This window comes from Mesorhizobium sp. WSM4814 (genome assembly GCF_055811595.1).
Genome location: NZ_JBVVQT010000002.1, coordinates 258,336 through 433,647, shown reverse-complemented (window position 1 = coordinate 433,647; position 175,312 = coordinate 258,336). Strand labels below are relative to the sequence as shown.

General features: G+C 62.5%; 176 protein-coding genes, 4 tRNA genes and 2 pseudogenes. 79 read left to right on the top strand and 103 right to left on the bottom strand.

The features are described from left to right. Nucleotides 1-77, bottom strand: a pseudogene (locus tag AC0L2V_RS05400) (GTP-binding protein); the annotation flags it as partial. A gap of 306 nt (nt 78-383) precedes the next feature. Between AC0L2V_RS05400 and AC0L2V_RS05395 the strand changes: the two are divergent. Next, a complete protein-coding gene (locus AC0L2V_RS05395; protein ID WP_473519622.1) occupies nt 384-1,271 on the top strand; it encodes a DMT family transporter in 888 nt (295 codons plus the stop codon). A 62-nt stretch (nt 1,272-1,333) separates the two neighbouring features. Then, nucleotides 1,334-1,780, top strand: coding sequence for a GFA family protein (locus AC0L2V_RS05390; protein WP_473519621.1), 447 nt, complete (start codon nt 1,334-1,336; stop codon nt 1,778-1,780). Nucleotides 1,781-1,886: 106 nt separating this feature from the next. Here the strand turns inward: AC0L2V_RS05390 and AC0L2V_RS05385 are convergent. Further along, a tRNA-Gly gene (locus tag AC0L2V_RS05385) sits at nt 1,887-1,960 on the bottom strand. A gap of 71 nt (nt 1,961-2,031) precedes the next feature. Further along, a tRNA-Tyr gene (locus AC0L2V_RS05380) sits at nt 2,032-2,116 on the bottom strand. Nucleotides 2,117-2,316: 200 nt separating this feature from the next. Here AC0L2V_RS05380 and AC0L2V_RS05375 point away from each other — a divergent pair. Further along, entirely contained in the window at nt 2,317-3,168 is an 852-nt protein-coding gene (locus tag AC0L2V_RS05375; protein WP_473519620.1) for a TrmH family RNA methyltransferase, read from the top strand. A gap of 163 nt (nt 3,169-3,331) precedes the next feature. Here AC0L2V_RS05375 and AC0L2V_RS05370 read toward each other — a convergent pair whose 3' ends face one another. The 3 genes from AC0L2V_RS05370 to gcl all read right to left on the bottom strand — a co-directional run bounded on the left by AC0L2V_RS05370 (nt 3,332) and on the right by gcl (nt 7,074). Then, nucleotides 3,332-4,219: a 2-hydroxy-3-oxopropionate reductase gene (locus AC0L2V_RS05370; RefSeq protein WP_473519619.1), complete on the bottom strand. Its 888-nt coding sequence runs from the start codon at nt 4,217-4,219 to the stop codon at nt 3,332-3,334. Between the two features lie 110 nt (nt 4,220-4,329). Then, nucleotides 4,330-5,121 carry a hydroxypyruvate isomerase gene (gene hyi / locus AC0L2V_RS05365; protein WP_473519618.1) on the bottom strand — a complete coding sequence of 264 codons (792 nt, stop codon included), beginning with the start codon at nt 5,119-5,121 and terminating at the stop codon, nt 4,330-4,332. Nucleotides 5,122-5,292: 171 nt separating this feature from the next. Then, nucleotides 5,293-7,074: a glyoxylate carboligase gene (gene gcl, locus AC0L2V_RS05360; protein WP_473519617.1), complete on the bottom strand. Its 1,782-nt coding sequence runs from the start codon at nt 7,072-7,074 to the stop codon at nt 5,293-5,295. A 201-nt stretch (nt 7,075-7,275) separates the two neighbouring features. Between gcl and bhcR the strand changes: the two genes are divergently transcribed. Together bhcR and AC0L2V_RS05350 are read left to right on the top strand one after the other, a co-directional pair. Next, entirely contained in the window at nt 7,276-8,148 is an 873-nt protein-coding gene (bhcR, locus tag AC0L2V_RS05355) for an HTH-type transcriptional regulator BhcR (RefSeq protein ID WP_473519616.1), read from the top strand. 61 nt (nt 8,149-8,209) lie between these two features. Then, nucleotides 8,210-8,710 carry a YbaK/EbsC family protein gene (locus AC0L2V_RS05350; RefSeq protein WP_473507603.1) on the top strand — a complete coding sequence of 167 codons (501 nt, stop codon included), beginning with the start codon at nt 8,210-8,212 and terminating at the stop codon, nt 8,708-8,710. Here the strand turns inward: AC0L2V_RS05350 and AC0L2V_RS05345 are convergent. The 4 genes from AC0L2V_RS05345 to AC0L2V_RS05330 form a co-directional block, all read right to left on the bottom strand. Further along, complete coding sequence (locus AC0L2V_RS05345; protein WP_128168541.1) at nt 8,662-9,027, bottom strand: hypothetical protein; 366 nt, start codon at nt 9,025-9,027, stop codon at nt 8,662-8,664. The two genes, AC0L2V_RS05350 and AC0L2V_RS05345, sit on opposite strands and share 49 nt — an antisense overlap. A gap of 168 nt (nt 9,028-9,195) precedes the next feature. Beyond that, nucleotides 9,196-9,504 (bottom strand): BA14K family protein, encoded by a 309-nt coding sequence (locus AC0L2V_RS05340; protein WP_473519615.1) that lies wholly within the window; start codon nt 9,502-9,504, stop codon nt 9,196-9,198. 166 nt (nt 9,505-9,670) lie between these two features. After that, a complete protein-coding gene (locus AC0L2V_RS05335) occupies nt 9,671-9,838 on the bottom strand; it encodes a hypothetical protein (RefSeq protein ID WP_023798133.1) in 168 nt (55 codons plus the stop codon). A gap of 193 nt (nt 9,839-10,031) precedes the next feature. Next, nucleotides 10,032-10,805, bottom strand: a complete 774-nt coding sequence (locus AC0L2V_RS05330) for a class I SAM-dependent methyltransferase (protein WP_091591227.1) — start codon at nt 10,803-10,805, stop codon at nt 10,032-10,034. A gap of 240 nt (nt 10,806-11,045) precedes the next feature. Here AC0L2V_RS05330 and AC0L2V_RS05325 point away from each other — a divergent pair. Next, nucleotides 11,046-11,121, top strand: a tRNA-Thr gene (locus AC0L2V_RS05325). Between the two features lie 78 nt (nt 11,122-11,199). On the opposite strand, the gene AC0L2V_RS05320 is transcribed toward AC0L2V_RS05325, so the two are convergent. Beyond that, nucleotides 11,200-11,436 carry a hypothetical protein gene (locus AC0L2V_RS05320; RefSeq protein ID WP_473507600.1) on the bottom strand — a complete coding sequence of 79 codons (237 nt, stop codon included), beginning with the start codon at nt 11,434-11,436 and terminating at the stop codon, nt 11,200-11,202. Nucleotides 11,437-11,694: 258 nt separating this feature from the next. Here AC0L2V_RS05320 and AC0L2V_RS05315 point away from each other — a divergent pair, with 258 nt between their 5' ends. Then, a complete protein-coding gene (locus AC0L2V_RS05315) occupies nt 11,695-12,009 on the top strand; it encodes a hypothetical protein (RefSeq protein WP_473507599.1) in 315 nt (104 codons plus the stop codon). A gap of 280 nt (nt 12,010-12,289) precedes the next feature. Here AC0L2V_RS05315 and AC0L2V_RS05310 read toward each other — a convergent pair whose 3' ends face one another. Together AC0L2V_RS05310 and AC0L2V_RS05305 are read right to left on the bottom strand one after the other, a co-directional pair. Further along, complete coding sequence (locus AC0L2V_RS05310) at nt 12,290-12,664, bottom strand: hypothetical protein (RefSeq protein WP_473519614.1); 375 nt, start codon at nt 12,662-12,664, stop codon at nt 12,290-12,292. Nucleotides 12,665-13,015: 351 nt separating this feature from the next. Next, a complete protein-coding gene (locus AC0L2V_RS05305) occupies nt 13,016-13,501 on the bottom strand; it encodes a hypothetical protein (protein WP_473507598.1) in 486 nt (161 codons plus the stop codon). Nucleotides 13,502-13,560: 59 nt separating this feature from the next. Between AC0L2V_RS05305 and AC0L2V_RS05300 the strand changes: the two genes are divergently transcribed. Then, nucleotides 13,561-13,806: a hypothetical protein gene (locus AC0L2V_RS05300; protein ID WP_473507597.1), complete on the top strand. Its 246-nt coding sequence runs from the start codon at nt 13,561-13,563 to the stop codon at nt 13,804-13,806. A gap of 514 nt (nt 13,807-14,320) precedes the next feature. Here the strand turns inward: AC0L2V_RS05300 and AC0L2V_RS05295 are convergent. Continuing rightward, entirely contained in the window at nt 14,321-14,935 is a 615-nt protein-coding gene (locus AC0L2V_RS05295) for a TetR/AcrR family transcriptional regulator (protein WP_473507596.1), read from the bottom strand. A 91-nt stretch (nt 14,936-15,026) separates the two neighbouring features. Here AC0L2V_RS05295 and AC0L2V_RS05290 point away from each other — a divergent pair, with 91 nt between their 5' ends. The 7 genes from AC0L2V_RS05290 (at nt 15,027) to AC0L2V_RS05260 (ending at nt 22,736) form a co-directional block, all read left to right on the top strand. After that, nucleotides 15,027-16,133 carry a polyamine ABC transporter substrate-binding protein gene (locus tag AC0L2V_RS05290; protein WP_473507595.1) on the top strand — a complete coding sequence of 369 codons (1,107 nt, stop codon included), beginning with the start codon at nt 15,027-15,029 and terminating at the stop codon, nt 16,131-16,133. 43 nt (nt 16,134-16,176) lie between these two features. Continuing rightward, nucleotides 16,177-17,034, top strand: coding sequence for an ABC transporter permease (locus AC0L2V_RS05285; protein WP_473519695.1), 858 nt, complete (start codon nt 16,177-16,179; stop codon nt 17,032-17,034). Nucleotides 17,035-17,036: 2 nt separating this feature from the next. Continuing rightward, entirely contained in the window at nt 17,037-17,819 is a 783-nt protein-coding gene (locus AC0L2V_RS05280) for an ABC transporter permease (RefSeq protein ID WP_473519613.1), read from the top strand. Continuing rightward, complete coding sequence (locus AC0L2V_RS05275) at nt 17,816-18,880, top strand: ABC transporter ATP-binding protein (protein WP_473519612.1); 1,065 nt, start codon at nt 17,816-17,818, stop codon at nt 18,878-18,880. Before AC0L2V_RS05280 ends, AC0L2V_RS05275 begins: the two co-directional genes overlap by 4 nt. A gap of 3 nt (nt 18,881-18,883) precedes the next feature. Continuing rightward, nucleotides 18,884-19,645: an MBL fold metallo-hydrolase gene (locus AC0L2V_RS05270; protein WP_473519611.1), complete on the top strand. Its 762-nt coding sequence runs from the start codon at nt 18,884-18,886 to the stop codon at nt 19,643-19,645. 483 nt (nt 19,646-20,128) lie between these two features. Next, nucleotides 20,129-20,902: an NAD kinase gene (locus tag AC0L2V_RS05265; RefSeq protein WP_023798144.1), complete on the top strand. Its 774-nt coding sequence runs from the start codon at nt 20,129-20,131 to the stop codon at nt 20,900-20,902. A gap of 190 nt (nt 20,903-21,092) precedes the next feature. Next, nucleotides 21,093-22,736: a DEAD/DEAH box helicase gene (locus tag AC0L2V_RS05260; protein ID WP_473507590.1), complete on the top strand. Its 1,644-nt coding sequence runs from the start codon at nt 21,093-21,095 to the stop codon at nt 22,734-22,736. A 107-nt stretch (nt 22,737-22,843) separates the two neighbouring features. Here the strand turns inward: AC0L2V_RS05260 and AC0L2V_RS05255 are convergent, their stop codons facing one another. The 6 genes from AC0L2V_RS05255 to AC0L2V_RS05230 all read right to left on the bottom strand — a co-directional run bounded on the left by AC0L2V_RS05255 (nt 22,844) and on the right by AC0L2V_RS05230 (nt 30,382). Continuing rightward, on the bottom strand, nt 22,844-23,494 hold the full coding sequence (locus tag AC0L2V_RS05255; protein ID WP_031254560.1) for a YiaD family glycine zipper/OmpA-like lipoprotein: 651 nt from the start codon (nt 23,492-23,494) through the stop codon (nt 22,844-22,846). A gap of 200 nt (nt 23,495-23,694) precedes the next feature. Then, nucleotides 23,695-24,063 carry a GFA family protein gene (locus AC0L2V_RS05250; RefSeq protein WP_473519610.1) on the bottom strand — a complete coding sequence of 123 codons (369 nt, stop codon included), beginning with the start codon at nt 24,061-24,063 and terminating at the stop codon, nt 23,695-23,697. A 220-nt stretch (nt 24,064-24,283) separates the two neighbouring features. Continuing rightward, nucleotides 24,284-24,670 (bottom strand): hypothetical protein, encoded by a 387-nt coding sequence (locus tag AC0L2V_RS05245; protein ID WP_023798148.1) that lies wholly within the window; start codon nt 24,668-24,670, stop codon nt 24,284-24,286. A 444-nt stretch (nt 24,671-25,114) separates the two neighbouring features. Further along, nucleotides 25,115-26,246 (bottom strand): peptide chain release factor 2 gene (prfB, locus tag AC0L2V_RS05240; RefSeq protein WP_473507589.1). Its coding sequence is split into 2 segments (ribosomal slippage): nt 25,115-26,179 and nt 26,181-26,246, totalling 1,131 coding nucleotides; the frame shifts between segments, so codons are not numbered across the junction. Nucleotides 26,247-26,387: 141 nt separating this feature from the next. Then, nucleotides 26,388-28,844 carry a penicillin-binding protein 1A gene (locus tag AC0L2V_RS05235; RefSeq protein WP_473507588.1) on the bottom strand — a complete coding sequence of 819 codons (2,457 nt, stop codon included), beginning with the start codon at nt 28,842-28,844 and terminating at the stop codon, nt 26,388-26,390. Nucleotides 28,845-29,056: 212 nt separating this feature from the next. Next, nucleotides 29,057-30,382, bottom strand: coding sequence for an N-acetylmuramoyl-L-alanine amidase (locus AC0L2V_RS05230; RefSeq protein WP_473507587.1), 1,326 nt, complete (start codon nt 30,380-30,382; stop codon nt 29,057-29,059). Between the two features lie 688 nt (nt 30,383-31,070). Here AC0L2V_RS05230 and AC0L2V_RS05225 point away from each other — a divergent pair. Beyond that, entirely contained in the window at nt 31,071-34,118 is a 3,048-nt protein-coding gene (locus tag AC0L2V_RS05225) for an Rne/Rng family ribonuclease (RefSeq protein WP_473507586.1), read from the top strand. 95 nt (nt 34,119-34,213) lie between these two features. Here AC0L2V_RS05225 and AC0L2V_RS05220 read toward each other — a convergent pair whose 3' ends face one another. Both AC0L2V_RS05220 and AC0L2V_RS05215 read right to left on the bottom strand, forming a co-directional pair. Further along, the gene (locus AC0L2V_RS05220; protein ID WP_473519609.1) at nt 34,214-35,143 is read right to left on the bottom strand and encodes a glutaminase; all 930 of its coding nucleotides are present in this window, start codon (nt 35,141-35,143) and stop codon (nt 34,214-34,216) included. A 4-nt stretch (nt 35,144-35,147) separates the two neighbouring features. After that, nucleotides 35,148-36,296 (bottom strand): pyridoxal phosphate-dependent aminotransferase, encoded by a 1,149-nt coding sequence (locus AC0L2V_RS05215; RefSeq protein ID WP_473519608.1) that lies wholly within the window; start codon nt 36,294-36,296, stop codon nt 35,148-35,150. A gap of 207 nt (nt 36,297-36,503) precedes the next feature. Between AC0L2V_RS05215 and AC0L2V_RS05210 the strand changes: the two genes are divergently transcribed. The 6 genes from AC0L2V_RS05210 to aat all read left to right on the top strand — a co-directional run bounded on the left by AC0L2V_RS05210 (nt 36,504) and on the right by aat (nt 42,058). Beyond that, nucleotides 36,504-37,898: a M48 family metalloprotease gene (locus AC0L2V_RS05210; protein ID WP_473495172.1), complete on the top strand. Its 1,395-nt coding sequence runs from the start codon at nt 36,504-36,506 to the stop codon at nt 37,896-37,898. Between the two features lie 118 nt (nt 37,899-38,016). Then, nucleotides 38,017-38,820 carry a DsbA family protein gene (locus tag AC0L2V_RS05205; protein ID WP_473507583.1) on the top strand — a complete coding sequence of 268 codons (804 nt, stop codon included), beginning with the start codon at nt 38,017-38,019 and terminating at the stop codon, nt 38,818-38,820. Nucleotides 38,821-39,128: 308 nt separating this feature from the next. Next, nucleotides 39,129-39,563: a type II 3-dehydroquinate dehydratase gene (gene aroQ / locus AC0L2V_RS05200; RefSeq protein WP_031254564.1), complete on the top strand. Its 435-nt coding sequence runs from the start codon at nt 39,129-39,131 to the stop codon at nt 39,561-39,563. 26 nt (nt 39,564-39,589) lie between these two features. Next, nucleotides 39,590-40,048 carry an acetyl-CoA carboxylase biotin carboxyl carrier protein gene (accB, locus tag AC0L2V_RS05195; protein WP_023798158.1) on the top strand — a complete coding sequence of 153 codons (459 nt, stop codon included), beginning with the start codon at nt 39,590-39,592 and terminating at the stop codon, nt 40,046-40,048. Between the two features lie 19 nt (nt 40,049-40,067). Then, the gene (accC, locus tag AC0L2V_RS05190) at nt 40,068-41,411 is read left to right on the top strand and encodes an acetyl-CoA carboxylase biotin carboxylase subunit (RefSeq protein ID WP_473519607.1); all 1,344 of its coding nucleotides are present in this window, start codon (nt 40,068-40,070) and stop codon (nt 41,409-41,411) included. 29 nt (nt 41,412-41,440) lie between these two features. After that, complete coding sequence (aat, locus tag AC0L2V_RS05185) at nt 41,441-42,058, top strand: leucyl/phenylalanyl-tRNA--protein transferase (protein ID WP_473507581.1); 618 nt, start codon at nt 41,441-41,443, stop codon at nt 42,056-42,058. A gap of 25 nt (nt 42,059-42,083) precedes the next feature. Here the strand turns inward: aat and AC0L2V_RS05180 are convergent, their stop codons facing one another. The 3 genes from AC0L2V_RS05180 to AC0L2V_RS05170 all read right to left on the bottom strand — a co-directional run bounded on the left by AC0L2V_RS05180 (nt 42,084) and on the right by AC0L2V_RS05170 (nt 43,936). After that, nucleotides 42,084-42,452, bottom strand: a complete 369-nt coding sequence (locus tag AC0L2V_RS05180; protein WP_473507580.1) for a hypothetical protein — start codon at nt 42,450-42,452, stop codon at nt 42,084-42,086. A 117-nt stretch (nt 42,453-42,569) separates the two neighbouring features. Then, the gene (locus AC0L2V_RS05175; RefSeq protein WP_473507736.1) at nt 42,570-42,977 is read right to left on the bottom strand and encodes a DUF2155 domain-containing protein; all 408 of its coding nucleotides are present in this window, start codon (nt 42,975-42,977) and stop codon (nt 42,570-42,572) included. Nucleotides 42,978-43,537: 560 nt separating this feature from the next. Further along, nucleotides 43,538-43,936 (bottom strand): NADH:ubiquinone oxidoreductase subunit NDUFA12, encoded by a 399-nt coding sequence (locus AC0L2V_RS05170; RefSeq protein WP_419696923.1) that lies wholly within the window; start codon nt 43,934-43,936, stop codon nt 43,538-43,540. 248 nt (nt 43,937-44,184) lie between these two features. Between AC0L2V_RS05170 and panB the strand changes: the two genes are divergently transcribed. Continuing rightward, the gene (gene panB / locus AC0L2V_RS05165; protein ID WP_473507579.1) at nt 44,185-45,027 is read left to right on the top strand and encodes a 3-methyl-2-oxobutanoate hydroxymethyltransferase; all 843 of its coding nucleotides are present in this window, start codon (nt 44,185-44,187) and stop codon (nt 45,025-45,027) included. A 29-nt stretch (nt 45,028-45,056) separates the two neighbouring features. Then, a complete protein-coding gene (gene panC, locus AC0L2V_RS05160) occupies nt 45,057-45,908 on the top strand; it encodes a pantoate--beta-alanine ligase (protein ID WP_473519606.1) in 852 nt (283 codons plus the stop codon). Nucleotides 45,909-46,043: 135 nt separating this feature from the next. Here the strand turns inward: panC and AC0L2V_RS05155 are convergent, their stop codons facing one another. The 5 genes from AC0L2V_RS05155 to AC0L2V_RS05135 form a co-directional block, all read right to left on the bottom strand. After that, nucleotides 46,044-46,496: a phasin gene (locus AC0L2V_RS05155; protein WP_473507577.1), complete on the bottom strand. Its 453-nt coding sequence runs from the start codon at nt 46,494-46,496 to the stop codon at nt 46,044-46,046. Nucleotides 46,497-46,752: 256 nt separating this feature from the next. Then, nucleotides 46,753-47,241 carry a GNAT family N-acetyltransferase gene (locus tag AC0L2V_RS05150; protein ID WP_473507735.1) on the bottom strand — a complete coding sequence of 163 codons (489 nt, stop codon included), beginning with the start codon at nt 47,239-47,241 and terminating at the stop codon, nt 46,753-46,755. 4 nt (nt 47,242-47,245) lie between these two features. Then, nucleotides 47,246-48,745, bottom strand: a complete 1,500-nt coding sequence (gatB, locus tag AC0L2V_RS05145) for an Asp-tRNA(Asn)/Glu-tRNA(Gln) amidotransferase subunit GatB (protein WP_023798169.1) — start codon at nt 48,743-48,745, stop codon at nt 47,246-47,248. Nucleotides 48,746-49,090: 345 nt separating this feature from the next. After that, nucleotides 49,091-49,522, bottom strand: coding sequence for a CBS domain-containing protein (locus tag AC0L2V_RS05140; RefSeq protein WP_023798170.1), 432 nt, complete (start codon nt 49,520-49,522; stop codon nt 49,091-49,093). Nucleotides 49,523-49,624: 102 nt separating this feature from the next. Continuing rightward, nucleotides 49,625-50,383 carry a rhomboid family intramembrane serine protease gene (locus AC0L2V_RS05135; protein ID WP_473507575.1) on the bottom strand — a complete coding sequence of 253 codons (759 nt, stop codon included), beginning with the start codon at nt 50,381-50,383 and terminating at the stop codon, nt 49,625-49,627. A gap of 421 nt (nt 50,384-50,804) precedes the next feature. Between AC0L2V_RS05135 and AC0L2V_RS05130 the strand changes: the two genes are divergently transcribed. The 3 genes from AC0L2V_RS05130 to AC0L2V_RS05120 all read left to right on the top strand — a co-directional run bounded on the left by AC0L2V_RS05130 (nt 50,805) and on the right by AC0L2V_RS05120 (nt 53,054). After that, on the top strand, nt 50,805-51,443 hold the full coding sequence (locus AC0L2V_RS05130; RefSeq protein ID WP_091591271.1) for a PAS domain-containing protein: 639 nt from the start codon (nt 50,805-50,807) through the stop codon (nt 51,441-51,443). Between the two features lie 117 nt (nt 51,444-51,560). Further along, nucleotides 51,561-52,178 (top strand): PilZ domain-containing protein, encoded by a 618-nt coding sequence (locus AC0L2V_RS05125; protein ID WP_027154470.1) that lies wholly within the window; start codon nt 51,561-51,563, stop codon nt 52,176-52,178. A 267-nt stretch (nt 52,179-52,445) separates the two neighbouring features. Then, entirely contained in the window at nt 52,446-53,054 is a 609-nt protein-coding gene (locus AC0L2V_RS05120; protein WP_202362905.1) for a transglutaminase-like cysteine peptidase, read from the top strand. A gap of 234 nt (nt 53,055-53,288) precedes the next feature. On the opposite strand, the pseudogene AC0L2V_RS05115 reads toward AC0L2V_RS05120, so the two are convergent. Beyond that, nucleotides 53,289-53,453: pseudogene (locus tag AC0L2V_RS05115) on the bottom strand (SAM-dependent methyltransferase); the annotation flags it as partial. A 630-nt stretch (nt 53,454-54,083) separates the two neighbouring features. Here AC0L2V_RS05115 and AC0L2V_RS05110 point away from each other — a divergent pair. After that, nucleotides 54,084-54,500: a hypothetical protein gene (locus AC0L2V_RS05110; RefSeq protein WP_473507574.1), complete on the top strand. Its 417-nt coding sequence runs from the start codon at nt 54,084-54,086 to the stop codon at nt 54,498-54,500. 152 nt (nt 54,501-54,652) lie between these two features. Here the strand turns inward: AC0L2V_RS05110 and AC0L2V_RS05105 are convergent, their stop codons facing one another. After that, the gene (locus AC0L2V_RS05105; protein WP_473519605.1) at nt 54,653-56,770 is read right to left on the bottom strand and encodes a hypothetical protein; all 2,118 of its coding nucleotides are present in this window, start codon (nt 56,768-56,770) and stop codon (nt 54,653-54,655) included. A gap of 471 nt (nt 56,771-57,241) precedes the next feature. Beyond that, nucleotides 57,242-59,254 carry a BTAD domain-containing putative transcriptional regulator gene (locus AC0L2V_RS05100; protein WP_473507572.1) on the bottom strand — a complete coding sequence of 671 codons (2,013 nt, stop codon included), beginning with the start codon at nt 59,252-59,254 and terminating at the stop codon, nt 57,242-57,244. 667 nt (nt 59,255-59,921) lie between these two features. On the opposite strand from AC0L2V_RS05100, the gene AC0L2V_RS05095 reads away from it, so the two are divergent. Continuing rightward, complete coding sequence (locus tag AC0L2V_RS05095) at nt 59,922-60,350, top strand: ankyrin repeat domain-containing protein (RefSeq protein WP_473507570.1); 429 nt, start codon at nt 59,922-59,924, stop codon at nt 60,348-60,350. Nucleotides 60,351-60,402: 52 nt separating this feature from the next. Here the strand turns inward: AC0L2V_RS05095 and AC0L2V_RS05090 are convergent, their stop codons facing one another. After that, nucleotides 60,403-60,930 (bottom strand): gamma carbonic anhydrase family protein, encoded by a 528-nt coding sequence (locus tag AC0L2V_RS05090; protein WP_128246578.1) that lies wholly within the window; start codon nt 60,928-60,930, stop codon nt 60,403-60,405. A 320-nt stretch (nt 60,931-61,250) separates the two neighbouring features. On the opposite strand from AC0L2V_RS05090, the gene AC0L2V_RS05085 reads away from it, so the two are divergent. Further along, on the top strand, nt 61,251-61,982 hold the full coding sequence (locus tag AC0L2V_RS05085) for a hypothetical protein (protein WP_473519604.1): 732 nt from the start codon (nt 61,251-61,253) through the stop codon (nt 61,980-61,982). A gap of 217 nt (nt 61,983-62,199) precedes the next feature. On the opposite strand, the gene AC0L2V_RS05080 is transcribed toward AC0L2V_RS05085, so the two are convergent. Next, nucleotides 62,200-62,403, bottom strand: a complete 204-nt coding sequence (locus AC0L2V_RS05080; protein ID WP_013531334.1) for a DUF3126 family protein — start codon at nt 62,401-62,403, stop codon at nt 62,200-62,202. Between the two features lie 196 nt (nt 62,404-62,599). After that, nucleotides 62,600-63,448: a serine O-acetyltransferase gene (gene cysE, locus AC0L2V_RS05075; RefSeq protein ID WP_287263391.1), complete on the bottom strand. Its 849-nt coding sequence runs from the start codon at nt 63,446-63,448 to the stop codon at nt 62,600-62,602. 152 nt (nt 63,449-63,600) lie between these two features. On the opposite strand from cysE, the gene AC0L2V_RS05070 reads away from it, so the two are divergent. Further along, the gene (locus AC0L2V_RS05070) at nt 63,601-64,200 is read left to right on the top strand and encodes an HD domain-containing protein (protein ID WP_473519603.1); all 600 of its coding nucleotides are present in this window, start codon (nt 63,601-63,603) and stop codon (nt 64,198-64,200) included. A 171-nt stretch (nt 64,201-64,371) separates the two neighbouring features. On the opposite strand, the gene AC0L2V_RS05065 is transcribed toward AC0L2V_RS05070, so the two are convergent. The 3 genes from AC0L2V_RS05065 to AC0L2V_RS05055 form a co-directional block, all read right to left on the bottom strand. Beyond that, complete coding sequence (locus AC0L2V_RS05065; protein ID WP_473519602.1) at nt 64,372-65,139, bottom strand: alpha/beta fold hydrolase; 768 nt, start codon at nt 65,137-65,139, stop codon at nt 64,372-64,374. A 20-nt stretch (nt 65,140-65,159) separates the two neighbouring features. Continuing rightward, a complete protein-coding gene (locus tag AC0L2V_RS05060; RefSeq protein WP_473507566.1) occupies nt 65,160-65,672 on the bottom strand; it encodes a DUF192 domain-containing protein in 513 nt (170 codons plus the stop codon). Nucleotides 65,673-65,926: 254 nt separating this feature from the next. After that, nucleotides 65,927-66,502: a cold-shock protein gene (locus AC0L2V_RS05055; RefSeq protein WP_329608822.1), complete on the bottom strand. Its 576-nt coding sequence runs from the start codon at nt 66,500-66,502 to the stop codon at nt 65,927-65,929. A gap of 239 nt (nt 66,503-66,741) precedes the next feature. On the opposite strand from AC0L2V_RS05055, the gene gloA reads away from it, so the two are divergent. Together gloA and AC0L2V_RS05045 are read left to right on the top strand one after the other, a co-directional pair. Then, nucleotides 66,742-67,182 carry a lactoylglutathione lyase gene (gene gloA, locus AC0L2V_RS05050; protein WP_091591288.1) on the top strand — a complete coding sequence of 147 codons (441 nt, stop codon included), beginning with the start codon at nt 66,742-66,744 and terminating at the stop codon, nt 67,180-67,182. Nucleotides 67,183-67,209: 27 nt separating this feature from the next. Beyond that, nucleotides 67,210-67,503: a DUF2218 domain-containing protein gene (locus AC0L2V_RS05045; RefSeq protein WP_473519601.1), complete on the top strand. Its 294-nt coding sequence runs from the start codon at nt 67,210-67,212 to the stop codon at nt 67,501-67,503. Between the two features lie 4 nt (nt 67,504-67,507). Here the strand turns inward: AC0L2V_RS05045 and AC0L2V_RS05040 are convergent, their stop codons facing one another. Then, a complete protein-coding gene (locus AC0L2V_RS05040; protein WP_473519600.1) occupies nt 67,508-68,068 on the bottom strand; it encodes a DUF1697 domain-containing protein in 561 nt (186 codons plus the stop codon). Next, a complete protein-coding gene (ilvA, locus tag AC0L2V_RS05035; RefSeq protein ID WP_023798190.1) occupies nt 68,065-69,321 on the bottom strand; it encodes a threonine ammonia-lyase IlvA in 1,257 nt (418 codons plus the stop codon). The genes AC0L2V_RS05040 and ilvA overlap by 4 nt, the downstream gene beginning before the upstream one ends. Nucleotides 69,322-69,542: 221 nt before the next feature. Between ilvA and AC0L2V_RS05030 the strand changes: the two genes are divergently transcribed. Together AC0L2V_RS05030 and AC0L2V_RS05025 are read left to right on the top strand one after the other, a co-directional pair. Continuing rightward, nucleotides 69,543-70,610 (top strand): alpha/beta hydrolase, encoded by a 1,068-nt coding sequence (locus AC0L2V_RS05030; RefSeq protein WP_023798191.1) that lies wholly within the window; start codon nt 69,543-69,545, stop codon nt 70,608-70,610. 1 nt (nt 70,611) lies between these two features. Next, nucleotides 70,612-71,772 carry an alpha/beta hydrolase gene (locus AC0L2V_RS05025; RefSeq protein ID WP_287342223.1) on the top strand — a complete coding sequence of 387 codons (1,161 nt, stop codon included), beginning with the start codon at nt 70,612-70,614 and terminating at the stop codon, nt 71,770-71,772. Nucleotides 71,773-71,797: 25 nt separating this feature from the next. Here the strand turns inward: AC0L2V_RS05025 and ade are convergent, their stop codons facing one another. Continuing rightward, nucleotides 71,798-73,609 (bottom strand): adenine deaminase, encoded by a 1,812-nt coding sequence (ade, locus tag AC0L2V_RS05020; protein WP_473519599.1) that lies wholly within the window; start codon nt 73,607-73,609, stop codon nt 71,798-71,800. A 529-nt stretch (nt 73,610-74,138) separates the two neighbouring features. Next, entirely contained in the window at nt 74,139-74,318 is a 180-nt protein-coding gene (locus AC0L2V_RS05015; protein WP_473519598.1) for a hypothetical protein, read from the bottom strand. Nucleotides 74,319-75,002: 684 nt separating this feature from the next. On the opposite strand from AC0L2V_RS05015, the gene AC0L2V_RS05010 reads away from it, so the two are divergent. Next, nucleotides 75,003-75,091 (top strand) — tRNA-Leu (locus AC0L2V_RS05010). A gap of 109 nt (nt 75,092-75,200) precedes the next feature. On the opposite strand, the gene AC0L2V_RS05005 is transcribed toward AC0L2V_RS05010, so the two are convergent. After that, complete coding sequence (locus AC0L2V_RS05005) at nt 75,201-75,779, bottom strand: NUDIX domain-containing protein (RefSeq protein WP_287057529.1); 579 nt, start codon at nt 75,777-75,779, stop codon at nt 75,201-75,203. Between the two features lie 198 nt (nt 75,780-75,977). Between AC0L2V_RS05005 and AC0L2V_RS05000 the strand changes: the two genes are divergently transcribed. The 12 genes from AC0L2V_RS05000 (at nt 75,978) to AC0L2V_RS04945 (ending at nt 90,389) form a co-directional block, all read left to right on the top strand. Further along, nucleotides 75,978-77,081 (top strand): NADH:flavin oxidoreductase/NADH oxidase, encoded by a 1,104-nt coding sequence (locus AC0L2V_RS05000; RefSeq protein ID WP_473519597.1) that lies wholly within the window; start codon nt 75,978-75,980, stop codon nt 77,079-77,081. A gap of 102 nt (nt 77,082-77,183) precedes the next feature. Further along, entirely contained in the window at nt 77,184-77,477 is a 294-nt protein-coding gene (locus AC0L2V_RS04995; protein WP_473519596.1) for a DUF982 domain-containing protein, read from the top strand. A 31-nt stretch (nt 77,478-77,508) separates the two neighbouring features. Next, on the top strand, nt 77,509-77,748 hold the full coding sequence (locus tag AC0L2V_RS04990; RefSeq protein ID WP_023798198.1) for a DUF2188 domain-containing protein: 240 nt from the start codon (nt 77,509-77,511) through the stop codon (nt 77,746-77,748). Between the two features lie 291 nt (nt 77,749-78,039). Beyond that, nucleotides 78,040-79,128 (top strand): ABC transporter ATP-binding protein, encoded by a 1,089-nt coding sequence (locus tag AC0L2V_RS04985; RefSeq protein ID WP_091591319.1) that lies wholly within the window; start codon nt 78,040-78,042, stop codon nt 79,126-79,128. A 38-nt stretch (nt 79,129-79,166) separates the two neighbouring features. Then, nucleotides 79,167-80,492 (top strand): ABC transporter substrate-binding protein, encoded by a 1,326-nt coding sequence (locus AC0L2V_RS04980; RefSeq protein ID WP_023798200.1) that lies wholly within the window; start codon nt 79,167-79,169, stop codon nt 80,490-80,492. 205 nt (nt 80,493-80,697) lie between these two features. Beyond that, complete coding sequence (locus tag AC0L2V_RS04975) at nt 80,698-81,549, top strand: carbohydrate ABC transporter permease (RefSeq protein ID WP_413468443.1); 852 nt, start codon at nt 80,698-80,700, stop codon at nt 81,547-81,549. Nucleotide 81,550: 1 nt separating this feature from the next. After that, nucleotides 81,551-82,444 (top strand): carbohydrate ABC transporter permease, encoded by an 894-nt coding sequence (locus tag AC0L2V_RS04970; RefSeq protein ID WP_091591324.1) that lies wholly within the window; start codon nt 81,551-81,553, stop codon nt 82,442-82,444. 312 nt (nt 82,445-82,756) lie between these two features. Next, entirely contained in the window at nt 82,757-83,500 is a 744-nt protein-coding gene (locus tag AC0L2V_RS04965) for a competence/damage-inducible protein A (protein ID WP_473519595.1), read from the top strand. A gap of 216 nt (nt 83,501-83,716) precedes the next feature. Continuing rightward, complete coding sequence (locus AC0L2V_RS04960; RefSeq protein WP_287248160.1) at nt 83,717-84,550, top strand: universal stress protein; 834 nt, start codon at nt 83,717-83,719, stop codon at nt 84,548-84,550. Between the two features lie 146 nt (nt 84,551-84,696). Further along, the gene (gene gpt / locus AC0L2V_RS04955) at nt 84,697-85,197 is read left to right on the top strand and encodes a xanthine phosphoribosyltransferase (RefSeq protein ID WP_023798205.1); all 501 of its coding nucleotides are present in this window, start codon (nt 84,697-84,699) and stop codon (nt 85,195-85,197) included. A gap of 216 nt (nt 85,198-85,413) precedes the next feature. Next, on the top strand, nt 85,414-85,902 hold the full coding sequence (locus AC0L2V_RS04950) for an NUDIX hydrolase (protein ID WP_236378210.1): 489 nt from the start codon (nt 85,414-85,416) through the stop codon (nt 85,900-85,902). Between the two features lie 704 nt (nt 85,903-86,606). Beyond that, nucleotides 86,607-90,389, top strand: coding sequence for a vitamin B12-dependent ribonucleotide reductase (locus tag AC0L2V_RS04945; protein ID WP_473519594.1), 3,783 nt, complete (start codon nt 86,607-86,609; stop codon nt 90,387-90,389). 268 nt (nt 90,390-90,657) lie between these two features. On the opposite strand, the gene AC0L2V_RS04940 is transcribed toward AC0L2V_RS04945, so the two are convergent. The 9 genes from AC0L2V_RS04940 to AC0L2V_RS04900 form a co-directional block, all read right to left on the bottom strand. Then, entirely contained in the window at nt 90,658-91,374 is a 717-nt protein-coding gene (locus AC0L2V_RS04940) for a glycine-rich domain-containing protein (protein ID WP_473519593.1), read from the bottom strand. 375 nt (nt 91,375-91,749) lie between these two features. Beyond that, nucleotides 91,750-92,145, bottom strand: coding sequence for a lysozyme inhibitor LprI family protein (locus tag AC0L2V_RS04935; protein ID WP_473519592.1), 396 nt, complete (start codon nt 92,143-92,145; stop codon nt 91,750-91,752). 161 nt (nt 92,146-92,306) lie between these two features. Beyond that, entirely contained in the window at nt 92,307-94,505 is a 2,199-nt protein-coding gene (locus tag AC0L2V_RS04930) for an esterase-like activity of phytase family protein (RefSeq protein ID WP_473519591.1), read from the bottom strand. 140 nt (nt 94,506-94,645) lie between these two features. After that, nucleotides 94,646-95,662, bottom strand: a complete 1,017-nt coding sequence (locus tag AC0L2V_RS04925; protein ID WP_473519590.1) for a glycoside hydrolase family 25 protein — start codon at nt 95,660-95,662, stop codon at nt 94,646-94,648. A gap of 217 nt (nt 95,663-95,879) precedes the next feature. Next, complete coding sequence (locus AC0L2V_RS04920) at nt 95,880-96,128, bottom strand: hypothetical protein (protein WP_091591341.1); 249 nt, start codon at nt 96,126-96,128, stop codon at nt 95,880-95,882. A 184-nt stretch (nt 96,129-96,312) separates the two neighbouring features. After that, nucleotides 96,313-96,711, bottom strand: coding sequence for a GFA family protein (locus tag AC0L2V_RS04915; protein ID WP_077371459.1), 399 nt, complete (start codon nt 96,709-96,711; stop codon nt 96,313-96,315). A gap of 187 nt (nt 96,712-96,898) precedes the next feature. After that, the gene (locus AC0L2V_RS04910) at nt 96,899-97,855 is read right to left on the bottom strand and encodes an alpha/beta fold hydrolase (protein ID WP_473519589.1); all 957 of its coding nucleotides are present in this window, start codon (nt 97,853-97,855) and stop codon (nt 96,899-96,901) included. Nucleotides 97,856-97,881: 26 nt separating this feature from the next. Further along, nucleotides 97,882-98,367 carry an SRPBCC family protein gene (locus AC0L2V_RS04905; RefSeq protein ID WP_128168485.1) on the bottom strand — a complete coding sequence of 162 codons (486 nt, stop codon included), beginning with the start codon at nt 98,365-98,367 and terminating at the stop codon, nt 97,882-97,884. A 134-nt stretch (nt 98,368-98,501) separates the two neighbouring features. Next, nucleotides 98,502-98,750, bottom strand: coding sequence for a ParB N-terminal domain-containing protein (locus tag AC0L2V_RS04900; RefSeq protein ID WP_027154214.1), 249 nt, complete (start codon nt 98,748-98,750; stop codon nt 98,502-98,504). 156 nt (nt 98,751-98,906) lie between these two features. Here AC0L2V_RS04900 and AC0L2V_RS04895 point away from each other — a divergent pair, with 156 nt between their 5' ends. From AC0L2V_RS04895 to AC0L2V_RS04875, 5 genes are all read left to right on the top strand, one after another. Further along, on the top strand, nt 98,907-100,547 hold the full coding sequence (locus AC0L2V_RS04895) for a N,N-dimethylformamidase beta subunit family domain-containing protein (protein ID WP_473519588.1): 1,641 nt from the start codon (nt 98,907-98,909) through the stop codon (nt 100,545-100,547). 1 nt (nt 100,548) lies between these two features. After that, nucleotides 100,549-101,928, top strand: a complete 1,380-nt coding sequence (locus tag AC0L2V_RS04890; RefSeq protein ID WP_473519587.1) for an aminotransferase family protein — start codon at nt 100,549-100,551, stop codon at nt 101,926-101,928. A 3-nt stretch (nt 101,929-101,931) separates the two neighbouring features. Continuing rightward, entirely contained in the window at nt 101,932-102,861 is a 930-nt protein-coding gene (gene kce, locus AC0L2V_RS04885) for a 3,5-dioxohexanoate:acetyl-CoA acetone transferase (protein WP_473519586.1), read from the top strand. A gap of 199 nt (nt 102,862-103,060) precedes the next feature. Then, complete coding sequence (locus AC0L2V_RS04880) at nt 103,061-103,564, top strand: GNAT family N-acetyltransferase (protein WP_473519585.1); 504 nt, start codon at nt 103,061-103,063, stop codon at nt 103,562-103,564. A gap of 8 nt (nt 103,565-103,572) precedes the next feature. Next, complete coding sequence (locus AC0L2V_RS04875; RefSeq protein ID WP_473507526.1) at nt 103,573-104,604, top strand: histone deacetylase family protein; 1,032 nt, start codon at nt 103,573-103,575, stop codon at nt 104,602-104,604. Between the two features lie 18 nt (nt 104,605-104,622). Here AC0L2V_RS04875 and AC0L2V_RS04870 read toward each other — a convergent pair whose 3' ends face one another. Together AC0L2V_RS04870 and AC0L2V_RS04865 are read right to left on the bottom strand one after the other, a co-directional pair. Next, entirely contained in the window at nt 104,623-105,885 is a 1,263-nt protein-coding gene (locus AC0L2V_RS04870) for a cysteine desulfurase-like protein (protein WP_473519584.1), read from the bottom strand. 59 nt (nt 105,886-105,944) lie between these two features. Continuing rightward, on the bottom strand, nt 105,945-107,012 hold the full coding sequence (locus AC0L2V_RS04865) for an aldo/keto reductase (protein ID WP_473507524.1): 1,068 nt from the start codon (nt 107,010-107,012) through the stop codon (nt 105,945-105,947). Between the two features lie 245 nt (nt 107,013-107,257). Between AC0L2V_RS04865 and AC0L2V_RS04860 the strand changes: the two genes are divergently transcribed. After that, nucleotides 107,258-107,422 (top strand): hypothetical protein, encoded by a 165-nt coding sequence (locus tag AC0L2V_RS04860; protein WP_023798224.1) that lies wholly within the window; start codon nt 107,258-107,260, stop codon nt 107,420-107,422. 44 nt (nt 107,423-107,466) lie between these two features. Here the strand turns inward: AC0L2V_RS04860 and AC0L2V_RS04855 are convergent, their stop codons facing one another. After that, nucleotides 107,467-107,973, bottom strand: coding sequence for a DUF1993 domain-containing protein (locus AC0L2V_RS04855; RefSeq protein ID WP_128173199.1), 507 nt, complete (start codon nt 107,971-107,973; stop codon nt 107,467-107,469). Nucleotides 107,974-108,097: 124 nt separating this feature from the next. On the opposite strand from AC0L2V_RS04855, the gene AC0L2V_RS04850 reads away from it, so the two are divergent. Beyond that, complete coding sequence (locus AC0L2V_RS04850) at nt 108,098-109,147, top strand: DUF1176 domain-containing protein (protein WP_473519583.1); 1,050 nt, start codon at nt 108,098-108,100, stop codon at nt 109,145-109,147. On the opposite strand, the gene AC0L2V_RS04845 is transcribed toward AC0L2V_RS04850, so the two are convergent. Genes AC0L2V_RS04845 through AC0L2V_RS04815 form a run of 7 tightly spaced genes read right to left on the bottom strand, consistent with a single transcriptional unit; the run spans nt 109,144 to nt 115,473 of the window. Then, on the bottom strand, nt 109,144-110,028 hold the full coding sequence (locus AC0L2V_RS04845; protein WP_473519582.1) for an alpha/beta hydrolase family protein: 885 nt from the start codon (nt 110,026-110,028) through the stop codon (nt 109,144-109,146). The genes AC0L2V_RS04850 and AC0L2V_RS04845 overlap by 4 nt on opposite strands. Nucleotides 110,029-110,060: 32 nt before the next feature. After that, nucleotides 110,061-111,683 carry an NTP transferase domain-containing protein gene (locus AC0L2V_RS04840; RefSeq protein WP_473519581.1) on the bottom strand — a complete coding sequence of 541 codons (1,623 nt, stop codon included), beginning with the start codon at nt 111,681-111,683 and terminating at the stop codon, nt 110,061-110,063. After that, complete coding sequence (locus AC0L2V_RS04835) at nt 111,680-112,384, bottom strand: XdhC family protein (RefSeq protein WP_473507520.1); 705 nt, start codon at nt 112,382-112,384, stop codon at nt 111,680-111,682. Before AC0L2V_RS04835 ends, AC0L2V_RS04840 begins: the two co-directional genes overlap by 4 nt. A gap of 9 nt (nt 112,385-112,393) precedes the next feature. Continuing rightward, nucleotides 112,394-112,732, bottom strand: a complete 339-nt coding sequence (locus tag AC0L2V_RS04830; protein ID WP_473507519.1) for an XdhC family protein — start codon at nt 112,730-112,732, stop codon at nt 112,394-112,396. 28 nt (nt 112,733-112,760) lie between these two features. Then, entirely contained in the window at nt 112,761-114,011 is a 1,251-nt protein-coding gene (locus AC0L2V_RS04825) for a vWA domain-containing protein (protein WP_473519580.1), read from the bottom strand. Nucleotides 114,012-114,015: 4 nt separating this feature from the next. After that, on the bottom strand, nt 114,016-114,945 hold the full coding sequence (locus tag AC0L2V_RS04820) for an AAA family ATPase (protein ID WP_473519579.1): 930 nt from the start codon (nt 114,943-114,945) through the stop codon (nt 114,016-114,018). A 33-nt stretch (nt 114,946-114,978) separates the two neighbouring features. Beyond that, nucleotides 114,979-115,473, bottom strand: coding sequence for a flavin reductase (locus AC0L2V_RS04815; protein WP_023798233.1), 495 nt, complete (start codon nt 115,471-115,473; stop codon nt 114,979-114,981). Between the two features lie 191 nt (nt 115,474-115,664). Between AC0L2V_RS04815 and AC0L2V_RS04810 the strand changes: the two genes are divergently transcribed. After that, on the top strand, nt 115,665-116,741 hold the full coding sequence (locus AC0L2V_RS04810) for a branched-chain amino acid ABC transporter substrate-binding protein (RefSeq protein ID WP_473507516.1): 1,077 nt from the start codon (nt 115,665-115,667) through the stop codon (nt 116,739-116,741). Continuing rightward, the gene (locus AC0L2V_RS04805; protein WP_473507734.1) at nt 116,741-117,742 is read left to right on the top strand and encodes a P1 family peptidase; all 1,002 of its coding nucleotides are present in this window, start codon (nt 116,741-116,743) and stop codon (nt 117,740-117,742) included. The genes AC0L2V_RS04810 and AC0L2V_RS04805 overlap by 1 nt, the downstream gene beginning before the upstream one ends. Before the next feature lie 23 nt (nt 117,743-117,765). Here the strand turns inward: AC0L2V_RS04805 and AC0L2V_RS04800 are convergent, their stop codons facing one another. Further along, on the bottom strand, nt 117,766-118,020 hold the full coding sequence (locus AC0L2V_RS04800) for a DUF2171 domain-containing protein (RefSeq protein WP_128246624.1): 255 nt from the start codon (nt 118,018-118,020) through the stop codon (nt 117,766-117,768). A gap of 141 nt (nt 118,021-118,161) precedes the next feature. On the opposite strand from AC0L2V_RS04800, the gene AC0L2V_RS04795 reads away from it, so the two are divergent. The 3 genes from AC0L2V_RS04795 to purB are packed head-to-tail and all read left to right on the top strand — an operon-like array spanning nt 118,162 to nt 120,769. After that, nucleotides 118,162-118,887: a DUF2259 domain-containing protein gene (locus AC0L2V_RS04795; RefSeq protein WP_473519578.1), complete on the top strand. Its 726-nt coding sequence runs from the start codon at nt 118,162-118,164 to the stop codon at nt 118,885-118,887. Further along, nucleotides 118,884-119,402, top strand: coding sequence for a hypothetical protein (locus AC0L2V_RS04790; protein WP_287057604.1), 519 nt, complete (start codon nt 118,884-118,886; stop codon nt 119,400-119,402). Before AC0L2V_RS04795 ends, AC0L2V_RS04790 begins: the two co-directional genes overlap by 4 nt. Nucleotides 119,403-119,461: 59 nt before the next feature. Next, a complete protein-coding gene (gene purB / locus AC0L2V_RS04785) occupies nt 119,462-120,769 on the top strand; it encodes an adenylosuccinate lyase (protein ID WP_473519577.1) in 1,308 nt (435 codons plus the stop codon). Nucleotides 120,770-121,001: 232 nt separating this feature from the next. On the opposite strand, the gene AC0L2V_RS04780 is transcribed toward purB, so the two are convergent. Further along, nucleotides 121,002-121,814, bottom strand: coding sequence for a VOC family protein (locus tag AC0L2V_RS04780; protein ID WP_473507513.1), 813 nt, complete (start codon nt 121,812-121,814; stop codon nt 121,002-121,004). 246 nt (nt 121,815-122,060) lie between these two features. Here AC0L2V_RS04780 and AC0L2V_RS04775 point away from each other — a divergent pair, with 246 nt between their 5' ends. Further along, nucleotides 122,061-122,609 carry an RBBP9/YdeN family alpha/beta hydrolase gene (locus AC0L2V_RS04775; protein WP_473507733.1) on the top strand — a complete coding sequence of 183 codons (549 nt, stop codon included), beginning with the start codon at nt 122,061-122,063 and terminating at the stop codon, nt 122,607-122,609. Here the strand turns inward: AC0L2V_RS04775 and AC0L2V_RS04770 are convergent. Further along, entirely contained in the window at nt 122,606-123,379 is a 774-nt protein-coding gene (locus AC0L2V_RS04770; protein WP_473507512.1) for an HpcH/HpaI aldolase family protein, read from the bottom strand. The genes AC0L2V_RS04775 and AC0L2V_RS04770 overlap by 4 nt on opposite strands. Before the next feature lie 211 nt (nt 123,380-123,590). Then, nucleotides 123,591-123,911: a DUF1476 domain-containing protein gene (locus AC0L2V_RS04765; protein WP_027154189.1), complete on the bottom strand. Its 321-nt coding sequence runs from the start codon at nt 123,909-123,911 to the stop codon at nt 123,591-123,593. A gap of 277 nt (nt 123,912-124,188) precedes the next feature. Here AC0L2V_RS04765 and purC point away from each other — a divergent pair, with 277 nt between their 5' ends. From purC to AC0L2V_RS04740, 5 genes are read left to right on the top strand one after another with little or no spacing between them, the layout of a single operon-like run. After that, a complete protein-coding gene (gene purC / locus AC0L2V_RS04760; RefSeq protein ID WP_023798245.1) occupies nt 124,189-124,983 on the top strand; it encodes a phosphoribosylaminoimidazolesuccinocarboxamide synthase in 795 nt (264 codons plus the stop codon). 42 nt (nt 124,984-125,025) lie between these two features. Further along, nucleotides 125,026-125,268: a phosphoribosylformylglycinamidine synthase subunit PurS gene (gene purS, locus AC0L2V_RS04755; RefSeq protein ID WP_023798246.1), complete on the top strand. Its 243-nt coding sequence runs from the start codon at nt 125,026-125,028 to the stop codon at nt 125,266-125,268. Between the two features lie 18 nt (nt 125,269-125,286). Continuing rightward, nucleotides 125,287-125,541 carry a hypothetical protein gene (locus AC0L2V_RS04750; RefSeq protein ID WP_473507511.1) on the top strand — a complete coding sequence of 85 codons (255 nt, stop codon included), beginning with the start codon at nt 125,287-125,289 and terminating at the stop codon, nt 125,539-125,541. Next, nucleotides 125,538-126,206: a phosphoribosylformylglycinamidine synthase subunit PurQ gene (purQ, locus tag AC0L2V_RS04745; protein WP_023798248.1), complete on the top strand. Its 669-nt coding sequence runs from the start codon at nt 125,538-125,540 to the stop codon at nt 126,204-126,206. Before AC0L2V_RS04750 ends, purQ begins: the two co-directional genes overlap by 4 nt. A gap of 44 nt (nt 126,207-126,250) precedes the next feature. Further along, a complete protein-coding gene (locus AC0L2V_RS04740) occupies nt 126,251-126,667 on the top strand; it encodes a hypothetical protein (protein WP_128246630.1) in 417 nt (138 codons plus the stop codon). Nucleotides 126,668-126,771: 104 nt separating this feature from the next. Here the strand turns inward: AC0L2V_RS04740 and AC0L2V_RS04735 are convergent, their stop codons facing one another. From AC0L2V_RS04735 to AC0L2V_RS04725, 3 genes are all read right to left on the bottom strand, one after another. Beyond that, nucleotides 126,772-127,179, bottom strand: a complete 408-nt coding sequence (locus tag AC0L2V_RS04735; protein ID WP_473507510.1) for a hypothetical protein — start codon at nt 127,177-127,179, stop codon at nt 126,772-126,774. Next, nucleotides 127,172-127,423: a type II toxin-antitoxin system prevent-host-death family antitoxin gene (locus AC0L2V_RS04730; protein WP_473507509.1), complete on the bottom strand. Its 252-nt coding sequence runs from the start codon at nt 127,421-127,423 to the stop codon at nt 127,172-127,174. The genes AC0L2V_RS04735 and AC0L2V_RS04730 overlap by 8 nt, the downstream gene beginning before the upstream one ends. 286 nt (nt 127,424-127,709) lie before the next feature. Next, nucleotides 127,710-127,916 (bottom strand): DUF1127 domain-containing protein, encoded by a 207-nt coding sequence (locus AC0L2V_RS04725; protein ID WP_473497532.1) that lies wholly within the window; start codon nt 127,914-127,916, stop codon nt 127,710-127,712. A 132-nt stretch (nt 127,917-128,048) separates the two neighbouring features. Between AC0L2V_RS04725 and AC0L2V_RS04720 the strand changes: the two genes are divergently transcribed. The 5 genes from AC0L2V_RS04720 (at nt 128,049) to AC0L2V_RS04700 (ending at nt 134,023) form a co-directional block, all read left to right on the top strand. Then, nucleotides 128,049-129,461, top strand: a complete 1,413-nt coding sequence (locus AC0L2V_RS04720; RefSeq protein WP_473507507.1) for an aminotransferase-like domain-containing protein — start codon at nt 128,049-128,051, stop codon at nt 129,459-129,461. Between the two features lie 142 nt (nt 129,462-129,603). Continuing rightward, nucleotides 129,604-131,844 carry a phosphoribosylformylglycinamidine synthase subunit PurL gene (purL, locus tag AC0L2V_RS04715; protein ID WP_473519576.1) on the top strand — a complete coding sequence of 747 codons (2,241 nt, stop codon included), beginning with the start codon at nt 129,604-129,606 and terminating at the stop codon, nt 131,842-131,844. A gap of 80 nt (nt 131,845-131,924) precedes the next feature. After that, nucleotides 131,925-132,158 (top strand): BolA/IbaG family iron-sulfur metabolism protein, encoded by a 234-nt coding sequence (locus tag AC0L2V_RS04710; protein ID WP_023798252.1) that lies wholly within the window; start codon nt 131,925-131,927, stop codon nt 132,156-132,158. A 174-nt stretch (nt 132,159-132,332) separates the two neighbouring features. Beyond that, nucleotides 132,333-132,668: a Grx4 family monothiol glutaredoxin gene (gene grxD, locus AC0L2V_RS04705; protein WP_023798253.1), complete on the top strand. Its 336-nt coding sequence runs from the start codon at nt 132,333-132,335 to the stop codon at nt 132,666-132,668. Nucleotides 132,669-132,778: 110 nt separating this feature from the next. Continuing rightward, nucleotides 132,779-134,023 (top strand): multidrug effflux MFS transporter, encoded by a 1,245-nt coding sequence (locus tag AC0L2V_RS04700; protein WP_473519575.1) that lies wholly within the window; start codon nt 132,779-132,781, stop codon nt 134,021-134,023. Nucleotides 134,024-134,034: 11 nt separating this feature from the next. Here AC0L2V_RS04700 and AC0L2V_RS04695 read toward each other — a convergent pair whose 3' ends face one another. From AC0L2V_RS04695 to AC0L2V_RS04660, 8 genes are all read right to left on the bottom strand, one after another. Next, complete coding sequence (locus AC0L2V_RS04695) at nt 134,035-134,436, bottom strand: hypothetical protein (RefSeq protein ID WP_473519574.1); 402 nt, start codon at nt 134,434-134,436, stop codon at nt 134,035-134,037. A gap of 101 nt (nt 134,437-134,537) precedes the next feature. Next, nucleotides 134,538-135,284 (bottom strand): pyridoxal 4-dehydrogenase, SDR-type, encoded by a 747-nt coding sequence (pldH, locus tag AC0L2V_RS04690; protein ID WP_023798256.1) that lies wholly within the window; start codon nt 135,282-135,284, stop codon nt 134,538-134,540. Nucleotides 135,285-135,317: 33 nt separating this feature from the next. Beyond that, nucleotides 135,318-136,496 carry a pyridoxamine--pyruvate transaminase gene (gene ppaT / locus AC0L2V_RS04685; RefSeq protein WP_473519573.1) on the bottom strand — a complete coding sequence of 393 codons (1,179 nt, stop codon included), beginning with the start codon at nt 136,494-136,496 and terminating at the stop codon, nt 135,318-135,320. 26 nt (nt 136,497-136,522) lie between these two features. Next, nucleotides 136,523-137,329, bottom strand: coding sequence for a 4-pyridoxolactonase (gene pldA / locus AC0L2V_RS04680; RefSeq protein ID WP_473519572.1), 807 nt, complete (start codon nt 137,327-137,329; stop codon nt 136,523-136,525). 48 nt (nt 137,330-137,377) lie between these two features. Then, nucleotides 137,378-138,313 (bottom strand): putative B6 ABC transporter permease subunit 1, encoded by a 936-nt coding sequence (locus AC0L2V_RS04675; RefSeq protein WP_473519571.1) that lies wholly within the window; start codon nt 138,311-138,313, stop codon nt 137,378-137,380. 4 nt (nt 138,314-138,317) lie between these two features. Next, complete coding sequence (locus AC0L2V_RS04670) at nt 138,318-139,415, bottom strand: putative B6 ABC transporter permease subunit 2 (protein WP_287259655.1); 1,098 nt, start codon at nt 139,413-139,415, stop codon at nt 138,318-138,320. After that, nucleotides 139,412-140,980, bottom strand: a complete 1,569-nt coding sequence (locus AC0L2V_RS04665; RefSeq protein WP_287259654.1) for a putative B6 ABC transporter ATP-binding protein — start codon at nt 140,978-140,980, stop codon at nt 139,412-139,414. Before AC0L2V_RS04665 ends, AC0L2V_RS04670 begins: the two co-directional genes overlap by 4 nt. Nucleotides 140,981-141,059: 79 nt before the next feature. Further along, nucleotides 141,060-142,088 (bottom strand): putative B6 ABC transporter substrate-binding protein, encoded by a 1,029-nt coding sequence (locus tag AC0L2V_RS04660; RefSeq protein WP_128182162.1) that lies wholly within the window; start codon nt 142,086-142,088, stop codon nt 141,060-141,062. 103 nt (nt 142,089-142,191) lie between these two features. On the opposite strand from AC0L2V_RS04660, the gene AC0L2V_RS04655 reads away from it, so the two are divergent. Continuing rightward, a complete protein-coding gene (locus tag AC0L2V_RS04655) occupies nt 142,192-142,611 on the top strand; it encodes a hypothetical protein (protein WP_473519570.1) in 420 nt (139 codons plus the stop codon). A 39-nt stretch (nt 142,612-142,650) separates the two neighbouring features. Here AC0L2V_RS04655 and AC0L2V_RS04650 read toward each other — a convergent pair whose 3' ends face one another. From AC0L2V_RS04650 to AC0L2V_RS04615, 8 genes are all read right to left on the bottom strand, one after another. Continuing rightward, the gene (locus AC0L2V_RS04650) at nt 142,651-143,661 is read right to left on the bottom strand and encodes an ABC transporter substrate-binding protein (RefSeq protein WP_473519569.1); all 1,011 of its coding nucleotides are present in this window, start codon (nt 143,659-143,661) and stop codon (nt 142,651-142,653) included. A 33-nt stretch (nt 143,662-143,694) separates the two neighbouring features. Further along, a complete protein-coding gene (locus tag AC0L2V_RS04645; RefSeq protein WP_287259650.1) occupies nt 143,695-144,510 on the bottom strand; it encodes an ABC transporter permease in 816 nt (271 codons plus the stop codon). Then, nucleotides 144,507-145,349: an ABC transporter ATP-binding protein gene (locus AC0L2V_RS04640; RefSeq protein WP_287259648.1), complete on the bottom strand. Its 843-nt coding sequence runs from the start codon at nt 145,347-145,349 to the stop codon at nt 144,507-144,509. The genes AC0L2V_RS04645 and AC0L2V_RS04640 overlap by 4 nt, the downstream gene beginning before the upstream one ends. 124 nt (nt 145,350-145,473) lie before the next feature. Continuing rightward, nucleotides 145,474-146,403 (bottom strand): 5-formyl-3-hydroxy-2-methylpyridine 4-carboxylate 5-dehydrogenase, encoded by a 930-nt coding sequence (gene fhmpcd1 / locus AC0L2V_RS04635; RefSeq protein ID WP_353682783.1) that lies wholly within the window; start codon nt 146,401-146,403, stop codon nt 145,474-145,476. Further along, nucleotides 146,403-147,023 carry a glutathione S-transferase family protein gene (locus AC0L2V_RS04630; RefSeq protein WP_287259646.1) on the bottom strand — a complete coding sequence of 207 codons (621 nt, stop codon included), beginning with the start codon at nt 147,021-147,023 and terminating at the stop codon, nt 146,403-146,405. The genes fhmpcd1 and AC0L2V_RS04630 overlap by 1 nt, the downstream gene beginning before the upstream one ends. A 20-nt stretch (nt 147,024-147,043) precedes the next feature. After that, nucleotides 147,044-147,451 (bottom strand): RidA family protein, encoded by a 408-nt coding sequence (locus tag AC0L2V_RS04625; protein WP_473519568.1) that lies wholly within the window; start codon nt 147,449-147,451, stop codon nt 147,044-147,046. A gap of 9 nt (nt 147,452-147,460) precedes the next feature. Next, nucleotides 147,461-148,594, bottom strand: coding sequence for an LVIVD repeat-containing protein (locus tag AC0L2V_RS04620; protein ID WP_287259645.1), 1,134 nt, complete (start codon nt 148,592-148,594; stop codon nt 147,461-147,463). Nucleotides 148,595-148,666: 72 nt separating this feature from the next. Continuing rightward, nucleotides 148,667-149,818, bottom strand: coding sequence for a cupin domain-containing protein (locus AC0L2V_RS04615; protein WP_128168452.1), 1,152 nt, complete (start codon nt 149,816-149,818; stop codon nt 148,667-148,669). Between the two features lie 26 nt (nt 149,819-149,844). Between AC0L2V_RS04615 and AC0L2V_RS04610 the strand changes: the two genes are divergently transcribed. Beyond that, nucleotides 149,845-150,078, top strand: coding sequence for a hypothetical protein (locus AC0L2V_RS04610; RefSeq protein WP_287259644.1), 234 nt, complete (start codon nt 149,845-149,847; stop codon nt 150,076-150,078). A gap of 16 nt (nt 150,079-150,094) precedes the next feature. On the opposite strand, the gene AC0L2V_RS04605 is transcribed toward AC0L2V_RS04610, so the two are convergent. Then, complete coding sequence (locus AC0L2V_RS04605) at nt 150,095-151,723, bottom strand: GMC family oxidoreductase (RefSeq protein ID WP_473519567.1); 1,629 nt, start codon at nt 151,721-151,723, stop codon at nt 150,095-150,097. A 211-nt stretch (nt 151,724-151,934) separates the two neighbouring features. Here AC0L2V_RS04605 and AC0L2V_RS04600 point away from each other — a divergent pair, with 211 nt between their 5' ends. Both AC0L2V_RS04600 and AC0L2V_RS04595 read left to right on the top strand, forming a co-directional pair. Next, nucleotides 151,935-152,612: a FadR/GntR family transcriptional regulator gene (locus AC0L2V_RS04600; RefSeq protein WP_091591403.1), complete on the top strand. Its 678-nt coding sequence runs from the start codon at nt 151,935-151,937 to the stop codon at nt 152,610-152,612. A gap of 46 nt (nt 152,613-152,658) precedes the next feature. Continuing rightward, nucleotides 152,659-154,203 (top strand): GMC family oxidoreductase, encoded by a 1,545-nt coding sequence (locus tag AC0L2V_RS04595; RefSeq protein ID WP_473519566.1) that lies wholly within the window; start codon nt 152,659-152,661, stop codon nt 154,201-154,203. A 73-nt stretch (nt 154,204-154,276) separates the two neighbouring features. Here the strand turns inward: AC0L2V_RS04595 and AC0L2V_RS04590 are convergent, their stop codons facing one another. The 6 genes from AC0L2V_RS04590 to AC0L2V_RS04565 all read right to left on the bottom strand — a co-directional run bounded on the left by AC0L2V_RS04590 (nt 154,277) and on the right by AC0L2V_RS04565 (nt 159,104). After that, nucleotides 154,277-155,104, bottom strand: coding sequence for an inositol monophosphatase family protein (locus AC0L2V_RS04590; protein ID WP_287138000.1), 828 nt, complete (start codon nt 155,102-155,104; stop codon nt 154,277-154,279). Further along, nucleotides 155,094-155,981, bottom strand: a complete 888-nt coding sequence (gene ttcA, locus AC0L2V_RS04585; protein WP_473494228.1) for a tRNA 2-thiocytidine(32) synthetase TtcA — start codon at nt 155,979-155,981, stop codon at nt 155,094-155,096. The genes AC0L2V_RS04590 and ttcA overlap by 11 nt, the downstream gene beginning before the upstream one ends. Nucleotides 155,982-156,118: 137 nt before the next feature. Continuing rightward, nucleotides 156,119-156,736, bottom strand: a complete 618-nt coding sequence (rpsD, locus tag AC0L2V_RS04580; RefSeq protein ID WP_023798277.1) for a 30S ribosomal protein S4 — start codon at nt 156,734-156,736, stop codon at nt 156,119-156,121. 322 nt (nt 156,737-157,058) lie between these two features. Further along, nucleotides 157,059-157,247, bottom strand: a complete 189-nt coding sequence (locus AC0L2V_RS04575; protein WP_023717374.1) for a DUF3008 family protein — start codon at nt 157,245-157,247, stop codon at nt 157,059-157,061. A 62-nt stretch (nt 157,248-157,309) separates the two neighbouring features. Then, nucleotides 157,310-158,122 (bottom strand): glutamate racemase, encoded by an 813-nt coding sequence (murI, locus tag AC0L2V_RS04570; RefSeq protein WP_473519565.1) that lies wholly within the window; start codon nt 158,120-158,122, stop codon nt 157,310-157,312. A gap of 133 nt (nt 158,123-158,255) precedes the next feature. Then, nucleotides 158,256-159,104 (bottom strand): RNA methyltransferase, encoded by an 849-nt coding sequence (locus tag AC0L2V_RS04565; protein WP_473519564.1) that lies wholly within the window; start codon nt 159,102-159,104, stop codon nt 158,256-158,258. Between the two features lie 217 nt (nt 159,105-159,321). Between AC0L2V_RS04565 and AC0L2V_RS04560 the strand changes: the two genes are divergently transcribed. Next, a complete protein-coding gene (locus AC0L2V_RS04560; RefSeq protein WP_023798280.1) occupies nt 159,322-160,533 on the top strand; it encodes an NADP-dependent isocitrate dehydrogenase in 1,212 nt (403 codons plus the stop codon). Nucleotides 160,534-160,541: 8 nt separating this feature from the next. Beyond that, nucleotides 160,542-161,168 (top strand): glutathione S-transferase family protein, encoded by a 627-nt coding sequence (locus tag AC0L2V_RS04555; RefSeq protein ID WP_473519563.1) that lies wholly within the window; start codon nt 160,542-160,544, stop codon nt 161,166-161,168. A gap of 194 nt (nt 161,169-161,362) precedes the next feature. On the opposite strand, the gene alaS is transcribed toward AC0L2V_RS04555, so the two are convergent. Together alaS and recA are read right to left on the bottom strand one after the other, a co-directional pair. Continuing rightward, on the bottom strand, nt 161,363-164,029 hold the full coding sequence (gene alaS / locus AC0L2V_RS04550; protein WP_473519562.1) for an alanine--tRNA ligase: 2,667 nt from the start codon (nt 164,027-164,029) through the stop codon (nt 161,363-161,365). Nucleotides 164,030-164,338: 309 nt separating this feature from the next. Next, on the bottom strand, nt 164,339-165,436 hold the full coding sequence (recA, locus tag AC0L2V_RS04545; RefSeq protein WP_023798282.1) for a recombinase RecA: 1,098 nt from the start codon (nt 165,434-165,436) through the stop codon (nt 164,339-164,341). A gap of 276 nt (nt 165,437-165,712) precedes the next feature. Between recA and AC0L2V_RS04540 the strand changes: the two genes are divergently transcribed. Continuing rightward, nucleotides 165,713-166,645 (top strand): carbohydrate kinase family protein, encoded by a 933-nt coding sequence (locus AC0L2V_RS04540; protein ID WP_473519561.1) that lies wholly within the window; start codon nt 165,713-165,715, stop codon nt 166,643-166,645. Nucleotides 166,646-166,830: 185 nt separating this feature from the next. Here AC0L2V_RS04540 and AC0L2V_RS04535 read toward each other — a convergent pair whose 3' ends face one another. Beyond that, nucleotides 166,831-167,154, bottom strand: coding sequence for a TfoX/Sxy family protein (locus tag AC0L2V_RS04535; RefSeq protein WP_473519560.1), 324 nt, complete (start codon nt 167,152-167,154; stop codon nt 166,831-166,833). A 90-nt stretch (nt 167,155-167,244) separates the two neighbouring features. On the opposite strand from AC0L2V_RS04535, the gene AC0L2V_RS04530 reads away from it, so the two are divergent. Beyond that, nucleotides 167,245-167,742 carry a GFA family protein gene (locus AC0L2V_RS04530; protein ID WP_473519559.1) on the top strand — a complete coding sequence of 166 codons (498 nt, stop codon included), beginning with the start codon at nt 167,245-167,247 and terminating at the stop codon, nt 167,740-167,742. A gap of 211 nt (nt 167,743-167,953) precedes the next feature. On the opposite strand, the gene sufA is transcribed toward AC0L2V_RS04530, so the two are convergent. The 7 genes from sufA to AC0L2V_RS04495 all read right to left on the bottom strand — a co-directional run bounded on the left by sufA (nt 167,954) and on the right by AC0L2V_RS04495 (nt 175,138). Continuing rightward, the gene (gene sufA / locus AC0L2V_RS04525) at nt 167,954-168,334 is read right to left on the bottom strand and encodes a Fe-S cluster assembly scaffold SufA (RefSeq protein ID WP_006206001.1); all 381 of its coding nucleotides are present in this window, start codon (nt 168,332-168,334) and stop codon (nt 167,954-167,956) included. 89 nt (nt 168,335-168,423) lie between these two features. Continuing rightward, entirely contained in the window at nt 168,424-168,816 is a 393-nt protein-coding gene (locus tag AC0L2V_RS04520) for an SUF system Fe-S cluster assembly protein (RefSeq protein ID WP_473519558.1), read from the bottom strand. 5 nt (nt 168,817-168,821) lie between these two features. Then, nucleotides 168,822-170,063 (bottom strand): cysteine desulfurase, encoded by a 1,242-nt coding sequence (locus AC0L2V_RS04515; protein WP_473519557.1) that lies wholly within the window; start codon nt 170,061-170,063, stop codon nt 168,822-168,824. Nucleotides 170,064-170,240: 177 nt separating this feature from the next. Continuing rightward, nucleotides 170,241-171,509 carry a Fe-S cluster assembly protein SufD gene (gene sufD, locus AC0L2V_RS04510; protein ID WP_473519556.1) on the bottom strand — a complete coding sequence of 423 codons (1,269 nt, stop codon included), beginning with the start codon at nt 171,507-171,509 and terminating at the stop codon, nt 170,241-170,243. A gap of 43 nt (nt 171,510-171,552) precedes the next feature. After that, the gene (gene sufC, locus AC0L2V_RS04505) at nt 171,553-172,308 is read right to left on the bottom strand and encodes a Fe-S cluster assembly ATPase SufC (protein ID WP_023798289.1); all 756 of its coding nucleotides are present in this window, start codon (nt 172,306-172,308) and stop codon (nt 171,553-171,555) included. Between the two features lie 30 nt (nt 172,309-172,338). Beyond that, complete coding sequence (sufB, locus tag AC0L2V_RS04500) at nt 172,339-173,856, bottom strand: Fe-S cluster assembly protein SufB (protein ID WP_473519555.1); 1,518 nt, start codon at nt 173,854-173,856, stop codon at nt 172,339-172,341. 187 nt (nt 173,857-174,043) lie between these two features. Then, nucleotides 174,044-175,138 carry a cysteine desulfurase family protein gene (locus tag AC0L2V_RS04495; RefSeq protein ID WP_473519554.1) on the bottom strand — a complete coding sequence of 365 codons (1,095 nt, stop codon included), beginning with the start codon at nt 175,136-175,138 and terminating at the stop codon, nt 174,044-174,046. Nucleotides 175,139-175,312 lie beyond the last annotated feature (174 nt).

Genomic DNA, 175,312 nt, shown 5'->3' with positions numbered 1-175,312 from the left:
GTCTTGCCATGATCGACATGGCCAATCGTGCCGATGTTCACATGAGGCTTTGTACGCTCGAATTTACCTTTTGCCATAGTCTCTTTCCTTGGACGGCCGGGACCTTCAGTTCAGTCGAATGCGGGGCGATTAGCGACTGCGGCCGAAAAACACAAGTGTCTTGTGGCCGGCGCTTTCTCACCCGGTCTGAACCCATGATCCGGTTTTCGGGGATGTGGCGCGGATATAGGAACGAACAGGAAGAAATGGAATGGCCTGACATAGGTTCCGCTGCTGCCGGCATTCAGCCGACGGATATTGCCGCTTCCGCCTGTCCGCCTTGCCGGATTTACTGCCGGATCTGGCCCATTGCCGGTGTGACGCCGGTCTGATTTCCTGATCCGATGCATTTCATTCCGATCGCTATTCGCGGCCCGCTGTTCATGATCCTGTCGACCGGGTCCTATGTCGCCAACGACACCATGTTGAAGCTCGCGACGGTTGGGCTGCCGCCCTATGAAGTGCTGTTTCTGCGCGGGACGGCGGCAACGCTGTGGGGAATCCCGTTGCTGTTTGCGCTGGGCTACGCCAGGCAGATCCCGCTGATCCTCGACAGGAGAGTGTTGCAAAGAAACCTGCTCGAGCTGGCGGCAATCCTTTGCTACGTGGTGGCGCTCGCCAACATGCAGATCGCCGATTCGACCGCCCTGGGACAGATCACGCCGCTGCTCATGCTGATTGGCTCCTCTGTCCTGTTCGGCGAACGGATCGGCGGCTTGCGCATGGCGCTGATCGGGCTCGGTTTCATCGGCGCGGTGATGGTGGCGCAGCCGACCATGCAGGGAATCTCGGTCTACGCCTTGCTGGCGCTTGGCAATGCGGCGTTCGCCGCCGCGCGCGATCTCGCCGGGCGGCGGGTCGCCGCCGACGTGCCCGGAATGATCGTCGCAATTTCCGCGGTGGTGGTGGTGCTGGTCGGATCAGGCGTCGCGCATCTGATGTCGGAGCGTTGGGTGGCGCCCGAGACGCATCATTTACTGCTGATGGCCGGGGCCGGATTGTTCCTGATCTTTGGCCATTTCTTCATCTTCATGGCCTATCGCGCCGGGCCAACCGGCGTCGTGGCGCCGTTCTATTACTGCTTCACCGTCTGGGCGGTCATTTCCGGCCTGGTGGTGTTCCAGCAATTGCCGAACGCACTGGCGATCGGCGGTATCCTGCTGGTGGTGGCCAGCGGGCTGACCATCGTGTCGCTAGACGAGCGTAAGCGCCGACTGACCGTGGTGGCATAATTTGGGCAGTGGTGACCAAAACAACGGACCACAAATTTCAACTTGGCCGCTGCCCGCAAAAAATGGAGAAACCTGTGACAAGCCAGGGGAACGTCGGCAACCGCATGCTTGCCGGAAAATGCCTGTGCGGCGCCGTGCAATACGCGGTGGCCGACGAGTTCATCTACGCCGCCAACTGCCACTGCTCGGACTGCCGGCGCACCACCGGTTCGGCCTTCAAGCCGTTTGCCGGCATCGAGCGTGAGAGACTGAGCCTGACCAAGGGCGAGGACAACCTCCTGATCTTTGGCGAGGAGACCGGCCACAACGTGCACTGCAAGACCTGCGGCTCATTGCTCTACTCGGTCGTCCGCGACGGCGCCTTCGTCCACGTCACCATGGGAACCCTCGTCGACGAACCGGCCATCCGTCCGACGCAGCACATCTTTGTCGGCTCCAAGGCGAAGTGGTTCACGATCGCCGACGACCTGCCTCAATATGAGGAGCATGCTGCCGGGGGCGCCGACTGAAGACCTGGCGATGTGGCTGACGGCATTGCCGCTCAGGCACACGCAGTGACACGGCGCATTTTCAAGGAAGTTGTTTTATTTTCGATAATGACTTCAACAGCATGCTTGGAGCGGGTAGCGGGAATCGAACCCGCATATTCAGCTTGGAAGGCTGCTGCTCTACCACTGAGCTATACCCGCGCATCTCACCCGAAAACCGCTATGCACTTTTCGGTCCGAGGCTTTGCGTTTCAGGGCTTCCGGGCCGGCAGTGGTGGAGAGGGTTGGATTTGAACCAACGTAGGCATAGCCAACGGATTTACAGTCCGTCCCCTTTAACCACTCGGGCACCTCTCCAGTCTGCCGCCGGAGCCATGCAACGAGACATCGACGCGTCGCGGCCGCAGGAGCAGCCCGTCGCGAAGCGCCTTATGGCGGCAGCGCCCAAAACTGTCAACCGCAACATCCCGGCAAAACGCGCTGAATTTGTTGACGACCCGACGAGCAGGGTTTTGCGGCTGTATCCTTAGACAGACGACACGGCTATAGAACCGGCCATGAGCAACGATAACAAGCCCAAAACCCCGAAAGACACCCACTACGCCAAGCTGCGCCGCGCCCATCGCGACGAGAAGAGCGGCGGCGCGCCGGCGTTCAGGCCGCGCCAGCCGGTGCCGCCAGGAGAAACAGCGGCAGATGGCCTGGTGCGGCTTTACGGCCTGCACACGGTGCGAGCGGCACTCGACAATCCGCGCCGGCGGATCAAGAAGATGCTGGTGACGCGCAACGCCGCCGAGCGGCTGGCGATCGCCGACCTCGCCGCCCTGCCCTTTGAGACAGAGATGGTCGAGCCGAAGGACATCGACAAGGTCACCGGCTCCGACGCCGTGCATCAGGGCGTGCTGATCGAAGCCGAGCCGCTAAAACCCAAGCGCCTCGATGCGCTCGGCGATACCACGCTGGTGCTGGTCCTCGACCAGGTCACCGATCCGCACAATGTCGGCGCGATCCTGCGCTCGGCGGTCGCCTTCGGCGCCGGCGCGCTGATCACCACGGCGCGCCACAGTCCGCATGAATCCGGCGTGCTGGCAAAGTCGGCCTCCGGCGCGCTGGAGCATATCGACCAGATCGAGGTAAAAAACCTCGCCGACGCGCTCGGCCAGTTGCACGAGGCCGGCTTCCAGACCATCGGCCTCGATTCGGACGGGCCGGCGGAACTCGAGAAAAGTTTTGCCGGGGAAAGGATCGCGCTGGTGCTGGGCGCCGAGGGCAAGGGCTTGCGTCAGAAGACGCGCGAAACGGTGACGACGCTGGCCCGGCTCGACATGCCCGGCGCCATCCGCTCGCTCAACGTGTCGAATGCGGCGGCGGTGAGCCTTTATGCGGCGAGGAAGTTTTTGAACGGATGAATGGTAAAAAATGGTGAATAGTGAATAGTGAATAGTGAGACTGCACGTAAGTCGTGACCAGTTCACTACCACTGACTGTCGCATCGATACTACCATTAACCTATTCACTATTCACTATTCACTATTCACTATTCACTATTCACTATTCACCATTCACCATTCACTATTCACCAATCTCATATCCCGCCATTCGCTCCAGCGCCTTGACCAGCGCCGAATGATCCTCCTTGGCGCCGCCATTGGCCGCGCAGGCGTTGAACAATTGTTGCGTCGTCGAGGTGTTGGGTAGTGCCACGCCAAGCGCTTTCGCCCCTTCCAGCGCGAGATTAAGATCCTTCTGGTGCAGTTCGATGCGAAAGCCCGGCGCGAAGCTGCGCTTGATCATGCGCTCGCCATGCACTTCGAGGATGCGCGAGGCGGCCAGCCCGCCCATCAGCGCCTGCCGCACCTTGGCCGGATCGGCGCCGGCTTTCGATGCAAAAACCAGCCCTTCCGCGACTGCTTCAATGGTCAGCGCGACGACGATCTGGTTGGCGACCTTGGTGGTCTGGCCGACGCCGTTCGGTCCGACCAGCGTGATGTTCTTGCCCATTTTCTCGAACACCGGCCTGGCGCGCTCGAAGGCCTTTTCCTCGCCGCCGACCATGATGGTCAGCGACGCGGCCTTGGCGCCGACCTCGCCACCCGACACCGGCGCGTCGAGATAGTCGCAGCCGAGCGCATTGACTTTTGTGGCGAATTCCTTGGTCTCGATCGGCGAGATCGAGCTCATGTCGATGACCAGCTTGCCCGCGGTCAAACCCGAGGCGACGCCGCTGTCGCCGAACAGCACGTCGGCCACCTCCGGCGTGTCGGGAACCATGGTGATGATGATGTCGGCGGCACGTGCCACGGCGTGATGGCCGGAGACGGTTTTTAGACCCTTGGCGACGAGATCGGCCGGCGGTTTCGAGCGATGGTCGCTGGCGACGACTTGATAGCCGGCGTCGAGCAGATGCCCCGCCATCGGCGCGCCCATGATGCCGAGGCCGATGAAGCCGATGGTTTCCATTGATGTTTCTCCCTGGTATTTTCCTTGTTAAGGCCGCGTTCCGTCGCGCCCCCTCTGGCGGCAGGCCAGAGGGGGGCGCGAAGAAACTCGACGTCAATTGTAAACGTCCCCTACGCCGCCGCCTGCCCGGCAAACTCCCGGAACCAGCCCAGCCCGGCTTCCGTCGAAACCTTCGGCTTGTATTCCGCCCCTACCCAGCCGGTATAGCCGATGCGGTCGATGTGGCTGTACAGAAAAGGAAAATTGATCTCGCCCGTCCCCGGCTCATGACGGCCGGGATTGTCCGCAAGCTGGATATGCGCGATGCGGTCGAGGTTGGCCTCGATGGTGCGGGCGAGATCGCCCTCCATGATCTGCATGTGATAGATGTCATATTGCAGGAACAGGTTTTTTGAGCCGACGCGGTCGATGAGCGCCAGGGCCTGGTCCGAATAGCTGAGGAAGAAGCCGGGAATATCGCCAGTGTTGATCGGCTCGATCAACAGCCTGATTCCGGCCTGTTCCAGCTTGTCGGCCGCGAAAGCCAGGTTCTCGGCGAAGACATCTTCCAGCACCGAACGTTCGACGCCTTGCGGCGCGATGCCGGCGAGGCAGTTGACCTGTTCGCAGCCCAGCGCATGCGCGTAGGTGATCGCCTTGGCAACGCCTTGCCGGAATTCGGGAACACGATCCGGCAACACCGCGATGCCACGCTCGCCCTTGCCCCAGTCGCCAGCCGGCAGGTTGAACAGCACCTGCGTCAGGCCGTTCTTCTTCAGCCTCGCCGCAACGACATCGGGCGCATGGTCATAAGGGCCGATATACTCGACACCCCCAAAACCGGCGCGGGCGGCGGCTTCGAAGCGGTCGAGGAAATCGTGCTCGCCAAAGAGCATCGAAAGATTGGCTGAAAAACGCGGCATCTTTTTTCTCCTTGTTCTCGCCCGGCCCAAGCTGTGGTGAGATTCAGGTCAGGCCGCGCCGAAAATGGTGGGTTCCGAGAACCGGAGCGGAGCGTACATTTTGGTACGTGAGCACCGGAAGCGCAGGAAACCGCCGTTTGCAGGCCGGCATCACCTGAATATCAGCACAGCTTAATCCAGCATGACGATCGCCGTCGGCGCGTCTTCGTGATGTTCGGCAAGCTCCTCGAATTCGGTGATCTTGTCGATCTCGGTGCCCATCGAAACATTGGTGACGCGCTCAAGGATGAATTCGAGCACCACCGGAACCTGGTGCTCCTTCATCAGTTGTTGCGCCTGTTTGAAGGCGCCGGCGAATTCCTCCGGCCGGCGCACCCGGACCGCCTTGCAGCCCATGGCCTCGGCGACAGCAACGTGGTCGACGCCATAGCCAGCCTCTGGATCGTCTTTCCGGTTGACGTTCTCGAAAGCGAGGCTGACCTCGAAATCCATCGAAAAGCCGCGCTGCGCCTGGCGGATCAGACCGAGATAAGCATTGTTCACGACGACATGGATATAGGGCAATCTGTGCTGCGCGCCGACCGCCAGTTCCTCGATCATGAACTGGAAATCATAGTCGCCGGACAGCGCCACGATGTTGCGCTGCGGATCGGCGGCGCGAACGCCAAGTGCTGCCGGCAGCGTCCAGCCGAGCGGACCGGCCTGGCCGCAATTGATCCAGTTGCGCGGCTTGTAGACATGCAGGAACTGCGCGCCGGCGATCTGCGAAAGCCCGATCGTGGTGACATAGGTGGTGTCGCGGCCGAATGCCTTGTTCATCTCCTCGTAGACGCGCTGCGGTTTTAGCGGCACCTGGTCGAAATGCGTCTTGCGCTTCAGCGTCTTCTTGCGGCCCTGGCATTCCCTGGCCCAACCCGACCAGTCGCGCAGTTTTCCAGCCGTTTTCCACTCGGTGGCGACGTCGAGCAGCATTTTGAGCGCCGCACCGGCATCCGAGACGACGCCGAGGTCCGGCGCGAAGACACGGCCGATCTGGGTCGGCTCGATGTCGACATGGATGAATTTCTTGCCCCTGGTGTAGACGTCGACGGAGCCGGTGTGACGGTTGGCCCAGCGATTGCCGATGCCGAAGACGAAATCGGCCTCGAGCATCGTCGCGTTGCCGTAGCGATGCGAAGTCTGCAGCCCGCACATGCCGGCCATCAGCCGGTGGTCGTCGGGGATCGCGCCCCAGCCCATCAGCGTCGGGATCACGGGCACGCCGGTGACTTCGGCGAACTCGATCAGCAGATCCGAGGCATCGGCGTTGATGATGCCGCCGCCGGCAACGATGACAGGCTTTTCGGCCGCGTTGAGCATCGCCAAGGCCTTCTCGGCCTGGCCGCGCGACATTACCGGCTTGAACGGCACTAGCGGCTCATAGGCATCGATGTCGAACTCGATCTCGGCCAGTTGCACGTCGACCGGCAGGTCGATGAGAACCGGCCCCGGCCGCGACGAGCGCATCAGGTGGAACGCCTTCTGCAGCGCCATCGGCACCAGATAGGGTTCCATGACGGTGACCGCCCATTTGGCGACGGGTGCTGCGATGGCTGCGATGTCGACGGCCTGGAAATCCTCCTTGTTGAGACGCGCCCGCGGCGCCTGGCCGGTGATGCAGAGGATCGGGATGGAATCGGCCGCGGCCGAATAGAGCCCGGTGATCATGTCGGTGCCGGCCGGACCCGAAGTGCCGATGCACAGGCCGATATTGCCTGACCTGGCGCGGGTATAACCTTCGGCCATGTGCGAGGCCGCCTCGACATGGCGCGCCAGGATATGGCGGATCGTACCCCTCGCCCTCAGCGCCGAATAGAACGGGTTGATGGCAGCACCCGGCACGCCAAAGGCGCAGGAGGTGCCTTCTTTTTCCAAAACGAGAACCGCTGCGTCGACTGCGCGCATCCTGGCCATGTCAGCCTCCACGGAATTGTTGATGGCCGAGAATGCCAGCGCGCCTGTTACTTTTCAATTTTTTCAGAATATTTTTTCATTTCTAAGAAACTGCGGCTATTTACTGATTTCACTGGATTTTGTGTTTTCCACGAAGTCGCATAGCATATTTGTGAAAAACTTTTTCATTGCGCCTTTGGCGAAATCGGCAAGAATGCCACTATGGAAACCGCCGAAAAGCGCCAGCGCGGACGGCCGCGCGCCTTCCACGGTCCGGCCGAGGCGGCTTCGGTGCAGTCGCTCGACCGGGCGCTGCGCATCCTGGCCATCGTCGCCGAAGGCAACGGCCTGTCGCTGAGCGAGATCGCCGCGCAGAGCGGCCTCCCCGCCTCCACCGCCTACCGCATGCTGACGACGCTGGAAAACCACGGCATGGTCGAGTTCGACAGCACCGACCAGCTGTGGTCGATCGGCGTCGAGACCTATCGCATGGGCGCGGCGTTCCTGCGCCGCCGCAAGCTGGTCGACCGCGCCCGCATCGTCATGCAGGAATTGATGGAGAAGACCGGCGAGACCGCCAATCTCGGCGTCGCCGAGGACGACTGCGTCGTCTTCGTCAGCCAGGTCGAGACGCATCAGGCGATCCGCGCCTTCTTCCGGCCGGGCACGCGCAGCTCCTTCCATGCCTCAGGCATCGGCAAGGCGGTGCTGGCGCATCTCGAGCCGCAGCGCGTCGGCGCCGTCCTGCGCCGGACCGGGCTGGAGCGCTTCACCGAAAAGACGCTCTCCGACATCTCGGCGTTGGCCCGTGATCTGGTGACGATAAAACTGCGCGGCTGGTCGGTCGACGACGAGGAACGGCACCCCGGTATGCGCTGCGTCGCCGCGGCCATCTTCAACGAGTTCGGCGAGCCGATCGGCGGCGTGTCGGTTTCGGGACCGACGGTGCGGGTGACGCCGGAGCGGCTGGCCGAGATCGGCCCGCTGGTGCACGATGCGGCAGCGGAAATAACCAGGATGATTGGTGGTCTGCCGCCAAGCCGCGCCGCCGAACCGGGTTCACTCTTCGAGATTGGCGCTGCGCGCTCACCTTGACAGCCGCCCGGCTACGGCCAAGTTTGGATCCACCTTCTGCCAGCCGACGCCCGAAAGACGCATGAGCCTCCAATCCGTCAAAGCCTTCTTCGCCGAATATGCCCGCGACATCGAGGTGATCGAAACGCCGACAAGCTCGGCGACCGTCGCGCTCGCGGCCGAGGCGCACGGCGTCGAGCCGGGGCAGATCGCCAAGACCATCTGCCTGCGCGTCGGTGACCGGGTCATGCTGGTCGTCGCCCGCGGCGACGCGCGCATCGACAATCGCAAATCGCGCGATGCATTCGGCGGCAAGCCGCGCATGCTCGATGCCGAGCAGGTGGCCGAAATCACTGGCCATCCGATTGGCGGCGTCTGCCCCTTCGGCCTCGCCTCGCCGTTGCCGGTCTATTGCGACGTATCGCTGCGCGCCTACGATCAGGTCGTGCCAGCGGCCGGCGCAACCAATGCAGCGGTGAAAATAGGCGTCGAGCGCATGGCAGCGCTGACCGGCGCCGAATGGTGCGACATCTGTCAGGATGAGCTAGCCCCGGGCACCGCGCTCTTGGTCGATAGGTCGTAGAAATCAAGCAGCATCGCCAGCCCAACTCCGCAGGCGGTGAAGATCAGGCCGGCGATGAAGATGCGGGTGGCACGTTCATGGACGCGTCGCTGTAGAGACGTTGTGTCGAGCAGCAACCGCAGCGCTCGTATCTGCAATGCAATGCCTATCAAAATCGGCACGACGGCTGCCAGGTGATAGATTTCCCAAGGGAGCGGGTTGGCGGCCCAATGCGTGATGAAGCCCAGCGAGAAAGCCAGTAGAATGCCGACGGTGGTGATCGTTCCGTTGCGGAAATCCGTCTCAATCTGCTCTTCCTTGGGTTCGTGCTCGTCCAAGCGTCCCTCTCCCTCTGGTGCCTTCACCGCCAGACTAAGCTGTCGAAAAATCCCTGTACATCCCTCGCTGGAACCGGTTGCGGTGCCGGTTCAATTTTGCAACCCAGACAGCTGAAAAAGGGGCAGTGGGTGCCCCTTTTTGCCTTGCCTGAAACGGTTCACCTCCCCTCAAAGCCGGCAGCGATGACGGTAGCCGTCGTAGCCGACATAGGTGTCGGAGTACGGATCGTAACTCTGATAGCGGTTGAGGCAGCGCCGGACGTGCCATGAGCCGCCATTTTCGTCGATGTAAACGGTGCGCGGCTGGGCGAGCGCGCTGCCGAGCAGGAAGCCGCCGACGCCGGCGACGATGCCGATGCCAAGGTGCTTGTTGTGATGGTGCTTGTGATGGGCGGCCGAAGGCTGAACGGTGCCGGCCAGCATGGCGGCGGCGACAGTGGTGGCGATGAGGCCGGAAACGATGGTGCGCTTGAACATGACGATCTCCTTGCTGCAGAGGCGATCCATCCGCCTCTTGACCATCTGTCGTGGCAGCAAGGAAAAAGGTTCGACGGTTTTTTCGATTTTTCTGAACTGGGTTTGCGCCAGGCGCGCAATGACGACCGGCGAAGAGCGCCGGTTGGCAGTCCGGCGGCGGGAGGCCTCAGCCCATGCCGGTGATGTGGCGCAGCCAGAAGGCGAGCGCGATGAAGCCGATGATGGTGGTGACGCCGGTCCAGTCGACATTGGCGCTCTTCAAAACCTTGATGAGCTTCACCAAGAGAAACCAGGCCACGACGACGATCAGGGCAATGACGACAAGTCTGATCATGCGACACCCTCGCCTATGCGATTGCACCTTCGAACGATATAGGAAGCCAATTGGCCGTTTTCAGGATGCCCGCGCCGGCAGCTCCGGCGCGCTTGTAGGCAAAACAGAGTTCATCTTTACTGGCGCAACAAATATGCTAACCGGAGCGCCGTGCCCTTGTAGCTCAGCTGGTAGAGCAGCGGTTCGCCAGATATCACTGACGTCTTTGCGGATGCTTTCGGATTGCAGCAAGCACCGCGCCGTCATCCAAGCTACATTCAACAGACCCTACCGCGGCCAGCGCATCAGTGGCATCCACCGAATCCCCACCCGGTCCAGGCCCTCTGATGACGAAATGTCCTTTCTCACATGTGAAGTCCCATTTGTGCAGCTGCTTGTAGGATTCCGTCTTGCCTTCGTTTTCAGCATGATAAAGCACGACGTAACCATCGGGCTTCGTGACGGAGAGCATCTGTTGTATTGCCTTGAGCGGACTAGCGGTGTGATCTATACAATTCTGTCCATGCACGATGTCGAAACTGTAATCGTCAAATTGCGCTCTAAGATTTTCGGCGTCACCAAAGACTGTTCGCACAAGAGGTTGGATCCCAAAATCTCTCAGAACTTGATCATATTCCGATGCCAGCAGGTCAGTTGCAGTAATCCTGATCTCTTTCGAAGCATGCACTTTGCCGAGCTTCGTCAAGGGGCCAGCGCCCACATCGAGTATGTAAACTGGGTTGGTCGTCAACCTGTCGACATATCGCCCAACGTGATCCTGAATTGGTAAATTGGGGTCAAGACGTTCCTTGTAGTCCTCTGGCCAGAATGATCCCTGAGTGGAGAACCAGTGTCTCCAAAACAGAACTTCGTCCCTGAGCTGTTGGGATCGGCTGTCTCCCTCCAGCCAGCGCAGGATCTTTCGTCCGAGCCGCCGAGCCCTAGTCAACACCGATGTCGATCTTCTCAGAGACCCTTCTCTAGCCATGACAGGAATCCTCGCGGTGAAGAGGGTTTACGGTCCGCTCTGGCCACGACGACGACCGGGCAATGACGACAAGTCTGACCATGCGACACCCTCCGCCTATGCGATTGCAGTTTCGGCCATTATAGGAAGCGAATTAGCCGTTTTCAGGATGGCCACGCCGGCAGCTCCGGCGCTCTCTGGGCAGCCGAAAACGGAGTTTTGTCTTTACTGGCGCACCAAATATGCTAACCGGAGCGCCGTGCCCTTGTAGCTCAGCTGGTAGAGCAGCGGTTTTGTAAACCGAAGGTCGGCGGTTCGATTCCGTCCGGGGGCACCAAAGCCTGTCGTCTTGAATGAAGCCGGCCTTTCGGATTTTGCCGCGCTGCGCAAGGGGGGCGAGGGCCAATCGGGACCTCTAGATCCCATACATCAGGGCAATGAAGAATACCGGTGCAAAGATCAGGAAGATCGCCATTACTATAATCACGGCGAGGGCTAGGCGCTCTGTTCGCCTGACGATTGCAACGATGTCATCGTCGCTCGACGAAACAAGATCAACCACCGAGAAATCTGTTGGGTCAGGCGTTTGATTGTCATTGGCGGGTCGGCTTGCGACCGCATCGACATTCTGTTTGCTCTGGATAAGGGTCACAGTTCTTTCCGCCGTTAGGGTGCCACATCGGGTGCCCGCCGATGCGTATACAGCGGGGCACCCGGAACCACCGATGAAGGGACTATGCTCGGCGGCCAAATACCAATTCTTTGCCAAGATCTTGGTTGCCAGCCTCAGCCCTCTGTCTTTAACGCACAGACTTCAGTCTTACTGCGTCATGGACCATAGCCCGGCGCCGGAACTAAGTGCCCGCCGCTCCCGTTGCCGACCAGTGATAATTGAGAATAGGAGATAGTCATGGCTGACGGTCCCACCGTTGTTAACTCAGGCGGAAATGGCGCCGGCACCGCTGTCGCCATCGTTCTCGCTATTATCGCAATCGTGATCCTGCTGTTGTTCACCGGCGTTATCAACATCAACGGCGGGGGCACCGGAAAGGACGTCGACGTAAAGGTTGAAGCGCCTACGGTCGAAGCGCCCAACGTCGAAGCGCCAGCCGCGTCCGCTCCGGCTGAGCCTAGCGCACCTGCCCCAGCCGCGCCCGCTCCGGCAGAGCCGGCCGCACCTGCTCCGGCAGCACCCGCTCCGGCAGCACCTGCTAACGGCGGCTGATTGTGACATCGGATATCAGGCCCGGCGGGATGCGCTTCCGGGCTCCATGTTGAGGGCCGTCCACACTCTGCAAAGCGGCCCACGCAACAGAAAGCCGTTCCATGGAGTTTCAATCAGTTGCGGGGACCAGCAAAGGAGGATCGCTTATGAAGATGCTCGTCACCCTCCTGGCCGGCATTTCGCCCCCCTGACGCTTCTGCCGCTTGGAAAAGATATCAACGACCAAGTTGGTGCACCCGCTTCTGCAATATAATTTTCGGTTAATGATGGCGACAGCTATCTACCGATAGAGTCTCGGGTACTTGGCCTTCTCAGTGTGGCAATCATCCCTGCGCCGCACCGCTTTGTTGTAAGCGGCTTCATAGGCGCGGATGGCCCTCTTGAACTTAGGTGGATTGGGTGTCAGGTGTTTATCGACACCGTCGTACAAAAGGACTGGAACGGCTATAATGGCTTTTCCATTTTCGTTCAGCTTCAGCGCCCGGCATCTCTGCGCAACGCCGTTGACGTTACCTGCCATTGTAGCGGCCAAATTCAACTTGGCGTCGGCCATCCGAGCCAGGAAAGTAATGTTTTGCGGCACTCCCTGTCCGGCTGAAGCAGCCGAAGATATGACGCAGACTGCCGCGCCGAGGGTAATCAAAATGCGGTTCAAAAGTTGCCCCCTCAATATTTGGCGATCTCGACCCAAGCATCGCCCGTCCCTGCAAAGCGAGGTTGAAATAATTCAATTCGAAAAGCAATTGGCGTTACGCGACATTGCGAGGATCACCGCACGCGATGCCTCGCCACCGCGTGTTCGATCAACATGTCGATGATCTGGCAGTAGCCGACGCGAGATTATAAGCAAGCGGAATGGTTATTGAGTTCGAAGCGTGCCCTGCTCTTTAGCGACAGTGTCGAAGCTTTCCTGGGGCGAAGCTTGATCCTAAGATGTAGCCGGAGGGGCACAGGAGACGCGGTTACTGTGATCCCCCGACATTGTTTCCGGCACGGCATGGCTTGGTCATCGCTTTCTCTTTGTCATGAGTGCGCGGACTTTGACGATCATCGCAGCATTGGACTTCAGCTGAAAGGCACGGATCTTTCGCATGTGTCGATCGGCTACCTCCTTGTAGTAAAGGATCGGCCGCATCGCTCGCTCGTATGCTGCTTCTTGTCCGGCGCACAATTTCTGCGCTTTTCTCGCTAACGAATACGGATCGCCGCGCTGAACTGACAGCTTTGCCGACCACAACTGATTGCATTTAATCAAGGCGCTCTGTTCGGCCTTGTACCTCGGATCGACTGCAGCTCGGGCGTCAGCAGTAAAAATCATAAGTCCCACTAGTGTCGCGAGTAAAAAACGCTTCATTGCAGCCCCCCAAAGAGGGGTAACACAAACTGAAATTTCTCTACCTTTCAAGCCCGACGCCCTGGTGATCGTCAGGGTCGGTCGAAAATCTGCTCGTCCCCGATTTCCACAGGCCGGGCCATAGCCCATCAGCTTCAACGCATATATTCCGGAGCAGAACCACAGGTATTCCGTAGTGGAAAAAATAGGAGTCGCCGTTGGAGCAGAAACGCACGATCGCACCGTTTATCGGCGGCATGTATGGTGGTCTCGCTGCCCTGGCGTTGGCGTTCGGCTTCCGCTTCCTGATGATTGCCGATCCCGATCCGACCTCGCAGGCAACCATAGCCCTTTCGGGAGTGGCCTTTTCGATCTGTTTCAGCCTGACCTTCCTTCGCGAGCATCGACGCCAGATTGCCGCCGCCAGAGAATTTCTAAGCCGTCCAAGATCGTATCAGGACTAAACCCCCGCGTTTCGCAAAGCAAAGCGCCATGCCTCCGGTCCGGGGCATCAGAACCAACGGGATGCAGCAGGGTGATGCGGACCGGCCGGCATCTCCTGCTCCCGGCCATTTAATGCCATTCGATTAAAATGCCCCTGCGTATATTAGCAATCACTCAATTTAGCGCGCCGACAATGTCCGAGCGGTGGGCTAAACAACGGGTAGTGTCATGCGAAGCGACTTCGCTGCGGCGCGCGAGCTCTTGGAGTGTGCCCAAAACCGGCTCTGCGGCATGGACGAAACCAGCCAGCGCGTCAGCGAGGCACTCGACTTGCTGATTGAAGAAATAGCCATCGCGGAATTCCGTAAGGCGCCACTGACCGTCGTGCCGTTTCCACGTGCGCGGCCACCCAGGCATGCTCGGTAGAACACCGCCGATGTAGTCAACAGCGGAAGTGCTCCCACCAGCGAAATTGAACCGGTGCGATTGCGGCTTAGCGGCGTCCGAGCCACCAGAAATCCCATCGGGAGCCCCTCAAACCGCGATCGCCGCCACCAGAATCCGGTTCTGCCTTCGTATCGCGGCGCGCAGTTCGGCAATCCTGGCCCCGTCGCGCTTCACGAATTCTATGAACATCATGTTCATGTTATTGAACACCAGTTCGCCGAGCGCCTGCCCGTCGATATCCCGGCGGACCAGGCCGAGCCCCTGCAGCCGGGCGATCAGCGCGCGGATCTGCTCGGTCAGCGCCCGGTCGAGCGCCGTGTAAGCCTGCCCGAACGGGCTGTCGGGCAGTTGCGTCGAGATCGCCATCGCCTGCCGCCACATCTCCTTGCTGAGATAATGCAGCGAATGCTCGATATAGAGGCCGAGCAGCGTGTCGAGCGCATCGCCGACATTGGCCGGCGGGTTGGCGACCACGCCCTGCCCGGCATTGAGCACCTCGTTGACCTCCATCGAGACGATGGCGCCGAGGATGTCGCCCTTGTTCTGGTAATAGTTATAAATCGTGCCGACCGAGACTTCCGCCTGCGCCGCGATCGTCTCGATCTTGGCGCCTTCATAGCCGGTGTCGCGAAAAAGCGCCGCCGCCGCCTCGATGATCCGGCGATGCCGATCCGCCTTTTGCCTTGCCCGCAATCCGCTCATGTCGGCTATCTGCCATAAAAACAGAATTGACTCAATTTTAGAATTGGTTCAATTTTTTGCCAGAAGCCAGAAAGGCAAGGGAGAACACTCGATGACCATCAATCAAAATACCCCGAATCCAACGACCAGGAAGCCGCTGTCGGTTCTGAAGAGCCACCTTCACGCCGCGTGTGCAGCGACAGCGCTGCTGCTGGCGACGGGCAGCCTCGCTCAGGCCGCCGATCTCAACGCTCTGATCTGGTGCGATCACGCCGACCCGGCGCTGCTGGCGCCTTTCGAGGAGGCCAATGGCGTCAAGGTCAATGTCAAGGAGTTCGAGGGCACCGGCGCCGGCATGGCCATTGTCGAGCAGTCGCAGCCCGGCGACTGGGACGTGATGGTGATCGACAGCATCGACATACCGCGCGGCGTCGAAAAGGGCCTGTTCGAACCGCTGCCGGAAGACAAGCTGCCGCTGGCCGACCTCTTTCCCCAGGTGAAAATGGACAGCTCCACCGTGGTCGACGGCAAGCGCTACGGCATCACCGAAAAGTTCGGCTACAACACCATCGGCTACAACAAGACCAAGGTCGATCCGGCCGACATGCAGTCGCTGGCCGCGCTGACCGGCGACAAATACAAGGGCAAGATCGCCATCTACGACTATTACCTGCCGGTCATCGGCATGGCAGCGCTGGCGATCGGCAAGAAGACCGCTGAGCTGACCGAAGCCGACCTTCCGGCCATCAAGCAAGAGCTGCTCAAGATGAAGGCCAATGCCAAGCTGGTCGGCGAAGTGACCGCCAGCCAGACCGCGCTGGCGACCGGCGAGGTCGACATTCTGGTCGGCGGCGGCGAATGGGTGACGGCCGGGTTGGCCAAGGAGAACCCTGCCCTCGACTTCTCGATTCCCAGAGAAGGTGCTGTGCTGTGGTCGCAGTCGCTGGCCATGTTCAAGGATTCCAAAAACAAGGACACGGCGCTAAAATTCATCCAGTACATCATGAGCCCTGAAGGCCAGGCGCGGCTTGCCACCTCTGCCTGCTATTGGGGCATGCCGGCGAGTACCAAGGCGGCTCTGACCGATGAGCAGAAGAAGATCCTGCGCTTCGACGAGCAGCCGGACTTCCTCGCCCGCGCCCAGCCCTACCCGGCGCCGGATGCCGATCTCGACAAGAAGATGCAGGACGTCTGGACCGAAATGCTGCAGGCGCAGTGACCGGTCGCCGGTCGTGAACTCTACCACCAACAGCGGGCGTGCCATGCCCCGGGCGGGCCGCGCCCTGCCCCGCGCGGGCTATGCCCTGCCCTGGGCGCTGGTCACGCCGGCGCTCGGCTGGACGCTGCTGTTCTTCGTGCTGCCGTTCGTCGCCATGGGGTTTTCCAGCCTGACGGCGCATGACGGCGGCGGCCTTACGCTCGCCAACTACAGCCAGTTCTTCACCAATCCGGCCTATTGGCAGGCGATGGTGAACTCGCTGCAGGTCACCGTGATCGTCACAGTGATTTCGGTGCTGCTCGCCTACCCTTTCGCCTGGATCCTGGCCGAACAGGTGCCGGAACGCTGGCAGCGGCTGGCGCTGATGCTGGCGGTGCTGCCGTTCTGGACCTCCTATGTCGTGCGCTCCTATTCCTGGCTGCTGGTGCTGGCGCAGAACGGCGTGATCAACCGCGCGCTGACCGGCTCCGGCCTGTTCAGCGAGCCGCTGCAGCTCGCCAACACACGGTTGGCCACGGTCACCGGCTTCGTGCATTTCTTCGTCATGCTTTTGACGCTGACGATCTTCGCCAATCTGAAGCAGCTCAGCCCGAGCTACCGCAAGGCAGCCGCCGATCTCGGCGCCGGGCCGGTGCGCACGTTCCTGCATGTCGTCCTGCCGCTGACCTTGCCCGGCATCATGGTCGGCGCCTTCCTCACCTTCGTGCTGTGTATCGGCGACTACATCACGCCGCAGATCCTCGGCGGCAACAACGAGCTTTTGATGCCGCAGCTGGTGATGATGCAGATCGGCCGGCGCGGCGATTTTCCGCTCGCCTCGGCGCTGTCGATCATCCTGATGGCGGTTGTCACCATTGCCTATCTCGCCTGCGCCCGCTGGCTCAAGATCGAGCGGGCCTGACCGTGCGCGCGCTTGTCCGCATCGTCTCCTGGCTCTACGCCGTCGCCATCTATGGCTTCATCTTCCTGCCGGTGGTCGTTCTGGTGCTGTTTTCGCTGCAGGCGACGTCGTTTCCGATCCCGCCCTTCACCGGGCCGTCGCTGCGCTGGTACGACGCCGTGCTCGCCGACACGCGGCTGACCTCGGCGCTGGTCAATTCGCTTCTGGTCGCTGCCCTCTCCTCGGCTGCCGCCGTCACGCTCGGTTTCCTCTCAGCCTGGGGTTTTGCGCGTTTCGTGCTGCCGGGCTCGGCCCTGCTGCGCGGGCTGATCACGCTGCCGCTGACCGTGAGCTATCTCATCATCGGCATGGGGCTGCTGGTGCTGTTCAACTGGGCCGGCATACCGAAATCGCTGCTTGCTGCCGGCATCGGCCATGTGGTGATCAACCTGCCGCTGTGCTTTGCCATCATCTACAGCCAGATGGGCGACCACCAGATCAACATCGAGCGTGCCGCGCGCGACCTCGGCGCGCCCGAATGGAAGGTGCTGCTGCTGATCACGGTGCCTGTCATGGCGCCGGCGATCTTCGCCGGTCTCTTCCTGTCGATGACCTTCTCCTGGGACGAATTCGTGATCTCGTTCCTGCTGACGCGCTTCGACACGACGCTGCCGGTCGAGATCTGGAACCTGCTGCGCTCCGGCCTCAATCCCAAGACCAACGCCGTCGGCTCGCTGGTCTTCGCCGTCTCCATCGTGCTGGTGGTGTTTTTTGAACTGATGCTGTTGCGGAGGAAGCCGACATGACCGCGCCACTGGTCGATGTCCGTGCTGTCTCGCACCGCTTCGGCCAGCACACCGTGCTGAGGAACGTGTCGCTGCAAATCGAGCCGGGCAGCTACACCATCCTGCTCGGCCCGTCGGGCTCCGGCAAGACGACGCTTTTGTCCATTCTCGGCGGCTTCGTCACGCCGAGCCAAGGCAAGGTGCTGATCCGCGGCGAGGACTGCACCGCGGTGCCGCCGGCGAAGCGCCCGACGACGACGGTTTTTCAGGACTATGCGCTGTTTCCGCATATGAGCGTCGGCAGCAATGTCGGCTTCGGCCTGCGCATGCAAGGCGTCGATGCCGCGACACGGACCGCGCGGGCGCGCGAGGCGCTGGCGCTGGTTGGTCTGGCCACCGCCTTCGACAAGAAGCCGCACCAGCTTTCCGGCGGCCAGCGGCAGCGCGTCGCACTGGCCCGCGCGCTTGTCGTCGAGCCGGCGGTGCTGCTGCTCGACGAACCGCTCGGCGCGCTCGACCTAAAATTGCGCCGGCAGATGCAGGATGAGTTGAAAGCGATCCAGAAACGCGTCGGCACCGCCTTCATCCATGTCACCCACGACCAGGAAGAGGCGATGGCACTGGCCGACCATTGCGTGGTCATGAATGACGGGCGCATCGAGGACGAAGGCCCGCCCGAGCGCGTCTATGCGCGGCCGGCGACGCGCTTTTCCGCAACCTTCATGGGTGAGAGCACGCTGATATCGGGAACGGTGACGGCGGCGGAGCACGGAACAATCACTGTCGCGACCCAAATCGGAGCGCTTTCGCTAACCGGCACACTGCCGGCCGGAACGACTGTCGCCCTCGCCGTTCGTCCGGAGCACCTTGTCCTCGGCTCAACCGGCGGCGCGGTAAGCCTCGGCACGGCCAAGGTGAGCGACGTGGTGTTTCAGGGCAGCTTCAAGCGCGTGCTGGCTATCTCCGAGAAAGACCCGGCGCTGCTCTTCATCGCCAGGGTTCCCGCTGCTGCGGTCGTCCAGCCGGGCGACATCTCTGCGGTTTCGTGCGACGCTGGCGATGTCATTCTTCTGGCGGGCTGAGCCATGGGCACGCTTCCGATCATCGACGCACCGAATTGGTATGAAGCCATCCGTATGGGCGATGGGGTAACGCTGATCCACGAGCCGTGGATCAAGCCGTTCTTCCGCTGCAACATCTGGCATGTGCGCGGCCGCGATCGCGATCTTCTGTTCGACACCGGCCTCGGCCATTTCAGCCTGCGGCGCCACGTCCCGCTGGTGACGGAGCGAGAACTCGTTTGCGTGGCCAGCCACACGCATTTCGACCATATCGGCTGCCATCACGAATTTCCGGACCGTTGTGTGCATGCGGCCGAAGCAGAAATCCTCGCCGACCCGCGCAATGAATGGACGGTCGCCGACCGCTACGCGACCGACGCCATGTTCGACGCAATGCCGCAGGGCTGGGATGCCACGCGCTACCGGATCCACCCGGCGCCGGCCGATCGTTTGCTTGGAGAAGGCGATTTCGTCGATCTCGGCGACCGTGCCTTCGAGGTGATCCACACGCCGGGCCATTCACCCGGCGGCATTGCGCTCTACGAGAGGAAGACCGGCATCCTGCTTTCCGGCGACATCGTCTATGACGGCCCGCTGATCGACGATGTCTATCATTCCGCTGTCGACGACTATGTCGAGACGCTGCTGCGGATGCGCGAGCTTGATGTTGCGGTCGTGCATGGCGGCCACTTCCCGAGCTTCGGCAAAGTGCGCTACCGCCAGCTTATCGACGAGTATCTCGCACAGAAGCGGCAGGCCGGCTGCCATCTGCTGCAGGCGCGATAAGCACCGGCCTCTGGGTCGCGAGAAGTGCCTGGCGAATTCACAACGCCCTTTGCGGGCACGGCGTGCCGGCGGCATCGCCGCAGCGTGAGGCCGTTGGTTGGGGTCGCAAACTCGTCTGTTCCGACTGGCGCACCAGTTGGGCAAAGGCAAGCGCAAAACTTCCCAGCATCAAGACGATGACAATCAGGCGTGTTACCGGCAATAAATCGGTCCGACTAGCTGGCCCCACGCCGCCCATCCACTGCCGGCTAACATGGTCGATCCGGCTTTACGAGAGTTTAATTCCCGTCTTAACCATCACATTCGCTTGTCACTCGACACGATGCGCGAGCAGCAGGCCGGCGGCTCCTGCCAGCGCTGTGTCAAGCGGCGCCAGATGTCTCGCTTTGCAGATCTGCCAGCCCATGCTAACCCGGCGCTGGCGCGGCCCAAGCAACCGGTCGCCACCAACCGGTCGCCATCAACACTCGCCATTGGGGAGCCATGAACAAAGCCGCCAGCCGCTTCGCCTTCGTCTCGTCCGACACCGCCGACGCCAAGGCGGCGCTGGAGAGCCTTTCGGCGCGCTATGGCCAGGCACCCATCGAGGATGCAGAGATCGTCGTGGCGCTGGGCGGCGACGGCTTTCTGTTGCAGACCTTGCGCGACACGATGAGCACGGGAAAAAAGGTCTACGGCATGAACCGTGGCACCATCGGCTTCCTGATGAACGAATATCGCGCCAGCGGTTTGACCGGGCGCATCGCCGCGGCCGTTGCCGAAACGATCCGTCCGCTGGAGATGCAGGCGGTCACGGCTGAGGGCGAAACGATCTCGGCGCTGGCGATCAACGAGGTCGCGCTGTGGCGCCAGTCCTACCAGACGGCCAAGATCCGTATCACCGTGGACGGGCAAGTGCGGCTGGAGGAATTGAACTGCGACGGTGTGATGGTCGCGACGCCGGCCGGCTCGACCGCCTACAACCTTTCCGCGCATGGACCGATCCTGCCGCTCGACGCGCCGCTGCTGGCGCTGACCCCGGTCAGCCCGTTCCGCCCGCGCCGCTGGCGCGGCGCGCTGCTCTCCAATAAGTCGACCGTTCGCTTCGACATCCTGGAGGCGGAAAAGCGGCCGGTGAACGCCGCCGCCGACCACACCGAGGTGAAGGCCGTAACCTCGGTTACGGTGCAGGAATCGCCCACGGTAACAGCGACGCTGCTGTTCGATCCGAGCCACTCGTGGAACGAGCGCATTCTCGCCGAACAGTTCCGCTATTGAGCCGGCGCAGCGACAGCAGATCGATTAAGCATCGCGATTAAGGTTACGACTTCACAATCGTGCCGTCCCCCGCCTGTTTGTGTTGACAAATCGTGGGCTTGCGCCTACCTGCAATACCAATCTTGCAGGCGCGCGGCGCTTGCCGCGACCGCTTGCGTTGCGCCCCCGAACCAGCCAAAGACAGCCAAACTTGTCCTCAGACACCCAGATCGCTCAAGACGTGTTGACCTTCGCAGACCTCGGCCTGTCGCCGAAGGTCCTTTCCGCAGTCACCGACGCCGGTTACACCGAACCGACTCCGATCCAGGCCGGCGCAATTCCGCACGCCTTGCTCGGCAAGGATATTTTGGGCATCGCCCAGACCGGCACCGGCAAGACGGCCTCGTTCGTGCTGCCGATGCTGACCCGCCTCGAAAAAGGCCGGGCGCGCGCGCGCATGCCACGCACGCTGATCCTTGAGCCAACGCGCGAGCTTGCCGCGCAGGTTGAAGAGAACTTCATCAGATACGGCAAGAACCACAAGCTCAACATCGCGCTGCTGATCGGCGGCGTATCCTTCGACGAGCAGGACAAGAAGCTGGAGCGCGGCGCCGACGTGCTGATCGCGACGCCAGGCCGCCTGCTCGATCATCGCGAGCGCGGAAAACTCCTGCTCAACGGCGTCGAGATCCTGGTCATCGATGAGGCCGACCGCATGCTCGACATGGGCTTCATCCCCGACATCGAGCGCATCTGCGAGATGATCCCGTTCACCAGGCAGACGCTGTTCTTCTCGGCGACGATGCCGCCTGAGATCACCAAGCTCACCGAGAAATTCCTGCACGCGCCGGTGCGCGTCGAGGTCTCGAAGGCCGCGTCCGCCGCGACCAACATCATCCAGCGGTTGGTGAAATCCGGCTCGAAACCCTGGGACAAGCGCGAGACGCTGCGCAATCTGATAAAGGCCGAGGATGCGGAGCTGAAGAACGCCATCATCTTCTGCAACCGCAAGATCGAGGTCTCGGAGCTTTTCCGCTCGCTGCTGAAACATGATTTCGACGCCGGCGCGCTGCATGGCGACATGGACCAGCGCGCGCGCATGCAGATGCTGGCCAATTTCCGTGACGGCAAGCTGCGCTATCTCGTTGCGTCGGACGTCGCGGCGCGCGGCCTCGACATCCCCGATGTCAGTCACGTCTTCAATTACGACGTGCCGATCCACGCCGAGGACTATGTCCACCGCATCGGCCGCACCGGCCGCGCCGGCCGCTCGGGCAAATCCTTCACCATCGCCACCAAGTCCGACACCAAATACATCGACGCGATCGAACGGCTGATCGGCAACAAGATCGAGTGGCATGACGGCGATCTGTCGACAGTCGTCGCCAGCGAGAGCGGGGACGACGATGCTCCCCGCCGTGGCCGCGGCGCGCCGCGCCGCGCCGGCCGCAAGGACGATGGCAAGGAGAGGGGCGAACGCAGGCCACGCGAACGCCACGCCAAGCAAAGCGAAGCTGCAGCACCGGATGCGGCGCGCGAGGAACAGCCGGTGGCAGCCGAGCCCGCGGCCGCCGATGCCGGTGAGCGGCGCGCGCGCAAGGAAGCGATCCGCTCGGAAAACACCGAGCGCCACACTTCACCCGAACGCCAAGCTTCACCCGAACGCCAATCTTCCCCCGATCGCAAGGCTTCGCCCGATCGCCATCGCAACGAACAGCGCGCGCCGGAACGTGGCGACACCAGGCCGCAGCGCGACGGCAATCGCCCGGCCCGCCATCGCCAGGAAGACAACGATGGGACCGTCGGATTCGGTGACGACATGCCCGCGTTCATGCGCATCGTCGCCAAGGGCTGATCACAGCAGAAATTGGGCTGATCACAGCAGAAATTCTCAAAGACCAGCAAAAACGGCCCCTTGCGGGGCCGTTTTCATGTGCAAAGCCGTCTTCTTGCGTGTCTTGCTCAGGTGAGCGGTGAGAGCTGGATCTCGACGCGGCGGTTCTGGGCGCGGCCGGCGGCCGACGCGTTGGAGGCGATCGGACGCGTCTTGCCGAAGCCGGTGACGGCGAAGCGGCGGGTATCGACGCCCTGCCCGGACAGATAATTGGCGACCGCCAGCGCGCGGCGCTGCGACAGGTCGAAATTGTGTTCGTCGCCACCGGTCGAGTCGGTGTGGCCGAACACGTCGACGGTGGTCTGGCGGAACTTGTTCAGCACGAGTGCGACCGAATTCAGCACTTGATAGAAGCCGGGCTTCACCGCGTCCTGGTCGACGTTGAAGGTGATGTCGGACGGCATGTTGAGGATGATCTGGTCGCCGCTGCGGGTGACGCTGACGCCGGAACCCTGAAGCTGCCGGCGCAGTTCGGCCTCGTTCTGGTCCATCGTGGCGCCGATGGCGCCCCCAGCGAGAGCGCCGACGCCAGCGCCGATCAGCGCATTGCGGCGATCGTTGCCGCCGGCAAGCAGGCCAAGTCCCGCACCCGCCAGCGCGCCGATGCCGGCGCCGGCCGCAGTGTTGGAAACTTTCTGTTGTCCGGTATACGGATCGGTGGTGGTGCAGGCACTCACGAGCACAGCCGTCGCCACTGCGACGAGCACAGTCTTTTTCATCAGGTAGTCCCTCTCCAGTCCGCGGTCCCACCAGTGGCGCGCCGCATCCCTTGTGCGTCCAAGTGGACGCACGTCGCTTTATGCTTGTAACATGAAATGCGGCGAAAAATGGAAGGGGAAAAGCGGCTGGCCACGGCTTTTCCCGGTCAATTCAACCGCCGCTATTTGCGCAATTCCGATCGGCTGGCAGAGACTGTCGGCTACCAGAGATTCTTGCCGTCGATGACGACGACCTCGACCTGATCGAGGTCGAAATCGTCGAACAGGCGCGAATTCACGCTGATTTTCGGATTGTCGAAATCCGGCTTGCCGGTCGACCAGTCCGGCGTTTCGGTGGAGGTGCCGCAGCCGCAGGTGGCGCAGAAACCATGTTTTACCGTTTTCGAGCCCCATTGATAGAAAGAGACATTCTTGAGCGGGCTGGTGAGCTTAAATTGCGACGGGACGTAATAGGCCCACAACGAGCCGCGTTTCGAGCAGAAGGAGCAGGTGCATTGCGTCACGGTTAGCGGCGCTTCCGAAACCTCGAACGTCGTCGCCCTGCAGTGGCAGCTTGCCTTTATGGTCATGACGCCTCCCTCGCGATTGCTTCGCGCCAGCGCGGTAAGGCAACATAAAGAGGCGCCGTTGACAACCGTCTGTCAGCAGACTCGGCTTACCTGCGTCGGACGCGTGGCGCGCTTCACTCTTTTTGATGCATGTCGTATCCCAAAACCGCTGCGCACCCTCGGGTCAGGCCATGGCCCGCTTGGCGCAAGCTTTTGGGGGCAAGCCTTTGGGCGACATGCATCAAAACGACGACGGTGGCACGAACAGGCAGATGGTCTTTCCGTCATTGGCGCCGGCGACCGAACACCAGTGATATTCGCCGTCGGGCGAATTCTTGATCCGTGCATCGCTGTAGCCCACGACCTCGCCTGTTCCCTTGATGACATAGCCCTCCGGACGCTCGCTGATCGACGTCTGCGAGACCGCGCGGCAATCATAGCCGGAGCAACAGGAGAATGGGTAACTCCAGCCTTGCGGCTTCGCTGCAGTCGGCGTGGCGTCGTGGGCCAAAGCCGGCGCTGCGAATACAATGGTGGCGGCCGTCAGAACCACCACCGCAATGATCGAATTCAGGAGGCGGCGCGCCGTCTTGACGGCAGAGGCCAGTCGGGTTGTGGAAGCAGGCATGGGCGCAATTCCTATCACCGAGTTATCAAGCGTTTCGCTTGCCCGTTCTTGGAACGTATCTTCCCAGTGGCCGGCTCGTCAGGTCGCAGATACGCCGCGTCCGGCCATAAATGCTTTTTCCCCCAACGTTCGGATGCTGGCCTGATTCCTTTGCTGGCGCAAGAAATTGCTGTGCAATCGAGCGCCGACATCTGCAGCCGGAACCAGCCTGCCGGGGCTGACGAGAGTGACTTCATCAACCCCGGCAGTGGGATCGCGCGGATAACGAGATTGAACTCGCGGTGGTTCCGGGCCAGGCGACGGCAGGCCTGCAACAATGAACCCGGAGGTAGAAGTAATTGTCGAAAATTCGATGAAAAAACAAAGCCATAAAGCAGCCGCTCAATTACAGTGAAGAGCCTGTTACTCTAGCGTGATGTTCCTGCTGCTTGGGGCTTAGAAGCTTCAGTCGATATCGGCCACCACTTCGCCGGCGCCGCCCTCGATGCGCTGCGACAGCGAGGCCTCCATGAAATCGTCGAGGTCGCCGTCCAGCACGCTCGACGGGCTTGTGCTCTCGACGCCCGTGCGCAGATCCTTCACCAACTGATAGGGCTGCAGAACGTAGGATCGGATCTGATGGCCCCAGCCGATATCGCTCTTCGACGCTTCGGTGGCGTTGGCCACCGCCTCGCGCTTCTTCAGTTCTTCCTCGTAGAGCCGCGAACGCAGCATCTCCCAGGCCTTCGCCTTGTTCTTGTGCTGGGAGCGCTCAGCCTGGCAGGCGACCGCGATGCCGGTGGCGAGATGGGTGATGCGGACCGCTGAATCGGTCGTGTTGACGTGCTGGCCGCCCGATCCGGACGAACGATAGGTGTCGATGCGGACATCCGATTCGGAAACGTCAATCTCGATCGTATCGTCGATCACGGGATAGACCCAGACGCTGGCGAAGGAGGTGTGACGGCGCGCATTGCTGTCATAGGGCGAAATACGCACCAGACGGTGAACGCCGGATTCCGTCTTCAGCCAACCATAGGCGTTGTGGCCCTTGATCAGCAGCGTGGCGGACTTGATGCCGGCCTCTTCGCCGTCATGCACTTCCAGCACCTCGACCCTGAAGCGGCGCCGCTCGGCCCAACGCGTGTACATGCGCAGGAGCATCGAGGCCCAGTCCTGGCTTTCGGTGCCGCCGGCGCCGGCATGGATTTCGAGATAGCTGTCGTTGGCGTCGGCCTCGCCCGAAAGCAGCGTCTCGATCTGGCGGGCCTTTGCTTCGCCGCGCATCGAGCGGATCGCCGCTTCCGCCTCGGCGACGACACCCTCATCGCCCTCTTCCTCGCCAAGCTCGATCAAGCCGATATTGTCTTCCAGCGCCTGGGTGAGGCCTTTGACTGCGGCGATGCCTTCCTCGAGGCCCTGGCGCTCACGCATCAGCTTCTGCGCCTCCAGCGGTTCGTTCCAGAGGCTCGAATCCTCGGCACGCACATTCAGGTATTCAAGCCGCTTTATGGCTTGATCCCAGTCAAAGATGCCTCCTCAGCAGGGTTATCGCCTGCCTGATTTCGTCGACAATATTCTGCGTTTCCGCGCGCATGGCTGGCCGTTCTGTCCTGTGCTGAAATGGTGCCCTGTCGCTTGAGCAGAGCTTGGGTTGGCGCGATACATAGGGACGGCACCGCCGCCTGTAAAGCGAAATGGGCCGGCTCGAAAACCGGCCCAAATACCCTATCCTATGTCAGTAGAGCCCGCCGCCGCCGGACTGGATGGCCTGGTTGGCCTGTGGCGACAGCGCGCCGCCGGAGGCGTTGGAGCCGTCCTCACCCATGCCGATCACCCAATAGCTGTCGGCGGGGCCGGTGCCCGGCTTGAAGGCTTCGATAAAGGCGCCGGCGTCGTCCGGGTTGGCCCGCATGCCGGTTTTGCGATTGATGGCGATCAGTTTCATGCCTTCGGGAACCTGGAAATCGACATTGGGCGTGCCGTCCAGCGCCACGCGCATGAAGTCCTTGAAGATCGGCGCAGCAAGGCCGCCGCCGGTCGCGCCCTTGCCAAGACCTTTGGGCTGATCATAGCCCATATAAAGGCCGACAACGAGGTTGGGCGTATAGCCGATGAACCAGGTATCCTTCTCGTCGTTTGTCGTTCCAGTCTTGCCGGCGATGTGGCGGCCGAGTTCGGCAACGGTAGCGCCGGTACCGCGCTCGACGACGCCCTCCATCATCGAAGTGATCTGATAGGCGGTCATCGGATCGAGCACCTGCTCGGAATTGTCGACCAGTTCCGGCTCAGGCTGGTTCTGCCATTCAGCCGCATTGCAATTTTTGCAGCCGCGTTCGTCCTGCCTGTAGACCGTCTTGCCGTAGCGGTCCTGGATCCGGTCGATCAGCGTCGGCTTGATCGACTTGCCGCCGTTGGCCATGATCGAATAGGCCGATACCATGCGCATCACGGTCGTCTCGCCCGACCCCAGCGCCATCGGCAGATACGGCGCCAGTCGGTCATAGACGCCGAAGCGCTCGGCATATTCGGCGACCAGTTTCATGCCCATGTCGTTGGCCAGGCGCACCGTCATCAGATTGCGCGACCTCTCGATACCGGACCGCAAGGTCGCCGGGCCCGCAGTCCTTCCATCGTAGTTTTTCGGCGTCCAGGTCGTGTTGCCGCTCTTGATGGTGATCGGGCCATCCATGATCACCGAAGCCGGCGTATAGCCATTGTCGAGAGCGGCCGCATAGACGATCGGCTTGAACGACGAACCCGGCTGGCGCATGGCCTGCGTGGTACGGTTGAATTCGGATAGCGAATAGGAGAACCCGCCGACCATGGCCAGAACGCGCCCGGTATGCGGATCCATGGCGATCAGGCCGCCCTCCACTTCGGGGGCCTGGCGCAAGATATAGGCCCCATCCGTGTCTTCTTTCTTCTGCACGAAGATGACGTCGCCAGGCTTCAGCACGTCCGCCGGCGATTTGGCCTTGACGGTCTTGCCGCCGACCACATGACGCATGGCGAAGCTCATATCCTCGCGGCTGACGGTGCCTTCGACGCGATCCTTGACAAGTTCGCCCGAGATCTGCCGGGTCGGCCGAAGGCCGATCGACAGACCGCTCTCCGAGCTGTCGAGCACGACAGCGAGCGACCATTCGGGCACGTCGTCCAGTCCCTTGACTTCGCTCAAAGGCACGCCCCAGTCGCCGGACGGGTCGATGGTCTTCACCGGCCCACGATAGCCGCGCAGCGTATCGAACTTCATCAGGCCGTTCTGCATGGCTTTGCGGGCGATGAGCTGCATCTTGGGATCGAGCGTCGTACGGACGGACAGGCCGCCCTCGTAGAGCGCATTCTCGCCGTAGCGCGCGCTGATCTGGCGACGCACCTCCTCGGTGAAATATTCGCCGGCGAACAGATAGGTGCCGGAGCGGCGTGGCTTGACGCCGAGCGGCTCGGCCTTGGCCTTGGCGCCTTCCTCTTGCGTGACGTAGCCGTTGCCGACCATCTGGTCGATCACCCAGTTGCGGCGCTCGATGGCGCGGTCGGCATATTTGAAGGGGTGATAGTTGGAGGGGCCCTTTGGCAAAGCCGCCAGATAGGCCGTCTCCGCCACGGTGAGTTCATTCACCGCCTTGTCGAAATAGGTGAGCGCTGCGCCGGCGACGCCATAAGCGCCGAGCCCGAAGAAAATCTCGTTAAGGTAGAGCTCGAGGATGCGGTCCTTCGAATAGGCCTGCTCGATGCGGAAGGCGAGGATCATCTCCTTGATCTTGCGCTCGTAGGTCTGGTCCGAGGACAACAGGAAGTTTTTCGCCACCTGCTGGGTGATCGTCGAGGCGCCGACCTGGCGCTTGCCCGAGCCAGCATTCTGCAGATTGACCATGACTGCGCGGCCAAGGCCGGTCATATCGATGCCGGGGTGATTGTAGAAGTTCTTGTCCTCGGCAGACAGGAAGGCCGCCTTGACACGATCCGGCACCGCCTGGATCGGCAAATACAGGCGCCGCTCGCGCGCATATTCGGCCATCAGCGCACCGTCGGACGCATGGATGCGGGTCGTCACCGGCGGTTCATACTTGGCCAGGACCTCGTAATCGGGCAAATCCTTCGACAAATGGCTGATATAGATCGCCACTCCGGCCGCGACCAAAAGGGCCAGCGCGGTGCCGATGCCGAAGAAATAGCCAATAAGACGAATCATGCCCGCTCCAGTCCTTGGTTCGGGAATTGCCTAAACGAAGCCGCCTTTCGCGCAAGCTTTCGAGACGATCCCGACCGGTAATCGAAAATCCATGTCGCCACCATGTGGGCAAAATGCGGCAGCCTGGAATTTCGGCTTCGAATGGCGAAAATATAAGTGCAAAGTGTTGTCGTCGTGCAACGCTGCCTCTGGTTGTGGCGAGGACTGGCATCTCAGCCTCCGGTTCCGGCTCCGGCCTTGGCTGAAGCGAACAGGGCGATGGCATTGGTTATGCTCTGGGCCGCCTTGCTGCGCCAATCGGCGCTGAGCAGTTGCGCCTCGTCCTTGGCGTTCGACAGATAGCCGAGTTCGACCAGCACGGAGGGGACATCCGGCGCCTTCAACACCTTGAAGCTGGCCGAACGCTGGGGATTGTTGATGAGGCCGACGCTGGTGGAAAGCTGGCCGACCAGCGTTTGGGCGAAACTCATCGAGAAACTGTGCGTCTCGCGGCGAATCAGGTCGATCAGGATGTCGGTTACTTCCTTGTTGTCGTCCTTGATTTCCATGCCGGCGAATTGGTCGGAAAGGTTTTCACGGTCGGCGAGCGCCTGCGCTTCGGGATCGGAAGCCTTGTCGGAGACGGTGTAGACGGTCGCGCCGCGGAGGCCCTTGACCCTGATCGTGTCGGCGTGGATCGAAATGAGCAGATCGGCCTCGTGCTGGCGGGCAATGCGCACGCGGTCGTCCAGCCGCAGGAATTGGTCCGTCTCGCGCGTCATGAACACGTCGTATTTGCCGACTGCGGCGAGTTTGTCCCGCAATTCGGTGGCGAAAGCGAGCGTGACGTTCTTCTCGACGGTGCCGTTCATGCCCTCGGCGCCGCCGTCGATGCCGCCATGGCCTGGATCGATGACGACGGTGAAGCGATGGCCTGGATTGGAGACAGGGCCGGTGCCGACCCTGCCGCCCTTGTCGGAGGAGACCGTCGAGCCGGTGGTCAACGCCTGATTGGCAAGAGCGGCGTCGAACTCCCGCACGGACGCCGCCGACATGTCGATGGCGATGCGGTAGCCGTTGCCGTCATCGTTCTTGAGCACGTCGAACCTGTCGACGGCGAACGGACCCTTGCCGGTGAGAATCAGCCGCGACACGCCCTCGCCGAGATCGCCGTAGCGCACGCTCCTGACCAGGCCGCGCGCCTTCACGTCCTTGGCATTGATGGCGAATCTCGTGCTTGGCAGGTCGACGACCAGACGGTGGGGGCCGCGCAGCAGGAACCATTTGACGTCGGGCTCACGATCGAAATTCATGACGATGCGCATCTTGGTGGCGTCACCGGCCATTTTGTAGCTCGTCACTGCCAGCGGCACGTCGGCGGCAAAGGAAACTGGCGAAAGAGCCAGGCAAACGACAACCAGCAACAGCAGACAAGCAGCGCGGAAGAAGTGGGCAGCGCGGAAGCGGGCACCTCGCAAGTGGGCAGCGCGGAAGTAGGCGGCGTAGAAAAAAATGCCTCCGGCGCGACCACTCATGTGCGTGAAGACTGCCAGTGCCATCTCTTCCAGTCGCTCCGGTTTGGCGTGAGGCGCCCGATCCTGTTGTCGGCCAATCTTGCTTGTCGGAGTGTCGTCGTCTTGTCGAAACGCTGGTCAGGCCGCGAACTCGATTAACGGTTGGTAACCAGAGAAGGTTAACCAAGCCTTTTCACGCAACGCTTAAAGCCGTGCTTCCGTTGCGGAACTGCATTTTGCCGGCATCGGAAATCGGGGTTGCCTTCCAACCCGCCAAATCATAAAAGCGATGGTGGATCACTGCAATCCTGGAACCGTCCTTCTCCGCAGCTTCCTGCTACAGGTGAGATGAACGACGGCTCCTTTCGCGTCAGGCGAAAAAGGCAACAGGTGATCGCGACGAATTTCGCAGGTGTAAGCCCGTGGCGGGGGAAGCGCCTGCGTGAGGAAAACGGCCGGGATTGTCCCGCGCCGGCTCTGTACGAGCAAACAAGCTGGTCCGGTTTTCCCGGGCTTTGGTTCAAAAAGGTTCTGCTGGTTACGATGGCTTCAAGCGCAATCATGGAAAGGTCCGCAGCAAACCGCGCCATTATGGCTGCGGGCGGCACCGCCATGGCGCTCAGGCAGCGGCCGGCGGACATTCAATTGCCCGGCACCCATGTTCATCCACACTCACAGCGGCGGGCTTTGCCTCGCAAGCTGCGGCTGACGGCTGCCGGGGGGAAACGAAATAATGCCCAACAAAATGCTGATAGACGCCTCCCACCCGGAGGAAACACGAGTTGTCGTCGTTCGCGGTAACCGTATTGAAGAATTCGACTTTGAATCCCAGGACAAGAAGCAGCTCAAAGGAAATATCTACCTCGCCCGCGTAACCCGCGTCGAACCCTCGCTTCAGGCAGCCTTTGTCGAATATGGCGGCAACCGTCACGGTTTCCTCGCCTTCAGTGAAATTCATCCCGACTACTACCAGATTCCGGTCGCCGACCGTCAGGCGCTGCTGCGCGCGGAAGCGCAGGAGGCTGAAGACGAGGACGATGAGGACGGTGATGGCGACGATCGCCAGAACCGCGATCGCGGCCGGCGCGGACGCCGCCGCGGCGGCAAGAGCCGCGACCGAGGCGAACACAAGCGTGATGCAGGTGCGGCCGATTCGGACGCTTCTGGCGATTCCAATGACAGCGGGTCCAATGACAGCGGGTCCAATGACAGCGGCTCCAATGAGGGCGGCGAACACGGCGAGGATGCGGTCGCGCAGAACGTCGATGCCTCAGAAAAAGTCGACACGCCGTCCGCTGCTTCGGAACATGGCGAGGATGTCGCCAGTCATAGCGAGGCAAGTCCTGATGAGACGAGCCGTGACGAGACTGGCCATGGCCGTGACGAAACTGGCGGTGACGAGACTGGGCCTTCCGAAGGCGGTCCGAATTCCATCGCCGCCAGCATCGAATCGGATGTGATTTCCGAAGCCGTGCCGCAGGCTGATGCGGCCGGCGAAGCCACCTCCACCGACAATGATCGCGGCATGCTGGAAGAAGTGCAGTCATCGCATTCGGATGACCATGAGGTCGAATCGGTCGGCGCCGAGGATGCGCTGGAAGAAGCGCGCAACCGCCGCAAGCCGGTGCGCCGCCAGTACAAGATCCAGGAAGTGATCAAGCGCCGGCAGATCCTTCTGGTGCAGGTCGTCAAGGAAGAGCGCGGCAACAAGGGCGCGGCGCTCACCACCTACCTGTCGCTTGCCGGCCGCTATTCGGTGCTGATGCCGAACACGGCGCGCGGCGGCGGCATCTCGCGCAAGATCACCAACGCGCAGGACCGCAAGCGGCTGAAGGAGGTCGTCGCCGATCTCGAAGTGCCGCAGGGCATGGGCGTCATCCTGCGCACGGCCGGCGAAAGCCGCACCAAGGCCGAGATCAAGCGCGACTACGAATATCTGATGCGGCTTTGGGAAAACGTCCGCAACCTGACGCTGCAGTCGACGGCCCCTGCCCTCGTCTACGAGGAAGGCAGCCTGATCAAGCGCTCGGTGCGCGACCTCTACAACAAGGACATCGACGAGATCCTGGTCTCCGGCGAAGAGGGCTATCGCGAGGCCAAGGATTTCATGCGCATGCTGATGCCGAGCCACGCCAAGGTCGTGCAGCCGTTCCGCGACACGACGCCGATCTTCGTGCGCAACGGCATCGAGGCGCAGCTCGACCGCATGCTGCAGCCGCAGGTGACGCTGAAGAGCGGCGGCTACATCATCATCAACCAGACCGAAGCGCTGGTCGCCATCGACGTCAATTCGGGCCGCTCCACCAAGGAGCACTCGATCGAGGACACAGCGCTTCACACCAATCTGGAAGCGGCCGAGGAGGTCGCACGGCAGCTGAGGCTGCGCGATCTCGCCGGCCTGATCGTCATCGACTTCATCGACATGGAGGAGAACCGCAACAACCGCTCCGTCGAGAAGCGGCTGAAGGATCACCTCAAGAACGATCGCGCCCGCATCCAGGTCGGCCGCATCTCGCATTTCGGCCTGATGGAGATGTCGCGCCAGCGCATCCGTGCCAGCGTGCTGGAATCGACGATGAAGCCTTGCCCGCATTGCGGCGGCACCGGCCATGTGCGGTCCGATTCGTCCGTCGCGCTGATGGTGGTGCGGGCGATCGAGGAATTCCTGCTCAAGGATTCGCGCAGCCACATCACGGTGCGGACGCCGGCGGCGACCGCGCTCTATGTGCTCAACCACAAGCGCGGCACGCTGGTGGAGCTCGAAAACCGCTTCGGCCTGACCATCACCGTCGAGGCCGACGATACGGTCGGCGCCCAGCACTATGCGATCTTCCGCGGCGCGCTGGCCGAAAAGCCTGAAGGCTTCGTCGAGGTGCGGACCTTGCCCGCCTATGTCGAGCCGGAAGAGCCCGCCGACGAAATCGTCATCGAGGAGGAGGAAGACGAGGTCGTTGCACCGGCGGAGCAACCGCGCCAGGCGCAGCAGCCGCAGCAGCCAAGGCCCAGCGAGGATGGCGAAGGCCGCGACCGCAAGCGCCGCAAGCGCCGCAGACGGCGCGGCGGCAAGGATCGCGACCGCGAGCATGGCGCCCCCGTGGAAGGTGCGTCCATCTCGGCCACTGCCGATGGCGTCTCCGAGGCCGCAAGCGATGAAGGCGCCGAAGCAGACCACGAGGACCAGGTCGGCGTCACCGAGGCGGTGGAAGCGTCGGATGACGGGCAAGAGCCTGAAGGTCGGGAGCCTGATGAAGGTCTGGAGCCTGACGAAGGTCTGGGCAAGAAGCGTCGGCGCGGCAAGCGCGGCGGCAAGCGCAATCGCCGTGAAGACGGCGAAGGCGAGGTCGATGCAGGCACTGCCGAGTCGGCTGACCGTCCCGAGGTCTTGGAGGCCGTCTCCGGCGAACCGGCAGCAGCAACGCCGGTCGAAGCCACGCCGGTCGAAGAGCCTGTCGACCTTGCTCCAGCCAATGACGACATGCCAAGCGCCGAAAAGCCGAAGAAGCCGCGCCGCGCTGCCAAGCCGAAGAAGGCCGCGGCGGACGTCGTTGCCGAGACGCCGGTAGCGAAGCCGGAAATTTCTGCCGAGGCTCCCGCAGCTGTTTCAGAGGAAACAGCCGTGGCCGCCGTCGACGAGAAACCGAAGGTCCGCCCATCGCGACGCAAGCCCGTACCGGTCGATGCTCCGGTTGAGCCGATCGTGTCCTCGACTGTTGCCGAAGAGGAAAAGACCGAGGAGAAGCCGAAGCGTGCCGGCTGGTGGCAGCGGAAAGGCTTTTTCTAAGCTTTTCGGTAGGTTATCCTGATCTTTTGAACAAAAAAATCCCGCGCTGTCCCATCGACAGCGCGGGATTATTCTTGTCTGAAGCCGGCCAATCTCTATGGCGCGAAAACCGACCAGTTCATCATCTTCGCCAGCCTTTCCAGCGCAATCGACCCCAGCCTGGAATTGCCGTTGGCGTTGAGGCCGGGCGACCAGACGGCGAGCGAGGCCACGCCCGGCACGATTGCTAAAATGCCGCCGCCGACGCCGCTCTTGCCCGGGATGCCGACGCGGAAGGCGAAATCGCCTGAGCCGTCATAGTGGCCGCAGGTCAGCATCATCGCGCCGATGCGGCGCGCGCGCTCGGCCGACACCACGGAATGGCCAGTCGCCGGGTTCTTGCCGCCACTGGCGAGGAAGCGGCCGGCCAGGGCAAGTTGCCGGCAGCTCATCGCGATGGCGCAATGGTGGAAATAGACGCCCAGCGCCAGATCCGGCGCGTGGCTGAGATTGCCGAAGGATTTCATGTAGTTGGCGAGCGCCAAATTGCGAAAACCGGTGGCTCGTTCCGAAGCCGCGACCTCGCGGTCGATGATGATGGTCTCGTCGTCGGCCAGGAACTGGATGAAGCGCAGGATCTCGCCGATCGCCTCGCGCGGCTGGTGGCCGGCGAGCAGAATGTCGGAAATGACGATGGCGCCGGCATTGATGAACGGATTGCGCGGAATGCCGTTCTCGTGCTCGAGCTGGACGATCGAGTTGAACGGGTTGCCCGAAGGCTCGCGCCCGACACGCTGCCACAACGCGTCGCCGACATTGCCAAGCGCCAGTGTCAGCGTGAACACCTTCGAAATGCTCTGGATCGAAAACGGCTCATCGGCGTCGCCCGCCATCAGCACGCGACCGTCATTGGTCACCGCGGCAATGCCGAACTTTTTCGGATCGACCTTGCCGAGCTGCGGAATGTAGGTCGCGACGTTGCCGCGATCGGTGCGCTCGGCCATTTCGGCGGCAATCTCGGTCAAAGCCTGCTCGAGGTCCGGCATCACGCTATCTCAGCCAGCGCTCGATGCGCATCATCGCCTCGACCATCTCGTCGTGGCTGCCGGCGTAGGAAAAGCGCATGGCTCGATGGCCTTGAAGCGGATCGAAATCGCGGCCGGGCGTCGCCGCCACATGCGCCTCGGCCAGCATCTTGCGCGCGAAGGCCATGCTGTCGTTGGTGTGCCTGGTGACATCGCAGAAGGCGTAGAACGCCCCGTCCATCGGTGCCGCCAGGGTAAAGCCGAGTTCGGGCAGGCGTTGCATCAAAAGCTCGCGATTGCCCGCGTAGCGCGCCTTCACAGCCTCCAATTCCGCGGTTGCCTTGAACGCCTCGATCGCGGCGATCTGGGACAGTTCGGGCGGTGAGATGTAGAGACTCTGGGCGATGCGCTCGACCGGCCGCACCAAGGGTTCCGGCAGCACCATCCAGCCGATGCGCCAACCGGTCATGCAGTAGTATTTCGAGAAGGAATTGATCACCGTCACGTCAGGGCCGCAGGCAAGTGCTGTGCTGTCCGGCGCAGCGTAAGCCAGCCGATGGTAGATCTCGTCGGAGATCACGGCGATGCCGAGCTCTTGTGCCGTCGTCACCAGCGCCGACAGCTCGTCGGCGGGGATAATCGCCCCGGTCGGATTGGCCGGGCTGGCAAACAACACGCCCTTCAGCGTCTTTTCGCGATGCGCAGCCTTCAGATGCTCGGCGTGGAGATAGGCATCACCGTCGAGCTCGATCTCGACGATCTCGATGCCGAGCGCGGCCATGATGTTGCGATAGGCCGGATAACCGGGTGCGGCGATGGCGACACGGTCGCCTGGATCGAACATCGCCAGAAATGCCAGGTTGAAGGCGGCCGACGATCCGGTGGTGACGGCGATCCGGCCGGGTGAAACGGCCAGCCCGTAGTGGTCGGCATAATGCTGCGCGATAGCCTCGCGCAGGCCCGCAAGACCCAATGCGTCGGTGTAGCCGATGCGCCCCATCTTCAATGCGTTCGTCGCCGCTTGCCTGACTCCGGCCGGCGCCGGATCGGACGGCTGGCCAACGGCCATGGAAACGACCGGCACGCCCGTGGCCTTCAGCCGATTCGCTTCCGCCAGAACGTCCATGGCGTGGAACGGCTCGACGTGGCCGCGACGCGAAAGCGATACAACCATTTGACCTCATTTCCTTGTTCGCCCTTGGGTCCGCCCTTTGGGTCAGCCCTTTGAGATCGCCCATCGGCCGGCGCTTGCCGGCTGCCGGCGCCGAGCTTTGGCGTCCCGCGCCGCACAAATGCCCGATTGATGTGAGGTTCACAAGTTCAGTAAAGTTTCAGTGCCGACTTTTCATCCTTCACCCGCTCGTCTACCAGTGGACCTGCCATGTTGAGCCGACCCAAATCGACGATAGCCAGGGCAGCACGCGCCTTCGCGACGCTTTCGCTTGCCGCGACGGTCGCTGTGACCGGCACCGTCAGCGCTTTTGCGCAAAATGTGCCGGTGGTGCGCGATGCCGAGATCGAGGCGCTGGTGCGCGCCTATGCGCGGCCGATCTTCAGGGCCGCGGGCCTGCCGGAAGACGGCGTCGACATCGTGCTGGTCAACGACCAGAGTTTCAACGCCTTCGTTGCCGGGTCCCGCCTGTTCATCAACACCGGCGCCCTGATGTCGGCGGAGACGCCCAACGAGATCATTGGCGTCATCGCCCATGAAGCCGGCCATATCGCCGGTGGCCACCAGCAAAAATTGCGCAACCAGCTCGAACGCGCCAAGACGATGGCCATCATCGCGACGCTGCTTGGCGCCGGTGCCATGGTTGCCGGCGCCACCAGCAAAAGCCGGGGCCTGGCCGGCGCCGGCATGGGGGTTGCAGCTGGCGGCGGCGAGATGGCGCAGCGCAGCATCCTCGCTTATCAGCGCACCGAAGAGATGACCGCCGACCGCTCGGCGATAACCTATCTCAATGCCACCGGCCAGTCCGGCCTGGGCATGCTGAAGACCTTCGGCCGCTTTCAGAGCGCACTTTCGCTGTCGGGGGCGCAGGTCGACCCCTACCGGATCAGCCATCCGCTGCCGCGCGAACGCATTGCCAACCTCGAAGTCCTGGTCAAAAAAAGCCCCTACGTCGAAAAGGTCGATCCGCCGGCGCTGCAGCAGCGGCACGACATGATGCGCATCAAGATCGCTGCCTATATGGGAGGTCAGGCCGCCGCATCGCGGCTGATGCGCAAGATGCCGGGAAGCCTCGCCTCGCAATATGGCGACGCGCAGACGAGCTTCCTTTTCGGCAATCTGGCCGGGGCGCTTGCCAAGACCAACGCGCTGATCAAGGCACAGCCGAAGAACCCCTATTTCCAGGAATTGCGCGGCGACATCCTGATGAAGGCGAACAAACCGAAGGCTGCCGCGGAAGCCTATGCCAAGGCGGTCAGCCTCGACCCAGCGCGATCCGGGCTGCTGCCGGTTTCCTACGGCCAGGCGCTGATGGCAGTCGGCACGCCCGATTCCCTGGAGAAAGCGGTGGTGCAGATCAACAAGGGTCTCGCGCGCGACCGAGAAAACGCCGTCGGTTACCGCCATCTTGCGCAGGCCTATGGCGAGCTTGGCAACATTCCGGCCGCCGACCTTGCGACCGCCGAAGGCCATTTCTATTCTGGCGCCTACAAGGATGCCAAGATCTTCGCAATGCGCGCGCAGATGAAAATGAAGCGTGGCGAGCCGGGCTGGATCCGCGCGCAGGACATCATAAACTACGCACCATCAGGCAAGAAAAAGTGAACCTTCCGGCCGTGCGCGGCGACAAGTAGTTGGACCAATCGGGTAGTCGAACCAATCGGGTAGTCGGGCCAATCGGGTCGGACAACCCGGCCGGAAACCAGGCAAGAGGATCAGGATGATGAAGAAGGCAATTCTGCTGGGCACCACGGGCGTGGCGGTCGCTCTCGCCATGCTGGGTTTCGGGTTCGTGACCGGAAGTCCGCAGACGGCAAAGGCCGATGCCGCGCAGATCGCCCAGGCAGCCTCCGCCGACACCAAGATCGACCGGGCTGAAGTCGAAGGCATCATCCGCGACTATCTGCTGAAGAACCCGGAAGTGCTGCTGGAAGCTCAGGAGGCGCTCGAGGCCAAGCAGAAGGAGGCGCAGCGCGTCGCCAGTCTCGACGTCATCAAGGATGCCAAGGACCAGATCTTCAACTCGGCCTTCGACGGCGTCGTCGGCAATCCGAACGGCAAGGTCACCATCGTCGAATTCTACGACTACAATTGCGGCTACTGCAAACGCGCCATGGAGGACATGCAGACGCTGACGACAGCCGATCCGGATCTGCGCTTCGTGCTCAAGGAGTTCCCGATCCTCGGCCCGGATTCGCAGAAGGCAAGCGTCGTCTCGATGGCCTTCCACCTGATGATGCCGGAGAAATACGGCGAGTTCCACAACGCGTTGCTCGGCGCCCAGGGACGCGCCACCGAAGCGGCGGCCATCAAGGTAGCGCTTTCGCTCGGCGCCGACGAAGCGACGCTGCGCGAGAAGATGAAGGATCCGTCGATCGCCGAGGCCCTCTCCAAGACCTATGATCTTGCCAACAAGCTGGCCATCACCGGAACGCCCTCCTATGTGGTCGGCAACGAGGTGGTGTTCGGTGCGCTCGGCCAGGACGTGCTGGCGAAGAAGATCGAAGCGGCCAAGGCCGCACTCTGATCGGCGGCTGGCTTTCTGCGCATGCCATTTTCCGCCTGTTGTGGACAGCGAAAGAACCCACTTGCGCTCTTTTCGCAGGCGTCTAAGCCCATTATAGAGGCCCAGTGCGCCGACTGATGCCGGCGCTGATGTGGTGGATTTGAAGTTCCTGCTGCTTTGGTGGCGTCAGTGTTCAGGAACTTTAAATCCACCACATCAGAAATGTATAAATTGCCAGTGTGGCTTTGAAGCCGAAATTCGTTCAAAGCGCTGCTCTAAGGTATTGCGAATTTCGGATTCGAAACCACACCGGGAAAAGGTCGGAATTTTTGAAAACGGTTTTCGTCCTGAACGGTCCCAACCTCAACGCGCTCGGCAAACGCGAGCCCGGCATCTATGGCGGCAAGACGCTGGCCGCGATCGCCGACGATTGCAAGCAGGCAGGTGCGGCACTTGGGCTCGAGATCGATTTCCGTCAGTCGAACCATGAGGGCGACCTCGTCGACTGGATACAGGAAGCCGCCGACAAGGCTGTCGGCATCGTCATCAATCCGGGCGCCTACAGCCACACCTCGATCGCCATTCACGACGCCATCCGCTCCGTCGCGCCATTGCCCGTCGCCGAAGTTCATCTTTCCAACATCCATGCGCGGGAATCATTCCGCCACGTCTCCATGGTCTCGCCGGTCGCCGTCGGCGTGATCTGCGGGTTCGGGCCGCTCGGCTACACACTGGCGCTGCAGGCGCTGGCCGCACGCCTATGACCGGCCAACAAACAGAAGGCTCGAAAATGTCGATAAAAAAGAATGGTGTTGACCAGCAGCTTATCCGCGATCTGGCGGGCATACTGAACGACACCAACCTCACCGAGATCGAGGTCGAGCTGGGCGACTTGAAGGTGCGCGTGTCGCGACAGGCGCCGGCCGTCCATGCGGTCGCCGCAGCGCAGCCCGCCTATGCGCCGCCGGCAGCGCAGCCGGCTGGCGCAGCCGCCCCGGCAGCGGCCGACGTGTCCAAGAACGCAGTGGCCTCGCCGATGGTCGGCACCGCCTACCTGGCGCCATCGCCCGACGCCAAGGCGTTCATCGAAGTCGGCCAACAGGTCAAGGAAGGCCAGACGCTGCTGATCATCGAGGCGATGAAGACGATGAACCAGATCCCCTCGCCGCGTGCCGGAACGGTGACGGCGATACTGTTCGAGGATGCGCAGCCGGTCGAATATGGCATGCCGCTCGTCGTGATCGAGTAGAGCCGGGAACAGCCGAAAAATGTTCCAGAAAATCCTCATCGCCAATCGCGGCGAAATCGCTCTGAGGGTGCTGCGCGCTTGCAAGGAGCTCGGCATCCAGACGGTGGTGGTGCATTCCACCGCCGACGCCGACGCCATGCATGTGCGGCTCGCCGACGAGAGCGTCTGCATCGGCCCACCGCCGTCGCGCGACAGCTATCTCAACATCCACCAGATCGTCGCGGCGTGCGAGATCACCGGCGCCGACGCGGTGCATCCGGGCTACGGATTCCTGTCGGAGAATGCCAAATTCGCCGATATCCTCGCCGCGCACAACATCACGTTCATCGGCCCGTCCGGCGATCACATCCGCATCATGGGCGACAAGATCGAGGCCAAGCGCACCGCAAAGCGCCTTGGCATTCCGGTGGTGCCCGGCTCCGACGGGGCGGTCACCGAGGAAAAGGAAGCCAGACGCATCGCCGCCGAGATCGGCTACCCCGTGATCATCAAGGCGTCGGCCGGCGGCGGCGGACGCGGCATGAAGGTGGCGCGCAGCGAATCCGATCTTGTGGTCGCACTGCAGACGGCGCGCTCGGAAGCCGGTGCCGCTTTCGGCGACGACGCCGTCTACATCGAGAAGTATCTCGAAAAGCCGCGCCACATCGAGGTCCAGGTGTTCGGCGACGGTGCCGGCCGCGGCGTGCATTTCGGCGAACGCGACTGTTCGCTGCAGCGCCGCCACCAGAAAGTCTGGGAAGAGGCTCCCTCGCCGGCGCTCAATGCCGAGGAGCGCGCGCATATCGGCGGCGTCTGTGCCAAGGCGATTGCCGATCTCGGCTACTCCGGCGCCGGCACCATCGAATTCCTCTATGAGAACGGCGAGTTCTATTTCATCGAGATGAACACGCGCCTGCAGGTCGAGCATCCGGTGACGGAGGCAATCACCGGCATCGACCTCGTGCACGAGCAGATCCGCGTCGCCTCGGGCGGCGGGCTTTCCATGCGCCAGGAAGAGATCCGATTTCAGGGCCACGCCATCGAATGCCGCATCAATGCCGAGGATCCGCGCACCTTCACCCCCTCGCCCGGCACGATCACCCACTTCCACACGCCGGGTGGCCTCGGCATCCGTGTCGATTCCGGCGTCTATTCCGGCTACAAGATCCCGCCTTACTACGACAGTTTGATCGGCAAGCTGATCGTGCACGGCCGCAATCGCGTCGAATGCATGATGCGGCTGCGGCGGGCGCTCGACGAATTCGTCGTCGACGGCATCAAGACGACGCTGCCGCTGTTTCGCGATCTCGTCGGCAATGCCGATATCGCCAATGGCGAGTATGACATCCACTGGCTGGAAAAATATCTGGCCGATGAGGATTAGGACGTGAACTTATAGAATATAATGACGCGATGACCCGTCCCTACGCGCCAGGCTATCGCATCCCGACCGACCTGTTGCTCAAGGCCTACGCCTCGGGGGTCTTTCCGATGGCCGAAAGCGCCACCGATCCGGAAGTGTTCTGGGTGCGGCCGGAGACGCGCGGCATCATCCCGCTGGACGGATTTCACACGCCCAAAAGCCTGAGGAAGGCGATCCGGAAAAACCTGTTCGATATCCGTTTCGATTTTGATTTCGAGGCGACCATCGACGGCTGCGCCGAGAGGCGCGAGGAACGCCGGTCGACCTGGATCAATGCGCCGATCCGCGAGGCCTATGTCGAACTGCATCGGATGGGCCATTGCCATTCGGTCGAAGCCTGGCGCGAGGGTCGGCTGGTTGGCGGCCTCTACGGCGTGTCTCTTGGCCGGGTGTTCTTCGGCGAAAGCATGTTCGCCAGGGAAACGGACGCGTCGAAGGTCTGCCTGGTGCACCTGGTCGAACGCCTGAAGGAACGGCGCTTTTCGTTGCTCGACACGCAGTTCACCACCGAGCACCTCAAACGCTTCGGCGCGGTCGACGTGCCAAGGGGCAAGTATGAAAAGATGCTGGCTGACGCGCTGAAGGGCGAAGCGGTGTTTTTCCCATGATCTGAGCCAAAGGTCGGGTTTTTGGTCAGGTTTTTGCGGCAGGCTCAAGCGGCGTCTGCGCGTGGAACATCATCTTCCAGCCATTGACGCGATGGACATAGCCGGTGCTGACCAGCGCCGCATAAGGCTCGCCATTCTCGCGCGTGGCATGGGCCTCGTAGGTCAGAATGACAATGTCGCTGCCCGGCTCGATGATGCCCTTGAGGTCGATGACGAGATCGCGCCAGCGATTTGGGTCCGTCGCGGTTTCGGCCAGATCGGTGTTGCTCATCGTTTGCGCCATCTGTGGGAAAGCCACCAGGCATTTGGTGTCGGCATTGGCTTTGAAATAGGCAGCGTCGCCGGTCCAGAACCCTTTTTCGAGATCGAGGAGTTCGTTCTTGTTGGCCATCATGGGAACATCTCCGTAACGCCAGCCATGACCAACGCACGGAGAATAAGGCGGTTCCGGAAGGGTCAGTAGGGATCCCGAAGAGGCGATCCCGCACGCCAGGGATTATAACTGGCTTGGCTAATTGGTTTTGGCCGCGTCGGGTGCCGGCACTTCCGACTTCTGCTTGCAGCCCTTCAGCCAGACGTCGTAGACGGCGTGCTCGACGGCGTTGAGGCCGGGGCTTTCGGCAAACATCCAGCCGGTGAAGATACGGCGGATCTTGCGATCCAGCGTGATCTCGTCGACCTCGACGAAAGAATCGGTCTTCGGCTCTTCGGTTTGCGGCTGCGAATAGCAGATGCGCGGCGTCACCTGCAAAGCGCCGAACTGCACCGTCTCGTCGATATAGACATCGAAGGTGATGATGCGGCCGGTGATCTTGTCGATGCCGGCGAATTCGGCGACAGGATTGGTGATGCGTTGTGGCGCCGCTGGTGCCGCCGGCGCCACTGTCGCATCCGGTTCCATTGTCGCATCCGGTTCCATTGGCGCATCCGGGTCCACTGGCGCCTCAAATTCCGTCGGCGCCCCCGGGTCCACTGGCGCCTCAAATTCCGTCGGCGCCCCCGGGTCCACTGGCGCCTCAAGCGTCTGAGCGGCGGCGATGCTAAAAGCCGCAAAAGCGGTGGCGGCCACCGTCAGTCCGCCTATCGAGATTCGGCTGAAAATGCTCATGTAGGGATCCGGTGGTTTGCGCCCGGGGTGATTCTGTCGCGCCCCAAGGCTAGTCGCTGCTGTCAGATCGACAAGCTGCTAAACGCCAATTGTGGCGATAAAGGATCGATCCGCCCATGGCGAGCGGTTAGAGACCGTTTGGAAACTCTACTCTGGCGGCCATCTGACGGCGCTTTCTGCGCTTCCGGTGCTTCGGACCAGCGCATGACCCCGGAAACCGATTTCGGTTTCCGGAAAAGATCATGCGCCAACCAAAGTGTTAGAGCGTCCCTTGCGGGTCCAATGGACGCGCGGCGCTCTAATGTCCGCTCCGCGCCGGTTCTCGAAACCACCACCATATGACTCGCCAGAGCGAATTTCAAAACAGTCTCTTACGACCCCGGCGTCCAGGCGTCGTAATCGCCGGTCACCTGCGGGCGGTGCTGATTGCTGAGTATGGAGCCCTTGGGGCGATAGGCCGCGGCACTTCCGGTGAGGTTCGGCTGATGCGGCTTCTGCCAGTCGCGTGGCTTGTAGTTGTCGCTCGTCGGCGGGACATCGACGCGGTGATGCATCCAGCCATGCCAGCCGGGCGGAATCATCGAGGCTTCCGAATAGTCGCGATAGATGACCCAGCGGCGGGTGCGGCCTTCCGAATCGACACCACCCTCGTAGTAGACGTTGCCGGCCTCGTCCTGCCCGACTTTCTTGCCATGCCGCCAGGTGTGAAAGCGCGTGCCCAGCGTCTGGCTGTTCCACCAGGTGAAAAACTGCAGAAGGAAAGTCTTCATCCAAAATCCTCGCGGCAAGTCCTCGTGGCGGCAGCGGTGGCGCCTGTTTCCTGCTTATGGCGTCAGGCCATCGCCAAGGCAAGGGTTTTGCCGCATGAGCCGTGCAAATGGCCGTCGGAAAACCGACGCACCGTGGCAAGCCTTTCGCGTCCTGTCGAGGCATGCCTTGCCAAGACTGCCTGGTCTTTCTAAAGCTCAGCGCGCCGCATGCAGGTACCCAGCCTGATTGACGGTTGAGGGAGGGAATGATGGCCCCAGACGCATCCGGCGCCGATCCGCGGATCAGTGCCAGCTCCATTCGCCTGCGCAAGGGCGGCGAGCCGATCGTCTGCCTCACCGCCTATACCTATCCCATCGCTCGCCTGCTCGACGATCATGTCGACCTGCTTCTGGTCGGCGACAGCGTGGCCATGGTTCTCCATGGCCACATGACCACGCTGGGCGCCTCGCTGGAGATGATGATCGCCCACGGACAAGCGGTGATGCGAGGGTCAGCCAAGGCCTGCGTGGTGGTCGACATGCCGGCCGGAAGCTATGAGGCAACGGCGCGCCAAGCCGTCGCCTCGGCGCGGCGGATTGTCGGCGAAACCGGTTGCCAGGCCGTCAAGCTGGAGGGTGGCGTGACAGTTGCCCGACAGATTGCGGCGATTGTCGCTGCCGGCATTCCGGTCATGGGACATATCGGCTTGCAGCCGCAATCGGTGGAAAGCGACGGCGGCTACAGGATCAAGGGCCGGACCGACGAGAATGTGGCTGCGCTTTATCGCGACGCCGAAGCGGTCGAAAAAGCCGGCGCGTTTTCGGTGGTCATCGAAGGCACCGTCGAGACCGTCGCCGCCGACCTCACCCGGCACATTTCCATTCCAACCATCGGCATTGGCGCCAGCGGCGACTGCGACGGCCAGATCCTAGTCATCGACGACATGGTCGGCCTGACCGTCGACCGGGTGCCGAAATTCGTCAAGCAATATGCCGACCTGCGCAGCGTCATATCGCAAGCGGCAGCCAGCTATGCAGCGGAGGTGCGCAGCCGGACATTCCCCGGCCCGAGCCACGTTTTTTCGGCCGCAGCCGACAAGGGCGAAGCATGAGCGGGGCGAAGCATGAGCCGGGGCGAAGCATGAGCCGGCCTCTCGTCGTCGACAGCGTCGCCGCCCTTCGCGCGCAAATCCGCGACTGGCGTCGCGATGGCGTTAGCCTTGCCATGGTGCCGACCATGGGTGCGCTGCATGACGGCCATATCTCGCTGATCAGGATCGCGCTGGAGAAGGCCGATCGCTGCGTTGTCTCGATCTTCGTCAACCCAACCCAGTTCGCGCCGAGCGAAGACCTCGACAAATATCCGCGCCAGCTCGGCCGCGACCTCGCTCGGCTGGCCGAGGCCGGCGCACAACTTGCCTTCACCCCTGGTGTGGCGCAGATGTACCCGGCCGGCTTCGCCACCAAGATCTCGGTCGGCGGGCCAGCCGCCGGGCTGGAATCGGATTTCCGGCCGACCTTCTTCGACGGCGTCGCAACCGTCGTGGCAAAGCTCTTCCTGCAGGCGTCGCCCGACTGCGCGGTCTTTGGCGAAAAGGATTATCAGCAGCTTTGCGTCGTCAGGCAGCTCTGCAGCGATCTTGATCTGCCGGTGGACATCATCGGCGCGCCAACAATACGCGACGCGCATGGGCTCGCCATGTCGTCACGCAACGCCTATCTCGGCGAAACCGAGCTCGCGGTGGCGCGCCAGCTCAACGCCATCTTGCGCCGAACGGCGGCGGCACTCGCGGCAGGCGCGGATGAAGGCAGTGCGACCGCCGAGGCCAGCCGCGCGCTGGTCGAGGCCGGCTTCGACAAAGTCGACTATGTCGCGGCGCGCGAGAGCCTGACGCTCGCCCCGTGGCGGCCAAACCGCGACGGACGCCTGCTCGCAGCCGCCTGGCTGGGCAAGACCCGGCTGATCGACAATGTGGAAGTTCCCTCCGCCTGAAGCGCGTGCCGTTTGGATGGATTCATGCGACGCGCTTCAAGTTGTTGCTTTGATGCATGTCGTTATTGCAAAACCGCTTCGCACCCTCGGTTCAAGCCCGAGGGCGTGCTTTTTGCGCGACATGCCTTAGGCCAATCAGGCGACCTTGAGATCCTTCATCGCCTTCTCGTAGACATCCTTGATCGGCTTGGATACGTCTTCGGCGGCTTTCGTCGCCGCCGCCTGAAGCTCCTTGCTCTGCTCGACGGTCTTTTCCACCTGCTTGCGCAAGAAGTCTGTCTGCAGTTCGACGAACTCGGAGGGCGATTTCACGGCAACCAGGGCTTCGAGGTGAGAAAAGCTGGCCTCAACATTTGCGCGCAAAGCGGCGATCGTCTTCAGCGACAGCTCATTGCTGGCGGTCTTGGCTGTTTCGAAGGATGACTCAAGAGCCTTCTGGGTCGCCTCGGCGCCGGTCGCCAATTTCGATAAGGCTTCTTTCGATTGCTCGACGCCCTTTTCGGCGACGGCGCGGAACTGATCGGTTACCTCGGTCCGGACTTCTGCATTCTCAACGTTTTCAGCAGTTTTATCAGCGGTCTTGGTCATAGTTTCCATCCTTTGCGGTGGGCGACCTTTGTAGAAAGGCCGTCTCGTTCATCTAGAACCTGACGTTACGGCATCTGCAGTGCATTGCAATATTTTTGTGCGTCGCACCATGCTTTTTTGCCCCAGCGTTAGCCACTGGTGAATTTCGACCTTCGGGCGTGTTTTTTGCGGACCGCGATTCCGCAATTCAGCCCGCAACCGACCGGCGCAGCCCCGTAAAAACGCAACTGACTGCGACCTGTCAGGCCAGGCAAATCTATTCGATCGCCTTTTCCAAAATCAGCGCCGGCAGCCCTGAGCCACCGCCACAGTCAGCAGTGTTCCCGGCCGGCAAAAACCCTTTCGAGCGATAGAAGGCGACGGCGGGAGCATTTGCCTCTTCCACTTCGACACGCAGCGTCCGCGCTTCGGGAAAGCTGGCCTCGACCTCTTCCAGCAGCGCCTGGCCGATCCCTTGCCTCTGGCAGGCCGGATGAACGTAGAGCTGGTTCAGCATGACGATCCTCGCATCCGTGGTGGCTGCGGCGAACGCCATCCCGCCAATGCGGTTGCCATCGTCTGCGACCAGGAATTCGGAGTTCGGCCGTGTCAGCCGCGCCTTGAGCGAGGCGATGGAATGCCATTCATCTGTTATCTCAGCGACTTTGGCAGCACCATAGATGGCGTCGTAGGTGGCGTGCCACGTTTCGACCAGCAGCGCCCGGACCGAGGCAAGATCGCGCTCGCCAGCGGTGCGAACGAACATCATCCTATTCGATCCCGAGCTTGGCCTTGACGAGGTCGTTGACGGCCTGCGGGTTGGCCTTGCCGCCAGTCGCCTTCATCACCTGGCCGACGAACCAGCCGGCCATGCTCGGCTTGGCGCGCGCCTGCTCGACCTTGTCGGGATTGGCTGATATCACCTCGTCGACCGCCTTTTCGATGGCGCCGGTGTCGGTGACCTGTTTCATGCCGCGGCTTTCGACCAGTTGGCGCGGATCGCCGCCTTCGTTCCAGACGATCTCGAACAGATCCTTGGCGATCTTGCCGGAGATGGTGCCCTCTTTTATCAGATCGATGACCGCGCCGAGCTGATCGGGCGAAACCGGAGCATTTTCAATACCCTTGCCGGCTCGGTTCAAAGCACCGAGCAGATCGTTGATGACCCAGTTGGCGGCAAGCTTGCCGTCGCGACCGGCGGCCACCTTCTCGAAATAGTCGGCGACCGCCTTTTCCGACACCAGGATCGAAGCGTCGTAGGTCGACAGGCCGAGCGAGGAGATCAGCCGCGCCTTCTTGGCGTCGGGCAGTTCAGGCAGATCCTTTGCCAGCGCATCGACATAGGCCTGGTCGAATTCCAGCGGCAGAAGGTCTGGATCCGGGAAATAGCGGTAGTCGTGCGCTTCTTCCTTGGAACGCATCGAGCGCGTCTCGCCCTTGTTGGGATCGAACAGCCGCGTTTCCTGGTCGATCTTGCCGCCGTCCTCTAGGATGGCGATCTGGCGGCGCGCCTCGTAGTCGATGGCCTGGCCGATGAAACGGATCGAGTTGACGTTCTTGATCTCGCAGCGCGTGCCGAATTCGCCGCCGGGCCGGCGCACCGAGACGTTGACATCGGCGCGCAGCGAGCCTTCGTCCATATTGCCGTCGCAAGTGCCGAGGTATCGCACGATGGTGCGCAGCTTGGTGACATAGGCCTTGGCCTCGTCGGCGGATCGCATGTCGGGCTTGGAGACGATCTCCATCAGCGCCACGCCGGAGCGGTTGAGGTCGACATAGGACATCGTCGCATGCTGGTCGTGCATCGACTTGCCGGCATCCTGCTCCAGATGCAGGCGCTCGATGCCGACCTCGATGTCCTCGAACTCGCCCTGCCGGTCGGGCCCGACGGAGACGATCACCTTGCCCTCGCCGACGATCGGCTGCTTGAACTGTGAAATCTGATAGCCCTGCGGCAGATCGGGATAAAAATAGTTTTTCCGGTCGAAGACCGATTTGTGGTTGATCTCGGCCTTCAGCCCGAGGCCGGTGCGGATCGCCTGCTTGACGCATTCCTCGTTGATGACCGGCAGCATGCCCGGCATCGCCGCATCGACGAGGCTGACATTGGCGTTGGGCGGCGCACCGAAAGCCGTCGAGGCGCCGGAGAACAGTTTTGCTTGCGAGGTCACCTGCGCATGGACCTCGAGGCCGATGATGATCTCCCAGTCGCCGGTGGCGCCTGATATCAGGCGCTTGGCGTCGGGTGTGCGGGTGTCGATGAGGGTCATGGTGGCCTGCGCGTTATCGGTGACGGAATTCACGTGAATTCGACGTTTAAAGTGAAGTCATCCGCTAATGCAAACCGCAAAAGGAGACAAGCGTGAAGCCGCAGGCTGGTAGGGGCAACCGTTATTGGAAACGTTTGCGCTGCCCCTCACCTGCCTGCCGGCATCCTCTCCCCGTGTAGTGACGGGGAGAGGGGCGCCCGCATCAACGATTTCGCCAATCTCCATTGTAGCAAGAAAAGCCGCCAAGGCTGCGGCCGGCCCCTTCTCCCCCGTCACTATACGGGGAGAAGTGCCCGGCAGGGCGATGAGGGGCGGCGCCGACTTCGACAAAACTTGCTGGCGATCTCACGCCGTCGCGATATAGGCCCTGATCTCCGCGGCCTCGCGCTCGACATCCTCGATGCGCCGCTTGACCACGTCGCCGATCGACACGATGCCGTCGAGCAGGCCGTCCTTTTCCACCGGCAGATGGCGGAAACGGCCACTGGTCATGATCTCCATGACCTCGTTGACGGTGTGGTTCTCATTGCAGATCTTCACCTTGGGGGTCATCGCCGAACGCACCGCGATATCCAATGCGGCGGCCCCTTCCCGGGCGAGGACCCGCACGACGTCGCGCTCGGAAAGGATGCCGACGATCTTGTGATCACCATTGGTGATGACCAGCGCACCGATCCTGTGCTCGGCCAGGATGCGAATGGCCTCGCTCAGTTTTTCGTTCGGCCCGAGCGTCAACACGTCGTGGCCCTTCTGCTCGAGAATTGCCTTAACAGTCATGGCGTCCTCCTCAGTTTACCTTGCCGGTTCCTGCCCTGACCGGCTTTCCCTAGTGCCAGACATCGTGCGCCGCGATCGATTGGTTTTCAAGTGCGGCGAGGCTCAGGCCCTGAACTCGCCCGCCTGCTGCCGCCGATCAAAAGCCCGCAGGCCGAAGAAGCCGGCGACGAAACCGCCAATATGAGCCTCCCAGGCGATCTGGCTGTCGATGCCGGGCGCGAAGGCAACGAGGCCGGTGGCGAGATTGATCACCATCCAGATGGCAAGAAAAGTCACAACGCCGCGCGAGCGGAACACCGCCGCCATCGGCAGCGGCGCGCCGGCGAAGGCGGCTTTGCCGGACGAGCGGTCGGTGCGGAAGCCGAAGCGCGCGGCGGCCCCCATCATGCCGGAAATCGCCCCCGACGCGCCGACCAGCGGCGCCTCGCCGAGCGGATGCACGGCCCAGAACAGCACCACCGCCGCCAGCCCCGTCGCGGCGAAGAACAGGCTGAAACGAAGCGCGCCGAAGCGGTTCGCCAGTGGTGAGCCGAAAGCCGCCAGCCACACCATGTTGACGGCCAGATGAGCAAAGCCACCATGCAGGAAGGCATAGGTGAAGGGCCGGGAAAACAGGAACCAGTCGAAGCCATATTGGCCAGTATAAAGAACTGGAATGAAGGCCGCATCGTACAACAATGTCAGCAGCTGGCTTTGGCTAAGCACGTACTCCTGCATGAGATAGAGGACGACGCAGATGCCGATCACCGCCAGCACAACGGGCGGCATGTTGAACACCGGCTCGCGGCGCGGCTCCGGCTCATGGCCGACAGGTCCGCCCTCGCCCTGTTCGATTTCCGAGGGGCTTGCTGGTTCGCTCATATGGCTCGCACTCAGTCGCTGGTTTCGACTTCGCGAGCATGTAGATCACGGTCACCCGATTCACAAAGGGGCGAATCGCCCCACGCAAATCAAAACGGCGCGAATCAAAATTGGCGCGAATCAAAAAGAAGCCGTCCAAGGTTGCCCTTGAACGGCTGGTCGAGCCCCCATGCTCCCCCAAACTCTTGACTGAAATGCTGCCGATCGCTGCGAAACGACCGCTTCTGGAGTGGTTTTAACGTGCCACGGGCCTGGGCGGAGCGCAACGTAAACCAATTGTTAACCTTAACGGCCCCGACCCGTGAACAAGTGTTAACGATGCTGGCACGCATCCTGCTCCGCAACGCATGTAGGTCCTCGGAGGGCGCCCTTCTGTTCACCGATGGGACATCAGACGACAGATTGCGCGGAGCAGCATAACATGAACCAGAACGGATCCATCACGCTGTTCCATTATTGGAACCGGCTGCGTGACGGGCGCCCTGCCCCGAAGCGTTCGGAAGTCGAGCCGGCCGATATCAAGTCGCTGCTGGCCGACACATTCATCCTGGAAAAAGATACGCGCGGCGAAGCGGTATTCCGGCTCGCCGGCACCAGGCTTTGCGCGGTCTATGGCCGTGAACTCAAGGGGTTTTCCTTTCCCTCGCTTTGGCGCGAGAAGGACCAGCGGCTTATCTCGAAACTGATCCAGGGCGTCTTCGATCAGAAATCCGTCGTGCTCATCACCTATGAAGGTTTCAGCCGCACCGACCGTTCCAGCAAGTTCGAGCTGCTCGCCCTGCCGCTCGACGGCGGGGTCGACAATCCGCGCTGCCTCGGCGTGATAAGCGCCGCTGAAAAACCCTTCTGGCTGGGCGCGGATCCAATCGCCGACGCCCTGATCGATTCGATCCGTCTCGTCGATCCGGAGAAGGAACCGAAATTCCTCAAGAACCGGCCGGCCATCGATGTTCCCTCGCTTGTCCCGTCGGAACTCGATCCGTCCCAGACGATTTCGGCGCTCGGCCAGGCACGCCGCATCCGTCATCTGGTCGTATTCGACGGCGGGCGCGGGGAATAATCCAAAATCCTAAAGTAGCGGCGTCAGGCTTTCCCCTTTGTTAACCCGCTTCGCTGTAGCTTTCCGGCGAAGTTTCTCGCATCAACGCGCGGAATGCCAAACAGGGTGTAGGCAGTCATGAGGTCAGCGGCGGTCGACACCGCGCCGTCCCAAGCTGAAAGGCGCAACTTTCAGCGCGTCCGCGTGAAGATCTATGGACGCTTCATGCTGGAGGATCGCACCGAACATCCGTGCCAGGTGGTCGACATGTCGCCGGGCAATGTAGCGCTTCGCACCGAGCGCATCGGCATGCCGGGCGAGAAAGTCATCGCCTATATCGATCACATCGGCCGCATCGAAGGCGTCGTCACCCGCATCCTGCAGGACGGTTTCGCGATGACGGTCATCGCGTCGGAACGCAAGAAGGACAAGCTTGCAGCGCAATTGACCTGGCTTGCCAACAAGCACGAGCTCGATCTGCCGGAAGACCGCCGCCACGAACGCGTGGCGCCGCGCAATCCGACCAGCGTGCTTCAGCTCGGCGACGGGCGCCAGTACCAGTGCCGCATCATCGACCTGTCGCTTTCGGGCGCCGCGGTCGAGATCGACGTCAAGCCGGCAATCGGCATCCAGGTCATGCTGGGCACCATGCGCGGCCAGGTGGTGCGCCATTTCGAGGACGGCATCGCCATCGAGTTCGCGGTCATCCAGCGGCCGGAAACGCTCGATTCCGAATTCAACGCATCCGGCACCTGACAAACAGCGCACATTCCCGCAATCGACCGGCCCATTTCGGCCGGTTTTTTGTTGGAACGCCGGTCAACGCAGCCTGCCACCGATGCCGCGCCAAGGCGCCCGCGCCGCGCCGATGTGATCCCGGCGAAAACCACCTCAACAATTTTATACTGAAATGATTCAAATTTTATGTTTATTCTATGGGCGTTTTACTTAATGTCTACTTCGAGCCTTTGCGTCGAATAAATCCAATCGTGTCATTGTCTCCTCAAACGGGGAGACTGGACGATGAAGAAGACGAGGGGCAAGCTGTTGCTCTTGGCAATGGCGACGCAGCTTACCGCCTGGGGGACAGCGTATGCAGCGGGACCTGCCTTCATGCACACCGGCAGCCGCACCACACAGCCGGTCGGCCATTACGAGTTCTGCCAGAAGATCCCGCAGGAATGCAGTCAGCGGACGCCGAAGCAGGCGCCGATCGAGCTGACCCGCAAGCTGTGGGCGAAGATCGTCAGCATCAACAATTCGGTCAACAGCAGGATCGCGCCGCGCACCGATATGGAACTGTGGGGCAAGGAAGAGGTCTGGTCCTATTCCAACAGCGAATTCGGCGACTGCGAGGATTATGCGCTGGAAAAGCGCCGCGCGTTGATGAACATCGGCGTTCCGGCCGGCGACCTGCTGATGACGGTTGCGCGCCAGCCGAACGGAGACGGCCACGCGGTGCTGACCGTGCGCACCAGCCTCGGAGAGTTCATCCTCGACAATCTCGAAACCAGGGTGCTGTCCTGGACCAACACCGACTACACCTATCTGAAGCGCCAATCGAGCCAGAATTCGGGCGCCTGGGTAACGATCAACGACGGCCGCTCCGGCGCGGTTGCCAGCGTCCGCTAAGGACGCGACGCAAAAACCCGGTCGAGCCCCACTCCCCGTCCCCAACGACCGGGTTTAGGAGCCGGCCCCGTCCCCGGGCCGGCTCCACTTTTTTGAAGCGGCACGCTGTCCCGGAAGCGCCGCGCGTTTTTGCGCGACATGCATTTGCGACGGCCGCGCCAGATAGCGTCCGCACTCTAAAGCGCGTCGCGTTTGAGCGGCCTCATGCGACGCGCTTTAGGTCGTTGTTTCGCATTAGGGGCGAGCCTCCAGCACCATGTTGAACGGCGTCTCGGCGGCGCGACGGAAGCGCTTGAAGCCACCGCCGGTCACCACCTTGCGCAACCTCGCCTCGCCGGCCTGGGCGCCAAGCCCAAGCCAGACTTCCTGCGACAGAGAGGCGGGCGTGCACACGAATGTGGGCATTCTTCCGGGCCTCTATTTGCCGGCCTCGTTTTCCGGATCGACGCGGAAATCGGGGGACAATACCGGCAATCGCCGATGAGGCGGCCGGCCTCGCAGACCATCTCATCAAAAGGCGAGTCGGCTAGTTGTAGAGACGCTTGCAGTTCTCTAACGCTGCACCTCAGAATGTCAGCGACGTGGTCAGATCGTGGCCTCCCCGCCCGCCGGTAGCCGGGACGACGCACGTACCGCGTACAGCGTCCTTGATACACCGGATTGATCCCCTAGTTACCCTCCGTGGGCGGTTAGTCGCGAGGTTTGCCTGGGGGCGGCGGCGGTTGCGCCTTTCTGACTGCATGGCGCGGAAAGACGGTTCGACCGACGCACTTTATGGAGGTGGTCGTGCGTCAATCCTCTGAATCCAGCTGGGCATATTTCGTATTCGTTTGCTCGATCGCGGTAGCTTGCGCGGGAGCTACCGCCGGCGGCGAGCGCGGCGGAGGCAAAAGCGGTGGCAACCATGGTGGCGGAGGCAATAGCGCTGCCAGCCAGGGTGGCGGAGGCAATAGCGCTGCCAGCCACCACGGTGAAGGCCGCAAAGACGGCGCGCACAAAGGACCCAGCGGCTCCAGCAGCAGGTCACCGGTGGATGACGATGGGACCAGCACCACTGCAACGGCGGCAGTTGCGGCAACCACGGCCGCCACTGCCGTCAGTGTCGCCCGGTCCGCAAGTGGACGGTCGCTCGACCTTCCGTCCAGCCTTCAGCCTCCTGGTGACGTCGACAGTCCAGCAACGGTCAGTCCAATCAAGGCGCTGCCGGGCGTCCCGGATGAAGTCGTTCGCGCCTGCCGTGATGCGATCGAGTCGGCCGCCGCCCCGTTTGGCGCGACCAGTGTGCGCGTCAGCAGCGCAGGTTCCATACTTCGGTTGAGCCCGGATACGATCTCAGCTCCCGTCGAGGTCAGCATCGACTATGGACGGCAAGGCAACGTGGAGACGCGGCAGGCGCCGATCAAATGCGAATTGAATGCTACAGGCAGTGTGATCGGGCTGACATAGCGTATCGCGCAGAACTACTCGCCGACGAGAGCAGAATGAATTCGAATGGTGTGATTCGATTCATCCTAGTCTACTCTCGCAATACACACGTGTCGCAATGATCTCAAAGAGCTTGGGCCTTCAACAGGAGGACCGCGCAGTCGTCTTGGAAGTCACTCCAATGTCGCCTGTCTTGGCCTGAGGGGATAGGGAAGTGTGAGAGAACGCACCCCCGCAATCCGCGCCGGGTCGCGAGCCTTGCTGCGTGCAATCTTCTGGCTGACAGCCTTCACCCCGCCGGCAGCGGCGGCTGCGCGGCCAGCGCGCCGCTTCAGCGGCGGCTCAATCTTGGCGCTGCGACGCTCAGCCCTGAGCCTGTCATTGTCCGCGCGCGCGGCGGCCAGGTCGCGGGAAAGAGAAACAGTGACGTCACGTTGCTTGTCCAAAGCCTCCTTCAGCTTAGCGACCTGTAGCAAAAGTGCTCGGGCGGCGTCGCGCTCGAGGCGAGCTTTATCGAGGTCCTCATGGGTCGAAACTGCCGCAGCGCGTTCTCGTGCCAGAGCATGCGCCGTCTCGGTTGCAGTCTGCTCCACTCGTTCTCTCGCTGCGACTGCTCTGGCTCGTTCCTGTTCAGCCGCGTCGCGCTCGATGCGAGTTTTTTTCAGCTCCTCCCCCGTCGAGACTGCTGCAGCGCGTTCTCTTGCCAGAGCCTGCGATGTCTCGGTTGCAGTCTGCTCGGCACGCTTTCTCGCTGAGACTGCCCTGGCTCGTTCCTGTTCAGCCGCGTCGCGCTCGAGGCGAGCTTTTTTCAGCTCCTCACGCGTCGACGCTGCTGCCGCCTGTTGTCGCGCCAGCGCCCGCTCCGTCTCGGCTGCCGTCTGCTCCACTCGTTCTCTCGCTGTGACGGCACCGGTCAATTCCTGCTCAGCCGCGTCCGCGCGCTCCATGAGCGCAGCATTGGACAGTTTCACTTTGGAGAGCTCGCCACGAAGTTCGTCTGACTTTCGGCGGTCGTCATCGAGCATTCCGCTCGCTTGCGCCAGCGAAGCCTTGGCCTTGGCGCGATCCTCGGCGGCCTCGGTCTCAAGCCGCTCAATTTGCGCCTGCGCTCGCGATAGATCGCGCGCCACCCATTCGGCTCGCTGACGCTCCAGGTGAGCAGCGGGCATCTCCGTAAAGACATAGTTGGTGGCCTCGCTCAGCATCGTGCGGGCATCTCCCGCAAGGCGCCGCAATGCGTCAGCTGTACGGGCTGCCGCGAGCTCGTTGCGCAATTGCTCCTGGCGTACGTTGGCAGCGGCTGCCATGCTTGTCCTCAGCGCGTCGATCTCCTTGCGCGATTCGAGCAGCGCTCGCTGCAGAGCGGCGCTCCTGGCGCGCTCACCTTCCGCCGCCCGGCGCTCCTGGCCGTCCAATTCCTTCGCTGCGGCTGCCTGAGCACCAGCTGCTCCGACTTGCGCCCGGGCAGCCGTGAGATCCGGGCTGAGCAATTCGACACTCGTGCGCTCGTCTCCCTGGGCTGGCCCACGCACATCTAATGCAGCACTCGCCGGAAGCTCGATGGGTCGCGAAGGATTGGCGTTGCCCTGGACCCGCGAAATGGCGGGGGCGCTTTCGACCCAGTTTTGTCTCGTCATCGCATAGCTAAGCGGCACGGCCAGACAGATTGCGGCGACGCCAAAGCGGGGCACAAGACCGACCGGCCTGCGAACCCGAGGACGTGAGGCCATCGCTGTGGTGGGGTCAGGATCCTTCGCGAGGGCGAGTTGTGTCGGCATACGGCTCAGGGCCCTGACTGGACTAGTTAGGGCGGCAAGATCAGCCGCCACCTGCCTATGGACATAGCCAGCGATTTCCCTGATCGATGTCGCAAGTCGGCCGGGTTGCGCTATGTTCGTCGCGGAAGCGAAAGCGTTGGTCTGGGTCACAGACGAACTCTCGCAAGCTTCGGAGATCACGTCGAAATACTCGATTTGCACCCCGAACCGAAGGCTATTGGCATCCTGACGCCGAATACCCAGGTCTGCCGTGTCTGAGGGCACGGCAACCTGAGAAGAAGAAGCAGGCTCGGTTGCAAGGTCGACCGGGCTTTCCCAATCCCAAGAAACCTCCTCCTCCTCGGGGAGGTCAGATCCGCGTTCGCTCACATCTGATTTGAGGCGACGCCGTTGCACCCCGATAAGGATACGCCTTAGCACAAGATATAGGCCCATCGAGGCAAATGCTGCTATCCCGCCCAGGACGGCGAGATCTGCGCTGTTTGCGTAAATTTCGGCAAGATGATTTGGCATTGCCGTGCCTGTGCGGTTTTGGGTGTAATCTTAAGATCGTGAAGCGTTGTTGGCCCCTCGCCTTGGTGCTGGCTAAAGTCTTTGGTCGCGTTCGAAGCTGTCACTTGCTTCGAGGTCCCTCCAGTGCTCGAATTGTTGTTGCATGGCGGAGCGGCGGTCGCGCGTTGATAGGCGTGCCGGCGCAGATGACTTTTGTTTGAAACGAAACTTGACAGGCCGTGGCCGCCGATTGTCGGCCACCAAGGGCGCACAGGCTCTGAAAAGCCGACTTGCACCTCTGCATCTCAACGTCCCGAGAGTTCTCCCACGGTAGCGCACCATCCCACCATTTCCGGCTCTGGACGGTCCGGCTAAGCTTTAAGCTAGGTCACAGGCCTCCACGGTCAACCGTCACCTTATAGTTAGCATCCATCGGCAGTACGTCGGCCATCTGGTGCCAAGCCGTTTGCCTCGCTTGGCGCTGACACGGCGTTAGGCCGGCAGGCCCGCTTTGCGAAGGCCTTCGATATATCTGCTGCGATCGTCCGGTCGATAAAACGGCGGCAGCACCTCAGCGAGATTCGAAAGCCGCAACGTAGGGTCGAGTTCGCGCAGGCGAGCCATCATCTTCTCGGCTTCCGAAAGCCGACCGGCCAAGACGTAGCTTGCCGTCGCCACACGCGCCGCGCTCGCGTAGTTTGGTTGCGAACGCAAAGACCTTTTCGCCCACTCAGCAGCATCGTTGTAGCGCCCGGCACAAAAGTGAGCGAGCGCGGTGCAAAATTCCCAAACAAAAAAGCGAGGATCGAACGGACTGAGGCGCATTGCCTGCGCGGCGCGCTCGACGGCTTTCTCCGGCTCACCTAAGCACGCTTGAACCCACGCGCTGTAACCCCACGCCGCAGCCAAGTTCGGGTTCAGGCCAAGCGCGCGTTCGATGCACGCCGCGCTTTCCTCCACATCGCCGCCTACATAGCCGAGCACGTATCCGCCGTACGAAAGGGCAATTGCATCGTCCCATCCAAGTTCGATGGCTCTCTTTGCCAGTCGGGTCGCCTCGGCAGTCTCTTCAAAGCGATCGATCATCCAGCGGTTGCTCTTTCGCGCCGCATAGCAGCGCGCCGCCCGGGCATAGGCGGCAGCGAACACCGGGTCACAGCCGATCGCCTTCATGAAGAACCGCAGAGCGTCATCCATGGTTTCCTTGGTGTTGACTGCTCGGTCGTGGGACGCCAACCCGCGCAGATAATAGTCGTAGGCGTCGAGGTCCTCAGTCGGCTTGCGCTTGGCGCGCTCAATTTCCGCCTCCTCGACCTTTGGGGTGATCGCGCCGACGATGCTCGAGGCGATCTGGTCCTGAAAATCAAAAACCTCGGCTAGAGTACCTTCAAAACGGTCAGCCCACAGGTGGAGGCCGCTCGAAGCGTCGAGGAGTTGTCCGGTGATGCGCAGGCGCTCACCCGCTTTCCGCACACTTCCCTCGACCACATAGCGCACGCCCAGTTCACGCCCGACCTGCTTTATGTCTATCGAGCGTCCCTTGTAGGTAAAACTCGAATTCCGTGCGACTACGAACAGGTGACGAAAGTGAGCCAGGGCGGTGACGATGTCTTCCACCATACCGTCGGCAAAGTATTCCTGCTCCATATCACCGCTCAGATTTTGAAACGGCAACACTGCCACCGACGGTCGATCGTCGTGTCTCGCTGGGACTGACAGGCCCTGCGGCAGCGACACGACGCCAGAGCTCGGCCCGGGCCGCTGATATCCAATTCGTTCGCGGGATTGCAGAGAAGCCGCCAGTGAGCTTGTCTGCGCCTCCGGCTCCGCATCCAGCTGCTTTTTCAGGGCAGTCCGACAAAGCTCGAACTGGCGCAAGGCGGCGTTTTCGTGACCGCGATGAGCGTGGATCCGGATCAGCGCCCGATGGGCGGCCTCCGCGGTCGGATCTGAGGCAAGCAATCTCTCTGCCAGCCCTTCGCAGGCCGTCTCTTCCGCTGAGCCGGGTATCGGCAGCGCGAGGCTCAGCCGATCGACCAACTGCAGGGCCTTGCGCTGATACCTGTCCAGATAGGGTCCAAACCACTCAGCCAGTTCCTCAGGAATGGCTTCCCCCGCAAGCAGCCCACCGCGGTAGAGGTCGGCGGCGAAGGCCAGATCGGCCGCCCCGCCCTGCTCCAGTTTCCGGTCGAAGATCGAAATGTCCGCGTCATCAGGACCGGCAATCAGCGCGATGGCTTCCTGATCCCCATCGATGTAGACAATGGCATCCTTGCTGGTCGGGAACGAGCGCCGGATGTCGACCAGCGCTTGCCGCAAACTATTGCGGGCCTGGCCATTGCTTCGTCCCGGCCAAAAGGCTTCGGAAAGCTGCTCGCGACGATGGCCGCGGCGGCCCGCCAGCACCAAGGCAGCAAAAAGCAGCGAAGTCTTGCGCGTGGCGAAGCGGACGGGCCGGCGCTCCGGGGAGGTAATCTCGAGGCCGCCCAGCAACCTGATGCGCACAGATCCGTCTCCAGACTTCGACCGCCGCGGCAGAATAGCATTCCGGCAGATGGATTTAACACCGATTTAACGGCAGCTCGTCGGGCTTTTCCGTTTTTTTCACGCACAGCCGAACAGCCCGAAAACACTCGCGTGGCACGCTCCCACTCACAAACATCGAATGGGAGACTAGAAATGGCTCATACGGAAACTCGCACCGGCCGCAACGCGTCGAAAAAACGCCTGTTTGGATCTGGCAGGAAAAGCATAGCACTAATGATCGCCGCCTTCAGGGGATGGCGACGGACCGTCGCAAGACGCATGGCACTAGCCGACTTGACGCCCGATCAGCTGGACGACATCGGTCATCCGGAGGCCCATCGACCCGCACTCGACATCAAGGCAGGTCTGATCACGAACTTGATGTCGATGCGATAAGTCCGGCGTACGGCTGCGCAAAGCTATCGACCTGCTCTCCAATCGCAGCCGCCATGAGGCTTTCAGGCAGCGGCGGATGGGAGCAATATGGCGGCCAATTCAACCTCCGGATCGCTGCGATGTTGGAAATCCCGAAAGATCGATGCGAGCGCCACCGCCTGTTCGAGGCCATCGACGACGCGTTCAAGGCGGGCGACTTCGAGGGCCTCGGTGTGGCTCTCGGCGGCTCACCCGGCTGGTTCGACGAGCAATGCCCTTTGAACTCGGCCTTGGGCATCCACTGGAGTATGCGATCTATTGGAGCCCCGCCGCTTTCATCTCGATATTACTGGATGCGGGCTCGGACCCGAACTATCACCACCACGGCGGTTTTCCGGCAATCATTGCGGCACTCTCCGCCGACCGGGCTGACAGGCTGGAAATAGTCCGAACCCTGATCGATGGGGGCGCAGACCTGAACATGCGGGGCGTAAACGACTGGACGCCGCTTCACTATGCGGTTGCCATCCGTAGCGTCGATGCCATCCGCCTGCTGTTGGCGGCGGGCGCCGACCCATCGCTCGAAACCCGCATCGACGACTATACGACAGCCCTCGAGGACGCCGACAATGCCGGCTTTGAAGCCGGCGCTTCGTTGCTGCGCGATGCAATGACCAGGCGCGGCTCCAATGGACGGTGAGTTGGGCGACGATGCCGGTGAACCTATAGCCGAAGATTTGCCAAAGCTGGCCTCAGGTCTTCGTCAGCCCCGCCTTGAAGCGCTTGCCGTTGGCGACGTAGTGGGCGGCCGAAGCGCGCAGGCTTGCCACCGCGGCATCGTCCAGTGTTCGCACCAAACGGGCGGGCGAGCCGATGATCAGCGAATTGTCGGGGAATTCCTTGCCTTCGGTGACCAGGGCGCCGGCGCCGACCAGCGAATTCCTGCCGATCTTCGCGCCGTTCAGCACGATGGCGCCCATGCCGATCAGGCTGTTGTCGCCGATCGTGCAGCCATGCAGCAAGGCGCGATGGCCGATCGTGCAGCCTTGCCCGATGGTCAGGGGAAAGCCGACATCGGTATGCATGACCGTGTGTTCCTGCACATTGGTATCGGCGCCGATGATGATCGGCTCGTCGTCGCCGCGGATGACGACACCGAACCAGAAGCCCGCGTTGCGGCCGATCTGTATGTCGCCGATCAGGGTAGCGTCGGGCGCGATCCAGTTGCTGTCGGCGTCCTCGAAACCGGGGGCTTTTCCATCGATCGCATAGAGCGGCATTTTTCTCCTCCGAATCGTCTCAGGGTGAAAGATCGGTCGACCCTAGGAGAGTGCCTACCTGGGATGCAATGTCGATCAGCACGACGCCCAACGCCAAAGATCGTCGCCGTGCAACCGCAAGAGATCAGCGCCGTCAGGCAACACTAAAAGCAACGAGTGTGTGTCCAACCGGACCCATCTTCACCTTCCGTTTACCATGAAATCGCACAGTCGTGTTTCGACAGGCGTGCCGCAAGAGCCGTGCCACGCACATGGGTCGCTCAAGGACAGCCCAAGGGAACAGACACATTGAGACACGCTGCCGATAATCGGGGATCGCGATGAAGCAGGCAGCCACCGCCAACGGTCCGCAACTCACCGTCGTCGATTCCAGGCTGATGAAGCGGGTGTTCTACGTGTTCGCGGCGCTGGTGGTGCTTTCGATGACGATCAGCCTTGGCGGCAAATGGTTGGGCCGCTCGATCGCCATGGCCGGATATACCGACGACACGACAGTCCACGAGGTGGTGATCGGCAACAACGTCATCGCCGTGCCGGCCAATGTCATCCGCTTCGACCAGGCGCGGCGCGACGGCATCGCCTCGCGTCTCGACCTCTATCTGCGTTATCCCGAAATGGACGGCTACAGCGAGGCGGCCCGCGACGATTTCAACCACACTGGATCAGCCAAGAGCATCATTTTTCTGTCGTTCGAACGACAGGTCATGTCGCGTGACATGAGCGGCCGCTTCGCGCCGATCTACAGCGCCCTGATCGTCGAGCCCGGCACGCCCGGTCCGGGCGGCACGACGCTTTACGGCTTCAATGAAAAATCGGGCTATTTCAACGAGGTGCTGGCGGTCGGCAATCGCCGGGGCAAGGACCCGTTCGTGGCCCGCTGCCTGAGCGGCCCAAGTGCTGCGCAATCGCTGGCGCCCTGCGAACGCGACATTCTCGTCGGCGACAATCTCAGCCTCACCTACCGCTTTCCCATGGAATTTCTGAGCGACTGGCAGGCGCTCGACGCAACCATCGCCGCCAAGGCTGCGCGTATGCTGAAGGCCGGGCATTAGGATGATGATGAAGCGAACCGTGCGAGAATCTGCTCAGGGACTTTTGATCGCGCAGCAGCGCAGAAATTTGCGCGACGTCGGCGGGACAGCACCCCCCTCTGCCCCCTCAAGGGGGGAGATTGGCTATTCGTTCTTCTTTCGCCAATCGCCAACGTTGAAGAAGAGGGTGCGGCGAGGAAGCTTGCTCAAGGTCGGCCGGCACCGATCGCCTCCCGGCTCAGGCGAGGTCGATGTCGAGGATCGCCATCGAGAAATTATAGTCGCCGTCGTCCTCGTCCTTGAAGACGATGCCGAGGAATTCGTCGCCGACGTAGACCTCGGCCGAATCGTCCTTGCGCGGCCGCGCCTTCACTTCAAGCTTGGGGTTCTGGAAGACGCGCTTGAAATAGGCGTCCAGCTTTCTGATTTCGTCCGGCTTCAAAAGTCTTCTCCGATCGTCGGTCTTGCTCGTTTGAGCGCGCTTCTGGCACGTCGACAATGGCGATGTAAAGGCAAGCCTGCGAGAGAACCGGGGCAATCGCTAGAGGTTTGCGCTGCCCCTCATTGCCCTGCCGGGCATTTCTGCCCGTATAGTGACGGGGAGAAAGACGCCTTTGCAACGGGCCCTGCCCGAGCGTTCAGATATCGAAGCTGACGACGTGGTCCATCGACTGCGACGGCAAAAGCTGGTCCATCTGCCGCGAGGGCCGGTCGCAGCCGGTCTCACCGACGACGCGGGCCGGCACGCCGGCAACCGTCTTGTTGTGCGGCACCGGCGACAGCACTACCGAGCCTGCCGCGATCTTGGAGCAATGGCCGACTTCGATGTTGCCGAGGATTTTGGCGCCGGCGCCGATCAGCACGCCGTAGCGGATTTTTGGATGGCGGTCGCCGCCGGCCTTGCCGGTGCCGCCCAGCGTCACGCCGTGCAGGATCGACACGTCGTCCTCGATCACCGCCGTCTGGCCGACGACGAGGCCGGTGGCGTGGTCGAGGAAGATGCCCTTGCCGATGCGGGCGGCCGGGTTGATGTCGGTCTGGAACACCGAGGACGACCGGCTCTGCAGGTAGAGAGCGAAATCCTGGCGGCCCTGGTTCCACAGCCAATGCGCCAGCCGGTGCGTCTGGATGGCATGAAAACCCTTGAAATAGAGCACCGGCATGATGAAGCGGTCGCAGGCCGGATCGCGGTCGTAATAGGCCTGAATGTCGACACGCACCGTCGACGCCCAATCGTTGTCGTCGGCTGCCATCGCCTTGAATGTCTGGCGGATGAGATCGGAACCGATATCCTGATGGGCGAGCCGCTCGGCCAACCGATGGATGACCGCCTCCTCCAGGCTTTCCTGGTTGAGGATGGTCGAATAGAGGAACGCCGCCAGCAGCGGATCGCGGTTGACCGCCTCCATCGCTTCGTCGCGGATCGAGCGCCAGATCGGGTCGATCGGCTTCACCATGGTCGGGCGGGCAATCGTAACGCTGTTCATCAATGGTCTCCGGCCTAATGTCTCCGGCTTGGCACCAAAACCGCTGCGCACATTTGCGCGACATGCTCTATAAGCCAGATCATAGCACGGTTGAACTCAATTTTCTTTAGTGCATCGTCAAATGGATTTGGTTCACGGAAATTCAAGCGGCCATGGAAAACCAAGCCTTGATCGACGAGCCGCTGAAGCGCGAGCTTTCCGCGTTCTATGAGGCCGAAGGCCGCCACTATCACAGCCTTGCCCATATCGAGGCGATGCTGGCGCTGGCCGGCCACTATCGGGCATCGTTGCACGATCCCGAGGCGGTCGAGGCGGCGATCTGGTTCCACGACGCCATCTATGACAGCCGGGCCAAGGACAACGAGGCGAAGAGTGCCGCCCTTGCCGAGAAAAAGCTCGCCGGCCGCACCGATGCGCAGCGCCTTGGCCGCATCACCGCGATGATATCGGCCACCGCCACGCATGAGTTGCCGCAGTTTGCCGACGAGAATGCCGCCCGCGACGCAGCGCTTTTCCTCGACATGGACCTGGCGATCCTGGGGGCGCCGCCTGATGCGTTCGACGCCTATGAACAGGCGGTTCGCCGCGAATATGGCTGGGTGGAAGAGCCGATGTGGCGCGCCGGCCGCAGTGCTGTCCTGAAGGGCTTCCTCGCGCGCCCGCACATCTTCCACACCGAGGAGTTCCGGCAGCGGTTCGAGGCTCAGGCTCGGCAAAACATGGCGCGTTCGCTCGAAGCGCTCGGGGGATGACCTGGCTTCTTCCTTCTTCCCTTGTGGGAGAAGGTGGATTGGCGCGCAGCGCCAAGACGGATGAGGGGTGCTGGCCGGAGCGCTGTCGGTGTCGAGCTGGAACACCCCTCATCCGTCGCCTTCGGCGACACCTTCTCCCACAAGGGGAGAAGGGAGAGGCGCACCTACTACTCACAGCGGATTTTCGGCATAAAACTCCAGCACCCGCTGCTTGAAGGACTTGTCGCCGACGGCCAGCATGTGGTCGCGGCCCTCGATATGGAAGGCCCTGGCGTTCGGCATCAAGGCGGCCAGTTCGTCGGCCGAACCGCCGATATCGTCCCTGGTGCCGACGGCAATCAACGTCGGCTGGGCAATGCGCGCAATGTCGGCCTCGGCCAGCAATTCCCGCGAGGTGGCAATGCAGGCGGCCAGCGCCCGGCGGTCGCTGCGGGTCTGGTCGGCGAAGGCGCGAAACGAGCGGCCGCGCGGATGGCTGGTGCTATCAGGGTCGTCGGCCAGAAGCGCGGCGGCGATCGGATCCCAGTCGCCGACGCCGTCGACCATGCCGACGCCGAGACCGCCGAAGACCAGCGTCGCCACCTTATCCGGGGCGGAAAGCGCGAGGAACGCGGAAATCCGCGCGCCCATCGAGTAGCCCATGACATGGGCGCGTTCGATGCCGAGGTGGTTCAGCAACGCTGCCCCGTCGGAAGCCATTTTTGCCGGCGTATAGTCTGCCTCCTGATAGCTCTTCGACGAGGCGCCGTGGCCGCGATTGTCGAAGGCGATGGCGCGGTAGCCGGCATCGTTCAGCGCCTTGAACCAGCCGGGCGACACCCAGTTGACGTATTGGGTCGAGGCAAAGCCGTGGATCATGAGCACCGGATCGCCCTGCCCCGATGCCGGCTGGCGGTCGAGGAAGGCAAGGTCAAAACCGTCATGGGAAAAAAACTGCATCTGCGATGGATCCTGCGCGTTCAGTTGCGCGCAGTGCCGATTGCCGGGTGACGCAACAGGTCGCCGTCCTCGATGCCGCTCCTGGCGGCGGTGCCCGCCTTGAGCTCGAGCACGAAGCGAACCGGCTCGCCGGGCGAGATCATCGCCTCGGATTGCGGCTCGCCTTGCTTGATCGCCCGGATCCTGCCGTCCTGACCGACAAAGATCAGGTCGAGCGGCATCGGCGTGTTCTTCATCCAGAAGCTGACATCCCGAGCCTCCTCGAACACGAACAGCATGCCATGGTCATCGGCCATCTCTTGGCGAAACATCAGGCCAGCCTCGCGCTCGGCGGAGGTGTCGGCGATTTCGACGGAGAATGAGCGTTCGCCGCCGTTCGTCACCGCGACCAGCGGCTGCGGGTCGACGGCAAGGATCATCGCCCGGCTGTCTGCCGAAGCCGGTTGCTGCGAATGGAAGAAAGCGCCTGTGGCGATGACAAAGGCGATCGCGGCGCAGACTACGCCCGTTGTCAGCCAGTTCCTGTAAGTCATTCAGACTCCTCGGCCATCGTCCTAGGTAGGTTGAAATTCAGGTGAGGTCGGCCTGCAAACGGCGGTTTCCTGTGCTTCCGGTGCTCACGTACCCAAAAGTACGCTCCGCTCCGGTTCTCGGAATCCACCATTTTCGGCGCGGCCTGACCTGAATCTCAAACCACCTGGACCATGATCGCGAACCTACGGTTCGAAAAAGATCATGGTCAAGCGGAAAGCACTAGGTCGCGTCCCGATTCGATCGAGGTGGGACTTTAGTGCGAGACGGGCAAGGTCCCCATATCCGGGTGAATTTCGGCAGCCATAAGGCCTTTGTCGCCGCGCCCGAAGCGGACCAACACGACCTGCCCCGGCCTGAGCTCGGTAATGCCGTAACGGCGCAGCGTCTCCATGTGGACGAAAATGTCCTCGGTGCCCTCGCCCCGGGTCAGGAAACCGAACCCCTTGGTGCGGTTGAACCATTTCACCAGCGCCCGTTCGAGGCCGCTTTCCGGCGTCACCGAGACGTGGGTGCGCTGCTCCTGCATCTCCGCCGGATGGGTCGCCGTGGTGAGATCCATGGAGAGCACGCGGAACGCCTGCAATCCGCGCTCACCTTGCTTGACCAGGCAGACGACGCGCGCACCTTCCAAGGCGGTCTGGAAACCGTCTTTTCGAAGACATGTCACATGGAGGAGAATATCGCCGGAAGAGCCGTCATCGGGAAGAATGAAACCGTAACCCTTGGCCACGTCGAACCATTTGATAGCGCCAGCAATCTCGACAAGACCGGCCGTGTCGCCGCTCTCGTCTCTTTGCAAGGCGTCGTGACCGGTTCCGTCCCGCCCCATGAAAGAGGCTTTTTCCCCCATAACAACGCCCCCCTTTTTCCAAGAATACCGCAACTGATTCTTGACGTTAGATTAACACTTCCGTTTCCGGTGTGTGCAAGACCTGAGCTGCGTTTTTTCACGGTTCATTGCGGGAATACCGGATTTGTTGTTTGCCGGCAGGAGCGGCTATCGGGAATTGCCCTTTGGCCGGGTGGCCCCTATGTTCCGCCGCAAAGCAACATTTCGAGGAAAATCACATGCGCTACCTCCACACCATGGTCCGTGTCGCCGACATCGATGCCTCGCTCGAGTTCTACTGCAACAAGCTTGGCCTCAAGGAAGTGCGCCGCCACGAAAACGAACAGGGGCGCTACACGCTGATCTTCCTTGCAGCGGACGAAGACGAGCAAAGCGGCATCACCGACAAGGCGCCGCTGATCGAGCTCACCTACAATTGGGATCCGGAAGACTACAAGGGCGGCCGCAATTTCGGCCACCTCGCCTACGAGGTCGACGACATCTACGCCACCTGCCAGCAGCTGATGGACAAGGGCGTCACCATCAACCGGCCGCCGCGCGACGGCAACATGGCCTTCGTCAAATCGCCGGACGGCATCTCGATCGAGCTTTTGCAGAAAGGCCCGGCCAAGGCCAAGGCCGAGCCCTGGGCGTCGATGCCGAACACTGGAAGCTGGTAACCAGCGACATTAGGGAAGAATCCATTCATGCCGACCAGCCATGCCACTGTCGTCACTGAACATGCGAGCCGCTATCTGCAGGAGCTCTGCAAGCACTGGGCGCACAAGTTTCCCGTCGCGTTCGATCCGAACCACGGCACGATCGATCTCTCACTGGGCCGCACGGTTCTCGATGCCGACCCGGCAGCGCTGCATATCGCGGTGGCCGCCGACGAAGCCGGCTCGCTGGAGCGGCTGGAGACGGTCGTCGCCGACCACATCAAACGCTTCGCTTTCCGCGAAGAGCTGACCTTCGATTGGAGAAAGGCTTCGGCAGCGTAGGCGACTAGGCTCCGCCATTGCGGCCGGCCATCGCCAGCAGCATCAGCACCGTGCGCCAGTTGCGCGCGGTGGCGGGCACTTTCAGCGTGCGCGGGATGAGGTTGGCAAATACCGATTTGCCGAGGCCTTCCGGTGCATGCAGGTAAAGCACGTCGCCCCTGATCTCGAACCGTTCGGGCCCGGTGCTTTTTTCGGCCAGCCGCGCGACCTCGTCGGCGGTCGGCGGGCGCTCCAGCACATAGGCGTGAAGCTTCGTCGGCTCCCCGGCGACTTCTGGATAGGGATTTTCCGCCACCAGCCGCTCGAACCAGCCGAGATCGCGCACCATGATGCGCGAGTGAAATCCCCATTTCTTCTCGAAGGCCGTTTCCATCTGTTTGGCCAGCGTGGCCGCGTCGCCCTTTGCCGAACGGAACACGACATTGCCGCTCTGCATATAGCTGGCGACGTCGCCAAAGCCGAGTTCCTCGAAGAACGACCGCAAGTCCGCCATCTTGACGATGCGGCTGCCGCCGACATTGATGCCGGAAAACAGCGCAACGAAAATCTTCGCCTGGGCGCTCATATGATGAACCCGGCCAGCGTCTCGTTGTCGGTGATGTCCTGATACTGGACGCCCTCAGCCTCGAAATTGGCGTTGAGCAGCTCGAAATTGCGGCGGTCCTTGGTTTCGATGCCGATCAGCACCGAGCCGAAATTGCGCGCCGATTTCTTCAGATATTCGAAGCGGGCAATGTCATCGTCGGGACCGAGCAATTCGAGGAAGTCGCGCAGCGCGCCCGGCCGCTGCGGAAAGCGGATGATGAAATACTTTTTCAGCCCCTCGAAACGCAGCGCCCTTTCCTTCACGTCCGGCAGCCGCTCGAAGTCGAAATTGCCGCCCGAAACCACCGCGACGATGGTCTTGCCCCTGATTTCCTTCTTCGAAAAATCCTTCAGCGCGTCGATCGCCAATGCGCCGGCCGGCTCCAGCACCACGCCTTCGACGTTCAGCATCTCGATCATGGTCGCGCAGAGCCGGTTTTCCGGGATCAGCCGCACGGCCTCGGTGGCAAAGTCCCTGAGATGCCGCAACGGCTCGCGGCCGATCTCGGCCACCGCCGCGCCATCGACGAAATTGTCGACCCTGGCAAGCTTGATCCGCTTGCCGGTGGCGAGGCTCTCGCGCAGGCTAGGCGCGCCGGCCGGCTCGCAGAAGACGAAGCGCGTGTCGCGGCGCTGGTCGGCGAAATAATGCGTCACACCCGCTGCCAGACCGCCGCCGCCGACCGGCAGCATGATGATGTCTGGCATGCGCGCGCCCGGCATCTGGCCTGATATCTCGTAGGCGACCGTCGCCTGCCCCTCGATGATGTCCTTGTGGTCGAATGGCGGCACCATGTGCGCGCCGGCGCTTTCGGTGAATTCGGAGGCGGCGCGGTAGCAGTCGTCGAAAAAGTCGCCGACCAGCCTGATCTCGACGAATTCGCCGCCGAACAGCCGCGTCTTGTCGATCTTCTGCTGCGGCGTCGTCACCGGCATGAACACCACGCCTCGCTTGCCGAAATGACGGCAGACGAAGGCAAAGCCCTGGGCATGGTTGCCGGCGGACGCGCAGACGAACAGCTCGGCATCGTTGCCTGCGGCGAGCGACTTGCGGAAGAAATTGAAGGCGCCCCTGATCTTGTAGGAGCGCACCGGCGACAGATCCTCGCGCTTCAGCAGCACGCGCGCGCCGGTCTTCTTCGACAGATAATCGTTTTCCTGCAGCGGTGTTTCCGGGAAGATCTGGCGGATTGCGGCAGCGGCGACCGCGACGCGGGAAGAGAAACTGGTCATCGAAAAAATTACCCGGATCGTCTGTGGTGTTGGCGAAGCTAGCACACGCCGTACGTGTTTGATCAGGGCAATCGTTCTGGCTTTCGCGCAACAGTGCGATGACTGTCGCAAGCCGCTGAGCGCATTTCGGCGGGAAACGACTTACTTCTGCCGCACTTCGGCTGTCCGGGAGGGGTCGCGGAGGTTGGATCAAGCCTTTCGGCCGGAGTGGAATTCTAGAGTTGAAGAAGATTTGTATTCTTGTCCTTGCCTTGCTCGTTGCCGGCTGTGGCGGCCGGCAGACCGAGGAACTGCTCGGCAGCGCCATGGTGTCGGCGCCGGTGACCGATATCGCCGGCAACCACAGCATCTTCATCGCCACGACGCGCAAGCGCTCCGACGATCCCAGCAAGGTTTTCGACCGCGAGCGCTCGGCCACGCTGAACTATGCCCGCGTCAACGTCACCGTGCCGGGGACCCACGAAGCCGGTCAGATCGAGCGGCGCTCACGCGGCAAGTCGAACGACCCGGCCAAATATTTCATGGCCTCCGACGTCGTCGGCTACGACACCGCGCCGAAATTCTCCAACGCGCTCAGTGCCGACATCGCCGCGCGCGGCGGCCGCGTCATGCTTTTCGTCCATGGCTACAACACCGGCTTCGACGCCGCCGTCTACCGCGTCACCCAGATCGCGCATGATTCCGGCTACCCGGGCACGCCGGTGCTGTTTTCCTGGGCCTCGGGCGCCAAGACCCGGGACTATGTCTATGACAGGGAAAGCGCCAGTGCCGCCCGCGACCAACTGGAAGTGACGCTGAGAATGCTCTCGCAGACCGGCGCGCGGCGCATCGACATCGTCGCCCATTCGCTGGGGACCTGGGTTACCATGGAAGCGCTGCGCCAGCTCGCCATCAATGGCGACCGCGATCTCAGCGGCAAGCTCGGCGACGTCGTGCTGGCCTCGCCCGACATCGATGTCGACGTGTTCAAGAGCCAGATGCGCCGCTACGGCAAGCCGAACAAGCCATTCATCCTTCTGCTGTCCGACGACGACCGGGCGCTGCGGCTCTCCGGCCTGATCGCCGGCTCGCGGCCGCGCGTCGGCGATTACAAGGACGCCGCCGACCTCGCCGACTATGGCGTGAGCGTCGTCGATCTCTCAAGCGTCAAGGGATCGGATCGCTTCAACCACACCAAATTTGCCGACAACCCCGAGCTGGTGAAGATGATCGGCCAGCGGCTGCGCGAGGATGACGGATTTGCCAGCGACCGCGAGGTGACCGACCGCATCAGCCTGCTCGGGCAGTGAGGTGCGTTCGAAGACTTTTCTCGTCGTAGCGTTTGCGCTCGCCGTGACCGGCTGCGCCGGCCGCAAGACACACGACCTTCTCAACACGACGACCGTGACGGTGCCTGCCTCCGACATCGCCGCCACGCATGAGATCTTCGTCGCCACCACCCGAAAAAAGGCGACGAAGGACCCGCGGCAGGTGTTCGACGGTGACCGATCACCGACCACCAGTTTTGCCAGTGTCGAAGTCACCGTCCCGAAAACCCATCAGGTCGGCGCCATCGAGCGGGTCAGGGGCTCCGCCAACAGCAACCCGGCGAAGGACTTCACGGCAACCGAGGTCGAATTCTACGAAGGCGCCCCGCAATTCGCCAAGGCGGTCGGCGCCGACATCGCCATGCGCGGCGACCGCGCTCTGGTTTTCGTGCACGGCTTCAACAACGGTTTCGACGACGGCATCTACCGGCTGACGCAGATCGCGCACGACACCAAATACTCCGGCACGCCGGTGCTGTTCTCATGGGCGTCGAGCGGCAAGACCACGGGCTATATCTACGACAAGGAAAGCGCCAACGCGGCGCGCGACGATCTCGAAGAGACGTTGCGGATGCTGGCCAAGACCAAGGCCAAGAGCATCGACATCATCGCTCACTCGATGGGCACCTGGGTGACGATGGAGGCGCTGCGCCAGCTTGCCATCACCGGCGACCGTGATCTCGGCGACAAGCTCGGCTATGTCATCCTGGCCTCGCCCGACATCGATGTCGATGTATTCAAGAAGCAGATGATCCGTTACGGCAAGCCCGACAAGCCTTTCGCCATCCTGCTTTCGGGCGACGATCGCGCCCTGAGGCTGTCCTCGCTGATCTCCGGCGACAAGCCGCGCGTCGGCGACTATGGCGACGCGGCCGACCTCGCCAGCTATGGCGTGTCGGTGGTCGACCTGAGCAAGACCAAAGGCGGCGACCGCCTGAACCACGCCAAATTCGCCGACAACCCGTTCCTGGTGCAACTGCTCGGCGACCGGCTGCGCGCCCCGGCCGGCCTGGCATCAGACGAGGTCGATCCGGCGCGGCCGATCGACAATCTCGGCCAGGGCATCGGCAAGGCCGTCGGCTCCGTCGCCGAGATCGTCATCACCACGCCGTTCAAGGTGCTGACCATCGCCACCGGCGGATGAGGAGTGGACACGCCCTTGGTCGTTGTCAGACGAACAGGTCGACTTTCTGGAATGTCGTCACGTCGATCAGGCCGACATCGGAAATCCTCAGTTCCGGGATGACGACCAGCGCCAGCAGCGAGTGCTGCATATAGGCGTTGTTCAGCGAACAGCCCATCTGGCGCATTGCCTCGGTCAGCTTGTCGGCCTTGGCGGCGACGATTTCGGCGCGCTCGTCCGACATCAGGCCGGCGATCGGCATTTCGACCAGCGCCAGTTCCTTGCCCCTGGAGAACAGCACGACGCCGCCACCGACCTCGCCCAGCCGGTTGACCGCCAATGCCATGTCCTGCTTGGAGGTGCCGACGACGATGATGTGGTGCGCATCATGCGCCACGCTGGAGGCCATGGCGCAGTCGCTCATATAGCCGAAGCCGGAGACGAAGGCGTTGGTGACGCCGCCCGTGCCGCGGTGGCGCTCGACCAGCGCGATCTGGCAGACGTCGTTGCGACGGTCCATGGCGACCAGCCCGTCCTCCACCGGAAGGTCGGCCTCGAGCGCCCGCGTCGGCGCCTGGTTTTCGATCACACCGATGACCCGCACCCGAACCTCGTTGGCGCCGATGGGCGCCACGATGTCGAAATCCCCCGGTTTGAGCTTCTTGCCGAGCTTGACGGTGTTCTTTGCCGTCTTCGGATAGTCATAGGCCGGAATGTCGATGTCGAGCTTGCCGCCCTTGGCCAGCCTGACGCCGCGGCCATAGACCTCGTCGATGGTCATTGCGGCCAGATCGGAAACGATCAGCAGATCGGCGAGCCGCCCCGGCGCGATCGACCCCAGTTCGCGCTCCAGCCTGAAATGCTGGGCGGTGTTGAGCGTCGCCATCTGGATCGCGGTCACCGGCTTCACCCCCTGGCCGATGGCGTGGCGGACCACCCGGTCCATATGGCCTTCATGGACGAGCGTCCCGGAATGGCTGTCGTCGGTGCACAGGATGAAATTGCGCGGATCGAGCCCGCTCTCCGTCACCGCCTTGATCTGCGAGGCGACGTCGTACCATGCCGAGCCCAGCCTCAGCATTGCCTTCATGCCCTGGCGGACGCGAGCGATGGCGTCCTCGGCGCGCGTGCCTTCGTGGTCGTCCTCGGGGCCGCCGGCGACATAGCCGTGGAACGGCAGGCCGAGATCGCGCGAGGCATAATGACCGCCGACGGTCTTGCCCGCCCTCACCGTCGCGGCGATCTCGCCGGCCATCACCGGATCGTTGGCAGCGACACCGGGAAAGTTCATCACCTCGCCAAGTCCGATGATGTTTTCCCACGCCATCGCCTCGGCCACATCGGCGACCGTAAGCTCGCAGCCGGCATGCTCCAGCCCAGGTGCGGAAGGCACGCATGACGGCATCTGCACAAGCACGTTGATCGGCATGGCGACGGCCTCGTCATGCATCAGCCGCACACCCGGCAGGCCGAGCACATTGGCGATCTCGTGCGGGTCGATGAACATCGAGGTGGTGCCATGCGGGATGACCGCGCGGCAAAACTCCGTCACCGTCACCATGCCGCTCTCGACATGCATGTGCGCGTCGCAAAGGCCCGGCACCAGATAGCGCCCGCCGGCGTCGACCACCTTGGTGCCCTGGCCGATGGCATGGCCGGCATTCGGCCCGCAATAGGCGAAACGGCCTCCGGCAATGGCAATGTCGGTGCCGGCGATGATCTCGCCGGAATGAACGTTGACCCAGCGCCCGTTGCGGATGACGAGATCGGCGGGCCTCCTGCCCATGGCGACGTCGACCAGATGCGTCGCCGCCTCGGCCCAGGGTTTTGGTTTCGTCGCACGCGCGGTCTTCGCCATGAGGAGACTCCTGTTTTCCCGACTGTGCCAAGCCGCGCGGATTTTGACCAGCGGGGAACTTGTGGGTCGTGTGCGGCTACGCCTGAAATAAAACCCGCCTCGAATGCGGGTCGTTTGGGCCGCGCCTTATCGTTCCTGCGCTGGTGATTGGCGAAATCCGAAGCGACATCCGATCTCCCCCCCTTGCGGGGGAGATGTCCGGCAGGACAGAGGGGGGTGGGCAGGATCGCGGCCTATACCAGCTTGGGTTCCTCTCCCACGAAGCGGTGGGCGAGGCAGCTTAGGCTTAGGTCTTGAGAAGTCGGAGGGACAGCACCCCCCTCTGCCTTGCCAGGCATCTCCCCCGCAAGGGGGGAGATCGACAGCTTCGCCGACGGCGCCTACTCCGGAGGGTCGGGGCAACGAGAGGTGAAGACCGAGCAGCAGCACACGATGCCATCCACAACAAAATGCCTCAACGGAAGGCGATTCCGTTAGCGGATCTTTCTTTGAATTGACGTTCGGGAGTTTCGATCAGGAAATCGGGCGCTCAAGTATCGCCCCGCAGTTCCCTGTCGCGGCAGTTGAGAAGCTCGACCAGATCGTCGGCCTCTTCGATCGGCATGTCGATCAACGGGACGCCGACCTCGACAACCGGCAGTCCCGTGAACACATCGATGATGTCCCATGTGCCTTCAGGTGTCTTCTCAATGTCATAGCGTTGAGTCATGGGTGGAGAAAATAGCGGGTACAGGAGAAGTCAGCGCGTTTTCTCGGTTATCGCTCGTTTGGGCTCCGGGAATGCGAAAACGGTTCCCGCCCGGCCTGATCAAGCGCCTCAAGTAATGGGACAAAGGTGCTGGGCAGTCGTGGGTCGACGGCAAGATTCAGCACGCCGTGCAAGTGCCGGCGATAGTCTTTGGAACGCAGCAATTGCCGTACCGCGTTGGCAACAGACTTCCCTTGTCCTGTGTCAAACTCTGCCATGTCAGGGGTTCCAGTAGCTTTAGCCCGAAACTCAGCCGCTCCGAAATGGTTCCGGGATGATTTTGATCAAGTTTGAATCAGTGGATGGCCCGTCGCTGCTGACCGGCCTGCAGCCGCCAATTCTCCAACGTCTGCGATTGGCCGAAAGCCGCCGCGCCTTCGTCATCCTAGCGACGCGGCGCAGACCCTGGGATCCATTCCGTGACATCCGCCGAAGAATGCAACGGCTCAGAATAAACGCGCTCCGTAGCGATCCTTCGCGCCCCCCTCTGTCCTGCCGGACATCCGGCAGGACAGAGGGGGGCGCCTCGCTCCGCCATTAAAAGGTTCTGCACCGCAGCAGCGCACCAAGTTTGCCCGTGCCAATCCTGCTGAGAAACCTTCGTGACACAGTGACCCGGCTGTGCCAAACAGGCCAACTGTGCCAGCGAGCGTGGAGAAACTGGTAAACTCAGCAGACTTAAAATCTGCCGCCACTACAATGGCTTACGGGTTCGATCCCCGTCGCTCGCACCACCTCACCTCGGACTTAAAATCCCTCGATCTCTGTTCGGGGTTCGATTCCCGTCGTCCGCACCAGCAACGCCGGCGCCACCGCGCTGGCGCATGCAGGTTCCGGCTTGGATCACACCCGGATCGGGTTCAGCTTCAGATGCTGGATCAGGATGATGGTCTTGGCGTCGATGATGCTGCCGTCGTGGATGCCGGCCAGCGCCTCGTCGAGCGGCATTTCCAAAACCTCGATGTCTTCGCCTTCGTCCGGCGCGCCGCCGCCATCGGAGATGCGGTCGGTCGGCGAATAGCGGGCGACGAAAAACCAGAGCCGCTCGGTCACGCTGCCGGGGCTCATGAAGGGCGAAAACAGCCGTTCGACGTCCTTCAGCCTATAGCCGAGTTCCTCTTCCGCCTCCTTGCGGATGCAGGTTTCGGGATCGTGTTCATCGAGCAGGCCGGCGCAGGCCTCGATCAGCGGCTCGCGGTGGCCGGTGGCGTAGGCCGCGTAGCGGAACTGCCGCACCAGCAGAACCGTCGAGCGCTCCGGGTCGTAAGGCAGGATCACCGCACCGTCGCCGCGATCGTAAGTCTGGCGGATCTGCGTCTCCCACTGCCCGTCGCGCCGGCGATAATCGAGGACGGTCTTTTTCAGGACTGCCCAGTCGTCGGAAAGGACTTCCTCCGAACGGATGCGAATGCGGTCTTCCATGGTGAACTCCGTGTTGCCGGCGAGGCGTAGCGGTGATCGGGCCCTCGCGCAATCCCGACAGCAGCTTGGCCGACGGTGCCTGCTGCGGAACGTTTGAGGTGCCCGGCAGGGGCAGACGGGCAGCGCTTCACCGCCTCGTGTATGGCGCAGGCGCAAACCATTGCCTAAATAGCGACAGCCCCTCCCCGGAGTTTCCTGATGACCCCTTCCCTTTTCCAGCCGATCACGCTTGACGGCCTCACCTTTCCCAACCGCATTGCGGTGGCGCCGATGTGCCAGTATTCCGCCGAAGACGGCTCGGCCAGCGACTGGCACCTGTATCACTGGATGAACCTGGCGATGTCCGGGGCCGGCATGGTCACCGTCGAGATGACCGACGTCGAGCGGCGCGGCCGCATCTCGCATGGCTGCCTCGGCCTTTATTCCGACGACAACGAGGCGGCCGCCCGGCGCGCGCTCGATGCGGCCAGGCGCGTTGCCGCTCCCGGCACCAGGTTCGGCACGCAGCTTGCCCATGCCGGCCGCAAGGCCTCCAACCAGAAACCTTGGGAAGGCGGCGGGCCGCTGAACGCCGATCAGGACCCGTGGCCGATCGTGTCGGCCTCGGCAATCGCCTACGACACGGGCTGGCAGGTGCCGCGGGCGCTGGAGGATGAGGAGATCCTGCAGATCATCGAACGCTTCGCCGAGGCGGCAAGGCGGGCCGAACGTGCCGGCTTCGATTTCATCGAATTGCACGCCGCGCACGGCTATCTGATCTTCCAGTTCCTGTCGCCGCTTTCCAACCAGCGCACCGACCGCTGGGGCGGCTCGCTGGAAAACCGAATGCGTTTTGTCGTCGAGATCGCCAAGGCGGTGAGAAAGGCAGTGCCCGGGCTGATGCTCGGGGCGCGTCTGTCGGTCAAGGAATGGGTCGATGGCGGCTTCGACGTCGCCGACGCAATCGAAGTGGCCAAGGCGCTGAAATCGGCTGATGTCGCCTATCTTTGCTGCTCGAGCGGCGGCAATTCGCCCCTGCAGAAGCTGCCGGCAGGTCGCGGCTACCAGGTGCATCTGGCGGAAGCCGTTCGCAACGGCGCCGGAATCCCGACACGGGCCGTCGGCCTGATCGACGATCCGAAGCAGGCCGAGGCGATCGTTGCCGAGGGCCGTGCCGACATGGTTGCCCTGGCCCGCGCCTTCCTCGCCGATCCGCGCTGGGCATGGCGCGCCGCCGCCACCTTCGGCGAAAAAATCCAGCCGGCGCCGCAGCTTGCCCGCTCGGTGACGACGATGCAGCACTGGATGAAGGCGGCCGGCTGACCGGCCCGATTGCGGGGCTGCCGCCGCAACGGCCGCTACCCCCCGAGACATTACGCACGCCGAGGGGCGTGCAACCAAATCGGCGGCTCCGCGTTGCCGGCGATGATGGACAGCAAGCCTTTTGAAAAGCCGGTCGTGGTCGAACTTGGCCATGTCGGCAAATACCGTGAGATCCGCAGCACCCAGGAAGCTGCGGAGTGCCTGATGACCGTCTGGCCGCTCAATCGCGGCCCGCGGCATCGCGATGCTCTCGACACTTGCCTAAAAGTGCTGGAAGGTTATCGTTCGACGGCGGATGCGCGCCGGGCATTGGTCGAGGCCGCCAAGGAATCGGACGTGCTGGTTCCCGACGAGAGATTGCCCCAAGGCGAACTGCCTCAAGGCAAACTGCATTGAGCAACCTGAGCTTTTTCCACTGGAGGATTTCATGGCAAAGCTGACCTACAAGATCGTCGAGCATGACGGGGGCTGGGCCTATAAGGTCGGCGAGACATTTTCGGAGACGTTCCCTACGCACGAGGATGCGCTGCGCGCCGCCGAGATCGCTTCGGCCGAACAGCAGGTCGCCGGCACCACCGACGGCATCCAGTACGAGGACGCCGAAGGCAAATGGCACGATGAACTCGCCGACGGCCGCGACCGGCCGCAAACCGAAGTTTCCGATTAGGCTGGTGTCGTAGCTGATGGCTTCTCGCACCTCCGGTTTCAAGGGCTGGGGCTGGGCAAATCATTCTCCTGCTGCGACCCTGGATATGGCGAACTCCAATCCCATTGGGGACAAACACGATCAGGCGCGGCGAAGAAGCGTGCTTGCCACGCAGCCGCTTTACAGGGCAGTCTGGTAGCGCTACCGTTTCATCATCGCGCGTGACCAGGGAGGAGCTTTGGGAACTGCCGCGGCCAGTCAGGAAAGCGGTTTCCTTCGAAGACGTCGCAGGAAGCATTCGGGAGGAAATCGATGGCGTCTGTCGCGATTGGCGATGTCTACAAATCATTCGGAACCGTCGAGATTCTCCACGGTGTCAGCGTCGATATAGAGGATGGCGAGTTCGTCACGCTGGTCGGGCCGTCGGGCTGCGGAAAATCGACCCTTCTCAGGATGATCGCCGGCCTGGAAAAGATTTCGCGCGGCCAGATCGCGATTGGCGAGCGCGTCGTCAACAACGTTGCGCCAAAAGAACGCGACGTCGCCATGGTGTTCCAGAACTACGCGCTCTACCCGCACATGACCGTCGCCGAGAACATGGCGTTCTCGCTGATGCTCAAGGGTGTTGCGAAAGCCGAAAGCGCTGCCAGCGTCAAGCGCGCCGCCGAAATCCTGGGGCTGGTGCCATTGCTGGAGCGCTATCCCAGGCAGCTTTCCGGCGGCCAGCGCCAGCGCGTCGCCATGGGCCGGGCGATCGTGCGCGATCCGGCGGTCTTCCTGTTCGACGAGCCGCTTTCCAATCTCGACGCCAAGCTCAGGGTGCAGATGCGCGCCGAGATCAAGGAACTGCACCAGCGCCTGAAGACCACGACGGTCTATGTCACCCACGACCAGATCGAGGCCATGACCATGGCCGACAAGATCGTCGTCATGCATGACGGCATCGTCGAGCAGATCGGGCCGCCATTGGAACTCTACGACCGGCCCAACAACCTTTTTGTCGCCAGCTTTATCGGCTCGCCCGCCATGAACATGCTGAGGGGCGAAATCGCTGTCGACGGCGGCTCACCGTCTTTTCGCGGCTCCGGGGGGATTTCCCTGCCGCTGGCCGCAGTGCCGTCGACCGGCAGTGGCGAGCAGGTGGTGCTGGGGATACGCCCCGAGCATCTGCGGCTATCCCAGGACGATGGCATTCCCGTCACCGTCGTGGTGGTCGAGCCGACCGGGTCGGAAGTGCAGCTCATCGGCCGGACGGCCGGCGGTGACGAGATCGTCGCCAATTTCCGCGAGCGCCATTCCTTCACGCCGGGCGAGACCGTACGGCTCACGGCCGAGCCGGGCCTCATCCATCTCTTTCATGGCGAAACCGGGCAGCGCTTCGAACTGCGCGCCCGGCAGTAGGAACCATAAGGCAAGACAATAAACAGGAGGAAACGAGCATGAAATTCACCAGACGTGACGTGATCCGCACGACTGCCGGCGTGGCGGCGGGAGCCTTGGGAAGCCGCTTCGTCGGCTCTTCCGCCTTTGCCCAGGAGGGGTTGACGTACAAGCCCGAAGACGGCGCAAAGCTGCGCATGCTGCGCTGGTCGCCGTTCGTTCAGGGCGATGAAGACCAATGGCTGGCCAACACCAAGCGGTTCACCGAGGCGACCGGCGTCGAGGTCCGTGTCGACAAGGAAAGCTGGGAGGACATTCGCCCCAAGGCGGCGGTTGCCGCCAATGTCGGCTCCGGCCCAGATCTGATGCTGGTCTGGTTCGACGACCCGCACCAGTACCCCGACAAGTTGCACGACGTGTCGGAACTGGGTGAGTATCTCGGCACGAAATATGGCGGCTGGCACGACGGACCAAAGCAGTATGCGACGCGGGAGGGAAAATTCCTCGGCCTGCCCCTGGCCACCATCGGCAATGCCATCGTCTATCGGGAAAGCTGGGTGAAGGAGGCTGGCTTCTCGGAATTTCCGAAGGACACGGCGGGCTTCCTCGAGCTTTGCAAGGCCTTGCAGGCGAAGGGCCATCCGGCCGGTTTCACACACGGCCATGGCGTCGGCGACGGCAACAACTATGCTCACTGGCTGCTGTGGAGCCATGGCGGCCAGATGGTCGACGAGAGCGGAAAGGTGACGATCAACAGCCCCGAGACGCTCAAGGCGATCGAATACGCCCAGGAACTCTACAAGACCTTCATCCCCGGCACCGAAAGCTGGCTCGACGTGAACAACAACCGCGCCTTCCTGGCCGGCGAACTGGGCGTCATCGCCAACGGCATTTCCGTGTATAACACGGCCAAGACCAACAAGGACAATGATCCGAAACTGGCTGAAATCGCCAAGGACATGCGCACGACCAGCCTGCCGATCGGCCCTGTCGGGAAATCGGTCGAGCTGTTCCAGGTGACCACGGCGGTGATCTTCGACTACACGCCCTATCCCAATGCGGCAAAAGCCTATCTGCAGTTCATGTTCGAGGAACAGCAAATGGCGGAATGGATCACCTCCTCGGCCGGCTATTGCTGCCAGACACTCAAGGCCTTCGACAACAATCCGGTGTGGACGGCCGACCCGAACAATGCCGCTTACGCCAAGGCCTCGGCGACGCTGCGTCCCAATGGCTATGCCGGGCCGCTCGGCTACGCCTCGGCTGCGACCATGGCCGACTATGTGCTGGTCGACATGTTCGCCAAGGCGGTGACGGGCCAGGCGACGCCGCAGGAGGCGGTGGAAGAGGCGGAGAAACGCGCCAACCGCTACTACCGCGTTTGATCGCAGCCGAGCCGGGCAGGCGCGACCGCGCTGCCCGGTCTGGTCCTGAAATCGCGTGGCGGCCTCTCAGGCCACCATGCCAGCAGACCGTATGAGGAGCCGTCCCATGGCCGTGTCGTCCGCTGCCGTTCAGCCGCGTCCGTCGATCCTGTCGCGGAGCCTGTCGCTCCTGGCCGACAGCCGGAACGCGCTTGGCTTCGGCTTCATGCTGCCGGCGGCAGCGCTGCTGCTGGTCTTCCTCACCTATCCGCTCGGGCTCGGCATCTGGCTCGGCTTCACCGATGCCCGCATCGGCCGCCCCGGTATTTTCATAGGCATCGAAAACTACCAATATCTGTCGGATGACGCCGTCTTCTGGCTCTCCGTATTCAACACCTTGCTCTACACGATAAGCGCGTCGATCCTGAAGTTCGCGCTCGGCCTCTGGCTGGCGCTTATCCTCAATCAGAACCTTCCCTTCAAATCGTTCTTCCGCGCGATCGTGCTGCTGCCGTGGGTGGTGCCGACGGTGCTGTCGGCAATCGCCTTCTGGTGGATCTACGATTCGCAGTTCTCGATCCTGTCCTGGGCACTTATGGAAATGGGCCTGATCGACCATCGCATCAATTTCCTCGGCGATCCTGTGAACGCGCGCGCTTCGGTCATCGCCGCCAATGTCTGGCGCGGCATTCCGTTCGTGGCGATCACGCTGCTGGCCGGCTTGCAGACCATACCCCAGTCGCTCTACGAGGCCGCCACGCTCGACGGCGCCAGTCGCTGGCAATTGTTCCGTTTTGTGACGCTGCCGCTGCTGACGCCGATCATCGCCATCACCATGACGTTTTCGGTGCTGTTCACCTTCACCGATTTCCAGCTGATCTATGTGCTGACCCGCGGCGGACCGGTCAATGCCACCCATTTGATGGCGACATTGTCGTTTCAGCGCGGCATTTCGGGAGGCCAGCTTGGCGAGGGCGCCGCCATCGCGGTCGCCATGATCCCGTTCCTGCTTGCGGCGATCCTGTTCAGCTATTTCGGCTTGCAACGCCGCAAATGGCAGCAAGGCGGCGGAGACTGACATGGCCACGATCAAAAAAACGAAACGTCCGGAACTCGACGAAGGCGGCATGGGCTACCTTCAGAGCCTGCCGCGGCGCGTGGTGACGGTCTATCTGCCGTTGCTGGTGTTCGTCATCGTGCTGTTGTTCCCGTTCTACTGGATGACGATCACGGCGATCAAACCCAACCTCGAGATGACCGACTACGCCAATTTCAATCCATTATGGGTCGTGCATCCGACCTTCGAGCACATCCGCTATCTCTTGTTCGATACGTCCTATCCGGGCTGGCTGCTCAACACGATCATCATCTCCACCGCCGCCACGTTCCTGTCGCTGCTGGCTGCGGTGTTCGCGGCCTATGCGATCGAACGGCTGCGGTTTTCCGGGGCGCGGCAGGTCGGGCTGGCGATCTTCCTCGCCTATCTCGTGCCGCCGTCGATCCTGTTCATCCCGCTGTCGGTGATGGTGTTCAACCTTGGGCTTTACGACACCCCGTTCGCGCTCATCCTCACCTACCCGACCTTCCTGGTGCCTTTCTGCACTTGGCTGCTGATGGGTTACTTCCGTTCGATCCCGTTCGAACTGGAGGAATGCGCGCTCATCGACGGGGCGAGCCGCTGGCAGATCCTCATGAAGATCGTGCTGCCGCTGTCGGTGCCCGGCCTGATTTCCGCCGGCATCTTCGCATTCACCCTGTCATGGAACGAATTCATCTATGCGCTGACGTTCATCCAGTCGTCCGAAAACAAGACTGTGCCGGTCGGGGTGCTGACGGAGCTTGTCCGCTCCGACGTCTACGAGTGGGGAGCGCTGATGGCCGGAGCCCTGATCGGCTCGCTGCCGGTGGTGGTGCTCTATTCGTTCTTCGTCGAGCACTACGTTTCCTCGATGACCGGAGCGGTGAAGGAATAGCGCCCTGCGGGGCGCCTTCTCCCTTCTCCCCCTTGTGGGAGAAGGTGGCCGAGCGAAGCTCGGTCGGATGAGGGGTGTTCCAGCTTGGCACCAACAGCACTCCGTCCAACACCCCTCAACCGTCTTGGCGCTGCGCGCCAATCCACCTTCTCCCACAAGAAGGGGAGAAGGAAGAAGAGGCGCATTGCCGCCAACCATCCGCCGCGTTATCTCAGGCGACCCTGTCTGCCCAGGCGACCCTGTCTGCCCAGGCGACCCTGTCTGCCTCAGGCGACCTGCCTGCCTAACGCGACCTTCTGCCGGAGCCTGCCAATGCCCGAAATCGTCACCGCCGCCATGCTCGTCATCGGCGACGAGATTCTGTCCGGCCGCACCAAGGACAAGAATATCGGCCACCTCGCCGACATCATGACGGCGATCGGCATCGACCTTAAGGAGGTGCGCATCGTTGCCGACGAGGAAGACGAGATCGTCGCCGCAGTGAACGCCCTGCGTGCCCGCTACACCTATGTCTTCACCACCGGCGGCATCGGCCCGACGCATGACGACATCACCGCGGATGCCATTGCCAAGGCGTTCGGCGTGCCCTGCGACTACGACGCCAAAGCCTATGCCATGCTGGAAGCGAGCTACGCGGCGCGCGGCATCGAATACACCGAGGCGCGCAAGCGCATGGCGCGGATGCCGCGCGGTGCCGACCATATCGACAATCCGGTGTCGATCGCGCCGGGCTTTCGCATCGGCAACGTCCATGTCATGGCCGGCGTGCCGGCGATTTTCCAGGCGATGCTCGACAATGTGGTGCCGACGCTGAAGGCCGGCACCAAAATGCTGTCGGCCACTGTGCACTGTCCGTTCGGCGAAGGCCTGGTCGGCGGACCGCTGGGCGACATCCAGAAGGCACACCCGGACACGATCATCGGCTCCTACCCGAAATATGGCGACGGCAAGTTCTGGACCGAGCTGGTCGTCCGTGCCCGCAGCCAGCAAGCGCTGGACGCCGCCCGCGCCGAGGTCGAAGCGATGGTCGCAGGCCTCACCAGCGCGGCCAGTTGATCTAAAGCGCGTCGCGTCAGAGACGATCCATGCGACGCGCTTTAACTTTCTTGTCTGTATGCACGGCGCGATCCCAAATCCGCTGCGCACCCTCGTGCCCAAAGTATGCTTTTGGGCGACATGCATTAGCCCGTATCCGGGTTAGCCGGAACCAAGCATGGTGCAGTGACGTTTCATGCGGGCGCGTTTCGATCGCCCGTGAATTGAGGGGTTACCATGCGATTCAAGACCATCGTCGCCATACTGCAGAACGAACAGGATGCGGAGCGCGTGCTCGAATGCGCCATTCCGCTTGCCGACAAGTTCGAGAGCCATCTCATCGGCATCCATGCCGAAGCGCTTCCCGTCCCCTACACCTCGGCCACCGGCTTTCCCGACACCGAGTTCCTGCAGGTCTCCGCCGACATGAACAAGGAGCGTGCTGAAAAATTGCGGGCGGTTTTCCTCAGGCATGTCGAAGAGTCCGGCCTTTCCTTCGAGTGGCGCAGCCTCGAGAGCTTTTCAGGAGACAGCGCGCTGACCGGCATCCCAACCGTGCGCACCGCGGACCTGATCATCGCCGCGCAGCGCGAGACGGGCGGCGATCCGAGCGCCGACGTCGACACGCTGGTCTATGACGCCGGCCGGCCGGTACTGGTCGTGCCGCACTCAGGCCCGCTCATCACCAGCTTCAAGCATGTGCTGCTCGCCTGGAACGGCAGCAAGGAGGCGGCGCGCGCCGCCTTCGACGCCCTGCCCTTCATCATCGAGGCCGAAAGAACCGATATTGTCGTCATCGACCCGCCGGATACGCTCGACGAGGCCCCGGAGGCGGCCGGCGCCGAAATCGCCGCCGCCCTGTCCAGGCATGGCGCCACGGTCAGCGTCTCGGTGCTGCAATCGGCCGGCCACTCGGTCGACGAGGTGATCCAGACCAGGGTTGCCGAAACTGGCGCCGACCTGCTCGTGCTCGGCGCCTACAGCCATTCCTGGCTGCGCCAGCTGCTGTTCGGCGGCGTCACCCGCACGGTGCTGCGCACCCTGCCGGTGGCAGCTTTCCTGTCGCGGTAAATCGACCAGCGGCAAGTCCACAGGCGGCAAGTCCACAGGGATCGCTTGCCGCCGCCCTTGCCAAGGCCAAGGCTTTCCAGTTATTTCCGCGCGCATTCCTTCAGGTGCCTGCGCGCGTTTTTCGCGCGCAGCGGAGTGTGCGAAAAATGTCCCTTCCCGAAAAGGCCTTTCCCGTCTCCTGGGATCAGTTCCACCGCGACGCGCGCGCGCTCGCCTGGCGGCTTGCCGGCGCCAACAAGGGCCAATGGAAGGCGATCGTCTGCATCACCCGCGGCGGCCTGGTGCCGGCCGCCATCATCTCGCGTGAACTCGGCATCCGGGTCATCGAGACGGTTTGCGTCGCCTCCTATCACGACTATGCCAGCCAGGGGCAGTTGCAGGTGCTGAAGGAGGTCACGCCGGCACTGCTCGCCGATGACGGGGCCGGCGTATTGATCATCGACGACCTCACCGACACCGGCAAGACCGCGGGCATCGTCCGCGCCATGATGCCCAAGGCGCATTTCGCCACCGTCTACGCCAAGCCGAAAGGCAGGCCGCTGGTCGACACCTTCGTCACCGAGGTCAGCCAGGACACCTGGATCTATTTTCCGTGGGACATGGGCTTCACCTACCAGAAGCCGATCGCCGACGACCACGCCGGCTGATTCGCGGCAGCTGCTTTTTCTCCTCCCGGAACATACCGGCGCGGCCTTCTTGCCGGCGCACTTCTTGAAAGAGTGCAGCGGCGCACGATATTCCTGAATCGACGTCTCGTGTGTGGTTAATTCGTGCGTATGAGGTTTTTTACTTTTATTGCTTATGATTAGCCGTAAGATTCACGAGACGGCAAGTGATTCTGGAGGCTGGGGCAAGCTTCTCCGATGTTGACGAGGCCAGTAACGCACAACCATTTGGCCGAAAGGGTCCAGCGGCTCTTCGGCACGGCGCCGTGCCGTTTGCAGGTTGCAGCATTGCCCTGGCGCGATACCGGGCATGGCGTTGAAATCATGCTGATCACCAGCCGCGATACCGGCCGCTGGGTGCTTCCCAAGGGCTGGCCTGAGGCCAAGGAACTGCTTTGCGAAGCGGCGGCGCGCGAGGCCGGCGAGGAAGCCGGGCTGCGCGGCACGGTCTCCCACCACGAAGCCGGCCGCTACTTCTATGCCAAGGCTTTGGCTTCCGGCGAGGAAGTGCCTTGCGAAGTCCTGGTGTTTCCGCTGCGGGTCGACAAGATCGCCGACCGGTGGAAGGAAAAGCGCTCGCGCACCCGCAAATGGGTCAGCCCAGCCGAGGCCGCGCGCATGGTCAACGAGCCGGACCTTGGCCAGATCATCGCCTACTTCTGTGCCGACCCGCACCAGTTCTCCTGAGCAAGCATAGCGGCCAAAGCCGCGCACCTGCCGCGCATCACCGGCGATGTTCTTGGCAAAGCGAATCGATTTGGCCACTCCAGCTTTGGGCATGCGCTGTCGGGCTGGCGGCCTGCACGTGATAAGAATCGAAAATCCTGCGGCCACTTCTATCCCCGTTATCCACATATGTGACACACAAGATGTTGGGGTCACAAAAGCTACGCAAACGAATCCTTGACGGCGCAAAACGAGTCGCCTTTTATAGGCCATGCGCTCCTGTTGAGAGCGCGACCGGAAAGTTTTGAGCCCGGTCTTTTTTCCCGGATTATGTGCGTTTGGCCGCATTTCCGCCCTGGCTACGGGGCCGGCGGAAGCGTCGGGATTTTGGGGTTTTTTGGGGACGAAAGGGAAAAATGTCGGACTGGAATAAATTGTCTGTTAATACTATATTTAGTGTTTGCAGGTAGGTTCGACGCTAGATAATGTGAAGTTCCCTCGATTGAGGGAGTCGCAAAAAAGTTTCAGTCTTGAGGGACCCGCAGGGTCCGTCGGCGCGTTGGACGGCTACTTCGCAAGGAGTTCGACCAGCAGGGCGGGCGGAGCCTCGTGAAAAGGAGCCGGCCGTTTTCGAACGCCGGCAGACGGCGGACATGCGCGTTTCGCAATGGGGGCAGAAATCCCCTGGGAAAGGCGCTATATCTAGACACAAAGGGATAGGACCAATGCGCATCGAGCGTCGTTTCACCAAGCAAGGGCTAGCAGGTCAAGAACGGGCGGCTTATGCGGAGATCGAATTCCGCAAGGCGCTTTCGGAGATCAAGAATCCGGATGGCTCGGTGGTGTTCCGCTTGGACAATATCGATGTGCCGGCGCAGTTCAGCCAGGTTGCCGCCGACATCCTGGCGCAGAAATATTTCCGCAAGGCCGGCGTGCCGGCACGGTTGAAGAAGGTCGAGGAGAATGACGTCCCCTCCTTCCTGTGGCGCTCCGTCGCCGACGAGGCCGAACTGGCAAAACTGCCCGAGGCTGAGCGCTACGGCTCCGAGACCGACGCCCGCCAGGTCTTCGACCGTCTTGCCGGCACCTGGACCTATTGGGGCTGGAAGGGCGGCTACTTCAAGTCGGAGGAAGACGCGCGCGCCTTCCGCGACGAGCTCGCCTACATGCTGGCCACCCAGCGCGTTGCGCCGAACTCGCCGCAATGGTTCAACACCGGCCTGCACTGGGCCTATGGCATCGACGGCCCGAGCCAGGGCCACTTCTATGTCGACCCGTTCACCGGCAAGCTGACCAAGTCGAAGTCTTCTTACGAGCATCCGCAGCCGCATGCCTGCTTCATCCAGGGCGTGCAGGACGATCTCGTCAACGAAGGCGGCATCATGGATTTGTGGGTGCGTGAAGCGCGCCTGTTCAAATACGGCTCCGGCACCGGCTCCAACTTCTCGTTCCTGCGCGGCGAGGGCGAAAAACTGTCCGGCGGCGGCCGTTCGTCCGGCCTGATGAGCTTCCTCAAGATCGGCGACCGCGCGGCGGGCGCCATCAAGTCGGGCGGCACGACGCGCCGCGCTGCAAAGATGGTCATCGTCGACGCCGACCATCCCGATATCGAGGAATTCATCGACTGGAAGGTCAATGAAGAGCAGAAGGTCGCCTCGCTGGTCACCGGCTCGAAGATCGTCAAGAAGCACCTCGAAGCGATCATGAAGGCCTGCATCAACTGCGAAGGCCAGGACGACGATTGCTTCGACCCGGCGATCAACACCGCGCTGAAGCGTGAAATCAAGCTGGCCAAGAAGGACGGGGTGCCGGAGAATTACATCTACCGCGTCATCCAGTTCGCCAGGCAGGGCTACACCTCGATGTCGTTCAAGACCTACGACACCGACTGGGATTCGGACGCCTACCTCACCGTTTCGGGCCAGAACTCCAACAATTCGGTCTCGCTGAAGGACGATTTCCTGCGCGCCGTGGAGCAGGACGGCGACTGGCACCTCACCGCCCGCAAGGACGGCAAGGTGCTGAAGACGCTGAAGGCCAGGGATCTGTGGGAAAAGATCGGCTATGCCGCCTGGGCGTCGGCCGACCCGGGCCTGCACTTCAACACGACGATGAACGACTGGCACACCTGCGCCGCCGCCGGTGCGATCCGGGCGTCCAACCCGTGCTCGGAATACATGTTCCTCGACGACACCGCCTGCAACCTGGCCTCGATCAACCTGCTGCCCTATCGCAACGCCGACGGCACCATCGACATCGCTGCCTACGAACACACGGTTCGGCTGTGGACCATGGTGCTGGAAATTTCCGTCATGATGGCGCAGTTCCCGTCGAAGGAGATCGCCAAGCTCTCCTACGAATACCGCACGCTCGGCCTCGGCTACGCCAATATTGGCGGCCTGCTGATGACATCGGGCATTCCCTATGATTCCGACGAGGGCCGCGCCATCTGCGCAGCGCTCACCGCCATCATGACCGGCACGGCCTATGCCACCTCGGCCGAAATGGCCGCCGAACTCGGCGCCTTCCCCGATTACGACCGCAATGCCCAGAACATGCTGCGTGTCATGCGCAACCATCGCCGCGCCGCCTATGGCGACAGGGACGGCTACGAGAAACTCGCCGTCAACCCGGTGCCGCTGGTCGCCTCCGACCTGAAGCAGCCGGAGCTTGCCGCCCATGCCAAGGCTGCCTGGGACCGCGCCATCGAGCTCGGCGAGGAGCATGGCTACCGCAATGCGCAGGCGACCGTGATCGCGCCGACCGGCACGATCGGCCTGGTCATGGATTGCGACACCACCGGCATCGAGCCCGATTTCGCACTGGTGAAATTCAAGAAGCTGGCCGGCGGCGGCTATTTCAAGATCATCAACCGCGCCGTCCCTGAAGCGCTGCGCACGCTCGGCTATTCGGAAAGCCAGATCGCCGAGATCGAGGCCTATGCGGTCGGCCACGGCAACCTCAACCAGGCGCCTGCCATCAACCCCGGCTCGCTTAGGGCAAAGGGTTTTACCGACGACAAGATCGCGGCACTTAACGCCGCGTTGAAGTCGGCCTTCGACATCAAGTTCGTCTTCAACCAGTGGACGCTGGGTGCCGACTGGGTGAAGGAGACGTTTGGCTTCATCGACGAGCAGCTCAACGATTTCTCGTTCGAGATGCTGCCGGCGCTCGGCTTCTCGAAGAAGGACATCGAGGCCGCCAACATCCATGTCTGCGGGGCGATGACTCTCGAGGGAGCACCATTTCTGAAAGACCAGCATCTGCCGGTGTTCGACTGCGCCAGCCCGTGCGGCAAGATCGGCAAGCGTTCACTGTCGATCAACAGCCACATCCAGATGATGGCGGCAGCGCAGCCCTTCATCTCCGGCGCCATTTCCAAGACCATCAACATGCCGAACGACGCGACGGTGGAAGACGCCAAGGGCGCCTACATGCTGTCGTGGAAGCTGGCGCTGAAGGCCAACGCGCTCTATCGCGACGGCTCGAAACTCTCGCAGCCGCTCAATGCCTCGCTGCTTGCCGACGTCGAAGACGACGAGGACGATGCCGTCGAGCAGCTGATCGCCGCACCTGCTTCACAGCGCGCCGTGCAGGTGACCGAAAAGATCGTCGAACGCGTCGTCGAACGCCTCTATCGCGACCGCGAAAAGCTGCCGAACCGTCGCAAGGGCTATACCCAGAAAGCGGTCGTCGGCGGCCACAAGGTCTATCTGCGCACCGGCGAATTCGACGACGGTCGCCTTGGCGAGATCTTCATCGACATGCACAAGGAAGGTGCGGCCTTCCGGGCGATGATGAACAACTTTGCCATCGCCATCTCGCTCGGCCTGCAATATGGCGTGCCGCTCGAGGAATATGTCGAAGCCTTCACCTTCACCAAATTCGAGCCGGCCGGCATGGTGCAGGGCAACGACGCGATCAAGAACGCCACGTCGATCCTCGACTACGTGTTCCGCGAGCTTGCCGTGTCCTATCTTGCCCGCCACGACCTCGCCCATGTCGACCAGTCGGACTTCGACAAGACCGCACTCGGCCGCGGCATCAACGAAGGCAAGGCGACACCGTTCTCGAAGGGCCTGACCCGCGGCGTCTCGCCGGTCAAGCTGGTATCGGGCATGGGTGCCGACCCCAAGGGGTTCGGCGGTTCAAGTCCCTCTCCCGCCCCCACTCGCTCGGCGCCGACGGCGTTCTCAGGCTCCAACGTGCTGGCGCTGAAGCCGGCCAGCGACGAAGCGATCGCCTATAAGCGAGACTACGAGGAGCGGGCGAAGGAACTGGTCGAGGATATCGTCTACGAGGAGGCAACCGACCCGACTGGGCTGTTCACCGACGAGGCCGCGAAAGAAGCGGCCGAGGCCAAGGCGCTTGCCGCTACAAGGCGTCAGCAATCCCTTATGCAGGGCTACACTGGCAACGAATGCTCCGAATGCCACAATTTTACGATGGTGCGGAACGGCACGTGCGAGAAGTGCGACACCTGTGGAAGTACAAGTGGATGCTCGTGATACTAATGCTACTTGCGAGGTGGACCTTAAGGAATGTCCCTAGACACCCGTTTGAGTCCTCCCGCGACTTAAGCTGAGTCCTTCCCCTGGGCGCTTCCCTCGCGCCCAGGGCTTCTATTTTGAAGAGAGCCGACGCGAGGCTCCGGCCTCGATCCGGCCTCAAAGCCCGCTAAGCGGGGGGAAGGCTGCATCACATAGGGGCGGCCATAGCAGACGTCAGGAGTCCGGAAGAATGGCAGGGGCAGCAGACATTCCTGCCCGAAACTGCTCATTCACCGCCGCCGCACCCGCCGCCGCAGCCATCACCGCCTCCCCCGCCGCCGCAGCCTCCGCTATTAGCGTTCCGTCTGTCTCTTCGCGGCCGCCCGACCGGAAGCAGGCGCGTAAGGGCGACGAATGCCGCCATTCCGACAATCAACATCCACGCGGACGAATTCCAATCGAGACTCCATCCTGCCCACAAAACGAAGAAGGCATAGAAGGCAGCGGTGCCGAGTTGGCTCTTCGTGACATATGGCAGCCGCGATGTCTCGACGGCCGTGCGTCGCTCGGCGTCCCCGAAGCGAATCTGTTCGCCCGGCCAGATGTCGGACGGCGGCATGGTGCCGAATTCTTCCTGATACCGTTCCTTCGTTCGCCTGTAGCAATCGTGGAATTTGGAGTTTTCAGCAGCACCGCCTTCGGTCGGTTCGTGATGGATATCCCTGCCCAGCACGCCACGGCAGAAATCGTCCCAGTAGCTGCGGGTGTACACGAGGTGCAGGTGCCAGGCTTCATCGACTTCCTGCGAAGGGGTCAGCATCTCGTCAGAGACGCACATCAGGTAGACGAATTTTTTATATTCTTCGACGACACGCTGCGCAAACTCCGGCGGCCAGCCATTTTCTCGGGCAAGCCTGGCCGAGAAGGGCAGATTGATGTCGGGTTGATCGAAATTGTAGCCTTCAATGCGATGCCAGAGATTGAGGTCGCTTGGTCCGCTCATCTGCCCTCTCATCGACGGTGGAACGACAATAACTATAGCACATTCTGTGGAGTGCACCGGCGGGGTACGTGTTTGCGTCTCTCTAGCTGCGCATCATTGTAATCGACCACTCCCCAACAGAGGGGCGGACAGTGAACCCAAGATTCGCGTCGCCCGCCGATACGGACGAGGGAAAACCAAGAGCCAAGACGATTGCCGCCGGCAGGGCGAATTTGTTGCGTCTGATGGTTTCCCTATTCGTTATCGAAATCACTGAATGACCATTGTTTTCAGTTCCTGAAGCCTTTGGTCGTAAACCGAGTTCAGGCACTCTTTGTTGGCTCCGCAGCCGTTGCGGTCTGTAAGCCAGATCTGTTGGACACCCAGGATGCGTTTTCAGAGTTCCGGCTCGACGTTGTCGCGAATCCAGAAATATATCGAGTTCATTGCTCGATCTTTCGCCCAGATGCTTTCGTCGTCGCACATTGCCAGTTCTGATGGCGTGGTAGCCTTTGAGCAGGCGTAGCTCGGACCATGGATGCCAGTCGGCTGCCCTTGACTTCTCAAATGAGCCTCCGTCTTGATGCACACCAGCAACGGCCCTTTCGTATTGATTTCAGCCTTCGCCTCTTCAAGCATGGCCGTCCAGATGCCGACCCACGCGTCGTTCCCGGCGATGGCCTGTCCTGTCTTGATTGCATCCATGTGGGCGCTCAACGACGTCGGCATCCATTTGAAGGTATCCGGCGCACCGGGATCGTAGAATGCCATAAGACACGAAGCGGTCAGCATAGACGTCAACCCGCCGCGCATGTCGCCAACGAAAACAGCCGCAGCGAAGATTCTGCGGCTGTTGTCGGATTGTCCGTCAGGCAGAAGTCGAGCGGCCGAAACGACCCCACCCCGATCCGCTTCGCGGATCGACCCTCCCCTCAAGGGGGAGGGAAACACCCTCAGTTCACGGCGCTGATGTTGCCCAGGCGTAAAAACAGGGTTTCGCCGGAAGAATCGTCGACGCCGTCATTGTCGGTGGCGACGAAGATGTCGCCGTTCTTGTCGATGGTGAAACCTTCGACCTTGTCGATGACATAGCCGTTGCTGGCTGATTTCAGGTCGCCGACGATGTCGCGCACCAGCGTTTTTTCGACCAACGGCAGGTCGCGACCAAGCTTGGCAGGTTTGAAGGCGTCGAGCGCCACCGAATAGATGCGCTTAACCTTGGCCAGGTCGCCGATCTGGTTGTCGCGTTCGAGAATGTAGAGCTTGCCGTCCTGCGCGGTGATCTCCGACAGGCCCATCCAGCCAGCTTCGGTCGCTTCGAGCGGGTAACGCACCGCCGACCATTCCTTGGCCTTGGGCTTGTAGGCCAGAAGCTTGACCTGGCCCTTGGGATCGTCGGCCCATTCGCGTTGCACGGCCATCACCAGCGTCAGGTCGTCGCCCTCGCCGACCGCAGTAATGCCTTCGAGACCGAAGCGGCTCTGGTGGGCGAGCAGTTCCATCGGGAAGCCGACTTCCTGCTTGATCACGCCCTTCTCGTCGACGCGCAGGATGGCGTGCGGGACGAGCTTTGCCGGATCCCCTTCATTGGCCAGCCAGAAGCCGCCTTCACCGTCGGCGACAAGACCCTCGATGTCGATCTTCTGTGCAGGGTGGCCATCACGCGTGACGATGGTCTTGCCGGTGATCAGTGCCGGCGTCTGGGTGGCATCGATCTCGAAGATCGAGGGCGCGTTGGCGTAGAACGAGTCCGAGGCAGCGAACAGCTTGCCGACAGTGTCGCCGGCGGCGAGCGCCGAAAGCGCGCCCCAGCCGAGCGGCGTCCCGTCTGCCGTGGGCTTTGCCGTGATCATCGGGTAGGTGGCGGGGCCTTCGGAGCGCTCGTAGATCATCACGTGCGAGCGGGCGAGCCCGTCCTCGACCAGGTCGGCCTCGTTGGCGGTGACCAGGAGATTGCGCGACGGGATCGCGACCAAGCCTTCCGGACCGATGCCGGACGGCAGGATCTGGACAAACCGAGGCTCCGCACCGGTGTCCTTGTAGACGCCGACAACGGAGCCACGCTCCGAAGCGACGAAGATCAGCCTGTCCTCGCCGAACGTGCCGATCTCGAGACCTTCCGGCTCGACGCCCTTCTTGTTGCGGTCGTCGGGATAATGGCCGGCATTGGCGACCTGGTACTCGAAGGACGAACCGGAATCGTAGAGGACCTCGCCCTTCTTGCTGAAGATCGTGAAGCCGCGCGAGCCGCCCTTGTAGTCGCCTTCGTTGGCGACGGCGAGGCGGTCATTGTCGAGCCATTTCACGGCGTCGGGCTCGCGCGCGACGTTTTCGATCTTGCCATCGAAGGACAAGGCACCGTTCTTCCTGGTATCGATCTTGTCCAGCGTGGCGTAGCCTGCGGAAAAGTGCGTGACGATTGCGCCGGTTTCGGCGTTGACGATAACGATGTGGTTATTTTCCTGCAGCGTGACTGCTATCTCGCCGGCCTCGTTGAAGGCGACGAATTCCGGCTCCGGATCTTCCCCAGCGACTTCGGCAATGCCCGCCAGGTTGACGGTCTTCATCGTCGCGCAATCAGGCTGGCCTTCGGCAAGCGTGAATATCTTGAGGTCGCCGGCCGGCATCTGCGGAATTTCACCGTCGTTCAGATCCTCGTCGCGCTCGTTCTCGATGGCGATGGCCAAAAACTTGCCGTCCTTGCTGAACGCCAGCGAGTCCGGTTGGCCGCCGAGGTCGCAAGTGCTTTCGATCGCCTTGGAGGCAAGGTCGATAACGCTGAGGTTGCCCGAAGGCCTGGCTTTGCTTTCCGACGTGTTGACGCCGGCCAGCACCTTGCCGCCGATGACCACAACCGAGGTCGGCTCGCCTGCTATCTTGACGATGCCGCCGGCCTTGGGCGCCTTGGGATCGGCGATGTCGATGAAGCCGACAGCACCGAGCGGGCTATCGGAATAAACCAGCGTCATGCCGTCTTCGCTCGCCGTGATGATCTCGGACGAAGTCGGCGTGGTCTTCTCGACATCCGCCGGGAGGTTTCCGGCCACCGCGAAGCTAGCGACCCGGTTGAACATCATGTCGGCATGGGCCGGCAGCGAAACCGAGGCAGCAAGCGCTGCCGTCAGGACGAAAAGCGCGGAATGGCGGGGCACGGGTGGCGTCTCCTGTTCGAATGGAAGCCACCTGATTTGCGGGAACGACATTTCAAAGCGATGACGGATCCATGACAGGCGGTCAGGTCCGTCGATATTCACCTCATGCTGGCCTGCAAATGGGCGCTTTCTTCGGCCGCCTACTCCGCCTCGGCCACCATTTGCCGCCCGCCAACCCAGTTCCGCCAGGTTCTCTCGTCGCCGTGGAAGACGTTGAGGTCGATGCGGCCCCTCACCCCATGCGACAGGCCGGAGCCGGAATACTGCCAGAACACCCATTTGCGGCCGGGATAGACCTTTGAAGGGTGCTGTGCCACCGCGCGCAGCCAGAATGGATAGTCCAGAAATGCGCCTCTGAGATTGTCGCGGTAGAAATCAGGCGCGGTGTAGATGATGGGCCGCTGGCCGTAGTGGCGCTCGAGCTTGTCCATGAACACCTGCATCTTCTCCAGCACCTTTTGCCGCGACGGCCGCCGCTTGCAGCTGGATTCGCCGTTCCACTCGACATCGATCACCGGCGGCAAGGCGCCCTCGACCCTCGGCACGTTGCGGATGAACCAGTCAGCCTGCTCACCAGCGGTGCGGCACCAGTAGAAGAAATGATAGGCGCCGCGCTTGAGGCCGGCGGCGTCGGCATTGCGCCAGTTCTTCCTGAACATCGGGTCGAGATGATCGCCGCCGTCGGTCGCCTTGATGTAGGCGAAGTTCGCGCCCTGCGCGCGCAGCTTCGCCCAGTTCACATTGCCTTGCCAGCGCGAGACGTCGACGCCGTGAACGGCGAGGTGTCTGGGCGATGCCCTGCCGAAATTGATCGGCTTGGCGTCACGGAACCGATAGCGCTGGACCGGCTCGGCGAGCATCGGTGCTGCCCGTGCCAGCCGCTTCGGCGCCACCAAGGCAATCGGCTCGACGGGCGGCTCGATGCTTTCGGCAGGCTCCGGAGTGGCCATCGCCACAGTCTGCTCCGTCGCCTCCTCCGGCGCGAAGTCGGGTTCGACATCGGCAGCGCCGACCGACGCCACCGGCGCGGGCGGCCGCACAACCGAACTGGTCGTCTCGCTGGACGGCACTTGCAGCGCGTCGACGCCGGGCGTGGACGTGCAGCCGGCAAGGCAAAGTGACGCGATCGAGAAGATGACGACGCCTGATAACCGCATCTGGACCTGTACGCAGAACACAACAGACCGAGGGCAAGACAACGCCGCCGGACAAACCAGTCCGGATTACTAACAAGAAATTACCAACAAAGTTTGAATCAAATTGTTAGGGCAGAGGGGCTGGGCAAGGCGCTCGCTCTATCACCGTAGCGGTGAGAGCCTGGAACGCTGCAGGACCGAGAGGGCGCGAAGGATCGCGACGCCAGCAGGTCGCTGCCTAGCCGCACAACCATAGATTGTGGCAGCTCTCGGCTACCATATGAGCGGGCGGGACGGAGCGGTCGGTGCCAAGGCGATCAGAGTTGGGGCGATCGGTGACGGGATTGACCGGCGCATCATCATCCCGGCGAACCTTTTCTTCGAGCAGCGAGCGAAGCTCGGCCGGCTGCACGCGGTCACGCTCCATCACCAGCTTGACCATCGGATCGCTCAAAAGCTCATCCAGGGTGTTAATTCTGTCGTTCATCCGTCGCCTCCTTCGACTGCCGACCCGCAGGCAATAGATAGGCGGCAATGATGGCTCGCCAATGACGCTTTGCCGACTATCTCGTGTCCCGGACGAAAAAATTTGGGCACGCCTTGTGCTTGATTTCGCCTGCGCTTCGGTTCGCCTGTGCTTCAGTTCGCATGTACTTCAATTCGCCTGTGCTTCAATTCGGCGGTGGGGCGCCTTCATATTGCGGCAGTCCGTCGTCGAGCTGTACCCAGGGCTGCTTCGAGGCGGTCCAGATATGCATCTGCGGCTTGAACATGGAAGGATCGTCGAGCGAGCCGGAGGTGATGCCGATGATGCCGGCGGAGTCGCGCCGGGAAAATATCGTCGTGCCGCAGCCCGGGCAGAAGCCGCGCTTGAGATCGGGCGAGGAATTCACCGTCGCCACCGGCCCGTCGATGGTCACGTCGTCGATGCGGAACAGCACGCGGGCGTTGAAGGCCGCGCCCAGCGCCTTCTGGCAAAGCCGGCAATGGCAGACGCGCTCGTTGATCGGCGCGGCCTCGGTGCGGTAGCGCACTGCCCCGCACAGGCAGCCACCCTGATATTTCGCCATTGCCTTAGCCCGTCTTTCTGAAGATTGGCAGGAAGGTAGCTGCCGGGATAGGAGCGTCAATTGAAAAGCTTTGATGGCGCCATCTGTTGGCGTGATGCGGCAGGCCGAATGTACGATCAGGCGCGATGCGCAACGAGCGTCGCCGGCCATCTCGCGGGAGGACGGCCGGCAGGCAGTTGTCAGGCGGTCAGTGCGTTTCTCTGACGATCTCGTCCCAGGTCTTGACCTTGGTCTCGCCATTGAGGAAGGGCAGTGCGGCGGCCACCAGTTCCGGCGCGAAAAACACGTCGTAGTGGGTGCGGTTCGGCAGGATGGCCAAGCGGTTTTGCGACAGGTTCTCGCGCATCCAGCCGGCGTCCTTCAGCCCGCCGCCGAGCAGCTGATAGAACTTGATCTCATGCTCGGGCCGGTACATGTCGCTGTCGCCGAACACCAGCATGACCGGCATCTTCAGCTTCGCCACGTCGGCGGAGTAGTCGTAGTCCTTGCGCATATGGGCACCGAGCTGGTCGAGCAGCTTTGGAAAATCCTGCGGGCGCGGCGCGACCGCCACGTAGGATTTGTACATCGGCGTGTCCTTCATCATGTCGGCCATCGCGGCGCCGACCTGCGCCTGCTGAGTACGCATGTCGGCATAGAAGCCGTCCGAGGCATAGCCGGTCGAGACCAGCACCAGCCGGCGCACTGTCTCGGGATGCTGGACGGCCATGCGGAAGGCGACGCCGCCTCCCAGCGAGTAACCCATGACGTCGACTTTGTCGTGGCCGAGCGCCTTGACGATCGCCGCCATGTCGTCGCCCATCGCCTCAAGGCTCAACGGCCGATCGCCGAGCGCGGTGCGGCCGTGACCATGCAGGTCGACGCCGATGACGGTGCGGCTTTCGGCAAGCTTCGGCAGGATCGGCGCGAACATGTCTGTGGTGCCGAGACCACCATGCAGCAGAAGCAGCGGCTCGCCCCGGCCATAGACGGCGTAATAATAATTCAGGCCGTTGATCGGCAGCAGGCCGGATTTCGCCGGCTTGGGCATGGCTTTCGTTTCGCTGGTCATGGACGGCTTTACGTCCTCGGCATTGCTGGCGCCCGGCGCGGCGAAGAGCGCCGCGGCCGAGGCGAAAATGGCGAAAAACATCGATCTGGACATGTCGGTCTCCTTGCGTCCCGCCGATATCAAAGCCGCCTGGCGACTTCTTCGAGCTGGTCGGCGCACTGGCCCCAGCCCTCGTGAAAGCCCATCTTCTCGTGCTCTTCGCGGTCAGTGACCGACCAATGCGCAACCCGGGCGATGTAGCGGGTCTTGCCCTCGCCCTCATCCTCAAAGGTCAGCACGACCGTCATGAACGGCTTTTCGGACGGCTCCCAGGCCTTTGTGTAGGCGTCGGTGAGAACGATCTTTTTGCCCGGCACGACTTCGAGGAAGACTCCGGGGTTCGGGAATTCGTTGCCGTCGGGACCGGCCATCACAACCAGGCTGGAGCCGCCGGTGCGCACGTCCATTTCGGCGCGCGGCGTCGTCCACGGCTTTGGCGCGAACCATTGCGTCACGAGCTTCGGCTCGGTCCAGCAGCGATAGACGTTCTCGCGCGGCGCATCGATGATGCGGGCGAGAACCAGTTCACGGTCGGAGCTGGGGGCGATGTCGAGCTTGGTCGTCATGATGGTCTCCTCACTTGCTTGCTAAAGAGTTTGAATGCCGGTTTCCGTCTCAAGGACGAGTGGGCAACGCGCAGCCCGACACGGTTTCGCGAAAAACTTCGCCAGGCCGATTCCGGCGGACGCCGAATGAGAGCTTAGTGGCGCTTGGCTTGCACCAGATAGGCGTCGATATCGGTCTCGCCGAGCCACTTCGCCGCTTCCAGCCGGTGCAGGCCTTCAACCAGGATATGGCGCTTGCCGTCGTGGCGCACCTGGATCGGCGTCTTCATGCCGTTTTCCAGAATGTCCTCGGCCAGATGCCGAACGGTCTCAGGATGCAGCGTCTTCCTGCGCGCGGTCGGCACGTAGATGTCGTCCACCCTGACCTTTTGCACTCTCAGCATGTCGGCTCCCGCGGCGGAAAAGGCCGCCCTTTGAGAGATAGTCGGTTTGACAGGCGAGGCCAAGGCCGGCTGTCGGCTATCGCTGGCCCGATCGTTTCCGATTGACGCTTGCCGAGCAGATGGCCGAAATGGCGATCTTCGATCATGCCGGTAGCCATGACTGACTTGCCGACCGAATTCCCCGATTTCGGACTGACGCCCCACCAGCGCCGGCAAGCGGTGCGCGGCCACTACTGGGAATGGCCGGGCATGGACGGCGAACATGGCGAGATCTGGTGCTACAGCGACCGTTTCTCATACCGCCGGGGCGAGACGGTGACGCTGCATGTCAGCTCGACGGCCTCCAGCTTCAGCATGGCGATCGTCCGCGACGGCGGCATCGAGACGAAAATGTTCGAGAAGGCCGGGATCGCGGCACGCTGGCAGGATACACCCGACCAATGTTCGGTCGCAGGCTGCGGCTGGGACGCGTCGTTTGAATTCCGCGTCGGCGACGAGTGGCCGTCCGGCGCCTACCGCGTCACGCTGACGGCGGATGGCCGCGATGGCAAGCCGGTCCGCTGCCATCATCTTTTCATCGTTATCCCGCAGCCCGGCAAGAAACGGGGTGGTGTGCTGCAGGTCGCCGCCACCGGCACCTGGCTTGCCTACAACACTTGGGGCGGCTCCAATCATTACGAAGGCATCACCGGCCCGAACCGCGACCAATATGCCCCAATGGTGTCGACGCAGCGGCCATGGTGCCGCGGCTTTGTTGTCCTGCCGAAGGAGGCGCCGCGCGTGCCGCTCGAGGTCGCCGTGCCGCCCAAAACCGTGCCGCGCTATCCGCATATGGAATGGGCCTTCGCCACCGGCCATTCGAAGAAATACGCCTCGTCCGGCTGGGCAAGCTATGACAGCCACTTCTTTCGTTTTGCCGAACGCGCCGGCTATGCGGTCGACCTTGCCAGCCAGCACGAATTGCATTTCTCGCCCGAAATCCTCGACGGCTATGACTGCGTCATCTTCGTCGGCCATGACGAATACTGGACCTGGGAGATGCGGGACGCTGTCGACGCCTATGTCGAGCGCGGCGGTCGCGCGGCGCGCTTCGCCGGCAATTTCATGTGGCAGACCAGGCTGGAGGACGGGGGCCGCCGCCAGGTCTGCTACAAATACCGCGCCCGTGCCGAGGATCCGGTCTATCGCGGCGGCGACGTGACCCGCGCCACCAACTCCTGGGAAGCACCGGAAATCGGCCGGCCGGGTGCGACGACCTTCGGGCTCAATGCGACCAGGGGCATCTACGCCGGCTGGGGCGGTTGCGCACCGCGCGGCGTGCGCGGCTTTCCGGTCTACCGGCCTGAGCATTGGGCGTTCGCCGGCACAGGCATCTATTACGGCGACCTGCTCGGCGCCGACAGCCATGTCTATGGCTATGAGGTCGACGGGCTCGACCACGAGATCCACGGCGGCCTGCCCTACCCGACGCCCGACAGCGGCGCGCCGGATGGGCTGGAAATCCTTGCGGTCGGCATGGCTGCGCAAGTCGAGGAGAGCGCCGACATCCCGTTCGAACACCAGTTTCTCGGCGACGAGGATGGACGCTTCACCGCCGAAACGCTGTTCGGCGAGGCGAGCGACGCCAATCTCGACAAGGTCAAGCGCGGCAACGGCATGATCGTCAATTTCCGGCGCGGCAAGGGCGAGGTGTTCCACGCCGGAAGCTGCGAATGGGTCGCCGGCCTGCTAAGGCAGGACGCGATGGTCGAGCGCGTCACCAGGAATGTACTCGACCGCTATCTCGGAAAGTCCTGACATGCTGAAGTCCCAGACCCCTGCCCCGGATACCGAGACGCGCCTGCCGTCGCATCTGTTCTATCTGTCCAGCCTGCGCCGGCCGCTGGTCGACTACGCCGAAGGCATCTACATCTGGACGCAGGACGGCCGCCGCTTCATCGACGGGTCGAGCGGACCGATGGTCGCCAATATCGGTCATTCCAACCGCAACGTGCTCGATGCGATGAAGCGGCAGATGGATCGCGCCACCTTCGCCTACCGGCTGCATTTCGAGAACGAGCCGGCCGAGGACCTGGCACGGGAGTTGGCCGGAAAGCTGCCCGAAGGCCTGGACCGGATCTTCTTTGTCTCGGGCGGTTCGGAAGCGACGGAATCCTGCGTCAAGCTGGCGCGGCAATGGGCTGTCGCCACCGGACAGGCCAGCCGCTGGAAGGTGATCACGCGCTTTCCATCCTATCATGGCGGCACGCTCGGGGCGCTCGCCGTCACCGGCGACGATGCGCTGGCCGAAGCCTTTGCGCCGATGATGCAGGTCATGCCGACCGTGCCGGCGCCGGCCGCCTGGCGCGACCGCGACAATCTCTCGATGGAACAGCGCGGCGTCCGCTACGCCGACATGCTGGAGGAGAAGATCCTCGCCGAGGGGCCGCAAAGCGTGCTCGCCTTCATCATGGAGCCGGTCGGCGGCGCTGCCACCGCGGCGCTGGTGGCGCCGGACAGCTATTATCCGCGCATCCGCGAAATCTGCGACCGCTACGGCATCCTGCTCATCCATGACGAAGTGATGAGCGGTGCCGGCCGCACCGGCAAATTCCTCGGCGGCGACCATTTTGACTGCAAGCCCGACATCGTCGCGCTGTCGAAGGGGCTGGGCTCGGGCTATGCGCCGCTCGGCGCGCTGGCGGCATCCATGCGGCTGGTGCAGCCGCTGCTCGCCTCCGGCGGCTTCCAGCATGGCCATACCTATGCCGGCAATCCGCTCGCCTGCGCCGCCGGGCTCGCCGTGCTTGGCGAAATGGACCGTCTCGACCTGATCGCCAATGCGGCTGGCATGGGCGATCTTTTGATGGCTGAGTTGAAGGGCCTGGCCAAGCGGTTTCCGTTCGTCGCCGACGTGCGCGGCAAGGGACTGCTGCTAGGCGCCGAGATGGTCGCCGACCCCGATACGCTGCGGCCGATCGCACCGGCGAAGAAGGCCACCCAGCGCCTGCTCGACCTCGCCTATGAGCGCGGCCTGATCATCTATGGGCGAAAGGTCAAGGGCGGGGTCGACGGCGACAATTTCATGGTGGCGCCGCCGATGATCGTCACGGCCGAGCAGATCGGCGAGATCGTCGCCATCATCGGTGACTCGCTGCAGGTGCTGGCCGGCGAACTCGACCTGCCGGTCGAAGGCTGAGCCATGGCGCCGCGAAAAGTCATCATCACCTGCGCCGTCACCGGGTCGGTGCACACGCCGTCGATGTCGCCGCATCTGCCGGTGACGCCGGACCAGATCGCCGCAGAGGCGATCGCGGCTGCCGAAGCCGGCGCCTCGATCCTGCATCTTCACGCCCGTGACCCGAAGGACGGGCGGCCGACCGCCGATCCTGATGTGTTCATGCAGTTCCTGCCGCGCATCAAGCAGGCGACATCAGCGGTGATCAACATCACCACCGGCGGCTCCTCGCTGATGACGCTCGACCAGCGGCTGGCCGCACCGCTCAGGGCCGAGCCCGAAATGTGCTCGCTCAACATGGGCTCGATGAATTTCGCGCTGTTCCCGATGCTCAACCGGTCAAGGGAGTGGCAGCACGAGTGGGAGCCGAAGCTGCTGGAAGCGACACGCGACACGATCTTCAAGAACACCTTTGCCGATATGGAGACCGTGCTCGAAAGACTTGGAAAGGGCTGCGGCACACGCTTCGAATTCGAATGCTACGATGTCGGCCACCTCTATTCACTGGCGCATTTTCGCGATCGAGGTCTGGTGTCGGGACCTCTGTTCATCCAGTTCGTGTTCGGCATTCTCGGCGGTATCGGCGCCGATCCCGACAATCTGGTCCATATGAAGCGCATCGCCGACAAACTGTTCGGCGACAGCTACCAGTTTTCGGTGCTGGCCGCCGGGCGCCACCAGATGCCGATGATTGCGATTGCGGCGGCGATGGGCGGCAATGTCCGCGTCGGGCTGGAGGACAGCCTTTACGACGGCCGCCAGCTGGCAAAGTCCAATGCCGACCAGGTGCGCCGCATCCGCAGCGTGCTCAACGGGCTGTCGCTGGACGTCGCCACGCCCACCGAGGCGCGCGAGATGCTGGCGCTCAAGGGCGGTGATAGGGTAGCGTTTTGAGACGATGGTTTGAGATGCTTGCGTTCCGTCGCACCCCCCTCTGTCCTACCGGACATCTCCCCCGCAAGGGGGGAGATCGGATGTCCCAGTCGTTTTCGCCAATCGTCTACGTTGCAGGACAGACGCCAAGAGCGAAGCTGCCAATCTCCCCCCTTGCGGGGGAGATGTCCGGCAGGACAGAGGGGGGTGCCTGGGCGCCGTGAGTACGTCATCAACAAACGTCCTCATCCGCCCCGGCCGCATCGAGGACGTCGAAACCATCCATGCCGCGATCCTGCGGCTTGGCGCCCATACCGGCGCACACCAGGAAATCACTTCTACGCCCGAAGACCTGCGCACCTGTGGCTTTGGCGAAAAACCTGCCTTCTCGACTCTGATCGCCGAAGTCGACGGCGAGTTTGCCGGCCTGTGCCTGCATTTCCCGATCTTCTCGACCTGGATGGGGCGGCCCGGCGTCTATGTGCAGGATCTCTATGTGGAAGATCGGTTTCGCGGCCGCAGGATCGGCGAACGCCTGCTGCGGCGTGTCGCCCGAGAATGCCGGAAGGACGGCGGCGCCTATCTCAGACTGTCCGTCGACAGCGACAATGAAACCGCCAAGGCCTTTTACGAAAGGCTGGGCATTGCCTGGTCGAGCTACGAGCAGGTGCAGAAGATCGTCGGCGACGCGTTCTTTGCCTTCGCCGATGCACCAGAGGAATGAGGGAAATCATGAAAGCCTTTTATGCCGAAGAGCAGAAGCGCCACGATCCCAAGGCGTTCCTCTCCAGCGGCGCCCAAAAGCCCAATCCGGAAAAGCCGGAGCGCGTCGAACGGCTGCTCGCCGGCGCCAAGGCCGCCGGCTGCACGATTGAACGGCCGAGAGATCACGGGCTTGGTCCGGTTGCCGCGGTGCATACGCCCGAATACCTCGATTTTCTCAAGCACATTTTTACGCGCTGGCAGCGAATCGAAGGCGCTTCGGCCGAAGTGATCCCCAACATCCATCCGATCGCGCGGGGCGGCTCTTATCCGGCCTCGGCGGTCGGCCAGGCCGGCTACCACATGGCCGATACCGCTTGCCCGATCTCCGGCGAGACCTGGCGGAGCGCGCTGTGGAGCGCCTGGAGCGCGGTCGAGGCCGCCGACGCGGTAATGGCGGGCGCGCCGGCTGCCTATGCGCTGTGCCGTCCGCCCGGCCATCACGCCTTTGCCGACGTCGCCGGCGGCTTCTGCTTCATCAACAATTCGGCGGTCGCGGCACAGACGCTGCGCAAGCAAGCCGCACGGGTGGCGATCCTCGACGTCGACCTGCATCACGGCAACGGCACGCAAGGCATTTTCTACGCGCGGCCGGACGTGCTCACCGTCTCGCTGCATGCCGATCCGGTGCGCTTCTATCCGTTCTTCTGGGGTCATGCCGACGAACGCGGCGAAGGGCCTGGTCTCGGCTACAATCTTAACCTGCCGCTGGCGCGCAAATCCGGCGATGCCGCGTTCCTGGAAGCACTCGACATGGCGTTCCAGCGCATCCGCGCCTTTGCGCCGGAAGCGCTTGTGGTGGCGCTCGGCCTCGACGCCTTCGAGGGCGATCCGTTCGGCGGACTATCGGTGACGACGCCAGGCTTCTCGCGCATCGGCGAAGCCATCGCCGGTTGTGGCCTGCCGACCGTCATCGTCCAGGAAGGCGGCTATCTCTGCGACGAACTCGGCGACAATCTTACCGCTTTCCTCACCGGATTCGCCGCCGGCAAGAAACGCTAATATCAGCCGGATGCCGCTTCAGAGTCGCTCCTGTCGCAACATCGCGATAACGCGATGCACGCTCTCCAGCGTCTCATCGATCTCGGCCGCCGTATTGTAATGGGCGATGCCGATGCGCACGACACCATGCTCGGCTGGAATGCCGAGCTGATGGACGATCTCCCAGGCGTAGTTGTGGCCGGACCACAGGAAGATGTTTTCCGCATTCATCTGCCGCACGATCGTCTCCGGGACGATGCCGTCGACAGTGAACGAGACCGTCGGCACGCGCTCGCCGACACGCGCCGGATCGGTGATGCCGTGGATGGTCAGGCCTGAAATAGCCGACAGGCCATCGATCAATCTTTGCGTCAGCCTGTTCTCGTAAGCAATTGAAATTTCAAACGCGTTGCCTATCCTGGCACGTCGCGAACCATCCTCACCGGCGGCGCCCAGCTCCGCAAAATAATCGACCGCGGCGCTCAGGCCGGCCATCAACTCGATCTGCGGCGTGCCGAGTTCGAACCGCTCCGGCAGGGCGTTGGACGAACAGCGGCATTTGTACGGTGTCAGCGCGTCGATGACATCCAGCCGGCCCCACACTATGCCCATGTGCGGGCCGAAGAATTTATAGGCCGAGCAGGCCAGGAAATCGCAGCCGAGATCCCTGACGTCGATCAGGCCGTGCGGTGCGAACTGCACGGCGTCGACATAGACCAGCGCGCCGGCCTGCCTGGCGATGCCGGTCAGCGCCTTCACCCGGTTGATCGAGCCGGTCAGATTGCTGGCGTAGTTCAAGGCGACAAGCCGCGTCCTGTCGGTGAGCAGCGCAGCAAGCGCCGCCTCCTCGATCTGCCAGCTCTGCTCGTCGAAAGCCAGCCAGCGGACGACGAGGCCAAGATCTTCGGCCAGCTGCAGCCACGGCGAAATGTTGCCCTCGTGGTCCATGCGGGTGAGGATGATCTCGTCGCCGGGTTTCATCGTGCGGCCTAGCGTGCGCGACATGTGGTAAGTCAACGTCGTCATGTTGGCGCCGATGATGATTTCCTGCGGGCTTGCAGCACCGAGGAAATCGGCCATCGCCGCATGGGCGTCATCGACGATCTGTTGCGCCGCGATCGTGGTTTCGAAGAAGCCGCCGAGATTGGCGTTTGTTGTCAGCAGGCAGCGTGACACCGCGTCTGCGACCGCCTGCGGCACCTGAGTGCCGGCAGGGTTGTCGAAATAGATGCGGCGACGGCCCTTGTCGGTCAGCGACAGTGCCGGAAATTTCTCGCGCACGACCTCAATCGGAAAATTCACTTTTTCTCCCTCCCTACTGAAATCGTTTGGCAATCACACCTACAGAGCCGGAAAGCAGCTCACGGACACGGGTTGCCGACACGCTGGTGGATTGCATCGACCGCCTTCTGCATATCCTCGGTCCAGACGACATCGGCGGAAGACAGCGCCATTTCGAGCTGCGGAAGGGTCGTCGCGCCGATGATGCTCGACGTGACGAAGGGCCGGCTCGTGACATAAGCGTTGGCAAACAATGCCGGCTCCATGCCCAAAGAGCGCGCCAGTTCGTTATACTCGAGCTGCGCCTCCGCGGCATTGGGCGTCTCGTAGCGCTGGCCACGGTTGAAAAGCTGAGAACGCGAGCCTTGCGGCCGCGCGCCATGATCGTATTTGCCGGTCAGGTAGCCTTGCGCCAGCGGCGAATAGGCGAGCAGGGAAACCTGTTCGCGCTCGCAGACCTCGGCAAGGTTCACCTCGAAGCCGCGGTTGACGAAATTATAGGCGTTCTGCAGCGACGCCAGGCGCGGGCCGACGCCTTTGTCGGCTTCGCCGACGAACCGCATGACGCCCCACGAACTCTCGTTCGACAGGCCGAAATGGCGGATTTTTCCGGCCTTGACCAATTCGTCGAAGACGGCGAGCGTCTCGGAAATCGGCGTCTCGCCGCCCGGTGCACCGGCGGAATCGGCGCGCAGCGGCACGGCGCCGACGCGGTTCGGATTGGCGCCCCAGGGCACGTCCCGTTCCGGCCAATGGATCTGGTAAAGGTCGAGATAATCGGTGTTGAGCCTGGTCAGCGACTTTTCGACGGCATCGAAGATGTCGGCGCGCACCAGCTTCGACGGGCGATCGCCGCGAAACCATGTGTTGGCGGTGCGGCCAACCACCTTCGAGGCGAGGATCACTTGGTCGCGGTTGCCCTTTGCCCTCATCCAGCTGCCGATGATCTTTTCGGTCCAGCCTTGCGTCTCCGCCTTGGGCGGGATCGGGTAGAGCTCGGCAGTATCGATGAAGTTGACGCCGCGCGAAAATGCCAAATCCATCTGGGCGTGGCCATCCGCTTGGGTGTTCTGCTGGCCCCAGGTCATCGATCCCAGGCAAATCTGGGAAACAAGAAGATCGGTCCGACCAAGGCGGCGTTTTTGCATGGTAATTTCTCCGGCGGGAACTCTTTTGCGCGGCTGCGCAGGAAGGAAGCCGCAGCATACAGGAATGCACCGGCTGTCTCCAACCCTGGCGCCAGTGGCCAGCGACTTTTTCGAGAGGCCGAAGCGGGGGCGCTCGGCGACGTCAAAAAATCAGGGCGGCATGGCTGCCATGCTAATGCTGCACTGCACAATTGTCATTGTTTGCCTATATTGGGGCTTGGGAGGACCAACCAGGGGCTTGAATCATGGGTTTCCTCACTGAAATGTTCGCCCGTCCGCGTCCGCAGGAACATCTGCGCTACCGCGCGGCTCTGGCGCTGCTTCATTCGATGAGCAATGCCGACCGGGCCGACATCGGCATCAAACCAGCCGATTTTCCGCGTGTCGCCCGCGAAATGTCCTCACGTTAGTCACGGATATCCCGGCTCGACCGGGATATCTCCTCGCCAATTCTTCAACGTGAACCCATGAAAATCGCCTTGCTCAGCGGCACACCATTGTGGCGCAGGATGTCGTAGGCCGTGGTCACGTGGAAATAGAAATTGGGCATGGCGAGATGCAGCAGATACTGCATGCCGGCCATCGAGAATTCGCGCTGGCCAAGCTTCAGCTCGATCATTCTGTCATCGGAGCCGTCCATATCGGCAGCCGAGAATGTTGCCAGAAGGTCGACGGTCTTGGCGATGCGCGCCTGGAGATCGGCAAAGGTCGCCTCGTTGTCTTCATATTTCGGCACCTCGCGACCGGCAAGCCGCGACGGCGCGCCCTTGGCGTGGTCGGTCGCGATCTGCACCTGCCTGGTCAACGCATACATGTCCGGCGCCAGCCTCGACGTCAAAAACACCTGCGGATCGATCTTGCGGTCGAGCGCATTCTGCTCGGCGATGTTCAGCACGTTGGATAGCGCCTTCAACCTGGCCGAAAACACCGGCACGGACGCTTCGTACATCGATATGGTCACGTGAATCTCCTATCCCGGCGGGAACGCCGACGGCGGCACCTAGCGCCTGCGCAGGCGATTCTTCAAGCGTCACCACGTCGCCGCAATCGCTATGATAGGATTTCCCATCCGGTGGAGATTCCCGATGAGAAGCGCCCTTTTTGCAGCGACTGCTTTTTTCTCCCTTGCCGTGACAGGCCAACCGGTGCTCGCCGCCGAAGCGCCTTATGTCGACGACAGGTCGGACGCCGAAGCGGTCATCCGCTCGTTCTACAGCGCCATCAACCGGCAAGAATTCGCGCGCGCCTGGGACTATTTCGGCGATACCAAGCCGGTCCAGGATTTCGACGCCTTCGTCAAGGGCTATGACGGCACCGAAAGGGTCGAGGTCAAAACCGGTGGCGTGTCCGAAGACGGTGCGGCCGGCAGCATCTATTACAATGTTCCGGTCGCCATCCGGGCGACAGCCAAGGACGGCAGCGAAAATGTCTTTGCCGGCTGCTACACCCTGCGCCAGGTCAACGCCTCGATCCAGGAACCGCCATTCCGCCCGATCTTCATCGACAAGGGCGCGCTGAAACCGTCCAAGGCCGAATTCGAGGACGCCGTGCCGGCAAGCTGCGGCGACGCACCGCCGCCGCCGAAGAAGGATGCGGCTCTGGAGCAGGCCAAGAAGGCGTTTGCGGCCACTTATGGCGACCAGTGCGACAAGGAAATGCCTGGCGGCGAGCCCTTGGCAGAGCCGGACGCCTACTCCCTGCGCTACAAGGATGCCGGCGCCGAGGCCGATCAGCCCGAACGCGAGACGCGGCTGTTTCGCTTCTTCTGCTCGATGGCTGCCTACAATGAGAGTGCCGTCTACTATGTCCACGACGATGTGTCAGGCGTCCGGCAGCTGCAGTTCGCCTCGCCGGAACTCGATATCCACTATGAGAACAACGATAGCGAAGGCAAGGTCGAGGCGATCAACGTCACCGGCTTCCAGACCGACGACCAGCTGGTCAATTCCGAATATGACGACGCCACCAAGACGATCTCATCCCTCAACAAGTGGCGCGGTGTCGGAGATGCCGCGTCGGCCGGCACGTATCTGTTTCGCAACGGCAATTTCTCGCTGGTGCAGTACGATGTCGACGCCTCCTATGACGGCGAGATCAACCCGCAGACGGTCGTGGACTACAACACACCGCCTTAAGGGGCCTCCGATAGCATCCAGTTGAGCGTGCCGCGCCAGTCGGTCATGCGGATCGGCGTGCCGTGCGTACCGGTCTCGAAGCGGACAAAGCGGGCCGGATAGGTCTTCGATTTGGCCAGGATCGTACGGAAGAAGGCCTCCTGTTTCCCGACAGGAAACACCGGGTCCTTGCTGCCCTGGCCAAAGAAGACCGGGACACGGCGCTTGAAGGCCGGGCTCGAGAAGAAACCTTCATCCCACAGCGAACCGAGCAGCAGCAGCCCGCCGATGCGGCCGCCAGTATCCTTGCGGGCGGCCAGCTTCCAGCACAGTGCGCCGCCCATCGAGCCGCAGGCGACGAAGATCTTCGCGCCCGGCGACCGTTCGGCATAGTGGCCGATCAGCGCGGCGATCTGGGCAGCACCTGTGTCGCCGAAATCGGAGAAGTCCGGCGACAGATAGAGGCCGCCATTGCCGGCCATCAGGTTCTTGATGCGGTTGAAATTGCCGCCGAAGGTGAAATCGTCGACGCCCTGCTTGCGGCTGCCGCCCTGCCCGTGCAAATAGAGCACGATGACGCCGGCGCCTTGTGTGCGACCGACGGCGACGTGGCGGATATTGCCGGCGTCGGTCTTCAGCAGCAGATCCTGCTGCACCTTGCGCACACCGGTGTCGACATACTGCGCCTGCGAGCGGCGCTCCGGCACTTTGTCGCGGGCGTTGATATCGCGCAGCTCGCGATAGTCGACGACTGTATAGGCACCCTCGGAAGAGAGGATGGCCGGATAGGCGAACAGATCGTCTTTGAAGGGCTTTAGCGTGAGGTCGTCGGCGTAAGCGGCGCAAGAAAACAAGAAAAATATTGAAATCAGAAGGGCGCATAGGACGGTACGAATAGCCATACCTCAGGCATGCGTTTTTCGGCCCCGGTTTGTCAATCCTGCAGCACGCCGCCGGCGCCTTCCAGCGCCTCGGGGGTGTCGACATCGATGGACGCTGCCTTGCCGATCTCGACATCGACGACGTCGAGGCCCTCGGCCTCGACCAGATGGCGCGCGCCGGTATCGCCTTCCAGATGAGCGATCGCCGTAAACAGCGAACGCGGCAGCAACACAGGGTTGCCTCGCTTTCCCTCATGCGAGGCCCGCACCACCGATCGGCCCTCGGATTTGCGGAATGCATCGATCAGCCTGTCGAGGTCGGCTGACGCGATGCCAGGCATGTCGCCAAGCACGATCATGGCGCCGGCAGCATCGGCTCTGACCCGCGCGATGCCGGCCTTCAGCGATGAAGACAGGCCCTCGGCGAAATCCGGATTATTGGCGAAAGTCACATCCAGTCCCGACAACGCGGCGCGCACACGCTCACGCTGATGGCCGGTGACGACGACGGTGCCCGAAGCTTTGGAGCCGAGCGCGCGCTCGGCGCTGCGGCGCACCAGCGGCTGGCCGTCGAACAGTGCCAGCAGCTTGTTCGGGCCGCCCATGCGGCTGGAGCGGCCGGCGGCCAGCAGCACGATATCGACCTTCAACTCGGCACTCTCAGACTTTGGCGCCGGCAGCGGCTCGCGCGGCTGTGGCCTAGTCGGGATTTCCATCAACAGACCGCCGACACCCATGCCGGCAATATCCTTGGCCGTCATGTCGAGACCGGCGATCAACCTGTCGAGAACCCAGTCGAAGCCGTTCTCCTTGGGGCTGCGGGCGCAGCCCGGCGCGCCGATGACGCGCTTGCCGGCAAGCGCGCCGAGTACCAGGAGATTGCCGGGATCGACCGGCATGCCGGCGCGGATGACGGTGCCGCCGGCCTTCTCGATCGCTGCCGGGATGACGTCGCCAAAATCGCTCATCGCCGATGCGCCGAAGATCACCACAATATCGTTGTCACGCGCCAGCGAGCCCGCGGCCTCCGCAACAGCGCCAATTTCGTGCGGCGTGCGGCGCTCGGCCGTCAGCCGGCCACCTGAGCGCGCCAGACGGGCTTCGGTGACCCGCAATGTCTTGTCGAGCACACTCGGCTTGATGCTGGGCAGAACCGTCTGGATGACGCCGACACGCACCGGCTGATAGGCATTGACGGCAAAGATCTCGCCGCTGGCGCAGATCCTTGCCGCCGCATCGACCAGGGCGGAAGCAACGGCGAAGGGAATGATCTTCACGGTTGCGACCATCTGGCCATTTTCGACCGGCGCGTGCTGCGCCAGCGTGGCGATGGTGATGGTCGGATCGACGGCGTTGATGGCGTTGATCATCGCGGCATCGACCGTGAAGATACCGGCCGCCCGGGCGTGCAGATTAACCCGGCCGGTCGCGGCGGGCTTCGCCTCGACATTGCGATGGATCATGCTTTCGGCGATCTTTTCGGCGGCAGCGTCCTCGCTCAAATCATCGGGAGCAAGAACAGCCGCGACAACCTCCGAAATCCCTGCTGACTTGAGCAAAGACACATCCTCGGCGCTCAGCCTGTGTGCCTTGCGCAAGCGCCGTTCTCCGGCCGTGGTGGCATGCGCCAGCACTGCGCCTTCGGCCGTATCTATGGGGATTGGCCCAAACTTCACGCCACCGCGTCCTTGGATTCGTGGCCGCGCGAACGAAACGCCTGGATCGCTTGCGCCAACACCGCCACAGCTATTTCGGCCGGGCTCGCCGCACCGATGTCGAGACCGATCGGCGCGTGGATGCGGGCGATCTGGTCGGCGGTCGCGCCCATCGCCAGCAGGCGTTCGACCCGCTTCGCATGAGTCTTGCGGCTGCCGAGCGCACCGACATAGAAGCAGTTGGCGTCGAGCGCCGCCTTCAGCGCGAAATCGTCGATCTTCGGATCATGGGTGACGGCGGCCAGCGCCGTATAGCTGTCGAGCGGCTGGCGCTTCAGGATATCCTCCGGCCATTCGGCATGCAGCGCGACATCGGGAAAGCGGTCTGCGGTGGCAAAGGCCGTGCGCGGATCGACGATCTCCACGGGGTAGCCGGCGATCCTGGCCATCGGCGCCAGTGCCTGGCTGATATGGACTGCGCCGATCACCACCAGGCGCGGCTGCGGCAGGTAGGCGTTGAGGAAGAAGGTTCGCCCTTCCGCCTCGACCGACCCGGAATTGCCTGTTCGAAACGCCTTGGCGATCGCGGCGCCCAATTCGCCGGCGACCTGATCGCCCTCCCGCACGATGCGATCGCGGCCATCGCCGAGATCGGTGACCAGGATCACCGCGCGGCGGGCGCGGCGTTCGGCGTTGAGTGTTTTCAGCGCATACGGATCCATAGTGCTGGCCTAACCCAATCGCTCGACATAGACCTTGATGCGACCACCGCAGGATAGGCCGACCTGCCAGGCGGTTTCGTCGGCGACGCCGAACTCCAGCATCTTCGCCTTGCCTGAGTCGATGACGTCGATCGCCTCGGTGACCACTGCGCCTTCGACGCAGCCACCAGAGACGGAGCCATGGAAATTGCCGTCCGCGTCGATGACAAGGTGGCTGCCGACCGGGCGCGGCGCCGAGCCCCAGGTCTCGACCACGGTGGCAATGGCGACATCCTTGCCGTCTTTCATCCAGCCTTCCGCGATGATCAGCGGATCGCGGGCCTCATCGAGATAAATACTGTTATCCATCACCGTTTGTCCCTGAGAAAACATATGACTATGCTGCGTCTCTCGTGCCACCCTCAATCCATCTGCGTGGGTCGACGGAGCGCGCCGAAGTCTTGTCCAGCGACGCGCACAGGTCGGCGAGCGCATCGAGATTGTGCACCGAGCGAAATTCGTCGACATGCGGCAGCATCGCCTTGACGCCGCGGGCGCGCGCCTCGAAGCCGTCGAAGCGCAGCAGCGGGTTCAGCCAGATCAGCCGCCGGCAGGATTTGCGCAGGCGCTCCATTTCCTCCGACAGGCCGGCAACGTCGTCGCGCTCCAGCCCGTCGGTGATCAGGAGAACCACCGCACCTTGCCCCAGCACACGCCGCGACCACAGCCGGTTGAATTCGCCCATCGTATCGCCGATGCGGGTGCCGCCCGACCAGTCCATCACCGCCGCCGAACAGTCGGCGAGTGCTGCGTCTGGATCGCGATGGCGCATCTGCCGCGTCAGATTTGTCAGCCTGGTGCCGAAAACGAAGGCGTGCACGCGCCGGCGCTTTTCGGTCAGCGCATGCAGAAAATGCAGGAAGATGCGCGTGTACTGGCTCATCGAACCGGAAATATCGGCAAGCACGACCAGCGGCGGGTGAACCTCGCGGGCTGAACGGAATTTCGGCAGGATCAATTCGCCGCCGGTGCGCGCAGCGGAACGCATCATGGCGCGCGGATCAATACGGCGACCATGCGCATTAGACTTGAAGCGGCGTGTCCTGACCATGTCGAAGGGCAGCCGCAACTCGGCGATCGCCTTCTTGGCGTCGATCATCTCGGCGGCGTTCATCTGGGCAAAATCCTTGCCCCTCAGCACCTCGTTGCCGGAAAATGTGAAGCGGGCGTCGACCTCGATCTCGGGGATTTCCTGCGCCGGCTGGTTCTTCTGGTGGCCCTCGAACATCGCCTGGCTGACGCGGTTTTCCGCAGCGCGCGGCTTTTGCTTCTCTCTGATATCAGGCGCCACCGGCGAAAACATCGCCAGCATCTTTTCGATCAGCTCGTGCGATTTCCAGAACAGCCGGAAGGTTTCGTCGAAGGTGGGGTGATCCTCGTGCCGCGATACCAGCACGGCATGCAGCGTCCAGTAGAAATCCTCGCGGGAACCGATGCCGGCGGCCAGCACCGCCTCGATGGCATCCTTGACCGAGGCCGGGCCGACCCGCATGCCGGCCTTGCGCAAGGTGCGGGCGAAATAGACGATGTTATCGGCGATCCGCCCGTCCGGCGTTGCCTCTTTCGGTTCGGGATGCGGCGTTGCCATCGCCCTACTCCGCCGCCGAAAGCTCGGCCTTGACCTCGTTGAGGATGCGCCGGCTTTCGCCCTGCTCGATACGGGCAATGTCGTCCTGGTATTTCAGCAGCACGCCGATCGTGTCGGAAATGGTTTCCGGATCGAGCGCCACCTTGTCGAGTTCGGTCAGCGCGCCGGCCCAGTCGATGGTCTCGGCCACACCCGGCACCTTGAACAGTTCGATCTGGCGCAGCTTCTGGATGAACGAAACCACCTCGGCGGACAGCCGGCTGTTGGCCTGCGGCACTTTCCGGCGCACGATTTCCAGCTCGCGCTCGGCATTCGGATAGTCGACCCAGTGATAGAGGCAGCGCCGCTTCAGTGCGTCGTGGATCTCTCTGGTGCGGTTGGTGGTGATGATGACGATCGGCGGCTCCTCCGCCTTGATCGTGCCGAGCTCGGGCACCGTGACCTGGAAGTCGGAGAGGATTTCGAGCAGGAACGCCTCGAAGGCCTCATCGGTGCGGTCGAGCTCGTCGATCAGGAAGACCGGGGCGGCGCTCGCCTTGCCGGTCAGCGCGTCGAGCACCGGGCGGCGGATCAGGTATTTTTCGGAAAAGACGTTGCGCTCCATGTCGGAGCGGTCAACCTTGCCGGCCGCCTCCTCCATGCGGATCTCGATCATCTGCGCGGCGTAATTCCACTCGTAGACGGCCGAAGAGACATCAAGACCTTCATAGCATTGCAGGCGGATCAGCCGGCGGCCGAGCGCTTGCGCCAGCACCTTGGCGATCTCGGTCTTGCCGACGCCGGCCTCGCCCTCGAGGAACAGCGGCCGTTTCATGCGCAGCGACAAGAACAGCACGGTCGCCAGCGACCGGTCCGCCACATAGTCCGCGCCGGTCAGGAGATCGAGCGTCTCATCGATCGTGCGCGGCGTAGGGCGTGGTTTCAACCCGGTCATTCTCTCTCCGTGCGTGCGGCCCATCCAGAGCCTCTACAGAGCGTGATAGCCGCGGTCGTGATAGATCAGCGGCCGCAAATTATCGCCGATACGCAGGCCTGTCACCTTGCCAAAAAGCACACGGTGGGTGGCCAGATCCTTGGTATCGATCAGTTCGCAGTCGAACACGGCAAGCGCGCCCTTCAGTGTCGGCGCGCCGGTCGAGATCATATCCCACTCGCCGAGCGCGAAGCGTTCCTCGACGGGCAGGCCGGTGAGGCCGGAAAAGCCGACCGACAGCGCCTCCTGGTCCGAAGCCAGTGCGTTCAAGGCGAACCTGCCATTCTTTACGAACGGCTCGTTCTTGGGATTTTCGCGATTGAGGCAGACAAGGATGGTCGGCGGCGTGTCCGACACCGAACAGGCTGCAATGACAGTCGCACCGCGCCTGCCGGCGGAACCATCGGTGGTGACCACATGGACGTGGCCGGCAAAATGGGCCATCGCGTCGCGATAGGCCTGCGGCCCTATGTCGTTCTTCTTCAGCACCGGCGATTTCCATTGGTTTGAAGCGAGATGAACCCAACCGTTATATATGGCGGCATATTGCATGCCACAAGCGAAGTGGTTGACATGCATCCTGAATTTCGCGTGTTGCGTGAAAGCTGACCAGCCTTTAGGTCTTGGCAGGAAGTGGCGCCGGCAAACACGCGACCGGCGCGGAGGAATTCTTCGCTCGCATGCGACCCCGGACAATAGGCACGACAACGACAATAGCGGTGCTGGCCTGGCTGTCTGCCGGTGATGCCAACGCTGAGACGCTGCTGGTCGGTGTCGCGGCACCACTGTCCGGGCCGTCGGCGACCCTCGGCAAGCAGATCGAGGCGGGCGCCGGCCTGGCAGCAGCGGCGAACGGTGCTCAACTCAAGGTTGTCGACGACGCCTGCACGGCCGATGGCGGGGCTGCCGCGGCGAGGGAATTCGTTGCGGCGAAGGTCGGCGTGGTCGTCGGCTTCCTCTGCACCGAGGCGATCGAGGCGGCACTGCCGATCCTGAAGGACGCCAACATACCGGTCATCACCGTCGGCGTGCGTACCGAAAGCCTGACCGACCGGCGCGCCAAGACCGGCTGGCCGATCTTTCGGCTCGGGCCGCGCGGCGATGACGAGCGCAACGCCGTCGCCTTCAATCTCACCCGCCAATGGCAGAACGAGCTGTTCGCCATCATCGACGACGGCACGATTTACGGCCGCGAAATCGCCGAGACGCTTCGGGCGGCAGCCGAGCAGGCGGCGCTGAAACCGGTGTTCGTCGACACATTCAGGCCGCAGCTCGACAACCAGATCGGGCTGATCGGGCGGCTGAGGAAGGCCGGCGCAACGCATGTCTTCGCCGGCGGCGACGGCGAAGATATCGCCATCATGGGCCGCGACGCCGGCCAGCTCGATGCCGGCATCATTTTTGCCGGCGGCGAAGCGCTGCGCACAGCGCCCGGCGACGTGCCTTATGCCACGGGCACGCTGATGTTTGCGCCGCCCGAATGGGCCGATGTCGCCGACTCCAGGGTGCTCGAAAGCTTTGCCGCACAAAAGATCGTGCCGGAGGGCTACACGCTGCCGGCCTATGCGGCGGTCGAGATCGCCAGGGCGGCGACGGCCGAAACCTCCGGCAGGCCACTGGCCGATGCGCTCGCCGCGCATGACTTCAGCACCGCGATCGGACCGATCCGCTTTGACGGCAAGGGCGACTTGACCGAAAACCTTTATCGGGTCTTCCGTTTCAACGGCACAAATTTCGTGCCGGCGGAGGCCAAATGATGTTTCGCACCGGGCCGCGCAATCTCATCACCGATGTCGCCGGCCTGCGTGTCGGCAACGCTTCCGATGTGAGGCTGAAGTCCGGGGTGACCACCGTCGTCTGCGACGATCCGGCAGTGGCCGGTGTGCAGATCCTGGGCGGCGCGCCGGGCACCCGCGAGACCGACCTGCTCGAGCCGCACAATTCGATCGAGGCGATCCATGCCGTGGTGCTTTCGGGTGGCTCGGCTTACGGTCTCGATGCCGCCTCCGGCGTGCAGGCGGCACTACGCGAAAACGGCATCGGCGTGGAGGTCGGCGGCTTTCGCGTGCCGATCGTGCCGGCGGCGATCCTGTTCGACCTGCGCAACGGCGGCGACAAGGACTGGGGCCGCTATCCGCCCTACCGCGATCTCGGCTATGAGGCGGCACAGGCAGTCGGCATCGATTTTCCGCTCGGCACGGTCGGCGCGGGCACCGGTGCCCTGAGTTCCGGCCTCAAGGGCGGCCTCGGATCGGCCTCGACGGTGCTCGACAGCGGCGTCACCATCGGCGCACTCGCCGCCGTCAATCCGACCGGCTCGGTGACGATCGCCCGAAGCAGGCACTTCTGGGCAGCGCCCTTCGAGATCGGCGACGAGTTCGGCGGGCTTGGTTATCCCGCGCCGATGCCGGCGGACGCGAAAAGGATCCTGCTGAAATTTCGCGACAAGCACGTCGGAGGCAACACGACCATCGCCGTCATCGCCACGGACGCACTTCTCACCAAGGCCGCCGCAAAACGCCTGGCGATATCAGCGCATGACGGCTTCGTGCGCGCCATTTGGCCGACACATACGCCGGCCGACGGCGATCTGGTTTTCGCGCTGGCGACCGGCAAGAGCGGCATCGAGCTCGCGCCCAACGACGCCATCGAGCTTTACGCCGCGGCCGGCGCCACCATGGCGCGCGCCATCAGCCGCGGCGTCTTTGCCGCGACGCCCGCCGATGGCGACCTGTTTCCGGTCTGGTCGTCGCGTTGAATGCGGGCTGCCGTGGCCCGTCATCAGGTGGGATCGGATTTTTCCTCCTCGAACGTGACCGCGACATCCGAATTTGCCGACAGCCGGACTTTCTGGCCCTCGACTTCGGCTACGAGGCTGAGCGGAATGAAGTGGTGATGCCCTCTGTGGGCGCCCTCGCCGCTGTCGCGCTTGGTCAGCTTAATTCGGTGTCCCTCAACCTTGTCGACAGTGCCGACATGGACGCCGTCGGCGCCGATCACTTCCATATGTTCGCGAATGCTGGCTGCATCGGTCATTGTGGGTGCTCCATTTCAAGCTGCCAACATAAACAAATGACGGCACGATTGGATGCATCGGGTTGCGTCTCAGAGGACACGACGTTTTGACGATGTCGTGATAGTGATCGAAACAACTCTGGCTGCTCAAACGGAAATCCGATGCGAATTCTCGTCCTGTTTGCTGTGTCCCTCCTTGCCCAGTTTGCAACTTCGCTCGCCGCGCATGCCGGCGATGTTGCCGAGCTTGAAATCCTCGGCTTCACCGGGGATGGCGGCGCCTTCGCCTTCGAGGAGTACGGTGTCCAGGACGGGTCGGGGTTTCCCTATGCCAATCGCTATTACATCAACACCGCCGACGACAGTTTTCTCAAGGGCACACCGATCAGGGTGCGGCTTGACGACGAGAACGCAACGCTCGACGCGGCGCGTCTTGCAGCCCGTCAGAAAGGTGAAGCTATCATCAAACAGGCGGAATTGACGGCGAATCGCGGCATCACCGCCGGCTCCAACCCGGTGACCGAGCTTTCGGCCGATCCGTTCCGCATGGTGGTCAACCCGCGGCCGGTCTTTTCGCCGGTCGATGATCCGCTCGAGTTCCGACTCGACGAGATCGGCATGAACCATACCGAAACCTGCCAAAACCTTGGCGAGATCAACGGCTTTCGTCTGTTGCGCATCGAGGCGAAAGGCGGTGGCAAGACTGAACTCCTGCACGAAGACAAGTCGATCCCCAAAAGCAGAGGCTGCCCGAACGGCTATCGAATCGGCGCGGTGCAGACATTTTCCATGCAGGGCCTCAGCGCCTATGCCGTGCTGATCGCGGTGCGCCAGTACGGCTTCGAAGGGCCTGACTATCGCTGGATCGCGGTGACCGGCCGGCTGTGACGTCGCTCCCCGCCATACGCAACGGCGTCCTGGATCGCATCCGCAAGGCCTTGCCGTCGCCGTCCGCCGCAGTTTGCGGCGCCCTGCTGTGGGCCGCCGCGATGGGCGCCAGCGCACTTGTCAATCTGCTGCTGGACGACTGGGTGACCCCGGCAAATATCCGCTTCGTCTCGTTGCTCTATGCGGCGGGCGGTGCGCTCGCCTTTCCGGTTGGCCTGTTCCTGGCGCGGCTCGTCTCGCTCGGGCGGCATTGGCAAGTAGCCTTGGCGGCCGCGTTTGTCTGCCTTCTTGCCACCACGATCGGCTTCACCGGTGGGCTCTTTGCGCTGCAATACCGTTCCTACTATGCCCAGTGGCATGAACCTGCACTGACCATTGGCTGGTCCATCCAGTTCGTGCACACCATGGCAACGGCGTTCTATCAATTCATCGTGCTGGGTATCCGGCTTTATTTTCCGCTCGGTTTCATCGCGCTTGCTCTCGCCAGCATCTGGTTTGCGCGGCAGCAGCGTTGAGCATTTTGTCTGCCTCTGTTACGACGCGGGCGAACGCCCTCGCAAGTCAGGACTGACCGATGATCCCTCGCTACTCCCGGCCGGAAATGGTGGCCATCTGGTCGCCCGAAACCCGGTTCCGCATCTGGTTCGAGATCGAGGCCTACGCTTGCGACGCGCTGGCCGAGCTCGGCGTGATCCCGAAGGAGGCCGCCAAAACCATCTGGGAAAAAGGCGGAGCCGCCAAGTTCGACGTCGAGGCGATCGACGAGATCGAGCGCGTCACCAAGCACGACGTCATCGCCTTCCTCACCCACCTCGGCGAATTCGTCGGTCCGGACGCCCGCTTCATTCATCAGGGCATGACCTCCTCGGACGTTCTCGACACCTGCTTTGCCGTGCAGCTCACCCGCGCCAGCGACATCCTTCTGGCCGACATCGACGGCCTGCTTGCGGCGCTCAAGCGCCGCGCCTTCGAACACAAGGACACCGTCACCATAGGTCGCAGCCACGGCATCCATGCCGAGCCGACCACCTTCGGCGTCAAGCTGGCGCAGGCCTATGCCGAATTCTCGCGCTGCCGCGAGCGGCTGGTGCACGCGCGCGAGGATATTGCGACATGCGCCATATCAGGTGCAGTCGGCACCTTCGCCAATATCGATCCCTATGTCGAAGAGCATGTGGCGAAGCAACTCGGATTGAAGCCGGAGCCGGTGTCGACGCAGGTGATCCCGCGCGACCGCCATGCGATGTTCTTTGCGACGCTCGCTGTCATCGCCTCGTCGATCGAACGGCTGGCGACAGAAATCCGCCATCTGCAGCGCACCGAGGTGCTGGAGGCCGAAGAGTATTTTTCGCCCGGGCAAAAGGGCTCGTCAGCGATGCCGCACAAGCGTAACCCGGTGCTGACCGAAAACCTCACCGGGCTTGCGCGCATGGTGCGTTCGTTCGCGATGCCGGCGATGGAGAACGTGGCGCTCTGGCACGAGCGCGACATTTCGCATTCGTCGGTCGAGCGCATGATTGGCCCGGATGCGACTGTGACGCTCGATTTCGCGCTATCGCGGCTGACCAGTGTCATCGACAGATTGCTCGTCTATCCCGACAACATGCTGAAGAACATGAACAAGTTCCGCGGCCTCGTGCATTCGCAGCGTGTGCTGCTGGCGCTGACCCAGGCCGGCGTCAGCCGTGAGGACGCCTACCGGCTGGTGCAGCGAAACGCCATGAAAGTATGGGAGCAAGGCGCTGATTTCCTTGATGAACTTTTGGCCGACAAGGAGGTCACCGCAGCCTTGCCCGAGGCCGAAATTCGTGAAAAATTCGACCTTGGCTATCATGCCAAGCATGTCGACACGATCTTCAAGCGGGTGTTCGGAGAAGCGTGATTTGACCGGTCCCAGCCGGCGGCTCCAAGCTGGAGCACCCCTCATCCGACCTCGCTTTGCGAGGCCACCTTCTCCCACAAGGGGAGAAGGTAAGACGGCATCGATCATCAAACTGCGAGATCGCCGAGGCGCAAACGGCAGGCTCGCCCTTCTCCCCTTGTGGGAGAAGGTGGATCGGCGCGTAGCGCCGAGACGGATGAGGGGTGATCCAGCCTGGCGCAGGTTCGAATAATCAAGCCTTGCCAGGAACGGTCCTGATCACCGTTCCCCACGGGTCCTCGCGCGTCGCTGCATCAGTCACATTGTCGGACCGCATTTCGACCCAGGCGAGGCCGGACCGGGAAGGATCGCGACGGCCGGCGCCGGCGCTCTGCCACGAATTGGCGCCGATGTGGTGGTGGTAGCCGCCTGATGACAGGAACACCGCCGCGCCACCATATTTCGCCATGGTATCGAAGCCGAATTCCTGGTGCCACCAGGCCTCGGCGTCTTCCGGCCGTCCGACGCGCAGATGGACATGGCCGATGATGCTGTTGTCCGGCATGCCCTGCCAGGCGGCATCGCCGGCGGGCACGTCGGCGACGACCGACGAAATGTTGAGCCGTTCGGTCGCCATCGCTATCTTGTCACCATTCCACTTCCAGTCCTCATGGCGGCGGTCGGAATAGATCTCGATGCCGTTGCCTTCGGGATCGGTCAGGTAGAGCGCCTCGCTGACCAGATGGTCGGAAGCGCCGTCGATGCCGATATTGTTGGCGATGGCGTGGTTGATCCAGCGCCCGAGGTCGGCCCGGCTGGGCAGCAGGAAGGCTGTGTGGAAGAGGCCGGCGCTGCGCGGATCGTCAGGCTTCGCCGCTGCATCCGCTTCGATGTCGAGCAAGGGACGATTGGCGGCGCCCAGCGTGATCGTGCCCCCGGCGCGGCTCAGTTCGCGCAGACCGACGACATTGCGATAATAGGCAGCGAGATTTTCGGCATCGCGCGCGCGCAACCCGACGCGGGCAACACTGACCGGGGTCGTGGCGGCAAAAGGCAATTCGCTCATCAAAGTCTCCGTTTGGTCGACGAGATCCCCAAAACCAGGAGCCCGGCGCCACCTACCATTGTTCGTCGTGTCAGTTCCAAATCCTGGGTCTCATGTACACGGCTGTTTCCTTTCCCGATGACAGATCGTCGATCGCGATCGTTCACACAAGACGGCAAGAAGCGAACATGGTGTTCACTATTTGTGAGTATCGCACCGATCATCATCACGGTTGCACGAAACCGTGTCCCTCGCTACATGCGCGCCATGAAAGTCAGGGATGCAGACATTCTCATCGTGCCGGGCTACACCAATTCCGGCCCCGACCATTGGCAGAGCCGCTGGCAATCGAAATTGTCGACGGCGCGGCGCGTCGAGCAGGCGGAATGGTCGAAGCCAGTGCGCGAAGACTGGACGGCGAGCGTGGCGAAGGCGGTCAACGAGGCCGAGCGACCGGTCGTTGTCGTCGCGCATTCGCTCGGCGTCGCCGCCGTGATCCAGGCAATGCCGCAGTTCCAGCGTCGGGTCGCCGGAGCGTTCTTCGTGGCGCCGCCCGACGTCGCCAATCCAGAGATAAAACCCAGGCACCTGATGACCTTCGGCCCTTATCCGCGTGAGCCGCTGGCATTTCCCTCGGTGGTGATCGCCAGCCGCAACGACCCGTTCTGCACGTTCGAGGTGGCCGAGGACATTGCCGGCGCCTGGGGCTCGCTGTTCATCGACGCCGGCGAGGCCGGACATCTCAACGCCGATGCCGGCTTCGGCCCTTGGCCGGAAGGCTCGATGACTTTTGCGAAATTCCTGACTGACCTTTAGGGGCTTATCGAGTCCCTCACGCTCTTCAGCAGGGTTTTTGCCCCCAGGCCGATCAACGCGTGCTCGGAGCCCATCGCCAGCAGCCGATAGCCCATCGACACCACACGGGCGGCGATGGCCGGCTCGATGACGTAGATCGCGGCATGCTTGCCGGCCTTGCGCGTCCGCTCGGCGATCGAGGCGACTGTTTCCATCATGCTTTCGAGCGTCGAGTTGACGGCGGCGCCGTTCGACCAGGCAATCGAAAAATCCGATGGCCCGAGGAAGATGCCGTCGATACCCGGCGTGTCGAGGATGCCGTCGAGTGCATCGAGCGCGGCGCGCGTTTCGACCATGGCGAAGGCCATGGTGCGCGCGTTGCTGTCGCGCAGCCAGTCGGCATAGTCGCCCTTGCCATGACGCGGAAAGGCATAAGTCGGGCCCCAGGAACGCTCGCCGAGCGGCGGATACTTCATGGCGGCAGCGAACAGCCTGGCGTCCGCCACCGAATTCACCATCGGCGCAATCACCGCCTCGGCGCCGAAATCGAGCGCGCGGCTGGCCATGTCGAAGCGGCCGACCGGAATGCGCACCAGCGCCGGTTTGTTGGCGGCCAGCACCGACGCAAGGCCGCGCAGCACGCTGTCCTCATGATGTCCGCCATGCTGCATGTCGAGGGTGACGGCATCGAACCCCTGTCTGGCAAGAATCTCGACCGTCAGGGCATCAGGCACGCCGGACCATGCGGTGCACAAGGTTTCATCGGCCACAAGGCGTGACTTGAGGGACATGGGCGCCTTCCTTATTCGACCTCGCATCGGCCCAAAATCGCCGACAAAGTCGGCCCGACGCGAGGAGTCAAAGTTTTAGAGCGTACTTTCCGAATGGATGCACGTCGCTCTAATGCAGTTCAGCCGGAAACAGCTGCAAAGGCAAAGAAAAACCGCCCGGAGGGGCGAGGCGGTCGATTGGTCCAGCGTGTCGATTGGCTCAGAGCAAGGGTCAGGTGTTCTTGATCTGCTCGATTGCCTGCGCCATCAGATCGTCCATGGTGCGGCGAATCTGGTGGTCCGACTGGGCGACCCCGGCTTCGTCGAAATCCTTGCGGATCTTGCGGAAAACGTCGTGGTCGCCGGCTTCCTCGATATCGGCGAGGACGACCTGGCTGGCATAGGCTTCGGCGTCGGCCCCGGCCTTGCCGAGCTTTTCGGCGGCCCACAGGCCGAGCGCCTTGTTGCGGCGGGCCGCAGCCTTGAACCGGAGTTCCTCGTCGATTACGAACTTGCGCTCGAAGCCCTCCTCGCGATCTTTCATGCTGCTCATGGCATCCCTCCGGTCAAATCCGATTTGGTTGGCAGTCGAAATATGTGTCTTGCCCAGCACAAACCAAAAGGCCGCGGGCCGGTCAATATGCTACATCACTTGCTGCGCTGCGGCATTTCATTCCGGAAAGCGGTGATTGAAAGGATTTGCCGATTGAGCAAACACTGCGATTGGGATAGACACCGGCATTGAACCCCTACCGTTGCCGCACTAATTTAGGCGTACGGACAGGAACTGGTCGCTTGCCGCCTGCCCGGAAATCCAGAGAAAAGATCAGATGAAAAATCGCCGCCGCATTTATGAAGGCAAGGCCAAGATCCTCTATGAGGGCCCTGAGCCGGGAACACTGATCCAGTTCTTCAAGGACGACGCGACCGCTTTCAACAAGAAGAAGCACGAAATCGTCGATGGCAAGGGCGTGCTCAACAACCGCATTTCCGAGCACATCTTCAACCATCTCAACCGGATGGGCATTCCGACCCATTTCATCCGCCGGCTCAACATGCGCGAGCAGCTGATCAAGGAAGTCGAGATCATCCCGCTCGAGGTGGTCGTGCGCAATGTCGCCGCCGGCTCGCTGGCCAAGCGTCTCGGCATCGAGGAAGGCACCGTACTGCCGCGCTCGATCATCGAATTCTATTACAAGGCCGATGCGCTCGACGACCCAATGGTGTCTGAAGAGCACATCACCGCTTTCGGCTGGGCAAGCCCGCAGGAGATCGACGACGTCATGGCGCTGGCCATCCGCGTCAACGACTTCCTCTCCGGCTTGTTCATGGGCGTCGGCATCCAGCTTGTCGACTTCAAGATCGAATGCGGCCGGCTGTTCGAAGGCGACATGATGCGCATCGTCGTTGCCGACGAGATCTCGCCGGACTCGTGCCGTCTGTGGGACGTGGCGACCCAGGACAAGCTCGACAAGGATCGTTTCCGCCGCGACATGGGCGGTCTGGTCGAAGCCTATCAGGAAGTCGCCCGCCGCCTCGGCATCATGAACGAGAACGAGCCGCCGCGTCCCGCCGGGCCGGTGCTCGTCGCCTCGACCGATGGCCTCAAAGGCAAGCCGCACTGAGATTTCTTGCCGCTCAACACGTCGAACAGGAGCATGTCCAGCGTGATCAAGGCCCGCATTACCGTCACTCTCAAGAACGGCGTGCTCGACCCGCAAGGCAAGGCGATCGAACACGCATTGTCCGGGATGGGCTTTGACGGCGTCGGCCAGGTGCGGCAGGGCAAGGTTTTCGACGTCGAGCTTGCCGAGAGCGACAAGGCCAAGGCCGAAGCCGATCTCAAAGCCATGTGCGACAAGCTTCTGGCGAATACGGTGATTGAGAACTATAGTGTGGCCATTACCTAAGGTTGTGCCGGAGGGCAGATGGCCGAGATTGATGGAAGCTTGATATTTGAAGTCCTCAAGTCCATTCAGTCGCGTCTGGACAGGATGGATTTGACGCTCGGGGAGGTAAAGTCCGAGCTTGGCTCTATCTGCGGCCATCTCATCGCCACCGAGGGCGACGTGAAGAACATTTATGGCGTGCTGGCTCGCCAGGACGAGCGCCTGGAACATATTGAACGCCGCTTAGACCTGCGCGAGCTTGCCGAAGCCCAGAGGCCTTACGAACCGAAATGAAATCAGCCGTCGTCCTCCTGCCAGGCCTCAACCGTGACCGCGACATGATCGCGGCGCTGACCAAGATTTCGGGAACGCCGCCGGTCACGGTCTGGCAGACCGACACCGAAATCCCCGACGTCGACCTGATCGCCATTCCCGGCGGCTTCTCCTTCGGCGATTATCTGCGCTGCGGCGCCATTGCCGCGCGCATGCCGGTGATGCGGGCGGTTGCCGAAAAGGCGGCCAAGGGGGTCATGGTCATCGGCGTCTGCAACGGCTTCCAGATCCTGGTCGAGGCCGGCCTTTTGCCAGGCGCCTTGATGCGCAACACGTCGCTGAAATTCGTCTGCCGGCAAGTCAAGCTGCAGATCGCCAACGCCAACACGATGTTCACCCGCCGCTATCAGCCGGGCCAGATCATCCGCTCGCCGGTGGCGCATCATGACGGCAATTACTTTGCCGACGCCGAAACGCTGCGCAGGCTCGAAGGCGAAGGCCAGGTCGTCTTCCGTTATGCCGAAGGCACCAACCCCAACGGCTCGATCAACGACATTGCCGGCATCATCAACGGCCAGGGCAATGTGCTCGGCCTGATGCCGCATCCCGAGAACCTGATCGAAGCGGCGCATGGCGGCAGCGACGGCCGGGCGCTGTTCGAAAGTGCGCTTGGCATCGCCGCTTGATTCTTCAGCGTTCATCTTTTTTCCGAATTCGAAATAGGCGCCGCATGAGCCCGAGACAGACGATCGCCCGCCTCGCTCTTGTCGCCGCCGCCTGCCTTGTGCTCGCCTCCTGCCAGTCGAAGCCGAAGAACGCGCCGGCGCCTTCGGGCAAGAGTGCGGCGCTGCTTGCCATGGAACAGGTGGCGATCGCCGCCCACAAATGCTGGATCGCCAGCAAGGATCCCGCTTTCAAGCCCTATCAGATGGCCAACGAGCTGAATTCGTTCACCGGCACGCCGCGCTTCCTGCTGGTTCCGGTCAAGCATTATGGCGGAAAGCCGTTGCTGGTCGTGCAGGCACAAGGCAATTCACGCCGGGTCGACGTGTACGGTCCGCTGATGGCCGAACCGCTCGGCGCACGCATCGGCTCGGATATTGCCCGCTGGCAGGCTGGCAATCAGGCCTGCGGTGCGGCTGCATAGCGTCATGGCTTGCTGCAGATCGCCGGCCTGGTCATAGGCCTGGCCGGGCTTGTCCTGCAATCTGCAATGAAGACAGGGCGTGTCCTCTGGACCCCCGGCCGCCTCTATCGTCTCGGCACGGTTCGCGCTCCACCGGCGCGAATAGCCGCCGCGGCTTCGCCGGCGATCCGCGACATGAATTTGCGCGTGAACCGGCCGAGCGGCTTGGCGTCTTCGAGCGCCCAGGACGTAGCGAGATCATCGGTGTTGAATTCGTCGACGATCACCCAGGCCGGCGTATAGAGCTTGGCGCGACGGGCCTCAGTCTCGGGAATTTCGACACAGCGGGCGCCTGAGCGCGGCGGCCGGCTCGTGATTGGAAAGAGCAGAGCCTTCTGGCGGCCGTTCTTGCCCGCAACGATCAGCATCACGCACGTCGGCCGCGCCTTGCGTCCGCTTTCCTCCCCCCGGTCATATTCCCGCGCCCACAGATAGGAATAGAGAATGATCTGTCCGTGGTCCGGCTCAGTCATCCCGGTGATCGTCGCGCGCGACGGCATCGAGGCCGGCGAGAAGCTCTTCGCGTTCCTCTGCTGACAGGTCCTCGACACGATGTGCCTGCTGGGCGCTACGGCCGGCGAGACGGTCGAACTGCTCCGCCGTCAGGAGAACGAACTTGCGCTTGCCGCGCTTGGTGATGTCGACAGGGCCACGGAACGCGGCCTCCACAACCTCGCCGGATTTGTTGCCGAGATCTGTCAGGGTGAAACTCGCCATAAAGACTTCCCTTCATTACCCCGAAAATAGGCGAATTAGCTGTTTTCAGCAATAGCCTATTCATCGGGACTCGCGGGGCGAGAATGCAGTGAAGGTCGAGTGCATCGTGGTCTGCCAGACCGCGACCTCGCTGCCGCGGCCGATCGCAGTGCGCGATACGTTTTCGACATCAAAGCAAGAAGAAGGTGGGTAGTTTCCGGGCAATGAAGAAGATCGCAGCGGCACTCAACGCCGGTCTGCCGACATACCCCCGTTATTCGAGCCGGGAGCATGCGACGACGTATTTTCAGTCCCAGAACGGCCTCAGACCCTCACGATGGGCGTCGGCACGCGAGATGCCGATATCCCTAAGCTGATCGTCGGTCATCTCCAGCAAGACCAGCCGGCTGCGCCGGCGATCCAGCAGGTTGCCGATCCGGTTTGCGAGTGAATTGACCATTCGCACCAGGCGACGGACATAGCCTTGCCGGCCTGACGGGCGGGCTCCGGGCAACCCAGCTCTCATGTAACGGATTGTATCGATTGCAGCCATTTTCTTGCTACCAAAATTCGAGATTGTATCTATTTGTTGCGCGGTCACATATGTATTGACTCTCAAAACGGTGCAATATAGAAAATTGTCACCATGACAAATTGGCTTCCCGACCTTTCCGCCGGCTCCGGGCCGCTCTATCAGCGGCTTGCAGATTCCATCGAAACGGACATCGACCGTGGCTTGATCGCCGCCGGGGCAAAATTGCCGCCGCAGCGCGATCTGGCATACGACATCGGCACGACCGTCGGCACTGTCGGCAGGGCCTACCAATTGTTGCGCGAGCGGGGCCTGGTGAGCGGCGAAGTCGGACGCGGAACCTATGTGCTTGGCCGGCATGACACCAAGACCGATCTGCTGGCGCCCGACCCGCAGGTGGAAGGCACGCGCTATATCGATGCGCCTCGCGGCAAACTGCGCTTCGACAGCACGGCTGCGCCTGATACCGGCCAGGGCGCCATTGTCGCCGATGTGCTTTCGCGCACGGCGCAGGAGCATCCGTACGAGATTTCAAGCTATACGCGGGATTTTCCCAACCGCTGGGTCGAGGCCGGCTGCAACTGGCTGTCGCGAAATTCGTTTCGCCCAAGCCCCGATGGCATCGTTCCGACGCTCGGCACCCATGCCGCGGTTATGGCGGCGATTGCCGCGCTGACCACGCCCGGCGACTATATCGTCTTCGAGCACCTCACCTATTCGCAGATTTCTCGCAGCGCCGGCCTGATCGGCCGCCGCACCGCGCTAGTGACGTCGGACGCGGAAGGGCTCGATCCGGAGGATTTCGAGCGCGTCTGCGCGCAAAAACACCCGAAAATGATGTTCCTGATGCCGACGGCACAGAACCCCACACTGGTGACGCTGTCGGCGACGCGCCGCAAGGCCATCGCGCGCGTCGCGCGCGAATACAATGTCATCCTGATCGAGGACGATCTCTATGGCGATCTGACCGACGACCCGACGCCGCTCCTGGCCGAATATGCCCCCGAACGGACCATCGTTGCCGGCGGCCTGTCGAAATCGGTTGCGGCCGGCGTTCGCGGCGGCTGGCTCGCCTGTCCGCCGGCCTATCGCCACCGGATCCGTGTCGCTCACAAGATGCTGACGGGTGGCCTCCCCTTCCTGCTGGCGGAAGTGTGTAGCCGACTGGTTCTGTCCGGCCAGGCCAGCGAGATGCGCAAGCGCAGCATCGTCGAGATCAACGCGCGCGTGGCGATCGTGCGCGAGACACTAGCCGGGTTCGACTTCAACGCACTAGACAATGTGCCCTTCGTCTGGCTCACCCTGCCTGATCCATGGCTTTCCGGCACCTTCAAGAACGCCTGTCTCGAACATGGCGTGCTCATCGACGATGAGGACGAGTTCAAGGCCGGGCGTTCCGAGCAGGTTTTTCACGGCGTGCGGTTTGGCGTTTCACAGCCGGAGCGACGAGAGGACATCGCCGGCGGCGTTGGCGTGATCCGGCGGCTGCTGGACGAGGGCCGCGCCGGCTACGACAGTTTCTCCTGAACCGGCTTGAAACCGGCGGGCCGAATGGCGATCTTTCGCTACTTGCTGCACCCTTCCATCGTTTTTCGTCGCTTGATGGGTGTATCGGCTGCAAAGCTTGCGATAAGACGGGACTCGATCCCAAGGACATAAATTGCCGCCCATGACCATTTCCAATTCCGTGCCGATCACTCCGGAACTCGTTGCCGCGCACGGGCTGAAGCCCGACGAATATCAGCGCATCCTCGACCTGGTCGGGCGCGAGCCGAGCTTTACCGAGCTCGGCATCTTTTCGGCGATGTGGAACGAGCACTGCTCGTACAAATCCTCGAAAAAATGGCTGCGCACACTGCCGACCACCGGGCCGCAGGTCATCCAGGGCCCGGGCGAGAATGCCGGCGTGGTCGATATCGGCGACGGCGACTGCGTCGTCTTCAAGATGGAGAGCCACAACCACCCCTCCTTCATCGAGCCCTATCAGGGTGCGGCGACCGGCGTCGGCGGCATCCTGCGCGATGTCTTCACCATGGGCGCCCGGCCGATCGCGGCAATGAACGCGCTGCGCTTCGGTGCGCCGGACCATCCCAAGACCAGGCACTTGGTTGCCGGCGTCGTTGCCGGCGTCGGCGGCTACGGTAATTCCTTCGGCGTGCCGACGGTCGGCGGCGAAGTCAATTTCGACGCGCGCTACAATGGCAATATCCTGGTCAACGCCTTTGCGGCGGGGCTGGCCAAGACCGATGCGATCTTCCTGTCGGAAGCCAAGGGCGTCGGCCTGCCGGTCGTCTATCTCGGCGCCAAGACCGGCCGCGACGGTGTCGGCGGCGCCACCATGGCCTCGGCCGAATTCGACGACAGGATCGACGAGAAGCGGCCCACCGTTCAGGTCGGCGACCCGTTCACCGAAAAATGCCTGCTCGAAGCCTGCCTCGAACTGATGGCGTCCGGCGCCGTCATCGCCATCCAGGACATGGGTGCTGCCGGCCTCACCTGCTCGGCGGTCGAGATGGGCGCCAAGGGCGACCTCGGCATCGAGCTCGACCTCGACAAGGTGCCGGTGCGCGAGGAGCGCATGAGCGCCTATGAGATGATGCTGTCGGAGAGCCAGGAGCGCATGCTGATGGTGCTGCGCCCCGAAAAGGAAAAGCAAGCCGAGGCGATCTTCCACAAATGGGGCCTTGACTTCGCCATCGTCGGCAAGACAACCGACGATCTGCGCTTTCGCGTGCTGCACCAGGGCGACGAAGTCGCCAATCTGCCGATCAAGGACCTTGGCGACCAGGCGCCGGAATATGACCGTCCCTGGACCGAGCCGAAGAAGCCGGCGCCGCTGGCGGCCGGCGATGCACCGCAAGCGGATGTCGCCGAGGCGCTGCTGAAACTGCTTGGCGGGCCCGACCTGTCCTCGCGCCGCTGGGTATGGGAACAATACGACACGCTGATCCAGGGCAATTCGCTGCAGCTTCCGGGCGGCGATGCCGGCGTGGTGCGCGTCGAGGGCCATCCGACCAAGGCGCTCGCCTTCTCCTCCGACGTGACGCCGCGCTATTGCGAGGCCGACCCTTACGAGGGCGGCAAGCAGGCGGTGGCCGAATGCTGGCGCAATCTTACCGCCACTGGCGCGCTGCCGCTCGCGGCCACCGACAACCTCAATTTCGGCAACCCGGAACGACCCGAGATCATGGGCCAGTTGGTCGGCGCCGTGAAAGGCATCGGCGACGCCTGTCGCGCGCTCGGCTTTCCGATCGTCTCCGGCAATGTCTCGCTCTACAACGAAACCAACGGGCAAGGCATCTTGCCGACGCCGACCATCGGCGGCGTCGGACTGATCGCCGACTGGTCCCAGATGGCGCGGATCGGCTTTGCCGCCGAGGGCCAGATGATCCTGCTGGTCGGCGCGCCGTCGATGTGGGGAACGCATCTCGCCCAGTCGGCCTATATGCGCGACATCCATGGCCGCACCGATGGCCCGCCGCCGCCGGTCGACCTCGACCACGAAAAGCGCGTCGGCGACCATGTACGCGCCCTGATCGCCTCCGGCGTCGTCACATCGGCGCATGACGTTTCCGATGGCGGCATTGCCGTCGCGCTGGCCGAGATGGCGATGGCGTCCGGCATCGGCGCAACCGTCCCCGGCCTGATCGGGACCGACCCGATCCCGGTCTGGTTCGGCGAGGATCAGGGCCGCTACCTCTTGACGCTGTCGATCGATCCGCAAAGCGAGGAATGGGACGCCATTCGCGAACAGCAGAGCAAGCTCGGCATCTTCGCGCCGTGGATCGGCTCGACCGGCGGCAGCGACCTGAAACTCGGCGAGGCGCGGGCGATCCCTGTCGGCGAATTGACCGCTGCCCACGAATCCTGGTTTCCTCGCTTCATGGCAAATGAGGTCGTGGACCCCTGATTTGATCGAGCGGGGTCGTTGCGGTGTGGTTCATCCGCCATTTCGATCATATCTATGAGATCTGAACAAGGAATCCTCGCATGGCAATGGACGCGCACGACATCGAACGGTTGATCAAGGAAGGCATTCCGGACGCCAAGGTGACGATTCGCGACCTGGCCGGCGACGGCGACCATTATGCGGCCGAAGTCGTGGCCGAGAGCTTTCGCGGCAAAAGCCGCGTCCAGCAGCACCAGATGGTTTACGACGCGCTGAAGGGCAATATGGGCGGCGTGCTGCACGCGCTCGCACTGCAGACCAGCGTGCCGGAATAAGCTTTTTTAGGGCTTTGCTGGCTTGGGAAGATAGCCGTCCGATGCTCTTGGCCCAGGCCATCCTTTGCGCCATTTGCGTGACGAGGCGGCAAACGTCTTGTTTCAGGCAACCTATGGGTTTATTTGAAAGGGTATGTTTCGAGCCCGGCTCCCGCGGGCATGAAAGGATTTTCTATGAGCGGTATCAACGACTACATCGACAGCGAAGTGAAGGCCAACGACGTCGTTCTCTTCATGAAGGGCACGCCTGGTTTTCCGCAATGCGGATTTTCCGGTCAGGTCGTGCAGATCCTCGACTATATCGGGGCCGACTACAAGGGCGTCGACGTGCTGACCTCGGCCGAGCTGCGGCAAGGTATCAAGGAATACTCCAACTGGCCGACGATCCCTCAGCTCTACGTCAAGGGTGAGTTCGTCGGCGGTTGCGACATCGTCCGCGAGATGTTCCAGGCTGGCGAACTGCAGACGTTCCTCGTCGAAAAGGGCGTCAGCGTCAAAGGCGCCGCCTGACGAACATTTAGGGCACTTCGCCAAGCTGATTATCTCCCCGGTATCGGGGCACAAGACGAATGAATGCGCCGGTGCGCCGGCGCTTTTTCGTTTGAAGATCGGACTTTGCCGTGGATCAGCATGCAGAAGCGCAGCAACAGGCAAGCACCTTGCCTATTCCGCGCTGGGAATTCATCGCGCTGTGCGCGGCGTTGATGGCGCTCAACTCGCTGGCCATCGACATCATGCTGCCGGCGCTGCAGCAGATCGGCGCCTCGCTGGGCGTGGAAAATGAAAACCATCGCCAATATGTGATTGCCGCCTATATTCTCGGCTTTGGCGGCGGACAGCTCTTCTTCGGGCCGATCTCGGACCGCTTCGGACGCCGCGCTCCGCTCGTCGTCGGACTGGTTATCTACGTCGCCGCGGCGAGTGCGGCGGCGATCGCCCCGACATTCGCCACGCTTATTCTATGCCGGGTGGTGCAAGGCATCGGCGCCGCGGCCACACGTGTCATCGCCGTCTCGATCGTGCGCGATACGTTCGACGGTCGGCGCATGGCCGAGGTGATGTCGCTGATCTTCATGGTGTTCATGGCGATTCCGGTGGTGGCGCCAGGCATCGGCCAGGTCATCATGCTGTTTGCCTCCTGGCACTGGATCTTCATCACCATGGCGGCCGGGGCGCTGATCGTGTCGGCGTGGGCGCTGCTGCGCCTGCCGGAAACGCTGCGTCCCGAATATCGCCGGCCGCTGACGGCCGAATCCATCATCGGCGGTTTCCGCATCGTGCTGACCAATCGCATCGCGCTCTGCTATGCCTTCGCCAGCACTTTTGCTTTCGGTGCGATGTTCGGCTTCATCAACTCGGCGCAGCAGATCTATGTCGACGTCTTCGGCGTCGGCGAGATGTTCCCGGTGATTTTCGCAGGGATCGCCGGCGTGCTCTCCTTTTCGAGCTATCTGAATTCGCGCCTTGTCGGCCGCATCGGTATGCGCCGCCTGTCGCAAAGCGCGCTGCTCTTGTTTCTGGCCATCAGCCTCGCCTGGCTGGTCGTTTCCATCCAGATGAAGATGCCGCTCTGGCTTTTCATCACCTTCTTTGCCGGCACGATGGTCCCGTTCGGCGCACTCGGCGCGAATTTCAACGCACTCGCCATGGAGCCGCTCGGCCAGTTGGCCGGGACGGCGTCGTCCATTCTGGGCTTCATGCAGACCTTCCTCGGCGGCGTGCTCGGCACGCTGATCGGCCAAGCCTTCAACGGCACGGTGACGCCCTTGGCCACCGGATTCTGCAGCGTTTCGCTTGGCGCATTGGTGATGGTGCTGATCGCCGAGCGCGGCAAATTCTTCCAGCCGCAGAACCCGCCGGTTTAAGGCCGGACGCGTCAGGATTCATCCCCGCTCGCTGCGGTGAAGCGAGGGAACAGCAAACGCCCTGCGATCGCCCCACCCATCCTGTCCGAAACCGGCAGTGGCAGAGCCTTGTCGAGGGCCTCGAGGACGGAGGCGACGAAAGCCCGGTTGAGGCTGCCATCATCCCCCAGACGGGAGTAGGTGGCGCGAGGCTTGCCGATAAGTGTGCCGTTTCGGCGAATTGAGAACTGCAGCGTCAGGGTCATGCCCGCGGTTCCGGGCGGCGGCTCCCAGCAGGCGACGATCGCGGAGAACATCTCGTTTATGGTGTCGACGGGATCGGGACTGCGACAGCCGCGCTCCTGCGATGTTGCCGCGTCAGGACCGGCAACCAGGGCAAGGGTAAGGGCGACAATTGCGGACCGAGGTTTCATCTCGGGTCTCCGGTTTCGCGCGATAAATGTAATCGAATTTATCGACGAAAGCTTCCATCGAGTATCAGCGCTGCGGATGGATCCTTTCAGACGTCGGCGCTTTAGTGGCGCACCATGCCGGCGTCGACATTCAGCGTCTGGCCGGTGATCCAGCGTGCGTCATCCGAGGCCAGGAACGACACCACATCGGCGATATGTTCCGGCTGCCCTTTGCCTTTCATAGCCTGCAGCATCTCGACGAAGCCGAACGCCTCGTTGTGCGGGCTCGCCTTGACCCCATCGCTCTCGATCAGGCCCGGCGTCACCGCGTTGGCGGTGATGTTGTATTTGCCGAGTTCTGTGGCGAGCGCCCTGGTGAAGCCGATGACGCCGCCCTTGGCCGCGACATAAGCCGCCATGTTCGGCGTGCCGGCAAAGAAGCTGTTGGAGGCGATGCTGATCACCCGGCCGGCCTTGCCGGCGGCACGCATCTGGTCCGTTGCCGCGCGGCTGACGATGAAGGTTCCGGTCAGATTGACGTCGATGATCTTGCGCCAATGGTCGAGGTCGACATCGTCCCAGGCGACGAAGGGCACGATGCTGGCGTTGTTGACCAGGATATCGATGCCACCGGTCAGTGCCTGGATCTCGGCGAACAGCGCCTTGACGGATGCCGGATCGGAAATGTCGGCGGCGATCGCCTTCGCTTTTGCGCCGATCGCCGCCGCCGCCGCTTCGGCGCCTTCCGCATTGATGTCGCTGACGATGACGGTCGCGCCATCGGCGGCCAAGCGCGCGGCGATCGCCTTGCCGATGCCTTGTGCGGCCCCGGTAACCAGGGCGGTCTTTCCCGCAAGCCGTTCAGTCATTTCCGTGCTCCATGTGATCTGTGACTTCATCTCTCAGGCGTCGGCGTCGATAACGGCGAGCGCCGCGTCGATGCCTTTGCCGACCGCGAGCTTTTCGCCCAAAGCATTCATCGCGCCGCCAAGTGCCGTCAGCGCCGCGATCGCATAGATCGGCTGGGCGGTCGGGCCCATATGGCCGATGCGCGTCAACTTGCCCAATGTCTCGCCCCGGCCCGACGAAAACACCACGCCGTAACGGGCGCGCGCAGCCTGGCGAAGCGCCTCCTCGTCGATGCCTTCGGGCGTCCGGACGGCAGTCGTGGTCGGCGATGCGATGATGTCGCTGGCCGCCCAGATCGACAGACCCATCGCGGCGACGCCGGCGCGCATGGCCTTGGCGGTGAGCGCGTGGCGCGCCCACACCGCCGCCGGTCCCTCATTGAGGTAGAGGTCGAGCGCGACGTCGAGCCCGTTCACTTCCGCGACAGACGGCGTGAACGGAAACGGCTTGTCCTTCGACCACGCATGCTCCCAATCGACGATGCTGAGCATCGACGCGCGCGGCGCCAGTGGATTGGCCTTCATTTTCGCCCAGGCCCGCTCGCTGACGCCCATCATCGTCAGCCCGGGAGGCGCGCCGAGGCATTTGTTCGGGCCGGTGACATAAATGTCGGCCTTGCAGTCCTCCGGATGCGTTTTCATGCCGCCGAAGGACGAAACGGCGTCGACGATCAGATAGGCGCCATGCCCCGAAACCAGCGCGCCGATGGCATCGATCGGGTTGATGGTGCCCGACGGCGTGTCGTGATGGCAGACGGAAACGATGCTGATTTCCGGATGCGCTTCCAGCATTGCCGCAACCGCCTGCGGGTCGATCGCCTCGTTATAGGGCACCTCGATTTCGAGCAGATGCGGCGAATAGCGCTTTGCCCAATAGCCAAAACCCTTGCCGTAGACTCCCGAGGCAAGGTTGAGCACGACGTCCTCGGGCGTGATCAGGGAGGCTGCCGCGGCTTCCAGGCCAAGAACCGGCTCGCCATGCAGAATGACCGGCTTGTTGGACAGCCGCATCGCCTTCTGCACCTTGTCGACCACAGCCTCGTAAAAGAGCTGGAACGCCGGGTCGTAATCGTAGAGCACAGTGCGGCCGAGGCCGCGCAGCACGTCGGGATAGGCGTTCACCGGCCCGGCGGTGAGCGTGATGACCGGTTCGGCGTGTTCGAGATAGCGCATGGTCTTTGTCTCTTCGTTGGCGGCGGTCAGCCGTAGAATTGCGTGCCGGTCCGATAGGTCTTGAAGTTTTCCATGTCGTGCGAATACATCAGCTCGGCCCCATAATCCTCGGCGAGCTTCTTCACCTTGCGCATCGAGTTGACACCCGCCACCGGGTCGATGTGGAAGGCCGCCTGGCACAGCGTTTCAAGGCTCTTCTGCGTGTAGGCCGCATCGATGGTGAACATGATCGGCTTGCGCTTGGGAAATTCGACCAGCAAGCTGTAATGGCCGATAGAATGGCCGGGCGTCGAGATCAATTTGACCCCCCTGGCAAGCTCGACATCGCCGTCGATGCCCTCGAAGGTCGAGTTGGCCCGCGTCGTGCCCTCCAGCAATTGCGCGGTCGCGCCACGCGCTTCGGCAGCCTCCACCGAAAAGCTCAGATCCGAATAGCCAAGGTGCTCGAAAGGCTGGGGATTGCAGGCCTGCGGCACCTCGGTGCGATGACAGATCTTCTTGGCATGCGGAAAATACTTGTTGCCGCCGCAATGGTCGAAGTGGAAATGCGAGTTGACGACGACGTCGATATCCTTCGACTCGAGGCCGAGCAGCGCCAGGGCGCCGGGAATGGTCTGGTGCTTTTCCTGGATCGGCTTTTCGAAAGGCAGCACCTTCATGACGTGGTCGTAGTCGTAGCCGGTGTCGATGAGAAACCGGCCCTCGGCATGCTCGATCAGGATCGAATAGACGGGAAAGCGCACTTCGCCGCCGGGGCCGCGATTCCAGAACACGTGATAGCCGTCGAGAACGAGCGAGCCACCATCGAGCAGGTAGACCTTGGTATCCGACATTTTGTTCTCTCCTCTGTTGGCGCGGGTCCCGTCCGCGCCTGAACCTGATCAGCGCACGCCGCGCTCGTATGGAATGCCGAGCGCTGCCGGCAGGCTGGCCCGCCGGCCGAACAGAACCAGCATGATCATCACCGCCAGGAACGGCAGCATCTGGATGACGTCGGTTGGTATGTTGATGCCGGCCACCTGCATGGCTGTCGTCAGCGACAGGCACACGCCGAACAACAAGGCACCGAACAGCACCCAGACCGGGCGACCACGCGCCAGCATGGCAAGCACGATTCCGAGAAAGCCCGCGCCATTGGTGATGAAGGGAATGAACAGGCCGGCGCCGACATTGGCGAGAAAGGCGCCGCCAAGCCCTGCCAGCGCTCCAGTCGTCAGCACGGCGATGGTGCGGGTTCGTGCGACGTCGATGCCGGCGACGTCAAGCGCGGCCGGCTTGTCGCCCGCCGCCTGCAGGTTCAGGCCGAGCTGCGTGCGCCGATAGATGTAGCCCATGGCGAAAACCAGTGCTACCGCCAGGTAGACGATCAGATGCTGCCTGAACAACGCCGGCCCGATCACCGGAATGCCCGACAGCAACGGAATGACGGTCACATCAACCGCTGGCAGGCGGGGATAGCTGCGCGAAAACTGGAAATGGTGGAGCAGCGCCGTCAGGCCTTCAAGTCCCAATGTCAGCGCTATGCCGATGACGATCTGGTTCAAGCCGATGCGCACGCAAAGCAGCGCCATGACCAGCGCCACGGCGATACCGCCGCCGGCGCCGGTGAGAAAGCCCAGCCACAGCGATCCGGAATAGAAGGCGCCGACGAAGCCGAGATAGGCGCCGGCCAGCATCATGCCTTCGATGCCGATGTTGAGCACGCCGGCCTTTTCGGACATCTGTTCGCCGAGGCCGGCCAGCAGCAGCGGGATCGCCGCGGTGACGGCGCCAAACAAAAGCGCGCTGAGAAAGACTTCGCTGAACAGCCCGGTCATAACTTCAGGCCCTCCGCGACTGATTGTAGCGGTGATCGATGTATTCGGCGAGCGCGAGCACGATCAGCACGATGGAGACCAGCACCAGCGTGAAATGATTGGGCACGCCGAGGCGGCGGGCCGCGCTCTCGCCGCCGATCGACAGCACCGAAAGCAGGAACACGAAACCGATGGCGGCAAAGCCGTTCATGCGGGCGAGGAACACGACGGGAATGACCGCCAGCCCATAAGCGGGGTTCCAGTCGGCGCGGACGTTACCCTGGACGCCGAGGATATCGACAGCGCCGGCAAGTCCGGCCAGCCCGGCCGAGATGGCGAAGACGGCAATGGTGAGCTTCGGCACGCCGAGCCCCGCATGGATGGCCGCGCGTGGGTTGGCCCCGACGATCCTCAGCTTAAGGCCGAAGGCCGTGCGCGTCATCACCAGATGTACGGTGATGATCGCTGCCAGTCCCAGAAGCAGGCCGCTGGTGATGGTCGTGTCGAGCAGACGCGGCAGCCGGTCCTCGACCAGCAAGGTGCGGGTCTGCGGCACGGTCGTGCCCGAATCGCGAAACACCAGCTTGACCAGCACATTGGCGAGCGAGGTGCCCAGGAACGTCATCATCAGCGTAGTGATGATCTCGTTGACGCCCTGATAGGCCCGCAAAAGGGCCGGCACCAGCGACCAGAGCATCGCAACCGCCATGGCGATGACAAACGAGCAGATCAGCGCCAGCCAGGCAGGCATGACTTCCACGAAGAGCGGGGCGCTGGCGGCGGCCGTTACCGCGCCGAGCAGGAACTGGCCATCGCCGCCGAGATTCCACATGCCGGCGCGAAAGGCCACGATCAGGCCAGCGGCAAGAAACAGCAGCGGCGCCATGCGCGTCAGCGTCTGCTGGATGCCGAGCGGCGACAAAAGCCCTCTCTCGAGCACAAAGCGATAATAGGCAAGCGGGTCGACGCCGACGGCAAGCAGGATGCAGCCGGCGATGATAAGCGCGGCCAGTATAGGGCCGATGGTCATCAGCAGCCGATGCTGGATATCGCGGCGCGTGACCACAGCAGCTGTGGCATCGAGTGCGGTTGCGCCGGCGGCTGGGACGGTGTCGATGCTCATGCGGCAAGTCCGATCATCAAGCGACCGATCTTGGAGCGGGCATCGCCGACATTCTCGACCGTGCCGACCAGCGAGCCGTTCGAGATGACGGCGATGCGGTCGCACATGCTGAGCAACTCCTCCAGGTCGGTGGAGATGAGCAGCACGGCAAGGCCGCGTGCCGCCGTATCGCGGATTCGCTGGCGCGAAGCCAATGTATTGGCGAGATCGAGGCCATAGGTCGGCTTGTTGAAGATCACCACTTTTGCGCCTTCGGCGAGTTCGCGCGCCAGCAGCACCTTCTGGATATTGCCGCCGGAGAGCCGGGCGACCGGCGTTTTCAGGCTGGGCGTGCGCACGTCGTATTCGCGGATCAGCTGAGCGGCGCGCTTGTCGATTTCACCGCGCTGCTCGACGCCGTTGCGCCAGAAGGGAGCGGCGCCGACCTGCTTGAGGAAGAAATTGATCGAGACCGGAAAAGTCCCGACCGTGCCCTCGCCGAGCCGATCGTCGGTCAGGTAGCGAAGGCCTCGCTCACGGCGTTCGCCGACGCTCAGCGCCTCGATGGGCGTGCCCTGCAGCCGCACCGAACCGCTCACCGTCGCCCGCTGGCCAGCCAGCGCCTCCGCCAGTTGCTTCTGGCCATTGCCGTCGATACCAGCGATGCCCAGCAGCTCGCCTGGACGGATGTCGAACGAAATCGATAACAAGCCCGGCGCGTCGTCTGTCGGTGCGACCGCGAGTTCATGGACCTGAAGCAGCGGAGCCGCTCCGGCGTGAATGGTGCGAACCGGACGCTCGGACGCTTCCGGGTCGTCCTTCTGCTTGCCGAACATCAATTCGACGATCTCCGAAACGATCGCCTGCTCGCCTAGCGCGCGAAACCGCTCGGGAGGAATTTCGCCGACCTTGCGGCCGAGTTTCAGCACCGAGATTCGATCGCCGAAGGCCGCCGCCTCCTTGAGCTTGTGGGTGATGAAGACGATCGCCAGCCCCTGTTCGACAAGGCGGCGCATCAGCGCGCCCAGCTCATCGATGCCCTTCGGCGTCAGCATCGAGGTCGACTCGTCGAGGATCAGAATCCGGCTGTTGCGCACCATCGCGCGCAGGATCTCGACCTGCTGCTGTTCGCCGAGCGAGAGTTCCGACACCTTGGCATGCAGCTTGACCGTGATACCGAGCGCCCTGGTGATATCGGCGACGCGCGCTTCCAGTTCCTCGGTCTTGGGCCGCTGCCACCACGGGCCGCCGAGCAACAGGTTTTGCGCGACCGTCAGCGTCGGCACCAGCATCATGTGCTGGAATACGGTTCCGATGCCGAGCGCCAGCGCATGGCGCGGCGAGGTGATCGCGATAGGCTCGCCGTCGACCAGTATGCGGCCCTCGTCCGGCTGCTGCAGGCCGGACAGCATGCCGATCAAGGTGGATTTTCCGGCGCCGTTTTCACCGAGCAGCACATGCACTTCACCCGGACGGATAGCCAGATCGACGCTGTCGTTGGCGACGACGCCGGGAAACCGCTTGGTCACGCCCTCAAGCGCGACGATGTCGCGCTTGTCGACCGACAATGAGGACCCACTACTCATGAATGCCAAGGCCTTGAAAACATGAAATCGGTCCGGCGGGGTGAATTGTCACCCCTCCGGAAGCGTGCATTGAAGCGCCTTACTGGGCAACGCTTGTCATCAGCGCCCTGACGGCTGCTGCATCATAGACCGGATCGACCTTGGTCTTGCCGGAAACGATGTCCTCGCGCAGCGTCTGGATCTCCGCCCATACATTGTCCGGGATCGCAGCGGTTTTCAGAAGCTTGACCGAATCGTCCTTGAGGCCGATCGAGTAGCTCTTGGTGCCGAACGTGTCGGCTTTGAGGTCGGCGATCATCGCCGCATAGACCGGCTCGATGTTCCAAACCACCGACGACAGCAGGAAGCCTTTGTCGATCGGCGTCTTGTCGCCGATGACGTCGATGAAATAGACCTTGCCGCCATCGCCGGCCTTGGTCGTTTCGACCGCCTGCAGCATACCGAAGCTCGAGCCGTTGCCCTGGCCGAAGATGATGTCGGCGCCCGATGCGATCACGCTTTCGGTAACGCGCTTGCCGCCGGCCGCATCGCTGTAGGCGGCGGGTCCGATCACCGCATAGGTGACCTTGACGTCCGGGTTCTCGGCCTTCACACCTTGCGCGAACGCCGCCGACTGCGAGTTCCACGACGGAGGCTCGCCCGACACGACGATGCCGACCGACTTGGAACGCGACATCTTGGCGGCGAGACGGCCGGCAAGGTACGCACCTTCGTGACCGCTCAGCGTGTAGTCTGCGACGAGCCCAGCCTCCAGGCCGGTCGGCGTGTCGACGATCGCCACTGGCACCTTGGTTTCCTTGGCGATTTCGGGAGCCGCGGTGTTGTACCCGCTGGCATGGGCAATCAACAGGCTGGCGCCGTCGGCCGCCAGTTCGCGCAATGTCGGGCGCACGTCGCCATAGCCGAGCCCCTGCGCCGTCACTATCTCGACACCGGCAGCTTTCGCCGCTGCCTTGGCAGCGTCGATGCCTTGCTGGTTCCAGCCATAATCGGTGCCTTCTTCCGGCGTCAGGATGGCAATGGACTTGACTTCGGCGGCAAGTGCATTACCCAGCAAGAGGCCGCTTAATATAACAGCGCTTACGCTGCCCTTCAGGAACTTAGACATGTTACCCTCTCTGTTCGGTTGACCCAAGATATTCTTATTGTTATTGCGCAAAAGCGAGGTAGACTGCCTGAACAATTCCACACGGAGTTCAGGCAAGGTGGTTGTGCGATACATTCTTCCGATAATTCTGGCGTTCACGTCGTTCGCCAACGCGGTTGAATTGCGGCACATCACTGTGCGAACCGGCACCGAAGGGCTCGATCCGGTGCCGCTGACGATCTCGAATGCGGGGCGTGAGGCGCTTTCCTGCAATGCAGACTTCGCCCACTGGTATTCGGCCACGATCGCCACCGCGGCGCCTGGCAAGAGCGCCCGTGTCGAGCTGTGGTTCGATCCAGAAACCGGGATGTTTGCGATCCTCAACGACAAGCGCGAAAACCTGCCTGTCGAGCGGCTGTGGTGCGGCCTCGCCAGACAGGCATACGCCACGCGCGTGCAAATCGCGCTCGACCGGACCAGTGGAAGAAAGGGGCAAATGGCCGTGACCTGCAGCAGAGCGGACGACAGGCTGGTCTGCCGGTAGACGCTCGCTTTTTGCCAGGTCAGACACCGCCCCCGACCTTCACTCTGCCGCCAGGAATTTGTCGGTGAAGACGTCGTCGGCCGACAGTGCCGTTTTGAGCACGCCCTGATCGGTCAGCGTCTTCAAGGTCTCTTCCCATTGGGTCTTCGTCATCCAGCCGAGGCCGTGTTCCTTCGTCGCCGGGCTGTTGAACGTCGAAGCGATGTCGGCCTTGAGCTGGGCCAGCAGCACATCCTTCTTCTCCGCATAGCCAGGAACGGCCTTGGCGGTGATCTCGGCGGCTTCTTCCGGATGGGCCGCGACATAGTCGAAAGCCTCCCTGTAGGCCTTCACGAAGCGGCGCACGACATCGGCATTGTCCTTGATCATCGCTTCAGAGGTGAACAGCCCCGATCCATAGGCCTTCCAGCCGTGATCCGCGCCGAGCATGATGCTCAGCGACCCTGGGCCGCCAGCCTTGGCTTCAAGTTCTGGCACTTCTGCGTCGAGATAGCCGACGACCGTCTGGACCCGTCCGAGCAGCAGGTAGCTTTCGTAAGGCGGCGAGACGCTGTTGAGCGTCATGTCCTTCTCGCTCATGCCGTTGGCAGCCAGGAAGCCCCTGAAGAAAATGTAGGTGGAGCCCGCCGGGTGAATGCCGATGGTCAGGCCCTTGAGGTCTGAAGGCTTGGTCAGCTTGAGCGTCTTGGCGAGCGAAATAATGCCCAGCGGCGACTGCTGGTTGACCGCCGCCAGCGCCACGACGGGAACATTCTGCGACCTTGCCACGGCAAGCGTGGGAAGATCGCCGAAGCCGAATTCAGCGTTGCCATTGCCCACCAGCCGCATGGCGTCCGGCGAGCCGGACCCTTTGCGGACCTCGCTCACATCGATCTCGTTCTTGGCGAAGAAGCCTTTTTCCTTGCCGACAAAGAACATGGCGTGATTGCCGCGCACCACCCAGTCGAGCTGGACGTTGACCGTGTCCGCCGCCAGCGCCGCGTTCGAGAAGCCAAGCGCGCCGACAAACGCCGCAAAAGTGGCTGCCTTGATAAGAGAGCGTCTCAGCATTGTCTGTTCCCTTGTTTGGTTGTTCGAAAGATCCTAGGCCTGGCTGAATTTCGGCGCCCACGGCACCACGACACGCTCAAGAATTTCGGCTGCGTAGTAGAAGGCGATGCCGAGCACTGAAACCAGCAGCAGCGCCGCGAAGACAAGGGCCGTGTCGAGTTGGGTCGACGCGAATTGGATGACGTAGCCGAGCCCGTCCGAGGCTCCGGCAAATTCGCCGACGATGGCGCCGATCACGCTCAGGGTCGCGGCTATCTTGGTCCCGGCCATCAGGCTCGGAAGCGAGTGGGGGACACGGATCCTGAACAGGATCTGGGTCGGGCTGGCGCCGACCGAATTCATCAGCGACAGAAGCGAACGGTCGACCGATTGCATGCCGGCCAGCATCGACAGCGTCACCGGGAAGAAGGCGATGACCAGAATCAGACCGATTTTGGGAGCGAGCCCATAACCGAACCAGAGGATGAAGATCGGCGCCAGCGCGACCTTCGGCACATTCTGGAACAGCACGACGAGCGGGTAGAGCGCGCGGCCCAGCCAATCGAAGCGCACGATGACGAGAGCAAGCGCAATGCCGACTATAACCGAGACAAGAAAGCCAAACAGGATTTCGCCTGCCGTGACCACCGTCGCCTGCATGAGAGTGCCCCACTGCGCGACCAGCGATTTCGCAATCTCGGATGGGGCAGGAACGATAAAGGAAGATATCGAGAATATCCGCACCGCCGCTTCCCACAACACGATCGTCACCAGCAGAAGGATAGCCGCCGGAAGCCAGCTGCTTGTTGCCGCGGCCCAGCCGGAAACCGGTTGCGGCGATGAGAGATTCATGAGGGGTTGCCTGCTCACGTCGCGCCTCCCGGCTGATGACTGGAGCGCAGCATCGTTCGAAGTTGAAGCACCAGCCTGACGAATTCGGGGACTTCGGTCACGGAAGCGTCGCGCGGATAAGGCAGCGGAATGTCCAGGCTCTGGGTAATGCGTCCCGGTTTGATTCCCAGCACATGGACTTGGCGCGACAACTGAATGGCTTCGTCGATCGAATGCGTCACGAAGACGATCGTCTTGCCGGTCCGCTGCCAGATCTCCAGCAGCGACTGGCCCATTGAGTCGCGGGTGATCGCGTCAAGGGCGCCAAACGGCTCGTCCATCAGCAAGACCGCCGGATCGAGCGCCAAAGCCCGGGCGATGGCAACCCGCTGCCGCATGCCGCCAGACAGTTCGTTTGGGCGCTTGTGGGCGGCATCGCCAAGTCCCACCAGTTCCAGCATTTCCTGTCCACGTGCCCGCAGCGCCGAGCGCGACATCGATTTGTCGGCGATGCCGAGCAGCATCGAGGCATTGTCGACGGCGTTTTTCCACGGCAGCAGATTGGCATCCTGAAAGACCAGACCGATCATCCGCTTGCGCGCCGCTTCGCCTGGCGAAACGCCGGCAACCGAGACGCTGCCGCTGCTCGGATTTACCAACCCAGCCAGCACTTTGAGCAGCGTACTCTTGCCGCAACCCGAAGGGCCGATCAGGGAAACGAACGAGCCTTGCGGAACTGCAAGGTCTATATCCCTGAGGATCAGCTGCCGGTTCCGATCCGTGCCCATGACCACCGTAACGCCTTTGGCGGAAATGAGATCGCCGTGGCGGATGTGGGTCGGTCGGCCGCCGGCGGGTCGAATGGTTTCAACCTGCATGGTCGGTCACCCCATGCATCGTGATTGGCCGCAGCTGCGCTGTCTTGATGGCACAGTCCGCATGAACGGCCAACCGGGTGAAGTCTCCGGCATGGCCAGCCTCATGCCTCACTCGTGCCATCGGCTACTCCCGGCCCTCGAGGATGCGGCGCACCGCGACCAGCTTGCGCGCCCGTTCGCCTTGCAGCGCCCTTATCTGTTCGGGCGTGTAGGAGAACATGCCCTCGCCCGACTTGATGCCGAACTTTGATGCACCGGTCTTCTCCAGCACCATCGGCGCCACATCATCCCGATTGGAGAGATCGGCGTTCAGGAACGAAGAGACGGATTTGTAGATATCGAGGCCGGCCATATCGAGCAGCGCCATTGGCCCGATGACGGCGATCTTGTAGCCGATGCCCCAGGATACGCAGGTGTCGAGATCCTCCGGTTCGATGACGCCGCGCTCGACCAGATCCACCGCTTCACGCAGCAGTGCGTAAAGAACGCGATTTTCGACGAAGCCGGGAACGTCTTTCTTCACGACCACCGGCAACAGGCCAATCGAGCGGATCAGGTCGCGTATCGTCGCCACCGTTTCGGGCGCGGTCTTCTCGCCGCCGATCACCTCGATCATCGGAATGATGTGCGGCGGGTTCGACCAGTGCATGCCGACCATTCTCTCGGGGTGCGAGATATGGGCCTGCAGCTTGGTGATCGGAATACCCGACGTATCCGAGGAGACGATCACCGAAGGACCGATCAGCGGGTCGATGGCGCGATAGGTTTCGGCCTTGATGTCGATATTCTCAGGCACATTCTCGATGACCAGTTCCGCACCATCAACGGCCTCGGCGATGGTGCGGGCGAAGCGCACCGTGCCGGCGCCCGTTGCCGGCACCTTGATGTCGAGACGGTCCAGAACCCCGCCGGCGATGTCGAGCATGCCGCGGGCGCGTTCGACCGCGACATCGGAAACATCGTACGCCGCCACGTCGAGCCCGCCGCGCGAAAGCCGCGCGGCGATGCCCGGACCCATCGTTCCCAGTCCGATGAGAGCGGCGCGCTTGATCATCATGCGGCCTTTGCGGGAGCCGCAGCGGTTGCCGCCTTGAAGGCTGGACGAGCGGCGACTGCGGCGACCCAGCGCTCGAGATTGGGCAGCGACGGCCGGTCGATCTTGAAGTCGATGCAGCGTTTCAGGATCGGTGCGCAGGCGATGTCGGCAATGGTCAGCTTTCCCAGCGCCAGGAATTCCTTGCCGGCCAGATGCCCGTCGATGATCTTGAGCTGCGCCACCAGGTCCTTGACCTGTTCCTTGTATTCGGCGGTCTGTTCCTCTGGCGTCAGCTTGGCGCCCTTGAAGGCAGCCATATAGCCGGGATTGACCGCCGCCAGCAGAAAATCCATCCAGCGCTCGACCTCGGTCTTTTCCGCAGGGGTGGCGCCGTTCAGCCGCTCGCCGCCGGATGCCGCGAGATAGCGCAGGATGGTGTTGGACTCCCAGATCACGGTGTCGCCGTCGACCAGCGTCGGGACTTTCGACGTCGGATTAAGCGCCTTGTATTCGGCCGTCTGGGTGTTTTCGAACTGGCGGCCGTAATCCTCGCGTTTGTATGGCGCGCCAAGCTCTTCGAGCATGAAGAGCACCTTTTGAACGTTGCCCGATGTCTGGCGGCCTAAGAGCTTGTACATATCATCTCCTCGATTGTGGCCTACTTGCCGGCCGGCAGCGGCTTGTAGACGATAGCGTCCATTTCGATCTTGGTGTTGATGACGGCCTTTGCCTCCACCGTCGTGCGCGCCAGCACCGCGTCGCCGATCCCTTCGAGAAACGCCTTGTTGTAGCGGCCGAAGTCGCGCGTATCCTCGAGATAGGTGGTGATCCGCACGACATCGGAGAGCGTTGCGCCCTCATCGGCAATGACGCGCGCGATGGTCCTCAGCGTCGCCAGTGTCTCTTCCTCGATCGTGCCGCTGATCATGTTGTTGTTCTCGTCCTTCGGCACCTGGCCGGAGACGAAAATGAAATCGCCGGCACGCACCGCCGGATGAAACGGCAGGTTCGGATTCTTCTTGCCGATGGCGTAGTGGTTGGCGGATTTTCGCGTGCTGTCGCTCAACCTATCCCCCTAGAGAACGCTGGTTTCGATGATATCGACGCCACGGACGCGGTCGATGAGGTAGACGATGCCGCGATCGTCGATGGTGACGTCGTTGGAAGACGATCGCTCGGCGCCCTCAGGCGCATCGGGCACGAAATGGCCGACCTCCTTGGGTGCGAACGGGTCGGCGATGTCGACCAGCCGCAGCCCCTGGGCGAACCATGCAAACGGAATGATGGTGCCCTTGAACCGCTCGGAAGGCTGATGGCAGCCGGTCATTGGCGGTTGTGGTTCGCCATCCGGGTCGAGGCCAGGCACCTGGAAGGTCGAGATCGGCAGCGGGTTCGTTTCGTCGGTGATGTCGTAGATCCAGGTGAAGGCCGGCGGCGAAGCTCGGAGCTTGGCGACATCCTCGTCCGCCACCACCATGATGTTGCGGCCCTTGAGCGGCTGCGGGATCGGCAGGCATGTGTGCGTGGGATGCGGGAAGCTCGGGCTCGAATTGACATGCGAGACAAGCTTCGGCTTCGAAATGTCGGAAATGTCGAGGATGAAAAGGCCGTGATGCCAGTAGCTGACATAGAGCCGGTCGCCCATGCGTAACGGATGGTGGCAGCGCGGCGTGACGTAATCATGCCACGGATACTCTTCGCCGCCGCCGGTCCATTGCCCCGGTATCCACCAGCGGCCGATTTCGACCGGATTTACCGGATCGATCAGGTCGAGGATCATCACGATGTTGCCGACATAGCCGTCGGCAGTCGGCGAGATATAGGCATAGCGGCCGTCATAGTCGTAGCGATGCACGCCATGGCCGCCGGTTATCCACTTCGAGATCAGCCTCGGCTCCGCCGGTCGGGTCGTGTCGTAGAGCGCCAGGCCACCGCCGAAATCGGCCGGGCCCGCATTGCCGAAGCGCTCGTGGTTGATGATCATCAGACCGTCCTGGGCGCGCACCTTGTGCGAGTGCCAGCCGGGCGGAACGTCGATCGTCGCGACCTTCCTGGGATTGCGCGGATCGGAAATGTCGACAAGCGTCGTGCCGCTCGGCGGACGCATGTGGCCGATATAGAGAATGTTGCCGTCGACCCAGACCTGACCACCGCCCGGACAGTCGACATGGCCGATCTGCTTTGTGTTGAACGCCGAAACCAAATGCATCCGCCCTTGCTGCTGAACCGTCTCGTTCGATGTCCGCGCCACTATGGCGGCGCGGACGGTTTCCGCTGCAAACTAGACGATGCGGAGCAGATCGCCGGCCTGGTTGCGGCCCCAGCGCTTGTAGAGCAGCAGCGCCTTCTGTGTCGGCGCATCGGTCGCGCCGAAGAAGATGACCGGCTCGGTCGAGGAGCCATTGATATGCTCGACCCAGCAACCGCCCGGTATGGCGATCGTATCGAACTGGTTCCAGTCGTAGCGCTTGCCATCGATCATCGAATGGCCATTGCCGCGGAACGGCGCCAACAGCAGGCTGGCGGTCTCGCGTTGCGGCAGCGTCTTTTCGCCCGGCCGCAACATCTGCACGTAGAAGTTGATCGTGCGGAAGACCGGGCCGCCGGTGGTGGGGTCGACATAGTCGATGACGATGCCTTCATGCGGATCGCCGTCCCAATCCTTGTGCGCGTCGAGGATCGCTTCCATCTTTTCCCAGCGATAGACATACATCGGCGACGACAGGCCGCCGCCGCGCTTGTGGTCGACGAAGCGCGGCATCAGGCCGCCCTCGCCATAGATTCGCTGCGAATAATCGCTCGGAAAACGCGCGGTCTGCACCTTCTTCTCGACTTCCTTGCCGTCGACCATCTCGGTGTATTTGTGATCGAAATGCACGGCGTGCAGCGTCTCGACCAGCGGCAGGTCGAGGACAGAAAGGTTGACCGCCTGTTCGCCGCCGACCGTGCCGTGATTGTGCCAGGCGTCGTTCGGCGTCAGCACCATGTCGCCGGGGCCGAAAACCACGTCCTCGCCCTCGACGCCGGTAAAATTACCCTTGCCGGTCAGGCCAAAACGTATGGCGCTCGGCGAATGCTTGTGCGGCGGCATGATCTCGTCCGGATCATTCAGGCGGTAGGCGGTGTACATGGTGCTGACCGAGGCGCGCTTGGGCGCGAGCCCCGGATTGACCAGGATCAGCGACCGGCGCTCGCTGTCGTCCATGGTCACCAGTTCGGCGGCGCGCTGCAGCAGCGGCTCGATATCGGCATAGGACCAGACGAAGGGGATCGCCTTCGAGGTCGCCATGAGCTGCTTGATCTCGTCGTGATCGACGCCTTCCGACGTCGCCCAGAACGGGAACATATTCTTTTCGTAGAGGGCGTCATAAAGGCCCTTCAGCGCTGCCTTCTTGTTGGTGACGGTAAGGTCTGCCGGTTGCGCCAAGGACATCTCTGACACCTCTCTTCACGAAGAAAATGCGTTTAACCAACTCAACCGTATTCGGATTGGTTTTTCTGGACAATCCCAAAACTGAGAATTTTAAAAATTTTTGGTTGAGTGCTTCTATGGAGGCCGAATGGCCCCAAAAGGGGCAAGAAAGTCGAAAAGATGCGAGAAAATGGCCGGCGGATCGTACCATTGCGGCCGTGGCAATCGCTCGGCAGCCCAACCAACTCGAATTTTGTTTTCAACCAAAGGAACTTGGTTGAACCCGGGCGACAGCAATCAGGCGGCCATGCTTTGTTCAGCACGGCCGCGGATCAGGTCCGAGGCCTTTTCGGCGATCATGATGACCGCCGCATTGATGTTGCCGCAAACGAGATCCGGCATCACGGAAGCATCCACCGCGCGAAGGCCGGCAACGCCGCGCACCCGTAGTTGCGGGTCGACCACCGACTCCGCGTCGACACCCATGCGGCAGGTGCCGGCCGGATGATGCACAGTGATCGAGGTGTTGCGAATATGCTCATCGATCTCATCGTCGCTCTGGCATTGTGAGCCCGGAAAGAACTCCGAGGCGATGAACGGCGTCATCGACGGTTGTGCAGCGAGGTTGCGCGCGACGCGGAAGCCGGCGCGAAGCGACTGCCAGTCGTGCGGCGATGACAGGAAATTCTGGTGGATCAGCGGCGCAGCCAACGGGTCGTTCGACGCCAGTTCCACGCTCCCCCTGCTCTTCGGCTGGACGGCGACGATGCGGGTCGCAAAGCCATCGGCGAAGGGCGCCTTGAATGGCGGCATGTAAGGCCATGCGGCAAGCGGCGCAGCCGTGAAAAGCAGCTGAACATCCGGCAACGGCCGGCTTGCATCGCTCTTCAGAAACGCCACGACCCCGCCGGGCACATCTCCCGAAAAGCCCTTTCCGGTAAAATAGGTCTTGACGAAATCCAGCCCGATACGATCGGCCCGCATCATCTTGTGGAACGGCCCCGGCTGCTTGCGCCGATACATCAGAATGACCGAGACATGGTCCTGCAGGTTCTTGCCGACCTGCGAACGGTCTACTTTCGTCTCGATACCATGCGCGGCGAGCTCGCCGCTATCGCCGATCCCCGACAGCATCAGCAACTGCGGCGTGTTGATGACGCCGCCGGCAAGCACGACCTCATGCCGCGCCAGCACCTGGTGGGTCGCGCCGCCCCTGGTATAGGCGATGCCGGTCGCTCGCCCATCCTTCAGCACGATCCGCGTCGCCATCGCGCCGGTCAGCACCTTGACATTGCTGCGGCGCATGACGGGACGCAGATAGGCCGACGCGGTCGAGCAGCGGCGACCGTTTGCGATCGTCATCTGCAGGCGACCAAAGCCTTCCTGCACCGGGCCATTGTAATCGTCGGTCTGGGGGTATCCGGCATCCCGGCTCGCCGTAGCGAAGGCATCGATCAGTTCGTCCTTGTAGCGGCAGAACTGCGTGTTCAACGGCCCGCTGCCGCCGCGATAGTCGCTCTCGCCCTTTTCCCAGCGCTCCTGCTTCTTGAAATAGGGCAGCACCTTGTCGAATGACCAATCGGTGAGACCGCTGGCCGCCCAGCGATCGTAATCGCCGCGATTGCCGCGCACATAGGCCATGGCGTTGGTGGAGGAGGAGCCGCCGATGACCTTGCCGCGCGCACATTCGACCTTGCGTCCGCCGACATTGGCCTCGGGCTCGCAGAAATACATCCAGTCGTGACGGCGTTCGGTCAGGATCTTACCCCAGCCGAGCGGGATGTGGATCATCGGATCGCGATCCCAGTCGCCAGCTTCCAGGAGCAGCACGGAAACATCAGGATCTTCGCTCAGGCGGTTTGCAAGCACGCAGCCGGCCGACCCGGCTCCGACAATGACATAGTCGAATGTTTCCCCAAACGGCATGCACTGTCCTCAGGAGAAGACGGCCCCGCCGAGATATGAGCCGTCAAAGAAACAACTGCGGTACTCAACCATCGCGCAACTGGTGTTGTCAACCACCGGGCGCAGATGTAGATTGGTTGAGTTGGTTGAGTGCCGTTCTCATCGATTCCGTGTCACAACTTGATATCGGGACGTCGAGTCGACCGCTGCCGATCAGACAGGAGATTTGGTTTTGAGCGCATTCGAGCCGCAGGTCGTATCTTCGGACCTCGACGACATCATCGCAGCGGTCCGCCAGTTGCAGCAGGGCGGCGGCAAGCTTCCTTCCGAGCGTGACCTTGCCGAACATCTCAACGTGAAACGTCATCAGCTTCGCAAGGCGCTCGAGATGCTGCGCCAATCAGGTGATTTGAAACCGACGCGCGCCAGGCGTGCGCCGACCGCCCTGCCCCGATATGGCGAAGAACTTGTCAGGGTAACCAACCCCATCGAGGTTCTGGAGTTGCGCCTGCTCATGGAACCGGGCCTCGCCCGGCTGGCATCGCTGCGCGCCTCCTCGTTCGAGACGGCCCGGATCATCGATGCGGCAACCACGCCGGAGAATGCCTCGTCTGGCGCGGTCGATTTCGCTTTTCATTCCGCCATCGTCGCTGCCGCCCGCAACCATCTTGCCGCCGAATTCTACAAGATGCTGCGCCAGGTCGGGGTCGATGCGCGGGTCAAGGTCGCACGGACCGCAGCGCCCACCTGCCCTAAGCGGATCGCCGAGCGCGACGGCGAACATCGTCTGATCGCCGAAGCGATCTCGAAACGCGACCCCGAAGCAGCCGAAGCGGCCATGCGCGCGCATTTGCTATCCGTGCAAAGACGAATCACGGAACGGTCGAATGCCGGCGCTTTTGCGGCATGAGCGTCTCGCTTTCTAGCCAGACAGCCTGCTCGCGGGAACTTTCAAATTGATGCGTCATTTCGACGTGCTGATCGTCGGCGCCGGATCTGCCGGCTCGGTGGTGGCTAGCCGGTTAAGCGAGGACAGCGCGTGCCAGGTCGGCTTGATCGAAGCCGGGGTCATGCCGTCCGATCCCGATATCGCCGACCCGTTGAAATGGACGATGCTGCAGGGCCGCGCCTATGACTGGGCTTATCGGACGGTGCCGCAACCCTTTACCGCAAACCGCGTCCACGAATGGCCGCGCGGAAAGATCGTCGGCGGTTCTAGCTGCCTGCATGCCATGGCCTATGTGCGTGGCTATCCCGATGATTTCCAGCCCTGGGCAGTAGCAGGCGGCGAGCGCTGGTCCTTTTCGGGCTTGTTGCCGGGCTTCGTCCGCAGCGAAGCTTTCACCGCGTTCGATGCGCCGTCGCGCGGCCGCTGCGGACCGTTGGACGTCTATCTGCCGGATGCGGAGGTCAGCCCCGTCGTCCGCGCCTATATAGCCGCTGGACAGGCCATGGGGATCCCCGCCCTGACCGACCACAATAGCGGCGACCTCGCCGGCACGAGCCCTAATTCGCTGAACATCCGCGCCGGCAAGCGCCTGAGCGTCGCCGACGCCTACCTGCCGCCGGAGGTCATGGTGCGACCGAACCTCGCTCTGCTCACCGCTCACGAGGTCGATCACCTCGTGCTGGAAGGCCAGCGGGCCACGAGTGTGGCTGTCGTGTGCGATGGGGAGAGCATGACGATCTCCGCCGACAGGATCGTTCTTTGTGCAGGCGCGGTGTCGTCGCCGCTCATCCTCATGCGATCGGGCATCGGCGATCCGGATACGCTGAAGCGGGCGGGGATTCGCTGTCGTGCCGACCGGCGCGATGTCGGCCGCAATCTGCAGGACCATCTGCTGGCCCTTGGGAACGTCTACAGCACGAAAAAGCCGCTGCCCCCGTCGCGCCTGCAGCACTCGGAATCGCTGATGTACCTGCACGGCAGCGACCCGACCCGTTCGACGGGAAGCCCCGATATCGTACTCGCCTGCGTCGTTGCTCCATCGGCCGCAGTGGGCTTGAATGCACCACCCTACGGCTCGGCTTTCACGATACTATGCGGCGTCACCCAGCCGACCAGTCGTGGGCGCATCGCACCGGGCGGGCCGGGCCGAAACGATGCACCGATCATCGATCCGCATTATCTCGAAACCGAACATGACCGGGCCGTTTTCCGGATAGCGCTGAAGACGGCGCGCGCGATTGGCCATCATCGAGCGCTCGACGAGTGGCGCGATGTGGAAGTCCTGCCGGGATCACAGGTGCAGTCGGACGACGAGCTTGATGCTTTCATCGCCAGCGCTGCCTCCACACATCATCATCCTGCCGGCACGTGCAGGATGGGCGGTGATGCCGACGCAGTCGTCGACCCGGATTTGCGGCTGAACGGCTTCGACAACGTCTTCATCGTCGACGCGTCGGTGATGCCGACGATCCCGAGCGGACCCATCAATGCCGCGGTAGTCGCCATAGCGGAAACCTGGGCGTCAGCTCCGCCTAAAGCGCGTCGCGTTTGACCGCCGCATTAGCGCATGATCCCAAAAATCGGATCGGCCGGGCATGGCCCGAATCGGATCGATCCCAAACGGCCTATTCCGCCCAGAGTTCCCGGCGCAGTTCGCGCCAGCTTGCTTCGTCCGGTGCGACAAGAAGGCCACCGCCGACATGCGACGGCCGATAGGTGCTGCCGTCGAAACGCGCGGCGTAACCACCGGCCTCGGCATGGATCAGCACACCGGCCAGATGATCCCACGGCATCAGCTTGTTGTAGACGACGAAGTGGGCGTGGCCGCTCGCCAGCAGGCGGTATTCGTGGGCCGCGCAGCGATAGCCGAATTGCGACAAGCATTTCGTCTGGTTGCGCGCCAGCCGTGACCGTTCCGGCTCGGGCATGTATTGCCAGGAAACCGCGCCGGTCATTTGCGAGATCGGCGCAGGCTCGGCGACATGCACCTTCTCCAAAGTGCCATGCGCATGCCGTATGTGGCTGCCAGCACCGCTGGCGCCGATCAGCCAGTCCTTGCCGATGGGATCGTGAATGATGCCGGCGACGGTCTCGCCCTTCACGACGACGCCGAGCATGACGCCGAACAGCGGCACGCCTGAGGCGAAATTGAAAGTGCCGTCGACGGGATCGATGACGAAGGCGAGATCGGCTTCGCCGAGGCCCTGGAGCAGCGCCGGGTCGTCGGAGCAGGCTTCCTCGCCGACGATCATCGCCTGCGGGTAGCGCTCACGCAGCCTGACGGTGATGAGCCGCTCGGCACTCACATCGGCCTCCGTCACCAGATCGGCTGCCGAGGTCTTCTGGCGGACGTCGCCCTCATCCAGCCGGCGAAAGCGCGGCATGATCTCGGCAATGGCAGCGTCGGACAGAAGCGTGGCGAGCCAGTCGATCGCGGTATCGTCAAATGTCATCGGGAATGTCTTGCCTTGCGGTCAGGGTTTCGTTGAGTGCGGCGAAATCGAACAGCTTTCTGTCGAGCAGATGCGAGGGCCGCACATTGGTCATGGCGTGGATCATCGTGTCCTTGCGGCCGGGCATGCGCTTTTCCAGGTCGTCGAGCATCGCCTTCATCGCATTGCGCTGCAAGCCGTCCTGGCTGCCGCACAAATCGCACGGGATGATCGGGAACTTCATGGCGCCGGCGAATTTTTCGAGATCGGCCTCGGCGCAATAGGCAAGCGGCCGCAGCACCATGACGTCGCCGTCGTCGTTGAGCAGTTTTGCCGGCATGGCGGCGAGGCGCCCGCCATGCAACAGGTTCATGAAAAAGGTCTCGAGAATGTCTTCGCGGTGGTGGCCAAGCACCAAAGCCGAGCAGCCCTCCTCGCGCGCGATGCGGTAGAGATGGCCGCGCCTGAGCCGCGAGCACAGCGAACAATAGGTGCTGCCCTGGGGAAGCTTGTCGGTCACCACCGAATAGGTGTCCTGATATTCGATGCGGTGCGCAATGGCGTATGTGTTGAGATAATCGGGCAGAATGTGCTTTGGAAAGTTCGGCTGGCCCTGGTCGAGATTGCAGGCCAGCAGGTCGACCGGCAGCAGCCCGCGCCATTTGAGGTCGAGCAGCAACGCAAGCAGGCCGTAGGAATCCTTGCCGCCAGACAGGGCGACCAGCCAGCGTTCGCCGGGCCTGACCATCGAAAAATCGTCGATCGCCTGACGGGCGAGACGCAGCAGCCGCTTGCGCAGCTTGTTGAATTCGACGGAGGACGGCACATCGGCAAACAGCGGATGAAAGCCGCGTGCGGCGTCAGTGATCGGTTCGATTGTTTCTGGCAGCATGTTCATGGCGCGGCGGCCCCAAAAATCCTTGTTGCTGCCCGGAGTAGCGCATCGGCCCGCAAATCGAAATCGATTTTCGGAACCGCAAAGAAAAGGCCGCCTCGAGGGCGGCCTTCGATGATGTCGCAGATGAAAAAAATCGATCAGCGCGAATAGAATTCGACGACCAGGTTCGGTTCCATCTGCACGGCGAAGGGAACATCCGACAGGCCGGGGATGCGCCCGAAGGACGCCGTCATCTTGTTATGATCGACCTCGATGTAATCAGGCACGTCGCGCTCAGCCAGGCCTACCGATTCCAGGACGATCACCAGCTGCTTCGACTTTTCGCGCACTTCGATGACATCGCCCGGCTTGCAGCGGTACGAGCCGATGTTGACGCGCTTGCCATTGACATTGATGTGGCCGTGATTGACGAACTGGCGAGCGGCAAAAATGGTCGGCACGAACTTGGCGCGGTAGACGACCGCGTCGAGACGCGACTCGAGCAGGCCGATCAGGTTCTCCGAGGTGTCGCCCTTGCGGCGGTTCGCCTCTTCATAGACCTTGCGGAACTGCTTTTCCGACACGTCGCCGTAGTGACCCTTCAGCTTCTGCTTGGCACGCAGCTGCAGCCCGAAATCGGAAAGCTTGCCCTTGCGGCGCTGGCCGTGCTGGCCAGGACCGTATTCGCGCTTGTTGACCGGGGACTTCGGGCGGCCCCAGATGTTTTCGCCGAGACGGCGGTCGATCTTGTATTTCGCGGATTCGCGCTTGCTCATCGCATTCCCTTTCAAAAAGACACACCCGGCACCTCATGGTCCGGGTGAAGGAAACGCGCCCTCCTCTGGCCCCCGTTTTCGAGACCTGACAGGGTTCTCCCACGCAACGCGGCGGAAAACCCACGGGACACGTCATTGCACATAAAGAAACCACCGGACGTTGCGGCCCGGCGTTGGGGGCTGATTAGACGGAGATTTGACTGGTGTCAAGGTCGCGGTAGGCGTCGATGATGGCAGCCGATACGCCGCGGTATCCCCGCGCGCTGTGTGCGGGACCGCGGCTATCCAATCATGGGACCTGTCCTGCGGGTGGGACAAGCGGCTAGTGTTTCGATTTCTTCTCCGGCAGGCCCTTGCGCTTGGTCTCGGCGAACTCCTCGAGCTGCTTTTCGCTCATCGACTTGTACATTCCCTTCGAAGCGCCTTTCAGCTCGCTCTTCTTGGTTTCGCCACGCTTGGCGGACAATGCCGCGCCGGCGGCTTTCTGCTGGGCTTTTGAAGTGGCTGGCATGATCGTTTCTCCCGTCTTGCGATGCGGGAAAAACGCAGCGGTCGTGGTGATGTTCCCAGATATCAGGAAATCGCCAGCCCAAACCCCTGCATCAGGCGGCGAGTCGGGAAATCGACCCGATTCGAGGTGAAGACAGCAAGGTCGGCGCCTTCCGGCAACGCCTCGCCGCGGTGGCTGGCCTCGGCATGCGCGAGCAGCGAGAGCGCCCGCCGTGCGATCGCCTCGGCGGGATCGAGCCAATCGACCGGCCAGGGTGCCGTCTTGCGCATGCGATTGGCCAGAAAGGGATAGTGGGTGCAGGCAAGCACGACGATGTCGGTCCGCAATTCGTCATGTTCGACGAAGCACGGCGCGATCTCGGCACGCACCGCCTCTTCATCGACAAAGCCATCGCGCATATAGACTTCGGCCAGTCCCGCCAGACTATCGCTGCCAACCAGGCGGACATGGCATTTCTGCGCCCATTTGCCGATCAGGTCGCGGGTATACTGGCGCTTGACGGTGCCGGGCGTCGCCAGCACCGAAACCAGCCCGGAGCGCGTGCGTTCCGCTGCCGGCTTGATCGCCGGCACCGTGCCGACGAAAGGATGACCGGGAAATCTTTCGCGCAGCGCATCGATGACCAGAGTCGAGGCGGTGTTGCAGGCGATGACCGAAATGGCCGGCGAAAAACGGTCGAGCAGCTTGCCGAACAGCTCCAGAACATGTGCCCTCAGTGCCGCTTCCTCCCAAGCCCCGTAAGGGAAAGCCGCGTCGTCGGCGACATAGACGAAGCGGCGGTCGGGCATCAGCACCCGCGCTTCGCGCAGCACGGTCAGGCCGCCGATGCCGGAATCGAACATCAGGATCGGGCGGGCGCTTGAAGGATCGGTCATTGTCATCGTCTACAGGAGAAGGCGGAGAAGGCTGCGGGCCCGCGGCGGGAAGATGGTCACAAATCCTGATCCATCATTTTTGGGATGATGGACCACAGCAAATAACATTCGGTTACGGCTAAAGCCCTGTCTCTCAGGCCTGGTCCTTGTCTGCCGCCTTGGCGGCGCGGGCCGCTGCCGGAAGCCGCCTTGGATCATCGCCCGGCGATCCGTCGCCGCGCGGCATGGCCGGCGAAAACCTGTCCAGCGATGATATTATGCCGCGCAGCACCTTGAGCTCCGGCTCGGCGAAGCCGGCGCGCGTCAGCACCGCGCGCAGGTTGTCGACCATTTTCGGCTTCTTCGCCGCCGGGCGGAAATAGCCGCGCGCTTCGAGCGCCCCTTCCAGATAGGCGAACAGGCCGTGCAACTTTTCCTTGGTCGCCGGCATCATGTCGGGACTGGAAAAATTGGTTTTGGTCTCGTCTTCCAGGCCCGACTTCATCCACTCATAGGACATCAGCAAGGCGGCCTGGGCGATGTTGAGCGAGGAGAAGGCGGGATCGACCGGGAAGGTGACGATCTCGTCGGCGAGGCCGACCTCGTCATTGTAGAGCCCGAACCGCTCGCGGCCGAACAGGATGCCAGTGCGCTGTCCGGATCGCTGGCGCGCTCTCAGCGCCCTGCCCGCCTCGACCGGTCCGCGCACCGGCTTGAAATTGTCGCGCGCGCGCGCCGTGGTGGCGAAGACGAAGTTCAGGTCGGCGACCGCCGAGGCCAGATCGTCATATACTCCAGCGGCATCGATGACGTGGTCGGCGCGGCTCGCGGCAGCGCGCGCCTTTTCGCTCGGCCAGCCGTCGCGCGGATTAACGAGGCGCAGCTCGGACAGACCGAAATTCGCCATGGCGCGCGCGACCATGCCGATATTCTCGCCGAGTTGCGGCTCGACCAGGATGATCGCCGGGCCGGTGGCAGGAAAGATGTCGTTGCTGGCTTGCATTGTCTCAATGAACTGCTGTTTGCGGCATTTCAGCGTCCCCTGCCATATCCGGCCGCGAAAATGAAGCTTTGGCAGGCAACGCCCGATGCCAGGGGCGAGCCCGCTGGGGCGGATCGCCGTTTGCGCGGCCAAAAATGCTTTGATATACGGGCCGCATCCCCGGCCAAAGCCATGCGGGCAAGGCCGTTCCGATCCCCAACAATGAGGCATTCTTTCCATGGCGAAGATCAAGGTGGCGAACCCGGTCGTCGAACTCGACGGCGACGAGATGACCCGCATCATCTGGCAGTTCATCAAGGACAAGCTGATCCACCCCTATCTCGACCTCAAGCTTGAATATTACGACCTCAGCGTTGAGCACCGCGACGCCACCAACGACCAGGTGACCATCGATTCGGCCAATGCCATCAAGAAGCATGGCGTCGGCGTGAAATGCGCGACGATCACCCCCGACGAGCAGCGTGTCGAGGAATTCGGGCTGAAGAAGATGTGGAAGTCGCCGAACGGCACCATCCGCAACATCCTCGGCGGCACCATCTTTCGCGAGCCGATCATCATGAAGAACGTGCCGCGGCTGGTGCCCGGCTGGACCAAGCCGATCATCGTCGGCCGTCATGCCTTCGGCGACCAGTACCGCGCCACCGACTTCCGCTTCCCCGGCAAGGGCAAGCTGACGATCAAGTTCGTCGGCGAGGACGGCAAGGTGATCGAGCATGACGTGTTCGATGCGCCGGCCGCCGGCGTCGCCATGGCCATGTACAATCTCGACGACTCGATCCGCGAATTCGCCCGCGCCTCGCTCAATTACGGCCTGCTGCGCAACTACCCGGTCTACCTCTCGACCAAGAACACCATCCTCAAGGCCTATGACGGCCGCTTCAAGGACATTTTCCAGGAAGTCTACGAGGCAGAGTTCGAAGCCGAGTTCAAAGCCAAGAAGCTCTGGTACGAGCACCGGCTGATCGACGACATGGTTGCCTCCAGCCTGAAATGGTCGGGCGGCTATATCTGGGCCTGCAAGAACTATGATGGCGACGTTCAGTCGGACACCGTGGCGCAAGGTTTTGGGTCGCTCGGCCTGATGACCTCGGTGCTGATGACGCCAGACGGCAAGACGGTGGAGGCAGAGGCGGCGCACGGCACCGTCACCCGTCATTATCGGCAGCACCAGAAGGGCGAGGAAACCTCGACCAATTCGATCGCCTCGATTTTCGCCTGGACGCGCGGCCTGGCGCACCGCGCCAAACTCGACGACAATGCCGAGCTGATGCGTTTTGCCGAGACGCTGGAAAAAGTCTGCATCCAGACCGTCGAAGCCGGCTTCATGACCAAGGATCTGTCGCTGCTGATCGGTCCCGACCAGCCATGGCTTTCGACCACCGGCTTCCTCGACAAGATCGATGAGAATCTGCAGAAGGCGATGGCCTGACCAGCGTTGTGAGCAGGCCCGTCGTCTACGGGGCGGACTACAGCGTCTATGTGCGCATCGTCCGCCTCGCACTCGAGGAAAAAGGCATCGGCTACGAACTCGTGCCGGTCGACATCTTTGCGGCGGACGGCATTCCGGGCTGGTATCTCGACCATCAGCCGTTCGGCCGCATCCCGGCCTTCGAGCATGACGGGTTCCGCCTCTTCGAGACCAGCGCGATCGCCCGCTATGTCGACGAAGCCTTCGAAGGCCCCACGTTGCAACCGGCCGAAGCCCGATCTCGCGCACGTATGAACCAGATCATCGGCATGCTCGACGCCTATGCCTATCGGGCCATGGTCTGGGATGTCGCCGTCGAGCGACTGGAGAAAACGGCGCCTGACGAGGCTTTGATCGCCAATGGGCTTCTGCAGGCGGCGACAGTGCTTCGCGCACTCACCTCACTGAAAGCCGCCGGGCCGTGGCTGCTGGGCGAGCAACTGACGCTGGCCGACCTGCATGCAGCACCCATCATCGGCTATTTCGTCAAGGTCACTGAGGGACAAAACCTGCTGGCGGAGTTCGCCGATATTCGGGACTGGTGGGCTCGCATCGCCGGACGGGAGAGTTTTGCGAAGACCGGGAAGGCCGGGTGACAGCAGGGGCCCGTGCCTGCCCGCTGGTGCGGCGCTCCCCTTCTCCCCCTTGTGGGAGAAGGTGGCCTCGCGAAGCGAGGTCGGATGAGGGGTGTTCCAGCTTGGCACCAAAGCGCTCCGGCCAGCACCCCTCATCCGTCTTGGCGCTGCGCGCCAATCCACCTTCTCCCACAAGGGGAGAAGGCAAGACCCGATCAAGCCGCCTCCAGGGCCGCTTTCACCGCAGCGATCGCGTCTTCGGCCCTTGAGGCGTCCGGGCCGCCGGCCTGGGCCATGTCAGGCCGACCGCCGCCGCCCTGCCCGCCCAATGCCGCGGACGCCACACGCACCAGATCGACAGCGCTGAAGCGGCCGGTCAGGTCGTCGGTGACGCCGACCACGACGCTGGCCTTGTTGTCCTCGCCGGCGCCGACGAAGACGACGACGCCGGAGCCGAGCGACTTCTTGCCGGCATCGGCCAACGGCTTCAAATCCTTCGGCGCGACACCCGATACCGCCTTGCCGAGAAAACCGACACCGGCAATGGTCTCGTTCTCGGCAGGCACGCCGGCTGGCGAGCGGTCGCCCAGCGCCAGTTTCTTGCGCGCTTCGGTCAGTTCCTTCTCGAGCTTCTTGCGCTCGTCGAGCAGGGCCTCGACGCGCGCCGGCACGTCGGCCGGCGAAATCTTCAGCGCCGCCGCGACCGCCTTCAGCCGCTTGTCCTGCTCGTCGAGATGCTTTCTGGCCGCCTCGCCGGTCAACGCCTCGATGCGGCGCACGCCGGCAGCGACTGCACTGTCCGACACGATGCGCACCAGACCGATGTCGCCGGTCGCCCTGACATGGGTGCCGCCGCATAGCTCGACCGAATAAGGCCGGTTGGCCCTGGCGCCATGCAAGCCCGTGCCCATCGAAACGACGCGCACCTCGTCGCCATACTTTTCGCCGAACAGCGCCATGGCGCCTTCGGCGATGGCATCGTCAACCGACATCAGCCGCGTGGTGACCGGACTATTCTGGACGACGATCTCGTTCGCCATCCGCTCGACCTCTTCGATCTCGTCAGGCGAGATCGGCTTGTTGTGCGAAATGTCGAAGCGCAGACGCTCGGGCGCGACCAGTGAGCCCTTCTGCGCGACGTGGGTGCCGAGCACCTCGCGCAGCGCTTCGTGGATCAGATGCGTCGCGGAATGGTTCGCGCGCAGCCTGGAGCGGCGCGCATGGTCGACCTTCAGCTCGACGGTCGCGCCCGTGTCGACCGTGCCATCGGCCACCTTGCCGAGATGCACGAAAAGCCCGTCGGCCTTCTTCTGCGTATCGGAGATCTCGATTGAGAACCCTTCGCCTGAAATGACGCCGGTATCACCCACCTGGCCGCCGGATTCGCCATAGAACGGCGTCTGGTTGACGACCACGGCAACCGCCTCGCCGTTGGCGGCGCTGTCGACGATCTTGCCGTCCCTGACCAGCGCCTGGATGAGGCCTTCCGCCTGCTCGGTCTCGTAGCCGAGGAACTCGGTGGCGCCATGCTTCTCGCGCACCGGGAACCACACTGTTTCGGTCGCCGCCTCGCCGGAACCAGCCCAGCTCTTGCGCGCCTCGGCCTTCTGCTGCTCCATCGCATTGGTAAAGCCGGCAAGATCGACCGAGATGTTGCGCTGACGCAGCGCGTCCTGCGTCAGATCGAGCGGAAAGCCATAGGTGTCGTAGAGCTTGAAGGCGGTCTCGCCATCCAGCATGTCGCCGGCACCCAGCTTTTCCGTCGCCTCCGAAAGCAGGCCCAAGCCGCGCACCAGCGTCTTGCGGAAACGGGTTTCTTCAAGCTTAAGCGTCTCGGTGATCATCTGTTCGCCGCGCACCATTTCCGGATAGGCCTGGCCCATCTCGCGCACCAGCGCCGGCACCAGCTGCCACATCAGCGGATCACCGGCGCCCAAAAGCTGCGCGTGGCGCATGGCGCGGCGCATGATGCGACGCAGCACGTAGCCGCGGCCCTCATTGGACGGCAGAACGCCGTCGGCCACCAGAAAGCAGGACGAACGCAGATGGTCGGCGATGACGCGGAACGATCCGACGGTGTCGGCATCCGGACCGCGGCCGAGCGCGGATGACGCGGCCTCGATCAGGTGACGGAACAGGTCGGTCTCGAAGACGCTCTCGACCCCTTGCAGAATGGAGGCCATGCGCTCCAGGCCCATTCCGGTGTCGATCGACGGGCGCGGCAGGTCGATGCGCTCATCCTTCGTCACCTGTTCATACTGCATGAACACCAGGTTCCAGAATTCGAGGAAACGGTCGCCATCCTCCTCGGGGCTGCCGGGAGGGCCGCCCCAGATGTGCTCGCCACGGTCGATGAAGATCTCCGAGCACGGACCGCAAGGTCCGGTGTCGCCCATCGCCCAGAAATTGTCCGAGGTCGGAATGCGGATGATGCGATCGTCGGAAAAGCCGGCGATCTTCTTCCAGTAGCCGGCAGCCTCGTCGTCGGTATGATAGACCGTGACCAGCAGCTTGTCCTTCTTCAGCCCGAACTCCCTGGTGATCAGGTTCCAGGCAAGCTCGATGGCGCGCTCCTTGAAATAGTCGCCGAACGAGAAATTACCGAGCATCTCGAAGAAGGTCAGGTGGCGCGCGGTGTAGCCGACATTGTCGAGGTCGTTGTGCTTGCCGCCGGCGCGAACACTCTTCTGAGCCGTCGTGGCACGCGAATAGGGTCGCTTTTCCAGGCCGGTGAAAACGTTCTTGAACTGCACCATGCCGGCATTGGTGAACATCAGTGTCGGGTCATTGCGCGGCACCAGCGGGCTCGACGCGACGACCTCGTGACCCTCCTTGCGGAAATAGTCGAGGAATGTCGACCGGATCTCGTTCACGCCACTCATGAATACTGCCTTTTAGCTTTTAGAGAGAGCCGCCGGCGCGGCCGACGGCAAATGGACATGGCCTTTTAGCCGCCGCGTTGCACCCTGTCCAGAAACACGGAATTGGGCCAATTTGCGGGGCTTGCCGGTCATCTCGTTGCCGGCCTGCCGGTCATCTCGTTGCCGGCTTGCCGGTCATCTCGGCGCCACCGCTGAAACGCAAACCGCCGGCGCTAGGCCGGCGGTTCGAACGCAACAATACAGGACTCGATTACACAGGCTGGAGCTGATGCGCGGGAATCATGGCCAAACTCCGGCCACTGCCGAAGCCTACATGGCGCCGGCTTCGTCCTCGAAACCATCGTCTCCGCCTTCGGAACCACCATTCTCGAGGAACTTTTCCGCAATCAGCCCGGCATTCTGCCGTAGTGCCAATTCGATTTCGCGCGCCGTATCGGGATTGTCGCGCAGGAACAGTTTTGCATTCTCGCGGCCCTGGCCGAGACGCTGCGAATTGTAGGAGAACCAGGCGCCCGACTTTTCGACCACGCCGGCCTTGACGCCGAGGTCGACCAGCTCGCCGGTCTTGGACACGCCCTCGCCATACATGATATCGAACTCGACCACCTTGAAGGGCGGCGCCAGCTTGTTCTTGACCACCTTGACGCGGGTCTGGTTGCCGACGACCTCGTCGCGGTCCTTGACCGAGCCGATGCGGCGAATGTCGAGGCGCACCGAAGCGTAGAATTTCAGCGCGTTGCCGCCGGTCGTGGTCTCGGGCGAACCGAACATGACGCCGATCTTCATGCGGATCTGGTTGATGAAGATGACCATGGTGTTGGAGCGCGAGATCGAGGCGGTCAGCTTGCGCAGCGCCTGGCTCATCAGGCGGGCCTGCAGGCCGGGCAGCGAATCGCCCATCTCGCCTTCGATTTCGGCGCGCGGCGTCAGCGCCGCGACCGAATCGACCACCAGCACGTCGATGGCGCCGGAACGCACCAGCGTGTCGCAGATCTCCAGCGCCTGCTCGCCGGTATCGGGCTGCGAGATCAAGAGGTTTTCGAGGTCGACGCCGAGCTTGCGGGCATAGACCGGGTCGAGCGCGTGCTCGGCATCGACGAAGGCGCAGATGCCGCCCTTCTTCTGGGCCTCCGCCACAGTGTGCAGCGCCAGCGTCGTCTTGCCCGAGCTTTCCGGCCCGTAGATCTCGATGATGCGGCCGCGCGGCAGGCCGCCGACGCCGAGCGCGATGTCGAGGCCAAGCGAACCGGTCGGCACCGTTTCGATCTCGACGACCTGCTCGTTTGCGCCGAGCCGCATGATCGAGCCCTTGCCGAAGGCACGCTCGATTTGCGACAGCGCCGCATCCAGAGCCTTTGATTTGTCCACCGTTTTGTCCTCTACAAGCCGCAAAGAATTCTGAGCCATGATACATCACCCCTTGGTCGTCAATGAAGGCCGGACAATCCGTAATCCCTATCAATTTGTACCTTTTTTGTTCTCGATTGGCAAGGGGATACAACCGATTGAAAAACCAACAATATCCGGATTTGTTCTTTTTTTGTTTCGTGTTTTCACCCAGGATGCATCCCGGCTTCACCCGCAGGATTCTGCAAGGCATCTTCCGAATCGCGCCTCCGGTTGCCGGGTTCCGCCGGACAACCTAATCTCCTCCCGGCAGCAGCAAAGGTCATCTCACCGGGCATGATGAAGTCGCCGACGATCCTGGCAGTAGGCGGCGCCTATATCGAGCGGCGCGGCCAGGTTTCGGGCGCCTTCGTGCCGGCGGCGTCGAACCCCGGCACGATGCGCGAGGAAGTCGGCGGCGCCGTCTTCAATGCGCTGCGCTGCGCGGTGCGCCGCGGCGTCTCCGGCTCGCTGCTTTCGGTACGCGGCGGCGATGTTCTGGCCGATACGGTTTCACGCGCCATTGCTGCAGCCGGCATTGCCGATCTGTCCGTGGTGTTCCTCGATCGCACGACGCCGAGCAACACAGTGCTGATCGACGGCGACGGCGCGCTGATCGCCGGCCTCGCCGACATGGCGCTCTACGATCTGGCGCTTGCCAAGCAGATCCGCCGTGCCAAGGTGCGCGAGGCAATCAGCACCGCCGATGCAGTCCTTTGCGACGCAAACCTGCCGTCGGCGGCGCTCGAGCGGCTGGTGGAGCTTGCCGCCGGCAAGCCTGTCTTCGCCCTCGCCGCTTCACCAGACAAGGCGGCGCGGCTCGCGCCGGTGCTGGGCAGTCTGGCGCTGGCCTTCATGGACCGGCGCGAGGCCGGCGCGCTCGCCGCTGTCGGTATCGACGCTGCGGAGCAAGATATCATCGACGGCCTGAGGCGTGCGGGCCTCAGAGGCGGCGTGGTCACCGCTGGCGACGGTCCAGTGCTCGGTTTCGACGAAACCGACGCGTTTTCGATCTCTCCGCCTACGTCACAAAAGCCGGCGGATGCGACCGGCGCCGCCGATGCGCTGGCGGGCGCGACGATGGCCGCCCTGCTGCGCGGCCTAACGCTGGGCGCAGCGCTGCGCGAAGGCGTTGCCGCAGCAATGCTCGCCGTCGAGAGCGCCACCTTCACGAGCGCTATCTTTGCCGAGGCGCTGGCATTGGTGCCCGAGGCGCGCGACCTGGCATGAAATCCTGGATGTGGCGCCGCCCCTCAACCCCCTGCCGGGACCTTCTCCCCGTCAAGGACGGGGAGAAGGGGCTTGGCCGCGACGCCGGCGACCCCCTCTCCCCGTCCTTCACGGGGAGAGGGTAAGGGTGAGGGGCAGCGCCGACCTGAAACGATTATCTTAAACTGAGCGGCTAGCGGACACAGCTACTTGCCGGCCCGCAGCCCCGCCTCATAGGCCAGGCGTGCCCAGGCCGCCATCTCATCCGGATCGTCGAAGGCGCTGTCGGGAACGCTCCAATACGGCATCGACACCAGCTTGCCGTGCCGCGACCCCGTATAGGTCCATTGCCGGCAGCCGGCCGCCTCGAATTCGGGCGCGCTTTCCGCATCGGCTTTCAGCATCAATTCGTCACGAATGACGATGGCGACGATCACGCCGTCGAAATAGATGCCCTTGCCGCCGAACATCTTGCGAATGCTGACCGGTCCGAGGCCTTCGAAAAGTTCGGTAATGCGTTCATTGTCCATGCCGCGATCATGTCACCCGGATTTCCCCTTGTCATCGCCGCAGCCGGCACCATCCTGACAAGTTGAAAGCCAATTTCGTCGGAGTTTTTCATGCCGCTTCTGCTCAAAGGGTCCTGCCGGTGCAATGCCGTCCGCTTCGAGGTGGAAAGCCACACGCCGGTGCCGTTCATGCTGTGCTACTGCTCGATCTGCCGCAAGCAGCAGGGCGGCGGTGGCTTTGCCATCAATCTCGGTGCCGATTTCGAGACGCTGAAAATCAAGGGCAAGCGCCATCTTGGCGTCTACCAGGCCGAGATCGAGGACGACGAGCATCCGCAATGCGAGATCTCGTCAGGCGAGCGGAATTTCTGCAAAAAATGTGGTTCGGCACTGTGGCTCTATGACCGGACCTGGCCGGAACTGGTCCACCCCTTCGCCTCGGCGATCGACACAGACCTGCCGAAACCGCCTGAAAAGGTGCACCTCATGCTGAAATACAAGGCGAACTGGGTCGAGCCCGAAATCGGCAAGGGCGACAAGGTCTTCGACGTCTATCCCGAGGAATCGATCGCAGACTGGCACAAACGGACGGGAATGTGGGTGGATTAGCATTTCTTCGCCCCGTTTACGGCAGGGCAATCGCACGTGGGTAAGTGCCCCCTCACCCGGATTGCCAACCGAATTGCGAAGGGCAATTCGGGGCAATCCGACCTCTCCCCGAGGGGAGAGGAGGTCGCCCGCGTTGATGCAAGCCTCTTCTCCCCAGCGGGGAGAAGGTGGCCCGAAGGGCCGGATGAGGGGGACACGGGGCGAAGGGAGATCAGGCCGACGCGCGCGCCTCGGCCAAGGCCTTCAGATCGGCCGGCTTGAGCTCCACCGATTCGCCGCAGCCGCAGGCCGAGCTCTGGTTCGGGTTGCGGAAGGTGAAGCCGGTGCGCAGCGTCGTCTGCTCGAAATCCATCTCGGTGCCGAACAGGAAAAGCGCTGCCTCAGGTGCGACATAGACATGGGCGCCGTCGCGCTCGATATGATCGTCCTTGGTGTTGGGCTCGGTCACCAGGTCGACCGTATATTCCATGCCGGCGCAGCCGCCCTTCTTGATGCCAAGGCGAATGCCATGCGCATTCTCACGGGTCGCGACGATCTCGCGAACCCGATCGGCAGCCTTTTCGGTCATCGTGATGACGGCGAAGCGTCCCATTCTTTTTCTCCGCGTTCGCGCAGGTTCAAGGCCTGCGGAATGAGTCTTCACCTAAAATGGTGAAGTTTTCTGCCTGGCGCAAGTGCGCCTCAATACCAGCCCACCGCGACCTGCGCCTCTTCCGACATGCGGTCGGGCGACCAGGGCGGATCGAAGGTCATGTTGACCTCGACGCCGGACACGCCTTCGACGGCGCCGACGGCATTTTCCACCCAGCCCGGCATTTCGCCGGCCACCGGGCAGCCCGGCGCGGTCAGGGTCATGTCGATCTTGACCGAGCGGTCGTCCTCGATGTCGATCTTGTAGATCAGGCCGAGCTCATAGATGTCGGCCGGGATTTCCGGGTCGTAGACCGTCTTCAGCGCCGAAACGATGTCGTCGGTCAGCCGCGCCAGTTCGTCGGCGGGAATGGCCGAGGTGGAAACCACCTCATTGGCTGCCGTTTCCGACGTGGTCTCAGCGGTGTGGCCTGCATCATCCATGATCGTCACCCGAAGAACTTTCGCGCTTTTTCGAGCGCATCGGCCAAAGCGTCGACTTCGGCCCTGGTGTTATACATGCCGAACGATGCCCTGCATGTGGAGGTTACGCCAAAACGTTTCAACAGCGGCTGGGCGCAATGGGTGCCGGCACGGACGGCGACGCCTTGCCTATCGATCACCATCGACACGTCGTGGGCATGAATGCCCTGCAGCTCGAAGGAGATGATGGCGCCCTTGTCCGGCGCGTCGCCGAAGATGCGCAGCGAATTGATGGCGCGCAGCCGCTGATGGGCATAATCCTTCAGATCCGCCTCGTGGGCGGCGATGCGCTCGCGGCCGATCTTTTCCATGTATTCGAGCGCCGCGCCCAGCCCGATCGCCTGGACGATCGGCGGCGTGCCGGCCTCGAAGCGGTGCGGCGGATCGTTGTAGGTGACGATGTCTTGCGTCACCTCCTCGATCATCTCGCCGCCGCCCATGAACGGGCGCATGCGCTCGAGCAAGTCCTTCTTGCCGTAGAGCACGCCGATGCCAGAGGGCCCATAGACCTTGTGGCCGGTGAAGACGAAGAAATCGCAGTCGAGATCCTGGACGTCGATCGGCATGTGCACGGCGCTCTGGCTGCCGTCGACCAGCACCGGAATGCCGCGCGCATGCGCGATGCGGACGATCTCCTTGATCGGCGTCACCGTGCCCAGCGCGTTCGACATGTGCGTGATGGCGACCAGTTTTGTGCGGTCGCTCAGCCGCTTCTCGAACTCCTCGATGTGGAAGACGCCGAGATCGTCGATCGGCACCCAGACCAGCTTCGCGCCCTGGCGCTCGCGGATGAAATGCCACGGCACGATGTTGGAATGGTGCTCCATGATCGACAGGACGATCTCGTCGCCCTCGCCGATATTGGGCATGCCGAAGCCATAAGCGACGGTGTTGATCGCCGCGGTCGTGTTCGAGGTGAAGACGATGTTGTCGGTGCTTGGCGCGTTGAGAAATCTCTGCACTATCTTGCGCGCGTTCTCAAAGGCATCTGTCGAGGCGTTCGACAGGAAATGCAGCCCGCGATGGACGTTGGCGTATTCCTGGGCGTAGGCGTGCTGGATGGCGTCGAGCACGGCCTGCGGCTTCTGCGCCGAGGCGCCATTGTCGAGATAGACCAGCGGTTTGCCGTAGACTTCCCGCGACAGGATCGGAAAGTCGCGACGGATCGCCTCGACGTCGTAGGGAATGTTTTCGACTTTCTGGTCCATCACCAATTCATCGCCTCATTCTGTCGCCACCCCTCATCCGACCGAGCTTCGCTCGGCCACCTTCTCCCACAAGGGGAGAAGGAAGATCGCCTAACCTTCTCCCCTTGTGGGAGAAGGTGGATTGGCGCGCAGCGCCAAGACGGATGAGGGGTGTTCGCCGAAGCGAACCCAATCGCCTCACCCGTGCGCCGCGAACCAGCCGTCGAGCCTCGTTTCCAGCGCCTCGACGATCGCCTCGTCGTCGAGTTCCTCGATCACCTCGGCGACGAACGCCTTGACCAGCAGGCCACGGGCCGACTTCTCGTCGATGCCGCGCGCCATCAGGTAGAACAAGTGGCTATGATCGATCTCGGTGACGGTGGCGCCGTGGCCGCAAACGACGTCGTCGGCGAAGATTTCGAGCTCAGGCTTGGTCGAGAACTCGCCGTCATCCGACAAGAGCAGCGTGTTGCAGGCCATCTTGGCGTTGGTCTTCTGCGCGTATTGGTGGACGTTGATGCGCCCCTGGAAGACGCCGCGCGCTCGTCCCGTCACCACGTTGCGGATCACTTCCGTCGAAGCCGTATGCGGCACCGCATGGTCGAGCACCATGGTCACGTCGGTATGGGTGTCACCGGCCAGCAGGTTGATGCCGCGCAGCGTGAAATCGGCACCTTCGCCGGTCGTCCTGACCACGATCTCCTGGCGCACCAGCTTGCCGCCGGCATTCATCACGAACAGCGTCAGCTTCGCATTCTTGCCGAGATGCGCCTTGAACTGGGCAAGATGCGTCGCCGTATCCGGCTGCTCCTGCACGATCAGCCAGGTCACCTCGGCGCCCTCGTCAAGCAGAAGCTGGCTGACCGAACTGACGAGTGCGGCGCCCTCGCCCGCCTGGCGCTCGACGATCACGGCCTTGGCGCCAGCGCCGACGCGGACGCTGAGGCGCACATGCGTCTGGCCGCCGGCCTGCAGGTTCTGCAATTCGATCGGCTTGTCCAGTTCGGTACCGTCGGCGATGTCGACAAAATAGCCGTCGGCCACGAAAGCCATATTGAGCGCGCCGATGGCGTCGTCGGCGCCATAGGGATCAAGGCCCGGCGCGATGCTGCCGTCGGTCAGCTTCTCCGACAGGCGCTGCACGGCGATGCCCTCGATTTCAGGCAGTTTCGCGCTCGACACGCCGTTCAGCACCGGCAGAACAGCGGACCCTTCGACAACAGGCGCAATGGCTTTTGGGGCGGCTGCGGGATCGAAATCCGGAACCGAAGTCAACAGGCGGCGCAGGTCGGTGTAGTGCCAGGATTCGATGCGCCGCGTCGGCAGACCGCTCTTGATCGCCTCGATGGCGTCGTCGCGCTTCAGCATCACCGTGCCGTCGCCGGGCAGCAACGACAGCCGGTCGCTAAAGGCGTCGATCAGCGCCGTTTCGGCCGGCGTTCGCTGGGGTGTCGTATGTATATTCATCGGTCTCGCCTTGTTTGGCTTGCCTTCTTGGCCTTCTGGCATCTCACGCAGCTTGGCCGATCACGCCGGCATAGCCGTTGGCCTCGAGGTCGAGCGCCAGCGACTTGTCGCCCGACTTGACCACCTGGCCTCTGTACAGCACGTGCACACTATCCGGCACGATGTACTGAAGCAGGCGCTGGTAGTGGGTGATGATGACGATGGCGCGGTCCGGCGCGCGCAACGCGTTGACGCCTTCCGAAACGATCTTCAGCGCATCGATATCGAGGCCGGAATCGGTTTCGTCGAGCACACAGAGTTTTGGCTCCAGAAGCTTCATCTGCAGGATCTCGGCGCGCTTCTTCTCGCCGCCGGAAAAGCCGACATTGAGCGGCCGCTTCAGCATCGCCATGTCCATGTCGAGCAAGGCAGCGGCGTCCTTCACGCGCTTCAGGAATTCCGGGATCTTCAGCGGCTCCTCGCCGCGCGCCTTGCGCTGCTCGTTCATCGCCACTTTCAGGAATTCCATCGTCGCCACACCCGGTATCTCCATTGGATACTGGAAGGCGAGAAAAATGCCTGATGTGGCGCGCTCGGCCGGGTCCATCTCGAGGATCGACTGGCCGTTGTAAAGGATGTCGCCTTCGGTCACCTCATAATCCTCGCGGCCGGCGAGGATGTAGGACAGCGTCGATTTTCCCGAGCCGTTCGGCCCCATGATGGCGGCGACCTCGCCGGCTTTCACCGTCAGGTTCAGGCCGCGGATGATCTCGGTGCCGTCATCGACGATGCGAGCATGCAAATTTCTGATTTCAAGCATTTTTTCTTTTCCTGAAAATTTTCGGTCCGGTCAGCCGACCGAGCCCTCGAGGCTGATCCCAATCAGCTTCTGCGCCTCGACCGCGAATTCCATCGGCAGTTGCTGGATGACGTCCTTGACGAAGCCGTTGACGATCAGCGCGATCGCCTCTTCTTCGGGAATGCCGCGCTGCATGACGTAGAATTTCTGGTCCTCGGAAATCTTCGACGTCGTCGCCTCATGCTCGAACTGTGCCGTCGCGTTCTTGGCTTCCATGTAGGGCACGGTGTGCGCGCCGCACTGGTCGCCGATCAGCAGCGAGTCGCAGTTGGTGAAGTTGCGGGCGTTGGTCGCCTTGCGGTGCGCCGAGACCTGGCCGCGATAGGTGTTCTGCGAGAAGCCGGCGGCGATGCCCTTGGAGATGATGCGGCTCGACGTGTTCTTGCCGAGATGGATCATCTTGGTGCCGCTATCGACCTGCTGAAAACCGTTCGACACGGCGATCGAATAGAACTCGCCGCTGGAATCGTCGCCGCGCAGGATGCAGCTCGGATATTTCCAGGTGATCGCCGAGCCGGTCTCGACCTGCGTCCACGAAATCTTCGAGCGGTGGCCGCGGCAGTCGCCGCGCTTGGTGACGAAATTGTAGATGCCGCCCTTGCCTTCGGCGTCGCCGGGGTACCAGTTCTGCACCGTCGAGTATTTGATCTCGGCATCGTCGAGCGCGATCAGTTCGACAACCGCAGCGTGAAGCTGGTTCTCGTCGCGCTGCGGCGCCGTGCAGCCTTCGAGATAGGAGACGTAGGCCCCTTCCTCGGCGATGATCAGCGTGCGCTCGAACTGGCCGGTGTTCTTCTCGTTCATGCGGAAATAGGTCGACAGTTCCATCGGGCAGCGCACGCCCTTGGGCACGAAGACGAAAGAACCGTCGGTGAACACCGCCGAATTCAGCGTGGCGTAGAAATTGTCCGAAGTCGGAACGACCGAGCCGAGATACTTCTTCACCAGATCCGGGTGCTCGCGGATGGCTTCCGAGATCGAGCAGAAGATGACGCCGGACTGCGCCAGCTCCTTCTTGAAGGTGGTGACGACGGACACGGAATCGAACACGGCGTCGACGGCGACGCGGCCCGACTTGTAGACATTGTCGCTGGCTTCCTCGAGTTCCGACGCGTCGGTCTTCTGCACACCGGCGAGGATCTCCTGTTCCCTCAGCGGGATGCCGAGCTTTTCATAGACCCTCAACAGTTCGGGGTCGACGTCGCTCAGCGATGTCGGTCCTGGCGTGCTCTTGGGCGCCGCATAATAGTAGAGGTCCTGGAAATCGATCTTTGGATAGTGGACGCGCGCCCATTTCGGCTCGTCCAGGGTCACCCAGCGCCGATACGCTTCCAGACGCCATTCCAGCATCCAGGACGGCTCGTCCTTCTTCGCCGAAATGAAGCGGATAATGTCTTCACTCAGGCCCTTTGGGGCCTTGTCCATCGCGATTTCGGTCTGGAATCCGTATTTGTATTGGTCGACGTCGATCTTTCGAACCCGATCGATCGTGTCCTGCACAGCAGGCATCAGCGTTCTCCATCCACGCCGGGGTCAAGGCCCGGCAGTTTTCAAACTATGGCACCGCGAAACCAGTACCCGCGAGGCACCCGAGGCGGCGTAAGTTCCATATAGTGCGTCCCTGCCGGGAATTCACCCGGCCACTATGAAACGCACGGCTCTACCAGGCCAAAAAGCCTGCGTTTGTTTGCCGCGCTCAGGCGGCTTCTTCCCTGCCTGCGCGGCGTGAGGCAATGCCGGCCAGCGCAGTGCGGAACAGTTCGATGTCGTGCGCGCTCGTTGCGTGGCCGATGGACACGCGCAAAGCGCCAAGGCTGTCATTGTATCCCATGGCTTTCAGCACATGGCTCGGGCCGACCTTGCCCGACGAACAGGCGGAACCGGCCGACAGCGCCACGCCGGCGAGGTCGAAGGCGATCTGCGCCGTCTCGGCCTTGATGCCCGCAATAGCGAAGAATGTCGTGTTGGCAAGCCTCGGCGCGCCGGTTCCGAAGATCTCCGCATCCGGCACCAGCGTTTTCACGATCGCCTCGATCTCGTCGCGGCGGCTGCCGACGGCGTCGATGCGCTTCAATCCGATCAGGGCCTCGCGCGCCGCTGCGCCAAAGCCGACAATCGCGGCCAGGTTTTCGGTGCCGCCGCGATGACCCTTTTCCTGGCCGCCGCCGGCGATCAACGGCCTTGGCATCATCAGATCCGCGGCGGCGACGATGGCGCCAACGCCCATGGGGCCGCCGATCTTGTGCGAAGACAGAATCAAGTAATCGGCATAACCCGCTGACATATCGAGCGGAATGCGACCGGCTGCCTGCACGGCGTCGACGACCAGGATGCCGCCTGCCGCCTTGACGATTTCGGCGATGCGCCCGACCGGCTGGATGACGCCGGTCTCGTTGTTGGCGGCATGGATCGCCACCAGCGGCAGGCCGTCCGCCTTGTCATGACGGCCAAGTGCCGCCGCCAGCGCGTCCAGCCTGACAATGCCGTCGGCGTCGACGCCGATGCGTGTTACCCGGGCTGCCGGAAAGCGCCCGCCGTTCAGCACACAAGGATGATCGGCTTCGCAGACATAGAGCCGGCTCATGCGGACAGTGCCGCGCCCCATCTGCCAATCCGGCGTCAGCAGCGTCGAGGCGGCTTCCGTCGCACCGGAGGTGAACACGACATGCTCGGCGCCGGCGTTGACCAGCAGCGCCACATCGCGCCTTGCATTCTCGATCAGCCGCCGTGCGGCACGACCTTCGGCATGGACCGACGACGGGTTGGCGGCAGTATCGAGCGCGGCAATCATTGCCGCGGGGGCCGCGGCGCGCCCCGGGCCGGGGGCGGTGGTGTGGGGGTGGGGGGGGGGGGGGGGCGGGGAGGTGGGGGGGGGGGGGGGGGTGGGGGGGGGGGGGGGGGGGTTTGTTTGGGGGGGGGGGCGTTGACGGGGGTTGTTTTGGGGGCCTTTGGGTGGGCGGAAGGC

Coding starts and splice junctions, on each gene's coding strand:
- purB (WP_473519577.1), top strand. CDS start 119,462: ATGATCCCTCGCTACTCCCGGCCGGAAATGGTGGCCATCTGGTCGCCC.
- AC0L2V_RS04900 (WP_027154214.1), bottom strand. CDS start 98,750: ATGCTGAGAGTGCAAAAGGTCAGGGTGGACGACATCTACGTGCCGACC.
- AC0L2V_RS05045 (WP_473519601.1), top strand. CDS start 67,210: ATGCCGACCAGCCATGCCACTGTCGTCACTGAACATGCGAGCCGCTAT.
- AC0L2V_RS05225 (WP_473507586.1), top strand. CDS start 31,071: ATGCCCAACAAAATGCTGATAGACGCCTCCCACCCGGAGGAAACACGA.
- AC0L2V_RS04945 (WP_473519594.1), top strand. CDS start 86,607: ATGCGCATCGAGCGTCGTTTCACCAAGCAAGGGCTAGCAGGTCAAGAA.
- AC0L2V_RS04890 (WP_473519587.1), top strand. CDS start 100,549: ATGCTGAAGTCCCAGACCCCTGCCCCGGATACCGAGACGCGCCTGCCG.
- bhcR (WP_473519616.1), top strand. CDS start 7,276: ATGGAAACCGCCGAAAAGCGCCAGCGCGGACGGCCGCGCGCCTTCCAC.
- AC0L2V_RS05170 (WP_419696923.1), bottom strand. CDS start 43,936: ATGAAGACTTTCCTTCTGCAGTTTTTCACCTGGTGGAACAGCCAGACG.
- AC0L2V_RS04830 (WP_473507519.1), bottom strand. CDS start 112,732: ATGGATAACAGTATTTATCTCGATGAGGCCCGCGATCCGCTGATCATC.
- ade (WP_473519599.1), bottom strand. CDS start 73,609: ATGGCGAAGACCGCGCGTGCGACGAAACCAAAACCCTGGGCCGAGGCG.
- AC0L2V_RS04950 (WP_236378210.1), top strand. CDS start 85,414: ATGTTGACGAGGCCAGTAACGCACAACCATTTGGCCGAAAGGGTCCAG.
- AC0L2V_RS04960 (WP_287248160.1), top strand. CDS start 83,717: ATGCGATTCAAGACCATCGTCGCCATACTGCAGAACGAACAGGATGCG.
- AC0L2V_RS05230 (WP_473507587.1), bottom strand. CDS start 30,382: ATGGCACTGGCAGTCTTCACGCACATGAGTGGTCGCGCCGGAGGCATT.
- kce (WP_473519586.1), top strand. CDS start 101,932: ATGGCGCCGCGAAAAGTCATCATCACCTGCGCCGTCACCGGGTCGGTG.
- alaS (WP_473519562.1), bottom strand. CDS start 164,029: ATGAGTGGCGTGAACGAGATCCGGTCGACATTCCTCGACTATTTCCGC.
- AC0L2V_RS04925 (WP_473519590.1), bottom strand. CDS start 95,662: ATGCGGTTATCAGGCGTCGTCATCTTCTCGATCGCGTCACTTTGCCTT.
- AC0L2V_RS04895 (WP_473519588.1), top strand. CDS start 98,907: ATGACTGACTTGCCGACCGAATTCCCCGATTTCGGACTGACGCCCCAC.
- sufC (WP_023798289.1), bottom strand. CDS start 172,308: ATGCTTGAAATCAGAAATTTGCATGCTCGCATCGTCGATGACGGCACC.
- AC0L2V_RS04620 (WP_287259645.1), bottom strand. CDS start 148,594: ATGCATTTGGTTTCGGCGTTCAACACAAAGCAGATCGGCCATGTCGAC.
- AC0L2V_RS05210 (WP_473495172.1), top strand. CDS start 36,504: ATGTTGAGCCGACCCAAATCGACGATAGCCAGGGCAGCACGCGCCTTC.
- AC0L2V_RS05060 (WP_473507566.1), bottom strand. CDS start 65,672: ATGACTTACAGGAACTGGCTGACAACGGGCGTAGTCTGCGCCGCGATC.
- AC0L2V_RS05220 (WP_473519609.1), bottom strand. CDS start 35,143: ATGCCGGACCTCGAGCAGGCTTTGACCGAGATTGCCGCCGAAATGGCC.
- AC0L2V_RS05180 (WP_473507580.1), bottom strand. CDS start 42,452: ATGATGGCCAACAAGAACGAACTCCTCGATCTCGAAAAAGGGTTCTGG.
- sufB (WP_473519555.1), bottom strand. CDS start 173,856: ATGCCTGCTGTGCAGGACACGATCGATCGGGTTCGAAAGATCGACGTC.
- AC0L2V_RS04935 (WP_473519592.1), bottom strand. CDS start 92,145: ATGCTGACCGCTTCGTGTCTTATGGCATTCTACGATCCCGGTGCGCCG.
- AC0L2V_RS04770 (WP_473507512.1), bottom strand. CDS start 123,379: ATGTCCCTCAAGTCACGCCTTGTGGCCGATGAAACCTTGTGCACCGCA.
- AC0L2V_RS04805 (WP_473507734.1), top strand. CDS start 116,741: ATGTTTCGCACCGGGCCGCGCAATCTCATCACCGATGTCGCCGGCCTG.
- AC0L2V_RS04720 (WP_473507507.1), top strand. CDS start 128,049: ATGACAAATTGGCTTCCCGACCTTTCCGCCGGCTCCGGGCCGCTCTAT.
- AC0L2V_RS05000 (WP_473519597.1), top strand. CDS start 75,978: ATGACCCCTTCCCTTTTCCAGCCGATCACGCTTGACGGCCTCACCTTT.
- AC0L2V_RS05140 (WP_023798170.1), bottom strand. CDS start 49,522: ATGACTGTTAAGGCAATTCTCGAGCAGAAGGGCCACGACGTGTTGACG.
- purQ (WP_023798248.1), top strand. CDS start 125,538: ATGAAATCAGCCGTCGTCCTCCTGCCAGGCCTCAACCGTGACCGCGAC.
- AC0L2V_RS04565 (WP_473519564.1), bottom strand. CDS start 159,104: ATGCAAGCCAGCAACGACATCTTTCCTGCCACCGGCCCGGCGATCATC.
- AC0L2V_RS05015 (WP_473519598.1), bottom strand. CDS start 74,318: ATGACTCAACGCTATGACATTGAGAAGACACCTGAAGGCACATGGGAC.
- AC0L2V_RS04905 (WP_128168485.1), bottom strand. CDS start 98,367: ATGACGACCAAGCTCGACATCGCCCCCAGCTCCGACCGTGAACTGGTT.
- AC0L2V_RS05205 (WP_473507583.1), top strand. CDS start 38,017: ATGAAGAAGGCAATTCTGCTGGGCACCACGGGCGTGGCGGTCGCTCTC.
- accB (WP_023798158.1), top strand. CDS start 39,590: ATGTCGATAAAAAAGAATGGTGTTGACCAGCAGCTTATCCGCGATCTG.
- AC0L2V_RS04610 (WP_287259644.1), top strand. CDS start 149,845: ATGCGTTTAACCAACTCAACCGTATTCGGATTGGTTTTTCTGGACAAT.
- sufD (WP_473519556.1), bottom strand. CDS start 171,509: ATGAATATACATACGACACCCCAGCGAACGCCGGCCGAAACGGCGCTG.
- AC0L2V_RS05375 (WP_473519620.1), top strand. CDS start 2,317: ATGAGCAACGATAACAAGCCCAAAACCCCGAAAGACACCCACTACGCC.
- AC0L2V_RS05285 (WP_473519695.1), top strand. CDS start 16,177: ATGCCCCGGGCGGGCCGCGCCCTGCCCCGCGCGGGCTATGCCCTGCCC.
- AC0L2V_RS05155 (WP_473507577.1), bottom strand. CDS start 46,496: ATGACCAAGACCGCTGATAAAACTGCTGAAAACGTTGAGAATGCAGAA.
- AC0L2V_RS04615 (WP_128168452.1), bottom strand. CDS start 149,818: ATGTCCTTGGCGCAACCGGCAGACCTTACCGTCACCAACAAGAAGGCA.
- panB (WP_473507579.1), top strand. CDS start 44,185: ATGGCCCCAGACGCATCCGGCGCCGATCCGCGGATCAGTGCCAGCTCC.
- murI (WP_473519565.1), bottom strand. CDS start 158,122: ATGACCGATCCTTCAAGCGCCCGCCCGATCCTGATGTTCGATTCCGGC.
- AC0L2V_RS04780 (WP_473507513.1), bottom strand. CDS start 121,814: ATGAGCGAATTGCCTTTTGCCGCCACGACCCCGGTCAGTGTTGCCCGC.
- AC0L2V_RS04915 (WP_077371459.1), bottom strand. CDS start 96,711: ATGGCGAAATATCAGGGTGGCTGCCTGTGCGGGGCAGTGCGCTACCGC.
- AC0L2V_RS05315 (WP_473507599.1), top strand. CDS start 11,695: ATGGCTGACGGTCCCACCGTTGTTAACTCAGGCGGAAATGGCGCCGGC.
- AC0L2V_RS04520 (WP_473519558.1), bottom strand. CDS start 168,816: ATGGATGATGCAGGCCACACCGCTGAGACCACGTCGGAAACGGCAGCC.
- cysE (WP_287263391.1), bottom strand. CDS start 63,448: ATGAACAGCGTTACGATTGCCCGCCCGACCATGGTGAAGCCGATCGAC.
- AC0L2V_RS04710 (WP_023798252.1), top strand. CDS start 131,925: ATGGCAATGGACGCGCACGACATCGAACGGTTGATCAAGGAAGGCATT.
- AC0L2V_RS04875 (WP_473507526.1), top strand. CDS start 103,573: ATGAAAGCCTTTTATGCCGAAGAGCAGAAGCGCCACGATCCCAAGGCG.
- AC0L2V_RS04850 (WP_473519583.1), top strand. CDS start 108,098: ATGAGAAGCGCCCTTTTTGCAGCGACTGCTTTTTTCTCCCTTGCCGTG.
- AC0L2V_RS05370 (WP_473519619.1), bottom strand. CDS start 4,219: ATGGAAACCATCGGCTTCATCGGCCTCGGCATCATGGGCGCGCCGATG.
- AC0L2V_RS04810 (WP_473507516.1), top strand. CDS start 115,665: ATGCGACCCCGGACAATAGGCACGACAACGACAATAGCGGTGCTGGCC.
- AC0L2V_RS05330 (WP_091591227.1), bottom strand. CDS start 10,805: ATGGCTAGAGAAGGGTCTCTGAGAAGATCGACATCGGTGTTGACTAGG.
- ilvA (WP_023798190.1), bottom strand. CDS start 69,321: ATGACCAGTTTCTCTTCCCGCGTCGCGGTCGCCGCTGCCGCAATCCGC.
- AC0L2V_RS04995 (WP_473519596.1), top strand. CDS start 77,184: ATGATGGACAGCAAGCCTTTTGAAAAGCCGGTCGTGGTCGAACTTGGC.
- AC0L2V_RS05135 (WP_473507575.1), bottom strand. CDS start 50,383: ATGAGCGAACCAGCAAGCCCCTCGGAAATCGAACAGGGCGAGGGCGGA.
- AC0L2V_RS04670 (WP_287259655.1), bottom strand. CDS start 139,415: ATGAGCATCGACACCGTCCCAGCCGCCGGCGCAACCGCACTCGATGCC.
- AC0L2V_RS05150 (WP_473507735.1), bottom strand. CDS start 47,241: ATGTTCGTTCGCACCGCTGGCGAGCGCGATCTTGCCTCGGTCCGGGCG.
- AC0L2V_RS04965 (WP_473519595.1), top strand. CDS start 82,757: ATGCCCGAAATCGTCACCGCCGCCATGCTCGTCATCGGCGACGAGATT.
- AC0L2V_RS04605 (WP_473519567.1), bottom strand. CDS start 151,723: ATGCCGTTTGGGGAAACATTCGACTATGTCATTGTCGGAGCCGGGTCG.
- gloA (WP_091591288.1), top strand. CDS start 66,742: ATGCGCTACCTCCACACCATGGTCCGTGTCGCCGACATCGATGCCTCG.
- fhmpcd1 (WP_353682783.1), bottom strand. CDS start 146,403: ATGATCAAGCGCGCCGCTCTCATCGGACTGGGAACGATGGGTCCGGGC.
- hyi (WP_473519618.1), bottom strand. CDS start 5,121: ATGCCGCGTTTTTCAGCCAATCTTTCGATGCTCTTTGGCGAGCACGAT.
- AC0L2V_RS04985 (WP_091591319.1), top strand. CDS start 78,040: ATGGCGTCTGTCGCGATTGGCGATGTCTACAAATCATTCGGAACCGTC.
- AC0L2V_RS04730 (WP_473507509.1), bottom strand. CDS start 127,423: ATGGCGAGTTTCACCCTGACAGATCTCGGCAACAAATCCGGCGAGGTT.
- AC0L2V_RS04765 (WP_027154189.1), bottom strand. CDS start 123,911: ATGAGCAGCATGAAAGATCGCGAGGAGGGCTTCGAGCGCAAGTTCGTA.
- AC0L2V_RS05265 (WP_023798144.1), top strand. CDS start 20,129: ATGAACAAAGCCGCCAGCCGCTTCGCCTTCGTCTCGTCCGACACCGCC.
- AC0L2V_RS05120 (WP_202362905.1), top strand. CDS start 52,446: ATGAAGAAGACGAGGGGCAAGCTGTTGCTCTTGGCAATGGCGACGCAG.
- pldH (WP_023798256.1), bottom strand. CDS start 135,284: ATGACTGAACGGCTTGCGGGAAAGACCGCCCTGGTTACCGGGGCCGCA.
- AC0L2V_RS04775 (WP_473507733.1), top strand. CDS start 122,061: ATGAAAGTCAGGGATGCAGACATTCTCATCGTGCCGGGCTACACCAAT.
- AC0L2V_RS04560 (WP_023798280.1), top strand. CDS start 159,322: ATGGCGAAGATCAAGGTGGCGAACCCGGTCGTCGAACTCGACGGCGAC.
- AC0L2V_RS05095 (WP_473507570.1), top strand. CDS start 59,922: ATGCCCTTTGAACTCGGCCTTGGGCATCCACTGGAGTATGCGATCTAT.
- AC0L2V_RS05130 (WP_091591271.1), top strand. CDS start 50,805: ATGAACCAGAACGGATCCATCACGCTGTTCCATTATTGGAACCGGCTG.
- AC0L2V_RS04825 (WP_473519580.1), bottom strand. CDS start 114,011: ATGGCAACGCCGCATCCCGAACCGAAAGAGGCAACGCCGGACGGGCGG.
- recA (WP_023798282.1), bottom strand. CDS start 165,436: ATGGCTCAGAATTCTTTGCGGCTTGTAGAGGACAAAACGGTGGACAAA.
- aat (WP_473507581.1), top strand. CDS start 41,441: ATGACCCGTCCCTACGCGCCAGGCTATCGCATCCCGACCGACCTGTTG.
- AC0L2V_RS04640 (WP_287259648.1), bottom strand. CDS start 145,349: ATGCAGGTTGAAACCATTCGACCCGCCGGCGGCCGACCGACCCACATC.
- AC0L2V_RS04740 (WP_128246630.1), top strand. CDS start 126,251: ATGAGCCCGAGACAGACGATCGCCCGCCTCGCTCTTGTCGCCGCCGCC.
- AC0L2V_RS04515 (WP_473519557.1), bottom strand. CDS start 170,063: ATGGACCAGAAAGTCGAAAACATTCCCTACGACGTCGAGGCGATCCGT.
- AC0L2V_RS04530 (WP_473519559.1), top strand. CDS start 167,245: ATGCCGCTTCTGCTCAAAGGGTCCTGCCGGTGCAATGCCGTCCGCTTC.
- AC0L2V_RS05125 (WP_027154470.1), top strand. CDS start 51,561: ATGAGGTCAGCGGCGGTCGACACCGCGCCGTCCCAAGCTGAAAGGCGC.
- AC0L2V_RS04800 (WP_128246624.1), bottom strand. CDS start 118,020: ATGACCGATGCAGCCAGCATTCGCGAACATATGGAAGTGATCGGCGCC.
- AC0L2V_RS04495 (WP_473519554.1), bottom strand. CDS start 175,138: ATGATTGCCGCGCTCGATACTGCCGCCAACCCGTCGTCGGTCCATGCC.
- AC0L2V_RS05175 (WP_473507736.1), bottom strand. CDS start 42,977: ATGGAACCGGATGCGACAATGGAACCGGATGCGACAGTGGCGCCGGCG.
- AC0L2V_RS04835 (WP_473507520.1), bottom strand. CDS start 112,384: ATGGATCCGTATGCGCTGAAAACACTCAACGCCGAACGCCGCGCCCGC.
- grxD (WP_023798253.1), top strand. CDS start 132,333: ATGAGCGGTATCAACGACTACATCGACAGCGAAGTGAAGGCCAACGAC.
- AC0L2V_RS04665 (WP_287259654.1), bottom strand. CDS start 140,980: ATGAGTAGTGGGTCCTCATTGTCGGTCGACAAGCGCGACATCGTCGCG.
- AC0L2V_RS05245 (WP_023798148.1), bottom strand. CDS start 24,670: ATGCCTGCTTCCACAACCCGACTGGCCTCTGCCGTCAAGACGGCGCGC.
- AC0L2V_RS04750 (WP_473507511.1), top strand. CDS start 125,287: ATGGCCGAGATTGATGGAAGCTTGATATTTGAAGTCCTCAAGTCCATT.
- AC0L2V_RS05275 (WP_473519612.1), top strand. CDS start 17,816: ATGACCGCGCCACTGGTCGATGTCCGTGCTGTCTCGCACCGCTTCGGC.
- AC0L2V_RS04535 (WP_473519560.1), bottom strand. CDS start 167,154: ATGGACAATGAACGCATTACCGAACTTTTCGAAGGCCTCGGACCGGTC.
- AC0L2V_RS04845 (WP_473519582.1), bottom strand. CDS start 110,028: ATGGCTATTCGTACCGTCCTATGCGCCCTTCTGATTTCAATATTTTTC.
- sufA (WP_006206001.1), bottom strand. CDS start 168,334: ATGGGACGCTTCGCCGTCATCACGATGACCGAAAAGGCTGCCGATCGG.
- AC0L2V_RS04660 (WP_128182162.1), bottom strand. CDS start 142,088: ATGTCTAAGTTCCTGAAGGGCAGCGTAAGCGCTGTTATATTAAGCGGC.
- AC0L2V_RS04860 (WP_023798224.1), top strand. CDS start 107,258: ATGGGTTTCCTCACTGAAATGTTCGCCCGTCCGCGTCCGCAGGAACAT.
- AC0L2V_RS05085 (WP_473519604.1), top strand. CDS start 61,251: ATGAAGCAGGCAGCCACCGCCAACGGTCCGCAACTCACCGTCGTCGAT.
- AC0L2V_RS04975 (WP_413468443.1), top strand. CDS start 80,698: ATGCTGCCGGCGGCAGCGCTGCTGCTGGTCTTCCTCACCTATCCGCTC.
- AC0L2V_RS05105 (WP_473519605.1), bottom strand. CDS start 56,770: ATGCCAAATCATCTTGCCGAAATTTACGCAAACAGCGCAGATCTCGCC.
- AC0L2V_RS05335 (WP_023798133.1), bottom strand. CDS start 9,838: ATGATCAGACTTGTCGTCATTGCCCTGATCGTCGTCGTGGCCTGGTTT.
- AC0L2V_RS04675 (WP_473519571.1), bottom strand. CDS start 138,313: ATGACCGGGCTGTTCAGCGAAGTCTTTCTCAGCGCGCTTTTGTTTGGC.
- ttcA (WP_473494228.1), bottom strand. CDS start 155,981: ATGAACATGCTGCCAGAAACAATCGAACCGATCACTGACGCCGCACGC.
- AC0L2V_RS04980 (WP_023798200.1), top strand. CDS start 79,167: ATGAAATTCACCAGACGTGACGTGATCCGCACGACTGCCGGCGTGGCG.
- AC0L2V_RS04990 (WP_023798198.1), top strand. CDS start 77,509: ATGGCAAAGCTGACCTACAAGATCGTCGAGCATGACGGGGGCTGGGCC.
- gatB (WP_023798169.1), bottom strand. CDS start 48,745: ATGACCCTCATCGACACCCGCACACCCGACGCCAAGCGCCTGATATCA.
- ppaT (WP_473519573.1), bottom strand. CDS start 136,496: ATGCGCTATCTCGAACACGCCGAACCGGTCATCACGCTCACCGCCGGG.
- AC0L2V_RS04820 (WP_473519579.1), bottom strand. CDS start 114,945: ATGACCGGGTTGAAACCACGCCCTACGCCGCGCACGATCGATGAGACG.
- AC0L2V_RS05340 (WP_473519615.1), bottom strand. CDS start 9,504: ATGTTCAAGCGCACCATCGTTTCCGGCCTCATCGCCACCACTGTCGCC.
- AC0L2V_RS05295 (WP_473507596.1), bottom strand. CDS start 14,935: ATGAGCGGATTGCGGGCAAGGCAAAAGGCGGATCGGCATCGCCGGATC.
- AC0L2V_RS04940 (WP_473519593.1), bottom strand. CDS start 91,374: ATGAGCGGACCAAGCGACCTCAATCTCTGGCATCGCATTGAAGGCTAC.
- AC0L2V_RS05055 (WP_329608822.1), bottom strand. CDS start 66,502: ATGGGGCGGGACGGAACCGGTCACGACGCCTTGCAAAGAGACGAGAGC.
- AC0L2V_RS04695 (WP_473519574.1), bottom strand. CDS start 134,436: ATGAAACCTCGGTCCGCAATTGTCGCCCTTACCCTTGCCCTGGTTGCC.
- AC0L2V_RS05065 (WP_473519602.1), bottom strand. CDS start 65,139: ATGCAGTTTTTTTCCCATGACGGTTTTGACCTTGCCTTCCTCGACCGC.
- AC0L2V_RS05235 (WP_473507588.1), bottom strand. CDS start 28,844: ATGATTCGTCTTATTGGCTATTTCTTCGGCATCGGCACCGCGCTGGCC.
- AC0L2V_RS05270 (WP_473519611.1), top strand. CDS start 18,884: ATGGGCACGCTTCCGATCATCGACGCACCGAATTGGTATGAAGCCATC.
- AC0L2V_RS04795 (WP_473519578.1), top strand. CDS start 118,162: ATGCGAATTCTCGTCCTGTTTGCTGTGTCCCTCCTTGCCCAGTTTGCA.
- gpt (WP_023798205.1), top strand. CDS start 84,697: ATGTCCCTTCCCGAAAAGGCCTTTCCCGTCTCCTGGGATCAGTTCCAC.
- purC (WP_023798245.1), top strand. CDS start 124,189: ATGAAAAATCGCCGCCGCATTTATGAAGGCAAGGCCAAGATCCTCTAT.
- panC (WP_473519606.1), top strand. CDS start 45,057: ATGAGCCGGCCTCTCGTCGTCGACAGCGTCGCCGCCCTTCGCGCGCAA.
- AC0L2V_RS05090 (WP_128246578.1), bottom strand. CDS start 60,930: ATGCCGCTCTATGCGATCGATGGAAAAGCCCCCGGTTTCGAGGACGCC.
- AC0L2V_RS04590 (WP_287138000.1), bottom strand. CDS start 155,104: ATGACATTTGACGATACCGCGATCGACTGGCTCGCCACGCTTCTGTCC.
- AC0L2V_RS04865 (WP_473507524.1), bottom strand. CDS start 107,012: ATGCAAAAACGCCGCCTTGGTCGGACCGATCTTCTTGTTTCCCAGATT.
- AC0L2V_RS05350 (WP_473507603.1), top strand. CDS start 8,210: ATGAGCCTCCAATCCGTCAAAGCCTTCTTCGCCGAATATGCCCGCGAC.
- AC0L2V_RS04910 (WP_473519589.1), bottom strand. CDS start 97,855: ATGTCCAGATCGATGTTTTTCGCCATTTTCGCCTCGGCCGCGGCGCTC.
- AC0L2V_RS05070 (WP_473519603.1), top strand. CDS start 63,601: ATGGAAAACCAAGCCTTGATCGACGAGCCGCTGAAGCGCGAGCTTTCC.
- pldA (WP_473519572.1), bottom strand. CDS start 137,329: ATGTCGGATACCAAGGTCTACCTGCTCGATGGTGGCTCGCTCGTTCTC.
- AC0L2V_RS04650 (WP_473519569.1), bottom strand. CDS start 143,661: ATGCTGAGACGCTCTCTTATCAAGGCAGCCACTTTTGCGGCGTTTGTC.
- AC0L2V_RS04970 (WP_091591324.1), top strand. CDS start 81,551: ATGGCCACGATCAAAAAAACGAAACGTCCGGAACTCGACGAAGGCGGC.
- AC0L2V_RS04540 (WP_473519561.1), top strand. CDS start 165,713: ATGATGAAGTCGCCGACGATCCTGGCAGTAGGCGGCGCCTATATCGAG.
- AC0L2V_RS05215 (WP_473519608.1), bottom strand. CDS start 36,296: ATGGTTGTATCGCTTTCGCGTCGCGGCCACGTCGAGCCGTTCCACGCC.
- AC0L2V_RS05005 (WP_287057529.1), bottom strand. CDS start 75,779: ATGGAAGACCGCATTCGCATCCGTTCGGAGGAAGTCCTTTCCGACGAC.
- accC (WP_473519607.1), top strand. CDS start 40,068: ATGTTCCAGAAAATCCTCATCGCCAATCGCGGCGAAATCGCTCTGAGG.
- AC0L2V_RS05390 (WP_473519621.1), top strand. CDS start 1,334: ATGGAGAAACCTGTGACAAGCCAGGGGAACGTCGGCAACCGCATGCTT.
- purL (WP_473519576.1), top strand. CDS start 129,604: ATGACCATTTCCAATTCCGTGCCGATCACTCCGGAACTCGTTGCCGCG.
- AC0L2V_RS04575 (WP_023717374.1), bottom strand. CDS start 157,247: ATGCCAGCCACTTCAAAAGCCCAGCAGAAAGCCGCCGGCGCGGCATTG.
- AC0L2V_RS05040 (WP_473519600.1), bottom strand. CDS start 68,068: ATGAGCGCCCAGGCGAAGATTTTCGTTGCGCTGTTTTCCGGCATCAAT.
- rpsD (WP_023798277.1), bottom strand. CDS start 156,736: ATGAGCAAGCGCGAATCCGCGAAATACAAGATCGACCGCCGTCTCGGC.
- AC0L2V_RS04920 (WP_091591341.1), bottom strand. CDS start 96,128: ATGAACGACAGAATTAACACCCTGGATGAGCTTTTGAGCGATCCGATG.
- AC0L2V_RS04735 (WP_473507510.1), bottom strand. CDS start 127,179: ATGACTGAGCCGGACCACGGACAGATCATTCTCTATTCCTATCTGTGG.
- AC0L2V_RS05395 (WP_473519622.1), top strand. CDS start 384: ATGCATTTCATTCCGATCGCTATTCGCGGCCCGCTGTTCATGATCCTG.
- AC0L2V_RS05290 (WP_473507595.1), top strand. CDS start 15,027: ATGACCATCAATCAAAATACCCCGAATCCAACGACCAGGAAGCCGCTG.
- AC0L2V_RS04630 (WP_287259646.1), bottom strand. CDS start 147,023: ATGTACAAGCTCTTAGGCCGCCAGACATCGGGCAACGTTCAAAAGGTG.
- AC0L2V_RS05255 (WP_031254560.1), bottom strand. CDS start 23,494: ATGAAAAAGACTGTGCTCGTCGCAGTGGCGACGGCTGTGCTCGTGAGT.
- gcl (WP_473519617.1), bottom strand. CDS start 7,074: ATGGCCAGGATGCGCGCAGTCGACGCAGCGGTTCTCGTTTTGGAAAAA.
- AC0L2V_RS05250 (WP_473519610.1), bottom strand. CDS start 24,063: ATGACCATAAAGGCAAGCTGCCACTGCAGGGCGACGACGTTCGAGGTT.